Source organism: Streptomyces sp. NBC_00154 (assembly GCF_026342835.1).
In the GTDB taxonomy this organism is placed as follows: domain Bacteria; phylum Actinomycetota; class Actinomycetes; order Streptomycetales; family Streptomycetaceae; genus Streptomyces.
Genome location: NZ_JAPEMI010000001.1, coordinates 1,638,420 through 1,867,377 on the forward strand (window position 1 = coordinate 1,638,420; position 228,958 = coordinate 1,867,377).

The 228,958-nt window shown below is 70.4% G+C and carries 196 protein-coding genes, 2 tRNA genes, 2 pseudogenes and 2 riboswitches; of the genes and pseudogenes, 87 read left to right on the forward strand and 113 right to left on the reverse strand.

All coding sequences use genetic code 11. The features are described 5' to 3' along the window. The first annotated feature begins 410 nt into the window (after nt 1-410). Both OHA03_RS07155 and OHA03_RS07160 read left to right on the forward strand, forming a co-directional pair. Nucleotides 411-1,841 carry a hypothetical protein gene (locus OHA03_RS07155; protein WP_323181165.1) on the forward strand — a complete coding sequence of 477 codons (1,431 nt, stop codon included), beginning with the start codon at nt 411-413 and terminating at the stop codon, nt 1,839-1,841. 208 nt (nt 1,842-2,049) lie between these two features. Further along, nucleotides 2,050-3,993, forward strand: a complete 1,944-nt coding sequence (locus OHA03_RS07160; protein ID WP_267001859.1) for a protease pro-enzyme activation domain-containing protein — start codon at nt 2,050-2,052, stop codon at nt 3,991-3,993. A 204-nt stretch (nt 3,994-4,197) separates the two neighbouring features. On the opposite strand, the gene OHA03_RS07165 is transcribed toward OHA03_RS07160, so the two are convergent. Then, nucleotides 4,198-6,885 carry a SpoIIE family protein phosphatase/ATP-binding protein gene (locus OHA03_RS07165; protein WP_267001861.1) on the reverse strand — a complete coding sequence of 896 codons (2,688 nt, stop codon included), beginning with the start codon at nt 6,883-6,885 and terminating at the stop codon, nt 4,198-4,200. Between the two features lie 73 nt (nt 6,886-6,958). Next, nucleotides 6,959-8,044: a Ku protein gene (locus OHA03_RS07170; RefSeq protein WP_267001863.1), complete on the reverse strand. Its 1,086-nt coding sequence runs from the start codon at nt 8,042-8,044 to the stop codon at nt 6,959-6,961. A gap of 90 nt (nt 8,045-8,134) precedes the next feature. Between OHA03_RS07170 and ligD the strand changes: the two genes are divergently transcribed. The 8 genes from ligD (at nt 8,135) to OHA03_RS07210 (ending at nt 17,355) form a co-directional block, all read left to right on the forward strand. Continuing rightward, the gene (gene ligD, locus OHA03_RS07175; protein ID WP_267001865.1) at nt 8,135-9,031 is read left to right on the forward strand and encodes a non-homologous end-joining DNA ligase; all 897 of its coding nucleotides are present in this window, start codon (nt 8,135-8,137) and stop codon (nt 9,029-9,031) included. A gap of 150 nt (nt 9,032-9,181) precedes the next feature. Further along, nucleotides 9,182-11,356: a HEAT repeat domain-containing protein gene (locus OHA03_RS07180; RefSeq protein WP_267001867.1), complete on the forward strand. Its 2,175-nt coding sequence runs from the start codon at nt 9,182-9,184 to the stop codon at nt 11,354-11,356. Further along, on the forward strand, nt 11,353-11,670 hold the full coding sequence (locus OHA03_RS07185) for a zinc-ribbon domain-containing protein (RefSeq protein WP_267001869.1): 318 nt from the start codon (nt 11,353-11,355) through the stop codon (nt 11,668-11,670). The genes OHA03_RS07180 and OHA03_RS07185 overlap by 4 nt, the downstream gene beginning before the upstream one ends. Before the next feature lie 113 nt (nt 11,671-11,783). Further along, a complete protein-coding gene (locus OHA03_RS07190; protein ID WP_267001871.1) occupies nt 11,784-12,548 on the forward strand; it encodes a hypothetical protein in 765 nt (254 codons plus the stop codon). Further along, entirely contained in the window at nt 12,545-13,918 is a 1,374-nt protein-coding gene (locus OHA03_RS07195) for a HAMP domain-containing sensor histidine kinase (RefSeq protein ID WP_267001873.1), read from the forward strand. Before OHA03_RS07190 ends, OHA03_RS07195 begins: the two co-directional genes overlap by 4 nt. 36 nt (nt 13,919-13,954) lie before the next feature. After that, nucleotides 13,955-15,334 (forward strand): FtsW/RodA/SpoVE family cell cycle protein, encoded by a 1,380-nt coding sequence (locus OHA03_RS07200; RefSeq protein ID WP_267001875.1) that lies wholly within the window; start codon nt 13,955-13,957, stop codon nt 15,332-15,334. Beyond that, nucleotides 15,331-16,788 (forward strand): penicillin-binding transpeptidase domain-containing protein, encoded by a 1,458-nt coding sequence (locus tag OHA03_RS07205; RefSeq protein ID WP_267001877.1) that lies wholly within the window; start codon nt 15,331-15,333, stop codon nt 16,786-16,788. Before OHA03_RS07200 ends, OHA03_RS07205 begins: the two co-directional genes overlap by 4 nt. An 87-nt stretch (nt 16,789-16,875) precedes the next feature. After that, nucleotides 16,876-17,355, forward strand: a complete 480-nt coding sequence (locus OHA03_RS07210) for a DUF3291 domain-containing protein (RefSeq protein WP_267001879.1) — start codon at nt 16,876-16,878, stop codon at nt 17,353-17,355. Here OHA03_RS07210 and OHA03_RS07215 read toward each other — a convergent pair whose 3' ends face one another. The 3 genes from OHA03_RS07215 to OHA03_RS07225 all read right to left on the reverse strand — a co-directional run bounded on the left by OHA03_RS07215 (nt 17,356) and on the right by OHA03_RS07225 (nt 20,448). Continuing rightward, entirely contained in the window at nt 17,356-18,171 is an 816-nt protein-coding gene (locus OHA03_RS07215) for a hypothetical protein (protein ID WP_267001881.1), read from the reverse strand. Nucleotides 18,172-18,225: 54 nt separating this feature from the next. Then, entirely contained in the window at nt 18,226-19,110 is an 885-nt protein-coding gene (locus OHA03_RS07220; protein WP_267001883.1) for an ADP-ribosylglycohydrolase family protein, read from the reverse strand. A 234-nt stretch (nt 19,111-19,344) separates the two neighbouring features. Then, on the reverse strand, nt 19,345-20,448 hold the full coding sequence (locus OHA03_RS07225; RefSeq protein WP_267001885.1) for a ferritin-like domain-containing protein: 1,104 nt from the start codon (nt 20,446-20,448) through the stop codon (nt 19,345-19,347). 178 nt (nt 20,449-20,626) lie between these two features. Here OHA03_RS07225 and OHA03_RS07230 point away from each other — a divergent pair, with 178 nt between their 5' ends. The 5 genes from OHA03_RS07230 (at nt 20,627) to OHA03_RS07250 (ending at nt 26,715) form a co-directional block, all read left to right on the forward strand. Next, nucleotides 20,627-21,562, forward strand: coding sequence for a diiron oxygenase (locus OHA03_RS07230; protein WP_267001887.1), 936 nt, complete (start codon nt 20,627-20,629; stop codon nt 21,560-21,562). Between the two features lie 40 nt (nt 21,563-21,602). Next, entirely contained in the window at nt 21,603-22,355 is a 753-nt protein-coding gene (locus tag OHA03_RS07235) for a TetR/AcrR family transcriptional regulator (RefSeq protein ID WP_267001889.1), read from the forward strand. A gap of 35 nt (nt 22,356-22,390) precedes the next feature. Next, nucleotides 22,391-22,657, forward strand: a complete 267-nt coding sequence (locus OHA03_RS07240) for a hypothetical protein (RefSeq protein WP_030915852.1) — start codon at nt 22,391-22,393, stop codon at nt 22,655-22,657. A gap of 84 nt (nt 22,658-22,741) precedes the next feature. Beyond that, complete coding sequence (locus OHA03_RS07245; protein WP_267001892.1) at nt 22,742-25,396, forward strand: PQQ-binding-like beta-propeller repeat protein; 2,655 nt, start codon at nt 22,742-22,744, stop codon at nt 25,394-25,396. A 146-nt stretch (nt 25,397-25,542) separates the two neighbouring features. Then, nucleotides 25,543-26,715, forward strand: a complete 1,173-nt coding sequence (locus OHA03_RS07250; RefSeq protein WP_267001894.1) for a C40 family peptidase — start codon at nt 25,543-25,545, stop codon at nt 26,713-26,715. 100 nt (nt 26,716-26,815) lie between these two features. Here the strand turns inward: OHA03_RS07250 and OHA03_RS07255 are convergent, their stop codons facing one another. The 5 genes from OHA03_RS07255 to OHA03_RS07275 are packed head-to-tail and all read right to left on the reverse strand — an operon-like array spanning nt 26,816 to nt 32,557. Then, nucleotides 26,816-28,063 carry a styrene monooxygenase/indole monooxygenase family protein gene (locus OHA03_RS07255; RefSeq protein ID WP_030969918.1) on the reverse strand — a complete coding sequence of 416 codons (1,248 nt, stop codon included), beginning with the start codon at nt 28,061-28,063 and terminating at the stop codon, nt 26,816-26,818. A gap of 43 nt (nt 28,064-28,106) precedes the next feature. Next, complete coding sequence (locus OHA03_RS07260) at nt 28,107-28,757, reverse strand: ATP/GTP-binding protein (protein WP_267001900.1); 651 nt, start codon at nt 28,755-28,757, stop codon at nt 28,107-28,109. After that, complete coding sequence (locus OHA03_RS07265) at nt 28,738-29,148, reverse strand: DUF742 domain-containing protein (RefSeq protein ID WP_267001902.1); 411 nt, start codon at nt 29,146-29,148, stop codon at nt 28,738-28,740. The genes OHA03_RS07260 and OHA03_RS07265 overlap by 20 nt, the downstream gene beginning before the upstream one ends. Further along, on the reverse strand, nt 29,148-29,627 hold the full coding sequence (locus OHA03_RS07270) for a roadblock/LC7 domain-containing protein (RefSeq protein WP_267001904.1): 480 nt from the start codon (nt 29,625-29,627) through the stop codon (nt 29,148-29,150). Before OHA03_RS07270 ends, OHA03_RS07265 begins: the two co-directional genes overlap by 1 nt. Beyond that, nucleotides 29,624-32,557, reverse strand: coding sequence for a nitrate- and nitrite sensing domain-containing protein (locus OHA03_RS07275; protein ID WP_267007959.1), 2,934 nt, complete (start codon nt 32,555-32,557; stop codon nt 29,624-29,626). The genes OHA03_RS07270 and OHA03_RS07275 overlap by 4 nt, the downstream gene beginning before the upstream one ends. 364 nt (nt 32,558-32,921) lie before the next feature. Between OHA03_RS07275 and OHA03_RS07280 the strand changes: the two genes are divergently transcribed. After that, entirely contained in the window at nt 32,922-33,707 is a 786-nt protein-coding gene (locus OHA03_RS07280) for a protein phosphatase 2C domain-containing protein (protein ID WP_267001906.1), read from the forward strand. Nucleotides 33,708-33,840: 133 nt separating this feature from the next. On the opposite strand, the gene OHA03_RS07285 is transcribed toward OHA03_RS07280, so the two are convergent. Then, nucleotides 33,841-34,323, reverse strand: coding sequence for a MarR family winged helix-turn-helix transcriptional regulator (locus OHA03_RS07285; protein WP_267007960.1), 483 nt, complete (start codon nt 34,321-34,323; stop codon nt 33,841-33,843). 240 nt (nt 34,324-34,563) lie between these two features. On the opposite strand from OHA03_RS07285, the gene OHA03_RS07290 reads away from it, so the two are divergent. After that, nucleotides 34,564-35,412, forward strand: a complete 849-nt coding sequence (locus OHA03_RS07290; protein ID WP_267001908.1) for a lysozyme — start codon at nt 34,564-34,566, stop codon at nt 35,410-35,412. 191 nt (nt 35,413-35,603) lie between these two features. Here OHA03_RS07290 and lon read toward each other — a convergent pair whose 3' ends face one another. Continuing rightward, nucleotides 35,604-38,024, reverse strand: a complete 2,421-nt coding sequence (gene lon, locus OHA03_RS07295) for an endopeptidase La (protein ID WP_267001910.1) — start codon at nt 38,022-38,024, stop codon at nt 35,604-35,606. 162 nt (nt 38,025-38,186) lie between these two features. Between lon and OHA03_RS07300 the strand changes: the two genes are divergently transcribed. From OHA03_RS07300 to OHA03_RS07325, 6 genes are all read left to right on the forward strand, one after another. Further along, on the forward strand, nt 38,187-38,510 hold the full coding sequence (locus OHA03_RS07300) for a hypothetical protein (RefSeq protein ID WP_323181167.1): 324 nt from the start codon (nt 38,187-38,189) through the stop codon (nt 38,508-38,510). 151 nt (nt 38,511-38,661) lie between these two features. Continuing rightward, complete coding sequence (locus OHA03_RS07305) at nt 38,662-38,880, forward strand: hypothetical protein (RefSeq protein ID WP_267001912.1); 219 nt, start codon at nt 38,662-38,664, stop codon at nt 38,878-38,880. A 110-nt stretch (nt 38,881-38,990) separates the two neighbouring features. Next, nucleotides 38,991-39,683, forward strand: a complete 693-nt coding sequence (locus OHA03_RS07310) for a spermidine synthase (protein ID WP_267007961.1) — start codon at nt 38,991-38,993, stop codon at nt 39,681-39,683. 235 nt (nt 39,684-39,918) lie between these two features. Then, nucleotides 39,919-40,656, forward strand: coding sequence for a response regulator transcription factor (locus OHA03_RS07315; RefSeq protein WP_267001914.1), 738 nt, complete (start codon nt 39,919-39,921; stop codon nt 40,654-40,656). Then, on the forward strand, nt 40,653-41,729 hold the full coding sequence (locus OHA03_RS07320; protein ID WP_267001916.1) for a HAMP domain-containing sensor histidine kinase: 1,077 nt from the start codon (nt 40,653-40,655) through the stop codon (nt 41,727-41,729). The genes OHA03_RS07315 and OHA03_RS07320 overlap by 4 nt, the downstream gene beginning before the upstream one ends. Nucleotides 41,730-41,988: 259 nt before the next feature. Continuing rightward, on the forward strand, nt 41,989-45,840 hold the full coding sequence (locus OHA03_RS07325; RefSeq protein WP_267001918.1) for a multifunctional oxoglutarate decarboxylase/oxoglutarate dehydrogenase thiamine pyrophosphate-binding subunit/dihydrolipoyllysine-residue succinyltransferase subunit: 3,852 nt from the start codon (nt 41,989-41,991) through the stop codon (nt 45,838-45,840). A gap of 83 nt (nt 45,841-45,923) precedes the next feature. Here the strand turns inward: OHA03_RS07325 and fxsT (OHA03_RS07330) are convergent, their stop codons facing one another. From fxsT (OHA03_RS07330) to OHA03_RS07390, 13 genes are all read right to left on the reverse strand, one after another. Beyond that, nucleotides 45,924-49,430 carry an FxSxx-COOH system tetratricopeptide repeat protein gene (gene fxsT / locus OHA03_RS07330; RefSeq protein WP_267001920.1) on the reverse strand — a complete coding sequence of 1,169 codons (3,507 nt, stop codon included), beginning with the start codon at nt 49,428-49,430 and terminating at the stop codon, nt 45,924-45,926. Further along, on the reverse strand, nt 49,420-50,721 hold the full coding sequence (locus tag OHA03_RS07335) for a CHAT domain-containing protein (protein WP_267001922.1): 1,302 nt from the start codon (nt 50,719-50,721) through the stop codon (nt 49,420-49,422). Before OHA03_RS07335 ends, fxsT (OHA03_RS07330) begins: the two co-directional genes overlap by 11 nt. Next, nucleotides 50,711-52,615, reverse strand: coding sequence for a hypothetical protein (locus OHA03_RS07340; RefSeq protein WP_267001924.1), 1,905 nt, complete (start codon nt 52,613-52,615; stop codon nt 50,711-50,713). Before OHA03_RS07340 ends, OHA03_RS07335 begins: the two co-directional genes overlap by 11 nt. A gap of 7 nt (nt 52,616-52,622) precedes the next feature. Further along, the gene (locus OHA03_RS07345) at nt 52,623-53,588 is read right to left on the reverse strand and encodes an AAA family ATPase (protein ID WP_267001926.1); all 966 of its coding nucleotides are present in this window, start codon (nt 53,586-53,588) and stop codon (nt 52,623-52,625) included. Beyond that, entirely contained in the window at nt 53,585-53,986 is a 402-nt protein-coding gene (locus OHA03_RS07350) for a CU044_2847 family protein (protein WP_267001928.1), read from the reverse strand. Before OHA03_RS07350 ends, OHA03_RS07345 begins: the two co-directional genes overlap by 4 nt. Before the next feature lie 97 nt (nt 53,987-54,083). After that, on the reverse strand, nt 54,084-57,077 hold the full coding sequence (gene fxsT, locus OHA03_RS07355) for an FxSxx-COOH system tetratricopeptide repeat protein (RefSeq protein WP_267001930.1): 2,994 nt from the start codon (nt 57,075-57,077) through the stop codon (nt 54,084-54,086). Nucleotides 57,078-57,170: 93 nt separating this feature from the next. After that, the gene (locus tag OHA03_RS07360; RefSeq protein WP_267001932.1) at nt 57,171-58,559 is read right to left on the reverse strand and encodes an HEXXH motif-containing putative peptide modification protein; all 1,389 of its coding nucleotides are present in this window, start codon (nt 58,557-58,559) and stop codon (nt 57,171-57,173) included. Next, entirely contained in the window at nt 58,556-59,773 is a 1,218-nt protein-coding gene (locus OHA03_RS07365) for an FxsB family cyclophane-forming radical SAM/SPASM peptide maturase (RefSeq protein WP_267001934.1), read from the reverse strand. The genes OHA03_RS07360 and OHA03_RS07365 overlap by 4 nt, the downstream gene beginning before the upstream one ends. Nucleotides 59,774-59,942: 169 nt before the next feature. Next, the gene (gene fxsA, locus OHA03_RS07370; RefSeq protein WP_267001936.1) at nt 59,943-60,164 is read right to left on the reverse strand and encodes an FxSxx-COOH cyclophane-containing RiPP peptide; all 222 of its coding nucleotides are present in this window, start codon (nt 60,162-60,164) and stop codon (nt 59,943-59,945) included. Nucleotides 60,165-60,301: 137 nt separating this feature from the next. After that, nucleotides 60,302-63,736, reverse strand: coding sequence for an SAV_2336 N-terminal domain-related protein (locus OHA03_RS07375; protein WP_267001938.1), 3,435 nt, complete (start codon nt 63,734-63,736; stop codon nt 60,302-60,304). Between the two features lie 7 nt (nt 63,737-63,743). Continuing rightward, nucleotides 63,744-64,790: a MoxR family ATPase gene (locus OHA03_RS07380; RefSeq protein WP_267001940.1), complete on the reverse strand. Its 1,047-nt coding sequence runs from the start codon at nt 64,788-64,790 to the stop codon at nt 63,744-63,746. A 115-nt stretch (nt 64,791-64,905) separates the two neighbouring features. Further along, on the reverse strand, nt 64,906-66,990 hold the full coding sequence (locus OHA03_RS07385; protein ID WP_267001942.1) for a trypsin-like peptidase domain-containing protein: 2,085 nt from the start codon (nt 66,988-66,990) through the stop codon (nt 64,906-64,908). After that, nucleotides 66,987-67,547 (reverse strand): CU044_2847 family protein, encoded by a 561-nt coding sequence (locus tag OHA03_RS07390; protein WP_267001944.1) that lies wholly within the window; start codon nt 67,545-67,547, stop codon nt 66,987-66,989. Before OHA03_RS07390 ends, OHA03_RS07385 begins: the two co-directional genes overlap by 4 nt. A gap of 164 nt (nt 67,548-67,711) precedes the next feature. Between OHA03_RS07390 and OHA03_RS07395 the strand changes: the two genes are divergently transcribed. Further along, the gene (locus tag OHA03_RS07395; protein ID WP_007266501.1) at nt 67,712-67,897 is read left to right on the forward strand and encodes a DUF6104 family protein; all 186 of its coding nucleotides are present in this window, start codon (nt 67,712-67,714) and stop codon (nt 67,895-67,897) included. 31 nt (nt 67,898-67,928) lie between these two features. Here the strand turns inward: OHA03_RS07395 and OHA03_RS07400 are convergent, their stop codons facing one another. Next, entirely contained in the window at nt 67,929-68,774 is an 846-nt protein-coding gene (locus tag OHA03_RS07400) for a hypothetical protein (protein WP_267001946.1), read from the reverse strand. Nucleotides 68,775-68,928: 154 nt separating this feature from the next. Here OHA03_RS07400 and OHA03_RS07405 point away from each other — a divergent pair, with 154 nt between their 5' ends. Together OHA03_RS07405 and OHA03_RS07410 are read left to right on the forward strand one after the other, a co-directional pair. Beyond that, the gene (locus OHA03_RS07405; protein ID WP_267001948.1) at nt 68,929-69,786 is read left to right on the forward strand and encodes a DUF4097 family beta strand repeat-containing protein; all 858 of its coding nucleotides are present in this window, start codon (nt 68,929-68,931) and stop codon (nt 69,784-69,786) included. A gap of 1 nt (nt 69,787) precedes the next feature. Next, nucleotides 69,788-70,804, forward strand: coding sequence for a PadR family transcriptional regulator (locus OHA03_RS07410; protein ID WP_267001950.1), 1,017 nt, complete (start codon nt 69,788-69,790; stop codon nt 70,802-70,804). Nucleotides 70,805-70,890: 86 nt separating this feature from the next. On the opposite strand, the gene OHA03_RS07415 is transcribed toward OHA03_RS07410, so the two are convergent. The 4 genes from OHA03_RS07415 to OHA03_RS07430 form a co-directional block, all read right to left on the reverse strand. Then, a complete protein-coding gene (locus OHA03_RS07415) occupies nt 70,891-71,469 on the reverse strand; it encodes a Clp protease N-terminal domain-containing protein (protein WP_267001952.1) in 579 nt (192 codons plus the stop codon). After that, the gene (locus OHA03_RS07420; protein ID WP_030915748.1) at nt 71,469-71,678 is read right to left on the reverse strand and encodes a sigma factor-like helix-turn-helix DNA-binding protein; all 210 of its coding nucleotides are present in this window, start codon (nt 71,676-71,678) and stop codon (nt 71,469-71,471) included. The genes OHA03_RS07415 and OHA03_RS07420 overlap by 1 nt, the downstream gene beginning before the upstream one ends. 411 nt (nt 71,679-72,089) lie before the next feature. Next, complete coding sequence (locus OHA03_RS07425) at nt 72,090-73,055, reverse strand: zinc-binding dehydrogenase (protein WP_267001955.1); 966 nt, start codon at nt 73,053-73,055, stop codon at nt 72,090-72,092. 198 nt (nt 73,056-73,253) lie between these two features. Further along, a complete protein-coding gene (locus OHA03_RS07430) occupies nt 73,254-74,477 on the reverse strand; it encodes an NADP-dependent malic enzyme (protein ID WP_267001957.1) in 1,224 nt (407 codons plus the stop codon). A 523-nt stretch (nt 74,478-75,000) separates the two neighbouring features. Between OHA03_RS07430 and OHA03_RS07435 the strand changes: the two genes are divergently transcribed. Genes OHA03_RS07435 through OHA03_RS07445 form a run of 3 tightly spaced genes read left to right on the forward strand, consistent with a single transcriptional unit; the run spans nt 75,001 to nt 77,726 of the window. After that, nucleotides 75,001-75,966, forward strand: coding sequence for an ABC transporter substrate-binding protein (locus OHA03_RS07435; RefSeq protein ID WP_267001959.1), 966 nt, complete (start codon nt 75,001-75,003; stop codon nt 75,964-75,966). 48 nt (nt 75,967-76,014) lie between these two features. After that, a complete protein-coding gene (locus OHA03_RS07440; RefSeq protein ID WP_267001961.1) occupies nt 76,015-76,962 on the forward strand; it encodes an amino acid ABC transporter permease in 948 nt (315 codons plus the stop codon). Further along, entirely contained in the window at nt 76,959-77,726 is a 768-nt protein-coding gene (locus OHA03_RS07445) for an amino acid ABC transporter ATP-binding protein (protein WP_323181168.1), read from the forward strand. The genes OHA03_RS07440 and OHA03_RS07445 overlap by 4 nt, the downstream gene beginning before the upstream one ends. Before the next feature lie 65 nt (nt 77,727-77,791). Here the strand turns inward: OHA03_RS07445 and OHA03_RS07450 are convergent, their stop codons facing one another. The 3 genes from OHA03_RS07450 to OHA03_RS07460 all read right to left on the reverse strand — a co-directional run bounded on the left by OHA03_RS07450 (nt 77,792) and on the right by OHA03_RS07460 (nt 79,960). Continuing rightward, complete coding sequence (locus OHA03_RS07450; protein WP_267001963.1) at nt 77,792-78,568, reverse strand: hypothetical protein; 777 nt, start codon at nt 78,566-78,568, stop codon at nt 77,792-77,794. Then, a complete protein-coding gene (locus OHA03_RS07455; protein ID WP_267001965.1) occupies nt 78,565-79,053 on the reverse strand; it encodes a SigE family RNA polymerase sigma factor in 489 nt (162 codons plus the stop codon). Before OHA03_RS07455 ends, OHA03_RS07450 begins: the two co-directional genes overlap by 4 nt. 145 nt (nt 79,054-79,198) lie before the next feature. Beyond that, nucleotides 79,199-79,960, reverse strand: a complete 762-nt coding sequence (locus OHA03_RS07460; RefSeq protein ID WP_267001967.1) for a trans-aconitate 2-methyltransferase — start codon at nt 79,958-79,960, stop codon at nt 79,199-79,201. Nucleotides 79,961-80,053: 93 nt separating this feature from the next. On the opposite strand from OHA03_RS07460, the gene OHA03_RS07465 reads away from it, so the two are divergent. Further along, nucleotides 80,054-80,683, forward strand: a complete 630-nt coding sequence (locus tag OHA03_RS07465) for a CGNR zinc finger domain-containing protein (protein ID WP_267001969.1) — start codon at nt 80,054-80,056, stop codon at nt 80,681-80,683. On the opposite strand, the gene sodX is transcribed toward OHA03_RS07465, so the two are convergent. Further along, the gene (gene sodX, locus OHA03_RS07470; protein ID WP_267001971.1) at nt 80,587-81,033 is read right to left on the reverse strand and encodes a nickel-type superoxide dismutase maturation protease; all 447 of its coding nucleotides are present in this window, start codon (nt 81,031-81,033) and stop codon (nt 80,587-80,589) included. The genes OHA03_RS07465 and sodX overlap by 97 nt on opposite strands. Nucleotides 81,034-81,211: 178 nt before the next feature. Here sodX and sodN point away from each other — a divergent pair, with 178 nt between their 5' ends. Further along, nucleotides 81,212-81,607, forward strand: a complete 396-nt coding sequence (gene sodN / locus OHA03_RS07475; protein WP_267001973.1) for a superoxide dismutase, Ni — start codon at nt 81,212-81,214, stop codon at nt 81,605-81,607. 115 nt (nt 81,608-81,722) lie between these two features. Here the strand turns inward: sodN and OHA03_RS07480 are convergent, their stop codons facing one another. Further along, nucleotides 81,723-83,108 (reverse strand): MFS transporter, encoded by a 1,386-nt coding sequence (locus tag OHA03_RS07480; protein WP_267007963.1) that lies wholly within the window; start codon nt 83,106-83,108, stop codon nt 81,723-81,725. A gap of 197 nt (nt 83,109-83,305) precedes the next feature. Between OHA03_RS07480 and OHA03_RS07485 the strand changes: the two genes are divergently transcribed. Beyond that, nucleotides 83,306-83,917 carry a TetR/AcrR family transcriptional regulator gene (locus tag OHA03_RS07485; protein ID WP_267001975.1) on the forward strand — a complete coding sequence of 204 codons (612 nt, stop codon included), beginning with the start codon at nt 83,306-83,308 and terminating at the stop codon, nt 83,915-83,917. A gap of 55 nt (nt 83,918-83,972) precedes the next feature. Here OHA03_RS07485 and OHA03_RS07490 read toward each other — a convergent pair whose 3' ends face one another. The 4 genes from OHA03_RS07490 to OHA03_RS07505 all read right to left on the reverse strand — a co-directional run bounded on the left by OHA03_RS07490 (nt 83,973) and on the right by OHA03_RS07505 (nt 87,146). Beyond that, nucleotides 83,973-84,590 carry an amino acid transporter gene (locus OHA03_RS07490; protein ID WP_267001977.1) on the reverse strand — a complete coding sequence of 206 codons (618 nt, stop codon included), beginning with the start codon at nt 84,588-84,590 and terminating at the stop codon, nt 83,973-83,975. A gap of 108 nt (nt 84,591-84,698) precedes the next feature. After that, the gene (locus OHA03_RS07495) at nt 84,699-85,637 is read right to left on the reverse strand and encodes an SDR family oxidoreductase (RefSeq protein ID WP_267001979.1); all 939 of its coding nucleotides are present in this window, start codon (nt 85,635-85,637) and stop codon (nt 84,699-84,701) included. Beyond that, nucleotides 85,634-85,999: a DUF952 domain-containing protein gene (locus OHA03_RS07500; protein ID WP_267001981.1), complete on the reverse strand. Its 366-nt coding sequence runs from the start codon at nt 85,997-85,999 to the stop codon at nt 85,634-85,636. Before OHA03_RS07500 ends, OHA03_RS07495 begins: the two co-directional genes overlap by 4 nt. 160 nt (nt 86,000-86,159) lie before the next feature. Then, nucleotides 86,160-87,146, reverse strand: a complete 987-nt coding sequence (locus tag OHA03_RS07505; protein WP_267007964.1) for an NAD-dependent epimerase/dehydratase family protein — start codon at nt 87,144-87,146, stop codon at nt 86,160-86,162. A gap of 238 nt (nt 87,147-87,384) precedes the next feature. On the opposite strand from OHA03_RS07505, the gene OHA03_RS07510 reads away from it, so the two are divergent. Further along, entirely contained in the window at nt 87,385-87,840 is a 456-nt protein-coding gene (locus OHA03_RS07510) for a group II truncated hemoglobin (protein ID WP_267001983.1), read from the forward strand. Between the two features lie 85 nt (nt 87,841-87,925). On the opposite strand, the gene OHA03_RS07515 is transcribed toward OHA03_RS07510, so the two are convergent. The 4 genes from OHA03_RS07515 to OHA03_RS07530 all read right to left on the reverse strand — a co-directional run bounded on the left by OHA03_RS07515 (nt 87,926) and on the right by OHA03_RS07530 (nt 92,163). After that, a complete protein-coding gene (locus OHA03_RS07515) occupies nt 87,926-88,597 on the reverse strand; it encodes a DUF6304 family protein (RefSeq protein ID WP_267001986.1) in 672 nt (223 codons plus the stop codon). A gap of 83 nt (nt 88,598-88,680) precedes the next feature. After that, a complete protein-coding gene (locus OHA03_RS07520; protein ID WP_267001988.1) occupies nt 88,681-89,277 on the reverse strand; it encodes a GNAT family N-acetyltransferase in 597 nt (198 codons plus the stop codon). Between the two features lie 158 nt (nt 89,278-89,435). Beyond that, complete coding sequence (locus OHA03_RS07525) at nt 89,436-90,482, reverse strand: family 2 encapsulin nanocompartment cargo protein polyprenyl transferase (protein ID WP_267001990.1); 1,047 nt, start codon at nt 90,480-90,482, stop codon at nt 89,436-89,438. 274 nt (nt 90,483-90,756) lie between these two features. Further along, nucleotides 90,757-92,163, reverse strand: coding sequence for a family 2B encapsulin nanocompartment shell protein (locus OHA03_RS07530; RefSeq protein ID WP_267001993.1), 1,407 nt, complete (start codon nt 92,161-92,163; stop codon nt 90,757-90,759). Nucleotides 92,164-92,341: 178 nt separating this feature from the next. Between OHA03_RS07530 and OHA03_RS07535 the strand changes: the two genes are divergently transcribed. The 4 genes from OHA03_RS07535 (at nt 92,342) to OHA03_RS07550 (ending at nt 95,786) form a co-directional block, all read left to right on the forward strand. Then, nucleotides 92,342-92,791, forward strand: coding sequence for an Rrf2 family transcriptional regulator (locus OHA03_RS07535; RefSeq protein WP_267001995.1), 450 nt, complete (start codon nt 92,342-92,344; stop codon nt 92,789-92,791). Nucleotides 92,792-92,873: 82 nt separating this feature from the next. After that, a complete protein-coding gene (locus OHA03_RS07540; RefSeq protein WP_267001997.1) occupies nt 92,874-94,070 on the forward strand; it encodes a globin domain-containing protein in 1,197 nt (398 codons plus the stop codon). Between the two features lie 139 nt (nt 94,071-94,209). Then, nucleotides 94,210-94,800: an N-acetylmuramoyl-L-alanine amidase gene (locus OHA03_RS07545; protein WP_267001999.1), complete on the forward strand. Its 591-nt coding sequence runs from the start codon at nt 94,210-94,212 to the stop codon at nt 94,798-94,800. A 68-nt stretch (nt 94,801-94,868) separates the two neighbouring features. Continuing rightward, nucleotides 94,869-95,786, forward strand: a complete 918-nt coding sequence (locus tag OHA03_RS07550; RefSeq protein WP_267002001.1) for a 1-aminocyclopropane-1-carboxylate deaminase/D-cysteine desulfhydrase — start codon at nt 94,869-94,871, stop codon at nt 95,784-95,786. On the opposite strand, the gene OHA03_RS07555 is transcribed toward OHA03_RS07550, so the two are convergent. After that, nucleotides 95,753-97,363 (reverse strand): Na+/H+ antiporter, encoded by a 1,611-nt coding sequence (locus tag OHA03_RS07555; protein ID WP_267002003.1) that lies wholly within the window; start codon nt 97,361-97,363, stop codon nt 95,753-95,755. The genes OHA03_RS07550 and OHA03_RS07555 overlap by 34 nt on opposite strands. Before the next feature lie 35 nt (nt 97,364-97,398). Between OHA03_RS07555 and OHA03_RS07560 the strand changes: the two genes are divergently transcribed. The 3 genes from OHA03_RS07560 to OHA03_RS07570 all read left to right on the forward strand — a co-directional run bounded on the left by OHA03_RS07560 (nt 97,399) and on the right by OHA03_RS07570 (nt 99,249). Beyond that, entirely contained in the window at nt 97,399-97,659 is a 261-nt protein-coding gene (locus tag OHA03_RS07560; protein WP_267002005.1) for a UBP-type zinc finger domain-containing protein, read from the forward strand. Nucleotides 97,660-97,891: 232 nt separating this feature from the next. Further along, complete coding sequence (locus tag OHA03_RS07565; RefSeq protein WP_030915678.1) at nt 97,892-98,305, forward strand: anti-sigma regulatory factor; 414 nt, start codon at nt 97,892-97,894, stop codon at nt 98,303-98,305. 23 nt (nt 98,306-98,328) lie between these two features. Continuing rightward, nucleotides 98,329-99,249 (forward strand): RNA polymerase sigma factor SigF, encoded by a 921-nt coding sequence (locus OHA03_RS07570; protein ID WP_267007965.1) that lies wholly within the window; start codon nt 98,329-98,331, stop codon nt 99,247-99,249. Between the two features lie 13 nt (nt 99,250-99,262). On the opposite strand, the gene OHA03_RS07575 is transcribed toward OHA03_RS07570, so the two are convergent. Further along, the gene (locus OHA03_RS07575; RefSeq protein ID WP_037851742.1) at nt 99,263-99,640 is read right to left on the reverse strand and encodes a hypothetical protein; all 378 of its coding nucleotides are present in this window, start codon (nt 99,638-99,640) and stop codon (nt 99,263-99,265) included. A 225-nt stretch (nt 99,641-99,865) separates the two neighbouring features. Between OHA03_RS07575 and OHA03_RS07580 the strand changes: the two genes are divergently transcribed. Further along, nucleotides 99,866-100,834: a diacylglycerol kinase family protein gene (locus tag OHA03_RS07580; RefSeq protein WP_267002007.1), complete on the forward strand. Its 969-nt coding sequence runs from the start codon at nt 99,866-99,868 to the stop codon at nt 100,832-100,834. A gap of 319 nt (nt 100,835-101,153) precedes the next feature. After that, complete coding sequence (locus tag OHA03_RS07585) at nt 101,154-101,411, forward strand: WhiB family transcriptional regulator (protein ID WP_003953983.1); 258 nt, start codon at nt 101,154-101,156, stop codon at nt 101,409-101,411. Between the two features lie 171 nt (nt 101,412-101,582). Here OHA03_RS07585 and OHA03_RS07590 read toward each other — a convergent pair whose 3' ends face one another. Beyond that, nucleotides 101,583-103,049 carry a sensor histidine kinase gene (locus OHA03_RS07590; protein ID WP_267007966.1) on the reverse strand — a complete coding sequence of 489 codons (1,467 nt, stop codon included), beginning with the start codon at nt 103,047-103,049 and terminating at the stop codon, nt 101,583-101,585. 773 nt (nt 103,050-103,822) lie between these two features. Next, a pseudogene (locus OHA03_RS07595) lies at nt 103,823-104,494 on the reverse strand (SIS domain-containing protein); the annotation flags it as partial. A gap of 208 nt (nt 104,495-104,702) precedes the next feature. Here OHA03_RS07595 and nagB point away from each other — a divergent pair. Continuing rightward, nucleotides 104,703-105,488 (forward strand): glucosamine-6-phosphate deaminase, encoded by a 786-nt coding sequence (gene nagB / locus OHA03_RS07600; protein WP_267002009.1) that lies wholly within the window; start codon nt 104,703-104,705, stop codon nt 105,486-105,488. A gap of 79 nt (nt 105,489-105,567) precedes the next feature. Here nagB and OHA03_RS07605 read toward each other — a convergent pair whose 3' ends face one another. From OHA03_RS07605 to OHA03_RS07620, 4 genes are all read right to left on the reverse strand, one after another. Further along, entirely contained in the window at nt 105,568-107,115 is a 1,548-nt protein-coding gene (locus tag OHA03_RS07605) for a glycoside hydrolase family 3 protein (RefSeq protein ID WP_267002011.1), read from the reverse strand. 10 nt (nt 107,116-107,125) lie between these two features. Beyond that, complete coding sequence (locus OHA03_RS07610; RefSeq protein ID WP_267002013.1) at nt 107,126-107,956, reverse strand: carbohydrate ABC transporter permease; 831 nt, start codon at nt 107,954-107,956, stop codon at nt 107,126-107,128. Next, on the reverse strand, nt 107,953-108,939 hold the full coding sequence (locus OHA03_RS07615; RefSeq protein ID WP_267002015.1) for a carbohydrate ABC transporter permease: 987 nt from the start codon (nt 108,937-108,939) through the stop codon (nt 107,953-107,955). The genes OHA03_RS07610 and OHA03_RS07615 overlap by 4 nt, the downstream gene beginning before the upstream one ends. A gap of 84 nt (nt 108,940-109,023) precedes the next feature. Further along, the gene (locus OHA03_RS07620) at nt 109,024-110,307 is read right to left on the reverse strand and encodes an extracellular solute-binding protein (protein ID WP_267002017.1); all 1,284 of its coding nucleotides are present in this window, start codon (nt 110,305-110,307) and stop codon (nt 109,024-109,026) included. 305 nt (nt 110,308-110,612) lie between these two features. On the opposite strand from OHA03_RS07620, the gene OHA03_RS07625 reads away from it, so the two are divergent. The 6 genes from OHA03_RS07625 to OHA03_RS07650 all read left to right on the forward strand — a co-directional run bounded on the left by OHA03_RS07625 (nt 110,613) and on the right by OHA03_RS07650 (nt 117,881). Next, nucleotides 110,613-111,389, forward strand: a complete 777-nt coding sequence (locus tag OHA03_RS07625) for a GntR family transcriptional regulator (RefSeq protein WP_267007967.1) — start codon at nt 110,613-110,615, stop codon at nt 111,387-111,389. Nucleotides 111,390-111,635: 246 nt separating this feature from the next. Continuing rightward, the gene (locus OHA03_RS07630) at nt 111,636-111,848 is read left to right on the forward strand and encodes a DUF3311 domain-containing protein (RefSeq protein ID WP_267002019.1); all 213 of its coding nucleotides are present in this window, start codon (nt 111,636-111,638) and stop codon (nt 111,846-111,848) included. After that, complete coding sequence (mctP, locus tag OHA03_RS07635; RefSeq protein WP_267002021.1) at nt 111,845-113,500, forward strand: monocarboxylate uptake permease MctP; 1,656 nt, start codon at nt 111,845-111,847, stop codon at nt 113,498-113,500. The genes OHA03_RS07630 and mctP overlap by 4 nt, the downstream gene beginning before the upstream one ends. Before the next feature lie 149 nt (nt 113,501-113,649). After that, on the forward strand, nt 113,650-114,150 hold the full coding sequence (locus OHA03_RS07640) for a GNAT family N-acetyltransferase (protein WP_267002023.1): 501 nt from the start codon (nt 113,650-113,652) through the stop codon (nt 114,148-114,150). A 40-nt stretch (nt 114,151-114,190) separates the two neighbouring features. After that, nucleotides 114,191-114,329, forward strand: a riboswitch (cobalamin riboswitch). A 142-nt stretch (nt 114,330-114,471) separates the two neighbouring features. Continuing rightward, nucleotides 114,472-116,868, forward strand: a complete 2,397-nt coding sequence (locus OHA03_RS07645; RefSeq protein ID WP_267002025.1) for a ribonucleoside-diphosphate reductase subunit alpha — start codon at nt 114,472-114,474, stop codon at nt 116,866-116,868. Continuing rightward, nucleotides 116,868-117,881, forward strand: coding sequence for a ribonucleotide-diphosphate reductase subunit beta (locus OHA03_RS07650; protein ID WP_267002027.1), 1,014 nt, complete (start codon nt 116,868-116,870; stop codon nt 117,879-117,881). Before OHA03_RS07645 ends, OHA03_RS07650 begins: the two co-directional genes overlap by 1 nt. Here the strand turns inward: OHA03_RS07650 and OHA03_RS07655 are convergent. Next, nucleotides 117,878-118,102 carry a hypothetical protein gene (locus tag OHA03_RS07655; RefSeq protein WP_267007968.1) on the reverse strand — a complete coding sequence of 75 codons (225 nt, stop codon included), beginning with the start codon at nt 118,100-118,102 and terminating at the stop codon, nt 117,878-117,880. The genes OHA03_RS07650 and OHA03_RS07655 overlap by 4 nt on opposite strands. A 184-nt stretch (nt 118,103-118,286) precedes the next feature. On the opposite strand from OHA03_RS07655, the gene OHA03_RS07660 reads away from it, so the two are divergent. From OHA03_RS07660 to OHA03_RS07670, 3 genes are all read left to right on the forward strand, one after another. Continuing rightward, the gene (locus OHA03_RS07660) at nt 118,287-119,774 is read left to right on the forward strand and encodes an IS4 family transposase (protein ID WP_267002029.1); all 1,488 of its coding nucleotides are present in this window, start codon (nt 118,287-118,289) and stop codon (nt 119,772-119,774) included. A gap of 145 nt (nt 119,775-119,919) precedes the next feature. Beyond that, nucleotides 119,920-120,894 carry a GlxA family transcriptional regulator gene (locus OHA03_RS07665; protein WP_267002031.1) on the forward strand — a complete coding sequence of 325 codons (975 nt, stop codon included), beginning with the start codon at nt 119,920-119,922 and terminating at the stop codon, nt 120,892-120,894. A 104-nt stretch (nt 120,895-120,998) separates the two neighbouring features. After that, on the forward strand, nt 120,999-122,906 hold the full coding sequence (locus OHA03_RS07670; protein ID WP_267002033.1) for a family 20 glycosylhydrolase: 1,908 nt from the start codon (nt 120,999-121,001) through the stop codon (nt 122,904-122,906). Between the two features lie 191 nt (nt 122,907-123,097). Here OHA03_RS07670 and def read toward each other — a convergent pair whose 3' ends face one another. The 8 genes from def to OHA03_RS07710 all read right to left on the reverse strand — a co-directional run bounded on the left by def (nt 123,098) and on the right by OHA03_RS07710 (nt 130,732). Beyond that, nucleotides 123,098-123,736 (reverse strand): peptide deformylase, encoded by a 639-nt coding sequence (gene def, locus OHA03_RS07675; RefSeq protein WP_267002035.1) that lies wholly within the window; start codon nt 123,734-123,736, stop codon nt 123,098-123,100. A 73-nt stretch (nt 123,737-123,809) separates the two neighbouring features. Next, a complete protein-coding gene (locus OHA03_RS07680) occupies nt 123,810-124,802 on the reverse strand; it encodes a hypothetical protein (protein ID WP_030969778.1) in 993 nt (330 codons plus the stop codon). A gap of 92 nt (nt 124,803-124,894) precedes the next feature. After that, nucleotides 124,895-126,160 (reverse strand): HD-GYP domain-containing protein, encoded by a 1,266-nt coding sequence (locus tag OHA03_RS07685; protein ID WP_267002039.1) that lies wholly within the window; start codon nt 126,158-126,160, stop codon nt 124,895-124,897. Then, nucleotides 126,157-127,674 carry an HD-GYP domain-containing protein gene (locus OHA03_RS07690; protein WP_267002041.1) on the reverse strand — a complete coding sequence of 506 codons (1,518 nt, stop codon included), beginning with the start codon at nt 127,672-127,674 and terminating at the stop codon, nt 126,157-126,159. The genes OHA03_RS07685 and OHA03_RS07690 overlap by 4 nt, the downstream gene beginning before the upstream one ends. 253 nt (nt 127,675-127,927) lie before the next feature. Further along, complete coding sequence (gene rsrA, locus OHA03_RS07695) at nt 127,928-128,245, reverse strand: mycothiol system anti-sigma-R factor (RefSeq protein ID WP_267002043.1); 318 nt, start codon at nt 128,243-128,245, stop codon at nt 127,928-127,930. Then, nucleotides 128,242-128,898 carry a sigma-70 family RNA polymerase sigma factor gene (locus OHA03_RS07700; RefSeq protein ID WP_266990480.1) on the reverse strand — a complete coding sequence of 219 codons (657 nt, stop codon included), beginning with the start codon at nt 128,896-128,898 and terminating at the stop codon, nt 128,242-128,244. The genes rsrA and OHA03_RS07700 overlap by 4 nt, the downstream gene beginning before the upstream one ends. A gap of 346 nt (nt 128,899-129,244) precedes the next feature. After that, entirely contained in the window at nt 129,245-129,898 is a 654-nt protein-coding gene (locus OHA03_RS07705) for an alpha/beta family hydrolase (protein ID WP_267002045.1), read from the reverse strand. 18 nt (nt 129,899-129,916) lie between these two features. Next, the gene (locus OHA03_RS07710) at nt 129,917-130,732 is read right to left on the reverse strand and encodes an SOS response-associated peptidase (RefSeq protein WP_267002047.1); all 816 of its coding nucleotides are present in this window, start codon (nt 130,730-130,732) and stop codon (nt 129,917-129,919) included. A gap of 53 nt (nt 130,733-130,785) precedes the next feature. Between OHA03_RS07710 and OHA03_RS07715 the strand changes: the two genes are divergently transcribed. From OHA03_RS07715 to OHA03_RS07730, 4 genes are all read left to right on the forward strand, one after another. Next, nucleotides 130,786-131,499, forward strand: a complete 714-nt coding sequence (locus tag OHA03_RS07715) for a M50 family metallopeptidase (protein ID WP_267002049.1) — start codon at nt 130,786-130,788, stop codon at nt 131,497-131,499. A gap of 116 nt (nt 131,500-131,615) precedes the next feature. After that, nucleotides 131,616-132,932, forward strand: coding sequence for a 3-phosphoshikimate 1-carboxyvinyltransferase (aroA, locus tag OHA03_RS07720; RefSeq protein ID WP_267002051.1), 1,317 nt, complete (start codon nt 131,616-131,618; stop codon nt 132,930-132,932). 3 nt (nt 132,933-132,935) lie between these two features. Further along, on the forward strand, nt 132,936-133,952 hold the full coding sequence (rsgA, locus tag OHA03_RS07725; RefSeq protein WP_267002053.1) for a ribosome small subunit-dependent GTPase A: 1,017 nt from the start codon (nt 132,936-132,938) through the stop codon (nt 133,950-133,952). Nucleotides 133,953-134,042: 90 nt separating this feature from the next. Next, on the forward strand, nt 134,043-134,366 hold the full coding sequence (locus OHA03_RS07730) for a multidrug efflux SMR transporter (protein WP_030915586.1): 324 nt from the start codon (nt 134,043-134,045) through the stop codon (nt 134,364-134,366). Here the strand turns inward: OHA03_RS07730 and OHA03_RS07735 are convergent. The 3 genes from OHA03_RS07735 to OHA03_RS07745 are packed head-to-tail and all read right to left on the reverse strand — an operon-like array spanning nt 134,296 to nt 138,403. Further along, nucleotides 134,296-136,440, reverse strand: a complete 2,145-nt coding sequence (locus tag OHA03_RS07735; protein WP_267002056.1) for an ABC transporter ATP-binding protein — start codon at nt 136,438-136,440, stop codon at nt 134,296-134,298. The genes OHA03_RS07730 and OHA03_RS07735 overlap by 71 nt on opposite strands. After that, a complete protein-coding gene (locus OHA03_RS07740; protein ID WP_267002058.1) occupies nt 136,437-137,390 on the reverse strand; it encodes an ABC transporter permease in 954 nt (317 codons plus the stop codon). The genes OHA03_RS07735 and OHA03_RS07740 overlap by 4 nt, the downstream gene beginning before the upstream one ends. A 29-nt stretch (nt 137,391-137,419) precedes the next feature. Further along, entirely contained in the window at nt 137,420-138,403 is a 984-nt protein-coding gene (locus OHA03_RS07745; RefSeq protein WP_267002060.1) for an ABC transporter permease, read from the reverse strand. A 243-nt stretch (nt 138,404-138,646) separates the two neighbouring features. Here OHA03_RS07745 and OHA03_RS07750 point away from each other — a divergent pair, with 243 nt between their 5' ends. Further along, on the forward strand, nt 138,647-140,338 hold the full coding sequence (locus tag OHA03_RS07750) for an ABC transporter family substrate-binding protein (RefSeq protein WP_267002062.1): 1,692 nt from the start codon (nt 138,647-138,649) through the stop codon (nt 140,336-140,338). A gap of 22 nt (nt 140,339-140,360) precedes the next feature. Here the strand turns inward: OHA03_RS07750 and OHA03_RS07755 are convergent, their stop codons facing one another. After that, on the reverse strand, nt 140,361-140,966 hold the full coding sequence (locus OHA03_RS07755) for a TetR/AcrR family transcriptional regulator (protein ID WP_267002064.1): 606 nt from the start codon (nt 140,964-140,966) through the stop codon (nt 140,361-140,363). A gap of 120 nt (nt 140,967-141,086) precedes the next feature. On the opposite strand from OHA03_RS07755, the gene hisN reads away from it, so the two are divergent. After that, nucleotides 141,087-141,887, forward strand: a complete 801-nt coding sequence (gene hisN, locus OHA03_RS07760) for a histidinol-phosphatase (protein ID WP_267002066.1) — start codon at nt 141,087-141,089, stop codon at nt 141,885-141,887. Nucleotides 141,888-142,070: 183 nt separating this feature from the next. Then, entirely contained in the window at nt 142,071-142,472 is a 402-nt protein-coding gene (locus OHA03_RS07765; RefSeq protein WP_267002068.1) for a cyclic nucleotide-binding/CBS domain-containing protein, read from the forward strand. Between the two features lie 77 nt (nt 142,473-142,549). Here OHA03_RS07765 and OHA03_RS07770 read toward each other — a convergent pair whose 3' ends face one another. Continuing rightward, nucleotides 142,550-144,001, reverse strand: a complete 1,452-nt coding sequence (locus tag OHA03_RS07770) for a catalase (protein ID WP_267002070.1) — start codon at nt 143,999-144,001, stop codon at nt 142,550-142,552. Nucleotides 144,002-144,165: 164 nt separating this feature from the next. Between OHA03_RS07770 and OHA03_RS07775 the strand changes: the two genes are divergently transcribed. From OHA03_RS07775 to OHA03_RS07790, 4 genes are all read left to right on the forward strand, one after another. After that, nucleotides 144,166-144,585, forward strand: a complete 420-nt coding sequence (locus OHA03_RS07775) for a Fur family transcriptional regulator (RefSeq protein WP_267002072.1) — start codon at nt 144,166-144,168, stop codon at nt 144,583-144,585. Between the two features lie 336 nt (nt 144,586-144,921). Further along, nucleotides 144,922-145,743 (forward strand): ABC transporter ATP-binding protein, encoded by an 822-nt coding sequence (locus OHA03_RS07780; RefSeq protein WP_267002074.1) that lies wholly within the window; start codon nt 144,922-144,924, stop codon nt 145,741-145,743. Further along, nucleotides 145,740-146,612 (forward strand): ABC transporter permease, encoded by an 873-nt coding sequence (locus tag OHA03_RS07785; protein ID WP_267002076.1) that lies wholly within the window; start codon nt 145,740-145,742, stop codon nt 146,610-146,612. Before OHA03_RS07780 ends, OHA03_RS07785 begins: the two co-directional genes overlap by 4 nt. A gap of 44 nt (nt 146,613-146,656) precedes the next feature. Continuing rightward, complete coding sequence (locus tag OHA03_RS07790) at nt 146,657-147,802, forward strand: ABC transporter substrate-binding protein (protein ID WP_267002078.1); 1,146 nt, start codon at nt 146,657-146,659, stop codon at nt 147,800-147,802. Between the two features lie 81 nt (nt 147,803-147,883). Here OHA03_RS07790 and OHA03_RS07795 read toward each other — a convergent pair. The 4 genes from OHA03_RS07795 to OHA03_RS07810 form a co-directional block, all read right to left on the reverse strand. Next, nucleotides 147,884-147,957: transfer RNA gene (locus OHA03_RS07795), tRNA-Met, on the reverse strand. A 123-nt stretch (nt 147,958-148,080) separates the two neighbouring features. Further along, nucleotides 148,081-150,159 (reverse strand): sel1 repeat family protein, encoded by a 2,079-nt coding sequence (locus tag OHA03_RS07800; RefSeq protein WP_267002080.1) that lies wholly within the window; start codon nt 150,157-150,159, stop codon nt 148,081-148,083. 214 nt (nt 150,160-150,373) lie between these two features. Further along, a tRNA-Met gene (locus OHA03_RS07805) sits at nt 150,374-150,447 on the reverse strand. Nucleotides 150,448-150,511: 64 nt separating this feature from the next. Further along, nucleotides 150,512-153,385: a UPF0182 family protein gene (locus tag OHA03_RS07810; protein ID WP_267007969.1), complete on the reverse strand. Its 2,874-nt coding sequence runs from the start codon at nt 153,383-153,385 to the stop codon at nt 150,512-150,514. A gap of 127 nt (nt 153,386-153,512) precedes the next feature. On the opposite strand from OHA03_RS07810, the gene OHA03_RS07815 reads away from it, so the two are divergent. Next, nucleotides 153,513-154,082, forward strand: coding sequence for a PPA1309 family protein (locus OHA03_RS07815; RefSeq protein ID WP_267002082.1), 570 nt, complete (start codon nt 153,513-153,515; stop codon nt 154,080-154,082). A gap of 45 nt (nt 154,083-154,127) precedes the next feature. Here OHA03_RS07815 and OHA03_RS07820 read toward each other — a convergent pair whose 3' ends face one another. The 4 genes from OHA03_RS07820 to OHA03_RS07835 form a co-directional block, all read right to left on the reverse strand. Beyond that, a complete protein-coding gene (locus OHA03_RS07820) occupies nt 154,128-155,216 on the reverse strand; it encodes a PDZ domain-containing protein (protein WP_267002084.1) in 1,089 nt (362 codons plus the stop codon). A 143-nt stretch (nt 155,217-155,359) separates the two neighbouring features. After that, entirely contained in the window at nt 155,360-155,530 is a 171-nt protein-coding gene (locus OHA03_RS07825) for a hypothetical protein (RefSeq protein WP_267002086.1), read from the reverse strand. Nucleotides 155,531-155,657: 127 nt separating this feature from the next. Next, nucleotides 155,658-156,119, reverse strand: a complete 462-nt coding sequence (locus tag OHA03_RS07830; protein ID WP_267002088.1) for a molybdenum cofactor biosynthesis protein MoaE — start codon at nt 156,117-156,119, stop codon at nt 155,658-155,660. A 138-nt stretch (nt 156,120-156,257) separates the two neighbouring features. Continuing rightward, nucleotides 156,258-157,400, reverse strand: a complete 1,143-nt coding sequence (locus OHA03_RS07835; protein WP_030915547.1) for an SDR family oxidoreductase — start codon at nt 157,398-157,400, stop codon at nt 156,258-156,260. A gap of 190 nt (nt 157,401-157,590) precedes the next feature. Here OHA03_RS07835 and OHA03_RS07840 point away from each other — a divergent pair, with 190 nt between their 5' ends. Continuing rightward, a complete protein-coding gene (locus tag OHA03_RS07840) occupies nt 157,591-159,048 on the forward strand; it encodes a zinc-dependent metalloprotease (protein WP_267002091.1) in 1,458 nt (485 codons plus the stop codon). Then, nucleotides 159,045-159,599 carry an NUDIX hydrolase gene (locus tag OHA03_RS07845; RefSeq protein ID WP_267002093.1) on the forward strand — a complete coding sequence of 185 codons (555 nt, stop codon included), beginning with the start codon at nt 159,045-159,047 and terminating at the stop codon, nt 159,597-159,599. Before OHA03_RS07840 ends, OHA03_RS07845 begins: the two co-directional genes overlap by 4 nt. A 67-nt stretch (nt 159,600-159,666) precedes the next feature. Here the strand turns inward: OHA03_RS07845 and OHA03_RS07850 are convergent, their stop codons facing one another. The 4 genes from OHA03_RS07850 to OHA03_RS07865 all read right to left on the reverse strand — a co-directional run bounded on the left by OHA03_RS07850 (nt 159,667) and on the right by OHA03_RS07865 (nt 163,472). Further along, nucleotides 159,667-160,422, reverse strand: coding sequence for an AIM24 family protein (locus tag OHA03_RS07850; RefSeq protein WP_267002095.1), 756 nt, complete (start codon nt 160,420-160,422; stop codon nt 159,667-159,669). A gap of 19 nt (nt 160,423-160,441) precedes the next feature. Beyond that, nucleotides 160,442-161,122: an AIM24 family protein gene (locus OHA03_RS07855; protein WP_267002097.1), complete on the reverse strand. Its 681-nt coding sequence runs from the start codon at nt 161,120-161,122 to the stop codon at nt 160,442-160,444. Nucleotides 161,123-161,133: 11 nt separating this feature from the next. Further along, entirely contained in the window at nt 161,134-162,741 is a 1,608-nt protein-coding gene (locus OHA03_RS07860) for a TerD family protein (protein WP_267002099.1), read from the reverse strand. Between the two features lie 107 nt (nt 162,742-162,848). Continuing rightward, nucleotides 162,849-163,472, reverse strand: coding sequence for a M48 family metallopeptidase (locus tag OHA03_RS07865; protein ID WP_267002101.1), 624 nt, complete (start codon nt 163,470-163,472; stop codon nt 162,849-162,851). Between the two features lie 281 nt (nt 163,473-163,753). Between OHA03_RS07865 and OHA03_RS07870 the strand changes: the two genes are divergently transcribed. Continuing rightward, the gene (locus OHA03_RS07870; protein WP_267002103.1) at nt 163,754-164,929 is read left to right on the forward strand and encodes a ThiF family adenylyltransferase; all 1,176 of its coding nucleotides are present in this window, start codon (nt 163,754-163,756) and stop codon (nt 164,927-164,929) included. A 41-nt stretch (nt 164,930-164,970) separates the two neighbouring features. Beyond that, entirely contained in the window at nt 164,971-166,392 is a 1,422-nt protein-coding gene (locus OHA03_RS07875) for an AarF/ABC1/UbiB kinase family protein (RefSeq protein ID WP_267002105.1), read from the forward strand. A gap of 28 nt (nt 166,393-166,420) precedes the next feature. Here OHA03_RS07875 and OHA03_RS07880 read toward each other — a convergent pair whose 3' ends face one another. The 5 genes from OHA03_RS07880 to OHA03_RS07900 all read right to left on the reverse strand — a co-directional run bounded on the left by OHA03_RS07880 (nt 166,421) and on the right by OHA03_RS07900 (nt 170,385). Beyond that, nucleotides 166,421-166,624, reverse strand: coding sequence for a hypothetical protein (locus OHA03_RS07880; protein WP_267002107.1), 204 nt, complete (start codon nt 166,622-166,624; stop codon nt 166,421-166,423). A 166-nt stretch (nt 166,625-166,790) separates the two neighbouring features. Beyond that, the gene (locus OHA03_RS07885) at nt 166,791-167,114 is read right to left on the reverse strand and encodes a hypothetical protein (protein WP_030915517.1); all 324 of its coding nucleotides are present in this window, start codon (nt 167,112-167,114) and stop codon (nt 166,791-166,793) included. A gap of 32 nt (nt 167,115-167,146) precedes the next feature. Further along, entirely contained in the window at nt 167,147-167,515 is a 369-nt protein-coding gene (locus tag OHA03_RS07890; RefSeq protein ID WP_030915514.1) for a WhiB family transcriptional regulator, read from the reverse strand. 172 nt (nt 167,516-167,687) lie between these two features. Beyond that, nucleotides 167,688-168,014 carry a hypothetical protein gene (locus OHA03_RS07895; protein WP_267002109.1) on the reverse strand — a complete coding sequence of 109 codons (327 nt, stop codon included), beginning with the start codon at nt 168,012-168,014 and terminating at the stop codon, nt 167,688-167,690. Between the two features lie 166 nt (nt 168,015-168,180). Beyond that, on the reverse strand, nt 168,181-170,385 hold the full coding sequence (locus tag OHA03_RS07900) for an ATP-dependent DNA helicase UvrD2 (protein ID WP_267002111.1): 2,205 nt from the start codon (nt 170,383-170,385) through the stop codon (nt 168,181-168,183). Between the two features lie 204 nt (nt 170,386-170,589). Here OHA03_RS07900 and OHA03_RS07905 point away from each other — a divergent pair, with 204 nt between their 5' ends. Continuing rightward, nucleotides 170,590-170,832: a mycoredoxin gene (locus tag OHA03_RS07905; RefSeq protein WP_030915506.1), complete on the forward strand. Its 243-nt coding sequence runs from the start codon at nt 170,590-170,592 to the stop codon at nt 170,830-170,832. Nucleotides 170,833-170,984: 152 nt separating this feature from the next. Here the strand turns inward: OHA03_RS07905 and OHA03_RS07910 are convergent, their stop codons facing one another. The 4 genes from OHA03_RS07910 to OHA03_RS07925 form a co-directional block, all read right to left on the reverse strand. Continuing rightward, a complete protein-coding gene (locus tag OHA03_RS07910) occupies nt 170,985-171,851 on the reverse strand; it encodes a bifunctional 5,10-methylenetetrahydrofolate dehydrogenase/5,10-methenyltetrahydrofolate cyclohydrolase (RefSeq protein WP_323181170.1) in 867 nt (288 codons plus the stop codon). A 39-nt stretch (nt 171,852-171,890) separates the two neighbouring features. After that, nucleotides 171,891-171,987: riboswitch (ZMP/ZTP riboswitch) on the reverse strand. A 99-nt stretch (nt 171,988-172,086) separates the two neighbouring features. Next, entirely contained in the window at nt 172,087-173,031 is a 945-nt protein-coding gene (gene nudC / locus OHA03_RS07915) for an NAD(+) diphosphatase (protein WP_267002114.1), read from the reverse strand. 44 nt (nt 173,032-173,075) lie between these two features. Continuing rightward, nucleotides 173,076-174,470, reverse strand: coding sequence for a dipeptidase (locus tag OHA03_RS07920; protein ID WP_267002116.1), 1,395 nt, complete (start codon nt 174,468-174,470; stop codon nt 173,076-173,078). Between the two features lie 10 nt (nt 174,471-174,480). After that, nucleotides 174,481-177,969 (reverse strand): ATP-dependent DNA helicase, encoded by a 3,489-nt coding sequence (locus OHA03_RS07925; protein ID WP_267002118.1) that lies wholly within the window; start codon nt 177,967-177,969, stop codon nt 174,481-174,483. A 225-nt stretch (nt 177,970-178,194) separates the two neighbouring features. Between OHA03_RS07925 and OHA03_RS07930 the strand changes: the two are divergent. After that, nucleotides 178,195-178,434: pseudogene (locus OHA03_RS07930) on the forward strand (SAM-dependent methyltransferase); the annotation flags it as partial. 172 nt (nt 178,435-178,606) lie between these two features. Here the strand turns inward: OHA03_RS07930 and OHA03_RS07935 are convergent. Both OHA03_RS07935 and OHA03_RS07940 read right to left on the reverse strand, forming a co-directional pair. Then, nucleotides 178,607-182,035, reverse strand: a complete 3,429-nt coding sequence (locus tag OHA03_RS07935; RefSeq protein WP_267002120.1) for an ATP-dependent DNA helicase — start codon at nt 182,033-182,035, stop codon at nt 178,607-178,609. Between the two features lie 257 nt (nt 182,036-182,292). Next, nucleotides 182,293-182,715, reverse strand: coding sequence for an MGMT family protein (locus OHA03_RS07940; RefSeq protein ID WP_267007971.1), 423 nt, complete (start codon nt 182,713-182,715; stop codon nt 182,293-182,295). 236 nt (nt 182,716-182,951) lie between these two features. Here OHA03_RS07940 and OHA03_RS07945 point away from each other — a divergent pair, with 236 nt between their 5' ends. The 3 genes from OHA03_RS07945 (at nt 182,952) to OHA03_RS07955 (ending at nt 189,152) form a co-directional block, all read left to right on the forward strand. Then, nucleotides 182,952-185,786 carry a lysylphosphatidylglycerol synthase domain-containing protein gene (locus OHA03_RS07945; RefSeq protein ID WP_267002122.1) on the forward strand — a complete coding sequence of 945 codons (2,835 nt, stop codon included), beginning with the start codon at nt 182,952-182,954 and terminating at the stop codon, nt 185,784-185,786. Nucleotides 185,787-185,888: 102 nt separating this feature from the next. Next, nucleotides 185,889-187,520, forward strand: coding sequence for an alpha/beta hydrolase (locus OHA03_RS07950; protein WP_267002124.1), 1,632 nt, complete (start codon nt 185,889-185,891; stop codon nt 187,518-187,520). Between the two features lie 48 nt (nt 187,521-187,568). Beyond that, complete coding sequence (locus OHA03_RS07955; protein ID WP_267002126.1) at nt 187,569-189,152, forward strand: alpha/beta hydrolase; 1,584 nt, start codon at nt 187,569-187,571, stop codon at nt 189,150-189,152. A 96-nt stretch (nt 189,153-189,248) separates the two neighbouring features. Here OHA03_RS07955 and moeZ read toward each other — a convergent pair whose 3' ends face one another. The 12 genes from moeZ to OHA03_RS08015 form a co-directional block, all read right to left on the reverse strand. Further along, the gene (gene moeZ, locus OHA03_RS07960; RefSeq protein WP_093772733.1) at nt 189,249-190,427 is read right to left on the reverse strand and encodes an adenylyltransferase/sulfurtransferase MoeZ; all 1,179 of its coding nucleotides are present in this window, start codon (nt 190,425-190,427) and stop codon (nt 189,249-189,251) included. Nucleotides 190,428-190,511: 84 nt separating this feature from the next. After that, nucleotides 190,512-191,366, reverse strand: a complete 855-nt coding sequence (locus OHA03_RS07965) for a spherulation-specific family 4 protein (RefSeq protein ID WP_267002130.1) — start codon at nt 191,364-191,366, stop codon at nt 190,512-190,514. Continuing rightward, nucleotides 191,354-192,319, reverse strand: a complete 966-nt coding sequence (locus OHA03_RS07970; protein WP_267002132.1) for an NAD-dependent epimerase/dehydratase family protein — start codon at nt 192,317-192,319, stop codon at nt 191,354-191,356. Before OHA03_RS07970 ends, OHA03_RS07965 begins: the two co-directional genes overlap by 13 nt. 145 nt (nt 192,320-192,464) lie before the next feature. Then, on the reverse strand, nt 192,465-193,601 hold the full coding sequence (locus OHA03_RS07975) for a hypothetical protein (RefSeq protein WP_267007972.1): 1,137 nt from the start codon (nt 193,599-193,601) through the stop codon (nt 192,465-192,467). Between the two features lie 658 nt (nt 193,602-194,259). After that, on the reverse strand, nt 194,260-196,041 hold the full coding sequence (locus OHA03_RS07980; RefSeq protein ID WP_267007973.1) for a DUF3492 domain-containing protein: 1,782 nt from the start codon (nt 196,039-196,041) through the stop codon (nt 194,260-194,262). Nucleotides 196,042-196,231: 190 nt separating this feature from the next. Beyond that, the gene (locus OHA03_RS07990; RefSeq protein ID WP_323181173.1) at nt 196,232-197,926 is read right to left on the reverse strand and encodes an ABC transporter ATP-binding protein; all 1,695 of its coding nucleotides are present in this window, start codon (nt 197,924-197,926) and stop codon (nt 196,232-196,234) included. After that, complete coding sequence (locus tag OHA03_RS07995) at nt 197,923-198,912, reverse strand: ABC transporter permease (RefSeq protein WP_030969654.1); 990 nt, start codon at nt 198,910-198,912, stop codon at nt 197,923-197,925. Before OHA03_RS07995 ends, OHA03_RS07990 begins: the two co-directional genes overlap by 4 nt. Continuing rightward, the gene (locus OHA03_RS08000; RefSeq protein WP_267002135.1) at nt 198,909-199,892 is read right to left on the reverse strand and encodes an ABC transporter permease; all 984 of its coding nucleotides are present in this window, start codon (nt 199,890-199,892) and stop codon (nt 198,909-198,911) included. The genes OHA03_RS07995 and OHA03_RS08000 overlap by 4 nt, the downstream gene beginning before the upstream one ends. Before the next feature lie 2 nt (nt 199,893-199,894). After that, nucleotides 199,895-201,619 carry an ABC transporter substrate-binding protein gene (locus tag OHA03_RS08005; RefSeq protein ID WP_267002137.1) on the reverse strand — a complete coding sequence of 575 codons (1,725 nt, stop codon included), beginning with the start codon at nt 201,617-201,619 and terminating at the stop codon, nt 199,895-199,897. A gap of 226 nt (nt 201,620-201,845) precedes the next feature. Then, complete coding sequence (locus OHA03_RS47795; protein ID WP_323181174.1) at nt 201,846-201,941, reverse strand: Ms4533A family Cys-rich leader peptide; 96 nt, start codon at nt 201,939-201,941, stop codon at nt 201,846-201,848. 167 nt (nt 201,942-202,108) lie between these two features. After that, nucleotides 202,109-203,509 carry a DUF3152 domain-containing protein gene (locus OHA03_RS08010; RefSeq protein WP_267002139.1) on the reverse strand — a complete coding sequence of 467 codons (1,401 nt, stop codon included), beginning with the start codon at nt 203,507-203,509 and terminating at the stop codon, nt 202,109-202,111. An 8-nt stretch (nt 203,510-203,517) separates the two neighbouring features. Further along, nucleotides 203,518-204,483 carry an alpha/beta fold hydrolase gene (locus tag OHA03_RS08015; RefSeq protein ID WP_267002141.1) on the reverse strand — a complete coding sequence of 322 codons (966 nt, stop codon included), beginning with the start codon at nt 204,481-204,483 and terminating at the stop codon, nt 203,518-203,520. A gap of 110 nt (nt 204,484-204,593) precedes the next feature. Here OHA03_RS08015 and OHA03_RS08020 point away from each other — a divergent pair, with 110 nt between their 5' ends. The 4 genes from OHA03_RS08020 (at nt 204,594) to OHA03_RS08035 (ending at nt 206,471) form a co-directional block, all read left to right on the forward strand. Beyond that, nucleotides 204,594-204,809 (forward strand): hypothetical protein, encoded by a 216-nt coding sequence (locus OHA03_RS08020; protein ID WP_267002143.1) that lies wholly within the window; start codon nt 204,594-204,596, stop codon nt 204,807-204,809. A gap of 168 nt (nt 204,810-204,977) precedes the next feature. Next, entirely contained in the window at nt 204,978-205,619 is a 642-nt protein-coding gene (locus OHA03_RS08025; RefSeq protein WP_030915445.1) for a TetR/AcrR family transcriptional regulator, read from the forward strand. A 124-nt stretch (nt 205,620-205,743) separates the two neighbouring features. Continuing rightward, nucleotides 205,744-205,971 (forward strand): DUF3107 domain-containing protein, encoded by a 228-nt coding sequence (locus tag OHA03_RS08030; RefSeq protein ID WP_030915442.1) that lies wholly within the window; start codon nt 205,744-205,746, stop codon nt 205,969-205,971. Between the two features lie 230 nt (nt 205,972-206,201). Next, entirely contained in the window at nt 206,202-206,471 is a 270-nt protein-coding gene (locus tag OHA03_RS08035) for a hypothetical protein (RefSeq protein ID WP_267002147.1), read from the forward strand. Between the two features lie 58 nt (nt 206,472-206,529). On the opposite strand, the gene OHA03_RS08040 is transcribed toward OHA03_RS08035, so the two are convergent. Further along, entirely contained in the window at nt 206,530-207,264 is a 735-nt protein-coding gene (locus OHA03_RS08040; protein WP_030915437.1) for a ferritin-like fold-containing protein, read from the reverse strand. Between the two features lie 474 nt (nt 207,265-207,738). Between OHA03_RS08040 and OHA03_RS08045 the strand changes: the two genes are divergently transcribed. Beyond that, nucleotides 207,739-209,586 (forward strand): DEAD/DEAH box helicase, encoded by a 1,848-nt coding sequence (locus tag OHA03_RS08045; RefSeq protein WP_267002151.1) that lies wholly within the window; start codon nt 207,739-207,741, stop codon nt 209,584-209,586. A 140-nt stretch (nt 209,587-209,726) separates the two neighbouring features. Then, nucleotides 209,727-210,575 (forward strand): alpha/beta fold hydrolase, encoded by an 849-nt coding sequence (locus tag OHA03_RS08050; protein ID WP_267002153.1) that lies wholly within the window; start codon nt 209,727-209,729, stop codon nt 210,573-210,575. Between the two features lies 1 nt (nt 210,576). On the opposite strand, the gene OHA03_RS08055 is transcribed toward OHA03_RS08050, so the two are convergent. After that, on the reverse strand, nt 210,577-211,473 hold the full coding sequence (locus tag OHA03_RS08055) for an NYN domain-containing protein (RefSeq protein WP_267002155.1): 897 nt from the start codon (nt 211,471-211,473) through the stop codon (nt 210,577-210,579). Nucleotides 211,474-211,684: 211 nt separating this feature from the next. Here OHA03_RS08055 and OHA03_RS08060 point away from each other — a divergent pair, with 211 nt between their 5' ends. After that, nucleotides 211,685-211,837 carry a hypothetical protein gene (locus tag OHA03_RS08060; protein ID WP_177328023.1) on the forward strand — a complete coding sequence of 51 codons (153 nt, stop codon included), beginning with the start codon at nt 211,685-211,687 and terminating at the stop codon, nt 211,835-211,837. A 77-nt stretch (nt 211,838-211,914) separates the two neighbouring features. Here OHA03_RS08060 and OHA03_RS08065 read toward each other — a convergent pair whose 3' ends face one another. From OHA03_RS08065 to OHA03_RS08075, 3 genes are all read right to left on the reverse strand, one after another. Then, nucleotides 211,915-212,520 (reverse strand): MarC family protein, encoded by a 606-nt coding sequence (locus OHA03_RS08065; RefSeq protein WP_267002157.1) that lies wholly within the window; start codon nt 212,518-212,520, stop codon nt 211,915-211,917. Between the two features lie 137 nt (nt 212,521-212,657). Continuing rightward, nucleotides 212,658-213,524, reverse strand: coding sequence for a PHP domain-containing protein (locus OHA03_RS08070; protein WP_267002159.1), 867 nt, complete (start codon nt 213,522-213,524; stop codon nt 212,658-212,660). A gap of 128 nt (nt 213,525-213,652) precedes the next feature. Continuing rightward, a complete protein-coding gene (locus tag OHA03_RS08075; RefSeq protein ID WP_267002161.1) occupies nt 213,653-214,297 on the reverse strand; it encodes a DUF6758 family protein in 645 nt (214 codons plus the stop codon). A 157-nt stretch (nt 214,298-214,454) separates the two neighbouring features. Here OHA03_RS08075 and OHA03_RS08080 point away from each other — a divergent pair, with 157 nt between their 5' ends. Continuing rightward, nucleotides 214,455-215,687 carry an MFS transporter gene (locus OHA03_RS08080; protein WP_267002163.1) on the forward strand — a complete coding sequence of 411 codons (1,233 nt, stop codon included), beginning with the start codon at nt 214,455-214,457 and terminating at the stop codon, nt 215,685-215,687. A gap of 87 nt (nt 215,688-215,774) precedes the next feature. On the opposite strand, the gene OHA03_RS08085 is transcribed toward OHA03_RS08080, so the two are convergent. Then, entirely contained in the window at nt 215,775-216,359 is a 585-nt protein-coding gene (locus OHA03_RS08085) for a suppressor of fused domain protein (protein WP_267002166.1), read from the reverse strand. Nucleotides 216,360-216,767: 408 nt separating this feature from the next. Here OHA03_RS08085 and OHA03_RS08090 point away from each other — a divergent pair, with 408 nt between their 5' ends. Both OHA03_RS08090 and OHA03_RS08095 read left to right on the forward strand, forming a co-directional pair. Continuing rightward, nucleotides 216,768-217,883: a magnesium and cobalt transport protein CorA gene (locus OHA03_RS08090; RefSeq protein ID WP_267002168.1), complete on the forward strand. Its 1,116-nt coding sequence runs from the start codon at nt 216,768-216,770 to the stop codon at nt 217,881-217,883. 13 nt (nt 217,884-217,896) lie between these two features. Further along, nucleotides 217,897-218,421, forward strand: coding sequence for a hypothetical protein (locus tag OHA03_RS08095; RefSeq protein ID WP_267002170.1), 525 nt, complete (start codon nt 217,897-217,899; stop codon nt 218,419-218,421). Between the two features lie 16 nt (nt 218,422-218,437). Here OHA03_RS08095 and OHA03_RS08100 read toward each other — a convergent pair whose 3' ends face one another. Beyond that, on the reverse strand, nt 218,438-219,208 hold the full coding sequence (locus OHA03_RS08100) for a hypothetical protein (protein WP_267002172.1): 771 nt from the start codon (nt 219,206-219,208) through the stop codon (nt 218,438-218,440). A gap of 204 nt (nt 219,209-219,412) precedes the next feature. Here OHA03_RS08100 and OHA03_RS08105 point away from each other — a divergent pair, with 204 nt between their 5' ends. Genes OHA03_RS08105 through OHA03_RS08115 form a run of 3 tightly spaced genes read left to right on the forward strand, consistent with a single transcriptional unit; the run spans nt 219,413 to nt 222,426 of the window. Then, nucleotides 219,413-220,687 carry a CBS domain-containing protein gene (locus tag OHA03_RS08105; RefSeq protein ID WP_267002174.1) on the forward strand — a complete coding sequence of 425 codons (1,275 nt, stop codon included), beginning with the start codon at nt 219,413-219,415 and terminating at the stop codon, nt 220,685-220,687. Beyond that, a complete protein-coding gene (locus OHA03_RS08110; protein WP_267002176.1) occupies nt 220,677-221,249 on the forward strand; it encodes a DUF1003 domain-containing protein in 573 nt (190 codons plus the stop codon). Before OHA03_RS08105 ends, OHA03_RS08110 begins: the two co-directional genes overlap by 11 nt. A gap of 43 nt (nt 221,250-221,292) precedes the next feature. After that, nucleotides 221,293-222,426: an Mrp/NBP35 family ATP-binding protein gene (locus OHA03_RS08115; RefSeq protein WP_267002179.1), complete on the forward strand. Its 1,134-nt coding sequence runs from the start codon at nt 221,293-221,295 to the stop codon at nt 222,424-222,426. Between the two features lie 105 nt (nt 222,427-222,531). On the opposite strand, the gene OHA03_RS08120 is transcribed toward OHA03_RS08115, so the two are convergent. The 5 genes from OHA03_RS08120 to sigE all read right to left on the reverse strand — a co-directional run bounded on the left by OHA03_RS08120 (nt 222,532) and on the right by sigE (nt 227,520). Beyond that, the gene (locus OHA03_RS08120; protein WP_267002182.1) at nt 222,532-223,191 is read right to left on the reverse strand and encodes a hypothetical protein; all 660 of its coding nucleotides are present in this window, start codon (nt 223,189-223,191) and stop codon (nt 222,532-222,534) included. 118 nt (nt 223,192-223,309) lie between these two features. Next, on the reverse strand, nt 223,310-223,774 hold the full coding sequence (locus tag OHA03_RS08125) for a sec-independent translocase (RefSeq protein WP_267002184.1): 465 nt from the start codon (nt 223,772-223,774) through the stop codon (nt 223,310-223,312). Nucleotides 223,775-223,880: 106 nt separating this feature from the next. After that, nucleotides 223,881-225,659: a S1C family serine protease gene (locus tag OHA03_RS08130; protein WP_267002187.1), complete on the reverse strand. Its 1,779-nt coding sequence runs from the start codon at nt 225,657-225,659 to the stop codon at nt 223,881-223,883. Between the two features lie 110 nt (nt 225,660-225,769). Next, nucleotides 225,770-226,762: a zf-HC2 domain-containing protein gene (locus tag OHA03_RS08135; RefSeq protein WP_267002189.1), complete on the reverse strand. Its 993-nt coding sequence runs from the start codon at nt 226,760-226,762 to the stop codon at nt 225,770-225,772. Beyond that, the gene (sigE, locus tag OHA03_RS08140) at nt 226,759-227,520 is read right to left on the reverse strand and encodes an RNA polymerase sigma factor SigE (protein ID WP_199919160.1); all 762 of its coding nucleotides are present in this window, start codon (nt 227,518-227,520) and stop codon (nt 226,759-226,761) included. Before sigE ends, OHA03_RS08135 begins: the two co-directional genes overlap by 4 nt. Before the next feature lie 181 nt (nt 227,521-227,701). On the opposite strand from sigE, the gene OHA03_RS08145 reads away from it, so the two are divergent. Further along, nucleotides 227,702-228,367, forward strand: coding sequence for an O-methyltransferase (locus OHA03_RS08145; RefSeq protein WP_030915381.1), 666 nt, complete (start codon nt 227,702-227,704; stop codon nt 228,365-228,367). A 117-nt stretch (nt 228,368-228,484) separates the two neighbouring features. Here the strand turns inward: OHA03_RS08145 and OHA03_RS08150 are convergent, their stop codons facing one another. Further along, nucleotides 228,485-228,652, reverse strand: coding sequence for a DUF3117 domain-containing protein (locus tag OHA03_RS08150; protein ID WP_003966491.1), 168 nt, complete (start codon nt 228,650-228,652; stop codon nt 228,485-228,487). Nucleotides 228,653-228,958: the final 306 nt, after the last annotated feature.

Genomic DNA, 228,958 nt, shown 5'->3' on the forward strand with positions numbered 1-228,958 from the left:
GCAGGCCCGGAGTGTGCCGCTTCCTCGTGGTCGATTCCACGGAGCACCCCTGCCGGGGTGCGCGCCAGTCGCGGCGTCTCGAAGTTTACCGACGGATGACGGATCCGGGGCGGATTCGGGGCGAATACGCCCGATTGACATGGTTCGTGGCGGCGAGGATGGTGGTGAAGCCGGGCGCGGTCAGGGGTGTCGTGCCCAACGGTTGGGGGGCCGGGATGAGTTGGGACGATCAGGTTTTCCGACCGGGCTCGGTTCCTCCCGTACCGCCACCGCCTTCCCGGCCGCCCACCGTGGGGCCGCCGCCACCGGGCGCCGCGCTGCGTGCCGTGGCCGCCGGGTTGCTCAATCTCACCGGTCTCGGACTCGGCCATGTCCTGACGGGACGGTGGTTCAGAGCCGTTCTGTGCTGAGTGGCGACGGGTGTGCTGCTGCTCGTGGCGCTCCCCGCCGATCCCGGCGGCGTGGCCACGGGTCCGGTCGTCGGGTATGTGCTCGTGCTGGTGGCGGCCACCGTGGACGGGGCGCGGATCGCGCGGCGTACCGCTGTCGGCGGGTCGTGGCGGCCGGTGGCGGCGGCCGGGGTCGGACTGGTGCTGCTGGCGGCGCCGGCGGGCGGCATGGTGCTCTACGGCTCCGCGCAGGACGAGGCGGTCGAACAGATGCTGCTCGACCGGCTGGGCGAGAGCGACCGGACCGTGCGGGCCGCCTCGGGCCGGACCTTCGATGCCGCCCGGGCCGACTACCGTTCCGCCCTTGCCGTCTACCGCGATCTCGGTGAGGAGCATGCGGGGTCGAGGGCGGGGAAGCTCGTGCCGGGGCGGCTGAACGCGTACTACGAGGCGGTCGCCGCTCCGTACCGGCAGGGCAGGTACTGCGAGGCCGTGGCGCCGCTGACGTATCTGCGGACCGTGCCCGATTCGATCGACCCGAAGCTGCTGGGCGACCTCGCCGGCTGGCCCGACGGTCCGCTGGCCACCTCGCTGTACGCGTGCGGGGTGTCGAAGCTGGGTGGCTCGGCCGTGGGGTCGTCGGGTGGCGAGCTGGCCGAGCTGCTGCGTACGTTCCCCGGCTCGGCGCAGGCCGGGAAGGTGGGTCCGGCGGTCTCCGAGAAGATCGCAGAGCAGGCCCGGGCGGTGAGCGGGAGCAGGCCCTGCCCGGCCACCGAGACGCTGCGCGGGCTCCGGGCGAGCGTGGCGTCGATGCCGGAGGAGTCGGTCTCCGCCCGGGCCGGGGAGGCCGACCGGGGGATCCGGAACGGCATGTACGCCTGCGGGGTGGACCAGTTCCAGAACAAGCAGTTCACCGAGGCGCGGAAGACCCTGACGGAGTTCGCCACCACTTACGAGAAGGACAGGCGCAGGGCTCGGGCCCGGGACATCGCCATCGCCGCGGAGATCGCCGACGACCGGCCGGCGGCGGGCAAGCGGCTGCCGCCGGCCGGACGTCCGGGCGGGTCCCGGATGGAACTCGTCATCAGCAACGACGCCCCGAGCGGTGTCGAGATCCTCTACACCGGCCCGGTCACCGGCCGCGTCACGCTCAAGGCGTGCGGCAGTTGCAAGCGGTACGGGACGGAGGCGTCCGGGTCGGTGCTCGCCTGCAAGGCCGGCGGCAGGAGCTATCCGGAGGTGCGGTTGCGGCTTCCGGCGGGCGAGTACCACTTCCTGTACAAGCACGGCACGGGCGCGAGCGCGAACGTCGACAGCTACTCGTCCGGGTCGCGCATCAAGCCCGGCTACACATACACGAGTTGTACGTACGTCGTTGAGAGTGCGTACGGGCTCGGCCTGCCCTCACCGTCCGATCCGATCACCTTTTCTCCCGCGCCCTCTTCTCGGTGAACCGGTCGTCGATACCGGGACGGTCGGATCCGGACAGGCGCATTCCTTCCCTTATCGACCTGAACTGCCCGTTTCTCAGCGCCTCTTGACAGTTTCTTGGTGAATGCATGCCCCTTACGTAAAGGGTTCCTCGCCAGAGTGACGGATTACATGTGCGCATCATCCGGCACATGCTCCACACGCGAAGAACCACATCGCAGGGGGTTACATGAGAATCAGCCGCGCCAGACGTCGCGCCGGGCTGAGCATGGCAGCGACACTGCCGCTGCTCGCCGGTGCACTCGCCCTCGGCATACCGTCCGCCAGTGCGGACTCCGCGCCCGGCGGGCGCGACGCACTGCAGGGCACCAAGCCGGCCTGGGCGACCGCCCAGGCCGATCAGGGTGCCACGGCCGACAGCGGCAAGGTGAGTGTCCGGGTCCATCTGGCCGGGCGGGACGCGCAGGGTCTGGCCGCCTACGCCGCCGCCGTATCCGACCCGCACTCCTCCTCGTACGGGAAGTATCTGAGCGCCGAGGAGGCACAGGCCCGGTTCGGGGCGACCCAGCAGCAGATCGACCAGGTCAGCCAGTGGCTGAAGTCGAACGGTCTGACCGTCACCGGTGCCAACCAGCACTACGTCTCCGCCACCGGCGATGTCGCCGCGGCCGAGAAGGCGTTCAGCACCCAGCTGCGCAACTACCGCAAGGGCAGCCGGAGCTATCGCGCCCCGTCCTCGACGGCCTCCGTGCCGGCCGGGCTGAGCGACTCGGTCCTGGCGGTCTCCGGTCTGGACAACGCGCCGCACAAGTCGAGCCACGACGAGACGCTGCCGCCGCCGGACGCGGTGTTCCGCAACGCGGGCCCCTTCTCCTCGTACTTCGGCTCGAGGACCGCGGAGTCGCTGCCGAGCGCGTACGGGACCAAGGTGCCGTACGCGGTCAAGGGCTACACCGGCAAGCAGCTGCGTGCCGCGTACGGTGCGGGCAGCTGGACCGGCAAGGGCGTGACCGTCGCGATCACCGACGCGTACGCCTCGCCGACCATCGCCAAGGACGCCTCCGAATACGCCAGGCGCAACGGTGACGCCCCGTACCGCAGCGGGCAGCTCCGCCAGGTGCTGCCGGCCGACTACACGAAGACCGAGGAGTGCGGGGCGTCCGGCTGGTACGGCGAGGAGACCCTCGACGTCGAGGCCGTGCACGCCGTCGCGCCCGCCGCGGACATCGTGTACGTGGGCGGCGCCTCCTGCTACGACGCCGACCTGCTGGACTCGCTCAACAAGATCGTCGACCACCGGCTGGCCGACATCGTCTCCAACTCCTGGGGCGACATCGAGGCCAACGAGACCCCGGACGTCGCGGCCGCGTACGACCAGGTGTTCAAGATGGGCGCGGTCGAGGGCATCGGCTTCTACTTCTCCTCCGGTGACGCGGGCGACAACGTCGCGTCCACCGGCACGAAGCAGATCGACGTCCCGTCCAACTCCGCCTGGGTGACGTCGGTCGGCGGCACCTCGCTGGCCGTCGGCAAGCACGACGCGTACCAGTGGGAGACCGGCTGGGGCACGCTGAAGGCGTCCCTCGCGGCCGACGGCAAGAGCTGGACCGGCTTCCCCGGCGCCTACACCTCGGGTGCGGGCGGTGGCACCAGCTCGACCGTGAAGCAGCCGTCCTACCAGCGTGGGATCGTCCCGGACGCGCTCGCGCAGGCGAACGGCAAGCGCCGGATGCGTACCGCCCCGGACATCGCGGCGGTCGCCGACCCGAACACCGGCTTCCTGGTCGGCCAGACCCAGACGCTGCCCGACGGCTCGCTCGGCTACGACGAGTACCGCATCGGCGGTACGTCACTGGCGGCCCCGGTCATCGCGGGCGTCCAGGCCCTCGCGCAGCAGGCCCAGCACGGCCGGCCGCTCGGCTTCGCCAACCCGGCGATCTATGCCCGGTACGGCTCGACGACGTACCACGACGTCACCGACCACCCGCTGGGCGCAGGCCGTGACCTCGCGGTGGCCCGGGTCGACTTCGCCAACGGCTTCGACGCGGCGGACGGTCTGCTGACGTCGGTGCGGAGCCTCGGCAAGGACGCCTCACTCAAGGCGGTCAAGGGATACGACGACGTGACGGGTGTCGGGACTCCGGCGGCCGGCTACATCAACTCGTACCGCTGACACCGACGCACAGGATCGACGTGTAGCTGCCCCGGGGCTTCGGCCCCGGGGCAGCAGTGTGTGCGGGCCGACCTCAACTGATGCACTCCGGCGCAGAGGTCGTGATCACGCCGCTGACACCCTTCTGCCCCGCCTGTCGGCGCCCAGCGCCCGGAGGCGGGGTGCGGTATCCGTTCCCAGTGACCAGCCGCTGCGGGACAGCCCTCAGAGGCTGTCCGTGGCCCCGGGCAGCGGCTGCTGCGCCCAGATGACCTTGCCTTCAGGGGTGTACCGCGTGCCCCAGTGCTCGGCGATCTGCGAGACGAGAAACAGCCCGCGGCCTCCCTCGTCCATCGTCGCCGCGTACCTCAGATGGGGTGAGGTGCTGCTGCCGTCGGACACCTCGCAGATCAGGCTGCGGTCGCGCAGGAGCCGCACCCGGATCGGTGCGGAGGCGTGGCGGATGGCGTTGGTGATCAGCTCGCTGAGTACCAGCTCCGTGGTGAACGCCAGCTCCGACAGGTCCCAGTCGTCGAGCTTCTCGGCGACGGCGGCGCGTATCCCGGCCACGGCGGCCGGCTCGAGCGGAACGTCCCATTCGGCGATCTGGTCGGCGGAGAGCGCGCAGGTGCGGGCGATGAGCAGTGCCACGTCGTCCTTGGCCTGGGTGGGAAGGAGCGCGTCGAGCACCGCCCGGCAGTGTTCTTCCGGCGATCGGCCGGCATGGGCCAGGGCCTGGCGGAGCAGCTCCATCCCCACATCGATGTCCCGGGTGCGGTCCTCGATCAGCCCGTCGGTGTAGAGGACCAGCTGAGCACCCACGGCCAGATCCAGCTCGGCCGTCTTGAACGGCATGCCGCCGAGCCCCAACGGTGGCCCGGCAGGAAGGTCGGGGAACTCCACTCTGCCGTCGGGGTGGACCAGCGCGGGGAGGTGATGACCGGCGCGGGCCATGGTGCAGTGCCGGGAGACTGGATCGTAGATCGCATACAGGCAGGTCGCTCCCACGACCCCGGCGCCGACGTCCGTGCTCCCCTCTTCCCTGTCGATGCGGTCGACGAGGTCGTCGAGGTGGCCGAGGAGCTCATCGGGCGGCAGGTCGAGCGTGGAGAAGTTGTGCACCGCGGTGCGGAGCCGCCCCATGGTTGCGGCGGCATGCAGTCCATGGCCGACGACATCCCCGACGACCAGGGCGACGCGGTTGCCCGACAGCGGGATCACATCGAACCAGTCACCGCTGACTCCCGACTGTGCGGGCAGATAGCGGTGGGCGACATCCAGGGCGTTCTGTTCGGGCAGGGCGCGCGGCAGCAGGCTGCGCTGCAACATCGCCGCCAGGGCGTGTTCGCGGGCGTACCGGCGGGCATTGTCGATGCTGACCGCGGCGCGGGCGACCAGTTCCTCGGCGAGTGACCGGTCCTCCTCGTCGAACGTCCCGGCCTCCCGCGAGCGCCAGAAGTTGGCCATGCCGAGAACCACGCCCCGTGCCTGCAGCGGTGTCGTGAGGAGTGAGTGGATTCCGTACGCGATGACGTCGTCCGTGCGTTCCGGGTCCTGAGCACGCCAGCCGGGTGCGGAGGACAGGTCGGGCACCACCACCGACCGGCCGGTGGCGAATCCGCGCGCCTGGGGCGTGGAGGGAAGGAAGGTGATGAGCTCGCCGCGCGGGTAGAGGGGGTGGTCGTTCCGGATACCGCTGACAGCGACGCGGCACATGTCGGCGGCCGCGCCGGTCGGCTCCTCCCCGAGCAGGACGGCGTTGGCGAGGTCGACGGTGACGAAGTCCGCGAAACGGGGAACGGCCATCTCGGCCAGTTCCTCGGCCGTGCGCGCCACGTCCAGGGTGGTGCCGATGCCCAGCCCGGCGTCGTACAGCAGCCTGAGGCGTTCGTTCGCCGCGTCCACCTTGCCCGACAGCGCCAGGAGCTGGGTGGAGTCGCGCAGGGTCGCCACCGTTCCCAGAGAGCCTCCGTTGTGGTCCGTGCGCCGCTGGTTCACCACCAGCATTCGGTCCCCGGCCAAGTACACCTCGTCCGTGGCCACGCGGCCGGAGACAAGCAGCTCCGCCGTGGCCGGGTCGAGGCTCTCCAGTTCATCGACCCGGCGTCCCTGGGCATCCGGCGGCAGATCAAGCAGCCGTTCGGCCTCGTCGTTCGCCAGCAGCAGCCGACCGTCGCGTCCGACGATGAGCACCCCTTCGCGGACGGAGTGCAGCACCGCGTCATGGTGCTCGTACATGCGTGTCATCTGGGCGGGATCGAGCCCGTGGGTCTGCCTGCGCAGCCGTTTGGCCACCAGTGCGGCCCCGCCCGTGGCCAGGGCGAGCGCGGCGGCACCGCTGGCAAAGATGACCACCAGCTGCCTGCTGACCGTGTTGGCGACGTTCTTGACCCTGAGACCTGCGGACACCAGGCCCACGACCGAGTGGTCGGGAGCCTTGACGGGGACAATCGCCTGGACCTCATGGCCGAGGGGTCCTTGGACGTCTTCCACGTGGACCTGACCCGCCAGCGAGGGTTCGATGTTGCCGACGAACTTCTTCCCGATGAGCTCCGGGCGGGGGTGTGTGTAGCGAATCCCGTGGGTGTCCGTCACCACGATGAAGTCGACCCCGGCCAGTTTCCGCGCCTCCTCGGTGAGCGGCTGCAGCACCTTCGAGGGATCGGGGGATCTCAGCGCATCCACCATCCCCGGAGCGTGTGCGAACGACTCCGCTGCCGCCACCGAACGGCGCTCCGCCTCGATCTCGGCGTCGTGAAACGATTGGAGGACCAGCGCAAGGACCGCGCCCGCCACGAGCAGGACAATGACCACCGCCTGCAGGACGAACACCTGCCGGGCTACGCTTCGCGGACGCCTGCCGCTCAGTGACCGAACCGATCTGCTCCGGGATCGGTCGGAATGGTCGACCATGGCGCCATTTCTAACACTTTCCAGCAATGCATGCCCATTGGGTCACTCTCGTCCGATTTTCATCGACCAACCGTCAGGCCGAGGCGCGCTTCTTGGAGGATGCCTTCCTGGCCACCGGCTTCGTGCCCGTTGCCGACTTCGCTGTCTTTGCCGCCGTGTTCGCCGTCGTCTTCTTCGTGGCCGACTTCGTAGCCGACCGTGCGGTGGTCTTCTTGGCGGGGGTTCTGCCCGGCGTCGTCTTCTTCGCGGCGGCCTTCCGGCCGGTGCTCGCTGCCGTGGAGGCAGCTTTCTTCTTTGCCCCCGTTCCCCCGCTCTTCTTGCGTCCGGCGAGCGAGGTGACCTTCGCGACCGGGGCGCCCTCTCCCTCTTCCGGCTCCTCACCGCGGGCTTCCTTCGCCGCCCGGACGCTGTTTTCCAGCGCCGCGATCAGGTCGATCACCTTGCCGCCGCCGTGCTCGTCGGAGGCGGCGGGCTGCAACGCCTCGCCGGAGGCCTTCGAGGCGATGAGGGTCTCCACCGCCTCGCGGTAGTCGTCGTGGAGCGTGTCCATGTCGACCTCGCCGAGGGTGGCCATCAGCGCGTCGGCCAGATCGAGTTCGGCGTCACGGACCGTGACGTCGGCCTCCGGGGCCACTCCGTCGGTGGCCCGGATCTCATCGGGCCAGAGCAGGCCGTGCATGGCGATCACGTCGTCGACCACGCGCAGCATGCCGAGCCGTTCACGGCCGCGCAGTGCGTACTTGGCGACCGCGACCTTCTGGCTCCGCTTCAGGGCCTCGCGCAGCAGTGTGTACGGCTTGGCCGCCGGCACTCCGTTGGCGGAGAGGTAGTACGCCGCGTCCATCTGGAGCGGGTCGATCTCGGTGGCGGGCACGAATGCGACGATCTCGATCGTCTTGGCGGTGGGAAGCGGGAGCGAGGCCAGGTCCTCGTCGGTGATCGGGATCATCGTGCCGTCGGCATCCTCGTACGCCTTGCCGATCTCGGCGGTCGTCACCTCCTGCTCGTCGAGTTCGCAGACCTTCCGGTAGCGGATCCGGCCGCCGTCGGCGAGGTGGATCTGACGGAAGGAGATCGAGTGGCTCTCAGTGGCATTGACCAGCTTGATCGGGATGCTGACCAGCCCGAAGGAGATCGCGCCGTTCCAAATGGACCTCACCGTTCACCCCTGTGTCCCTGGAGATTTCGACAGGTATCGATAGATGGCGATTGATTCCTTAAGATCCCGGAATCATGTGATTCTTATCGTATGACGCCGATCACGAAGGTGGAGGGGCGGCGCCTGGCGCTCAGCAACCTCGACAAGGTGCTGTATCCGGCCACCGGGACCACCAAGGGCGAGGTGCTCCACTACTACGCGGTCACGGCGGCCGACGCCCTGCTCACGCATCTGCACAACCGGCCGGTCTCCTTCCTGCGCTATCCGGACGGGCCGGACGGGCAACGCTTCTTCACCAAGAACCCGCCGCCCGGTACCCCGTCCTGGGTACGGATCGCCGAGGTGCCGCGGCATGCGGCACAGCAGAACCGGCAGGTGGTCGTACAGGACTTGGCGTCGCTGATGTGGGCCGCAAACCTGGTGGTGGAGTTCCATACGCCGCAGTGGCAGGCCGATGCTCCGGGGATCGCCGACCGGATGGTGTTCGACCTCGATCCCGGAGCTCCGGCGACCGTCGTGGAGTGCTGCCGGGTGGCGCTGTGGCTGCGTGAGCGGCTGGCGGCGGACGGGTTGCCCGCGTACGGGAAGACCTCGGGGTCGAAGGGGCTGCATCTCCTCGTACCGCTGGAGCCGGCTCCCGCCGATCGGGTGTCGGCGTACGCGAAACGGCTGGCGGTGGAGGCGGAGCGGGATCTTCCGGACCTGGTGGTGCACCGGATGACGCGGGCGCTGCGGCCGGGGAAGGTGTTCGTCGACTTCAGTCAGAACGCGGCGGCGAAAACCACCGCCACCCCGTACACCCTGCGCGCCGGGGCCGAGCCGACCGCCTCCGCGCCCGTCACCTGGGCGGAGATCGAGGACTGTCGGACCCCCGCCGAGCTGGTATTTCTGGCCGCCGACATGGCCGGGCGGCTGGAGCGGTACGGGGATCTGCTCGGCCCGCTGCTCGATCCGGACCGGGCCCGGCCGCTGCCTGCCGCTCCCTGAGCCGAGTCCGTCGGGGCCCGTTCAGGGCCATGCTGCCTGCCCTTGGCGGCCGTGCGGGCAAAAGGCTGCATGTGGCGGGTGGATTGTCCGGGCCGTGGTGCACACTCTGCGCAGACACTGCTTCGTGAGGTCGCGTGGGGAGGCGATGGCGTGTTCGCAGGGATCGACGAGGTCGACTGGGCCTCGATGGAGCATGCGTACGGGCCTGCCGATGATGTGCCCGGGCTGCTGCGGGGGCTGGCGTCCGCCGATGCGGCGGAGCGCGAGGGAGCGCTGGACGGCATGTACGGGGCCGTGCACCACCAGGGCGATGTGTACGCCTGTACGCTTGCCTGCATTCCGTTTCTCTTCGAGCTGGTCGCGGATCCGGGGATCCAGGACCGGGGCAGCATCGTCGAGCTGCTCACCAGCATCGGTGGCATCGATCTGGACGAGGACGACGAGGAAGAGCTCGACGAGGAGGAGATCGAGGGCGCGGCGAACTACGCGATGGCGGCCACCGCCGTCACCGCGGGCGCCGGGGTGTTCTTCGAGCTGATCTCCGACGAGGACCCGGGGGTGCGGCTCGCCGCACCGCTGGCGCTCGCCACACTGCACGGCCACCCGGTGCGGGTCCTCGCCCTGCTGCGGGAGCGGCTGCCGGTGGAGCCGGACGAGGAGGTGCGGCTCGCGCTCGTGGAGGCCGCCGGGCGCGTCGCGCTGCGGCACCGCCCGCTGGCCGGGCAGGCGGCTGACTGGCTGAGCCGGCTCGCCGCGGAGTCGTACGCCCCGGGACTTCGGCTGGCCGCCCTCGCCCAGCTGGCCCGGTGTGCGCCGGAAGCACTGCCGGGTGATGTCGTACGGGTGGTGGCGGGACTGCTGCGCCGACTGCGCGCGGCACCGGCGGGCGCAGCCGACGGGGAGGACGGGACCAACGGGGCGGACGAGGCGGATCCGGTGGTCATCGCCGGGCCGGGCGACGATCCGGGTCCGGCCGCCGATGCCGCCGAGGAGCGAGGCGCGCCGGTGACCCTGGTGGGGCAGTTGCGGGCGCTGTCCGCCGCCGAGTCCGCAGGGCGTACCGCCCCCTGGACGGCGGATCTGCTGCGGACACTGCACGTCGGGCTCGACGACCGGGTCGCGGACCGGACGGCGCTGCTGACCGATCAGCTGCGCAGCCCCGACCTCCGGCAGCGGATCGACGCCGTGCGGATGAGCTCCGGGCTGATACGGGCCTGGCGGGGCTCGTACGAGGAGCTGGTCCGGCTCGTGGGCGAACAGCTCGCCTCCCCGGAGCCGAAACTGGCCGAGGCCGCCTCGCATGTGCTGGAAGAGCTCTTCGGGCTCGCCGCACCGGCCGCGGACGCGCTGGCGGCGCGGGTGGCGGCGGACCCCGGGGCCTGGGTGAAGGAGTGGGCGAGCGGACCGCCGGGGCTCGGCAGCGCGGTGAAGGCACTGGCCCGGCTGGGTGACGCCCGGGCCCTGCCCGCGCTGGCCGCCGCCCTGGAGCGTCCCGAGGTGCCGCACGACGTGGGTTTCGCCATCGGGTATCTAGGGCCGGCTGCGGCACCGCTGGCCGGGGTGCTGCGCCGCAGGCTCGGCGAGGTCGCTCTCGACGAGGGGGCGTACGACCGGGCGAATCCGCTGCTCTGCGGGCTGACCGCGCTGCGGGCGGGCGAGGCTGCGCCGGAGGTGCTGCGAGTGCTGCGCGGTGCGCCGGAGTATCGCGGGGAGTGGTTGCGGACGTCGGCGCTGCGGGCGCTCGGCTCGTTCGGTCCCGCAGCGCACTGCGCCGTACCGGAGTTGCGGGCGCTGATTCGCCGCCCCGGGACCGCGGCGGCGACGGAGGCGGCGCAGGCGCTGTGGGCGGTCGACGGGGACGCGGAGGCCGTGCTGCCGGTGCTGATCGAGGGGCTTCGGGCCGAGCATGCGCACGAGCGGAGGTCGGCGGTGACCGCGCTGGGCGGGCTGGGGGCCCGGGCGGAAGCGGCAGCGCCACGGCTGCGGGCACTGCTGTCGCACGACGAGCTGTGGCTGCGGGTGGACGCGGCGATCGCGTTGTGGGAGGTGTCCGGCCGGGCCGAGGAGTCCGTGCCGGTCATGCTGGCTGCCTGGGAGAAGAATCGTCATGTCAGGGTCCGGGTGACCGAATGCCTGGCGCGGATGGGTGCTGCTGGTGCAGGGTCGGATGCGGCACACGTTCTGCGTGCCGAACTCGCCTCCGTGCGCCGTCACAACGCGATGGACGGCGGGTACGGCAGCCACGACACATACGAGGACGAAAAGCTGCTGGCGCTCTGCCGGCAAGCGCTTCCGGGGAACACGGGGAAAGGGCCCACAACGTGATCATCTTTGGTACGCGAGGCTATCTCTATCAACTGGCCGTTCTGACGCTGGTCTGCGGCTGGTGCGGCAACCCGGCCGCGCACACGCTGCGCAAGCGGGTCACGAAGTTCACGCTGTTCTTCGTGCCGCTGTTCCCGTTCTCGACCAAGTACGCGACGCAGTGCACGTTCTGCGGCGGGGAGCAGAAGATCCCGAAGGAGCAGGCCGAGCAGCTGCTGGCGCAGCACGTGGCGGCGCAGGACGGCAACCCCTTCGGGCAGGCACAGCAGCAGCCGGGGTACGCGCAGGACGGGCAGAACCCCTACCAGCACTGAACAACTGCCTCTTCACCGGCAGCAAGAAGACATAAGGGACTTCCTTCCGAATAAGGTCGACGGATCACGGGTTTGCGGACTCATGGACCGGACGACCGGGAAGGGAGCGAGCGATGTGCCCGCCCCGCCGGGTGACGCGCCGCGCGACGGCGGCCCTCGTGGCCGCCGTCGGCGCCGCGCTGCTGGCCGGCTGCGGCACCGACGGCGGCCGGCTGCAGAGCGCCGGACCGGCCCCGACCGCCATCGGGCCCGCCCGGCTCTGGCCCCAGCTGCCGCCCGCCTCCGCCGCCCCGTACGACTACGGCGAGGGCGCGACGGCGCGCATCCCCGGAATCACGGTCCCGCACGACGATGTGCGCGCGCTGGACCCGATCGCCGTGGTGCAGGCCGACCTGAAGGCCACCACCAGCCGGTCCAGCGGTTCGGACGAACTCCCCGCCGACACGGTCCGGAGGATCACCGCGTGCGGCACCGCACCCGCCGCCTGCCCGGTCCTGCAGCCGTACTACCGCGATCTGACGGGCGCGGGCAGGGACGACATGGTGCTCGGCGTGCGGCGCAGCGACGGGCAGCTCTCCGTCCGGGTCTACATGGCGCACGCGGGCGCGCTGACCCGGATCATGGCCGTCTCGGACGCCGTGATCAGCGTGGAGCTGGCCGGCCGGGATGTGATCATGCGGGTGCCGTCGGCGATCACCGGCTACGAGTACCGGACGGTCTGGTCCTGGGACGACCAGCAGCACGCGATGCTGCCGACGCAGGACGAGATCCTGCGGAAGCCCCCGGAGGCGGAATCCAGCGGCCGGCCGAGCGCGGAGCCCAGTCCTGCGCCGACCGTGACGTCGCCGTCGCCCGCCGTCTCCGAGGGGCGACGATGAGGCGACGGAGACTGCGTACGCCCGCCTGGACCGCGACGCTCACCTGGAAGGCCGCGGTGTTCATCACCGTGATGTGCTGCGCCCTCGCCGCACTGCTCGGCGTACTGGTGCACACCGCGGTGACCCGGGAGACCGTCAGCGAGGCCCGCGACAAGGCGCTCGCCCGGCTGGGGGACGCGACCAGGGCGTACGAGGCGGGCGAGGCGCTCCCGCCGGATTCCGGTATCGACCCGGCCGGACTGCCCGCCCCCCTGCGCGACCTGGCCGTGAGTGGGCGTCGGGGCACCGTCGTCGCCGACGCCCACGGCCGGGCGGCCATGTGGGCCGCCGGCCCGGCCGACGGCCGGGCGCTCGCCACCGAGATCGACTACAGCATGAGCGCCCACACCATCGACCGCCTCGACCGGGCGATCGTCGGCTCCTCGCTGCTGGCGATCGCCGTGACGCTGCTGGTCGGCGCCTTCGCCGTCACCAGGGTCACCCGGCGGCTGCACCAGACCGCCCGGGTGGCCCGCCGGATCAGTGCGGGCGATCTCGACGCCCGCGTCGACGACCCCTGTACGGCGGACCCTGCGCGCCCGCAGGACGAGGTGGCGATCGTCGCCGGTGCACTGGACACGATGGCGTCCACGCTCCAGCGCAAACTGCTGGCCGAACAGCGTTTCACCGCCGATGTGGCGCACGAGCTGCGCACCCCGCTGACCGGTCTCTCGGCCGCCGCCGAGCTGCTGCCGGCCGGCCGGCCGGCCGAGCTGGTGCAGGACCGGGTCCGCACCATGCGGGCGCTGACGGAGGATCTGCTGGAGATCTCCCGGCTGGACGCCCGTACCGAGGAGGTCGATCTCGCCGTGCACGAACTGGCGCCGCTGGCAGAACGGGTCGTGCGCGCGTCGGGGACGGAGACCGAGATCCGCGTCATAGGAGCGGAAGCCGCCAGCGGGGTGCGGAACGTGCAGGTCGAGACGGACAAGCGGCGGCTCGAACGGGTCCTCGGCAATCTGATCTCCAACGCGCACAAGCACGGCCGCCCGCCGGTGGTCCTGACGGTCGACGGGCCGGTGGTGACCGTACGCGATCACGGCCCGGGCTTCCCGGACTATCTGCTGACCGGCGGTCCGCAGCGGTTCCGGACCGAGGGCGGCGGCAAGGGCCACGGGCTCGGACTGACCATCGCCGCCGGTCAGTCGGCCGCCATCGGCGCCGAACTCGTCCTCGGCAATGCGGAGGACGGCGGGGCGGAGGCGCGGCTGACGCTCCCGGAGTACGTGCAGTTCGACGAAGACGAACCGGCCGGCCAGGACGGCGACGACGACGGCAGCCGGTCCGGCGGCGACAGGCCGACCGGCGACGGCCAGGCCGAAGCGACATAAGGGAAATAAGGTCCACCTCTTGCTACGTTGCGGGGCATGACCGCAACGAGGCCGGACGCACCCCCGCCCGAGCTACGCCTGCCCAAGCGGCGCGGAGTGGAACTCTCGCTCCTCATCGGGGCCGTCCTCATCTCCGTCTACGGCTACGCGGCCGTCGGTCTCGCGCGCAACGACGCGGTCCCGCCCGATGTCGCCGGTTACGGCGCCGGCCTGGGACTGCTCGCCCTCCTCGCCCATCTCGCCGTCCGCTTCCGGGCCCCGTTCGCCGATCCGCTGCTGCTCCCCATCGCTGTCCTGCTCAACGGTCTCGGCCTGGTGCTGATCTACCGGCTCGATCTGGAGACGCCCAAGGACCAGGCCGCACCCACCCAGCTGATCTGGTCGACGCTCGGTGTCGCGCTCTTCACCGTGGTCGTCGTCTTCCTCCGCGACTACCGGGTGCTGCAGCGGTACGCGTACCTCTCCGTCGCCACCGCCCTCGTCCTGATGATCGTGCCGATCTTCTTCCCCGCCGTGAACGGCGCCAAGATCTGGATCCGGGTCGGCGGATTCTCCTTCCAGCCCGGCGAGTTCGCCAAGATTCTGCTCGCCGTCTTCTTCGCTGCGTATCTCGCCGCGAACCGCAATGCCCTCGCCTACACCGGCCGCAAGATCTGGCGGCTCCAGCTCCCCACCGGCCGCGTGCTCGGCCCGATCGTGGCGATCTGGCTGCTCAGCGTCTGCGTGCTGGTCCTCGAACGCGATCTGGGCACCTCGCTCCTCTTCTTCGGCCTCTTCGTGATCATGCTGTACGTGGCGACCGGCCGGACCGGCTGGATCGCGGTGGGACTGCTGCTCGCCGCCGTCGGCGCCTTCGTCGTCGGCTCCTTCGAACCGCATGTGCACAGCCGGGTGGAGGACTGGCTCGATCCGTTCGCCACCATCGCCGCGGGCCGCGGGCCCAGCCAGCTCGCCCAGTCGCTGTTCGCGTTCGCCGCGGGCGGGATGCTCGGCGCCGGGCTCGGTCTGGGCCACTCCATCCTCATCGGCTTCGCCGCCAAGTCCGACTTCATCCTGGCCACAGCGGGCGAGGAGCTCGGACTGTCCGGGCTGACCGCGGTCTTCCTGCTGTACGCGCTGCTGGTAGCCCGCGGCTACCGGGCCGGCCTCGCCCTGCGCGACCCCTTCGGACGGCTGCTGTCGATCGGGCTCGCCTCGATCCTGGCCCTCCAGGTGTTCGTGATCGCGGGGGGCGTGATGGGGCTGATCCCGCTGACGGGCATGGCGATGCCGTTCCTCGCCCAGGGCGGTTCGTCCGTCGTCACCAACTGGATCATCGTGGCGCTGCTCATCCGCGTCAGCGACGTCGCCCGCAGACCCCACCCCGACCAGGTGGAGACCGGGGTCATCGCACCGATCGCGGAGGACCGGTCGTGATCCGCTACATCCGGCGGGCCGCCGCGTTCTGTCTGCTGCTGCTCATGGCGCTCCTGCTGAACGCCGCCCGCATCCAGGTCTTCCAGGCCGACGAACTGAACGACAACCCCGCCAACCGCCGCCGGACGATCGTCCGTTACGACCAGCCGCGCGGCGACATCATGGTCGGCAAGAGGTCCGTCACCGGTTCCCGGAACACCGGCGAGCAGCTCAGCTACGAGCGTACGTACACCAACGGCCCCTTGTACGCGCCGGTGACCGGCTACGCATCGCAGACGTACGGCACGACGCTGATCGAGAACGCCGAGGACGGCATCCTCTCCGGCACCGACCCGATGCTCGCCCCGGTCCCCCTGTGGAACGAGATCACTCGCAGCCAGCAGCCCGCCGGCAACGTCGTCACCACCATCAAGGACTCGATGCAGCGCGCCGCGTACGACGGGCTGGGCAGCCGGCGGGGCGCGGTCGCCGCCCTCGAGCCGTCGACCGGCAAGATCCTGGCGCTGGTCTCGACCCCCTCGTACGATCCGGGACGGCTCTCCGGCACGGGTTCGTCGGTCACCGACGCCTGGCGGCAGCTCAACGCGGCGAAGAGCCAGCCGATGCTGAACCGGGCGATCCGGCAGACCTATCCACCGGGTTCCACTTTCAAGATCGTGACGGCGGCGGCCGCGCTCGACGCGGACGTGGTCACGGACCCGAACGCCTACACCGACACCCCGTCCCCCTATGTGCTGCCCGGGACCAGCACCACGCTCCCCAACGAGGCGAGCGGCTGTGAGGAGGCGTCGCTCGCCGAGGCGATCCGGGTGTCGTGCAACACCGTGATGGCCCATCTTGGGGTGCAGGTGGGGCTGGACGGGATGGTGGAAGCGGTACGGAAGTTCGGCTTCAACGACACCGGGCTGAAGATCCCGTCCGGGGTGGCGAAGAGCAACTTCGACACCGATATGAGCGACGACCAGCTGGCCCTGTCGTCGATCGGACAGTACGACACGACGGCGACTCCCCTGCAGATGGCGATGGTGGCGTCGGCCGTGGCGAACGGCGGCGAGCTCAAGTACCCGTATCTGGTGGACCGTACGACCACCAAGAGCGGCACCACCGTCCGTCAGAACAACACGCGCTCGTACCACCGGGCGATGAGTCCGCGTACGGCGACGCAGCTGCAGCGGATGATGGTCGACGTCGTGGAGCAGGGCACCGGGTCCAACGGTGCGATCTACGGGGTGACGGTGGGCGGCAAGACCGGCACGGCGCAGCACGGCATCGACAACACGGGCATGCCGTACGCCTGGTTCATCTCCTGGGCCGAGTCCCCGGACTCGGGGCAGCCGACGGTCGCGGTCGCGGTCGTCGTCGAGGACGCCGCCGCGAAGCGGGCGGACATCAGCGGGGGCGGCAGCGCGGCGCCGATCGCCAGGTCCGTCATGGAGGCGGCACTGCGGGGCTGACGGCACGGGTCGCACGGTTCGGATCCGGGTCGTCCCGCGGCGCGGAACGATCCGTGCGACGCGGAGCACCCTGATTACTGTGCGGTCATGACATCCCTCGCGCCGCAGCCCGGCCACGAACTCGCCCAGGTGAACGTCGCCCGGCTCAGATTCCCATTGGACTCCCCCGAGTTGAAGGACTTCGTCGATGCTCTCGATCCGGTCAACGCGGTCGCCGACCGAGCCGCCGGCTTCATCTGGCGGCTCCGGAGCGAGACCGGGAACGCCACCGACGTACCGGTCTTCGGCGACTCCTGGCTGATCGTGAACATGTCGGTGTGGCGGGACACGGACGCACTGACGGCCTTCATGTACCAGGGGCAGCACCGCGATCTCCTTGCCCGGCGCCGTGTGTGGTTCGAACGGGTGGCGGAGGCGATGACCGCGCTCTGGTGGGTGCCGGCGGGTGAGCGCCCGACGGTGCAGGACGCCGAGGAGCGTCTGCGCCATCTGCGTGAGCACGGTCCGACGGAGCGGGCGTTCACCCTGCGGACCGGCTTCCCGGCCCCGCCCGCCGCCGCGGGCTGATCAGCCGATCGGCCTGCGCGACTCGGCCCTGACCTCGGCCGTGTCCGCCGCCGCCTGCTCCAGGTCCACGCTCTTCGGGTCCTGGACCGCGGTCTTGGGAGTGACCAGGCCGACGAAGGCCGCCGTGTTGTCGTCGCCCCAGGCGCACATGGGGATGGTGCTGGTCACTCCGGCGTCCTTCGACGTCACGACCTGACAGGCCACCGTGATGTCGTATCCGTCGGGCGTGAACTCCCTGGCGGGTACGACGACGGTCATGCCCTTCTCTCCCGCGGCCCCCTCCAGGATCTTGTCCCGGGTGAACTCGGGCATCCTGATCCGGCCCCACATACCGGAGATGACCAGAACGCCGCCCTCGGCGGAGGTGTACTGGGTGACGACGGCCTTCACATCACGGACGCTGGGGTCAGGGACCTCCTCGACCTCCTTGCCGTCGGTCGACGACGTGTCCTCGGCTAGCGTGTACTCCTCGTCCAGCAACTTCTTCGGCACGGTGAGCCGGTACTCGGCCTCGGGGAAGCCACCCACGACCGACTTGCCGGCTCCGACCAGCTGGAAGGCGGTGTAGCCGAGGGCGCCGACCGCCACCAGTGCGGCGGCCGCGATCCCGATGACCATGCCGGTCCGCTTCTTCTTCGGCGGCTGAGCACCGGGCGGGCCGGACATCCCCGGCTGCCCCCACGGCCCCTGCGGCGGCCCCTGCGGCGGCAGTTGCTGCTGCGGATAGCCGTACGGGGGCTGCTGGGCATACGGGTTGTGCTGCGGGGGCCGGGGCGGCCCGTACGGGCCCTGCGGCGGCTGCGGCGGCATGGTCATGGCACCCAAGTTACGTCACGCGTGCGAACGCCGATTCGACACAGGGTGGCCGTCTCAACTCAACGGCTCACGACTGCGCAGCCACTGGGCCGGCACGCCGTCGACCCCGGTGGCCGCGGCGACGACCCCGCCGGTGATGGCGCAGGTCGTGTCGACGTCGCCGAAGCCCTCGGCGGTGGCCCAGAGGGCCGCTTCCAGATCGCCCGGATGCCGGGCCGCGGTCCACAGGGCGAACGGGACCGTGTCGTCGGCCCGGATGCGCTGCCCGTTGCCGAGCAGATCGGCCGCCTTCCACGGCTCGGTGGTGAACGGCACGGCTGCGGCGCGCCGGATCCCGTCCCGTACCGATCCTTCGGGTGTCCGGTCCCCGACCGCCGTCAACGTGAACCCACCCCGCACCTGCAGTGCCGCGGCGACGGCCACGGCCACCGCGCCCGCGATGCCCTGCGGGTGGGCGTGGGTGACCTCGGCCGACAACTGCGCCTGCCGGGCGGCATGGTCGAGGTCCGCGTGGAACCGGGCGCCGAGCGGTGCGACCCGCATGGCGGCGCCGTTGCCGAGGCTGCCGCCCTCGAACAGGTCGGGCGCGAGGCTGCGCCAGTCGGCCGGTGCCGTGAGCAGCTCGGGCAGCAGGATGTGCATGCCGTGGCCGTAACCGCGTGCCGGATCGATGTCGTACGTGAGGGCGAAGCAGGCGGCGAGCCGGTCCTGGTCCACCTCGCCGTGCTCGTCGAGGACACGCTGCAGGGCGCGGGCCATGGCCGTGTCGTCGGTCCAGTGCCAGACCGGTTCAGCGGGTGTGCGACGGGCGCGGATCTCGTTGCGGGCCTGCCGGGGCGGGCGGAAGAGCGGGAACCATCGCTCCCCGAACGCATCACCGAGTGACAGTCCTTCAAGGCTTCGGCGGGCGGCCGCCAGGTCTGCGCGCGGGGGCGTCATGAGGGTCATCCTGGCGCCCGGGGCAGCGGGTGTACATCCCTTATTGACGCGTACGGGCAGCGCCCGGCCCGGGATCTCGCGGAACTGTGCCACGGCTCCCGTGCGTCACCGCCGAGGGCGTCGCGGCGACGCACGCCGCACTGCCGGAGGAGCCGGTACGGGTGGCGGAGCCGGTGGGCGGTTCCGCGGCCGGTCTCCGGGCGCCGGCCGCTGAAGAACCTCGTGGCGGACCGCCTACGCCGCACCGTCCGCCATCGCGTCCTCGACCTCCGCCACCCGGGCCTGTTCCTCCGCCGCGAACCGGTCGCGGTCCAACTGCTCGGCGATCTCCTCGTCCTGGGCCATCAGCAGGTCCAGGTTGGAGTCGCCGAGCTCGAAGACGCCCATGTCGACGTAGGCCTTCTGGAGCCGTTCGCCCCACAGTCCTATGTCCTTGACGCACGGCACTATCCGGCTGAACAGCAGCTTGCGGAAGAGCTGCAGATACTCCGAGTGCTCGGAGAGCTCCTTGGCCTCCTGCTTGCCCACGCCGAAGTTCTGCAGCACCTCGACGCCGCTGAGCCGGTCCCGCATCAGGTAGCAGCCCTCGATGACGAACTCCTCGCGTTCGCGCAGTTCGGCGTCGCTCAGCTGCTTGTAGTAGTCGCGCAGCGCCATCCGCCCGAAGGCGACATGGCGGGCCTCGTCCTGCATGACGTACGCGAGGATCTGCTTGGGCAAGGGCTTGGTCGTGGTGTCGCGGATCATGCCGAAGGCGGCAAGGGCGAGCCCCTCGATGAGGACCTGCATGCCGAGGTACGGCATGTCCCAGCGCGAGTCGCGCAGGGTGTCGCCCAGCAGGCCCTGCAGGTTGTCGTTGACCGGGTAGAGCATCCCGACCTTCTCGTGCAGGAACCGTCCGTATATCTCCGCGTGCCGGGCCTCGTCCATGGTCTGGGTCGCGGAGTAGAACTTCGCGTCCAGATCGGGGACCGACTCCACGATCCTGGCCGCACAGATCATGGCGCCCTGCTCACCATGGAGGAACTGGCTGAACTGCCAGGAGGTGTAGTGCTTGCGCAGCTCGCCCCGGTCCTTCTCGGTCATCTTCGCCCAGTGCGGCGTGCCGTACAGCGTGAGCGCCTCGTCCGGGGTGCCGAGCGGGTCGGTGGGGTCGACCTCCAGGCTCCAGTCGATGCGCTTGTTGCCGTCCCACTGCTTGTCCTTGCCCTTTTGGTAAAGGGCGAGAAGGCGCTCGCGGCCGTCGTCGTACTCCCAGCTGAAGCGGGCGGCGCCGGAGGCGGGCACCTGCCACAGCGGTTCCTCGGGGGCGGTGGTGTAGAGGTCGTGTGTCGACACGGACGGCTCCTTCGCCTCGCATGGTTCGATAAGTTCCGTGGCGGTTACGTCAGTTGGCAGGTTCACACGTTGGTAGACGCCGGGTCAACAAGTCGTGCGCAAGGGATTGACGGCCTTGCTGACAAGCAGTCTCATAAGAAGTGACCGCCGGTAACCCATGTGTGAGGTGCCCTCAGCCATGACGACAGTGACCGAACGCGACGTGCAGACGCTTCGCGACGCACTCGGCCCGCTCCGGGACCGTGAGCAGATTGCCGAACGCCTCCTGGAGTCCTCGGCCAAGCACTCCTTCGACCCGGACACCGAGCTCGACTGGGATGCGGCCGTCGAGGACGGCAAGTGGTTCTGGCCGCCCGAGCTCGTCTCGCTCTACGACACCCCGCTGTGGCGGAAGATGTCCGAGGAGCAGCGGATGGACCTGGCCCGGCACGAGGCGGCGTCGCTGGCCTCGCTCGGCATCTGGTTCGAGATCATCCTGATGCAGCTGCTGGTCCGGCACATCTACGACAAGCCCGTGACCAGCAACCATGTCCGCTACGCGCTCACCGAGATAGCCGACGAGTGCCGGCACTCGATGATGTTCGGCCGCATGATCCAGTGGGGCCGGGCGCCCAACTACCCCGTACCCCGCGTCTATCACAACCTCGCGCGGGTGCTGAAGACCGTGTCCACCACGCCGGGATCGTTCGCCGCGACCCTGCTCGGTGAGGAGATCCTCGACTGGATGCAGCGGCTGACATTCCCGGACGAGCGCGTCCAGACGCTGGTGCGCGGCGTGACCCGGATCCATGTGGTCGAGGAGGCACGGCATGTCCGGTACGCCCGCGAGGAGCTGCGCCGGCAGATGGTCACCGCACCGCGCTGGGAGCGCGAGTTCACCCGGCTGAGCTGCGGAGAGGCGGCGCGCGTCTTCTCCGTCTGCTTCGTCAACCCGCAGGTGTACGAGAACGTCGGCCTGGACCGCCGCGAGGCCGTCGCCCAGGTGAGGGCGAGCGGCCACCGGACGGAGGTCATGCAGACGGGCGCGAAGCGGCTGACGGACTTCCTCGACGACATCGGTGTGCTGAACGGGGTCGGGCGCCGGCTGTGGAAGAGCTCGGGCCTGCTGGCCTGACCCGGCTCCTCCACCGAGGGAACGGCTTACGCTTCGAGGTATGACCTCCGCTGCCGCAGCCCCGCCGAACCGCGCGTACCAAAGGCTCAGCGTCGAGGAGCGCCGCACGCAGCTCCTCGGTGCGGCCCTCACCCTCTTCGCGCACCGGGCCCCCGACGAGGTCTCGCTCGACGAGGTCGCGGCGGTCGCCGGAGTCTCCCGTCCTCTCGTCTACCGCTACTTCCCCGGCGGACGGCAGCAGTTGTACGAGGCTGCGCTCCGGTCCGCCGCCGACGAACTGGAGCTGTGCTTCACCGAACCGCCCGTGGGCCCGCCCACCGAACGGGTGGCGCGGGTGCTCGACCGCTATCTCGCGTTCGTCGACGAGCACGACGCCGGGTTCAGTGCGCTGCTGCGCGGTGGCAGCGTCGCGGAGACGTCCCGGACGACAGCGATCGTCGACGAGGTGCGACGGGCGGCGGCCGAACAGATCCTTCTCCACCTCGGCCGCGGAGACACGCGGGCACCGGGCCCCCGGCTGCGGATGATGGTGCGGACCTGGATCGCAGCCGTCGAGGCGGCCTCCCTGATCTGGCTGGACGAGGAGAAGCAGCCCCCGGCGGACGATCTGCGCGCCTGGCTGGTCGACCAGTTGATCACCCTGCTCGCAGCCACCGCGGCCACGGACCGGGAGACGGCGGCCGTGGTGGCGGAGCTGCTGCCGCTGGAGACCGCCGACGGCCCGGCCGGGCGGCTGGCCGCCCGACTCGTCCCGGTGGTCGCCGAAGCGGCGCACCTGCTGCCACCGGACTGAGTGCCGGAACACGCCCCTGGGTCAGACTGGGGGGCGTGAGAAGCGAGAACACCACCTTCAGAGGCGGCCCGCTGGACGGGCGGGTCCTGCCCGTCCTCGTCGGCGCGACCGGCCATCCGCCCAAGTGGTACGAGGTCCCGGTGCCGGATGCCGACGGCGGACCGGCCACCGTGTACACATACCGGCGGGTCCCGGCCGGATACTCCAAGCGGCTGGGTGTGCAGCGCGGCTGGGTGTACGAGTACGCCCCGGAGGGCCGCGAACGCCACACTCCCAAGTGGCCCTGGTCGAAACCGAACTGACCCGCGCGCATCCCGGCTGCGCGCACCGGAACCTCTAAGATCGACGGATCCATGGTCACGAGAACGGTCACAAGGGGGTGCGCCATGGAGGCGCTGCGTCAGGACGATCCACGCCGCTTCGGTCCGTACACCGTGGTGGCGCGGTTCCGCGAGACCGCGAGCGCCGTGCAGTACCTCGCGCATGACGCGGCCCTCGACGACACCGTCGTGATCACCGCGGCCCGCCCCGAACTCGCCGCGCTCCCTGCCTTCCGCCGCCGCTTCGAGGCGGAGACACGCACGGCGGACCGGCTGGCGGGTGGCTGGGTCCAGCCAAAGATCGTCACCCGTGCGGCAGAACACGCGGACGAGGACGCAGACGGACCCGCGGACGGGCAGCTGTGGACGGCCGTGGCGTACGTACCGGCGCTGACGCTCGCCGAGGCGATCGACTTCGCGGGCCCGCTCCCCGAGCGTGCCGTGCGGATACTGGGCGCGGGCATCGCCGAAACCCTCTCCCGGGTGCATGCCACCGGGGCCGTACTGGAAGGGCTCGCCCCCAGGACGGTGCTGCTGGCCGAGGACGGGCCCCGGCTCACCGCCTTCGGCCCCCTGAGCGCGGCGGCCGACGCGGAGGCCCGGTCGGGCGGGCAGCTGTCCGTACGGCTCGGCTATCTCACCCCGGAACAGATCGAGGGCAAGGAGGCCGGACCTGCCTCCGACCTCTTCGTGCTGGGGCTGCTGCTGGCGTACGCGGCGACCGGGACGACCCCGCTCGCCGACGGACCGGCGGCGGAGGCCGCCGAACGGATCGCCCGTACCGAACCGGAACTGGACGCGGTTCCGGAAGAATTGCGCGGCCTGATCGCGCGCTGCCTTGCCAAGGACCCGGCCGACCGGCCGACCGCGGGCACGGTGGCGGCGGAACTGGCACTGGAGGGTGCGGCGGGCCTGGCCAAGGGCGGCTGGCTGCCGGATCCGCTGACACGGGCGATCATGGAACAGGCCGGACAGGTACGAAAGTTGGCGACGGATCCGGATGACGGTCCGGCCGACGCCGCCACCGGCACCCCCGTCGACTCGCCGACCCACGGTCTGCTCGGCCACGACTCTGCCGACGCGGCCCCCGAGGCCCTGCCCGACACCCCCGCGACCAGGGACGACGACGTCCGGACCACCCGCATCGGCAGCGTCGGCAGCCCCCGTGCGCCGGAGCCCGACCGGCCGACCACCCAGCTGTCCATCCCGCGTGAGCGCAGCGGGCCTCCGGCCGAGCTGCCCACCGGCCTGCCGCCCGTCGCACCGCTCGTGCCGCGGCCTCTTCCCGCTCCCACGACGCCGGCCGCCCCCGCATCGACCACCCCGACAACAACCCCCACCGCTCCCCTTCCCTCTCCTCCCCCTGCCGGTCCGGTCAGCGCTCCCGCTCCCGCAGTCCCCTCCCTCGACCGTCGCACGCTGCTCGTCGGTGGCGTTGCCGGTGCCGCCGGACTCGTCGTCGGGGGCGGAGCGGTGCTCGCCTTCGGCTCCGGCAGTCCCGAGGACCAGGACGACGCCAAACCCGCCCCCGCCCCCACGCGCCTCACCGTGGCCGGGCTGCCGCCGCAGCCGCGTTGGGTGTACACGCATCCCGACGCCGAGCCCGCGCCGCTCACCGCCGCACTCTGGCTCGACCGGCTGCTCGTCCTGACCGGCGACACGCAGGCCGTCGGGATCGATCTGCGCTCCGGCCGCCGCGTCTGGGAGTGTGCGGACGGAGCCAAGGGGCAGGCGGCCCTGCCCGCCGGCGAGGATCTCTGCTTCATCGCCGGGCCGTCCGAGTTCCTCTGGCTGTCAGCCAAGAACGGACAGGTCACGCACCGGGTGGCGTACGAGGACGGGTTCAAGGACGCGCCGCATCTGACGGTGTCGGACATCGTCGGCCAGTCCGGGCCGGTCATCTGGTTCACCGGCTCCCACAAGGTCACCGTGAAGGCCAAGAAGCCGAAGAAGGGCAAGAAGCCCGGTAAGGACACCCAGGCCGTCGTGTCGTTCCTCTTCGCGTACGACGTCGTGCAGCGCAAGGAGGTGTGGCGGACCTCCGTACCCACCGGACGTGAATCGGCCGCCCCCGCCTACCGGTTGATCACCGTCCGGCCGGACGACGTCGTCGTACGTCAGAAGAGTGCGACGCTCACTCCGGGAGACGTCAAGGCCGCCAAGGGCAAGGCGGTCTTCCGCGGCTTCGACCGCGAGAGCGGGAAGCTGCTGTGGACCAGGTCGTTCGGCAGGGTCGGGCCGGACGGGGCGGCCGTCGGCGACGACAAGGGGCTGCTCTACGCGGCGGTGGGCGACGATCTCCAGACGTTCGAGATGCCCGGGGGCAAGCCTGAGTGGACCCTGAACGGCAGCGCGGGCTCCGTGTTCGGGACCCCGGTGCCGGCCGGAACGCTCCTGCACACCACCAACGGCAACCAGGAAGTCGGCGCGGTCGACCGGGCCACCGGAAAGCTGCACTGGCGACGGTCCACTGAGGCGACGCCCGGCGGCGCCGCGCCCGCCGTCACCGTCAGCCTCTCCGGCAAGACCCTGCTGGCGGCCGGAGGGGCGCAGGTCACCGCGTTCGCGGCGGCGGACGGGCGGCGGCTGTGGAAGTTCCAGGACATCGGGGTGCAGGATCCGAAGGGGGCCACGGTCACCGCTCCGTACCGGGTGCTGGCGTTCGGGAAGACCGCCGTGGTCCAACGCGAGCGGATCTTCTACGCGTTCCCGGTGGCGTGAACCCGCAGGACACCCGCCTTCCGGGGGAACCCCGCGGCCGCCACGGCACGGGGTTCTTGCATCGCCCGGCACCCGGTGACCGTATGGATGTGTTGCGCTCACTCATGGGGTAGTCCCAGGATCGCCCCGTCATCGGAGGTGATCCCGTGTCAGGCACGGTCCTGCGCACCGTCTGCTCTGCGGCGCTCGCCGCCCTCGTCCTGGCCTCCCCCGCCGTTGCCGCCCCCGTGGAACCGGACCCCGGGCCCTCGGGCGTGGCCACCGGCAAGGGCCCCGACTCCACCAAGAGCATCGCCGAGCTGCTGACCGAGCTGCGCACGCTGTACCGGCAGGCGGAGGAGGCCACGGAGACGTACAACGGGACCGTGGCCGAGCTGAAGAAACGGACCACCGAGGCGAAACGGCTCGATTCCGCCCTCTCCGCGGCCAGGCTCGCACTGGCCAGCAGCCACGACGAAGCGGGGCGGCTGGCCCGCGAGCAGTACCAGGGGCGGTCCGACTTCTCCTCGTACGCACAGCTGCTGCTGGCCCGCGATCCCGAGCACGCCCTGGACCAGGGGCATGTGATCCAACGGGTGTCCGCCGACCGGGCCGCGACCGTGAAGCGGCTCACCGGCGCCGCGAAACACGCCGACGGCCTGGCCACCGAATCCCGCAAGGTACGGGACAGACAGCGGGTGCTGGCGGCGCGGCAGAAGAAGCAGCGGGACACGGTGCGGGCGCGACTGCGAAACGTCGAGAAGCTGCTGGCCACCCTCTCCGCCGAAAGGATCGCCCAGATGTCCCGGCTGGAGCAGCAGGCCACGGAAAAAGCCCAGGGCGCGCTGGTCGCCTCGGGAGCCCTGTCCTCGTCCCGGCAGCCGTCCGAGGAGGGCGGCGAGGCGGTGAAGTACGCGATCGGGCAGGTCGGCAAGCCGTATGTGTGGGGTGCGGAAGGACCGGGCTCGTTCGACTGTTCCGGGCTCACCTCACGGGCCTGGGCCACCGCGGGCCGGCCCATCCCGCGAACCTCGCAGGAACAGTGGCAGCGGCTGCGGAAGGTGCCGCTGAAAGCGCTGCGCCCGGGTGATCTGGTGATCTACTTCCCGAAGGCCACGCACGTGGCGCTGTACATCGGCAGCGGTCTGGTGGTGCAGGCGCCCCGTCCGGGGACCCGGGTGAAGGTCTCACCGGTGGCGTCGAACCCGCTGCTCGGCGCCGTGCGGCCGGACCCGGAGAACGCATCGCTGCGCACGTACGAGCGGCCGGAGCTGCCCCGGGATGCGTCGGACGGCCCGGACACGGGGTACAGCTCGTCGTCCGTCCCCACCGACGCGTAGCGCAAGCTCCCGCGAGCCACCCTGGCCGGGCCGCCCGTGGGCCGTCCGAAGGCGGCCCACAGGCACCGATGTTCACCAACGCTGACCAGTACTTTGCAGGTCAGGCGGCGGATGCGGCCCCGGAGACCTGGGCCAGGTACGCGTTCGTCTTCTCCGGGTCGAAGAAGAAGTTGTCGAAGTCCGCCGGGTTGTCGAACCCGTTGGCGAAGCGGTCGGCGACCGGCTGGAGCTGGCCGGCGGCGCCGATCAGGTTCAGCACGTGCTCCGGCGGTACGCCGAGCATGGCGTTCGTCCACTTCACGACGTGCTGCGCGGTGTCCCAGTAGCGGTCGAAGGTGGACTGCATCCAGTCCGCGTCGAACGGACGGTCGCCGTGCTCGATGATCGACCGGAGGTACGCGTCGGCGCACTTGGAGGCCGAGTTGGAGCCCTGGCCGGTGATCGGGTCGTTGGCGACGACCACGTCCGCCACGCCGAGCACCAGACCGCCGCCGGGCAGCCGGCCGATCGGCTTGCGGACGGTCGGGGCGTAACGGCCCGCCAGGGTGCCGTTGGCGTCCGTCAGTTCGACCTTGGTGGCACGGGCGTACTCCCACGGCGTGAACTGCTCCATGAGTTCCAGCGTCTTCGCGAGGTGCTCGGAGGGGTCCTTGATGCCCTGGAACACGTCCAGCGGGCCGCCCGGGATGCCTTCCCAGAACAGGATGTCGGCGCGGCCGGACGTGGTCAGGGTCGGCATCACGAAGAGCTCGCCGACGCCCGGGACCAGGTTGCAGCGGACCGCGTCGAACTCGGGGTGCTCGGGGCGCGGGCCCATGCCGTGGACGTACGCGACGGCCAGTGCGCGCTGCGGGGCGTCGAACGGCGAACGGGACGCGTCCCGGCCGAACATGGAGACCAGCTCGCCCTTGCCCGCGGAGACCATCACCAGGTCGTAGGTGCGGGAGAAGTAGTCGAGGTCGGAGACGGCCGCACCGTGGATGACGAGCTGTCCGCCGCGTTGGGCGAACGTCTCCATCCAGCCGGCCATCTTCACGCGCTGGTCGACGGACTGGGCGAAGCCGTCCAGCTTGCCGACCCAGTCGATGGCGCGCGAGGAGTCGGGGGCGGCGACCGAGACACCGAGGCCCTCGATGCGCGGGGCCTGGGACTCCCAGAAGTTGAGCTGGAGGTCGCGCTCGTGCTGCAGCGCCGTGTCGAACATGCACTGCGTCGACATGACCCGGCCGGACCGGATCTCGTCGGCCGTGCGGTTGGACATCAGGGTGACTTCGTACCCACTGGACTGCAGTCCGAGGGCGAGCTGGAGACCGGACTGGCCGGCTCCGACTATGAGTATCTTCCGCATCGCGGTTCTCCGTTACTTCTACGTGTACGTGCGCGTGTTGTGTCTAAGCGGGTGTGGCGTCAAGAGCGTGGCCCACAAGGGCCAGCAGCGACTCGACGACCGTGATCCTGTTACGCGCATCCATGATCACAACGGGTACGTGCAGGGGTATGGTCAGGGCCTCCCTGACGTCCTCCGGCTCGAATCCGGGTGTTCCCTCGAAGTGGTTGACGGCCACGATGTACGGCAGTCCGCAGCTCTCGAAGTAGTCGAGCGCGGGAAAGCAGTCGGAGAGCCGCCGGGTGTCGGCGAGCACGACCGCCCCGATCGCGCCGCGCACCAGGTCGTCCCACATGAACCAGAAGCGCTGCTGTCCGGGCGTGCCGAACACGTACAGCACGAGGTCGTCGTCGAGGGTGAGACGGCCGAAGTCCATCGCGACGGTCGTGGTGACCTTGTCGGGCGTCGCGGTGAGGTCGTCGGTCTCCTCGCTGGCCTGGGTCATCAACGCTTCGGTCTGCAGGGGGGTGATCTCGGAGACCGATCCCACGAAGGTCGTCTTGCCGACGCCGAACCCGCCCGCGACCACTATCTTCGTGGCTATGGGGGCCCTGGTGTGGTCCAGCTGCCATGCCTGCAGTGACTCTTCGGTCTGGCTCTCCGGTCCCGGCTGACGCGGGGCGGAGAGCAGCGAGTCAGAGACGGCGGAGTCCATTCAGCACCCTTTCGAGCAGTGCGCGGTCGGGCTGGCCGGTGCCGTGACCGGTCCCGTACACACGGATCTTTCCCTGGTCGGCCAAGTCGCTGAGCAGCACTCGGACCACGCCGAGCGGCATCTTCAACAGGGCCGAGATCTCCGCGACCGTACGCATGCGGCGGCAGATTTCGACAATGGCCTGGAGCTCCGGCATCACACGCGTGGTGAGGCTGCCGTTGGTGAGCTCGCGGCGCTCCTCGGGCGCTTCCAGCGCGGCCACGAATGTCTCGACGAGGAGGACGTGACCGAAGCGGGTGCGGCCGCCGGTGAGCGAGTACGGGCGGACCCGGGCAGGCCGGCGGTCGGAACCGCGGACGGGGAGCCTGCGGGCGGGTTCAGCAGCGGGCATCACTGGGCGCTCTCCATCGATTTGCGCAGTTCACTGCGGAGTTCGGGGGTGAGTACATGTCCGGCACGGCCGACGAAAAGCGCCATGTGGTACGCGATGACGCTCATGTCGCAGTCGGGTGTGGCGTGCACGCCGAGCAGGGATCCGTCGCTGATCGACATGATGAAGACGCTGCCCTCGTCCATGGCGACCATGGTCTGCTTGACGCCACCGCCGTCCATCAGCTTCGCGGCGCCGATGGTGAGGGAGCCGATGCCGGAGACGATGGTCGCGAGGTCGGCGCTGGAGCCCCTGGGGCCGTCCTGCCGGCCCGTCGCTCTGGCTGCGTGGTGGCCGGGGTCGGAGGAGAGCAGCATCAGTCCGTCGGACGAGACGACCGTGACCGAGTGGACCCCTGGCACCTCCTCGACGAGATTGCTCAGCAACCAGTGAAGGTTCCGGGCCTCGGTACTCAGCCCGAATGTGCTGGGCGCAGTCAACTGCGTGCCTCCTCGACTGTGTCCCCCGTGTCATCGATTCGACCGCCGGAACGGTCTGCCAGCTCGGTGTGGTCGGTCTGTGCGGTGCGTTCGCTCCGGTCGACGTCGAGGGCAGGGCCGGCGCCGGCGGCACTGCCGACGCCTTCGGCGATCTCCGCCTCGACATCGCGGCGGCCGTCCTTCGCGCCCTGATGGAAGCCGCCGAGGCGACGGCGCAGCGCTTCCTTGTCCAGGCTGCCCTTGCGCTCGGTGGCAGGGGCGGCGGCGGGCTTCACGACCTTGGGGGTGCGCTTGGGCAGCCCCTTGTCGGTGATGCGTTCGCCCTGCGGCTGCGGCTGTGGTTCCGGCTGCCGGGGGCCGGGAAAGGCCTCCGCGACGGTGGTGACGGCCGGGACGGGAGCGGTGAAGGGCTCCTGGTTCTCGTCCGCGGTGCGCTCGTGCCGGTCGGGGCCGATGGCGTACGGGTCGGACGCCATCGGGGCCGCGGGGGCCGGCGGGGCCGCCCGGAACTCCGGGACCTCGGGGAGCCGGACCTGCATCGTGGTCTCGGCCTCTGTCTCGGCGGCGAGCGGCTCAGGTGCGGGCGACTCGGCTGCGACCGGCTCGGTTGCGACCGGAGCCGGCGCGGGCACCGGTTCTGTGCCGGGCTCCGCTCCCGCGTCGCGGATCGACTGCTCGGCCGCGGCGATCAGCGGGTCACCGGGCAGTGCGAGCGTCCGGCCCGGCAGGGAGTTGGAGTTGGCCTCGGCGACCGATCCCGGCAGGTTCAGCGCGGGCGCGTCCCCCGGCACCCGCACCGGCGGCGGGGTGGCGGTCGGCGGCGCCTTCGGCAGCAGCGCCTGCGGCAGCACGACGACCGCCGTCACGCCGCTGCCCTTCTGCTCGCGCAGCTGGACCCGCACTCCGTGGCGCGCCGCCAGCAGCGACGTCACCTGGAGTCCGAGCCCCGCTCCGTCCGCGCCCTGCCGGCCCGCCTCGAACGAGGACGCGTCGGCCAGCCGGGCGTTGAGCTCGCCCATGCGTACGGACGACATCCCGATGCCCTCGTCCTGAACCGAGAGCATCACCTCGCCGGACTCCAGCAGCCAGCCGGACAGCTGGACATGGGAGTCGGGCGGCGAGAAGGAGGTCGCGTTCTCCAGGATCTCGGCGACCAGGTGGCTGAGGTCGTCGGCTGCGAAGCCGGCGATCTGGGCGTGCGGTGGCAGCGACTGGATGGTGACCCGCTCGTACCGCTCGATCTCACTGACGGCCGCCCGCAGGACGTCGACCAGCGGGATCGGGCCGGCGTGACCGTGGCCGTGCTCGGCGCCCGCGAGGACCAGCATGTTCTCGCTGTGGCGGCGCATGACCGTGGCCATGTGGTCGAGCTTGAAGAGGGTGGCGAGCCGCTCCGGGTCCTGCTCGCGCTCCTCCAGGCTCTCGATGACGCCGAGCTGGCGCTCGACGAGGCCGAGGGTGCGCAGCGACAGGTTGACGAAGGTGTGGTGGACCGTGTTCTTCAGCTGCTCCAGCTGGGCGGCCAGGTCGGCCGTGCGGACCTGGAGTTCGGCGCGCTGGAGGGACAGGGCCTCGTGTCCGGCGACGAGCTCGCCGCGCTCCTTCTCCAGGTTCGCGAACCGGCCGTTGAACTCGTGGAGCAGCCCCTGCAGCTTGCCGTGCAGCGTGTTGAGGTTCCGTACGACCTGGGCGAACTCGTCGTTGCGGCCGGTGTAGCGGACCGGCTCGGCGGTGCCCGGCTCCGCGGCGAGGCGGGCGGCTCCGATCCGCAGAACGGCGAGCGGCTGGGTGAGCGTGCGGGCCACGGCGGTGGAGACGCCGACAGCGATCAGCAGACAGCCGCCGAGCAGCGCGATGTGCAGTTCGAGCGCGGTGACGTCGTCGTCGCGCAGCTGCTCCAGTCGCTGGATCCGGGCGGTGCCGAGTGCGGACTCGACGCTGCGCATCCGGTCGATGCGGGCGGAGAGTGACGCCTCGACCTTCTTCCGGTTGGCCTGCTGGTCGGAGTCCGACAGCTCGGGGCGGTCGGTGAGCGCGGCGAGGTACTTCTCCGCGCTGTTGACCTCGGGCCCGGTGACGGTGGAGGAGAGCTTCTCGCGGGCGGTGGAGCCCGCCGCCTGGTCGAAGTCTGCGAGCGCGGCGAGCTCGCGGACCCTGGCCTGCTGGGCGGCTGCGCTCAGCTCGTCACGGTTACGGTCGTCCTCGCTCGGGCCCTCGTCCTGGGGCTGCACGGGCAGCCCGGTGAACGGGTCGATCTGCGGGGTGGTGGCCACTTCGCGGGGCACCGACAGCGCGGCGATCAGCAGCCCACGGGTGGCGGAGGCCTGCTCTGCCGCCTGGCCCAGGGCAAGGGGCGCACGGGTGGCCTCGGCGGCGCGCGGCGGCGTCTTCTCGGCCAGTTCGTCGGCGAGGTCCTGCAGCTTGGCGATGACCTCGGAGTACGCCTGGTGGGCCGCGAGCGCCGAGCCCTTGCCGGTGAGCGCGGTGCGGCGCAGCGAGGGGATCGTGGAGAGGTCGCGGCGCAGCGCGGCCGGGGCCGTGTCGCGGATCTCGTCGATCTGCTGGTCGACGCGGGCGCTGCGGCTGCTGGGTCCGTCGCTCTTCGGGCCGGACTTCTCGGCCCGGCCGCTCGCGATGTAGGCGGTGACCTCGTCGCGCTCGTCCGCGAGGGCGTGCGCGAGCGCCACCGCCTGCTGATTCAGCTCGGCGAGCGTGACCAACCGCTGGGACTCGGTCAGTTCGGAGGAGGCGCCGAGCGCTGCGGGCGCACCCGCGGCGATGACGGTGATACCGACGACCGCGACGCCGGCGACCAGCCGGCTGCGTACGCGTACGGTGCGCCGGGTGGGCTCACCTTCGGCCGGCGGCAGAGGTGTCGCCCCGGAACCGCTTCGCTTGCTGCCCTTGCTCCGAGGCCGCTTCTTCTGCACCGGTGCTCGCAATCTTGACTCGTCCACCCTTGAAGCAGAGGTGACGTTCGGTCACATGGAACGGCGCCCCGACCCCTGGTACGGCTTCTGACCATTCCAGTGCTTTTGAGAGGGGGGCGCGCATCAACCGCTCCGCCACCTGAACGAGTGAACATCACTCCAGAGTTGACGAACAAGTCTCCCCACACGCGTCGTCGCGCACACCCGCGCCCCGGGCTGGAACTTCCGCGCAGGCTTTGGCAGGATGCCCGCCCGCACGCCGCTCGGAGCCGTTCCTTCCGCTCAAGAGGCAGGGCTGACCTGCTCGTACGGTCCAACGACGCACTCGTGCAGGGTCGGTGAAGGCGTCGTGCAGACTTGCCGTATGCGTATCGAACTCGCCACCGTCCCCGGTAGTCCCGGGCGCCCCAACGAGGACTGGGCAGCCACCGCGCTTCCCGCCTCCGGCCAGGGCGGGACGCTGGTCCTGCTCGACGGCGTCACTCCGCCGCAGGGGAACGACGGTTGTGTGCACTCCGTCCCGTGGTTCACCGCTCGACTGGGCGCCTCCCTGGTCGAACTGTCGGGTTCGCGGCGGGATCTGCCCCTCATGGAGGTCCTCGCCGAGTCCATCCGGCGCACCGCCGACACGCATCGTTCCTCCTGTGACCTTTCTCACGTACGTACGCCGCAGGCGACCGTCGTGATGGTGCGCTGGGACGAACACGAGATCGAACACCTGGTGCTCTCCGACTCGGTGCTGCTGTTCGAGTCGACGGACGGCTCGGTACGCGCACTGCTCGACGACCGGCTCGACCGGCTGCCACCGGGATCCCTGGCCACCGAGGCGATCGCCGACGCACAGGTACGCAACAAGGAGGGCGGATTCTTCACCGCTGCCGCCGACCCCTCGGTGGCGGCCCGCGCGGTGACCGGGCGGACGCCGCGCGCCGAGGTGCGGGCGCTGGCCGCACTGACGGACGGGGCGAGCCGCTGGACCGACATGTTCCGCGAAGGGGACTGGGCAGCCTGCCTCGGGGTGCTCCACAAGGAGGGCACACAGGGGCTGATCGACCGGGTCAGGGCGCTGGAGGACGCGGACACGGAGCGCACGTATCTGCGGCGCAGCAAGACGCACGACGACGCCACGGCGGTCTACGCAGTGCTGTAGGTCACCCGGGTACGGGGTCGGCCGGGAGCGCGGAGGGTGCTCCCGTGTGGACGGTTTCCACAGGGCAGAGGTCCGGGAGCGCCCGGGAATGCCGGGCCGGTCCAGGCACCGGCCGGGTCGGGCCCGGCTCGTGTCATTCCTCGGCGCGGGTGTTCAAGTGGTGCAGCAGCCGGGCCAGTTCCGCCACCTCGGCCCGGTCCCAGTCGGCGAGCTTGCGTACGTACCGCTCGCGGCGGGCGTCGCGGACGCTGCGGTAACGCGCGAGTCCCTCGTCGGTGAGATGGACGAGGAAGGCCCGCCCGTCGGCCGGATCGGGCTCGCGCGCCACCAGTCCGAGGTTCTCCAGGGCGCGCAGTTGACGGCTCATGGTCGCCTTGCCGACCCCGAAGTACGCTGCGAGATCGGTGGCCCGCTGCTGCCCCGCCGACTCCAGCTGCACGAGGAGTCCGTACGCCGCGGACTCCAGTTCGGGGTGGACCTCGCGCGCCATTTCGCCGGAGCTCGACCGCGCCCGACGCAGGAACACGGCCAACTCCCGCTCCAGCGCCAGGAATACGTGGTCCACACCAGTCGCCCCGGTCGCGCCGGGTTCACTGCCGCTTTCGCTCCCGTGCACGTCAACACCCCTCATGAGCTTTCCTGCCGCTGAAAGTTTCTTTCACTGCTGGTCATCGCCGCAGCTCCGCCAGTATTTCGCAGGCGTAGACCAACGGCACCGCCCAGGCCCCCTTCCGCCGCGCGGGTCTACGTGCGTAGCGTCATTCCTGGCATGTTCACACCATTACATGTCACAGGGGTGCGCCGAGCCGCTCCCCTGGGTCGGCAGATCCCCCCACCGAGACCTCGGAGGCACGCAATGCCCGTGCACAGATCCGGATCCGGAACGACCCGCCGCTCGCGCTTCGCGGCGATGGGAACTCTTCTCGCAGCACTCTCGCTTCTGCTCACCCTGCCCGGCGCGGCCACCGCGGCCGACTCCCCCACCGCCACCACCACGCCCGCCCGCGGGTCGGCCACGATGGGCATGGGCGTCGTCGCCCATGACGGCCAGGGCGGCCTGCCGCGTGACACGCGCGCCGTGCAGACCGAAGGCGTGGACGTCAGCAGCCACCAGGGCAACGTCGACTGGGCGACCCTCTGGAACAGCGGTGTCCGGTGGGCCTACACCAAGGCCACCGAAGGCACGTACTACACGAACCCCTACTTCGCCCAGCAGTACAACGGCTCGTACAACGTCGGCATGATCCGGGGCGCGTACCACTTCGCCACCCCGGACACCACGAGCGGCGCGACCCAGGCCAACTACTTCGTGGACCACGGGGGCGGCTGGTCGCCGGACGGCAAGACCTTGCCCGGCGTCCTCGACATCGAGTGGAACCCGTACGGCGACCAGTGCTACGGCAAGACCGCGGCCGCCATGGTCTCCTGGATCCGCGACTTCGTGAACACGTACAAGTCACGCACCGGCCGCGACGCGGTCATCTACACCGCGACCAGCTGGTGGCAGGCCTGCACCGGCAACAACGCGGGCTTCGCCACCACCAACCCGCTCTGGGTGGCCCGCTACAACACCACCGTCGGTGAACTCCCGGCCGGCTGGAGCTACTACACCATCTGGCAGTACACGTCGTCCGGCCCGTACGTCGGCGACCACAACCACTTCAACGGCGCCCTCGACCGCGTACAGGCACTCGCCAACGGCTGAGTCCCGCCCCGCCGGGCCCCGGTGACGCACCCCGTCACCGGGGTCCGGACCGCCCCTGAGCACGGCCCGCGACCGGCTGCCCGGAAATCGCGGATACCAGGGATACGCGGAACGGCCCGCACCGCCCTCTCGGGGGTGCGGGCCGTCCGACCGGCCGCGCACGTCATGCCACGCCCGTCACGCCATGGCGCTCACGCCGCGGCCGGGATCCTCTCCTCCGCCCTGGCCGAAGCCGGGGCGAGAGCGATCTCCAGCACCTGACGTACATCCGTCACCGGGTAGACCTCCAACTTGTCGAGGACCTCGGCCGGGACGTCGTCCAGATCGGCCTCGTTCCGCTTCGGGATCACCACGGTGGTGATTCCGGCGCGGTGAGCGGCCAGCAGCTTCTGCTTCAGGCCGCCGATCGGCAGCACCCGTCCGGTCAGCGACACCTCGCCGGTCATCGCCACATCCGTACGGACCAGCCGCCCGGAGAGCAGCGAGGCCAGTGCCGTCGTCATCGTGATACCGGCGCTGGGGCCGTCCTTGGGGACCGCGCCCGCCGGGAAGTGGATGTGCGCTCCCCGGTCCTTGAGATCGGCGACCGGCAGTTCCAGTTCGGCGCCGTGCGACCGCAGGAAGCTGAGCGCGATCTGCGCGGACTCCTTCATGACGTCGCCGAGCTGGCCGGTCAGGGTCAGTCCCGCAGCACCCGTCTCCGGATCTGCCAGCGACGCCTCGACGAACAGCACGTCTCCGCCGGCGCCGGTCACCGCGAGTCCGGTCGCCACGCCCGGCACCGCGGTGCGGCGCTCGGCCGGGTCCTGGGCGGACTCGGGAACATGGTGCGGCCGTCCGACGAGACCCCGCAGGTCCTCGTCGGTGACGGTGAACGGGAGCTCCCGGTCGCCCAGCTCGTGCTGGGCCGCGACCTTGCGGAGCAGCCGGGCGACGGCCCGTTCGAGGTTGCGTACGCCCGCCTCGCGGGTGTACTCGCCGGCCAGCTTGCGCAGCGCCGACTCGTCGAGGGTCACCTCGTCCTTCTCCAGACCGGCCCGCTCCAGCTGGCGCGGCAGCAGGTGGTCCCGGGCGATGACGACCTTCTCGTCCTCGGTGTAGCCGTCGAGCCTGACCAGCTCCATGCGGTCGAGCAGCGCCTCCGGAATGGCTTCCAGGACATTGGCGGTGGCCAGGAAGACCACGTCGCTGAGGTCGAGCTCGACCTCCAGGTAGTGGTCACGGAAGGTGTGGTTCTGCGCCGGGTCGAGCACTTCGAGGAGCGCCGCGGCCGGGTCGCCGCGGAAGTCGGAGCCGACCTTGTCGATCTCGTCGAGCAGGACGACCGGGTTCATGGAACCGGCCTCCTTGACGGCGCGGACGATGCGTCCGGGAAGCGCACCGACATACGTACGCCGATGGCCGCGGATCTCCGCCTCGTCCCGCACACCGCCGAGCGCGACACGGACGAACTTGCGCCCCATGGCGTGCGCGACGCTCTCGCCGAGGGACGTCTTGCCGACGCCGGGAGGCCCGACGAGGGCCAGCACCGCACCACCGCGGCGCCCGCCGACGACCCCGAGACCGCGGTCGGCGCGGCGCTTGCGCACGGCGAGGTACTCGGTGATCCGCTCCTTCACGTCCTCCAGGCCCGCGTGCTCGGCGTCGAGGATCTCCTTGGCGGCGCGGATGTCGTACGCGTCCTCGGTGCGCTCGTTCCACGGCAGTTCGAGGACGGTGTCCAGCCAGGTGCGGATCCAGGAACCCTCGGGGCTCTGGTCGGAGGAGCGCTCCAGCTTGTCGACCTCCTTGAGCGCGGCCTCACGGACGTGCTCGGGAAGATCGGCGGCTTCGACGCGTGCCCGGTAGTCGTCGGACTCGCCCTCCGGGTCACCGTTGAGCTCGGACAGCTCCTTGCGTACGGCTTCGAGCTGGCGCCGCAGCAGGAACTCGCGCTGCTGCTTGTCGACACCCTCCTGGACATCCTTCGCGATGGACTCGGCGACGTCCTGTTCGGCGAGGTGCTCGCCGAGCCACTGGATGGCGAGCTTCAGCCGGGCAACCGCGTCGGCGGTCTCCAGGAGCTGCACCTTCTGGGTGGTCGTGAGGAAGGGTGAGTAACCGGAATTGTCGGCGAGGGCCGAGATGTCGTCGATCTGCTGGACCCGGTCCACTACCTGCCAGGCGCCGCGCTTCTTCAGCCAGCTGGTGGCCAGGGCCTTGTACTCCTTGACCAGCTCGGCGGCGACACCGGGAAGCGGCTCGGGGACGGACACGTCCACGCGTGTCCCCTCCACCCAGAGCGCGGCCCCGGGTCCGGTGGTCCCGGCGCCGATCCTCACCCGGTCACGGCCGCGGATGAGCGCACCGGGGTCGCCGTCGGAGAGCCGGCCGACCTGCTCGACGGTACCGAGCACACCCGTTCCGGTGTACGTCCCGTCGATCCGCGGCACGAGCAGCACCTCGGGCTTGCCGCCACCCGGCCGGACGGCTGCCTGCGCGGCCTCCACGGCGGCCCGCACATCGGTGTCGGACAGGTCGAGAGGAACCACCATTCCGGGCAGCACGACCTCGTCGTCGAGCGGCAGCACAGGCAGGGTCAGCGGAGTGACCGCGTTGGGCTCATTAGCCATGATCTCCCCTTCGGCATTCAAGTTGAGCTATGCAGGCTCAATGCTCCTGAGCGACGTTATGTTCCCGGGGCTGTGTTCGCTCTCAGCGATCTTCCTGATGCTTCCCCCGCCACCTGCGAAATCCGTTCGCGACTGCCTTGCGCACGGCGGGAGAGTGCCCGCATGGGTGACACACGCGTGGGCGACAGGGGCCTGGCCGAGGACGGGACGATCAGACGTGAAGGCTCGCAGAGCCGCGTACCGGCAACGTTCGCCCCCATGGTCGAGGCGGCCCGCTCCCGGATCACCGATGCGTTCGACGCCGCGCAGTTGCACAGCGCCTACCTCTACCGCAGCATCCCGCGGGGCACGGCCATTCCCGGCGTCTCCGACCTGGACCTGCTGGTCGCTCTGCACGCCGAACCGACCGAGTCCGACCGGGCCGCCGCCCGGGCAGGGCACCTGCCGCAGATCAACCGGCGAGGCATCGCCGTCCGATACCGATAGAGGGGACTGAGGCTGATGCGCCCCTCGGGGGAGAACGGGACCGGCGATGACGACGCGCTGTTGCGCGCCGTCGCACATGGGGATGCGGCAGCTCTCGCCACGCTCTACGGCCGACTTGCCGACCGACGCTTCGCCCGGCTGAGCCGCCGGTGTGCGCACGTACGCGGCCGACCGCGGTCCGCCCCTCCCGCGGGCCGTCTCGGACGGCTGCTTCCTGATCTCGATCGCCCTGGTCGGTTTCGTCGTCGGCCGGCTGTCCCCGTGGCGGCTGACCGCACCGGTTCCGGCGTTCTGCACGTACGTCGGGGCGGCGCACCTGGCCGGGGCGGCGCTCCTGGTGGTGCGCGGCGCACGGCCGGAGCCCCGGTGACCACACCTTTCGACTCCTCGCGCCCCACCCGGATCCACCGATTTTGGCCCCGCCCGCGCCGTCCGACGAGGATGGTGGAATCCATCCGCCGCCTACCGGAGACCGAGGACATGCCGACCGCCGACCGCCGCACCGCTCACAGCTCCGTCACACTCGACCGCCGCGAGGGACCGTACGGGGAGGTCGTCCTGCGGGAGCGGGGGGACGACTTCGAGATCATCGCCAACGGGTGCTTTCTGATGGACACCGCGGACGGGCGCTCCGAACGGCTGTTGATCGATGCCGCACTCGCCGCACTGCCCGCCGGGCGGACGGATCCGGCAGTGCTCGTCGGAGGGCTCGGGGTCGGCTTCTCGCTGGCGCACGCCGCCGCCGAGCCGCGCTGGGGGCGAATCGCGGTGGTCGAGCGGGAACAGGCGATCATCGATTGGCACCTGGACGGGCCGCTGGATCGGATCTCCGCTGCGGCGCTCGCCGATCCGCGGACGGCGATCCTGGCGACGGATCTCGTCACATATCTGCATACGACTACGGACCGTTACGACGCGTTGTGTCTGGACATCGACAACGGACCGGACTGGACCGTCACCGAGGACAACGGAAGTCTCTACTCCGCTTCCGGCCTGGCGGACTGCTGGGAACGGCTCAATCCGGGTGGGGTGCTGGCGGTGTGGTCCGCGCAGCCGTCCGCCGCCTTCGAACAGGCCCTGCAGAATGCCGGATTCAGTGGGGTAAGGACGGAAGAGGTGCATGTTGCCCGTGGTGTGCCCGACGTGGTTCATCTCGCACTTCGGGACGGCTGAGGTTCCCCCGCCGGGTATCCGGGCCCCTGGACGCCCGGGGGCCAAGCGTCACAAGACAGACACTCCGCCGCCTGCTTGCGTCCAACCCGTTCCCGTGCCGTTACACCCTGCGTAGCCGGGAACAGTCTGCTGGCTTTACGCTGCTGAGCGGCAAACGGGATCACCCACGAAATTCACAAGCGAAGACCGTGCGTCCGGGGGAATGACCCCCGCGAGAACGGGCAGGGGCGGGGCGATGGAACAGACACACACCACCCACAACGGTGTCGCGGCCACCCCGGGCGCGCAGCGCCGGGTGCTGGTGGTCGAGGACGACGCGACGATCGTCGACGCCATTTCCGCACGCCTGCGGGCCGAGGGCTTTCTGGTGCAGACCGCGCTCGACGGCCCCGCGGCCGTCGACGCGGCCGAGGCCTGGCAGCCCGACCTGATGGTGCTCGACATCATGCTTCCGGGCTTCGACGGCCTGGAAGTCTGCCGCCGGGTTCAGGCCACACGGCCGGTGCCGGTGCTGATGCTGACCGCCCGGGACGACGAGACCGACATGCTCGTCGGCCTCGGCGTCGGCGCCGACGACTACATGACCAAGCCGTTCTCCATGCGTGAACTGGCGGCCCGGGTACATGTCCTGCTGCGCCGGGTCGAGCGCGCGGCGCTGGCCGCGGTGACGCCGCGCAGCGGCATCCTGCGCCTCGGCGAGCTGGAGATCGATCACGCCCAGCGCCGGGTCCGGGTGCGCGCGGAGGACGTCCACCTGACGCCGACCGAGTTCGACCTGCTGGTCTGCCTGGCGAACACGCCGCGCGCGGTGCTCTCCCGGGAGCAGCTGCTCGCGGAGGTCTGGGACTGGGCGGACGCTTCCGGTACCCGCACCGTCGACAGCCACATCAAGGCACTGCGCCGGAAGATCGGCGCGGAGCGGATCCGAACCGTGCACGGTGTCGGTTACGCCCTGGAGACCCCGGCGCCATGACCCGGCCCGGCTCCGGACTGCGCCCTTTCTCGATCAAGGCCAAGCTGGGCACGCTGGTCGTGGTCTCGGTGTTCATCACGACCGGGCTGCTGATGGTGGCGGTGCGCACCAGGACCGAGCTGCGGTTCATCACAGTGTTCTCGGTGATCGCGACGCTGCTGATCACCCAGTTCGTGGCGCACGGGCTGACGGCGCCGCTGGACGAGATGACGAGGGTGGCCCGGTCGATCTCGCACGGCGACTACACCCGACGGGTGCGGGGCGCGGACCGGCGGGACGAGCTCGGTGATCTGGCCCAGACGATCAACCTCATGGCGGACGATCTGGAGGCCGTGGACCTGCACCGCAAGGAGCTGGTGGCCAATGTCTCGCATGAGCTGCGCACTCCCATCGCGGCGCTGAGAGCCGTCCTGGAGAACGTCGTGGACGGGGTCTCCGCCGCTGATCCGGAAACCATGCGCACGGCGCTGAAACAGACGGAGCGGCTCGGCAGGCTGGTGGAGACGCTGCTGGACCTGTCCCGGCTGGACAACGGGGTGGTCACCCTCAAGGCCCGCCGTTTCGAGGTGTGGCCGTATCTCTCGGGCGTACTGAAGGAAGCGAACCTCGCCGCCTCGCACCGCAGGCTGTCCTCCGGCTCCGGGAACCACACCCGCACGGACGTACATCTGCATCTGGACGTGTCGCCGCCCGAGCTGACCGCGCACGCGGACGCGGAGCGGCTCCACCAGGTGGTGGCCAATCTGATCGACAACGCGGTCAAGCACAGCCCACCGCACGGCCGGGTCACGGTGCGGGCACGGCGCGGCGCGCTGCCGGAGTCGCTGGATCTCGAGGTCGTGGACGAGGGTCCGGGCATTCCGGAGTCCGAGCGGCACCGGGTCTTCGAGCGTTTCAACCGTGGCAAGGTGGCGTCCCCGCACGGTCCGGGCAGTGACGGCGGTACGGGCCTGGGCCTGGCGATCGCCCGTTGGGCCGTGGATCTGCACGGCGGTCGCATCGGAGTGGCCGAATCGGCTCGCGGCTGCCGGATCCAGGTCACCCTTCCGGGGATCTCTCAACCACGCAATTGACGTGGGCCCCGAACCGGAAGGGCACGTTCTACGCGTCGTCCCACGAGGGGATATGGTCCACGTGGCCGTAGCCACGGCCACGCGTACCCGGAGTGAAGCGGAACCACGCTTGTTTCCCGCCATTTCCAGCGCCGAAACCCGCTCTTTGATGTGACTTGCACGACGAAGACCGGCCCGGTCTGCATGGAACGGTCAAGGAGGCGTAGCCTTGATTTCCGCTGTCCATCACCTTGTGAAGCGGAAGAGGGCGGTTGCCGCCGTGTCGTCTCAGTCCCCCAGTAACTCGAGCATCTCGACCGACCAAGCCAGCCCGGGTGCAAACCCGGCTGCCGCTTTCGGCCCCAATGAGTGGCTCGTCGACGAGATCTACCAGCAGTACCTCCAGGATCCCAATTCGGTCGATCGCGCCTGGTGGGACTTCTTCGCCGACTACAAGCCGGGTACGTCCGGCACGGCGGACAAGCCCGTTCCCGGCGCCGCAGCCGCGGGGGCTGCGGTAACTCCGGCCCCGGCTGCCACCGCACCGGCGCAGACCGACCACGCCGCACCGGCCGCTCCGGCGCAGCCCGTGGCCCAGGCTCCGGCTCCGGCCGCCGCACCCGCCGCTCCGGCGGCGCCCGCGGTTGCCGCACCCGCTGCCCCGGCCGCTCCGGCCGCTCCGGCGAAGGCCGCGCCCGCGGCACCCGCCGCACCGGCAGCCGCGAAGGCCCCCGCCAAGGCGGCCCCGGCCACCGCGGCGGCCGAGGGCCCCGAGTACGTGACGCTGCGCGGTCCGTCCGCCGCCGTTGCGAAGAACATGAACGCCTCGCTGGAGCTGCCGACGGCCACGTCCGTCCGCGCCGTCCCGGTGAAGCTGCTCTTCGACAACCGCATCGTCATCAACAACCACCTCAAGCGCGCCCGCGGCGGGAAGATCTCCTTCACGCACCTCATCGGGTACGCGATGGTGCAGGCCCTCAAGGCCATGCCGTCGATGAACTACTCCTTCGCGGAGAAGGACGGCAAGCCGACCCTGGTCAAGCCGGAGCACGTCAACCTCGGTCTGGCCATCGACCTGGTGAAGCCGAACGGCGACCGCCAGCTGGTCGTCGCGGCCATCAAGAAGGCCGAGACGCTCAACTTCTTCGAGTTCTGGCAGGCGTACGAGGACATCGTCCGCCGCGCCCGCATCGGCAAGCTCGGCATGGACGACTTCACCGGAGTCACCGCCTCGCTGACCAACCCCGGCGGCATCGGCACCGTCCACTCGGTGCCCCGCCTGATGCCCGGCCAGGGCCTCATCATGGGTGTCGGCGCGATGGACTACCCGGCGGAGTTCCAGGGCACCTCCCAGGACACCCTGAACAAGCTGGGCATCTCGAAGGTCATGACGCTGACCTCGACGTACGACCACCGGGTCATCCAGGGCGCCGCCTCCGGCGAGTTCCTGCGGATCCTGGCCCAGCTGCTGCTCGGCGAGAACGAGTTCTACGACGAGATCTTCAAGGCGCTGCGCATCCCCTACGAGCCGGTCCGCTGGCTCAAGGACATCGACGCCTCGCACGACGACGACGTCACCAAGGCCGCGCGGGTCTTCGAGCTGATCCACTCCTACCGGGTCCGCGGTCACGTCATGGCCGACACCGACCCGCTGGAGTACCGCCAGCGCAAGCACCCCGACCTGGACATCACCGAGCACGGCCTCACCCTGTGGGACCTGGAGCGGGACTTCGCGGTCGGCGGTTTCGCCGGCAAGACGATGATGAAGCTCCGCGACATCCTCGGTGTGCTGCGTGAGTCGTACTGCCGCACCACCGGCATCGAGTTCATGCACATCCAGGACCCGAAGCAGCGCAAGTGGCTCCAGGACCGGGTGGAGCGTCCGCGCCCGAAGCCGGAGCGCGAGGAGCAGCTGCGGATCCTGCGCCGCCTCAACGCCGCCGAGGCGTTCGAGACGTTCCTGCAGACCAAGTACGTCGGCCAGAAGCGGTTCTCGCTGGAGGGCGGCGAGTCCGTCATCCCGCTGCTCGACGCCGTCATCGACTCCGCAGCCGAGGCCCGCCTCGACGAGGTCGTCATCGGCATGGCCCACCGCGGCCGGCTGAACGTCCTGGCGAACATCGTCGGCAAGTCGTACGCGCAGATCTTCCGGGAGTTCGAGGGCAACCTCGACCCGCGGTCGATGCACGGCTCCGGCGACGTGAAGTACCACCTGGGCGCCGAGGGCACCTTCACCGGCCTGGACGGCGAGCAGATCAAGGTCTCGCTGGCCGCCAACCCCTCGCACCTGGAGGCGGTCGACCCGGTCCTGGAAGGCATCGCCCGCGCCAAGCAGGACATCATCAACAAGGGCGGCACGGACTTCACGGTCCTGCCTGTCGCGCTCCACGGCGACGCGGCCTTCGCGGGCCAGGGCGTCGTCGCCGAGACGCTCAACATGTCGCAGCTGCGCGGCTACCGCACCGGTGGCACCGTGCACGTGGTGATCAACAACCAGGTCGGCTTCACCGCCGCCCCTGAGTCGTCGCGTTCCTCGATGTACGCCACCGACGTGGCGCGCATGATCGAGGCGCCGATCATCCACGTCAACGGCGACGACCCCGAGGCCGTCGTCCGGGTGGCCCGTCTCGCCTTCGAGTTCCGCCAGGCGTTCAACAAGGACGTCGTGATCGACCTCATCTGCTACCGCCGCCGCGGTCACAACGAGGGCGACAACCCGGAGTTCACCAACCCGCAGATGTACACCCTGATCGACAAGAAGCGCTCGGTGCGCAAGCTGTACACCGAGTCGCTCATCGGTCGCGGCGACATCACGCTGGAAGAGGCCGAGCAGGCGCTCCAGGACTTCCAGGGCCAGCTGGAGAAGGTCTTCGCGGAGGTCCGCGAAGCCACCTCGGCTCCGGCTCAGACCCATGTCCCGGACGTGCAGCCCGAGTTCCCGGTCGCCGTCACCACCGCGGTCTCCCAGGAGGTCGTGAAGCGGATCGCCGAGTCCCAGGTCAACATCCCGGAGCGGATCACGGTCCACCCGCGCCTGATGCCGCAGATGCAGCGCCGTGCCGCCTCGGTGGAGAACGGCACGATCGACTGGGGCATGGGCGAGACCCTGGCCATCGGTTCGCTGCTGATGGAGGGCACTCCGGTCCGGCTCGCCGGCCAGGACACCCGCCGCGGCACCTTCGGTCAGCGTCACGCGGTCCTCGTCGACCAGGTGACCGGCGAGGACTACACCCCGCTGCTCTACCTCGCCGACGACCAGGCCCGTTACAACGTCTACGACTCGCTGCTCTCCGAGTACGCGGCGATGGGCTTCGAGTACGGCTACTCGCTGGCCCGCCCGGAGTCGCTGGTCATCTGGGAGGCCCAGTTCGGTGACTTCGTCAACGGCGCGCAGACCGTCGTCGACGAGTTCATCTCCTCGGCCGAGCAGAAGTGGGGCCAGACCTCCGGCGTCACGCTGCTCCTGCCGCACGGCCACGAGGGCCAGGGCCCGGACCACTCGTCCGCCCGCCCGGAGCGCTTCCTCCAGATGTGCGCGCAGGACAACATGACGGTCGCCATGCCGACGCTGCCGTCGAACTACTTCCACCTCCTGCGGTGGCAGGTGCACAACCCGCACCACAAGCCGCTGATCGTCTTCACCCCGAAGTCGATGCTCCGTCTCAAGGCGGCGGCGTCGAAGGTGGAGGAGTTCACCACCGGCGGCTTCCGCCCGGTGATCGGCGACGACTCGGTCGACCCGAACGCGGTCCGCAAGGTCGTCTTCTGCGCCGGCAAGGTCTACTACGACCTGGAGGCCGAGCGCGAGAAGCGCGGTGTCACGGACACGGCGATCATCCGTCTGGAGCGCCTGTACCCGCTGCCGGGTGCCGAGCTCCAGGCCGAGATCGCCAAGTACCCGAACGCCGAGAAGTACCTGTGGGCCCAGGAGGAGCCGGCCAACCAGGGCGCCTGGCCGTTCATCGCCCTGAACCTGATCGACCACCTGGACCTGGCCGTCGGCGCCGACGTCCCGCACGGTGAGCGCCTGCGCCGCATCTCGCGGCCGCACGGCTCGTCCCCGGCGGTCGGCTCGGCCAAGCGGCACCAGGCGGAGCAGGCTCAGCTGGTCGCCGAGGTCTTCGAGGCCTGATCAGCGGCTGTACGAACCGGAGGGCCCGGCCCCGCGAGTGATCGCGGGACCGGGCCCTCCGGCGTGTGCGGGGTGAGCGGGTCTCAGATGATCATCGGCTCGAAGTCCCAGAACGGGCGGTTCCCGGCACCTGCCGCCGAGTCGGCCGACCGGCAGGCCACGGTCAGCGGGTGGTCCGGGCCAAGGACGGCGGTGGCTCTCGGACCGGTCTCCCAGGCCAGTTCTCGCGCGGCTGTCGCCCGACCGCTCCGCATCCGTACGAGCCGCGCGTTCAGCGAGCACCCGATCGTCCACGGATGGTTCGCCCCGACCGCTTCGGCCATCAGGGTGCGGGCCCGCTCGATCTCGTAGCTCGCGGCCTGCCGGTCGCCGAGGTCCCACCGCATCAGGGCCAGATTGCCCTCCACACCGATGGTGTAGGGATGGCTCTCGCCGAGCATCCGCCGGTAGCCCGCCACCACCAGCTCGTGCAGCAGCAGCGCCTGCCGGGGTTCGCCCGCCTGCCGTTCCGCGCAGGCGACGCTCGCGGTGATCAGGAGGGTGAGCGGGTCGTGCTCCCCGAGCAGGCGCAGACAGCGTTCCCTGGTCCCGGTCAGCGACGGCAGAGCCGCCGTGGGTCCCTGCTGGGCGTGCTGACAGAGCGCCAGGTTGAACTGGGCACGCAGCGTCTGCGGGTTGTTGTCGCCCATCCACCGCAGATGGCGCCGGACCGTGGCGTCCAGTGCGGCCCCCGCCTCCCGGTAGCGGCCCAGCAGGCGCAGGTCGATGGCGAGGTTGATCTCCGAGTACATCGTGGCGGACGCGTTCGCCGGCAGTACGGACCGGCGCAGTTCCAGGGTGCGCATGTCCTGCTCCAGGGCCTCCGCGTACCGCCCGAGGAGCCTCAGCGAGACGGCGAGGTTGTTCTCCGCGTTGAGCGTTCGGGGGTCCTCCTGGCCCAGAACCTGACGATCGCGGTCCCGGATGGAGACGGAGAGATCCAGCGCCTCCTGGTAACGGCCGAGCGCCCGCAGGTCGGCGGCGAGTCCGCCCGCCGCGCGCAGATGCTCCAGGTCCAGTTCGCCGCGCTCGGCCCCCAGGGAGTCGGCGGTCGCGCGCTCCACCTGTTCGCTGGCGCGGTAGTCGCCGGTGGCACGCAGCAGATTGGCGTAGTGATGGCGGAGGTCCCAGATACGCGGGTGAGCGGGGCCGAGCAGGGCCTGCCAGGAGGCCATGGCCGGTGCGGCGAACCTGACTCCACTGCCGTACTCTCCCGAAAGGTACATGTAGCGAAGGCAGTTGAGGACCAGCTGCTGCACCAGCGGATCGGTGCTCTCCAGGACCCCCGCCCACTTCAGATGGGGCGTGAGTGCCGCATAGGCGGGCCACAGGCGGGTGTCGGCGGGGAGCCCGGGATCAGCGGTGGCCAGGGCGTGCCGGGCGGCGTCGCGGTAGACCGCCCATGCGTCGTCGGGTATGCCTCCGCGTACCAACTGGTGAACCATGCGGTGGATCTGGAGGGCTTCGCCGTTCCCCGCCCCCTCCGCGGACGGCGACGGGTCGGTGTCCAGACGGACGGCCGAGTGACGCAGCAGACGACGCAGCGCACGGTCGCGGCGGTCTTCGTCCGCGAGCGGGCCGGGCATGCTGATGCCGTTCAGCAGGCGTACAGGCAGGGAGCCGGGCGCGAAGAAGGTGCAGAGCCGGAGCAGGTCGATGGCTTCCGGGTCCGTCTCGTCGAGCCTGTTCAGCTGGATCGACCAGCCGGTCCAGAAGGCGAGCGGGTAGTCGGCGGAGATCTTGATCGCGTCCTGGTCGGTGCCGCGTTCCAGGAGTTCGATGTACTGGTCGACGGACATGTCGGAGTCGTTGAGCCAGCCCGCCGTCTGGTCGAGCAGCAGCGGAAGGTCCTCCAGCGCGTCGGCCAGCCGGTCGGCCCCGTCGAAGGTCAGCCGGGGTGCCCGGTTCCGTACGAAGGCGAGCGACTCCGCCCGGGTGTAGACCGGGACCTCGACGAGGGCGCTGCCCTGGTCGCGCCACTCCGGGTTGCGCGATGTGATCAGCACATGTCCCGGGCCGGTGGGCACCAGGTCCTGCACCTGGTCGGGTTCGTCGGCACCGTCCAGGACCAGCAGCCAGCGGCTGTACGGGTCGCCGTGCCGCAGCGCGTGCTGCACCGCCCGCAGCCGTTCGCCGTACTCCGGTCCCGTCGAGAGACGCAGTTCCGGCGCGAGCTGTCCGAGCTGTCTCCGGAGCACAGCGCGGTGGTCGGCGGGGACCCACCACACGACGTCGTACTCGGAGCCGAACCGGTAGACGTACTCCACGGCCAGCTGCGTCTTGCCGACGCCGGACATGCCGTGCAGAGTCACGACGCCCGCACCGGGGCCGGTACCCCGAAGGGCGCGGTGGGCGCTACCGAGCAGCTCCTCGCGGCCGGTGAACCGGGTGTTGCGGCGCGGTACGCCGCCCCACACCTCAGGGGTGTCGAGCGGGAACCGCGGACCCGCAGCCGTCGCATCGACCTCGGGCAGCGGGTCGGCGGGGAGACCGAGACGGGCGAGCAGCCGCCGCTCGGCCTCGTCGGCACCGACGTCGGTCAGGTCGGCCGCCTCGAAGACCGACGTGGCACCGGGCAGTGCGGAGGTGGTGACGGTGACAGCGGCGAAGCGGTCCGGATCGGGGACGACGACCTCGCGCAGCGCCCGGTTCCACTCGTCGTGGCTGCGCGTACCGAGCTGGAAGTACCAGTCGCTGAGGATGACGAGCACCCGGCCACGGGCCGGGGTCAGGTCCCGCAGGGTCTCCTCCAGCGGCACCTCGACCGGCGGGTCCCACCGCTGCTGGACGACCGTCACCCCGCGCCGCTCCAGACGGTCCCCGATCCAGGCTGCCCAGGCCTGGTTGAAACCGGCGAAGCTGATGGTGACGGCCTCTGCCTCGGGTGGGAGCGCCTTCTCCGAAGCGTCCGCGGCCAGAGCGGGGTTCTCCGGTTCCGAGGGCTGCGTACGAGCACCGCGCTCTTCCGTGCGGCGGCCCAGGCCGGTGTACCTCTCCAGGAACGCGCGCAGCAGTCCCGTCCTGCGGTGCGGCGCGCCCGCCGTGGTGTCGGGCTCGGTCCAGTCCCCCACCGGGAGCTCCCCGGCCCGCCGGGCGGCGGGGGCGGGTCCTCCGGGTGCCACCGGTACGTGTCCGCGGGCCGGCCTGGGCGACGCCCCGCCCGGCCCGGCCGATTCCCTGATGCGGCAGGGGAGTTCGGCCTTGCGGACCGACGTCCCCCATTGGTTGGAAATGGTCAGCCGCAGCATCGCGGGACCGGTGGCCGCGCCCGTCGTCACGATGAACCGCGCCGGGCCGTACGTACCACCGAATCGGTGCAGTACGACGCCGGGGTCGTCGAGCACCTCACAGACGAAGTACGGGGCACCGTCGAGCGAGACGCTGAAGGCCAGTTCCTCCTCCTCGTACGGCCAGGCCTCGCTGTCCTCCTCGTTCCGGGCGTTGAGCGGGCCACGTAGATCGACGCTGACGTAATGGACCAGTCCGGCCTCCACCTCACGCAGCCAGCCGACGACCGGCTCGATCAACAGGGGTCGCTCGTCATTGCTCATAATGCGCCCCCTCCCACGCGTTCGGGCCGTGCTCGTACCGGCCGGTGAGACGCAGTGTGCTGAGCGGATGCCCGTAGTACTGGAACATCAGGCTGTAGAGCAGGCGCAGGACACTTTCCTGTCCGCTCCTGTCGAGCCGGCCGTCGTCCCGGACCAGGAGCGGGACCCCACCGGCGGCGTGGAATTCTTCGAGCGCCCCGGCGCGGAAGGCGCGCAGCGCGCGGGCCACCGGGCGGGTGGGGTCCTCGGTCACCGTCTCGACGAGTTGCCGGATCAGTTCGCGTGCCTCGCTGTCGCCGACCTTTCCCGCGGTGACGATGCAGCCGCCCGCCCCCTTGCCGAGGAAGATCTCGGTGAAGCCCCGCAGGTACTGTCTGCCGTCGCCGTCGTAGTCGAGGAAGCGCCCGGAGTGGCAGGCGTTGAGACAGACCAGCGAGCCGTCCCTGCGCAGCAGGGTCATCTCGTGGTCGCTGTACTCGGCCCAGGTCACATCGGCGAGGGTGAGTTTGCTGAGCTGTTCGGCGAAAGTGCCGTGGCAGCCCATGTAGACCAGGCCGGTCGGCTCGGCGGTGTGTTCGTTCAGGCTGCGCAGAAAGCCGACGATGCCGGAGTGCGGCCTGTGGTCGTACCCGTGGAAGACCTTCATGTCGGAGCGCATGTCCCGGTGGAAGTAGCCGAGCACACCACCGGTCGGGGCGGCCACCTCCGTCGGAAAGTCGTCCCGGCCCTCGACCACGTCGAGCCAGCGTGTCATGTCGACGAGCGCCCCCAGCAGCCCGCCGGGAAGCCCGGTCTGCGGGGTGGTGGGCAGGGTCAGTGCCTCCCAGGGCAGGTCGAAGCCGGTCTGGTCGAGGATCACCACCTGGAGTTCTTCACCGTGGACTTCCCGGCATCGGTTTATCCAGGTGGTCAGCGGGCTCTGGTTCCGGGACCAGCGGCGGATGGACCGGAGCAGCTCGGACGGCGGTTCCCCGCCCTGGCGGGCGTTGCTGAGGCTGATCGCCTGTGGCCGCCGCTGGCTCTCGCCCGATGTGTACGGGAGCTTCGGAACGCCGGGGCACCATGCTTCGAAGCCGAAGGCCTCCGGCCCGCCGGGCGGCGCGTGGTGACGCCTCACCCTGATGCGTGCGTACGTCGTGGCCGGGGACTGCTTGGCGTGCGCCAGCATTGCGCCGAGCCCCAGCGGGTGCCCCGTCCGCGCCCCGTCAGGTACCGGCGTCCGCGACGCAGGCAGCACCTGCCCCGCCAGTCGGCTGAGGCGCCGGATCGCGCCTGACGGCTCATCGAGCACGGATCACCGCCTCGTCCTCGGGCCGCCCCGCGACGACGCTTCCGTGGAGGGCGTCGGCGAGGTCCGCAGGCAGTCCGGTGTACGGCTGACGGCCCGGGTCGACGACCACGCAGTGCAACTGGGTCCGGCCCATGGAGCCGATCCGGCCGGCGGCGGCCAGCGCGTCCTCGATCCCGGCGCGCCCCACGGCGTCTGCGTCCTGCCGGCCGCGGTGGGAGGCGGCCAGCGGCACATTGCCCCGACCGTCGGTGACCACCACCAGCAGCGCTTCGACGAGTCCGGCACGGTGGTGCTGGAATGCGCGGCGCAGGGCGTGTCCGGCCTGGTCGAGGCCGTGGGCGAGAGGGGTTGCGCGGCCGGACCGGCGGGCCAGTGCGAGGGCGATGCGCGGGTCGCGGGTGGAGCGGGCGGCGAAGGAGTCGGCCCGCAGTTCGTGCGCTGCGCCCAGGCCGCCGACTTCGACGATGTGGACGGACGCCCGGGTGACGTAAGCCCACTGCAGGAAGGGGTCGAACACTTCGTGCCAGTCCCAGTCCTCGTGACAGGTGTGGTCGACCACGAGGGTGAGCATCCGTACGGGTTCGGGCGCCCTGACATAGCCCCGCAGATCCTGGGGGGCTATCACCAACCGGTCCTGTTCGCCGCGTACCGCCCGGTACTTGGTCGCTTCCATCGCCGTACGGACCGGGGCGAGGTCCCACAGGTCGCGGGCGCGCCGCACCCCGACGACGGCGCCGCGGGCGACCCGGGTCCCGGCGGTGCGCCGGGTGGGGGTGTGCAGAGCGGTTCCTTCAGGCCGCGGGCCGACGGTGTCCTCCGGGTAGGGAAGAGAGCCGGGCGTCCGGTCACCCGGGACCGGGACCGGTCCGATGGGTACGGCGGGGCCCGAATCGTGGACCGGCACGGCCTGCGGACTGTGCCCGCCCTGGGCCGGGTGGTGCCCGGGTGACGGATGGTCGCGGCGAGGCTGCGGAACATCGGGAACGGCCGGGCCGGGCGCCACCTCGGGCGCGGCAGCCGGGCGATGAACGGTGATGAGGCGGATCAGGCGGGCCGCCCGCTCCACATGGTTGGCCGTGACCTGGACGCCGGAGGCGGTCCCGCGGCCGGCGGTGCCCTCTTCGGCATCGTCCAGCCGGGCAAGGGCGCGGGCGATACGGGCCAGGGCGAGCGGTCTGCGGAGCCCGGTGTCATCCCGGTCGTCCAGGAGTTCCAGCACCCGTGGGGCGACCTCGGCGCCGAGTCGGGCGGGCGGTCCGGGGGCGGCCCGCCCGAGTACTGCGGCCCAGGAGGCGGGGAGCTGGCCGAGAGGGTCGGCTCCCGGGCGCAGCTGCATATCCGGGACGGCGAGGCGTACCGGGAAACGGTCCAGGAGATGCGGCGAGATCAGCTCGACGTCCTCGGTGCGGCAGACGGCCAGCCAGCGGGCGCGGGGCCGCCATCGGCACCGCAGCCCGGAGTGCTCGACCGTGGCCGTGTCGGCTCCGAGGAGCTGGACGGCGGCGCGCATCCCGGGCACGCTGAGCCGGGCCAGATCGGGCACGACGACGAGCGAGGGGCCGGTTCGGGCGTCGACGAGCGGCCCGGGTTCAACGGTGAATTCGATGCCGTGGGCGCCCCGGCGGACTCGGGGCCGTAACCACAGGTCCTCGTCGACGGTGGCCGCATTGAGCGTCGTACGGTCCACGTCGGCGCCCGGCGGCTGTCCAGCGGCCCGACCGAGCAGCCCCGAGAACACCGCGGTGACGGCGGTGAGGTGTTCCGGTCGCAGGTCGAAGAGCAGCACACCGGACAATCCCGGTTCGAGCACGGCACAGACGAGTGCGGTGAGCAGCCTCGCGCTCGGATCGTCGTGGTCCGCGAAGTCCGTGTTCTGCGTCGGCCGGGTGGGCATCGACGCCTCAGGAGAACAGGTCGGTCATGGCGGCGTTCTCGTCCGGCCCCCAGTCGAACGCCGAACCGTGGGCGGATTCGGGTCTGCGGTGGCGCAGGGCGAGCGGGAGCACCTGGCGCACGTGTTCCGGCGTCACCCGGTCCGCCCCTTCCCTGGCCGCCAGCGCCCGGGCAGCTTTGGCCACGAGGAGGTCGCCGCGCTGTCCTACGGCGCCCGTCCGGGTGGCCGCCTCGGCGCAGAGTCTGCTCACGCTCTCGTTCAAGCGGACGCGAGGCAGCCGTTCACGCGCGGCGAGCAGGTGGTCGCGCAGCCGGTCGTTCTCCTCCTCGGCTGCCCGGATCCACGCGGAGTTCTCGGTTTCGAGTTCCTCCTCGAAGGTGAGCACGGCGGTGATCACTCTGTGGCGGTCCTCGATGTCCAGCTCGGCCGCCGTCACCATCAGGCCGAAACGGTCCAGCAGCTGGGCGCGCAGGCTGCCCTCCTCCGGATTCATGGTGCCGACGAGCCCGAAAGAGACATGGGTGGCGGTGTCGATGCCCTCCCGTTGGACGGACAGGACGCCCGTGGAGACCACATCCAGGATGATGTTGACGATGTGGTCGTCGAGAAGATTGACCTCGTCGACGTACAGCAGCCCTTTCTCATGGGCCTCTTCGAGCAGCCCTGCCTGCTTCTTCGCCTCACCGTGCATCAGGGCGTCCAGCTCCCAGCCGCCCAGCACCCGGTCGTCGGTCGCGTTGATCGGCAGGGTGACGGGAAGTTGGCCGCCGGACATCAGCGCGAAGGCCCGTACAACAGTGGACTTGGCCGTGCCGCGCTGCCCGGCGATGAGGACGCCGCCGATTCCCGGGGCGATGAAATTGAGCTCCAGGGCGAGCTTCAGCTCGTCCTGCCCGACGATGCGGCTGTACGGGAGGATGGGAACCGGTGGCGCCGACGGGGGTGGGGCGGCGGGTGAGGACGCCCCGCTCATGACGGGCTCACGACCGTGGTGGCTTGCTCCTCGCGGCCCGGCTGCCAGCGGAAGGTGACCTGGATCTGAGCCTCCGCCCCCGCCTTCACCACAGCCGCCATGCCGGCCTCGAAGGTGATGCCGACCTGGAGTTCTACTTCGTCGGGACGCAGCCCGTGCCCCAGGTCCCCTAAGCGACGCATGGCCTGGGAGGCGCAACGGCGCGCGAGGTCGAGGCCCTCCCCGTACAGATCACCGGCCGTGCCGAGAGCGCGCCGGGCCGCACCGGCGCCGTCGCGGGTCTCCCGGTCGTCGTACAGCGAGTCGACATCGTCGGCCGGGGTCCCGGGCCGGGTGTACGCCTCGGCGTCGACGACGACCGGTATCGGACCGTCCTCCCCGGACGCCACAGAACCCACGATGACCACCATTCGCTCCCCCTCCGCGCGGCAATCGGCCTTTTCCACAAGGCTACTGACGGCATCTCAGCTTCTATGGAACTTTCCGGGAAGCAGATCAAATCATCTGTGGCTCGAAGTCCCAGTAAGGGCGGTTGCGGGAACGGGCCGAGACCGTGTGGACGTGTTGTGCCCCCAAGGTCGTCGCGAGGTCGCCCAACGCCTCGGCCTCGACCTTCTCGGCCCGCTGCCGGTCCCGGACCCCGCGCAGGTCCGCCGCGTGGGCGATCCGGGCCGAGAGTGTCAGCGGGTGGGTGCGGCCGAGGACCTCGGTGGCGCGGGTGACGGTGGCCTCCATGAGGGAGGCGGCGGATTCGGGGTCCCCGATCAGATTGCGCAGCGCCGACGCGTTGATCGCACAGCCCAGGGTCCAGGGGTGGTTCTCGCCCACGGCCTGGCTCATGTCGGCGAGCGCGCCCTCGATGAGGACGTGGGCGTGTTCCCGCTCGCCCACGTTGCGCAGAATGAGCGCGTGGTTGGCGCGGGTGCCCGCCACGTAGGGGTGGGTCTCGCCGAGCATGTCGGTGTAGCCGCTCATGACCTTCTCGCTTATGTCCCTGGCCTGGTCGATGTCCGCGTGCTCGCGGGCGAAGCAGCTCTGGCTGGCCGCAAACATCATCGTCAGGGGATCTCCCTCGCCGAGCACGCGTTCGCAGCGCTCCAGCACGCGGGTGAACAGTTCACGGGCCTTGCTGCGGTCGCCCGACCGGTAGTGGCACAGCGCGAGGTTGTGCTCGGCGCGCAGTGTCTGCGGGTTGTCGGCGCCCAGCACGATCCGGTGCACCCGGGCGCTCTGGGCCTGGAGCGATTCGGCCTCGGCGTAGCGGCCGAGCAGCCGCAGGTCGGTGGCGTAGTTGATCTCGGAGTAGAGAGTCCAGCTGTGGCGCGGGCGCAGCAGCTGCCTTCGGGCTTCCAGGGTGCGCCGGTTCAGTTCGAGGGACTCTTCGTAGCGGCCGAGCAGCCGCATGGAAGTGCCCAGATTGTTCTGCGCGCTGAGCGTCCGCGAGTCCTGTTCGCCGAGGAGCTCCCGGTAGCTGGCCAGGATCCAGTCGGAGATCTCCAGCGCCTCGTCGTACCGGCCGAGCCCCCGCAGGTCGGCGGCGAGACCGCCGGCCGCGCGCAGGTGTTCCAGGTCGCGTTCGCCGCGTTCGGCCCGCAGGTGGTTGACCGCGGCCCGTTCGATGGCCTCCGTGCCCGCGTAGTCGCCGACCGCCCGCAGCAGGTTGGCGTAGTTGTAGCTGAGGTCCCAGACCCTGGGGTGGTTCTCGCCGAGGAGTTCGCGCCAGGCCTTCATGGCGCGGGCGCCGAGCTTGATGCCGGCCCGGTACTCGCCCGAGAGGTACATGTAACGCAGGCAGTTGAGCACCAGGGTGTGGACCGCCGGATCGGTGCTCAGAAGGACGTCGGCCCATTTCAGGTGAGGCGTGATCTCGGCGTAGGCAGGCCACAGGCGGGTGTCGCTGGGGCGGCCGGGGTCCGCGGCGGCAAGGGCTCGGCGGACCACGTCGATGAATTCCTGGCGGTCCCGGTCCGGCATGTCCTTGCTGACGATCTGGTGGACCATGCGGTGCAGGTAGAGCGATTCGCCGGAGGACGGTTCGTCGATGATCGACTCGTGGGACTCCAGGCGGACGACCGAGTACTGCCGGAGCTGGCCGATTGCCTTGTTCCACAGCAGCGGGTCGTTCATCAGACCGGACAGCTGCTCGGGAAGCTCTCCGGCCGGCATCTCCTTCAGAAGCCGTACGGGGATGGAGCCGGGGGCGAAGAAGGTGCACAGGCGCAGCAGGTCGACGGACTCGGGGACGGTGTCCTTGAGCTTGTTCAGCAGTATCGACCAGGCGGTCTGGAAGGCCAGCGGGAAGTCCGCGGAGATCTTGACGACGTCCTGGTCGATGCCGCCCTCGAGGAGCTCGATGTACTCGTCGACGGACATGTCGGAGTCGTTGAGCCAGCCCGCCGTCTGGTCGAGCAGCAGCGGGAGGTCCTCCAGTGCGTCGGCGAGCAGGTCGGCCTCGGTCTGGGTCAGCCGGGGGGCGCGGCGGCGGATGAAGGCGACCGATTCGTCCCGGCTGTAGACCGGCACCTCGACGAGGTTGCTGTTGTGCTCGCTCCACTCCGGGTTGCGTGAGGTGATCAGGACGTGTCCGGGGCCCGTGGGCACCAGGTCCCAGATCTGTTCGGGTTCGTCGGCGCCGTCGAGGACGAGCAGCCAGTGGGAGTGGGGGTCGCCGCGGCGCAGCGAGTCGCGGACCGCGCGCAGCCGTTCACCGTACTCGGCGCCGGTGGACAGGCCCAGTTCCGGGGCGAGTTCGGCGAGTTTCTGACGGTAGAGTGCGCGGCGATCGGCGGGGACCCACCACACGACGTCGTACTCGGAGCCGAACCGGTAGACATACTCCGCGGCCAGCTGCGTCTTGCCGACGCCGGACATGCCGTGCAGAGTCACGACGCCCGCGCCGGAGCCGGCGTCCTGGAGGGCTCGATAGGCCCTGCTGAGCAGTTCCTCCCGGCCGGTGAACCGGGTGTTGCGGCGCGGTACGCCGCCCCACACCTCGGGGGTGTCGGACGGGAACCGCGGTCCCGGCCTGACCGCCGCGGTCTCGGGCGGCGGATCGGCGGGGAGACCGAGGCGGGTCAGCAGCCGCCGTTCGGCCTCGTCGGCGCCGACGTTGGTCAGGTCGGCCGCCCCGAAGACGGACGTGGCGCCGGGCAGCGCCGACGTGGTGACGGAGACGGCGACGAAGCGGTCCGGGTCGGGGGCGACGACCTCGCGCAGCGCTCTGTTCCACTCGTCGTGGCTGCGCGGGCCGAGTTGGAAGTACCAGTCGCTCAGGATCACCAGGACAAGGCCGCGGGCCAGAGTCAGATCCCGCAGGCTCTCCTCCAGCGGCACGTCCACCGGTGGGTCCCAGCGCTGCTGGACGACCGTCACTCCGCGCCGCTCCAGACGGTCCCCGATCCACGCCGCCCACGCCCGGTTGAATCCGGCGAAACTGATGGTGACGGTCTGCACCCCGGTTGCTCCAACTTGCTTACGCGTTCCGGGCATTCAACCGTCTCCCTGCCTCGATTCGAGCCTTCTCAACATACACCGGGGACCCTTTGACGATCAGATGGCCGACGGCGTCGATCATGTGCGCGCTCACGCCCGACGTGAGCCGTTCCTCTGCTGCCATATCACGCGCGCAGTGCTCACATACGCCTGCGCACGGGCCAGATGACCCGTGGGAGGCGGACAATCGGCCAGACGGCCGTAGAGGGTGATCATCTCGTTGACCAGCACCCTTCCCTCAGTGGTCAGCGCCCCCGAACCAGCCAGTACGGGCAGTACGGCTCCTACTTGTTCCCGGCAGCGGGCGTGTTCGGCCCAGGCGAGATCACGGTGGGTGACGCGCTCCGCGCCGCGTGCGAAGCGCTGCCAGTAGTCGGCGAGCGCCATGTGCGAGTAGGCGCCCTGGAGCAGCCCGTCGAACGGCCGGGGGTCGGAGCGCCAGGGTGCGAAGTGCCGGGGGGTGGCGTCCTCGTGGTGCAGCCGTACGAGGGCGCCGATCGCGGCCAGCTTGGTGTGCTGCAGTTCGTGCACGAGGGTCGAGGCGAAGTACGCGGGGGTGGCCGGCTTGCTGCTGAGGACCGCCCCGAAGGCCTCGCGCCTGGTGCCGCTGCAGTGCGCCGCGCCCTGGCCGGTGGGGCCCGATCCGGGCGGCGGGCCGAGTGGCACCAGGCAGCGCAGCAGCACGGCCGCCTCGGTCACTCGGTGTGCGCCGCCGATGCGGAGCAACGGTTCGACGCCGGACCAGGACTCCGTCCACGCCTTGCGTTCGCTGTCGTCGATGTGGACGGCGCCGCTCAGTCCGTGGCGTTCCAGACCGCTGCCGGCAGTGCGGTACGGGTCGAGATCGTCCAGCGGGACGGGGCCGGCGCCGGGCAGTACGGCGGGCAGGGACAGCGCGGGCAGCCATCGCGGGTCGGGGGAGCTCGTGGTGCCGTCGGCGTGTGCGTGCACGACGAGCGGCTTCTCCCGGCGGTGGCGAAACGTCAACTCGCTGCCGGTGGACGTGATGTCGATCCGGCCGTCGGGCATCCGCACGGCCCCCAGGGCCGGCAGCGACAGCAGTCCGCCGCGCGCGGTGAGCCGGGCCGTGAAAGCCAGCCGTGCGCGGATCGCCGCCGCTGCGGCGAGCGCACCCAGGTGGTCGAGGTCCGCGTGAAGTTGGGGGGTGGGGGCGGTGGCGGTCAGGCCCCGCAGACAGCTCTGCGCCCACGGGCCCACCAGAGGGTGCAGCAGCACCGCGCGGACGGCGGTCCGGTCCGCGCGTTCGGCGGCTTCGAGCAGCGCCCAGTCCTGGCGCAGCCGGTCGAGCCGGTCCGGTGGGCAGACGGTCGCGGGGGCTGCCCCGCCGGCGTCGAGGAGGGCTCGCAGCAGGAGGAGGCGGCGAGTGTCCTGATCGCGTACGAGCAGTCCGAGGTCGTCGGCATCGCCTTCGGTACGGCCGAAGGCGCGGAGTGCGCGGTCCGGGAGTGGGGGGCTCATCGGTGGTCTCCTGCGGTTGCGGCGGCCAGCCGGTCCGCCACATGGCGGACGAGCCGGTCGAGGTCGGCGCAGTAGACGGAGGGGTTGGTGAAGCCGTTCTCTGCGCGGTAGCGGTGGGCGTAGTGGCCGCCGCCGCAGACGGTCAGCAGCGGGCAGGCCCGGCAGGCGGCGGCGAGCGCGTCGGCGCCTGCCTGACGGGCGGCGACGCCGGGGTGGCGCAGGGCGTCGTCGAAGCTGTGGCGGATGATGTCGAGTCCGGTGGCGGCAGCCGTGTCGTAGGCGGACTTCAGGGAGTCGACCTGTTCGATCGCGCCGTCGGTCTCGACGACGACGGCGTTGACCGGGTCGAGGCCGAGCGATTCGGTGGCGGCGGGCAGGCCGAGCAGCAGGGCGAGGCACTCCTCGAAGAGCCGGACCCGGGTCTCCCGCCGGCCGGCCGGCCACCAGCGGTCGAAGACGGTGCACAGCCAGTCGCCGTACGGGGTCGGGCGCGCCGGTCCCGGTCCGGCGCCCGGTGTCCCGGGGTCGGGTATGCCGGGCGGCGGGGCGGTCCAGTTGCCGTGCGGCAGCAGGAGGTCCAGGGCCGGTGGGCGAAGAGCGAGCAGCGACTCGTACATCTCGACGGGGTCGGTCCGCGGGTCGACGACGGTGAGGATGCCCGCGTACGCGTCGGGGTGCCGGTCGGCGAGGAGCCGGGCACCGCGGGAGGCGGCGGGCCAGGAGGGACGTCCCGCGTGGTCGGTGCGGAGGGTGTTGTGCCGGGCCAGACCGCCGTCGAGGCTGATCCCGATGCGGATGCCGTGCCTGGCGAGTGTGGCGACGCGGGCGTCGGTGAGCAGGGTGGCGTTGGTCTGCACGGTGGCGTGGAGGGTGCAGCCGCGGGGTATCCGCTCGCGCACCCGGTCGGCGAAGGCGCCCAGCCTCCCTGCGCCCGCGAGTAGGGGTTCGCCCCCGTGGAGGACCAGGGCCACGCTGCGCAGCGCATGCGTCGCCGCGTGTTCGGCGATCCGGTCCGCGGTACGGTCCAGGACGGCCGGTGCGGCGGCGGCCGGACGGCCGCGCCACGTCCGGTCGGGGCCCTCGTACAGGTAGCAGTAGCGGCAGGCGAGATTGCAGCGGCCATGGACCTTGACGATGAACTGGCCGAAGGGGACGGGCGGCCGGGCGACGGCGCCCGGGCGCGCGGGCGCGCCCGGCGTCGTCCGTCGGAACACTCCGGCACCCCCGTGCTGTCCGTCTGCCGGGGCGTCCCCCGCTGTCGGGAACGCCCCTGTCACCGGTCCGGGACGCGTCTGCGCGGCCTGCCGCCCGGACAGACCCGTCCCGGACCGTGCTGCCCTGTTCACCCGGACCACGGACCGCGTCCGTGCGGTCCACCGCGCCTCAGAAGGCGTTGGTGAAACCCCACAGCATCTCCCGCGGCTGCTCGGCCCTCTCCCGGAGATCCGCGACCACCGCGGAGAGGACCGGGTGGTCCAGCGTCCGCAGCGCCTCCAGATCGAGCCCGAGCAGGTCCGGCAGCGCGCCGGCCCCGGCACCGGGTACCTCCGGCGCGCGTGCCCCGGCCCGGCGCGCCGATTCACCCGGCTCGCTCAACTCGCCCATCGTGCCTCCCCGTTGACTGTTCGGCGGGCCTGCGGTCGCGCGCTCGCCGTCGAGCGCGCCGTCGAGCCCGTGTCCCTGACCCTCGTACCACTCCCCGGCGCACGCCATGCACCCGCTGAGCGCACGCCATCGTGTGCTCAGCGCTCCAGCTCGGCCAGTCGCTCGGCGGTCGACTCGCCCGCCGCGCCGCCGCCGTTCGGCAGTTTGCGCCATTCGAGGCCGGCCGCCCGGTACGCCTCGCGCGCAGCCCGGGGACGCCCCGCCTTCTCATACGTCATACCCCGCCAGTGGTTGGCCGTAGCACTCAACTCCACAGCCTCTTGGAGTTGTTGTGGACTCTCCAGCTCCGCTTCGGTCCTCCGGGCCGACTCCGCCGCGTCCCGGAACGCCTCGGCCGCTTCGTCGAGCCTGGCCGGCCGCTGCAGTGCGCGCGCGGCGTCGAGATGGGACCGGCCGAGCGCCAGCCAGCAGCGCGCCGCGATCAGCGGGTCACGGGCCTCCTGCGCGGCGAGCCCGAAGAGATGCTCGGCCTCTCGCAGATCGACCCGGTCCTCGGTGGCCCGGTGCCGCAGCATCAGGGCCCGGCCGAGCATCAGCAGCCGCTCGGCCTGGCGCGCGCTGCCGGACGGCGTCTCCGTGCGGCAGTCGCGCAGCACCCGCACCGCAGCGCCGATGTACTCGCGCCCGTCCGGCAGTTCAGCACGTCGCAACAGGGTCCCGCCCCATTCCGCGAGCAGATCCGCATGGGCCTGGGAGTCGCGCGGGACGCCGCGGGAGGCGCGGGCGAACCATTCGGCGGCCGCGACGAGTTCGTCCGGTGCGTCCAGCTGTTCGTAGCGGGCGACCCGGACCCGGCCCGCCCTGGTCTGCAGCGCGGCGCGCTGACGCTGTTCCCGTACGGTCTCCAGCGCCTGGTCGATCAGGGTCGCCGCCTCGTCCGGTTCGCCGCCGGCGGCCAGCAGGGCGTCCACCAGGTCCAGCAGGATCCGCACCTCGGTGCCCAGGGTGTGCCGGCCGCCGCCCGCCCCGAACGCGGTGCGCAGCGAGCGGGCCGCCTGCTCCGCGTACACCCGCGCCTGTTCGGTGTCGACGGTCGCCCCGGCCAGTTTGAGCAGAGTCCGGCCGTGCGCCAGCGGCAGCGTGGCCGGACGGTTCTCCTGGTCGGGCCAGACGTCGGCGAACGCCTCCAGCATTCCTGCCGCGGCCTGCAGCAGTGCACTGTCGCCGCCGAGGCGCCACTGCGCCTCCAGGGCCCGCACCCGCTCCAAGGTGAGCCGCAGCGCCTCGCCCGGGTCGAGGCCTGGGGCCGCGCAGGCGACCGTGTACTCGCGGTCGGCGCGTCGGAGCAGGGCCAGTGCGCCGCGCCGGTCGCCACGCCGCCGCCGGTCGTCGGCCGCGGCGTGCAGCACCTTGGCCAGCACCGCCCGTTCGCGTACCGCTCCGGGATGCGCGGCGGCCCGTTCCGCGGCGCTCTGAGCCTCGCGCAGGAGGTCGTCGCCGCCCTGGACCTCCCACAGGCGCAGCACGCACCGGGCGTACTCGGCCCACAGTTCGGGGTCGGCACCCGGGTACCGCTCGCGCTCGGTTGCGCCCCGGAGCAACTGCACGGCGTCGATCAGGTACTGCACCATGCTGTCCGAGTCGAACTGTCGCAGGAGTGCGCGAGCGCTCTCCACCGCCGTGTGTGTCGTCCGGCCGGGGGCGTCGCGCCCGCCCCGGTCGCTGTAGAGCGCGAACTGCTCGGGCAGGGGCATGAAGCGCTCCAGTACACGGGCCGCGACCTCGGCGAAGGGATGGGGAACGCGCGACCCGCCGCTTCCGTCGCTCCCCCCGTTCTCGTCACTCTCGACGCTCTCGCCGCTCTGCGTGCGGCGGCCGAGGTCGGTGGCGTACGAGGAGACGCGTGGCCCGTCTCCGAGCTGGGCGAACGCCAGCGCGGGAAAGTTCGGGCCGCCCTTGCCGAACCGCTGCTCTATGTACTCCGAGCAGTGCTTGAGCACGAGCAGCGCCTCGTCCCGTCCCAGTGGTCCGAGCAGCGCCTCCTGGACGCCGGGCGCGAACTCGTACCACTGCCCGTCGCCCGCGCCGTCGCCCTTGCTCCGCGAGATCAGTCCGCTGAGCAGCACCTCGGCGAGTTCGGAGGGGCCCGAGTCGGGCAGCATCGTCCGCTGCACCAGCTGCATCACCGGCAGATAGAGCGGGGCCGCGGCGAGATAGACCGCCAGCTGTCCGGCGACCGGGGAGGCCGCCGAGCGGAAGCGGCTGACCAGCTGGAGCGACGACATCCGGTCGCCGGGACGCGGCGCGGGGGCCGCGGGCTGGTCGGCCCTGACCCAGCCGACCGCTCCGGAGATCCGGCCGGCGCCGGTGCCGGAGAGCAGCCTGGCCCAGGCGGCGAGCGCGCCCGCCACCGGCGGCAGTACGGGGACGGCGAGAGCGCCGGGACGGACGGTGGGCGCACCGCCGGCCTCCTCGGTGACTTTCAGCACGGTGGCGCCGGAGAGCCCTTCGCCGCGGGAGAGCGCGCCGTAGGTGACCGGCAGTCGGGTGCGGTTCCACATGCGCTGCGGCAGCGGCTGCAGTACGGCGGTCGGGGCCTGCCGGGCCAGCTGGTGGAGCAGCCGGTGGGCGCGACCGCTGTGCCAGAGCGGTCCGGCGCAGTCGCTGACCAGGACGGTGACTCGGCGGCCGGTCGGATCACTGAGCCGGTCCGCCGAGTTCAGCGGTGCGGCGGCCGGGTCGGGGCTGCGGCTGACCGCGCAGGAACCGTCCGGGCCACGGTGCAGATAGCGCACCTGGACATCCCGAAAGGCGCCCAACTGACCGAAGATCTGCTGGAGTTCACCGAACATCAGGTCCCAGACGCGCATCGACGAGGAGGCGTCCATGACGAACTGCAGCAGCGCGTCCGCGCGGGACACCCCGCGGAACACCGGGATGATCAACCCACCCGCACGGGCGCTCAGTTCTGCGGTGCCCGTCTCGTCCAGGACGCGGCGCAGGGGTGGTACGGCGGGGCGATAGCGCTGCAAGGGACGTAAGGCTCGCTGGATTTCAAGAGGTGCTGGCAGGGCGGGGGCGGCGGGCACACCGAGAGTGAGGGTGGCGGGGCCGCGGCGCCCATGGCCGTGCGGTCCGCCGCCCTCGCCTCGCCCGTCGCGGAGCGGGGCGGGGTCCGCGGGCGGTACGGGATACAGAGCTATGCGGCGGTCGGTGGCCGCGGGATCCCCCTGCTCCGCCGGCTCGTCGTCGTCCGGTGCGGCGCCCGTACCGCGGGCACGCCCGGTCGTGGTGCGGGCGGACGGCGTGGCCGGTCCGGCGTCGGGCAGCTCGGCGCGTGAGGGCGGTACTGCGCGGCCGCCCCGCTCCTCCGCCGCTTCCGGTGTCTCGGCGCGGCGGGTCCATCGGGCGAGCCAGAGTGCGTCGCAGAGCTGTTCGGCGTCGGGGTCGAGCCCGGCCTCGCGCAACCGGGCGACGAGCGCGGGCAGCAGACCTCCGTCGTACGGCTCCGGCTCCGCTGGGTGCCCGCCCCCTGCACCGTCCGGACCATGCCGTGCCGTGGCGTCGGGCATCAGCGCATCACCTCGGCCGGTCGAGTCGCTGGATGAGCAGGTCGGCGAGCCGGTCCCGGCCGGCCGGGGCGGCGGCGTCGGTGAGGTAGATCGCATTCAACAACTGGTCGGTGGCGAGGAGTTCGCTGCGCGACCGCTCCAGGAAGTGGGCGATGAGATCGTCTCCGGAGCGCGCCGCCTCGTCGCCGAGATGGGCTCGCACGAAGGTGGCGAGCCGCTGGTGGTCGGGGCGGCCCAGCTCCAGGTGGATGCAGCGGCGCATCAGCGGGGCCGGGAAGTCGCGTTCGCCGTTGCTGGTGAGCACGACGAACGGGAAGGCTGCGCACTGTACCCGGCCACCCTTGACCGTCACTTTGGTGCCGTCGTCGGTCAGCACCTCGGCCTCCCCGTTCGGCAGCCGGTCGGCGATCCGTTCCAGCTCGGGGATGCCGAACTCGCCCTCCTCCAGCACATTGAGGAGATCGTTCGGCAGGTCGATGTCGCTCTTGTCGAGTTCGTCGATGAGCAGCACACGGGGCCGGTCGGAGGGCAGCAGTGCGGTGCCGAGCGGGCCGAGCCGGATGTAGCTGCCGACGTTCTCCGACGTGTCGGGGCCGACCGCCCCTGCCGCTGCGCCGTGCGCGGCGATCTGGACGTCCTGCAGCCTGGCGATCGCGTCGTAGTGGTAGAGGCCGTCGAGGAGCGTGGACCGGCTGACGATGGGCCAGCGCAGGACCCGGCCGAGCCTGAGTTCATGGGCGACGGAGTGGGCCAGGGTGCTCTTTCCGGCTCCGGGGCTTCCGGTGACCAGCAGCGGGCGGCGCAGATAGAGCGCAGCGTTGATCATTTCGAGCTCTTCGGCGCCAGGCCGATGCAGTTCGGCGAGGTGTCGGTGGCCGCCGAGGCGTCGGGTGGCGGACCCGTCCGTCCGGTCGCTCCCGGTCCCGTCGTCGCCGGGGTCCGGGGCCTCGCGGGCCGCGAAGTCCCGCCAGGGCGGCGGGGACGGCAGCTGTTCGATGCCGTCGTGCGGTTCACCGGCCCCTCGGTAGATGAGCCACTCGCTGGGTTCGCTCATAGCGTGTTCCTCGTCGTCACTCGTCCGCCTGGTCCGGTGTGAGGGGCAGCAGCCGTCGAACGTGCTTCACGGTATCGATCCGTGAACTCCCCCGTAAGAGGCCGGCCTTCGCTGTTCACGGTGCCTCCAGGAGCTGCCCGGAACCGGGCAGCACATGGTGCGGATCGTCATAGAACAGGACAATGCCGTAGGACCAGAACGCATCGGCCCGTTCCGCCTTCACGTCCCTTCTCAGTTTGTGGATCCTCTGCGGCAGCCGGTCGGCGGTGTGGGCCTCCGCCACGGTGTTGAGGGCGCGCCGATGGAATTCGGAGCAGACCCCGTCGGGTTCCCCGGTCCGCCGCCACAGGGCCACCCCGAAACCACCGTCGAGGATCCGCACCAGTCCGACCGTGGTCTCGGGATCCGGCCGGCCGCCGTACCGGCAGAGGACCGGCACGGTCTCGTGCGCCAGGGTGTGCAGGCTCGCCACCTCCGGTACGCGTACCCCCATTCCGTCCTCGCAGTCGACGACTTCGGCTCGCATCGAGGAGTTCCGGGTGCTGTTCCAGCGGGCCCTGCGCCGTCTTTCCACTTCGTCGTCCGGCGGCTGCCCTCGCTCCGAGCGGCGCACGACCACCGGACGCACGGCGCCGAGCGGCAGCCCGTCGGGGGTCACCTGCCAGTTGTCGACGTCCAGGCCGAGCAGCGCCGGTACGACCGCGACCTGGAGCACGGCGGGGCTGTCCGGTTCGTCGCACCGCCGGAACGCCTCGGCGAGCGGGGCGGCGAGTCGCTCCGGCAGGGCGCCGAGCCCCGTGCCCTGGCTGTCCTCGGCGACGGGCAGGACCTCCCCGGCGGGGCGGGCGACGCCGATCCGCCAGTCGTACAGGTCCCGTTCCCAGCCGCGCGGCTCCAGCTCCAGCAGGACGAAGGCGCGTTCGCCGTACCGGGCCGGCTCGCCCATCGGGGCGGGGGCCCGCTGGTGCTCCTGGTCCCGGTGCTGCCGGACGGCGCGCCAGTGCAGCACGAGTTCCTGCCGGAAGTCGCGGGAGAGGTCCTCGTCGGCTATCCGTTTGACCCATTCCCAGAGGGACTTCGTGGCGGTCCGGGTGGAGGGCACGTCGAACGGGCGGTCGGCGGCGAGAACGCCCATGCAGTAGCGCAGGATGAGTTCGACCGCGGCGTCGCGGTCACGGACGCGGGCGTCGTACAGCGAGCCGAGGCCGTCGCGCCAGCCGCGCGGCGCCGGGCGGAGGTCGCGCGCGTGGACGTTGGGCAGGCTGTCGAGGAGACTCAGCAGATTGCGGGTGCTGACCGGCGGCGGGAACTCGGCGAGCCTGCCCAGCAGGTCGATCCGCCGCTTGGGGCTGAGCACCCGGCCGGGCGGCCCGGGCAGGTCGCTCTGCACATCGGCCCAGGTCCGCTCGGTGGAGGCGGGGCTGTTGTGCCGGTCGGCGTGGTAGCGGTCGTGGGCGTGGAAGACGGCCTGGTAGGTGTCCTCCGACTCGGTCTCCACGGGTCCGGCGGGCACCGTCAGGGAGCGCAGCCGCTCGATGCCGACGGCGGTGCCGCCCTGATGGTCGTCGAGCCGCGACTTGATCACGCCGACGACCTCGCCCCGGGCCACGTCCACCACGGGACCTCCGGACATCCCGAGCTCCAGCCAGTCCCCGTCGAGCCGGATCTGCTGGTCGGCGTCGGCCCAGCCGCCGTACGTGCCCTTCACCTCGCAGTCCCCGCTGAGCGTCGTCAGCCCGCCGCCCGGCGAGGGCGCCCAGCCCACGCAGCGGACCTTGCGGCCGCGGAGCATGGCCTCCGAGCGCTCGGTGACGTAGACACAGGTGTGTTCGACGGGCCGCCGGAGCTGGATGAGCGCAAGGTCGGGAGCGGGCCAGCCGGTGACCCCGGCCGGCCGGGTCTCGGGCAGCGCGGCGAGCACCACACCGGGGACCTCGGTCAGCTCGGCGCTGTACGGATCGGCCCTGAACAACACGTTCACCTCGCGCCCCTCCCCCCGCATGGCCACATGCGCGCACGTGAGGACCCAGCTCGGGGCGATGAAGAAGCCGCTTCCCAGGAAGCCCTGGCCGGGTCCGTCAGTGGCATACCCGGCACCCGGGCGATGGATGCGTACGGTGGCGTCCCGCACGAGGTCCATGAGCGCAGCCTCCGCCTGGCCCGGACCCCCCTCCGCGCCCCCGCCGGCCTCCTGCGTCATGACCCACCGCCGTCAGCGGCCGCGGCCGCAGGGGGATGCGCCGGTGCGCCGGTGGGTGCCCCGGCGGACGGCGACGGGGGCGCGGGCTCCGGTTGTCCGGGGTGAGCCGGGGGCGCCTGGGCTGCAGGTGGCGCGGACGGGATCGGGGGCACGGCCTGCGTGGGCACCTGGGGCGTGACCGGCGGATCGACGGGCGGTCCGCCGCCGTTCCAGGTGAGCGTGACCTTGATGGCACCTTTGGCCTCCCCGTCCGCGAGGAGCCCGACGACCTTGCCCGCCTTGGCGGTGAGCTCGATGCCGAATTCGACGCTGACCTCGTCCGGCCGCACGGCCCGCAGCGGCTCGGCGAGCGACCGCGCGACGCCGGTCACCACCCCCTGCAGGCTCTCCACCCGGGCCTGCACCTGGTCGGCGAAGTCCGAGAAGCCGGTGTCCGTGTAGGACAGACCGCTCCCGGCCGGCGTTCGCCGGAGTTCCTCGGCCCCGGAGATGCGCGCCCAGACCGGCGTACCGTCCGGCAGCTCAATGCGCGTAATACGGGCCTCGCTGTCGCTCATGACACCCCCCGTTCCCCCAACTCCCCGCAGGTTAACGGCAGTACGTGACCGATGCGAGGTACATCGGCCATGACACCGGGGCGGGACGTGTCGGTTCCCGAGGGCGTCCGCACCGTCCCGTGCGGCCCGGTCGGAGGCGCTCACCAGGCATTAAACTTGCCGCCATGTACTTCACCGACCGTGGCATCGAGGAGCTGGAGAAGCGGCGCGGCGAGGAGGAGGTCACCTTCGAGTGGCTCGCCGAGCAGCTGCGCACCTTCGTCGATCTCAACCCCGACTTCGAGGTGCCCGTCGAGCGCCTCGCCACCTGGCTGGCCCGGCTCGACGACGAGGACGAGGACGACGAGTGACGAGGACGACGAGTAGGGCGACGCCCGGGATCTAGGACCTGTCGCCCCTGATCCGGTCGTACGCGAGACCGGCCGCCCCGTGCGCGAGCAGCATCACCCCCGCGAAGGCCCACCCTCCGCTGCGGCGCCCGACCCCCCAGGCAACGAGCGGGAGACCCGCGGCGAGCTGGGCCACGGCGAGCGCACGGGCCCTGGGGCCGCGCAGCCACGGACCGAGGCCGCTGCTCTCGACCGCGTCGAGTTCCAGCTTCACCGCATCACGCCAGCCCGCCCACGCGATCCGTTGCGCTTCGGGCCGGCCGCCGGCCGCGGTGCGCAGCCGGTCGGCGGGTTCGCCGGGTTCGAGGCCCGGCGGGAGCATCACTCCGATGCGGGCGAGGACGGCGAGCAGCCCGCGCATCCGGGTACGGCCGTCCGCTTCGGGGTCGGGGCGGGTCAGCGCTTCTAGCTGCTGGATGTCCAGCACGGGATCGAGGCCGAGCCGCGCGGCGAACGTACGCATCGCCTCGTCCTCCCCGGCCGGGGTGCCGTCCGTCAGCCAGACGTAGCCGACGGGCCGCCGGAAGCCGGACGCGAGTGTGTAGCCCGCCCGGTCCCCGTCCCACCACAGCGCGAGGACCGGCCAGGTGGAACCGACCGCGAGTGCGGTGGCCCAGCCGCCCAGCACACTGTCGACCGGCTGTTCCCCCTCCGTCTCCGCCTCGCTCCGACTTTCCTGTCTGTCCTGCCAGGGCGTGCCCTCCGGGACGAGGACGCTCCACTCGTCCCCGGCGGGTGCGAGCAGCATCCGCTCGCGCAGCAGATGGGCCACGGGCCGCACGGATCCGGGCTCGGCCCGGCACAGCAGCAGCGCGCCCACGGATGATGTCGCGTTCATGCCCCACACCGTAGGGCAATTTGCCCATATTTGGAGCTATTTGATCGACCCACGACATCTCACCTCCTCTTGACTTCCCCGATCCGCGATATATCGTGTTCTGCAAGAGACGCGATATGTTGCGTCGCGCTGCGTTCCCCGGGAGGTCAGATCCATGCCTGTGTCGACGTGGGCCATCACCGAGCCTCAGAAGCTGACCTTCGACGAGCCGGTGACGTCGCTCAATGTGCGCATCGTCAACGGCACGGTCAATGTCGTGGGCACCGAGGAGCCGACCGCCCGGCTGGAGGTCTCCGGGATCGAGGGCCCGCCGCTGATCGTGACGCAACAGGGCGGCACCCTCTCCGTCGCCTACGAGGACCTGCCCTGGCACAACTTCCTGAAGTGGTTCGACCGCAAGGAATGGCACCGCAGCGCGGTCGTCTCGCTCGCCGTGCCGGCCGGGTCGACGGTGGAGGTCGGCGTGGTCGGCGCCGGAGCGTTCGTCTCCGGCATCCGGGGGCGTACGGACGTGCGCGGCGTCAGCGGCGACACCACGCTCGTCGGCCTCGCCGGCGCGGTCCGGGCGGACACGGTCTCCGGCAATGTGGAGGCCCAGGCCGTCACCGGCAACCTCCGCTTCAAGTCGGTCTCGGGCGATCTGACGGTCGTCGAGGGCGCCGGGGCCTCCGTACGGGCCGATTCGGTCAGCGGCGACATGGTGCTGGACCTGGACCCGACCGGGAAGCCCACGGACATCCGGCTGACCACGGTCTCCGGAGAGGTGGCGATCCGGCTGCCGCACCCGGCGGACGCAAGGGTCGAGGCGAGCACGGCCAGCGGCGCCGTCTCCAACGGCTTCGAGGATCTGCTGGTCAGCGGCCAGTGGGGAGCGAAGAAGATCACCGGCACACTCGGCGCCGGGACGGGAACGCTGAAGGCCACGACCGTCTCGGGATCGATCGCCGTGCTCCGCCGCCCAGCTGCCGAGGAAGATCCGTACGACGCCGAGCCGACCGGAAAGGTGCTCTGACATGCCCCCCGTATTCGCCCATGGGCGCCTGCGCCTCTATCTGCTGAAGCTCCTGGACGAGGCCCCCCGCCACGGCTACGAGGTGATCCGGCTCCTGGAGGAACGCTTCCAGGGTCTGTACGCACCATCGGCCGGCACGGTCTATCCGCGGCTGGCCAAGCTGGAGGCCGAGGGCCTGGTCACGCATGCCACCGAGGGCGGTCGCAAGGTCTACTCGATCACCGACGCGGGCCGCACCGAACTGGCGGGCCGCACCGGCGAACTGGCCGATCTGGAGCTGGAGATCCGCGAATCGGTCTCCGAACTGGCCGCCGAGATGCGGGACGACGTGCGCGGCGCGGCGGGCAAACTGCGCAGCGAGATGCGGGCCGCGGCCGGCGAGACCCGGCACACGTCCGCCGCCGGGGCCGGTGCGAAGGGCGACCGGGGATCCCCGTTCGGCGACTTCGGCGACTTCGGCGACAACGAGGCGTGGCGCACCGCCAAGGAGGAGCTGCGCAAGGCCAAGCAGGAGTGGAAGGAGCAGGCCCGCCGGGCGAAGGACGAGTCCCGCCGCGCCCGCGAGGAGGCCCAGCAGGCCCGCCGCCAGGCCAAGGAGGCCCAGGACAAGGCGCGCGAGCAGATGCAGAACGCGGCCCGGCAGGTCCAGGAGCACTTCGCCCGGGGCGACTGGCCCACCGGCGTACGGGAAGGCCTGGCGGAGATCACCGGCCGACTCGGCGGCTTCGCCCCGACAGGCAGCTGGCCCCCGTACATCAAGCCGGAACCGGCCGACGTGGACCCCGAATGGGGAAAGGACACGGCCGGCACGGGCGACCCGGCCCGCGATCTGGACCGTCTGCTGGACCGCTTCCGCGACGACATCCGCGACGCAGCCCGGGACCGGGGCGTGACGGAGGCCCAGCTGACGGAGGCCCGCCGCCATCTGTCGACGGCAGCGGCCCACATCGGCGCACTGCTGCGGAAGGACACCGGCACCAAGGGCACCGACGCCGAGGGCCCGGACGCCTCCGGGTGAGCGGGACGAGATGGCATGCCGCACGGGTCATGCCACCTCGTGATCACCCGCACCGGACGGAGGAGGCCACGGCCCCCGCCCGCCCCTCAGCTCGCCTCGGCCCGCCCCTCGGCTCCCCCGTCCCCGTAGAGCGCACGCGTCACCGTCTCGTGCGTCGCCCCGTGCTCCGCCAGCACATCGGCGACCACACCGGGGATGACGGTGAACGCCAGCAGGATGTGTTCCTCGCCGATGAACCGGTCGCCGCGCCCGAGCGCGATCCGCAGGGATTTCTCCAGGACGGTCTTCGCGCCACGGTTGAAGGGCGGTCGCCCTGACCGCCCCCGGCGGTCCTTCCGGTCGCCCGCCAGCGCACCCTCGCCATGGGTGCCCTCGATCCGGGCGACGATCTCCGTCACGTCGATGCCGATACCGGCGAGTGCGTCCGTATCGGCCTTGGTCAGACCGCCACGGCGGGCCGCGTCGGCGAGCGCCGCCTCCACCGATGCGCGACGGTCGGTGAGGCCGAGCGACGTGGCGGCGAAGGAGGCCCGGCTGCCGCCCGGCCGATCCAGCAGGGCGAGCAGCATGTGCTCCTCGGTGACGGAGCGGGAGCCCGTCCTTCGGGCCTGATCCACGGCCCCGGTCACAACCGCGCGGGCATCGGCAGTGAATCGTTCGAACATCAATTCCTCCCGTACTTCTTGTGCACGGCCTGTCGGCTGACGCCCAGCTCGGCGGCGATCTCCTGCCACGACCAGCCCTGGACGCGGGCACTTCTGACTTGGACGGCTTCGAGCTGCTCCAGCAGCCGCCGCAGCGCGACGACGGCCCGCAGCCCGACGCGCGGGTCGCGATCGCCCGCACGTGCGGCGAGATCCGTTGCTTCGGTCATGATGTCAACTTACGTTGACATGGCCACCCTTGTCAACCACGGTTGACAAGGGTGGCGTCGAGTCGTCCCGGAAGACCGGCGGTCGGGCGAAGCCGGACCCCTTGGCGTGCAGATGGCGGAGGTGCTTCTCGGTGAGGGCTGACTGTCGGCGCCGGGGCGCCGCGGTTCGCCTCGCCCCTCGACGCTCCGGCCGCGACAGGGCGAGGGTCCGGGCGCGGGCGTCGTTCAGCCGCGGAATGCCGGGCGGCCGGGGATCACCGACGGAGACGCGCGTGGGCGGCGGGGGCGAGGGCCCCCGCCGCCGGCACGGTCGAAGTGACAACTGTCATGGGTGCGCCGCCCATACGCGCGACGCAGATCCCACAGCGGAACTGACGCACCATCAAGGGCGCGTCGGAAGAGCGGACGGACTCAGGAGGCGGTGAGCACGATCTTCCCGAACTGGTCGCCCGCGGCAAGTCGTTCGAACCCGTCACGGGCCCGATCCAACGGCAGCACCTCGTCGATGACGGGGCGCACACCGGTCGTCGCACAGAACGCCAGCAGGTCCTCCAGCTCGTCCTTGGACCCCATCGTCGAACCGACGATCTTCAGCTCCAGGAAGAAGATCCGGGTCAGCTCCGCGTGCGAGGGACGGTCGCCGCTGGTCGCACCGGAGATGACCAGGGTGCCGCCGGGGCGCAACGACTTCACCGAGTGCGACCAGGTTGCGGCGCCGACGGTCTCGATGACGGCGTCGACACGCTGCGGCAGCCGCGCGCCCGGCTCGTACGCCTCGATCGCACCGAGCTCGACGGCCCGCTTGCGCTTGGCTTCATCGCGACTGGTTGCGTAGACCCGAAGGCCTGCGGCGCGACCGAGGACGATCGCGGCGGTCGCGACACCGCCGCCCGCGCCCTGCACGAGCACCGAGTCCCCGGGCCGCACCCCGGCGTTGGTGAACAGCATCCGGTACGCGGTGAGCCAGGCGGTCGGCAGACAGGCGGCCTGCTCGAACGTGAGCTCCTTCGGCTTGGGCAGCACGTTCCAGCTGGGGACGGTGACCTGCTCGGCGAAGGTGCCCTGGTAGCGCTCGGTGAGGATGGAGCGGGGCTCCTTCGGGCCGACGCCGTGCCCGGTCTGGCCGATGACGGAGTGCAGGACGACCTCGTTGCCGTCCTCGTCGATGCCGGCGGCGTCACAGCCGAGGATCATCGGCAGCTTGTCCTCGGCGAGGCCGACACCACGGAGCGACCAGAGATCGTGATGGTTGAGGGAGGCGGCGCGGACGTTGACGGTGGTCCAACCGGGACGCGCCTCGGGGGCGGGGCGCTCGCCCAGCTCAAGGCCGTTGAGGGGCTGGTCGCGGTCGATGCGGGATGCGTAGGCGGCGAACATGGCCTTGACGATAGGCCGGGGGGCGCGCCGACGTAACCGATCACGAGTGTGACGCGTACCGCGCGTACGGGTCGCCCGCGGCGGACCTTCGGAGCCGGAGATCCGGCCTCGCCGGCGTCCGGGGCGACGCCGCCCCGGTCGCGGAAAGGGGCGAGGCCGGGGAACGGGCCCCACAAGCACCCCGCCCCGCCCCGAACCTCAGCGTCGCGCCACGCCCTCCGCGCGCGCCGCCGCGGCAACCGCCGCGGTCACGGCCGGAGCGACCCGCTCGTCGAACGGTGACGGAATCACGTAGTCCGCGGCCAGCTCGTCACCCACGACATCCGCCAGCGCGTTCGCGGCGGCAATCTTCATGCCCTCCGTGATCCGGGACGCCCGCACCTGCAGCGCCCCCGCGAAGATGCCCGGGAACGCCAGCACGTTGTTGATCTGGTTCGGGTAGTCGGAGCGCCCCGTCGCCACCACGGCCGCGTACTTGTGCGCGATGTCGGGGTGGACCTCCGGGTCCGGATTGGCCATGGCGAAGACGAACGCACCGGGCGCCATCGACGCGACCGCCGACTCCGGCACCGTACCGCCGGACACACCGATGAAGACGTCCGCACCGACCAGCGCGGTCTCCAGCGGTCCGGAGATGCCGGCCCTGTTGGTGAGCTCCGCGAGCTCGCGCTTGACGTCCGTCAGGTCCTCACGGTCCCGGCTGACGACGCCCTTGCGGTCGGCCACGGCGACGTCCCCGAGTCCCGCCTCCAGCAGAAACTTCGCAATGGCAACTCCGGCCGCACCGGCGCCGGAGATGACACCGCGCAGGTCGCCGAGGGTCCGCCCGGACAGCTTCGCGGCGTTCCGCAGGGCCGCCAGCGTCACGACGGCGGTGCCGTGCTGGTCGTCGTGGAAGACCGGGATGTCGAGCCGCTCCTTGAGCTTGCGCTCGATCTCGAAGCAGCGCGGCGCCGAGATGTCCTCCAGGTTCACCCCTCCGAAGGACGGCGCGAGGCGGACGACCGTCTCGACGATCTCGTCCGCGTCGGTGGTCGCGAGCGCGATCGGCACGGCGTCGACGCCACCGAACTGCTTGAAGAGGATCGCCTTGCCCTCCATCACCGGGAGGGATGCCTCGGGGCCGATGTCGCCCAGTCCGAGCACCGCGGTGCCGTCCGTCACGACGGCGACGACCTGCGACTTCCAGGTGTAGTCGTGGACCAGCTCGGGGTTCGCGGCGATGGCGCTGCACACCTTGGCGACGCCGGGCGTGTACGCGAGGGACAGGTCGTCCTTGTCCCGGATGGGGACGGTGGACTGCACGGCCATCTTCCCGCCGCGGTGAAGTGCGAAGGCCGGATCGAACGGCTCATCGGTGGCGCTGTCGGTGCTGTTGTCGGTGTTGCTGTCGCTGCGAGGATTGACGATCTCCGCTGCCATGGTGTTGACCCCTTAAGTCTTCAAGGTTTGAGGGTGGCCACTCCTGATTGAGGAGGGGTGGGCGGGCACCGCGTACGTTCCCTGCGCCGGGCGGTTGGCCCGCCCTGGCAGGGGGAGGTACGTACGCGCGGGCGCGCCGCACACGCGCCCTGGGCCCCGGATGAGGGGTGTAAACGTCTTTCTTACCGGACGGACCGCTTCACGGACGAGTCCGTAACGACTCGGTGACGTGCCTCATAGTCGAATATCTGGACAAGCCCGCCAACATGCGAAATATAGGCCGACATGTGAGACGCGCCGAAGATTCTCCGGCCGAAAGAAGGAAAACCCACAGAAGGTCCAGCCTTGATGTACCGGCCTGTTGGGGTTCGGGGATCGCCCGTTATCCGATTTTGACATGGCTGACGCCCCGAATGGGCTAGTCCGAATGGCAAGATGCCGTAATCAGACGAGGCGGCGACATCCGACGATGTGTGCCATACCGCCTGGCAACTCCACCCTCACCTGCCGGAGGAACCCGATCATGACCGCACGCACCACTCGTCGTACGACCGCAAAGTCCCGGATTGCTGCGGTCGGCGCCATCGCGGTCGCCGGCACCATGCTGCTGACCGCCTGCGGCGACCAGACGAAGAGCGACGGCACGAAGAAGAGCACGGACTCCTCCAAGTCCGCCGCACCGCTCGCCAACCTGCTGCCGGCCGACATCAAGGCCAAGGGCAAGATCATGGTCGGCTCCGACATCGCGTACGCGCCGGTCGAGTCCACGGACGCCTCGGGCAAGACGGTGGGCATCGACCCGGACATCGCCGAGGCCCTCGGCAAGCAGCTCGGGGTGACGTTCGAGTTCCAGAACGGCAAGTTCGCCGACCTCATCGCCGGTCTCGCGGCAAAGCGGTACGACATCGCCATGTCGGCCATGACGGACACCAAGGACCGTCAGAACGGCATCGACGGCGACACCAAGAAGAAGGTCGGCGCGGGCGTCGACTTCGTCGACTACTTCACCGCCGGTGTCTCGATCTACACCAACAAGGGCGCCGACAACGGCATCAAGACGTGGGACGACCTCTGCGGCAAGTCGATCGGCGTGCAGACCGCCACCTTCTCGCAGGACCTCGCCAAGGCCCAGGCCAAGAAGTGCACCGCGGCCGGCAAGAAGACCGTGAAGATCGAGGACTTCCCGACCAACCCCGAGGCCGAGACGCGGATGCGCTCCAAGGGCGTCGACGCGGTGTCCGCGGACTTCCCGATCGCCGCGTACTCGGTGAAGCACTCCGGCGACGGCAAGTACTTCGAGATCGTGGGCGACCAGGTCGAGGCGGGCCCGTACGGGATCGCACTCGCCAAGGGCAACGACAAGCTGCGGGACGCCATCCAGGCCGCTCTGCAGGCGATCATCAAGAACGGTGAGTACGACAAGATCATCGCCAAGTGGGGCGTCGAGGCCGGCGCCAACCACGACGCGAAGATCAACGGTGGCTCCTGACCCGCGTTCCATACCGCTCCTCAACGGGGGAACTGAAAGGCACCATCGGTGACTGTTGACGTCAGCAAGACGGACGGCCCCGCCGACACTCCGCCGCACGCTGCCGGACCGGAGGCCATCAAGGCCGTCCCGGTCCGGCACCCGGGGCGCTATGTGTCCGCAGCCGTCGCGATCGCCCTCCTCGTGGGGATCGTGTACGCCTTCTCGCAGGGCAAGATCAACTGGGGCACCATCCCCGACTACTTCTTCAACGACCGGATCGTCACCGGCGTGTGGAAGACCCTCGAGCTGACCCTGCTCTCCATGGCCATCGGTATCGCGGGCGGTCTGCTGCTCGCCGTGATGCGGATGTCCAAGAACCCGGTGACCAGCTCCATCGCCTGGTTCTACATCTGGTTCTTCCGCGGCACGCCGGTCCTGGTCCAGCTCTTCGTCTGGTTCAACCTGGGCCTGGTCTTCGAGTACATCAACCTCGGACCGCTCTACAAGGACTACTGGGCCAGCTTCATGACGCCGCTGCTGACGGCGCTGCTGGGGCTCGGGCTCAACGAGGCCGCGTACATGGCCGAGATCTGCCGCGCCGGTCTGCTTGCGGTCGACGACGGCCAGACCGAGGCCGCCCACGCGCTCGGCATGAGCCACTCCAAGACCCTACGCCGGATTGTGGTCCCGCAGGCGATGCGGGTGATCGTGCCGCCCACGGGCAACGAGGTCATCAACATGCTGAAGACGACCTCGCTCGTCTCGGCGGTGCAATTCCTCGATCTGTTCAAGGTGGCGCAGGACATCGGGCAGACATCGGGGTCCCCGGTGGAGATGTACTTCCTCGCCGCCGCCTGGTACTTGGTGCTGACCTCGATCTTCAGCATCGGCCAGTACTACCTGGAGCGGTACTACGCACGCGGCTCGACCCGCGCCCTGCCGCCCACCCCGCTCCAGCGACTGCGCGCCACGCTCGGCCGCCGCTCCGCCCGCTCCGAGGGAGGCATCGCATGAGCACCCACGCGATGGTGAAGGCCGAGGGCGTCCACAAGTCCTACGGCAGCGTCGAGGTCCTCAAGGGCATCGACCTGGAGGTCGCCCCCCAGGAAGTCTTCTGCCTGGTCGGCCCGTCCGGCTCCGGCAAGTCGACGTTCCTCCGGTGCATCAACCACCTGGAGCAGATCAACGCCGGGCGGCTCTACGTCGACGGGCAGCTGGTGGGCTACCGCCAGAAGGGCGACAAGCTCTACGAGCTCAAGGACAGCGAGGTCGCCCTGAAGCGCCGGGACATCGGCATGGTCTTCCAGCGCTTCAACCTCTTCCCGCACATGACGGCCATCGAGAACGTCATGGAAGCGCCGATTCAGGTCAAGGGCGAGACGAAGGCCGTCGCCCGGGCCCGCGCTGAGCGGCTCCTGGACCGGGTCGGCCTGGGCGACAAGGCGAAGAACTACCCGTCGCAGCTCTCCGGCGGCCAGCAGCAGCGGGTGGCCATCGCCCGCGCCCTGGCCATGGAGCCGAAGCTGATGCTCTTCGACGAGCCGACGTCGGCGCTCGACCCGGAGCTGGTCGGCGACGTCCTGGACGTCATGCGCGGTCTCGCGGAGGACGGTATGACGATGATCGTCGTGACCCACGAGATGGGCTTCGCCCGTGAGGTCGGCGACGCGCTGGTCTTCATGGACGACGGTGTGGTGGTCGAGTCGGGCCACCCGCGCGACGTACTGACCAACCCGCAGCACGACCGGACGAAGTCGTTCCTGTCGAAGGTGCTGTAGCGGCACGGGCATGACACGAGGGCGGTACGGACTCCGGTCCGTACCGCCCTCCGCCGTTCCGGCGGCTACTTCTTCGGCAGCAGCTCCGGGCTCAGCATCAGCGTGCGCAGCTGGGCGCGGGTGAGCGGTGTGGTCTTCAGCGGCGGGCCCTGCCTCCGGGCGCTGACCAGACCGGCGCTGTCCCGGACGGCCATCATTGCGCCGTCCCCCAGGGTGAGCCGGGCCGTGAGCTCGGGTGCCCACATGGGCGTGCGCCGTCGGGTCGAGTCGCTCCAGATGGTCAGGATCCGGCCGTCCGGCAGCACCTCGCGCACACAGTTGGCCGGCGCCTTCTCGCCGTTGGTCGGGTGGCAGAGGTCGGCCTTGAGGTCCGTGCCGCCCATCTTCGCGGCGATGTACTTGCGGTCCATGGTGTTGAGGGTCAGATAGCCGACTCTCCCGTCCCTGCGGACGGAGTACTCCCCGTCCAGCGGCCCGATGGGCTTCTCCCCCTTGGCCTGCTGCGGGGTCGCGTGCTTGATGACGACGGCCAGCGAGACCTGCGCGACCGAGCCCACCCCCTCGGGCAGCAGCTTGACGAGCTTCTTGACCCGACCGCTGTCGCCGCTGTCGCCGGCCAGCCCGGGCGCGGCCGCGACCGAGGCCTGTTCCGGCTTCTCCTGCGAGGCCAGGCCCGGGACCGCGACCGCTCCGGCCGCGACGACGGCGAATGCGGCCGCGACAACCGTGGCCCGGCGCCGCCATCGCACCCTGGCGGCTCTGGCGTACACCACCTCGGTGCTGATGACCGGCTGCCCCGCGTGCTCGGCGGCCCGCCCCAGCAGCTCCCTGACGTCGTTCATACGAGTTCCTCCGCCATCTCGGCGCGCAGCGCCGCCAACCCCCGAGCCGTATGGCTCTTGACCGTGTTCTCCCGCATCCCGAGCAGCTCGGCCGTGGCCTCGACGCTCAGGTCCTCCCAGTAGCGCAGCACCAGCACGGCACGCTGTTTGGCCGTGAGCCGGGCGAGGGCCGCCCGCACCGCGAGGCCGGTGTCCGTGTCGGGCGAGTCGCCCGCGCGGTCGGGCAGTTCGCCGTACGCCTGCTCGCGCCGCCAGAAGCGGCGGCGGGCGGCGATGAAGGTGTTGACCAGGGTCTTGCGCGCGTACGCCTCGATGTTGTCGAGCCGTCCGTACCGCCGTCCGCCGAGGACGACCTTCACGAGTGTCGACTGGACCAGGTCCTCGGCCTCGTGCCGGTCGCCGCAGAGCAGATAGGCGCTGCGGAACAGTGCCGTACGCCTGCCTTCGACGAAGGCGTGCAGCGCGGCATCGTCATCGATCCGCATCGTCGACGCCCCTTCCCGGGTCCGCGGGTGCGGACCGTCTCACCCTTCCAGTGCGCCGGGGTGCGCGGCGGGTTGCAGAGGTCGGACAGAAAGTCGGGGCGGTACGGACCGGAGTCCGTACCGCCCCGACGAGGGCATGCTGCCGCTACTTCAGGGCGAGTACCAGGGCGTCCGAGGGCGAGGCCCAGACGGTCCGCGCCTCGCCGAAACCCGCGGCCCGCAGCGTCTCCGCGTGCCACTGGGCGGACGGCATGTCGCCGTCCGCATGCTCGCCGTAGATCTTGTACCGTTCGGCGGTCGGTGCGGCGAGGACCGGGTCCTCGGCGGCGAGAGCCCACCAGTCCGCCCAGTCGAGGGTGCCCGCGGCCTTGGCGCGGTCCATGGCGGCGTGCCGGTGGGCGCGTTCGGCCGCGTTGATCCGGGGGGTCGCGGTGTCGATCATGCGGTCGGCATTCATGAACACCCCGCCGTCCCGGACGAGCCCGGCGAGCTGCCCGTAGAGCGTGGTGAGCGGTTCGCTGTGCAACCAGTGCAGGGCGGTGGCGGTGAGGACGGCGTCGTACGTGTCGTGCGGGAGCCGCTCCACCCACTCAGGGTCCTTGAGATCGGCGGTGACGAAGGTGGCGCGCTCGTCGCCGGCGAAGGAACCGCGGGCGATGGCCAGCAGCGCGGGGTCAAGGTCGACGCCGGTACTGGTGGCCTCGGGGAACCGCTTGAGCAGCCGGTCCGTAATACTTCCCGTACCGCACGCGAGGTCGAGCACCCGTGGTTCGGGCCCCACCACGGCCTCGACCATGTCCAGCATCACCCGGAACCGCTCCTCACGGTCGGGCATGTACCACTCCTGCTGCCGGTCCCAGCTCTGCTGCCAGGCCTGCCAGTCGGTGCCCGCTGCTGTCTCCGTCACAAGAATTCCTCCAATGTAATACCCTGAAACTGCAATCGCCTATTACTTCGATCGCCGCACGACGACCCTAGACCGACCCGGTAAGGACTACAAGTGGAACTGGCCTATTACTCGGACTATGCGGTGCGCCTGGTCAACACCGAGGAGCCGGCCCGCAACAAGGACGTCCTCACCTCCGTCGAGGCGGTCCGCGAGCTGTTCGGCGCCAACGCGCAGGCCGCGAGGCGCGCCACCGACGCGGACGTGACCCGCTTCCGGTCGGTACGGGCACGGCTACGCGCCGTTTTCGAAGCGGCCGACAGCGGCGACGAGACGCTCGCCGTCGACCTGCTGAACTCGCTGCTGCTGGAGTTCCCGGTCAGCCCGCAGATCTCCGGCCACGACACCCGTGACGAGGACGGCAAACCGGACTGGCACATGCACCTGGCCGACCACCCGTCGAACGCGACGGCCGGGTACACCGCCATCGCGGCGATGGGGCTCGCCTTCCACCTCACGTCCTACGGCGTGGACCGGCTCGGCCTTTGCGAGGCGGCACCGTGCCGCAACGCGTATCTCGACACCTCGACCAACCGGTCCCGCCGCTACTGCTCGGACCGCTGCGCGACCCGCGCCAATGTGGCCGCCTATCGGGCCCGCAAGCGTCTGGAGGCGGAGCGCACGGCCGACACCGGCCGCAGCGTGGTCACTGCCCAGCCCAGCACCCCGAGCACCGACTTCTGATCCTTCCTCAGCGGCCGGTAGCGGACCCGGACCCTGGCCAGCACCAGCTCCTCGGGCACCGTCCCGTAATCCGTGCTGTCCCCGCCCGCGAACGTGTTGTCGCCCAGCACCCACCAGCCGCCCGCACGGCGCTCGACGGCCCGTTTGACGACCAACAGGTCCTGCTGGAACGGATGGCGCAGAATCACCACATCACCCGGGCGCACCGGCGCCCCGTACTGCACGAGCAGCCAGTCCCCGTGGTGCAGCGTGGGCACCATCGAAGGCCCCGTCACCTCCACCACCTGGAACGGCACTCGCGCCGCCAGCCCGCGCGTCGGCTCCTGTGTCAGCTCCGGCCCCTCCGGCATTTCCGGCACCTCCCCGGTCCGTTCAGTACACCGTCCCGCATACCGTTCCGTACATTCGGCCACTGGTCCCATCCTCACCCTGGACTTTTGGCCTAAGCCCATGGGGGCACCCACAAAAACGCGTCCCTCACGGAGTAATGTCCCACCTGAGAAGACGATCACGAGGAAGGACAGCTCAATGCTTTCCCGCCTGTTTGCCCCCAAGGTGAAGGTCAGCGCCCACTGCGACCTGCCCTGCGGCGTGTACGACCCGGCCCAGGCCCGCATCGAGGCGGAGTCCGTCAAGGCCGTCCAGGAGAAGTTCCAGGCCAACGAGGACCCGCACTTCCGGGCCCGCGCGGTGGTCATCAAGGAGCAGCGCGCCGAGCTCGCGAAGCACCACATCTCGGTGCTGTGGAGCGACTACTTCAAGCCCCCGCACTTCGAGAAGTACCCGGAGCTGCACCAGCTGGTCAACGACGCCCTGAAGGCGCTGTCGGCCGCGAAGGCCTCCACCGACCCGGCGACGGGCCAGAAGGCGCTGGACTACATCGCCGAGATCGACAAGATCTTCTGGGAGACCAAGAAGGCTTGATCGCCGCTTCCGAGCGGTTCGACCTGCCACGCAGGCCGAGGCAGCAAACAGAAGGGCCCAACCGGTCTTGCCGGTCGGGCCCTTCTGCAGTGCGGAGGCCGCTCGGGAGACAGGATCAGGGGGTGCGCCCCGATCTCCCGAGGAATGCTCCCGCGAGCAGCGAACCGGCCAGCACGAGCGCCGAGTTGACCAGGATCGCGACGGTGACCCCGGACAGGACGCCATGGGGGCCGGTGTCGCCGAGTGCGGTCATCCGGGCGGCCGCGATCGCGCTCATGACCGGGATGCCCATGGTGATACCGACCTGCTGGGTCATCGTGGCGAGCCCGGTGGCCAGGCCCTGTTCGGCGTCAGGGAGGCCGGAGGTGGCGGTGACCATGAACCCGACGATCATCAGCATGTTGCCGATGCCGCCGACGAACGTGGCCGCGAGCAGCAGCCAGATCCAGGCCCCCGACGTGCCGAGCGCGGCCAGGGCGAGGGTGGCGGCGGCCTGGACGGCACCGCCGGTGACGATGGTCGTCCGGTTGCCGTAGCGGCCGACCGCTCGCCCGCCGAGCGTGCCGCCGATCACGGTGCCGATGCCCAGGACACCGAAGGCGAGACCCGTGGTGAGGGGCGTGTAGCCGAGCACTTCCTGCAGGTAGAGGGTGAGCAGGAAGACGAGTGAGGTCTCGGTGACGAAGGCGATCAGTCCGGCGGTGTTGCCCCAGATGACGCTGCGCCGCTTCAGGATCCGTACGGGCACGAGCGGGGTGGCGGCCCGCTTCTCGACCGACCAGAAGGCGACGAGGAGGGCGACGCCGGCCAGAAGTGCGCCCAGGGTGGTGGGTGTGGTCCAGCCGGTCTGGCCCGCCTGGGTGAGTCCGAAGACCAGTGCGAGGAGTCCGCCGGTGACGGTCACGGCGCCGGGAATGTCCAGCTTCGGCCGCCCGGTGGGGCGTGAGTCGGTGATGACGGACGGGGCGAGGACGAGGACCAGGAGAGCGACGGGGGCGTTGATGAAGAAGGCCCAGCGCCAGGAGAGCAGGTCGGTGAGCAGCCCGCCGAGGATGGCCCCGGCGGTGAACCCGGCGGACATCAGGGCGCCGTTGAGGCCGAGGGCGCGTTCGCGCAGCGGGCCTTCCTTGAAGGCGGTCGTCAGCAGGGCGAGCCCGGCCGGGGTGACGGCCGCGGTGGCAAGTCCCTGCAAGACCCGTGCCACAAGGAGGACTTCGGGCGAGGTGGCGAGTCCGCCGAGGAGGGAGGCGGCGCCGAGCACGGCCATACCGCCCAGGAACAGCCGCTTGCGGCCGACGATGTCGGCCACGCGCCCGAAGAGGAGCGTGAAGCCTGCGGCGGCGAGCGCGAAGGCGGTGGCGATCCACTGGAGGTTCGTGAGGGCGAAGCCGAGCCCCTCACCGACGGCCGGCAGCGCGACATTCAGGATCGAGAAGTCCACCGCGATCATGAACTGGGCGCCGAGCAGCAGGGCGAGGACGAGCTTCTGCCGCCCGGTCATGCGGACCTCGGACTGCGGGAAGGCGGTACCGGCGGCCGGGGTGGCGGCGGCACCCTCGGCGACAGCCGGTGAGGGGGTCGTGCTGGGTACGGACATGGGTGCCCTTCCTCGGGCCGACGTTTTAACGGTCCTGTAGTTCCGTTAAGATGGCGTCACCGTAACAGAGGAACTCCCTCTAATGAAACTGGAGACCCGTTATGACTTCCGAGGGTGTGGAACCGGGCACCGTCCGGCCCGGTGGACGTACCGCCCGGGTACGGGAGTCCGTCCTGCGGGCGGCGGGGGACGCCCTGGCCGAACACGGCTTCGACGGCCTCGACCTCGCCGATGTCGCCCGTCGCGCAGAGGTCGGCAAGACGACCGTCTACCGGCGCTGGTCCACCACCACCGGCCTGATCGCCGATCTGCTCGACGACATGGCCGAGCAGTCCACCCCGCGTACGGACACGGGTTCGCTCATCGAGGACCTCAAGGCCAATGCGCGGCTCGTCGTGAAGACCCTGTCCGATCCGCGCCAGGGCGCCCTGTTCAAGTCGGTGATCGCCGCGGCGACATGCGACGCACGCACGGCCGAGTCACTGCACCGCTTCTACGCGATCCGCGTCGAGGAATGGGCGGCCTGCGTCACCCAGGCCCTGGAACGCGGGGAGCTGCCCGCAGGCACGGACCCCGGCGAGGTGATCCGCGCCGTCTCGGCGCCGCTCTACTACCGCCTGCTGGCCGCCGGCGGCCCGCTCGACACGGCGGCGGCCGACCGCGCGGCCGAGGCGGCGGCCGCGGCGGCACGGGCAGGGGTGTACGTGAGGTGAGGTGAGGCATGACGCGGTGCGCGGGTGCACGGTGCGCGTCGGTCAGGGGCCGGCGTCACCGGTACCTGCGCAGACCTGCCGCCCAGGGGTGGTCGGCGCCGTGCGCCAGGGTGATGGTCTCGGTCAGCCAGGCACGTTGGTCGGCGGTCAGGACCCGCAGCGCCGTTGTGAAATCCTCCTCGTCCTTGGGACGCCGGGACTTCGCCTTGTACAGGAGCTGCACATGCAGGGCCAGGTACGGGATGCCGTCCTCCGAGACCCGGCTCAGCCGGTCGAGCGGGAGGCGGATCCGGGTGTCGCGGCGGAACGCCCAGTCGGTGCCGTCCGCCTCGTCGAGCATGAGCTGGATGCGCCAGGGCTCGTCGGGGCCCGGCCGGCACCAGATGTCGTGGACCCCGTGCGGGAGGATCTCGCCCGGGAGCCAGGGGCGCAGGGTGCCGGGCGGGTCGGCGGCCCACCACTCCCAGCCGGCGAGCACCTGCTGGGCGGTGAGCTGGTCGCGGCGGAGCAGCGTGACGTCGATGTCGGCGTGGTCGCGGAAGGCGTGGCCGACCGCCAGCTCGACCGCGTAGCCGCCCGCGATCCACCATGGGGTGCGCAGCGGGGCGAAGCGGCGGGCGACCTCGGCGAGCGGGGCCGGGTCCCAGGGTCCCCAGGTGGTTTCTGTGCGCATGGCTGCCGTTCCGTCCCTTCGGTCCGGTCGGTCCGGTCGGACCGCCGGCCCGTTCGCCGTCGGCTCCCCGGTCGTCGGCACTGGGTCGTCGGTCGTGCCGTCCGACGGTCAGTCGGCCTTCAGCAAGTGCCGGTAGCTGTCCGGATTCTCGCTCAGGTAGGTGGCAAGGCTCTTCGCCGGGCGGCCGGTGAGGCGCGTCACCGCGTCCGAGACCGTGGACATCTCGCCGGCGGCGATGGCCTCGTACGACGTCACCCAGCCGGCGACCTCCCACTCCTCGACACCGTACTGCGCCCGTGAGGCGTAGGCCTCCTCCCGGGTCTCCGGGTGATAGGTGACGGTGCGTCCGGTGGCCCGGCTCAGCTCCTCGGCCGCTTCGGCGAGTGTGAAGGCCTCGGGTCCGGTGAGGTCGTACGTCACCCCGTCGTGGCGGGTGTCCTCGCTCTCGGTGTCGGCAAGCAGGACGGCGGTCGCCGCGTCCGCGATGTCCTCGTGCGCGACCGCCGCGACGCTGCCGTCACCGGCCGGGCCGCGCAGCACCCCGTCGGCCCCGGTCATCGCCGGGATACCCGCGAGGTACCAGCTGTCTCGCAGGAAGGTGTGGCGCACACCGGAGACGCGGATGTGCGCCTCGGTGTGCCAGTGGTCGCGGGCGAAGGTGAACGTGGCGTCCGGCGCGGCGCCGAGGAAGGACACGTACACGATGCGTTCGACATGGGCGGCGACCGCGGCGTCCACGGCGGTGGTGTGCTCGAGTACCCGGTTCGGGCTCTCGTGCGCCGAGACGAGGAACAGGGTGTGCGCGCCGGCAAGGGCCTGGCGCATCGCCTCCCCGTCACCGTAGGCGGCGGGCGGTGCGGCGACCGTGCCGGGCAGGTCCGGCAGCCGGGACGGGTCGCGGCCGAGGAGCCGTACGGGGACACCGGCGCGTGCGAGCCGCTGTGCGACACGGCCGCCGACCGCGCCGCTCGCACCGGTCACCGCGATGATCGGGGCATCCCTGACAGCGGTGCTGCCGCCGGGGTCCGTGGGGGGTGTGGTGTTCATGCGGCGCTGCCTTCCTTGCGCAGCCAGGGACGCACTTCCACGACCGCGTCCACCGGGACGGGACCGTAGATGTGCGGGAACTCCTCGCCGCCGGGCGAGAGTGCCTCGTACCGCACGGGTACCGAGAGCCGCGCGGGATCGATGACGAGTACCACCAGGTCCACCGGGCCATCGGCACCGGCCGGGTCCTCGGAGCCGTACAGCATCTCGGCCACGCCCGGGAGCTGATGGGGCGACGAGCAGTGGATGAAGCCCTCTTCGTGCAGAGTGCGGCCGCGGGTGGACATCTCGTACGTCCCGGTCCCGCGGGCCGCCTCCCACAGGGGGCGTTCGGTGAGGTGCAGCAGCAGTTCTTCGGCCATGGGGCCCAAACTAGCTGCGCGGACCGCTCCTTCGGGCGATCGGCGTGGCCGTCGATCCGCCCGTCGGCAGCGCCGCGATCCCGTCGGCGATGTGCCCCGGATGGGCCGCACGGGCCCCGGCCCGTGCGCGGTCCGCCCGACAGCCGGCGTCTCTCCGCCCCTATTCCGTCAGCAGTTTCGCCTCGGTCCCGGGGTCCAGCCCCACCACCGGGCGGTCCGGCCGCTGCGGTGCCTCGCCGCCCAGCTCGCACAGCCAGTCCCAGGTGTCGGTGACCGTCTCCCCCACCGGCCGGCAGTGCAGTCCGGCCGCGTATGCCTTGCTGACGTCACCGCGGTGCATGGTGTCGTGCAGCTCGCCCGGCGGCAGCCAGACCGGCAGGTCGGTCCACGGCTCCACGCCCGCCGCGAGGATCTTCTCGGTGGCCGTCCAGCGCAGCACGGCGTCGGAGCCGGTGGCGCGTACACAGGCGTCCAGCAGCTCGCCCATGGTGGCGTGCCCCGGCCGGCTGACCAGGTTGTACGGTCCGTGCAGGCCGCGATCCGCCGCGTCCAGCAGCCAGTTCGCGAGGTCGCGGGCGTCGATGTACTGCAGTGGGGTGTCCGGGGTGCCCGGGGCCATCACGGGTCCACCGCGGGCGATCCGTCGCAGCCACCACGGCAGCCTGCCGATGTTCTCCCACGGGCCGAGGATCAGTCCGGCGCGGGCCAGCAGGGCGCGGTCGCCGAAGGCATCGAGCGCGGCCAGTTCGCCACCGCGTTTGGCCAACGGGTACGAGACCTCCGCCCCGGCGTCCAGCGAGGCGCCGGTCACCAGCGGTCCGTCCTCGGGCAGTCCGGCCGGGGCCGGGTACGCGTACACCGAACGGCTGGAGACGTACACGTACCGCCCGGCCCGGTCCGCGAGCAGCCGGGCCGCGTCCCGCACCGCCGAGGGCGCGCCGCTCCAGGTGTCGACGACCAGGTCCCAGCCGCCCTGCCCCGCGGCGGCGAGCGCTGCGAGGCCGTCGGCGGTGGTGCGGTCGCCGAACAGCTCGGTGGTGCCCGGCGGGGGTGAGTGGTGGCCGCGGTGGAACACCGTGACGTGCCGGTCCCGCGCGAGCGCCGCCTCGGTGACGGCGCGTCCGACGAATTCCGTACCGCCCAGGATCAGAAGCCTCATGGGCCGACTCTGCCCGCGGGCAGGGCGGTTGGGAACAGTTCCTCGCTCTGGGCGGAATCGGACACGCCGGTGGTCGCGGTACGCCGCAGGGAACCATGGCGGGAGGGCTGAAGCTGTGCCCCCGCTTGATCCGCCGGCAGCGAACTGTCCCGGCGGGCCGCTCCCCCGGGTGGATGCTGGGCCCAGCGGCCCGGGGCGGACCGGGTCCAGCCATGGAGGTAGCCGCGTGAGCGAGCGTCCGGAAACGCTGTACAAGGCCATCGGCGGTATCGACGTACTGCGCCGGCTGAGCAGCACCTTCTACGACAGGACGCTGGCGGATCCGCTGCTCGCCCCTGTTTTCGCGGACTTCACTCCGACCCATATCGAACATGTCACCGTGTGGCTGGCCGAGATCTTCGACGGGCCCGCCGACTACACCGGGAAGCTCGGGGGCCATCAGTCCCTGTTGCGTTCCCATCTCGGGCTGTCGATCACCGAGCCGCAGCGGCTGCGCTGGATGGAGCTGATGGCAGCCGCCGTCGACGAGGAGCTGCCGGACGACGAGCTGCTGCGCCGCCGAGTGCTGGAGTACTTCGACTGGGGCACCAGGATCGCGCGCGATGTCTCGGCGTCCCCGGCCGGCGCGGACCTCGGTGATCCGGGGCCGACGCCACGCTGGGGCTGGGAGGGCCTGCGCTGACGGCCGGCGCGCGCATGACCGCTACGCGCTGCCGAGTTCGGTACGGACCCGGTCCAGCAGCTCGTCCTGTGTGTCTTCGGGGACCTCAGGCGAGTTCGAGCGGGAACGCGCCCCGGTGACCGGTGCCCGCACCCTCCGCCGGACGGGCCTCGAACTCGCGGCAGCTCCAGATCTCCTGGACGAACCCGGTCCGCCGGTCCCACAGATCGAGCACATCGTCCTCGCCCGCCGCCCCGCGGTACGCGTCCTTCGCTCCCCGGAAACAGGCAAGGCCGCCGGAGAGTCCACGGTCGGTCGTCGCCGGGAAGTAGTCCGAGAACGCGCAGGCGATGCACGACTGCAGACGGACTCCGGGCGGGAGGGAGCGCTGGATCATGGCGAGCGCGGTGGCGAAGTCGCACTCGGCCCGGCGCGACCCGTAGACCGCGCCGCCGAAGTGCAGTTCCAGATGGAGATCGGCGTCCGGGCGGCGCAGCGACAACAGGCAGCCGAGCGTGGCCTGGTGAACCGTGCCGTCCGCGACGACCGGAAGCGGCAGGTCCCACTCCAGCACGCAATCGGTGAGCGCGCCGTCCGCCAGGGCGAACATTCCGCTCTCCGGCGGCATGCCGGCCACCGGAGCGAGGTCGTCGAAGCTTTCGCCCTCGAAGTCGACGCCCCTGATCCGGATCCGGAGTAGCTGTCCATCGGTGGTGAGGATGACAGCCTCGGAACCTTGCCGGTCCCGGTACCACCCTGCCCATGACTCGTCTGTCATGGGCACGGACTGTAGCCCGTGCCCATCGCCGTCCCCCGGGCGCCCTCCACTTCACCGTTGCGGGCGTCGCGGGCGCCGTGCCCTCAGCCGACCTGCGGCTCCCGCCACATGGGCCACATCGAGGGACCCTCCGGGAGTTCGACGGTCGTGCCCATGAAGGTGAAGCCCAGCCGTTCGTAGAGCCGGCGGCTGCGCGCGCTGCTCGCCTCCAGGTAGGCGGGGACGCCCTCGCGGTCGCAGCGCTCCAGCACATCGGCGATCAGGGCCGCACCGATCCCCTCCCCCTGACGGTCCGGGGACACCCCGATCATGAGCAGATACTCATGGGCCCTGTCGTGCGGGTGGATCGCGCCCGTGAGCCTCCCCACCAGCTCGGCCCGCTCGTTGTCGGGGTCCGCGGTCGCCCGCATCAGGGCAGGGGTGGTGTCCTCCTCCGTGGGTGCGCCCGCGGGCACGGGCAGCCACAGGGCCACGGCCGTGCCGTCCTCCAGCAGGTCGATACGGCCTTCGGCGAGCGTGACGTCGACGAAGACGCCGAGGAACTTTCCGTGCACGGCCCGGCGGTGCGCCTCCTCCGGGAAGACCCAGCTGCTGACCGGGTCGTGGTGGAACGCCTCGTCCAGGAGCCGCACCACCTGTTCCCGGTCTTCCGCTTCCGCCTGCCGTATCCGTACGCCCATGTCCGGCTCCCGCTCTCGCTCGTACCACCTCAACCGACGTACAGGATCTTAGAGTTGATGCCGTACGGGTCCGGCGGGAGCCGGTCGCTCCCCTGCCCTCCTCTCTGTCCCGGCGCGTCCGGCGGGTGACGGCCACTTCCTCTTCCTCCTCTCCTCCTTCAGTGGGTCCGGCGGGTGACGAACTCCGCCAGGGCGAGCAGATCGCCCGCCGCCGCCAGGTCTGGCACCGCCCGGGAGAGATGGTGGACCGCGCGGGCCATCCGGTCCGCCGCGCCGGCCTGCGCCCAGTCCCGGCCGCCGGCCCGGTCGACCGCGTCGGCGGCTCGGCTCACCTCGCCGGGTGTGCGCATGGAACCCCGGTAGAGCGCGGCGAGTTCGGCCGCTGCCGGGGTGTGGGAGGTCAGCGCGGCGACCACCGGCAGGGACTTCTTGTGGGCGGTCAGATCCGCCCCGACCGGCTTCCCGGTCTGCACCGGGTCCCCCCAGATGCCGATCAGATCGTCGATGAGCTGGAAGGCGAGGCCCGCCTCCCGGCCGAATCCGTCCATCGCGCCGACCGCCCGCTCCTCCACGCCGGCGTACAGCGCACCGAGCGCACAGGCGCAGCCGAGGAGGGCGCCGGTCTTGGCGGTGGCCATGGCGAGACACTCGTCGAGCGAGACCTCGTCGGGGCCGCGTTCCTCGAAGGAGCAGTCGGCCTGCTGTCCCGCGCACAGCTCGATGACGCAGTTCGCGAGCCGGGTCGAGGCGCGCGCCGACGCAGGGCGGGTGTCCTCGGCGAGCAGCCGGTGAGCCAGGGCGAGCATGGCGTCGCCCGCGATGACGGCGGCCGGGACGCCGAACACCGTCCAGGCCGTGGGCCGGTGTCTGCGGGTCCGGTCCTCGTCGATGACGTCGTCGTGCAGGAGGCTGAAGTTGTGGACCAGCTCCACGGCCACGGCTGCCCGCACCGCCTGCTCCGCGTCGCCGCCCACCGCCCGGGTCGCGGCAAGGACGAGTGCGGGCCTGATCGCCTTGCCGGCCTGCCCCGCGGTCGGAGTGCCGTCGGCGTGCTCCCAGCCGAAGTGATACATCGCGACACGCCGGATGGATCCGGGCAGCGACTCGACCGCGGCTCGAAGCTGCGGATCGACGAGACTCCGGGTGCGCTCCAGGAGCGCCAGGGCCTCATGGCCCTCGGCGGTGGCGGTGTCCGTACTGATCATGGTCACAGTGGCTCCCTCAGGTCACCCGGGTCCGGAGCAACCCGGCCGGGGCGTCGGTGGTGCGGTGAGCGTTTTCCACGAGGCAGCGCCACAGGTCACTCGGCCCATGGGCCACCCCCGCGGGGGTGGCCCAGGCCCGTCCGAGCGAACAAGGCCGGGCCGCCGGTCGCGGGCCGGGCCGGAGACAGCCGGCCCGGGGCGCCCCGGATCGGCGGCCTGCGGGCCGGGGGTGGCGGGTGGGACCCGGACGGGGCAGGTCCGGGTCCCACGGACCTCAGCGCCAGCGGCTGACCTCGACGTTCTCCAGGACCCCGAGGGCGTCCGGCACCAGCACGGCCGCCGAGTAGTAGGCCGTCACCAGGTAGGAGATGATCGCCTGCTCGTCGATACCCATGAAGCGGACCGAGAGGCTCGGCTCGATCTCGTCGGGGATGCCGGTCTGCTGGAGCCCGATGACCCCCTGCTCGGCCTCGCCGGTTCGCATGCAGATGATCGACGTGGTGCGGGCGTCGGTGACCGGGATCTTGTTGGACGGGAAGATCGGTACACCGCGCCAGGCGGGCACATGGTGGCCGCCGATCTCCACGCTCTCCGGCACCAGCCCGCGCCTGCTGCACTCGCGGCCGAACGCGGCGATGGCCCGCGGGTGGGCGAGGAACAGCTTCGATCCGCGGCGGCGCGACAGCAGTTCGTCCATGTCGTCGGGGCTGGGCACGCCGTCGTGCGGCTGGAGGCGCTGGTCGTAGTCGCAGTTGTTGAGGAGACCGAACTCCCGGTTGTTGATGAGCTCGTGCTCCTGGCGCTCGCGGAGCGCCTCGACCGTGAGCCGCAACTGCTGCTCGGTCTGGTTCATCGGTTGGTTGTAGAGGTCGGCGACCCTGCTGTGGACCTTCAGCACGGTCTGCGCGACGCTCAACTCGTACTCGCGCGGCGCCGATTCGTAGTCGACGAACGTGTGCGGGACGACGGCCTCGCCGACATGGCCGGCGGAGAGGTCGATCTCCGCCTCGCCGTACTTGTTGGTGCGCTGGTGCGGGATGTTGAGCAGCCCGGCGAGATGCGCACGGAGCGAGTCCGCCCGCTCGGCGAGGTTGAGCACATCCGCCCGCCTCAGCGTGAGCACCGTGCACGCGGTGACGGCGCGGGCCGTGTACTCCCAGACTGCGTCGCCCTCGATCAAGGAGTGGTCGCCGAAGTACGCCCCGTCGGCGTGCACCCCGAGCACCGCCTCGTCGCCGTAGGGGCCGGTGCCGACCTTCTCGACCTTGCCGTGCGCCAGCAGGAAGACCCGGTCCGCGGACTCCCCGGAGGCGGCGATCACCTGCCCCGCGGCGATCTCGCGCTGCTCGCACCGCCGGGCCAGCTCGGCGAGCACCTCCTCGTCGCCGAAGTCCCGCAGGGCGGGCAGTTCACCGAGCTCCGCGGGGATCACCGTGACCCGGTCACCGGTCTGCACGAACGTCACCCGGCCGTCTCCGACCGAGTAGCTCAGCCGGCGGTTCACCCGGTATGTGCCGCCCTGCACCTGCACCCATGGAAGCATGCGCAGCAGCCACCGCGAGGTGATCTCCTGCATCTGCGGAGCGGACTTGGTGGTCGTCGCGAGGTTCCGCGCAGCCGCCGTGCCCAGACTCTGCTGCGGCGGTGTCTGCGTGTTCTGAACCTCTTCACCAACGGACATCTGACGTCCTCTCGATCATCGGCTGACCTGCGAGAAGAAGCCTTTCAGCGTGGGGACGCAGCACGCTATTACACAAAAGAGTGTGACTAATCGGTCTTTGGGCTGGGCACGACGCCGAGCGATGTCCACACCGATTCTTAATTTGCATCCTTAATGCAAGTTATCTACGCTGACCACCATGCGGCTGACGAGATTCACCGACGTGGCGCTGCGCGTACTGATGCGCCTCGCCGTCGTGGAGAACGAGGACCCGCCGACCACCCGGGAGGTGGCGGCGACCATGCAGGTGCCTTACACCCACACCGCCAAGGTGGTCGCCCGGCTGCAGCACCTCGGCCTGATCGAGGCGCGGCGGGGCCGCGGCGGCGGACTCACCCTCACCGCAGCCGGCCGGTCCGCCTCGATCGGCGGACTCGTCCGCGAGCTCGAAGGGCCCGGCGATGTCGTCGAGTGCGAGGGCAGCACCCCCTGCCCGCTGCGCTCGGCCTGTCGGCTGCGCGGCGCCCTGCGCCGGGCGGAGGAGGCCTTCTACGCCTCGCTCGATCCGATCACCGTCGCCGAACTCGTCACTTCCCCCACCGGTCCCCTGCTGATCGGCATCAGCAGTGGCCGCCCTGCCGCCGACTGAACCACCACATCCCCACCGGGCGGTTTCCGCTGCCCAAAAATACGAATCTCAGATACCAATTCAACCCCGAGGAGTCAGCCCGATGCTCTCCGAGCCGTCGACCGCCACCGTCCGTGCCACCCTCCCCGCCGTCGGCGCGGCCATCGGCGACATCGCCGATCTCTTCTACCGGAAGCTGTTCGACGCCCACCCCGAGCTGCTGCGCGACCTCTTCAACCGCGGCAACCAGTCGTCCGGCGCCCAGCGCCAGGCCCTCGCGGGGTCCATCGCCGCCTTCGCGACCCAGCTGGTCGAGCACCCGGACACCCGCCCCGACGTGATGCTCGGCCGGATCGCCCACAAGCACGCCTCGCTCGGCGTGACCGCCGCGCAGTACGACGTCGTGCACACCCATCTCTTCGCCGCCATCGCCGAAGTGCTCGGCGATGCGGTCACTCCGGAGGTCGCGGCCGCCTGGGACGAGGTGTACTGGCTGATGGCCAACGCCCTGATCGCCATCGAGGACCGGCTGTACGCGCAGCAGGGGGTGGCCGCCGGTGACGTCTGGCGCGCGTGGGAGGTGACCGCCCGGACCGAGGAGACCGCGGATGTGGCCACCTTCCAGCTCCGCCCGGCCGACGGCGCCCCTGCCCCCGCCTTCCGCCCCGGCCAGTACGTCTCCGTTCAGGTGGAACTCCCCGACGGGGCACGCCAGATACGCCAGTACAGCCTTTCCTCGGCCCCGGACTCGCCGGTCCGTTCCATCACCGTCAAGCGGGTGCACGGCGGCGGCTCGCCCGACGGCGAGGTCTCGGCGCACCTGCACGCCCGCACCCGGGCGGGCGACCGGCTGCGTGTCTCCGCCCCCTACGGCGACCTCGTCCTCGACGCCGTCGACGCCCCCCTGCTGCTGGCCTCCGCGGGTATCGGCTGCACCCCGATGCTGTCGATGCTGGACCATCTCGCGGCCACCGGCCACCGTGCGCCGGTCACCGTCGTGCACGGCGACCGCTCCCCCGCCGACCACGCCCTGCGCATCGACCACGAGCGGCTCACCGACAAACTCCCGGACGCCGCGGCGCACTTCTGGTACGAGAACCCGGAGCCCGGCCACCCGGCCGACCGCACCGGTCTGGTCGATCTGAGCGGCCTCACGGTCCCGTCGGGCACGCACGCGTACCTCTGCGGTCCGCTGCCCTTCATGCGGGCCGTCCGCACCCAGTTGCTGGCCAAGGGCGTCCCGGCGGCCGACATCCACTACGAGGTGTTCGGCCCCGATCTGTGGCTCGCCCAGGACTGAACCTCACCGGATGCTCGCGGGATTGACCGGATCTGCTCGCACACCGCCCGAACAACGCACCGGGGGATGGCCCGGAACACAGCGCTCCGATACAAGCGGTGTACGGACTCACTCCCCCCACGTCCCGAAGGAGTCGGCCATGTCCACCCCCATGTCCGCGAGCGCCTTCCTCGAAGCCCTCAGGAACGAAGGACTCACCGTCGTCCAGGTAGGCGACTGGCGTACGCACAACCGCAATCACAAGGGCCCCTGGGGCCCCGTGAACGGCGTGATGATCCACCACACGGTCACCAGCGGTACTGCGGCCACCGTCCGGATCTGCCGCGACGGCTACCCGGAGCTGCCCGGCCCGCTGTGTCACGGCGTGATCGCCAAGGACGGCCGGATCCACCTCGTCGGTTACGGCCGCACCAACCACGCCGGCCTCGGCGACGACGACGTCCTGCGCGCCGTCGTCGCCGAGAAGCGCCTCCCGCCGGACAACGAGGCCAACACCGACGGCAACAAGCACTTCTACGGTTTCGAGTGCGAGAACCTCGGCGACGGCAAGGACCCCTGGCCCGACGCCCAGCTCGAAGCCGTCGAGAAGGCCGCCGCCGCAGTCTGCCGCCATCACGGCTGGACGTCCCGCTCGGTCATCGGCCACAAGGAGTGGCAGCCCGGGAAGGTCGACCCGCGCGGCTTCACGATGGAGTCCATGCGCACCCGGATACACGACCGGCTGAAGTAGCCGCACGCCCGCACCCACGCCACCAGGGCGACGGGGGGCCGACCGGCAGACCGGGCGACAATGGGCGCATGCCCCGCGACCCACTCGACCTCTCCCGGCTGCAGCCGGTGCTCCCGTCACCCCTGCAACCGGTCGAGGACGAGCGCTTCGACCGGCACGGCATACGGCTGCTGCTCAAACGCGACGACCTGATCCACCCGGATCTGCCGGGCAACAAATGGCGCAAACTCGCCCCCAATCTGACGGCCGCCGCCGGGCGCACCGTGCTGACCTTCGGCGGCGCCTACTCCAATCATCTGCGCGCCACCGCCGCCGCCGGCCGGCTGCTCGGATTCCCCACCGTCGGCGTCGTACGCGGCGACGAACTGGCCGGCCGGCCGCTCAATCCATCGCTGGCGCGGTGCGCGAAGGACGGCATGCGTCTGCACTTCGTGGACCGTGCGACGTACCGCGCTAAGACCGATGCGGCGGTCCTGGAGGGGCTGCTGAGTGCCTACGGGGCGTGCAGCGTCGTCCCGGAGGGCGGCAGCAACGCCCTGGCCGCACAGGGCTGCACAGCGCTCGGGCGGGAGCTGCACGGCCTGGTCGATGTGGTCGCGGTGGCCTGCGGCACGGGCGGCACCCTCGCCGGTCTCGCCGCCGGCCTCGCACCGGGGCAGCGGGCACTCGGCGTCCCGGTGCTGCGCGGCGGCTTCCTGGGGGACGCGGTACGGGAGCTGCAGCGGGAGGCGTTCGGCGGGCCCGCCGGGTCGTGGTCCCTGGACGAACGTTTCGCCTTCGGCGGCTACGCCCGTACGACTCCGGAGCTGCACGCCTTCGCCGACGACTTCGAGGACCGGCACGGGCTGCCCGTCGAGCGGGTCTATGTCGCCAAACTGCTGTACGGGCTGACCGTGCTGGCCCAGGAGGGCGCGTTCGCCCCGGGGACGAGGCTCGTGGCGGTCGTCACCGGTCAGCCCTGGGGCGCGTCGGACTCCTCGCGGTAGGCCGCCGCCTCCTCCAGGTCCAGCCGTCGCAGCAGGTTCCGCATCATCTCGTCGTCGATCCGCCGCTCGTCCCGCAGCCGTACGAAGACCGTGCGCTCGGCGTCGATCATTTCCCTGGCCAGCCGCCGGTAGGTGTCGTCGGCCGACTCCCCGGTCACCGGGTTGGCCGCGCCGAGTCGCTCCCACACGGCGTTGCGACGGCGCTCCAGGACCGTACGCAGCCGGTCGGTGAGCGGTCCGGGCAGACAGTTGCGCGGATCGGTCAGCAACTCCTCCAGGCGCGCATCGGCAGCCGCGGACGCCTCGCTCTGGGCCTGCGCCTCGGCGAGGGTCTCCGCCTGCGCGTCGCGCCCCGGGAGCTTCAGGACCCGCACCAGGAGCGGCAGGGTGAGCCCTTGGACGACCAGAGTGCCGATGACGGTCGTGAAGGTCAGGAAGAGCACCAGGTTGCGGGCCGGGAAGTCCTCGCCGTTGGTCATCGCCACCGGGATGGAGAAAGCGATGGCGAGCGAGACGACGCCGCGCATGCCGGCCCAACCGACGATCAGGGGCGAGGTCCAGTTGGTCTCGGTCTCGCGCTCCCTGATCCGCTTCGACAGCCACCGCGGCAGATAGGTGGCCGGGTAGACCCAGATGAAGCGGACCACGACGACGGCGAGGAACACGGCCACCGCGTACCGGAGGGCCTCCGCGACGGCATAGGTACCGAGCCCTTTCAGCACGAAGGGCAGCTGCAGTCCGATCAGCGCGAAGACCGCCGACTCCAGGATGAACGCGACCATCTTCCACACGGCCGCTTCCTGGAGCCGGGTCGCGAAGTCGACCTGCCAGGAGCGGTGCCCCAGATACAGCGCCACGACGACCACGGCGAGCACTCCGGAGGCATGCACGCGTTCCGCCGCCGCGTACGCCACGAAGGGGATGAGCAGCGACAGGGTGTTCTGCAGCAGGGCTTCCTTGAGGTGCGTACGGAGCCAGTGCAGCGGCACCATCAGCAGCAGACCGACCCCGACACCGCCGCCCGCAGCGAGGAAGAACTCGCCGATCCCGGCGCCCCAGCTGACGCCCTCGCCGACGGCGGCGGCCAGCACCACCTTGTAGGCGGTGATCGCCGTCGCGTCGTTCACCAGGGACTCGCCCTGCAGGATCGTCGTGACCCGGCTCGGCAGCCCGACCCGGCGGGCGATGGCGGCCGCCGTGACGGCGTCCGGCGGCGCGACGACGGCGCCCAGCACCAGTGCGGCCGTCAGCGGCAGGTCGGGTACCAGCCAGTAGGCCAGCCAGCCGACGGCGAAGGTGGCGAAGAGGACGTAGCCGACGGAGAGCAGGGCGATCGGCCGGGCATTGGCGCGCAGATCGAGGTACGAGCTGTCGACCGCGGCCGTGTAGAGCAACGGCGGCAGCAGCAGCGGCAGCACGATGTGGGCGTCCAGGGTGTACGACGGCACGCCCGGCAGATAGGAGGCGAGCAGCCCCCCGGCGACCAGCAGCAGCGGGGCCGGCACCGGGGTGCGGCGGGCGGCCCCCGCGATGGCCGCACTGGCCGCGACAAGTGCCACCAGCGGCAATGCGTCCATCTCACCGTCCTCACATCCGTCGTAACCTGACAATCATGAGTGAGTGCCTGCACGTTCTCGAACTGCCGCGCCCCGAGCCCGCCCCGCTCAGCGCCACATGTCCCGAATGTCTTGCCGCGGGCACCCACCCCGTGCAACTGCGGCTCTGCCTGGTCTGCGGCCATGTCGGTTGCTGTGATTCGTCGCCTCTGCAGCACGCCACGGATCACTTCAAGACAACGGGCCATCCGGTCATGCGGAGCTACGAGGCGGGCGAGAGCTGGCGTTGGTGCTTCGAGGACGGTTCGATCGTCTGACGTCTGGGTACGTCAAACCGGCGCCTGTTGTTCGTAATTGACCGCCGCAGACCTCTAGCCACTGTGTGTACCCATGGGCTTACCATGAGTGACAGTCATGGGATGGGGTCCCGGCGACACGGCATCATGGATCGCGATAGCGTCGCCGGACCAAGAACCGAAGACGTACCGCATGGCTCCGGGGCACCCTTCCCGGAACCTCGAAAGAGTTTGTGCCACCTTGGAGGTGAGGGTGTCCCAGATCGCAGGCGAGCCCGGGAATCAGGACTTCGTGGAAGTCCGGCTGCCCGCTGCGGGTGCCTACCTGTCGGTGCTGCGTACGGCCACGGCAGGTCTCGCAGCGCGCTTGGACTTCACGCTCGACGAGATCGAGGATCTTCGCATCGCGGTCGACGAGGCCTGCGCGATTCTGCTCCAGCAGGCCGTGCCCGGCTCCGTCCTCAGCTGCGTGTTCCGACTCGTCGACGATTCTCTCGAGGTGACGGTCGCGGCCCCGACGACGGACGGCCGGGCCCCCGAGCGCGACACCTTCGCCTGGACGGTGCTCTCTGCACTGGCCGGCAAGGTCGACTCCACGGTCGCCGACGACCGTACGGTCAGTATCAGCCTGTACAAACAGCGCGGCGCGGGACCCGGGCCGGCGTGAGCAACGGGAACGGGGACGGTCCTGTGCGGGACGAGACGATCCGACCAGGGGTGGTGCGACCAGCAGGCATCCCGGAGCAGCAGGCCCTGCCCCATCCGGAGGACGGGGCGGACGGGCCGGTGGTCCGTACGGTCGCGGTGGAGCAGGCGGAGCGGGCAGGCCAGATGAGCGAGCACGGACACCACGATCCACGTGACCGCAGTGGAGCGCGGGCACTCTTCATCGAGCTTCGGGAACTCCCCGACGGCTCGCCGGAGAAGGCCGAACTGCGCAACCGGCTGGTGCGGATGCATCTGCCGCTCGTGGAGCACCTGGCCCGCCGGTTCCGTAACCGCGGCGAGCCGCTGGACGATCTGACGCAGGTCGCCACGATCGGCCTGATCAAGTCGGTGGACCGGTTCGACCCGGACCGCGGCGTCGAGTTCTCCACGTACGCGACACCGACCGTCGTGGGCGAGATCAAGCGGCACTTCCGCGACAAGGGCTGGGCGGTCCGGGTGCCGCGCCGGCTGCAGGAGCTGCGGCTCTCGCTCACCACGGCCACCGCGGAGCTCTCCCAGCAGCACGGCCGGTCGCCCACGGTCCATGAGCTGGCGGAGCGGCTGGGCATCTCCGAGGAAGAGGTGCTGGAGGGCCTGGAGTCGGCCAACGCCTACAGCACGCTCTCACTGGACGTCCCGGACACGGACGACGAGTCCCCGGCGGTCGCGGACACGCTGGGCTCCGAGGACGAGGCGCTGGAGGGCGTCGAGTACCGGGAGTCGCTGAAGCCTCTGCTGGAGGACCTGCCGCCGCGGGAGAAGCGCATCCTGCTGCTCCGGTTCTTCGGCAACATGACGCAGTCGCAGATCGCGCAGGAGGTCGGCATCTCCCAGATGCATGTCTCGCGCCTGCTGGCCCGCACGCTGGCACAGCTGCGCGAACGACTGCTCGTCGAGGAGTAGCGGGCGTCGCGCGTCACGCCTCCGGCGTCGCGCGCGGACCCCGGATACCCAGCGCCTCCCTCGTCACCGGCCTGAACAACTGCACCAGCGCGGTCAGCGCCACCGCGGCGAGGACGATCCCCGCCGGGATCAGCGCACCGTGGGAGCGCAGCAGCGTCCAGGCCACCGGCAGCGCCATGAGCTGCGTGATCAGCGCCGGGCCCCGGCTCCAGCTGCGCCGCAGCAGCAGTCCTCGCGCGGCGAGGAGCGGGATCAGGCCGAGCACGATCAGTGTGAGACCGCCCATCTCCGCCTGCTCCGGACTGTCCGGCCGACCGAGCAGGCCCATGACCAGCATGTAGACCCCGCCGAGTGCGAGCGCCGCCCCTTCGAGGGCGTTGAGTCCGGCCACGAGGGCGATCCTGGCCGGCTTCGTCGGCTCGGCCATGGGCGACGAGTGCGGCGTGTTCTGCTGAGTACTCACCCTTGCAGATTGGCATCCCGGCGCCGCCAAAGCGAAGCCGGGGTCCGGATCGGAGCGCCGCGGTCCAGCCCACCGCACCCGGTTCGTCACTGAGCGTGAAGGCAATGGGTAAGGACTTCAGGCCGATACCACGCGGTAGGTAGGCTGGCCGTCATGCGCGCACTCCTTGTGGTCAATCCAGCTGCTACCACCACCAGTGCGCGGACCCGTGACGTGCTCATCCATGCGCTGGCCAGCGAGATGAAGCTGGAGGCGGTGACCACGGAGTACCGCGGGCACGCCCGGGACCTGGGGCGGCGGGCCGCCGACTCCGACGACATCGATCTCGTCGTGGCCCTCGGCGGCGACGGCACGGTCAACGAAGTCGTGAACGGTCTGCTCCACAACGGTCCCGACATAGACAACCTGCCGAGCCTCGCCGTGGTGCCCGGCGGCTCCACCAATGTCTTCGCGCGCGCTCTGGGCCTGCCCAACGACGCGGTGGAGGCGACCGGCGCGATCCTGGATGCGCTGGCGAACCGGACCGAACGCACGGTCGGCCTGGGGCTGGCGGCCGGCACGCCCGGCACCGAGGACGAGTCGGTCCCCAAGCGCTGGTTCACATTCTGTGCCGGTCTCGGTTTCGACGCGGGCGTGGTCGGCCGGGTCGAACAGAAGCGCGAGCGCGGCAAACGGTCGACGCATGCGCTGTACGTACGTCAGGTGGTCCGGCAGTTCCTGGACGAACCGCACCGGCGGCACGGAACGATCACACTGGAAGCCCCTGGCTCGGACCCGGTCACCGATCTCGCGCTGTCCATAATCTCCAACACGGCTCCCTGGACCTACCTGGGGAATCGTCCGATGTACGCATCCCCGAAGGCTTCGTTCGACACCGCCCTGGATGTCCTCGGACTGAAGCGCCTCTCCACCCCCGCGGTCGCCCGGTACGGCACCCAGCTGCTCACTTCGAGCCCCGAGAAGGGTCCTCACGGTAAGCACGCTGTTTCACTTCACGACCTCACGGACTTCACCTTGCATTCAAAGGTTCCGCTGCCGTTCCAGATGGATGGTGACCACCTGGGCCTGCGTACCAGTGTGGCGTTCACAGGCGTACGCCGTGCACTGCGTGTGATTGTGTGAGCGGAAGGACCCAAAGTCCTTTAACTCGAACGTTTGGACTGGCCTCCACCCCATAGAAGTACGGCTGTGACCTAGCCGACACCGAGGAATCAAAAAAAAGTTTCCGGAAGGGGTTGTATCCGCCGCCGAGGTTTGCGAATCTCTACATGGCGATCGGGACGGCCCGCAACAACGGCCTCCACTGAGAGCCAGAACCCCTCCTCACTTCACAGGACCACAACCAGTTCATCTGGGCGTCGGCCCGTCACCTGTGGGGGGATTCGTGAAAGCGTTCACATTCACAAGCAACAGTATGCAATACCAAGGAGAGGTAGCAGCCATGGACTGGCGTCACAACGCCGTTTGTCGTGAGGAAGACCCCGAGCTGTTCTTCCCCATCGGCAACACCGGTCCTGCGCTGCTGCAGATCGAGGAAGCCAAGGCCGTCTGCCGTCGCTGCCCCGTCATGGAGCAGTGCCTGCAGTGGGCGCTCGAGTCCGGCCAGGACTCCGGCGTCTGGGGTGGCCTCAGCGAGGACGAGCGCCGCGCGATGAAGCGCCGCGCCGCTCGCAACCGGGCGCGTAACGCCAGCGCCTGATCCGACGCCACCGCTACGAGCCTCAGTCAGGCGGCGCGTACAGAGCGTACGCACCACCCCGCCCCCCGAGTCGCAGCGCGCAGTACCCCCGAAGCGCACGCATGACCAGTGAGCCCGGACCGTCAACAACGGTCCGGGCTCACTGCTGTTCCCCCCGGGGAACAGCGCCGGCTACTTCTCCGCGCTGACCGGGATGTCGAGAACCACCTGGGTGCCGCGCCCAGGAGCCGGGACCATGCCGAACGAACCGCTCAACTCGCCCTCCACCAGTGTCCTTACGATCTGCAACCCCAGGTTGCCGGCGCGCTGCGGGTCGAACCCCTCGGGCAGTCCGCACCCGTCGTCCTGGACGGTGATCAGCAACCGGCCCTCGGCCGGGGAACCGCCGCGCACCGCGGAGACCTCCACCGTGCCGGTCTGGGCGACGGTGAACGCGTGCTCCAGCGCGTTCTGCAGCACCTCGGTGAGCACCATGGCCAGCGGAGTGGCCACTTCCGCATCGAGGATGCCGAACCGGCCCGTGCGACGGCAGGTGACCTTGCCCGGCGAGATCTCGGCCACCATCGCGATGACCCGGTCGGCGATCTCGTCGAACTCGACCCGCTCGTCCAGATTCTGGGACAGCGTCTCATGGACGATGGCGATCGAACCGACGCGCCGTACCGCCTCGTTGAGGGCCTCGCGGCCCTGCTCTGAATCCATCCGGCGGGCCTGCAGACGCAACAGGGCGGCCACGGTCTGGAGGTTGTTCTTCACTCGGTGGTGGATCTCCCGGATGGTGGCGTCCTTCGTGATCAACTCACGCTCGCGGCGGCGCAGTTCGGTCACGTCGCGGAGCAGGACCAGGGAGCCGATACGGACGCCCTTGGGCTTGAGCGGGATCGCCCGGAGCTGGATCACCCCGCCCGCGCACTCGACCTCGAACTCGCGGGGCGCGTAACCGCTGGCCACCTTGACCAGGGCCTCGTCCACCGGGCCGCGGGACGGGGCAAGTTCGGCGGTGGTCTCGCCGAGGTGGTGTCCGACCAGGTCGGAGGCGAGACCGAGGCGGTGGTAGGCGGAGAGACCGTTGGGGCTGGCGTACTGGACGACGCCGTCGGCGTCGAGCCTGATCAGCCCGTCACCGACACGCGGCGACGCATCCATGTCGACCTGCTGGCCGGGGAACGGGAAGGATCCGGCAGCGATCATCTGGGCCAGGTCCGAGGCCGACTGGAGGTAGGTGAGCTCCAGCCGCGACGGGGTGCGGACGGTCAGGAGGTTGGTGTTCCGGGCGATGACCCCGAGGACCCTGCCCTCACGGCGTACGGGGATGGACTCGACCCGTACCGGCACCTCCTCGCGCCACTCCGGGTCACCCTCGCGCACGATCCGGCCCTCGTCCAGCGCCGCGTCCAGCAGCGGACGGCGGCCGCGCGGCACCAGGTGGCCGACCATGTCGTCCTGGTAGGAGGTGGGGCCGGTGTTGGGCCGCATCTGGGCGACCGACACATAACGGGTCCCGTCGCGGGTGGGGACCCAGAGGACCAGGTCGGCGAAGGACAGGTCGGAGAGCAGCTGCCACTCCGAGACCAGCAGATGCAGCCACTCGAGGTCGGTGTCACTCAGGGCTGTGTGCTGGCGGACGAGGTCGTTCATGGAGGGCACGTGTGCGAGCGTACCTGTGGATACGCACTGGTTCCGAACCGAACGTCCAGCCCGTACGTGCAAGGGGGGAAGGGGCCGGAAATTGCCGCGCTCCGATGGATGGACACAGGTGAATGGTCTAGTCCACAATGCTCAAGACAGAGCTTCCACTCTCCCCGCACAGGAGAGTGGATCGAGGTGGCCGCGCTCTCTGCCCTGACTGCGACGGCACCTCTCCCCGGCCGGGGGCACCGCACACCGCCGGCCGAGCAACTCCGGGCTGCGGTGCCGGACGGGCTGAGGGTCCCGTCCTGGCGCCGCGGCCCGCGGGTGTTTCCGGGGATCATTCCTGCCCGCGGGCCTAGAGCCGGGATGTAGCTCGTCTCCATCAGCTTCAGCGCGGCCTCCTTCGCCGTGGGGTTCACAACTGCTGGGCAAGCGGCAAGCAAGCTGCTTTGGCGAAGATTGGCACGATTGAGTGAACGGTATGACGGTCTGTGGGTATGCCTGGCGGGGTGTGCGTAACGTATTAGGTGCGATCTGGGACGCCGGGTGTGGCGTCAGCAGTCGGGGCCCCCGTGTCACCAGCGAGATGGTTCGGAGCCTCCCCGTCGCCTCTGGCCACACCCATTTGGTCAGGTCGCAGGGATTCCGCTCGCCCGGGACGGACCGCATACGGGATATGCGTCGCCGACCGGGACGCGAAAGCGGAGGACCAGTGCGCCCAAGACCGTTCGGGGCGTGCCGGTGAGCCAGGACTCACTCCTGCTCACTGCCCAGGAACGGTAGCCGTAGCCGCGCGAGGTGACCATGTGCTCGGCGAAGCGGAAGCGCGACGCCAGGGCCTTGATCTCGTCCTTGCGGGCCAGGATCGCCTCGGCCAGTTCTGGCAGGATCTGCGCGGCGGTGTCGTCCCCGCCGCGCAGGCCCTCGACGAAGAGGTAGAGGCAGAGCAGAGAGGCGGTGTGCGTCTTGGTGGCCGGAAGGGCCTTCTCCGGGCCCGCCAGGATGTCGATGTGGTGCTCGGAGACGGCCGCGAGCGGCGAGTCCGGGTTGTTGGTGACGGCCAGGGTGATCGCGCCGGCCTCACGGGCCGCCCGGGTGGAGGCCACCAGGTCGGGCGAGCCGCCGGACTGGCTGACGGTGATCACCAGGACGTCCCGCAGGTCCGGCTCGGCGCCGTACGCCGTGGTGGTCGACATCGACGCCAGACCGCAGGGCAGGCCGAGCCGGATCTCCAGCAGGTACTTGGCGTAGAGCGCCGCGCTGTCCGACGTACCGCGGGCGGTGAGCAGGACGAAGCGCGGGTTCTTCGCCGCGATCTCGGCGGCCACCGCCCGGATCTCCGGGGCGCCCCGGTCGAGGATGCGGCGCAGCACTTCGGGCTGCTCGGCCATCTCACCGGACATGATGCGGCCCGGCCGCTCGCCCCCTGCGGCCGGAAACGTGGCGGACATGTCGGGTGCCTCCAGAGGTGTCTCGGTGCGTCCGGAGCGGCGGTCCGACCAAGTCGACCACGGGGAGGCCGGGGGCCGCCAGCGGGCCGCGGCCGGACAGCGCACGAACGCCATCCGGACGTCACCGCAGGATGGCCCGGCTCTGCTAGATTAGGTCTTGATTGGTCTATACCACATGTCATCATCTCCTCAGATCGGCAGGCCCCGCGTGGAAGTTGTCATCGTCCCGGACGCCAAGGCAGGCGGCGAACTCATCGCGGGAGCCATCGGCGCCCTGCTCAGCCGCAAGCCCGACGCACTTCTCGGCGTTGCCACCGGTTCGACCCCGCTGCCCATCTACCAGGCACTGACCGCCAAGGTCCGCTCCGGCGAGGTGGATGCCTCGCGCGCCCGCATCTGCCAGCTCGACGAGTACGTCGGACTGCCAGCCGGCCACCCCGAGTCGTACCGCTCGGTGGTGCTGCGCGAGGTCGTCGAACCGCTCGGCCTGTCCGAGGCGTCCTTCATGGGCCCCGACGGCTCCGCCGAGGACGTGCAGGCCGCATGCGAGGCGTACGACAAGGCGCTCGCCGCAGCCGGCGGGGTGGACCTGCAGCTGCTCGGTATCGGCACCGACGGTCACATCGGCTTCAACGAGCCGTGCTCCTCGCTCGCGTCCCGCACCCGGATCAAGACGCTGACCGAGCAGACCCGGATCGACAACGCGCGCTTCTTCGACAACGACATCAGCCAGGTGCCGCACCACGTCATCACCCAGGGCATAGGCACCATTCTGGAATCCCGCCACCCGATCCTGCTGGCCACGGGCGAGGGCAAGGCTGAGGCGGTGGCGCTGACGGTCGAGGGGCCGGTGGCGTCGTTCGTCCCGGCGTCGGCGCTGCAGCTGCATCCGCATGCGACGGTGGTGGTGGACGAGGCGGCGGCGTCGAAGCTGAAGCTGGCGGACTACTTCCGCGCCACGTATGCGGCGAAGCCGCGGTGGCAGGGGATCTAGGTTTCCGAACGCGGAAGGGCCGGGGCACCGTGGCGGTGTCCCGGCCCTTCTTTGTTGCTCGAACGCCGGACGGTTCGGCTCAGTCGCCGGACGCGGTCGGGTGGGGTGCTCCCGTGATGGCTTCCGCTGCTGCGACTCCGCAGACTCGTGCCGCTCCGTGGGTAGCTATGTACAGCGCTCCCCTCGGCTCCGCCTGCGGCACGCCCATCTCGACCACCACCGTGTCGGGACGCTCCGCCAGCAGCGTGGTGAGTGCCTGGCTCATCCACGCGTGCCGGTGGGCGTCACGGACGACCGCGACGATGCGCCGCTCCCCCGCGGCCCGCATCACCGAGGCCGCCGGCTCCTCGGTCTCGCCGCTGTACGTGTCGGTCGCGGTGCCGGGCAGGACCCGGGCCAGTTCGGCCGCGACGCCCCACGGGGTCTCGTCACCGACCGCTATGTTCGCGACGGGGGTGAACGCGGCCACGTAGGCCGGCTCGGTGAGCGGTTCGGCGGCGCCGGTCACCTGCAGCGCGCGACGGGCGGCGACCAGGCCGATGTCGGACGCGATACCGGTGCCGGGCGCGGTCCCCTCCTGCGTCGCCGCGCCCGGCTCCGGGACAGCCCCCCGGGCCCGCTGCGTCCAGGACGCGAGGGCACGTACCCGTGCCGCCGCGTCGGCCAGCCGCTCCTCGGGCAGTTCGCCGGTCCGTACCGCCGCGACCAGCGCGTCGCGCAGCCGCAGCACGGTGGCCTCGTCCTCCAGCCCGCCGCCGACGCAGATCGCGTCGGCGCCCGCGGCGATCGCGAGGACGGAGCCGCGCTCGATTCCGTACGTCGCGGAGATGGCCTGCATCTCCATGCCGTCGGTGACGATCAGGCCGTCGTAGCCCAGCTCGTTGCGCAGCAGACCCGTGAGGATCTGCGGGCTCAGCGTCGCCGGGCGGTCCGGGTCGAGCGCGGGCAGCAGGATATGCGCGCTCATCACCGATCTGGAACCCGCTGCGATCGCCGCCCGGAAAGGCACCAGCTCACGGGCGTGCAGGGTGTCGAGGTCCACATCGATGCGGGGCAGCGCGTGGTGCGAGTCGACGGCGGTGTCGCCGTGTCCCGGGAAGTGCTTGGTACAGGCGGCGACCCCGGCGGCCTGAAGTCCCTCGATGTACGCGGCGGTGTGCCGGGCGACGAGGTGCGGGTCGGCTCCGAACGACCGTACGCCGATGACCGGGTTGCCCGGATTCGAGTTGACGTCGGCGGACGGCGCCCAGTTGAGGTTGACGCCGCACTCGGCGAGCCGGCGGCCGAGCTCCTGCGCGACCGCACGGGTCAGCTCCAGGTCGTCGACGGCCCCGAGGGCGAGGTTGCCCGGGAAGGACGAGCCATGACGCACCTCCAGTCGGGTGACGTCACCGCCCTCCTCGTCGATCGCGACGAGCACGTCGTCCCGCTCGGCCCTGAGCTGGGCGGTGAGCGCGGCGAGCTGTTCCGGCGTCTCGATGTTGCGGCCGAACAGGCCGACGGATGAGAGGCCTTCACCGACGCGGCGCAGCAGCCAGTCGGGGGCGGTCGTACCACTGAACCCTGGCTGCAGGACGGCCAGGGCGTCGCGCGTGACGGTGTCCGTGGTGGAGGTGAAGGTGGTCATGGGAGCGGCGTTATCCCTTCACTGCGCCGTCGGTAAGACCGCTGACGGCCTTGCGCTGCAAGTAGATGAAGAGGATCAGGATCGGTACGGCGAAGAGCGAGGAGGCGGCCATGGTCGCCCCCCAGTCGTCACCGAACGCGGTCTGGAACTGGGAGAGCCAGAGCGGCAGGGTCTGTGACTCGATGTCCTTGTTGAGGATGAGGACGAGCGGGAATTCGTTCCACGCGGTGATGAAGCCGAAGAGCGAGGTCGCCATCAGACCGGGGCCGAGCAACGGCAGGATCACCTTCATGAAGGCCTGCGGGCGGGTGCATCCGTCGACCATCGCGGACTCCTCCAGCTCCCTCGGCACCGAGGCGACATAGCCGCGCAGCGTCAAGATGGTGAAGGGCAGGACCATCATCATGTAGAAGACCGTCAGCGGGACCAGGCTGTTGAGCATGTCCGCGTCGCGGACCAGCATGTAGATCGCGATGACCATGACTTCCCACGGCGCCATCTGCGCGATCATGAAGGTCAGCAGGATGCCGCGCCGGCCCTTGAAGCGCATGCGCGCCATCGCGAAGGACGCCAGCAGCGCGATCAGCAGCGAGGCAGCCACGGAGAGCACGGTGACGGTGAACGAGTTGCGGACCAGGGTCCAGAAGTGGTCCGCCGCGACGGCCTTCTCGAAGTGGTCGAAGGTGACGTCGGTGGGGAACCACACCGGGGTGTCGGTGATGATGTCGCCGGTCGGCTTGAAGGCCGTGCTGAACATCCAGTAGACGGGAAAGGCGAAGCCTATGAAGAGGACGACTGCCGTCGCGTTGGGCCAGATCCGGCCGATCAGTGAGCGCCTCACAGCTCGTCCTCCTCTTGCTTGAGTACGGTGCGCAGGTAGTAGCCGGTCATCGCCAGCAGGACGATGATCGTCAGGAACGAGATGGCCGAACCCATGCCGAAGTGCTGGTTGCCGACACCTTCGACGAAGGCGTAGACGGGCAGGGTCTCGGTGAGCCGGTCCGGGCCGCCGCCGTTGATCGCGAAGAGCTGGGCGAAGGACTTGAAGACCCAGATGACTTCGAGGAACGTGGTGGCCAGCAGGAACGGCTTGAGGAACGGGAACGTCACCGAGGTGAAGCTCTTCCAGGTTCCGGCGCCGTCGAGCGACGCGGCCTCGTACAGTTCCTTGGGGATCGTCGTCGACGCGGCGTACAGGTTGATCGCCACGAACGGGATGGACATCCAGACGATCACCAGGGTGACCAGCGAGAAGGTGGAGAACTGGGTGCTCGTCCAGTTGTAGTCGGCCATCGAGTGCCAGCCGAGGCTGTCGAGCACGTAGTTGACGACGCCGAAGCGCTGGGCGAACAGCCACTGGTAGACCGTGGTCGCGGCGATGATCGGCATGGCCCAGGCGAGCACGAGACCCAGCATGAGCAGCAGCCGCATCTTCTTGCCGAGGCGCGCGAGCAGCAGGCCGATCAGGGTCCCGAACACCATGATCAGGACAACGTTGGCCGCGGTGAAGAAGATCGAACGCTCGACGACCTTCCAGAAGTCCGAACTGCCGAGGACTTCGGAGTAGTTGTCGAAGCCGTTCCACTCGGTCAGGTGGAGGATCAGCTGGCGCGGGTTGAGGTTCTGGAACGACAGCATGCCGTTCTTGACCAGCGGATAGCCCAGGAGCACCGCCGTGACGAGCAGTGCGGGCAGGAGGAGCAGGTACGGGGCCGAGCCACCGACCCGCTTCTTGCTCGATGCGGCAGGGCCGCCGGGAGGCGCGTCATCCTTGCGGACACCGGCTGCCGGGACCGAGTCCACTTGTTCGGTCTGCACTGACATGCTCGCCATCTCTTCTTGGGCCGTACGGTCGAGTCACGCGGGAGCGCCGGGGGGCGGTCGTTGCCCGCCCCCCGGCGCGTGCGGTCAGCTCGTCTGCGAGAGACGCTTGTTGATCTCCGCCTCGACGGCCTTGGCGGCGTCGGCCGGGGACTTGCCGTTCAGAACCGCGGTCATGTAGCTCTTGATCGGGTTCGGCGCGTTCTCGACAGCGGCCCACTCGGGGATGAGCGGGGTGGTGCCACCACCGGCGGCGGCCGGGGCCGCGGCCTCGGCTGCGCCGTTGCCGGTCAGGTTGGAGTTGAGCGACTCCTTGTTCGGGATGACGCCGTTCTCCTTGGCCAGCTGGCCCTCGAACTGGTCGGACAGGGCGAGCTTCAGGAACTCCTTGGCGAGGTCCTGCTTCTTGCTGCCCGCGGCGACCGCGAAGTTGGAGCCACCGAGGAAGACGCCCTCGGGCTTGTCGGCGGTCTCACCCGGGATGGTGAAGTAGCCGATGTCGCCCTCGATCTTCTTGTTGGCCGCGATGGCCGTGCCGGCCTCCCAGCCCATGCCGACGAAGGCACCGACGTTGCCCTTGGCGAAGACCTCGGCCTGCTGCGGGGTCGCCTCGTCCTTGTCCTTGGGAGCCTTGGAGTAGGACTGGTACTTCTTGTAGAGCTCCATGGCCGCGGCGACCTTGGGGTCGGAGAGGTTGGAGACGTACTTGTCGCCTTCCTTCTTCACCAGGTCCGCGCCCTGACCGATGGTCAGACCGTCGAAGAAGTACCAGTTCTGGCCGGGCAGGTAGATCGGCTCGGCCTTGCCCTTCTTCTTGATGGCGTCGAGGTCCTTGAAGAACTCGTCGCGCGTCTTCGGGGTGTCCTTGATGCCGGCGTCGGCCCAGACCTTCTTGTTGTAGATGACGACGCGGTTGGCGAAGTACCACGGGGCGGCGTACTGCTTGCCGTCGAAGACCGAGGACTTGTTGAGCGCGTCGACCCAGTCGCCGCCGATCTCCTGCTTGAGGTCGCTCAGGTCGGCGAGGCCACCGGTGGCCGCGTACGCCGGGGTCTGGGTGTTGCCGACCTCGATGACGTCCGGCGGGGTCGACTCGGAGAGGGCCGTCGTGATCTTCTGCTGGATACCGTCCCACTTCTGGGTCTGGAACTTCAGCGTGGCGCCGGTCTTCTTCTTGAAGGCCGCGGTCAGGTCCTTGGTCCAGCCGGGAGGCGTGGAGCCGTCCATGGCCCAGACGGTCAGCGTCTGGCCCTTGTAGCTGTCGGGGCCGGTCTTCTTGCCGCTGTCGCCCTTGCTGTCGTCCGAGCCACAGGCAGTGGCACCGGCCATGAGAGCTACGACACCAATGGCCGCGATGAGTCCGCGCTTCACGACACCCTCCTCAGGGATGCAAGAGAATTCCCCCCACCACCCGAGATCGCCGTCCGTCGCACAACCTCATACGACGGGTACTGCCCGTGGGGCTGGGACCTGGTCTTTAATGGTTTAGACCAGTACCGGGAGCTTGGCCTAGACCTTTAGGGGTGTCAAGGGTGTATAAGAAGTGCACTCGCGTCCGTTATAGGACCGACACCTGAGGGAGGGCGACGAGCCGTGACCGGACCGTGCCACCATGTGAGCCGCGACAGATGGAGGAGCCGGTGACGGCAGCAGCGCAGCAGTCGGGAAGGCGGGCGATGGGTGCCGGCGGGGGCAGTTCGGAGAACAAGACGGGCGCGGGCACCGGTGCGGCCACGCGTACCGCCCGCGTGCCGAAGTACTACCGCCTCAAGCGCCATCTCCTCGACATGACGGACACCATGCCGCCCGGCACCCCCGTGCCGCCGGAGCGGACCCTGGCCGCCGAGTTCGACACCTCGCGCACGACCGTGCGCCAGGCGCTCCAGGAGCTGGTCGTCGAGGGCCGGCTGGAACGTATCCAGGGCAAGGGCACGTTCGTGGCCAAGCCGAAGGTCTCGCAGGCCCTGCAACTGACCTCGTACACGGAGGACATGCGCGCCCAGGGCCTGGAACCGACCTCGCAGCTGCTGGACATCGGCTACGTAACGGCCGACGACACCCTCGCCGGACTGCTCGACATCACCACCGGCGGCCGGGTGCTGCGGATCGAGCGGCTGCGCCTGGCCAGCGGCGAACCGATGGCGATCGAGACCACCCATCTGTCGGCCAAACGCTTCCCCGCACTGCGCCGTTCACTTGTGAAGTACACCTCGCTCTACACAGCGCTGGCCGAGGTGTACGACGTGCGGCTGGCCGAGGCCGAGGAGACCATCGAGACCTCACTCGCGACCCCCCGCGAGGCCGGCCTGCTCGGTACGGACGTGGGCCTGCCGATGCTGATGCTGTCCCGTCACTCCCTGGACGGACAGGGCGAACCGGTGGAGTGGGTGCGGTCGGTGTATCGCGGCGACCGTTACAAGTTCGTGGCGCGTCTGAAGCGGCCGACCGACTGAGACGGTGGACCCCGGCTCCTGACCGGCCAACTGCCCGAATTGGGACGGAGCATCAGGAGTCGGACCCCCGGGCAGCATCCTCTCCCCGGTCCCGGCATACCGTTGCCGGACCGAAATGCGGACAGGGGGTGACGCTGGCCGGAACTCTCCCCTAGATTTCCTGCGCATTACAACAGGTGGTCAGCGAGGGGACGGAGTCGCCATATGCCAGAAGAAACAGACACGAAACCACCAACGGTCACACCTATGAGGGTGGTCATCGCCCTCTGCCTCATCGCGCCGTTCGTGGCGATGCTCTGGGTGGGTTCGTACGCGAAGGTGGACCCGACCTTCATCGGCATTCCGTTCTTCTACTGGTACCAGATGCTCTGGGTGCTGATCTCCACCGCGCTCACGATGATCGCGTACAAGCTGTGGCAGCGTGACCAGCGCTCCCGCAAGGGGGGTGTTTCCGCATGAAGGACGGCGTGAACGGCGTCGCGCTCGGCGTCTTCATCTTCTTCTTCCTGGCCGTCACGGTCATCGGCTTCATGGCCGCGCGCTGGCGCAAGGCCGAGAACGAGGCCAGCCTCGACGAATGGGGGCTGGGCGGACGGTCGTTCGGCACCTGGGTCACCTGGTTCCTGCTCGGCGGCGACCTGTACACCGCGTACACCTTCGTCGCTGTCCCTGCCGCGATCTACGCGGCGGGCGCGGCCGGCTTCTTCGCGGTCCCGTACACCATCCTCGTGTACCCGCTGATCTTCACCTTCCTGCCGCGGCTGTGGTCGGTGTCGCACAAGCACGGGTACGTCACCACCTCGGACTTCGTCCGCGGCCGCTTCGGATCGAAGGGGCTCTCGCTGGCGGTCGCCGTCACCGGCATCCTCGCCACGATGCCGTACATCGCGCTCCAGCTCGTCGGTATCCAGGCGGTACTGGACGTGATGGGCGTCGGCGGCGGCGAGACCACGCACTGGTTCGTCAAGGACCTGCCGCTGCTGATCGCGTTCGCGGTGCTCGCCGCGTACACGTACTCCTCCGGGCTGCGGGCCCCCGCACTGATCGCGTTCGTCAAGGACGGCCTGATCTACCTGGTCATCGCGGTGGCGATCATCTACATCCCGATCAAGCTGGGCGGCTTCGACGACATCTTCGCCAAGGCCGGCGAGGCGTTCTCGCAGACCAACCCCGCAACCGGCAAGCCGCGCGGCGCGCTCGCGCCGGCCGACCCGGGCCAATGGGGCTACGCCACCCTGGCCCTGGGTTCGGCGCTCGCGCTCTTCATGTATCCGCACTCGATCACGGCAACGCTCTCCAGCCGCAGCCGTGACGTGATCCGGCGCAACACCACCATCCTGCCGCTGTACTCGCTGATGCTGGGCCTGCTGGCACTGCTCGGCTTCATGGCGATCGCCGCCGGGGTCAAGGTGCAGAACGGGCAGCTGGCGATCCCGCAGCTGTTCGAGAACATGTTCCCCGACTGGTTCGCCGGGGTGGCGTTCGCCGCGATCGGAATCGGCGCGCTGGTACCCGCCGCGATCATGTCAATCGCCGCTGCCAACCTCTTCACCCGGAACATCTACAAGGACTTCCTGAAGCCCGACGCGACCCCGGCCCAGGAGACGAAGGTCTCCAAGCTGGTGTCGCTGCTGGTGAAGGTCGGTGCGCTCGCCTTCGTCCTCACGATGGACAAGACGGTCGCGATCAACTTCCAGCTGCTGGGCGGGATCTGGATCCTGCAGACGTTCCCGGCGCTGGTCGGCGGCCTGTTCACCCGGTGGTTCCACCGCTGGGCGCTGCTCGCCGGCTGGGCGGTCGGCATGGTCTACGGCACGCTCGCCGCGTACGGGGTGGCGAGCCCGACCCAGGCACACTTCGGCGGCTCCTCGAAGGAGATCCCGGGGATCGGCGAGATCGGCTACATCGGCCTGACCGCGTTCGTACTGAACGTGGTGGTGACGGTGGTGCTGACGTTCGTCCTGAACGCGGTGAAGGCCCCGGCCGGAATCGACGAGACGTCACCGTCCGACTACACGGCGGACGCAGGCGACCCGGGCGTGAAGGTCGAACTCCCGTTGGCCAGGCCTGAGCCGGCCGGCTCCCCCGACACGAGCCCGTCGACCAAGTAGGCCTGCACGCCAGTCATACATGTGGCCCGCCCGACGACGGAGGACAAATCCGTGGCCGGGCGGGCCACACCGGTTTCGGTCAGGAGCGGCCCTCCTGGTGCCCTGGGCGCGCACCCCGCGCCGCGCGCCGCGTACGGCAGACTTCCGCCATGGACATATCGATCAGGGCCGTCGACCCCAGCGAACACCACCTTCTCGGCGAGATCACCGCATTCGCGTACCTCGACGACGGCCTGCTCGACCTCGGTGCCGACGACCCGTATCTCGAACGACTCCGCGACGTGCCGCGCCGCGCCGCCGAGGCCGACGTGCTCGTCGCGGTCGGTGCCGACGGCCGGGTACTGGGCGGCGTGACATACGCACCGCCCGGCAACCCGTGGGCCGACATCGCCGGCCCCGACGAGGCCGAATTCCGGATGCTCGCCGTCGCGCCGGAGGCGCGTGGCCTCGGGGCGGGTGAGGCGCTCGTACGGGCCTGTATCGACCGCGCACGGGGTACGGACGGCGTCGCGCGGCTCGCCCTGTCGACGCAGCCGGCCATGCTCGGGGCCCACCGCATCTACCGTCGACTGGGCTTCGTACGGACTCCGGAGCGCGACTGGTATCCCATTCCAGGCCTCCAGCTGCTCACCTACAGCCTCACCCTGTGAACCGCGTACGACACAACATGTGGGGGCCGTCTCATCGGGCGGCCCCCACATGTATGCTCGTGCTCGCTGTCGCCGCAGGGAAATCCGGTGTGAATCCGGAACTGTCCCGCAACGGTGTGATCGGTGTACTTTTGCGCACCCTGTAAGTCCGAGGACCTGCCGACAGCGCGTCCGGCTCGACCGATCCGGACGCCCAGACGTCCGGGCCTCGCGGATGGGCCGGTGGACGCCGCACGGAGTGCTGCCCTCTTTTCCGGGCCTGCCTCTGCCCGGCTGCCCCGCTCCCCGCCCGGCCCCGAGCCGAGCGAGGGAGAGCACCACATGACCATCGCGCCAGCCGATCCGGCTTCAGTCGCCGAGTCCACGGGAACCGCGAACGACGGACCCGGGACCGCACTGCTGCGGACCCTGACCGACCTCACCGTCGATCTGCCCGACACCGACCCCGGTCGCGTCGCCGCCGCCGCGCTGCGCGGCCGCAACGCCCGGTCGGACGAAGCAGAGTTGCGTTCGCTGGCCACCGAGGCCGCCGCGGGTCTGATCTCCGAGGACCCCGCCTACTCCCGGCTCGCCGCCCGCCTCCTCACCAGCACCATCGCGGACGAGGCGGCCGGTCAGGGCGCGGCGTCCTTCTCCGCCTCGGTCTCCGTCGGCCACCGCGAAGGTCTGATCGCGGACCGCACGGCCGCGTTCGTGGCGCTCCACGCGGCCCGGCTCGACGCGCTGGTCGAACAGTCGCTCGCCGACGGCGCCGACGACCGGTTCGGCTACTTCGGGCTGCGGACGCTGCACAGCCGCTATCTGCTGCGCCACCCGCACACCCGTCAGGTCATCGAGACGCCCCAGCACTTCATGCTGCGGGTCGCGGCCGGTCTCGCCGAGGACGACTCGGTGCGCGCAGTGGACGAGGTCGCCTCGCTGTACGGCCTGATGAGCCGCCTCGACTACCTCCCGTCCTCCCCCACACTCTTCAACTCCGGCACCCGGCACCCGCAGATGTCCTCCTGCTATCTGCTGGACTCGCCGCTGGACGAGCTCGACTCGATCTACGACCGCTACCACCAGGTGGCACGGCTCTCCAAGCACGCGGGCGGCATCGGTCTCTCGTACTCCCGGATCCGCGCCCGCGGTTCGCTGATCCGCGGCACCAACGGGCACTCCAACGGCATCGTGCCGTTCCTGAAGACACTCGACGCCTCGGTCGCCGCGGTGAACCAGGGCGGCCGCCGCAAGGGCGCCGCCGCCGTCTACCTGGAGACGTGGCACGCGGACATCGAGGAGTTCCTGGAGCTGCGCGACAACACCGGTGAGGACCAGCGGCGTACGCACAACCTCAACCTGGCGCACTGGATCCCGGACGAGTTCATGCGCCGGGTCGACACGGACGGCGACTGGTCGCTGTTCTCGCCCGCCGACGTGCCCGAGCTGGTCGACCTGTGGGGCGACGAGTTCGACGCCGCGTACCGGGCCGCCGAGGCCAAGGGCCTGGCCCGCAAGTCGATGCCGGCGCGTGAGCTGTACGGCCGGATGATGCGGACCCTCGCGCAGACCGGCCAGGGCTGGATGACCTTCAAGGACGCCTCCAACCGGACCGCGAACCAGACCGCCGAGCCGGGCCGCGTCGTCCACTCGTCGAACCTGTGCACCGAGATCCTCGAAGTCACCGACGACGGCGAGACGGCCGTCTGCAACCTCGGTTCGGTCAATCTCGGGGCGTTCGTGGCCGACGGTGGGATCGACTGGGAGCGGCTGGACTCCACCGTCCGTACCGCCGTGACGTTCCTCGACCGGGTCGTCGACATCAACTTCTACCCGACCGAGCAGGCCGGCCGGTCCAACGCCCGCTGGCGCCCGGTGGGTCTGGGCGCGATGGGACTCCAGGACGTCTTCTTCCAGCTGCGGCTGCCGTTCGACTCCCCCGAGGCCCGCGCGCTCTCCACGAAGATCTCCGAGCGGATCATGCTCGCCGCGTACGAGGCGTCCTGCGACCTCGCCGAGCGGTCCGGTCCGCTGCCCGCCTGGTCCGAAACGCGCGCCGCCCGCGGTGTGCTGCACCCCGACCACTACGCCACCGAGCTGACCTGGCCGGAGCGCTGGGAGGCGCTGCGCGCCCGGATCGCGAAGACCGGCATGCGTAACTCGCTGCTGCTGGCGATCGCGCCGACCGCCACGATCGCCTCGATCGCCGGGGTGTACGAGTGCATCGAGCCGCAGGTCTCCAACCTCTTCAAGCGCGAGACGCTCAGCGGTGAGTTCCTCCAGGTCAACGCGTATCTGGTGGATGAGCTGAAGAAGCTCGGCGTGTGGGACGCGCGGACCCGTGAGGCGCTGCGCGAGGCGAGCGGCTCGGTGCAGGGGTTCGCCTGGATCCCGGAGGACGTACGGGCGTTGTACCGCACGGCGTGGGAGATCCCGCAGCGCGGACTGATCGACATGGCGGCGGCGCGTACGCCGTTCCTCGACCAGAGCCAGTCACTGAACCTGTTCCTGGAGACGCCGACGATCGGCAAGCTCTCCTCGATGTACGCATACGCCTGGAAGCAGGGGCTGAAGACGACGTACTACCTGCGCTCACGCCCGGCGACCCGGATCGCCCGCGCGGCATCCGGCCGGGCCACGGCCGCCGTCCCCATTCCCGTACAGCAGGCAGCGGCTCCCGACGCGGACGCGATCGCCTGCTCCCTCGAAAACCCCGAGTCCTGCGAGGCCTGCCAGTAATGAGCAACACCGAGAAGAACCTGCTCGACCCGGGCTTCGAACTGACCCTGCGGCCCATGCGCTACCCGGACTTCTACGAGCGCTACCGCGATGCGATCAAGAACACCTGGACGGTCGAGGAGGTCGACCTCCACTCCGACGTGGCCGACCTCGCCAAGCTGTCCCCCGGCGAACAGCACATGATCGGCCGGCTCGTCGCATTCTTCGCGACCGGCGACTCGATCGTGTCGAACAACCTCGTGCTGACGCTGTACAAGCACATCAACTCCCCCGAGGCGCGCCTGTATCTGTCGCGGCAGCTCTTCGAGGAGGCCGTGCACGTCCAGTTCTATCTGACGCTGCTCGACACGTATCTGCCCGACCCGGATGACCGCTCGGCAGCGTTCGACGCGGTCGAGGAGATCCCGTCCATCCGCGAGAAGGCGCAGTTCTGCTTCAAGTGGATGGACTCGGTGGAGAAGATCGAGCGGCTGGAGACGAAGGCCGACCGCCGTCGCTTCCTGCTGAACCTGATCTGCTTCGCGGCGTGCATCGAGGGCCTGTTCTTCTACGGCGCGTTCGCGTACGTCTACTGGTTCCGCTCGCGCGGCCTGCTGCACGGTCTCGCCACAGGGACCAACTGGGTCTTCCGGGACGAGACGATGCATATGAACTTCGCGTTCGAGGTCGTGGACACCGTCCGCAAGGAGGAGCCCGACCTCTTCGACGACGAACTCCAGCAGCAGGTCACCGACATGCTGAAGGAGGCCGTCGACGCGGAGCTGCAGTTCGGCCGTGACCTGTGCGGCGACGGCCTGCCGGGCATGAACACCGAGTCGATGCGCGAGTACCTGCAGTGCGTGGCCGACCAGCGGCTCGCCCGGCTCGGCTTCCCGACGGTCTACGGCTCCGAGAACCCGTTCTCGTTCATGGAGTTGCAGGGTGTTCAGGAGCTGACGAACTTCTTCGAGCGCCGCCCGTCGGCGTACCAGGTGGCGGTGGAGGGCTCGGTCGCCTTCGACGACGACTTCTAGACCCTGGCACCGACCCTGGGATACGGGCGCCGCGTGGCCGTGACCGGCTGCGCGGCGCCTGCCGTTTCCGGGGGCTCCGCCCGCCGTTCACGCTCCGCGGCGCGCAGCTCACGGTCGATCCGGCGCTCCCGTGCGAGCCCGAAGAGTGCGGGCAGCAGGACGAGGGCGAAAAGTGCGGCTATGGCCCAATGCCGGTGAGTTAGCGCGTCGGTGCAGGTCAGGCACTTGATGGTGCGGGGTTTGGTTGGAAATATCCCCTGGTGACGTTGCGTGATCCGTCACTTCTGGTGACGTGTCGGCGGAGGCCGGGACACGGCAACGGAGTTCCCGGTAGGACAGAAGATCGACCAAGATCCGACTGTCCGCGAGGGAACTCCGTTGGGTACTCAGTGTGCCATCGTCCGCATGCCGTCTGCCATCACCGAGGGCAGCCAGGCCCCGTTGAACAGGCTGGTGGCCCCCACGGACCGGCGCTTTGGCGAGCACGTCCGTCTCGGCGTGTTGACCGAGGAGATCAGCCCTGAACTGGTTGACGAGGTCGTGGAGTTGACCGGCTGCGGCGAGCGTCGCCGCCGGTTGTTGCCCGCCCGGGCGGTGGTCTACTTCGTCCTGGCGTTGTGCCTGTTCAGCAGCTCCGACAGTGCCGGGCCGCCGGGATACCGGTCGGTCCTGCGCACGTTGACGGAGAAGCTGCGGCATCTGCCAGGCCTGTGTGTGCAGCGCTTGCCCACCAGTTCGGCCCTGACACGGGCCCGGCAGCGGCTGGGCGACAAGCCGCTGCAGGCGCTGTTCGAGCGGCGGTGCGGCACGCTGGCCACGACCGTCACTCCGGGCGCGTTCGCCTTCGGGCTGCGGCTGGTCGCCTGGGACGGCACCGCGCTGGATGTCCCCGACACCCCGGCAAACGCTGCTGAGTTCGGTTTCACCGGCAAGGGTGGTGTCAACCAGAGCGGACACCCGCAGGTCCGCCTGATGGCCCTGACCGAATGCGGCACCCACGCCCTGGTCGACGCGGCCTGCGACGCCGTGGCCAGGTTCAGCGAGCACAAGCTCGCCCGCCGGCTGCTGGCCTCCCTGCGAGGGGACATGCTGCTGCTGGCCGACCGCAACTTCGCCGGATACCAGCTGTGGGGCCTGGCCCGCGCCACCGGCGCCCACTTGGCCTGGCGGATCAAGAAGAACCTGGTCTTCGTGCCGCTGCGGGTGCTGTCCGACGGGTCCTACCTGTCCATCATGCGCACGCCCGCGGAGAACATCCGCCACGGTCAGGCCCGCGCGGCCGGACGCACCCTGACCGAGCCGCCCCGGGGACACCTGGTACGGATCATCGAGTACACCGTGACCATCCACCCACAGGCCGGCCCACCCCGCACCGAGACGTTCCGGCTGGTCACCAGCCTGCTGGACCACCGCCTCGCCCCGGCCCACCAGCTGGCGAGGGCATATCACCAGCGGTGGGAGATCGAAAACGGATTCGCGGAACTGAAGAACCGCCTGCGCGGCGCCGGATTCATCCTGCGCTCCAAGGCGCCCGAGCTGATCTACCAGGAGATCTACGCCCTTCTCACCGTCTACCAGGCACTATGCGCACTGCAGACGCGCGCGGCAGAACACGGCGGGACCGATCCTGACCGGATCTCCTTCACCGTCACGGTGCAGCTCGCCCGGCTGACCGTCGCCGCCCAGGCCGCAGCCGACGTCACCACACTGGCCGCCGCCCGCCGCGAAGCCACCACAGAGCTCTTGGCCGCCCTCCTCCCGCCCCGGCGCAACCGGCAGTGCCAGCGCATCAAGAAGCCGTCCAAGAACACCTTCGAGGTCAGAAAACGGGACCAGACCCGCACTCCCAGTAACGTCCGCTACACACTCAAAGTCACCAACCACCCCACCTGACCTGCACCGACGCGCTAACTCACCGGCATTGGGCTATGGCCAGGAAGTTCATGAATGTGTTCATGCCTCTACTGTCGTCCGCGCAGCCGCATTCCGGCAGTGGCAGGACTGCCACACAGCATCGAATTGCTGCCACACTGACGTCATGCTGAAGAATGTCGCCGCTCTCCTGCTGGACGAGGTCCACCCCTTCGAACTCGGCGTGCTGTGCGAGGTGTTCGGCCTCGACCGCAGCGACGAGGGTCTGCCGGTCCACGATTTCGCGGTGGTCTCCGCGGAAGGCCCGGTGCTGCAGACCCATGCCGGATTCACCATCAGCACACCGCACGGACTCGACCGGCTGGAGGAGGCCGACCTGGTCGCCGTACCGGCCGGCAGCCACTTCATGGACCGGGAGTACCCCGAGGAGGTCCTGGACGCCCTGCGCCGCGCGGTGGACCGCGGGGCGCGCGTGCTGAGCGTCTGCTCCGGTGCGTACGTCCTCGGCGCGGCCGGGCTGCTGGACGGCCGCCGCTGCACCACCCACTGGCGCCACAGCACCGAGCTGGCCCGCCGCTTCCCGCGGGCCGTGGTCGAGCCCGATGTCCTGTACGTGGACGAGGGGCCGGTCATCACCTCGGCGGGCACCGCCGCCGGGATCGACGCCTGCCTGCATCTGGTCCGTCAGGCGCACGGCCCCGATGTCGCCAACGCCATCGCCCGCCGTATGGTGGTGCCGCCGCACCGGGACGGCGGCCAGGCGCAGTACATCAAGCGCCCGCTGCCGCGCACCGCGTGCGACACGGTCGGCGGGACGCTCGCCTGGATGGAGCGCCATCTCGACCAGGAGATGACCGTCGAGCAGCTCGCCGCCCAGGCGCACATGTCACCGCGCACGTTCGCGCGTCGCTTCCAGCAGGAGACCGGCACCACCCCGTACCGCTGGCTGCTACGACAACGAGTCCTGCTGGCACAGCATTTGTTGGAGACCTCCGATGAAACGATGGACGTGATCGCCGGCCGGACCGGTTTCGGGAACGCCGCCGCGTTGCGTCATCAGTTCGTCAAGTCCCTCGGGACCACTCCGAATTCCTACCGCCGCACGTTTCGTGGCCCGATGTCCGTCTCCGAAGCCGCCTGATCCACATCAGGCCTGACCTCCGATCATTCGTCCAACCATTTTCCACATCAGTCCATGGACCACGGGCCCCGCCGCCCGCAAGGGTCGGGCGCATGGACATGCGGATGGCAAGACGAAGGACCATCGGAGCCGTGGTGACGGCGCTCGCCGCCGCGCTGCTGCCCTGGCAGAGTGCGGCGGCCGAAGGCGGCTCGGCCACCGTGGCCCCTCCCGAGGTGCTGCCCACGCTCCGCGAATGGCAGGGCGACCAGGGCGAGTTCACGCTCACCGATCGGGCCAGAATCGTGCTGGACGGGGTGCGGGACCGTCGTACGGCCACCGACGCGGGCCGATTCGCCGGCGAACTGAACGGCAAGGCGTCGGTGTCACAGGGCCGCGCGGCCCGTTCCGGGGACATCGTGCTGCGCCAGGACCCGTCCCAGAAGGGCGTGTTGGGCACGGAAGGCTACCGGCTCACGGTCGGCGCCCGCATCACTGTCACCGCCGCCACCTCCACCGGCGTGTTCTACGGCACCCGGACCGTCCTCCAGCTGCTGAACGACGACGGCCGCGCCGCTCGGGGTTCGGCGACCGATGTACCCGCGTACCGCGAGCGCGGGGTCGGGGTCTGCGCCTGCTACATCAACATATCGACACAGTGGTTCGAGCGGCTGATGAAGGACATGGCGTCGCAGAAGCTCAACCAGCTGTGGATCGAGGCCAAGGTCAAAAGCGACACCGACCCGGCGTCGGCGTTCTGGGGCTACTACACCAAGTCGCAGGTCCGCACGCTGGTCGCGATGGCCAGGAAGTACCACATCGAGCTCGTGCCGGAGATCAACTCCCCCGGCCACATGGACACCTACCTGGAGAACCACCCGGAGCTCCAGCTCAAGGACCAGAACGGCGTCGCCTCCCCGCCCCGGCTCGACATCTCCCGGCCCGAGGCACTGGCGTACTACACCTCGATGGTCGACGAGGCGCTGAAGGTCTGGGACAGCCGCTACTGGCACATGGGTGCCGACGAGTACATGATCGGCTCCTCCTACCCGGCCTACCCCCAACTGCAGGCCGCGGCACACGCGAAGTTCGGTGCGTCGGCCACGCCCGACGATCTCTTCACCGACTTCATCAACCAGGTCAACGCGCATGTGAAGGCGGACGGCAGGTCGCTGCGGATCTGGAACGACGGGCTCGTCGGCAAGAACGCCGTCGTCCCGCTGGACCGTGACATCACCGTCGAGCACTGGCTGAGCGGCGGCTCCATCCAGCAGCCGTCCTCGCTGCTCGCCGAGGGCCGGCCGGTCATGAACTCCGCCTACTCCCTCTACCTGGTGCGCGGCGGATTCACGATGCAGACCCAGAAGCTGTACGAGAGCGACTGGACGCCGTTGCGCTTCGAGGGTCAGACGCTCACCCAGGGGGCGGCGAACCTCACCGGCGCGAAGATCAGCCTGTGGCCGGACAGTGCGGCGGCCGAGACGGAGAACGAGGTGGAGACGAAGGTCTTCATGCCGCTGCGCTTCGTGGCGCAGGCGACCTGGGGCGGCCCGAAGCCGAGCCCGACGTACGCCGGTTTCGAGGCGCTCGCCCGGAAGATCGGTCACGCGCCGGGCTGGGAGAACACCGACCGCACGCCGCTCACCGACGGTACGTACCGGCTGACCACGGGCGCGAAGGCGCTGGCCCCCACGGCGGACGCGGGCGTGTCCCTGGTCAAGAACAGCGCGGCCTCCTGGGCGCTGACGGCGACCGCCGACGGGTACTACACGGTGCGGTCCACGGAGAACGGTCAGTGCCTGGACGCGGTGCGCGGCAAGAAGTATCTGGGCGCGCCGCTGGAGGTGGGGGCGGAGCTGTCGCTCGGGAACTGCTCGGCGACGGCGCGTACGCAGCGCTGGCAGCTGGACACCGGAGCGGGTGCGCTGACGCTGCGCAACGCGATCTCGCAGCTGCATCTGACGGAGCGGGCGTCGGACGGCGCCGCGGTGCAGACGACCGGCGAGACCCGGCTGACGGCGGGCGCCGCCTGACGAGCTCCGGCTGAGGGCGCCACCCGCCCGATGCCACCCGGCTGACGGCGCAGACCGCCCGACGCCGCACCGAACGGGGCCCCGCCCGCCGGATCACCTGACCGCCGGCGCGCGGGGTCCTTCCATGTCCGGGGCCGGATACCGCAGTTGGGCGCCGACCGGACGGCGCCTGCGCGGTGGAATCCGGAACGTCAGTCGTTCGGCACGATCTCGTAGCGCGGCGTGTTCTCCGCCATCTGCCTCAGCGCGTCCTTGCGGTCGCGCTTCGAGAGCCGGTCGATGTACAGGTAGCCGTACAGGTGGTCCGTCTCGTGCTGAAGGCAGCGCGCGAAGTAACCGTCGCCGCGGACCTTGATCGGGTTGCCCTTGGCGTCCTGTCCGCGCACCACCGCGTAGTCCGGGCGGGCCAGCGAGGCGTATGCCGTCGGGACGGAGAGGCAGCCCTCGTTGGAGTCGTCGAGGATGCGCTCCTCGGGCGGCAGCTCGTCCAGCACCGGGTTGCAGACGACGCCCACGTGCCGCACACCGTCGTCGTCCGGGCAGTCGTAGACGAAGACCTTGAGGTCCACGCCGATCTGGTTGGCGGCCAGGCCCACGCCCTCAGCCGTCTTCTGGCTGGCGAACATGTCGTCGATCAGCTGGGCCAGCTCGTCGCCGAACTCGGTGACGTCCTTGCACTCCTTGTGGAGCACCGGGTTACCCACGACCGTGATCGGCCGGGAGGTGCCACGCTCGCGGTACGCCGCCTCACGCGCCTCACAGTCCTCGGTGTCCACGACGAATCCTTCGTCGTCGACGCTGATCTGCTCGTCCGTCTCCTGCTGCGCCATGTCCGCCGTACGCCTTCCTCAAAACCCGAATCGATGCCCGTACAGCGTAACGGCCGGGCCGCGGACGCACGGCTCAGCAGACTTCTTCGAGATCCCGCCACTCACGGCTGTCCGGGCTGTCCGCCACCCAGCCGTCCAGCAGTCCGCGGACCAGCCCCGCCGGCGCCGCTATCCCGCACTCGCGCTCGGGCACCCACAGCTCACCGGCGGTCCGGTGGCCCAGCGGGCCCGGATGGCCGGGCTCGCTGTGGTCGTGCGGGTCGAGGTGCTCACCGTCGCCCTCGTCGCTCTCCATCCGGCTCTCCGAGCAGGCCCGGCAGAGCAGCCGTACGGACGACGACCAGTCCTCGGCGGCGAACCCGGCATCGGACGCCAGCTGCTCCAGGGCATCCCGGTCGTCCTCCGTGGCGGCTTCGAGAAGCACCACCCAGGTGGGTACGGGGGAGGGTGCCCACAGCTCGATCTCGTCGAACACGGGATACGAGGGGCCGGCCGCGGTCACGCGCTCGCCGTGCGGCACCCCGTCGTGCAGGACGACCTCGCCCCAGCGCCGCCCGGAGGACGGCAGCGGGATCGACAGCACTTCCATCCGCGCCGGGTCCAGTCTGCGGCCCCAGACGACCTCGGCCTCGCCCTCGGGCGACAGCCGTACGGCCGCGCTGCCGAGCTCCATACCCGCCGGCTCGCTGTTGGCCGCCGCGGTGTGCTGGCCGCTGCCGGGTACCTTCAGGCCGTAGGCCTGCCAGGCGCGACGGGCCAGTGGCCAGTCCTGCAGAGCGGTGGCGGCGATCCCGACGTTCCACCAGTCCGGGGCGCCGGACTCCTTGTCGAGCAGCGCCACGGCCCGTAGGCCGGCCGCTCTCGCCTGTTCCCAGTCGTGCCGGAACTTGTGCAGCAGCGCCAGGTTGAACCACGACTCGGAGAGCCAGGGCTCCAGGTCCGCCGCCCGTGTCAGCAGTGCGCCCGCGTCCTCGTACCGGCCGTCGCCGATCAGCGTGAACGCGCGGTCCGTGGCCTGCCGCCAAGAGGCGGAGGGCCGATGCCGTACCTTCCCGAAGATCTTCACGATTCCCGCCTGTCCCGACTCGGACACCCTCGTTTTCCGGTCTTCTTCGCATCCAACCATGCCCAGCCGGACGCCCGCTCATTACCCATGGGTTACCCAGGCAGGACGGGGGTCAGACCGCCCCGGGCCAGCACGCGCGCGAGCGATTCCACGACCTCCGGCTGATAGTCGTGGCCGGTCCCGAGCCTGAGCTGTTCCAGTGCGTCGAGCGGCCCGCTGAGACCTTCCCCGCAGAGGTCGTCGTATGCGTTGACGGCCCGGACGATCCGGGCGGGCAGCGGCTGCTCACGATACGGGTCGGCCTGCCGCTCCACCACGACGGCGATCTCGGTGTCCACCCCGGTCTGCCGGACGACGGCCCCGCCCAGCAGCGCGATCCGGCGCTGCTCGGCGGCGGGCAGCGGGGCGGTCGCCCCGTCGGGCACCGGATCGACGAGGGAGAGCTGCCCGATGTCGTGCATCAGGGCCGCGTACTCCAGCACGGTCAGCTCGGCCCCGGAGAGCCCCAGCTCGCGGCCGACGGCCGTGCAGAGCATCGCCACCCTGCGCGCATGCCCGTGCGGGGTGTAGCCGGCGATCTCGGTGGACCGGGCGAGCGAGGTGATGGTCTGCCGGTAGGTGGTGCGCACCGCGACGAACCGGCGGAACGACACCTGGGTCAGCAGCAGCGGTACGCAGAGCACGGGCAGCGCCCACAGGCCGGCGACGGAGACCCCCAGGGCCATCACCGCCCCGGTCGCGCAGACCGCCGAACCGATGCCCAGCAGAGCGCGCAGCTCGTCACGGAGCAGCGGTCCGTACGGGAAGGGGGTACCGGACCGCAGCAGCAGGGCACCGAGCACGGCGTCGCACAGGGCGGTGAGCACGAGCAGTACGAGCAGGAAGAGCGCGAAGTACGGGCCGTCGCCGAACCAGACGGCGGACCGGCCGGAATTGTGGAGCGGCTGGAAGCACACAGCGGCGAACGAGACGATGATGATCCGCCGGGCCACCTGATCGGCGGTGGGCCCGCTGCCACGTGCCACATGGGGCACGGCGGCGACGAGCTGCGCCGCGACGAGAACAGCGATGACCTGCAGGGCTCCGTGACTGGTGGGCTCCCCGCCGCTGCGGCCGAGAAGCGCATACGCGAGCGCTCCGGCGGCGCCGAGCGGCGCGGGCTCCCGCTCACCGGGCAGCGCACCCCAGCGGGCCAGCTCACCGACGGTGATGAGCACGCCGAAGGCGAGGGCAAGCCCGGGTTCATGGAGACCGTGCCAGAGGGTGTGGGCGAGCCCGGCGACGGCGAGCGCACCGGCGGCGCCGCGGAGGGCCAGGACAGCGGGGGGCAGCCTCGTCCGGCTCCGACCGCGACTCACCGGGTCCGGTCCACGGACGACTGCGCCCCAGGAGCGAGCCCGTACCCGTCCGCAGCCACCGCACGACCGGCCGCCACATCAAGCCCGTCCCCGGACACCGCACGACCGGCCGCCGGCTCGAGCCCGTCGGGCGATTGCGGGCGAACCGGCCTCCGGACGTCCCGGGCCCCCAAGTCCGCGCCCCCGCCCGCCCTTGGCACCGGCACCGTCTCGTCGGCCGTCACCACCGTCGACGCCGTCGACCACCCGTGCCGGTCCAGGCCTCGCGCCAGCGCCCGCACCATCTGCGGATCGAACTGCGTGCCCGCACACCTCTTCAGCTCCTCCACCGCTGCAGGCACCGGCCTCCCTCTCCGGTACGACCGCGTCGACGTCATCGCGTCGAACGCGTCGGCCACCGCGACGACCCTCGCGAACTCGGGGATCTCCCGCCCGCTGAGCCCGTACGGATAGCCGCTGCCGTCGAGCCGCTCGTGGTGGTGCAGGATCGCCGCTCGCGCCTCGCCCAGGAAGCCGATGCCCCGGACGATCTCATGCCCGTACTCCGGATGCAGTTCGATCACGCGCCGTTCCTCCAGGGTGAGCGGCCCGTCCTTGCGCAGCACCCGGGTCGGGACGCAGAGCTTGCCGACGTCGTGCAGGATCCCGGCGAAGCGGAGCACTTCGAGGCGGTCCTCCGCCATGCCGAGTTCCCTGGCGATCAGCACGGAGGCCCGCCCCACGCGCTCGCTGTGCCCGCGGGTGTACGTGTCCTTGATGTCGACGGCCTGGACCAGCGCCCTGATGGTGGCGCGGTGCGCGGCGTGCTCACGGTGGTACTGGGAGAAGATCCAGCAGGAGATGTACATCGGCAGCAGGACGAAGAGCGCGGACACCGGTCCGTACGAGCTGCGCCACAGCACGGCCATCATCAGCCCGGCGAGACCGTGTACCAGGTGCGGTCCGAGCGAGCGCGGCAGAAGGCCGCTCCAGGCGTGTCGCAGCGGCAGCCGTTCGGCGGTGGCCAGGATCGAGCCGTCCAGGGCGGTCAGGACGAGGCTGAAGGCCAGCGCGGCGGCGCAGGCGGGCAGCAGGGCGTACGGGAAGTCGGGCAGCCGTTCGGGAACCGGTCCGCCGAGCGTGGCGCCACCGCCGAGCAGACCGTGGACGTACGACGCCGCCCAGACGGTGAGGGCGAGCTGTGCCGCCCGCCAGATGCGGCGGGCCGTGGCGGGCGCGTGCTCGACCCGGCCGACGAGCGAGCCGGGGATCGCGACCAGCGCGGCGGCTGCGGGCGGCAGCAGGAACGCGGCGGCGAGCAGCAGCGGGAAGAACGATCCGGCACTGATCGGCACGGAGCTGCCGAGGAGGCGGCAGCGGCCCGGAAGCTCGCAGGCCAGATAGAGCGCCGTGAGCAGTCCCACGGTGGTCCACGCAATCCCCGCACCGGGACGCAACGCGGGCAGCGCACAGAGCGTCGCGCAGACCGCTGCGGCCAGAATGTGCGCGCGCGCCGCTGACGGTGTGGCTCTCACCCGCCCCACCCGCCCCCCAACGATGGTCAATGGAGGCGCCAGGCTAGCGAGTTGGACGCGCGATCGAGTGCCGATGAGCTCGATTCGCACGTTCGGGTGAGTTCGGGTGATGTGTACGCCGTAGCGGTGGTACGCGTGAGGGCGCGCCGCGAAAGTCGCGGCGCGCCCTCACGCGTACGGAGGAAGGTGGGAGGGGACGTACCGCCGCTCAGCGGCTGCCGCCCGTCACTCTCCGGCCCTCACCTGCCGGCCGTCACTCGCTGGCGGCGGTCGGCAGCTGCGACTCGGCCACCACGTCCTGATCCGGCACGGCCTGCCCCGAGCGGATCAGGTCGATCCGGCCCATCACCTTGGAGCGCAGATCGCTCGGCACGTCGTCGTGGCCGCAGCAGCGCTTCACCAGCTTCTTCACAGCCTGCTCCAGGCCGTACTTCTCCAGGCACGGGGAGCACTCCTCGAAGTGCACCTCGAACTTGGTGCAGTCGCTGTCGGGCATCTCATGATCGAGAAACTCGTAGAGATGATCGAGGACCTCTGAGCAGTCTGTCTCGTGCGGCTCTCCGCAGCTCATGAGCCCGAGCCTTTCCGATCGTCCGACTCTCCGGCACCGGCCGGGACGAGCCCGCGCTCACGGGCGTAGTCCTCCAGCATGCCGCGCAGTTGGCGGCGGCCCCGGTGCAGTCGGGACATCACCGTACCGATGGGAGTCCCCATGATGTCCGCGATCTCCTTGTAGGCAAAGCCCTCTACATCCGCAAGATAAACCGCGATGCGGAACTCTTCGGGGATCGCCTGCAGTGCGGACTTCACATCCGAGTCCGGAAGGTGGTCGAGAGCCTGCGACTCGGCGGACCGCAGACCGGTCGACATGTGCGACTCGGCGCGCGCCAGCTGCCAGTCCTCGATCTCCTCGGCAGCACTGCGCTGAGGTTCGCGCTGCTTCTTGCGGTACGAATTGATGAAGGTGTTCGTCAGGATGCGGTACATCCATGCCTTGAGGTTCGTACCCTCGCGGAACTGGTGGAAGGAGCCGTACGCCTTCGCATACGTCTCCTGGACCAGGTCCTCGGCGTCTGCGGGGTTGCGCGTCATGCGCAGCGCGGCCGAGTACATCTGGTCGAGGAAACCAAGGGCGTCCCGCTCGAAGCGCGCGTTGCGCTCGGCGGTCGTCTCCTCCGCGCGGCCGTCGTCGGTCCCTGTGTCGGTACCGGTGACCGGACCCACCTCCTCCAACGCTGTGACGGATCCGAAACCGGACCCGCTCGAATCGGAGAATAGTCGACCTTGCTTCGAAGCGGGCTGTCGATCCGATCCGCTCAGTGCCCGCTCGGGAGTGGTCTTCGCCGCGTGCAACACCGTCCACTCCAGGTCAGCGGCGTTCGAGCGGCGCGGGCAGATGGTCGAACCCATGCGACGGACTCCCTCTCCACATACGACGTTGATGTACCGATGTCACCGACAACAGTGGCCCCCCACTCAACATTCCCGGGGCTGTGACCGGTCTCCGCGAGGGTGATCCGATCCACCCGGAAGGAGGCATGCCCGGCGTGCGAGGGAGACGCGTCGGGCGTTACGGGAGTCGGTCCAGCCATGCGGTGACGGCAGCGGTGAGGATCGCCATCGCCTGATCCTGGGTCAGGTCGGCCTTCTTCGGTACGGCGAAGCCGTGGTCCCCGTACGGCACCTCGGTGATCTCGAACTCCCCCGGCGGGAATTCGGCGGGCCGTCCGAACGGGTCGTGGCCGCCCTGCACGACGAGCGTGGGCACACCCGAGCCGAGCAGCTCGTCCTTGCGTGACTTCTCCGGCTTGCCCGGCGGGTGCAGCGGAAAACTGAGCGCGAGGACCGCGTGGGCGCCGAGCTCGGTCGCCGTCCGGCAGGCCACTCGGGCGCCGGCGCTGCGTCCCGCGGCGACGACCGGGAGCCCTGGGGCGGCGAGCGCGGGCCACAGGCCGCGCCACCCGGTGTCCAGGGTCTTCGGGGCGGGTGCGAGCTTCTTCCCGGCGACCCGCCACGGCTGCTCCACCAGGGCGACGCTCACTCCGTGGGCGGGCAGCGCGGTGGCCAGGGCCTGGAGGTCGCGGGCCTCGATGCCGCCGCCGGCGCCGTGACCGGCGGCGAGCACCAGGCGCGGCTTCTTCGCGGGCAGCCAGGTGATCCGGGCCGTCCCGGCGTCGGTGTCGACCGTCTCGGTCGTCGTACGAGCTGTCTCTGTGGGGCTCACGTGTCTCATCCTGCCCGGTCAGAAGAGCGTGCCGACCTCCGGCGCGGCCAGCTCCTCCAGCAGTTCGGGTCCGTTGTTGCGGACATTGCTGACGGCGGTGGGCACCGGGTAGGCGCGCATCAGTCCGCCGGGCGGTGGTGCGAGCAGCGCCCGCAGTCCCTCGATGTCCGTGTGCGAGGGGTCCAGCCAGGCGTCCCAGCGGTCCGGGGTGAGCATCAGCGGCATCCGGGGGTGGATGTCGGCGAGCGCCGCCGGGCCCTCGGCGGGGGCGACGGCGAGCGGGGTGGTCTCCGCCTCGGTGGTGATCACGGAGCAGGTCACCCACCAGGCCTGCGGGTGATCGTCGGGCAGGGTGCGGTCGCGCCAGAACTCGTACAGTCCGGCCATCGCGAAGACCGATCCGTCCGCGGGTGTCACGAAGTAAGGCTGCTTGCGGGGGCGCTTCTTCCTCCCCTGCTCCTCCAGCTGCCGCTCGTCGGAACCGGTGACCCACTCGTAGTAGCCGTCGGCGGGCAGGATGCAGCGCCGTGAGACGAAGGGGCGGCGGAACGAGGGCTTCTCGTGGACCGTCTCCGCCCGGGCATTGATCATCCGGGCGCCACCCTCCGGCGACTTGGCCCAGGAGGGCACGAGTCCCCATTTCAGTGCGCGCAACTGCCGAACCGGACGTTGATCATCCGCGTCTTTCACCGGGCGTTCCAGTACGGCGTAGACCTCCTTGGTCGGCGCCACGTTGTAGTCGGGCTCCAGCGCCTCCGCCGGTTCCCACTTCTCGACGCCGAAGAGTCCGGTCAGATCCTCGGGCCGCCGACTCGCTGCATACCGTCCGCACATAAGTGCCAGACTGCCACGACCCACCGGCACGACCGCAAGGAGCCGCCCGCGCCATGGACAGCACCGATCTGGGCGATCTGTGGGATCGCATATTCGGCACCCAGCCCGCACCCGAGCAGTGGCTGGTGGTCGTGACGGCCACGGTCGCACTCATCGCCGTCGTGCCGAACGTCCTGTGGCGGGTCTCCCGCAACACGATCACCATCGCGCACGAGGGTGGCCACGGGCTGATCGCTCTGGTCACCGGGCGCAGGCTGCAGGGCATCCGGCTGCACTCGGACACCAGCGGGCTGACCGTCAGCCGTGGCAGGCCCACCGGCATCGGCATGATCCTCACCGCGGCGGCGGGCTACACCGCGCCGCCGCTGCTGGGACTGGGCGGCGCCTGGCTGCTCAGCAGCGGCAGGATCACGCTGTTGCTGTGGGTGGCAACCGCGCTGCTCGCCGTGATGCTGGTGATGATCCGCAATGTGTACGGGGCGCTCACGGTGATCTTCACCGGCTCGGCCTTCCTGCTGGTGTCCTGGCTCGCCTCGCCCGACGTGCAGTCGCTCTTCGCATACACCGCGGTGTGGTTCCTGCTGCTCGGCGGTGTGCGTCCGGCATTCGAGCTCCAGTCGAAGCGGCGCCACGGCGGCGCACCGGACTCGGACGCGGACCAGCTGTCCCGGCTCACCGATGTCCCGGCCGCACTGTGGCTCTTCCTCTTCCATGCGGTGTCGCTCTGCTCACTGATCGGCGGAGGCCGCTGGCTCCTCGGCCTGTGAGGAACGGCGGCACCGGCCCCGGGCTCGTTGCGGCCGGTACCACGGTTGTATTACGTCCCGGTTTCCGCCTGTTTGATCAAGATCTGGGTTTGCGGTGAGCCACTAAAGTGAGGGCCATGACCGAAAGTTCCGTGCACCCCGCCCTCTGGCCCGCCCCCCATGCGAGCGGAGCCGTCGACGCCACCGTCACCGTGCCCGGATCGAAATCGGTCACCAACCGGGCACTGGTCCTTGCCGCCCTCGCCGCCGAGCCGGGCTGGCTGCGCCGCCCGCTGCGCTCCCGCGACACCCTGCTGATGGCGCAGGCGCTGCGCGCGATGGGCGTCGGTATCGAGGAGGGTGTCGGCCCGGACGGCTCCGGGGAGGCGTGGCGGGTCATTCCGGCCGGGCTGCACGGCCCCACCACGATCGACGTCGGCAATGCCGGAACGGTCATGCGCTTCCTGCCGCCGGTCGCCACCCTCGCCGACGGGCCGATCCACTTCGACGGCGACGCGCGTTCGTACGAGCGGCCGCTGAACGGCGTGATCGACGCGCTGCGGGTGCTCGGCGCCAGGATCGACGACGACGGGCGCGGCTCGCTGCCGATGACCGTGCACGGCGGCGGTGCGCTGGACGGCGGCCCGGTGGCGATCGACGCGTCCTCGTCCTCCCAGTTCGTCTCGGCGCTGCTGCTGTCGGCGCCGCGTTTCAACCAGGGCGTGGAGGTGCGTCACACAGGCTCCCGGCTCCCGTCGATGCCGCACATCCGGATGACGGTCGACATGCTGCGGGTCGTCGGCGCCCAGGTCGACGAGCCGGAGACGGGCGGCGAGCCGAACGTCTGGCGGGTCTCCCCGTCGGCTCTGCTCGGCCGCGATCTGACGGTCGAGCCGGACCTCTCCAACGCGCAGCCGTTCCTGGCCGCGGCCCTGGTCACCGGTGGCCGGGTCACGATCCCCGACTGGCCGCTGCGCACCACCCAGCCCGGTGACGCGCTGCGCGAGATCTTCACCGCGATGGGCGGCAGTTGCGAGCTGACCGAACGCGGTCTGACGTTCACCGGTTCGGGCCGCATCCACGGCATCGACGTCGACCTCGGCGAGGTCGGCGAGCTCACCCCGGGCATCGCGGCGGTCGCGGCCCTCGCCGACTCCCCTTCCACGCTCAGCGGTGTCGCCCATCTGCGGCTGCACGAGACGGACCGGCTGGCCGCGCTCACCAAGGAGATCAACGAGCTCGGCGGCCGGGTGATCGAGACCGCCGACGGGCTGCACATCGAGCCGCGCCCGCTGCACGGCGGTACCTTCCATACGTATGACGACCACCGGATGGCCACCGCGGGGTCGATCATCGGCCTTGCAGTCCCCGGAGTGGAGATCGAGAACGTGGCGACAACCGCCAAGACCCTGCCGGACTTCCCGCTGATGTGGACCCGAATGCTCGGGGTCTGAGTCATGCGTCGCTACGGCAAGAACCCCGACGAGGACGACATCCGGTTCCGCCCCAACCCGAAGGGCAACCGGCCTCGTACGCATACCCGTCCGAAGCACGAGGACGCCGAGGACGGCATGGTCCTCACCGTCGACCGCGGCCGCCTCACCTGCCTCGTCGAAGGCCGTACGGTCATGGCGATGAAGGCGCGCGAGCTCGGCCGCAAGGCCGCGGTGGTGGGGGACACCGTCTCCATCGTCGGCGATCTGTCCGGGGACAAGGACACCCTGGCCCGCATCGTCCGCATCGGTGAGCGCCGCTCGGTGCTGCGGCGGACGGCGGACGACGACGATCCGTACGAGCGGGTGGTCGTCGCCAACGCCGATCAGCTGGCGATCGTCACCGCGCTGGCCGATCCGGAACCGCGTCCGCGGATGATCGACCGCTGTCTGGTGGCGGCGTACGACGGCGGGCTCACCCCGCTCCTGGTCCTCACCAAGTCCGACCTGGCGTCCCCGGACAAGCTCCTGGAGGCGTACACCCCGCTGGGTGTCCCCTACATCGTCACCAGCCGCCAGGAGCTGGAGAACGGCGACGCGGCGGACCGGGTGCGCGAGCAGCTGAACGACCGGGTCACCGCGTTCGTGGGGCACTCCGGCGTCGGAAAGACCACGCTGGTCAACGCCCTGGTGCCGAAGGACCGGCGGCGTACGACGGGTGTCGTCAACGCGGTCACCGGCCGCGGCCGGCACACCACCACATCAGCCCTGGCGCTGCCTCTGCCGGACGGGCGGGGCTGGGTGGTCGACACCCCCGGCGTGCGCTCCTTCGGGCTGCACCACATCGACCCTTCGCGGGTCATCCACGCGTTCCCCGACCTGGAGCCCGGCACCGAGGACTGCCCTCGCGGCTGCACCCACGACGCCGTCCAACCGGAATGCGCTCTGGGCGCCTGGGTGGTGGCCGGACATGCCGATCCGGCCCGGCTGGACTCGCTGCACCGGCTGCTGTCCACCCGGGAACGACGCGAAGGCGACTGACCCAGGCACGTTTGCGATCTGCTGCTACCGGTAAGTGCATAATCGCACGCAGCGGGACAGAGCAGTCACCGACGTGGGAGGGCACCGACGATGGCGTGGCTGCTGGTTGTGGTCGCAGGGCTTCTGGAGACCGGCTTCGCTGTCTGTCTGAAACTGTCGCACGGCTTCACCCGACTCTGGCCGACCATCGCCTTCTGCATCTTCGCGCTCGGCAGTTTCGGTCTGCTGACCCTGTCCCTGAAGAAGCTCGATGTGGGGCCCGCCTACGCCGTGTGGACGGGCATCGGCGCGGCGGGCACCGCGATCTACGGCATGGTCTTCCTCGACGATGTGGTCTCCACGCTCAAGCTGGTCTCGATCTCCCTGGTGATCCTGGGTGTGATCGGGCTCCAGCTGTCGGGCTCGTCGCACTGAGCGGCAGGGGGCGTCCGGGGAAGTGACAGGCGGCGCTGTGCCCGGCCGCCTCCCCGACCGGTACGTCGCGCTCGCAGCGCTCCCTGTCCTCCTCGCCCAGTTCCGCGTACACCGGGCAGCGTGACCGGAATCGGCAGCCCTCGTACCGCCGCGTCGGACTCGGCGGATCCCCGGCCAGCAGGATGCGGGTGCGGCGGCGCTCGCGCTCCGGGTCGGGCACCGGCACGGCCGACAGCAGCGCCCGGGTGTACGGATGGCGGGGCCGCTCGAAGACCTCCTCGGCGGTGCCGGTCTCGACCGTACGGCCGAGGTAGACGACGCTCACCCGGTCCGCGATGTGCCGCACCACCGACAGATCGTGCGAGACGAAGAGGTACGCGAGTCCCAGCTCGGCCTTGAGCCGCTGGAGCAGGTTGAGCACCCCGGCCTGCACGGACACGTCGAGCGCGGACACCGGTTCGTCCAGCACGAGCAGGTCCGGTTCGACGGAGAGCGCGCGGGCGATCCCGATGCGCTGCCGCTGCCCACCGGAGAACTCGTGCGGGAAGCGGGTGGCGTGCGCCGGTTCGAGTCCGACCTGGGTGAGCAGTTCGGGGATCCGCCGGGCCACGGTGGCACGGTCCGCGCCCTGGGTGCGCAGCGGCTCGGCGACGATGTCGCCGACCGGCATCCGCGGGTCGAGGCTGGCCATCGGGTCCTGGAAGACGATCTGGACGCGGCCGCGCAGCGCCTTGCGGTCGGCCTTGGACAGTCCGTCGAGGGACCGTCCGAAGAGCTCTATGTCCCCGCCTTCGGGGCGGACGAGGTTGAGCAGTTCGAAGAGGGTGGTGGACTTGCCGGATCCGGACTCCCCGACGAGCGCGAGTGTTTCACCGGCCCGGATGGAGAGGTCCACGCCGTCGACCGCGTGGATGGAGCCGACACGCCGTTTGAACGCGGTCCCCTTGAGGACGGGAAACGTCTTGGTGAGCCCGGTGACGCGCAGAACCTGGTCGCCGGGCGAGGCGGCGCGTTCGGGAATGGACGGGACGGGGAAGACCTCCGCCGGAGTGAGGCCCCGTTCGGCGATCTCGTCGGCCCGTACGCAGGCGGTGAGATGGCCCTCGTCGCTCGCGTCCGCGGCCGCGAGCGCGGGCTCCGCCGCCGTGCAGCGGTCCTCGGCCAGCGGGCAGCGTGGGACGAAGGGGCAGCCCTTCGGCAGCCGGCCCGCCGAGGGCGGTGCGCCCGGGATCGGGACGAGCACGTCCGACGGGCCGTCGATCCGCGGTACGGCACCGATCAGGCCGAGCGTGTACGGCATCCGGGGCCGCCGGAAGAGTTCGGTCGCCGCTGCGGTCTCGACGACCCGGCCCGCGTACATCACCGCGACCCGGTCCGCTGCTCCCGCGATCACCCCGAGGTCATGGCTGACCAGCAGCAGCGCGGCACCCGTCTCGCGCTGCGCGGTGCGCAGCACGTCCAGGACCTGGGCCTGGACGGTGACGTCGAGGGCCGTGGTCGGCTCATCGGCGATGATCACATCCGGGTCGTTGGCGACAGCCATCGCGATCATGGCGCGCTGCCGCATCCCGCCGGAGAACTCGTGCGGGAATCCCTGCGCCCTGGTGGCCGGTTCGGGAATGCCCACGAGGTCGAGCAGGTCGACGGCTTCCGTACGGGCGCGCTCGCGGGAGACGTCGCGGTGGGTACGGATGGCCTCGGCGATCTGGTCGCCGATCCGGTAGACCGGGGTGAAGGCGGAGAGCGGGTCCTGGAAGACCATGCCGATACGGCGGCCGCGTACGGAGGAGAGCACCCGGTCGGCGGCGCCGACGAGTTCGGTCCCGCCCTCGTCCGCGGCTCCGCCCCCGGCGAGCCGGACCGATCCCCGTACCCGCGCATTGGCCGGCAGCAGGCCGAGCACGGCCAGTGCGGTGGCGGACTTCCCCGACCCCGACTCCCCGACCAGGCCGAGCACTTCACCGCGGCGCAGCGTGAAGTCGACGCCCCGGACGGCGGGCGCCCCGTCGAAGTCGACGGCGAGACCGGAGACGTCCAGCACCACGGGTGCCTGTCCGTCGGTCGTCGTACTCATCGGTCGGTCTCCTCGGTCTGAACGGCTGTCCGAGCGGTTGAACGGCCGCGTCCGCTCGTCGGATCGAGCGCGTCGCGCAGACCGTCACCCACCAGGTTCACCGCGAGGACGAAGACGATGAGCAGCCCGGCGGGGAAGAAGAACATCCATGGGTACGTCACCGCGGCGCCGGTCGTCGAGGCGATGAGCGTGCCGAGCGAGACATCGGGCGCCTGCACGCCGAAGCCGAAGTACGACAGCGCGGTCTCGCTCATCACCGCGCCACCGACCGCGATGGTCGCGTCGATGATGAGGAAGGAGGCGACGTTGGGCAGGATGTGCCGCCAGATCACCCGGAACGGCCCGACACCCATGTACCGTGCGGCCCGCACGAATTCGCGCTCCTTCAGGGAGAGCGTCATGGACCGCACCACCCGCGCGGTGATCATCCAGCCGAAGACGGCGAGCAACCCGACGAAGGCGAACCAGCCGCCGCCGCGCAGCCGCGGCGAGATGATCGCGATGATCAGGAACGCCGGGAAGACCAGCAGCAGATCGACGCCGAACATCAGGATCCGGTCCGGCCAGCCCCCGAAGTACCCGGCGCAGGCGCCGACCAGCGAGGCGAGCACGGTCGAGAAGAACGCCACCAGCAGCCCGATCAGCAGCGACTTCTGGAGTCCGCGGACGGTCTGCGCGAAGACGTCCTGCCCGATGCGGTTGGTCCCCCACCAGTGCCGTCCGCCCGGGCCTTCGCGCAGCGAGGTGTAGTCGATGTGGCTGTAGTCCCAGTGGCTGATCAGCGGTCCGGCGAAGGCGAGCAGGAAGAGCAGCAGAAGGATCGTTCCTCCGGCGAGTGCACCGCGGTTGCTCACGAAGCGGCGCAGCACCACTGCGGCGCGGCCGACCGGCCGCAGCGGCTCGGCCCCTCCGGCCGCCGCGTCGGCGGCGGTCTCGATGACGGCGGTCATGACAGTCGTACTCCTCGGGCTGTTCAGGTTCAGGCGTTCCGGATGCGCGGGTCGAGCGCGGCGTGCAGGAGATCCGCGAGGAAGCCGGACAGGAGGACCATCACGGCGGCGAACACATTGACGGCGACCACCGAGTTGACGTCGTTCTTGCCGACGGAGGCGACGAACCATTCGCCCATGCCGTGCCAGCCGAAGATCGTCTCGGTGAAGGTGGCACCGGTGAACAGCGCCAGGAAGCCGTAACTGAAGTAGGTCGACATGGGAATGAGCGCCGTGCGCAGCCCGTGCTTGAGCAGCGCGGTGGACCGGGTGAGTCCCTTGGCCTGAGCGGTGCGCAGATAGTCGGAGCCGAGGACGTCGAGCATGGTGGAGCGCTGGTAGCGGCTGTAACTCGCAACGGTGCCGAGGGCGATGGAGACGGTCGGCAGCAGCAGATGCACCGCCCTGTCCTGCAGCACGGTCCAGAACCCGGAGTCCACGCCGGGGCTCTTCTCGCCGGTGAACTGGATGGCGTCGGTGCCGGTCTTCTGGTTGAACCAGATCGCGCCGATCTTCAGGAGCACCGCGAGCAGGAAGACGGGGGTGGAGAGCAGGACGAACGAGGCGAGGGTGACCAGTCGGTCGGAGAGCCGGTACTGGCGTACGGCGGTCCAGGCGCCGGCGAGCACGCCCACGACGGTCCCGAGGACGGTGCCGAGCAGAAGCAGCCGCAGGCTGACGCCGATCCGGCGCCCGAACTCTGCGCCCACCGAGGTCCCGTCGATGGTCTGCCCGAGATCACCGCGGACCGCGCGCCCGGCCCACTGCCCGAACCGGGTGAGCAGCGGCTCGTGGTCATTGACCCCGAGAGCGGTGAGGTGATGGTCGACGGACCTGGGCGAGAGGGGCGGCTGGCGCCCCTCGTAGTACGCGCGCGGGTCGAGCGTCAGGGACGCGAGGAGGTACGACAGGCAGACGGCGGCCAGCAACAGGACGGCGTAGTAGCCGAGTCGCTTGGCCAGAAAGGCGGCCACAGGTGTTGGTCCTCCACAAGGGCGTTCACAAGGGTCGTGCAGGAGCCGGCGGGCCGGATCGCGGCCACGGCAGGCTCCGTCGGCGCAGGTCCCACCGGCCCAGCTTGACTGGTTTTTGTTGCGGACATGCAAAGAAACCATGAAACCACCCAGGCTGCCCTCCCACCAGCCCGAAGATCGACTTACGGTCTCCGCAGCCGCGGCCTCGATCGGACCGCGCCCGAACCGGAGGAATGAATACCGATGCGCAGAACCACAGTGATCGCCATCGCCGCAGCCCTGTCGGCCGCCTTGGCGGTGACCGGCTGCGACTCCTCCGGCGCGGACGGCAAGGCGCCGAAGAAGCAGGCGGCGCCCAAGGCCGACGGCCAGGACATCAACGCGCACCCGCTCAGCGACCTCAGGCAGGGCGGATCGGTGAAGGTGCCGATCACTCAGTGGATCACCCAGTACAACTACAACACCGTGGACGGCTCGCAGGGCGATGCCATGGAGATCAGCGCACTCGTCCTGCCGGACCTCTTCGACTCGGACGCCAAGGGCGCCATCCACACCAACCCGAACTTCCTGGTCTCGGCGAAGGTCGTCTCCACCAGCCCGCAGGTGGTGGAGTACCAGCTGAACCCGAAGGCCAAGTGGTCCGACGGCAAGCCGTTGAGCTGGAAGGACTTCGAGGCCCAGTGGAAGGCCCTGAACGGCTCGGACGAGGCGTACGAGGCGGCCGACACCTCGGGCTACGAGCAGATATCCAAGGTCGAGCAGGGCAAGGACGCCCACGGCGTGAAGGTCACCTTCACCGAGCCGTACGCCGACTGGCAGCGGCTCTTCGACCCGCTCTACCCGGCCGACTACATCGACACCCCGGAGAAGTTCAACAAGGGCTGGTCGGAGAAGGTCCCGGTCTCGGGCAACGCCTTCAAGATCGGTGAGTACGACAAGACGGCGCAGACCATCACAGCCGTTCCGGACCCCAAGTGGTGGGGCGACAAGCCCAAGCTGGACTCGGTGATCTACCGGGTGCTGGACTTCTCCGCGATGACCGACGCCTACCTCAACAACGAGACGGACTCGGCCACCGCGCTCCTCCCGGAGGACTACAAGCGCCTGGTCGACGCGCCGGGCACGGAGATCCGGCGCGGCGCCCGCTGGGACGAGGTGCACATCACCCTGAACGGCGGCCGGGGGCCGCTGAAGGACGTGAAGGTACGCAACGCCCTGCAGGCGGCGATCGACCGCAAGGGCATCAACGCCAGCTTCAGCAAGGACCTCTCCTTCGAACTGAAGCCGCTGGACAACCACTTCTTCATGCCCAACCAGGCTGGCTACCAGGCCAACGCCGGGGCATACGGCGAGTACGACGTCGAGAAGGCGAAGAAGCTCCTCGACGAGGCGGGCTGGAAGGACGCCGGCGAGGGCAAGCCGCGCACCAAGGGCGGCAAACAGCTCACGCTCGACTACGCCCTGAGCGCGGGCGGCACCTCGGCCCAGACGGACCAGGCGGAGCTCGTACAGCAGCAGCTCGGTGTCATCGGCGTGAAGGTGAACATCAAGAAGGTCCCGGCGAACGACTTCTTCAACAAGTTCGTCAACACCGGCAACTTCGACCTGGTCAGCTTCCGCAACGTCGACCAGGTGTATCTGACCATGTCTAACCCGGTGTACCGGCAGCCGAAGGGCAAGAACCTCTTCCAGAACTTCGGCTCGGTCGGCTCCCCGAAGATCGACGAACTGCTGTCGAAGGCCGCACGGACCACCGACCGGGCCGCGGCGACCAAGCTCTACAACGAGGCGGACGTCGAGATCTGGAAGCTCGGTCACTCCATCGAGCTCTACCAGCGCCCGCAGATTGTCGCCGTCCGCAAGGACCTGGCGAACTACGGCGCCGAGGGCCTGGCCTCCATCGACTACACCAAGGTGGGCTGGCTGAAGAAGTAGCGCGCCGCCGGTGGCCCGCCCGTCACCCGGCGGGCCACCGCTCCACCACCTCGCGCACCAGCGGCGCGGCGTCCGTGGGGACGGAGGACGCGGCAACCGCGTACGACAGTGCGAGGCGCAACGCGATCTCGCAGGTCACGGCCAGCGCCGGGTCGTGCGGCGGACGCCCCCCGTCCAGGGCGGCCACCGCGCGGTCGCGCACCAGGCCGAGCAGCTCGGCCGGGGTCGGCGGCCCGGCATCGGCCCGCCGCTGCGCCGGTACGGGCGAGAAGGGCGGCCCCGAGAGGCGGGCGGGGCGGGGTAACCGCTCTCCCCAGCAACCGGTGAGCAACGCCCTGACCAGGGTGTTCGTACGAGCGGCCCGGACCGTCCAGGCGGCGGTGGCGGCCAGTCTGTCCCCCGTACCGCCGGGCGGTTCCAATGCCCGTTCGACACCGGCGAGGTAGCCATCGGCAGCGCGCCGGACGAGAGCCCGGGCCAGGCCGTCCTTGCTGCCGAACTCGTTGTAGAGGGTCTGCCGGGAGACTCCCGCGGCGGACGCAATGTCGACCATCCGCACCGTCGCCCAGGGCAGGGTGCTGAGCGCCGAGAGGGCGGCGTCCAGCAATGCTTCTCGCGCTGCAGGCATCGTCGCCTCCCACGCCAGGGGTCTGCGGTTCAGAGTTGACGCGCTCCCCCGCACTGTCAAGAGTTCATGCACCCCCAGGGTCCTGTGGCCCTGTTCACCTGCGGTCGATACTGTGACGACATGCCCGACTACCACGATGATCTGCGCCTCGCCCATGTGCTGGCGGACGCCGCCGACGCGACGACGATGGACCGGTTCAAGGCTCTCGACCTCAAGGTTGAGACCAAGCCGGACATGACGCCGGTGAGCGAGGCCGACAAGGCCGCCGAGGAGCTGATCCGCGGTCACCTCCATCGGGCGCGCCCGCGCGACGCGATCCTCGGCGAGGAGTACGGGATCGAGGGCACCGGCCCGCGCCGCTGGGTCGTCGACCCGATCGACGGCACCAAGAACTACGTGCGCGGTGTGCCGGTCTGGGCGACGCTGATCTCGCTGATGGAGGCGGGCGAGAACGGCTTCCAGCCGGTGGTGGGCGTGGTGTCGGCCCCCGCGCTGGGGCGCCGCTGGTGGGCGGCGAAGGGCGCGGGGGCGTTCTCCGGCCGCAGCCTCACCTCCGCGAGCCGGCTGCATGTCTCGAAGGTCGAGCGGATCTCGGACGCCTCGTTCGCGTACGCGTCGATGACCGGCTGGGAGGAGCAGGGCCGGCTCGACGGGTTCATGGATCTGACCCGGGCCTGCTGGCGTACGCGTGGGTACGGGGACTTCTGGCCGTACATGATGGTCGCCGAGGGTTCCGTGGACATCTGCGCGGAGCCGGAGCTGTCGCTCTGGGACATGGCGGCGAACGCGATCATCGTCCAGGAGGCGGGTGGCCGGTTCACCAGCCTGGACGGGGTGCCCGGTCCGGGCGGCGGGAACGCGGCTGCCTCGAACGGGCTGCTCCACCACGAGCTGCTGGGATATCTGAACCAGCGGTACTGATCCGGCGCCGCTACGAGGCGTACAGACTCCCGAGGGGCGTGCGGTCCGCTTCCGCGCGCCCCTCGAATGATCTCCACGTACCCCTTGTTGGACTCCCCCAAGGATGCAACGCTGAGAGTCCCCCCACTTGTGAACTTGTGAATCGGCTCACGTGGTCGCTTCACGAAGGAGGTGGCTCCCTTCATGCTCGTCCGTGACGCCATGAGCACGATGGTCCTCACCATCGGCCCCACGCACACGCTCCGCCAGGCGGCTCAGCTGATGTCGGCCCGCCGCATCGGCGCAGCCGTCGTCCTCGACCGGGACACCAGCGGACTCGGCATCATCACCGAGCGCGACATCCTCAATGCGGTCGGCGCCGGCCAGAACCCCGACACCGAGACCGCATCCACCCACACCACCACCGATGTGGTCTTCGCCGCGCCCAGCTGGACCCTGGAGGAGGCCGCAGAGGCCATGACACATGGCGGCTTCCGGCATCTGATCGTGTTGGACGACCACGGGCCCGTCGGTATCGTCTCGGTCCGCGACATCATCCGCTGCTGGGCGCCCACCAGGCGCCACCCGGTGGAACTGGTCGGCTGACCGCCCCTTACGCACGTACGGCAGGTGGACCGGCCCCCTCGATGCAGAGGGGACCAGCCCACCGGCAGCCGTCCGTACTAGCCGCGAAGGGCCTGGACCGCGACCTCCAGCCGCTTGCCGAAGTCGCCGTCCGCCTGGCGGAAGTTGTTGATCGCGCGCTCGGCGATGTCGTCGCGCGAGACCTTGGCGATGAACCCGGCGAGGTTGTCGATCAGCCGGACCTTCTCGTCCTCGGAGAAGAGCCGGTAGAGGTTCCCGGCCTGCACGAAGTCGTTGTCCTCGGCGTGGCGCGGGGCCTCGTGGGTACCGGTCCCACCGGTGACGGTGGTGGGCTCCCACAGCGGACGGTCGGTCTGGACCGGACCGCCGAAGCTGTTGGGCTCGTAGTTCTTCGCACCCTTGTGGCGGCCGTCGTACAGGTAGCCGTCCCGGCTGTTCGTCCGCGCCTCGGTGGCGTGCGGACGGTTCACGGGCAGGTGGTCGGCGTTGATCCCGACGCGGTAGCGGTGGGCGTCGCCGTAGGCGAAGAGGCGGCCCTGGAGCATCTTGTCCGGGGACGGGCCGATGCCCGGCACGAAGTGCGCGGGGCTGAAGATCGACTGCTCGGTCTCCGCGAAGATGTTCTCGGGGTTGCGGTTGAGCTCCAGCTTCCCGATCTCGATCGGCGGGTAGTCCGCGTGCGGCCACACCTTGGTGAGGTCGAACGGGTTGAAGCGGTAGGTGGCCGCCTCGGACGCGGGCATGATCTGGACCTGCACCGTCCAGGACGGGAAGTCGCCGCGCTCGATCGCCTCGCGCAGATCGCGCTGGTGGCTGTCCGGGTCCTCGCCGGCGAGCTTGTTGGCCTCGGCCTGCGTGAGGTTCTTGATGCCCTGGTCGGTCTTGAAGTGGTACTTGACCCAGAAGACCTCGCCGGCCTCGTTGTTCCACTGGTACGTGTGCGAGCCGTACCCGTTCATGTGGCGCAGCGTGGCCGGGATACCGCGGTCACCGAAGAGCCAGGTCACCTGGTGGGTGGACTCGGGCGACAGACCCCAGAAGTCCCAGACGTTGTCCGCCTCCTGCGAGCCGGTGTACGGATCGCGCTTCTGGGTGTGGATGAAGTCCGGGAACTTGATGGCGTCCTTGATGAAGAACACCGGGGTGTTGTTGCCGACGAGGTCGTAGTTGCCCTCTTCGGTGTAGAACTTCAGCGCGAAACCGCGGGGGTCGCGTACCGCGTCGGCGGAGCCGAGGTTGCCCGCGACGGTGGAGAAGCGCAGGAACGTCTCGGTCTGCTTGCCGACCTCGGAGAGGAACTTCGCACGCGTCCACTGCGAGACGTCGCGGGTCAGCGTGAAGGTGCCGTACGCACCGGCGCCGCGAGCGTGCACGATGCGCTCCGGAATGCGCTCACGGTTGAAGTGCGCGAGCTTCTCCAGCAGCAACTGGTCCTGCACCAGGACCGGACCACCGACGCCTGCGGTCTGACTGTTCTGGTTGTCGGCGACCGGCGCGCCGGCCTCCGTGGTGAGCGGTCCCTGCGTCACGTGCGCCTCCTGCGTCGTTCCTGCACATCCGTCATGTCCTGATGTCCGCACAGCCTGTCCCTTGCTTATGGCACGATCCTACAATGGACTATGTCCAAGTCAAGCTAGGGTCCAAAGTCACACCCGTTCGGAACCAGGGCTCCCTCACTGTTAGGCTTGCTCTTATGAGTGACCTGTTGGAACGACTCCGCGGACGCGGCTGGCGCATGACCGCGCAGCGGCGCGTCGTGGCCGAGGTCCTCGACGGGGACCATGTGCACCTGACGGCCGACGAGGTGCACGCCCGGGCCGTCGCCAAGCTCCCGGAGATCTCCCGCGCCACCGTCTACAACACGCTCGGTGAGATGGTGACGCTCGGCGAGGTCATCGAGGTCTCCACCGATCACCGCGCGAAGCGGTACGACCCGAACGCACACCGCCCCCACCAGCACCTGGTCTGCGCCCGGTGCGGCGCCATCCGTGACGTGCACCCGGCGGGCGACCCACTGGCGGACCTGCCGACGGACGAGCGGTTCGGCTTCACGGTCTCCGATGTCGAGGTGACGTACCGCGGCATCTGCCCGAACTGCGCCGCGACTGCCTGAGACGGGACGAAGGGCCCGGTGCGAGTGACACTCGCACCGGGCCCTTTCGCATTCCACCCGACCGGAACCGAGCCTGCGCGCCACACCGGCCGCTCCGGTGCGGAACCACTTCGACGGGCACCCGCAGGGCCTGCCGGAGGTGCGCGCCGACCGCGCGTTCAGCGAGGGCGGAGCGCCGACAGCCGGGCAAGCCGCTGCAGCCGCAGCCCCGGCGACGTCCGCACCCATCCACCCCGCGCACACCCCCTTCCCGAATCTGACGGGTCGTCATATCGTCGGCGGCGATCGCGTCCGCCCAGCGGCGGATCCACACCTCGACTGCGCGAGGAGAGACCCGTGGGAGATCCGCACCCGACCCCACCGTCACCGACCCCAACGCCCACGCCCACCGCCCCCACGCTCCGGGCCCACGCGCTCACCCGCACGTTCGGGCGCGGCGCCAAGGCCCTCACCGCCCTCGGCCCGGTCGATCTCGACATCGCACCCGGCGAGTTCACCTGCATCGTCGGCCCCTCCGGTTGCGGGAAGTCCACCCTGCTGCGGATCGCCGCCGGGCTGCTCCGCCCCAGCGCGGGTGAGCTGTCCATCCGTACGGCATCGCCCCGCCCGGCCGCGATGATCTTCCAGGACTACGGCATCTACGACTGGAAGACCGTTCTCGCCAATGTCCGGTTCGGCCTCGACATCCAGCGCGTACCGCGCAAGGAGGCCGACGCCAGGGCGCGTGACTGGCTCGCCCGGATGGGGCTCTCCGAGTTCGCCGGCGCCTATCCCGCCGCTCTCTCCGGCGGGATGCGGCAGCGCGTCGCGATCGCCCGCGCCCTCGCCGTCGAGCCCGAAATCCTGCTGATGGACGAGCCGTTCGCGGCGCTCGACGCCCAGCTGCGGACGATCCTCCAGGACGAGCTGCTCGACCTCACCCAGACCACCCGTACCACCACGCTCTTCATCACCCACAGCCTGGAAGAGGCGATCGTGCTCGGCGACCGGGTACTGGTGATGTCCGCCAGGCCGGGCCGGATCATTGCCGAACACCGGCCGCCGTTCGCCCGGCCGCGAACCGGCCACGTCCGTTCGACACCCGAATTCACCGCACTGAAGAGCGAGTTGTGGGAGCTGCTGCGCGGCGAGGTCCGTCGAGAGGTGATCCCGGCATGAGCACCGCCGTGAAAGACGCGCCTCGGGAGGGTGGAACCGTCCTGGTCCGCAGGCCGGGCCCGCAGGAGCTGTATCCCGTACGCACCCATCGCAGGCGCCGCACCCTGGAGCTGGCGCTCGCCGTCGCCGTGCCGCTGGTCCTCGTCCTGCTCTGGCAGCTGGCCGCCGCCCGGTCCTGGATCGACGACCGCGTCTACCCTGCCCCGTCCACCATCCTTGCCGACGGCTGGGACCGGGCGGCCGACGGCGATCTGTGGCCGGATGTGTGGGCCACGCTCAAGCGCGTTCTCGGCGGCTATGCGATCGGTACCGCCGCCGGATACGCGCTCGGCCTGCTGATGGGCTCGCTCTCGCTCGTACGCGCGGCGCTGGAGCCGTTGCTCGACGCCCTGTACGTCGTACCGAAGCTGGCCCTGCTGCCGGTGTTCCTCAATATGTTCGGCCTCGGCGAAGGGCCGCAGATCGCTCTGGTCGCCGCCACGGTCTTCTTCTTCGTCTGGATCTCCACCATGGCGGCAGTCCTCGCCGTCCCGATCGGTCACCGCGACGCCGGCCAGGTCTTCGGAGCCTCGCCCTGGCAGATGTTCCGGCATGTACTGCTGCCCGCCTCACTGCCCGCGGTGCTGGTCGGCGCACGGATCGCGGCGGGGGTGGCCGTCCTGGTCATCGTGGCGTCCGAGCAGATCGCCGCGGCCGACGGGCTCGGCCATCTGATCTTCGACTCCCGGGCGCTGTTCCAGAACGACGTGATGTTCGTCGGCATCGTCTGCGTGGCGGTGCTCGGCGTCGCCTTCTCCGAAATGGTGCGGATCGCCGGACGGCTGCTCACCCCGTGGGCCCCGCGCGACCGCGGCCGCAGCCAGTCGTGAACGGCACCCCACCTGCTCCACCGAGTTCTTCGTACGGAGGCACTGTGCGCACACGTACCCCTCTCACCTGCACCGTCGCGCTCGTCGCGGCATCGCTGCTCGCCGCGGCGGGCTGCGCCAAGAACGATTCCGGCAGCGGCGGCGCCGACGCCGCGCCGCGCACCGTCAAGCCCGTCGCCGGCTGCGGCGCGGGCAGCTGGACCGACCCGGCCGATCTGGCGGCCGATCGCAAGCCGGCCCGATGCGACAAGGGCGCGCCCGCCCCTCAGCCGCTGGCGAAGAAGCGGAAGGTCACCGTCGCCACCGGCACACTCAGTGCGGAGTACGTCGCTCCGCTCCAGGTCGCCGTGGCGAAGGGCGAGTTCGCCAAGGAGGGCCTGGACGTCGAACTGAAGGTGCTTCCCACCCCGGACGCCCTGCCTCTGCTCGCCAAGGGCGATGTCGACGCTCAGTGGGCAGCCCCCGAGGCAGCCGTGATGAACGGCATCAACGGCGGCTTCGACATCAAGTGGGTGGCAGGGAACTTCTCCCCCGATCCCACCTCCAAGAGCGGCCTCTGGGTGCGCCTCAAGAAGGGCGAGAGCGCCGGACACGTCGACATGGCGGGGCGGAGGATGGGGACGATGATCGGCAAGGGCTCGGTCATCGCGTACCCGATGGACACCTCGCTGAAGAAGCACGGCGGCGGCCTCGACAAGATCAGTTTCCAGCAGCTCGGCTCCGCGGACGTACTGACCGCCCTGCAGAACGGCGGCGTGGACTCCGCCTGGCTGCTCGACCCGGTCTGGCGCAAGGTGGACGGCGACAAGCGGTACGCGTTCATGGGCGGCCAGCCGGTCGGCGAGCCGCTCGGCGGCCTGCTCTTCGGCCCGACGCTGCTGACCGAGGACCCGGACGCGGGTGTCGCCTTTCTCCGCGCCTACATCCGGACGGTGAACACCTACTTCGCCGGGGACTACAAGTCCGATCCCGCGTTCGTGACGGAGCTGGCGAAGCTGATGAAGATCGACGAGGCGACGCTGCGGTCGACGCCGTCCATGCGGATGGACTGGGAGATCCGGAAGGGCACGACGGACCGGCTGCAGCAGGCGTACAGCGACGCGGGCGTCTCGGAGGGCAAGCCGCCGGTACCGGAGGAGAAGGCCGTCGACCGGGCGACGTACGGGGAGGCGGTGGGCCACAGACTCTGATGCGGCGCCCGTACGGCATGCAGAGAAGGCGGCATGCACAGAAGGCCGGATCCTCGAAAGGATCCGGCCTTCTGTCTTCAGTAGCGGGGACAGGATTTGAACCTGCGACCTCTGGGTTATGAGCCCAGCGAGCTACCGAGCTGCTCCACCCCGCGTCGTGAACACAACATTACGTGACGCCCTGGACCAGCGCAAATCCGTTTCTGCCGACTGTGAGAAGCGCGGTGTCGCGGGGCACCGCCACCCCTGTGACGCCCGTGTCGCACCCCCGCACACCGCTACGCGGTCAGCTCCTGGTGCAGGGCCTCACGGAGCCTGGCGGCCCGCTCCGCGACCTCCGCCGGGCCCAGCTCGACCGCACGCGCGCACCAGCGCTGCCCCTCGGTGAGCTCGCCGCGGCGGGCAGCGAGCAGGGCCAGCCGCAGCGCGGCCCGGCCGTGGCCGTCGTTGGCGGCGCGGCTCCACCACAGGGCGGCCTCGCGCTCGCTGCCCTCACGGGCGAGGAGCAGCCCCAGATTGAAGGCACCGTTGCGGCTGCCCGACTCGGCGGCCTCGCGGTACCAGCGCGCGGCGCTCTCCAGATCACCGCGGGCGGCGGCGAGCATGCCGACGCGCACCTGGGCGCGGCGGTGCCCCTGCTCGGCGGCCCGCTCGTACCAGGCCTCGCACTCGGTCTTCTCCGGCATCGGCTCACCGAGCCCGGGCGGTCCCGGCGGCGGCTGCCGCGAGTCCAGCACCCCGGCCAGCCGGAAGGCCGCCTCGGCACTGCCGCCACCCGCGGCGCAGCGCAGATGGCGTTCGGCCTCCTGCTCCTCGCCGTGGTGCAGCAGGGCCATGCCGACCTGCAGCGCGGCCTCGGTGTGCCCGGCGGCCGCGGCCCTCTCGTACCAGCTCAGAGCTGCCCGGTCCTCGTCGCGCCCGGCGTGCAGAATACCGAGGTTGAAGGCGGCGTCGACGCTGCCCGCCTCGGCGGCCTTGGAGAACCAGGGCTGCGCGCCGGTCGCGTCGCCCGCCTGGAGCAGCAGCACGGCCAGGGCGTTGGCGGCCTCGCGGTGACCGGCGTAGGCGGCACGGCGGTACCACTGCTCGGCCTGCGGTGTACGGTCCTGGGCGGCACAGAGCAGCCCCAGGTTGTACGCGCCGTTGACGTCGCCCGCGTCCATGGCGGCGCGGTACCAGCGCTCGGCGGTCTGCTGCTCGCCGCGGGCGGCGTGCAGGGCGCCCAGAGCGTTGGCCGCGTTGCCGTCGCCCTCCTGGGCGGCGCGCAGCCACCACACGGCCGCGCTCTCCTCGTCGCCTGCGTCGCGCAGCAGGAAGCCGAGCGCGCAGGCCGCCCGGGCCTCGCCGCCCTTGGCGGAGGTGAGGTACCAGCGGCCGGCCTCCTTGAGCTCGCCGCGCTGTTCCAAAATGGCGCCGAGATGCAGGGCGGCGCGGCGGTGACCGCGCGCGGCGGCCTGCCGGTACCACTGCTCGGCCTCATCGATGCGCCCGGCGGCGGGACCCGCCACGGGTCCGTCGTCCTTGCGCCCGCCCGCACGGCCCTCCTTGCGCGCACCGGTTCCGGTTCCGGTGCCGTCGGCGGCGCCACTGCGCGCAGGCAGGCCCGCCCCCAGCCCGGCGTCCGCCCCCGGGCGGCCGAACGCGTCGTGCGGGTCGTCGGCAGCCTTGCTCTCCAGGGTGCGTGCCAGGCGGTACGCGGCCTCTCGGTGCCCCTGCTCGGCGGCGGCGCGCAGCCAGCGCTCGGCGCCGACGTCGCTGCGGTGTTCCAGCAGGTCGGCGAGCGCGTACGCGCCCAGCGCATGGCCCTGCTCGGCGGACTGGCGCAGCCAGTACTCGGCGCCCGGCTCGTCGCCACGCTCGCGGTAGTGGCGGCCCAGCGCGTGGGCCGCGGCGGCGGAACCGGCGACGGCGGCGATACGCCACCAGCCGGCCGCCTCGTCGGCGTAGCCGCGCTGGTGCAGGAGGACGCCCAGATTGTTGGCGGCAGCCCGGTCGCCGTCGGCGGTGGCCGCACGCAGATAGGGCTCGGCGCCGTTCAGATCGCCTCGGCGCAGCAGCAGCGCACCGAGGACGCTCATCGATGCGGTGTCTCCGGCGTCGGCGGCACGACGGTGCCGCGCCTCGCTCTCGGCGGTCTCCGTGCTCTCGGTGTTCTCGATGCCCTGAGTGCTCTCGGCGCTGCAGGACGGCTCCGCGCCCCCGGCGGTCCCACCGTCCTCGAAGGCCTGGACGGCCTCGGCGTCATCCGTGACATGGGCGGCAAAAGCCGCATCTGCCGTGTTTCCCATCCCATGGACGCGCCGCTGCACAAACCGCCCTGTCTCCAACAGAGTTGCCCTGTCCCCCATAAATACCATCGTCCCACCACCTGCAACCCGCGTACACCTGGTATCTCGCGGCCAGTGAGGTCACTTCAGCGTTTTGTCGACATGCCCACAGAGAGATAAGTCAAACACGTTCGGAGCCAACTCATGCCCCGCAAACCGCACTTCAGGCCCTTTGTGCGAGAAAGTCTCCGCAACACGACGAAGACCCGGATCCTCGAAAGGATCCGGGTCTTCATCTTTTCAGTAGCGGGGACAGGATTTGAACCTGCGACCTCTGGGTTATGAGCCCAGCGAGCTACCGAGCTGCTCCACCCCGCGTCGTTGTGTTCAAACCGTACCACGATGCGAGGGTGGTGCTTTACCCGTTGCTACCGGCCGCCGCTCAGCTGCGCTTCTCCGTCTTGGGCTGGGCCGCAGCCGCACGCCGCAGCGCGTCCTCCAGATCCGCCTGGGCCTTGCCGTAGGCGGTCCAGTCCTGCTTCTTCAGGGCTGCCTCGCCTTCGGTGTAGGCCTTCTGCGCATCCGCGATCGCCCGCTTCAGTGCGGCGTCACCGGTGGCCGGTGGCTTCGTGCCCGGTGGCCGGGTGGTCTCCGCCGGCGGCTGGCTGGTGCCGGTGTCCTCCACTCCGAAGACCGCGTTGAGTGCCTCCCCGAGGCTGTTCTCGAAGACGGTCTTCGAACCGTACGAGGCGGCGACCTTGCGCAGCAGCGGATAGTTCTGCGTGCCACCGCGCGTGTACACCGGCTCGACGTACAGGAAGCCGCCGTCGAGCGGCACGGTCAGCAGGTTGCCGTACTCGATGTCGGAGTCGGTGCCCTTGAGATTCCTCACGAACTCGGCGACATCGTCGTTGCCGTTGAGCTCGCTCTGTACCTGGCCGGGTCCCTTCACCGTCGTGGTGACTCTCAACAGCCTTATCGTGCCGTAGTCCTTGCTGGCCGCATCCGCGTCCACTGCCATGAACGCCCCGAGGTCGGGCCGCCCCTTCGGAGTGAAGGTGGTGGTCAGCGAGAACTTCTGAGCCGTCTGGTCCGGCATCTTTATGCTCAGGTAGTACGGCGGGACGGCGCCGGACTCCTTGTTGGTCGGGTCGTCCGGGACCTGCCACGCGTCACTGCCGCTGTAGAACTGTGCGGGGTTGGTGACGTGGTAGCGGGTGAGCAGCTCGCGCTGCACCTTGAACAGGTCCTGCGGGTACCGCAGGTGGTCCATCAGGTCCTTGGGGATGTCGGCCCGCGGCTCCACCGTCCCCGGGAACGCCTTGCGCCAGGTCTTGAGGACCGGGTCCTTGGTGTCCCACTCGTACAGCTTGACCTTGCCGTCGTACGCGTCGACGGTGGCCTTCACCGAGTTGCGGATGTAGTTGACCTGGTTCTGCTGGGCGACGACCGCACGCTGGTTGGTGGTGAGCGAGTCGGCCGTGGTGTCACCGAGCGTCGTACGCGAGGCGTACGGGTACCCGTTGGTGGTGGTGTACGCGTCGACGACCCACTGGATGCGGTGGTTCACCACGGCCGGATAGGCGTCGCCGTCGATGGTCAGCCACGGGGCGACCGCCTCGACGCGCTCCTTGGGCGTGCGGTTGTAGAGAATCCGCGAACCGTTGCCGATGGCCCCCGAGTAGAGGATCTGCGGCTCGCTGAACGACACCGCGTACGCGGCGCGGTTGAAGGCGCTGCCGAGACTGACCCCGCTGTTGCCCTCGTAGCTGGTGGTCTTCTCGCCGTCCTCCTCGTAGTCGAGCTCCTTCTGGGGCCCGCCGACGATGGAGTACTGCTCGGTCTTCTCGCCGTAGTAGATCTGCTGCTCGTACGAGCCGAGCTGGCCGGTGGTCGGCAGACCGGACTCGGTGAAGTCCGGGGAGCCCTTCGGGTTCGTGCCCGTCGTGGTGCCCCGGGCGGCAATGGCACCGTAGCCGTGGGTGTACGTGAAGTGGTCGTTGATCCAGTTGCGCTTGGGGATGCCCTCCAGATTGAGCTCGCGCAGACCGATGACCGTGTCCTGGTCCTTGCCGGCGGCGTCCTTGTAGCGGTCGACGTCCAGCGTCTTGGGGAACTGGTAGTAGTTCCTCTTCTGCTGGAGCTGCTGGAAGGCCGGGGAGACGACGTTGGGGTCCATCACCCGGTAGCTCGCCGCTTCGTCCGCGCTGGCACGGAGCTTCGCGTCGTCGGTCGTGGTGCTCTTGCCCGTGTAGTCGTTCACCTGGGCGTCATCGATGTCGTACGCGTCACGCGTCGCCTCGATGTTCTTCCGGATGAACGGGGCTTCCTTGGCCTGCTCGTTCGGCTGGACCTGGAACTTCTGCACGATCGCCGGGTACAGCCCGCCGATCAGGATCGCGGAGAGCACCATCAGGCCGAAACCGATCACCGGGAGCTGCCAGGTGCGGCGCCACAGCGTCGCGAAGAACAGCACGGCGCAGATCGCGGCGATGCAGAACAGGATCGTCTTCGCCGGCAGGTAGGCGTTGGCATCGACGTAGCGCAGGCCCGTCCAGTTGTCCGTCGCCTTGAAGTCACTGGACTTCACGGCGAGGCCGTACCGGTCGAGCCAGTACGCCACGGCCTTCAGCGAGACGAAGACGCCGAGCAGCACCGACAGGTGGCCGGTGGCCGCGCCGGTCGCCCGCGCGCCGGGGCTGGTGATGCGGAGCCCGCCGTACAGGTAGTGGGTCAGGGCGGCGGCGATCAGCGAGAGCACCGTGGCCGCGAAGCCGAAGCCCAGCAGGAAGCGGTACCACGGCAGGTCGAAGGCGTAGAAGGACACGTCCAGGTGGAACTGGGGGTCCTTCTGCCCGAACGACACGCCGTTCACGTACATCAGCCACGTACGCCACTGGCCCGAGGCGGACGCTCCGGCGATCAGCCCGACGAGCGCGGTGATCGCGAGCAGCACCCACCTCTTGTACGGGGCCACACTCATCCGGTAGCGGTCCAGGCTCTGCTGCTCCATCGACATCGCGCTCAGCGGCGGCCGGAGCCGGTGCGCGAGCCAGATGTTCACGCCGACGGCGATCGCCATCAGCAGTCCGAAGACGAGGAACAGCCCGATCTTGGTCCACAGGGTGGTGGTGAAGACGGACGAATACGCGACCGACCGGTACCAGAGCCAGTCCGTCCAGAACCCGGCGAACATGACGAACACCATGGCGAGAATCGCCAGGACGCCCAGTGTCATGAGCAGGGTACGGGCGCGCCGGGACGGGCGGCCGACTCTGATCCGTGGCCCGGTCGGGCTCCCGCCGCGGTCCGGCATCTGGAAAGCCAACGTGCGCCCCTCGAAGTTCGCGGTCGTGTGAAGCAGGCCCAGCGATCGTAGAGCCCACCTATGCAACTTACTGAGGCTTTACCTAGTTCCCGTTCCCGGGGCGGAAGGAGGGAGGATGTTGAGCATGTCCAACGTTTCCCCCTCAGGCCCCCCGATGGCCGCGAGCCCCCTCACTGTCGCCGTGCTCGAGATCGACGAGTACGCCTCCGGCCTCGGCTGGGACCAGCCGGCCCGGCTCTTCGCGCTCGTCGATACCGCCAAGCTGCGGGTCCAGGAGCCCGGTCTCGCCGCCCAGCTCGGTCTCGACAGCTCCGATTCGACCACCGCCGCACTCACCCCCATCGAGCAGGAGGAGCTTCCCCCCGGAAAGGCGCTGGACGAGTTCCTCGCCACGATCGCCTGGCCCGACGCGGTCGCCGGCTGCGCCATGACGGTGGAGCGCCTGATGCTGCCGCCGTCCGCCGAGTCCTCCGTACCGGAGGGGCTCAGTGACGCCCAGCTGACCAAGTGGGTCGCCAAGCACCCCGACCGGCAGGAGGTGCGGATGACCGTGGCCGTCCTGCGCAACGGTGCGCGGGAGTCGGCCGTACGGCTCCGGGAGAAGGACTCCCCGACCGAGGTGCTGACCGGCGCCGGCCTGGTGCCGGGGCTGGCCGAGGCGCTGGCCGCCACGTTCGAGTCCTGACCGCAGCGGGCGGTACCGCCCGCTCCCCCGCCAAGGGCGGCGCGGTCAGCCTGCCGAGCAGCTCGGCAGGCCGGCCGTGTCGCCCGCGCGGATCTTCTCCAGCGACTTCTTCGCGTCGTCGATCGTCTTCACCTTGACCAGGGTGAGCCCGCTGGGGGTGTCGGAGGCGGCGGCCTTGCAGTTGTCGCCCGGCGTCAGGAAGTACCTGGCGCCCGCGTCGCGCGCGCCGACCAGCTTCATGTTGATGCCGCCGATCGGGCCGACCTTGCCCTGGTCGTCGATGGTGCCGGTGCCCGCGATGAACTTGCCGCCGGTCAGCTGACCGGGCGTGAGCTTGTCGACGATGCCCAGGGAGAACATCAGGCCCGCGCTCGGGCCGCCGACATCGGCGAGCTTGATGTCGATCTCGAACGGGAACGTGTGGTCCGTCCCGGCCTGGATTCCGACGATCGCCCGGTTCTCCTTGGGTGCCTTCTTCGTCTTGATGGTGATCTTCTCGGTGCCCTCGGGCTGCTTGCCGGCCTTCTCGGCCGCTGCCGCCGTCTTGGCCGGGATCACCGTGAAGGTGACGTTCTCCCCCGGCTTGTGCTTGGTGACGAGCTTCGCGACGTCCTCGGGCTGCTTGACCGCCGTACCGTCGACCGCCTTGATCACATCACCGGCGTGCAGCTTGCCCTGCGCGGGGCTGTCCTTGATCACCGTGGAGACCACGACGCGCGACGTCACCGGGATGCCCAGTTCGGTCAGGGCGGCGACCTTGGCGCTCTCCTGGGACTGGCTGAACTCCTCGGCGTTCTCCTGCGTCGACTGCTCCTCGGTCTGGCCACCCGGGTACAGCGTGTCGTGCGGAACGACCACGCCGTCGTGGGCCAGCCAGCCGTAGACGGCCTCTACGAGGTTCATGTTGTAGTCGGCGCCGGTGACCCTGACCGTCGTCATGTTGAGATTGCCGGACGTCTTGTACGTCGGATGCCCGGAGATCTGCAGGACCGGCTCGCCGTCGACCTTGCCGAGCGTGTTCACGGTCGGCCCGGGAGACATCTCCGAATACGGCACTGGGATCAGCACGCCTGCGCAGAGCAGCGCGATGAGGATCAGCGTGGAGGCGAGCATCGTCGCGGTGCGGCGTGGCATGGAACGACAGTACGGGAAGGGTCTCTCAGTGCACCGCCGGGGCCGGTCCGTACGGGGCGGAGGGCCGGGCGTCGTGCTGTGCCGAGTGGCGGGGGTGTCGGCGCCGGGATGAGGATTGGCGACTGCGTACGTTCGGTGGTGCGTCAGGCAGCGTCGGAACCGGAGTCGGTTCTCTCCATCGCTTCACGGAACCGGGCATATCCGGCGAGTTCGGTGACATCACCGGTCGTGCGATTACGGGCGGCCCAGCTTCCCCATATCGCAGCACCGAGAGCAGCGAAAAGCGGAATCAGCAACCAGGCGAGTGCTGCCATCACTACCTCCCCACGCCATGAGCGACCGCAACGAACCGATCAGCAGATTAGTCTTCTGCAGATCCAACGCTCACGGCAGGGGTGCGGTTACGCAAATCGGGGCGGATGTCGCCGGTCCGGTTTGCGCTCAGCAGGCGCCCACCCACTCCTCCGTACCGTCGGAGAACCGCTGGTGCTTCCAGATCGGAACCTCGTGCTTGAGGTCGTCGATGAGCTTGCGACACGCCGCGAATGCCTCCGCACGGTGCGGGCAGGAGACGGCGACGACCACGGCCAGGTCCCCGACCTCCAGTTCACCCACACGATGGACGGCGGCCAGTGCCCGGACCGGGAACTCGGCGACGACCTTCTCGGCCACCCGGCGCATCTCGTCCTGCGCCGACGGATGGCAGGAGTAGCCGAGCCCGCCGACGTCCTGGCCGCCGTCGTGATTGCGCACCGTGCCGACGAAGAGCGCCGTGCCTCCCGCTGCGTCGTCCCCGGCGGCGCGGAAGATCTCGTCGACGGACAGCGGGGTGTCCCGGATCTCCAGCAGCCGGATCGGGTCCTGCGCCGCCTGCTCACCGGGGTGGTCATGGATGGGTGCCATGGCGCCCATGGTGCCGCACGGCACCGACATCGCGGAATAGCGCTTTCCACCGGCGGGCCGCCGGCCACCTTGGAGCCTCCTACAGCCACCGCGGCGCCCGGCCCGGACCTGCCCGGACACACCGCGTCCGGACACGTCTCAGATGCGGCGGCGGGCCTTGCGGGCACGGCGGACCAGGGCGGCGGTGCCGAGCAGCGCCACGGTCGCACCGGCGGCGCCGGCCGCGGTGGCGTCCTTGCGGCCGAGCCTGCGCCCCGCGACGGTGTGGCGGCCCTCGACCTCTTCGAGGAGGGCGGCGAGCACTTCCTCGTTGGTCCACCCGGGACGCCAGCCGGCGTCGTGCAGACGGCTCACGCTGACCACCCAGGGGTGCATCGTGTACGCGAGATCTCCCGCCGGAGACGGGGTGAGGCCGATCCGGTGCAGCCGGGCGGCGGCGCCGAGGGCGACCGCGGAGGGCAGTTCCATCCGGCGGACGCCACTGAGCTCCTCGACCTCCTGCTGTTCCAGCCAGCCGTCGCAGCCGACCGCGAACTCTCCGTCGATCTTCTCCAGCGCGGCGTACTCCAGGGCCGTGACCAGGTCGTCGACATGGCAGAACTGCCATGTGGGGCGCGATCCGGCGACGACCAGGAGGCGCGGCGACTCGAAGTAGCGGGTCAGCGCCGTGTCCGTACCGCCGACCAGGACAGTGGGGCGGACCACGGTCACATTGAGGCCGGGATGGGCGCGGGGTGCGCGACGCCCGAGCCGTTCGATCTCCAGGAGGTCGCCGACGCCGGTGGCCTCCGCCGTGGCACGCAGTTCGGCGTCCTCGGCGAGCGGGATGTCGTTGTCGGGAAGCGCCCCGTAGACCATCGCCGAGGTGCAGAGCACGACCCGGTGGACCCCGACGGCCGCGGCGGCCGTCAGCACGGTCTGGGTGCCGCGGACGTTGTACGCGGTACGGGCGGCGGGGTCGGTCTCCAGGTCGAGATCGAGTGCCAGATGGACGACGACGTCCGCGCCGCGCAGCTTCTCGGCAATGGCGGGATCCCGTACGTCGAGGATGTGCCAGATCGCCTCGGAGACCTCGCCGCGGCGCTCGTCGATGGCGATGACCTGCTTGATCTCCTCGGAAGCCGCGAGGCGCGCGGTGAGCAGCTCACCGACGCCGGTCGCGGCACCGGTGACCGCGACGACGGGGCCGCGGCTCTTGGAGCGGCTCTTCGAGGGTTTGCTCTCGGGCGAAAGGTCGGCCAGGTTTCGCGCTGCGCGAACCTGAGGATCTGGGGAACTCACCGGGCGTCTCCAGCGGTTGTCTTCAGTACGTACCCGAATGACGCGTACGTACCAGGTGGCGTCCATCCTGCCGCAGGCCGGGAGTCGGCGGAGCACTGAGGCCCCGAGCGGGCTTGGTGTCTACGCTGGATGGTGATGTCGGGCAGTCGCCGTCGGTTCGAGCCGGCGGCCCTACGAGCCGAGGAAACCCGTGAGTGACACCCCATTCGGATTCGGCCTTCCGCCGGAGGAGCCGGAAGACGGCGACGAGGGCAAGAAGAAGGACCCCGCCGGAGGTGGGCAGGGTTCGGGCGGGCCTGCGAACCCGTTCGGCTTCGGGCCGGGCGCGGGCGGAGACAACCCGTTCGCGGCGATGTTCGGCACGATGAACCCGAACGACCTGGGAGCCGCCTTCCAGCAGCTCGGCCAGATGCTGAGCTACGAGGGCGGTCCCGTGAACTGGGACATGGCCAAGCAGGTCGCCCGCCAGACGGTCGCCCAGGGCACCCCGGACGGCACGAAGGACGCGAGCGTCGGTCCTTCGGAGCGGGCCGCGGTCGACGAGGCGCTGCGGCTGGCCGACCTCTGGCTGGACGGCGTGACGTCGCTGCCGTCCGGTTCCGTCTCGACCGTGGCGTGGAGCCGTGCGGAGTGGGTCGAGGCGTCCCTCCCCGCCTGGCAGAAGCTGGTCGACCCGGTGGCTGAGCGCGTCGGCCTCGCCATGGGCGATGTGCTGCCCGAGGAGATGCAGGCGATGGCGGGCCCGCTGATCGGCATGATGCGGTCGATGGGCGGCGCGATGTTCGGCCAGCAGATCGGGCAGGCCGTGGGCGTGCTGGCGGGCGAGGTCGTCGGCTCGACCGATATCGGGCTGCCGCTGGGCCCGGCCGGAAAGGCCGCGCTGCTCCCGCTGAACGTCGAGAGATTCGGCAAGGACCTGAGCGTGCCGCAGGACGAGGTGCGGCTGTATCTCGCCCTGCGTGAGGCCGCCCACCAGCGGCTCTTCGCCCATGTGCCGTGGCTGCGCTCGCACCTGTTCGGCGCGGTCGAGGGGTACGCGCGCGGCATCAAGGTCGACACCAGCAAGCTGGAGGACGTGGTCGGCCAGTTCGACCCGTCGCAGCCCGAGCAGCTGCAGGACGCCCTTCAGCAGGGCATGTTCCAGCCGGAGGACACGCCGGAGCAGAAGGCCGCGCTGGCCCGGCTGGAGACGGCGCTCGCGCTGGTCGAGGGCTGGGTCGACGCGGTGGTGCACGAGGCCGCGAAGGCCCGGCTGACGTCGGCCGACGCACTGCGCGAGACGATGCGCAGGCGGCGCGCCTCCGGTGGTCCGGCCGAGCAGACCTTCGCCACCCTGATCGGCCTCCAGCTGCGGCCTCGGCGGCTGCGGGACGCCTCGCGGCTGTGGGCGTCGCTCACGGACGCACGCGGTCTCGACGGTCGTGACGCGCTCTGGGCGCACCCGGACATGCTGCCGACCGCCGGTGACCTGGACGACCCGGACGGGTTCGTGCACCACGAGCAGCTGGACTTCTCCGAGCTGGACAAGATGCTCGGCGAGGCCGCGAAGGGTACCCAGACGCCCGCGGACGACCAGCGCGACACCGGTGACCGGGGCGACGCGGACGGCAAGGGCGGCAGCGACAGCAAGGACGACACCGACCAGTGAGCCTGTACGACGACGCAGTCCTCGTACTGAAGAAGTACGAGTCATCGGCCGACCCCGACCAGGAGCAGCTGCGCCAGGTCTATCTGGACCATCTGTCGCGGCACCCGGACGGCATGTGGAAGGCCTGCGGGGCCGGGCATCTGACGGCCAGCGCGCTGGTCGTCGATCCGGAGCGCGGCCGGGTTCTGCTGACGCTGCACCGGAAGCTGCAGATGTGGCTGCAGATGGGCGGGCACTGCGAGCCCGAGGACGAGACGCTGGCTGCCGCGGCGCTGCGTGAAGCCACCGAGGAGTCCGGCATCAGCGGTCTGACCCTGCTGTCGGGCGGCCCGGTGGTGCTGGACCGGCATGCGATCCCGGCACCCTGTCACTGGCATCTCGATGTGCAGTACGCGGCACTGGCTCCGTCGGGCGCCACGGCGCAGATCAGCGACGAGTCGCTGGATCTGCACTGGTTCCCGTACGACGAGGTGGCCGAGGTGGCCGACGCCTCGGTCGTACGCCTGGTCGCGCGCACACGTGCGGCCCTGGAGAACGGCCGGCAGCCGTAACGGACCGAAACGGGTAAGGGGCGGCCTCCCAGGAGGCCGCCCCTTACCCGTGTCCATGCGGTGCGGCTCAGTTCCAGGCGTTGTTCTGGTTCTGGCCGTGCGCTCCCTGCTGGCCCATGCCGTACTGGGCGCGCAGGCCCTGTCCGATCTGGGCGCTCTGCGGGGGCAGCACCTCGCTGGGCTGGACCAGGGCGAAGCCCTGTCCGAGGAAGCTCAGCTCCCAGCCCTCGCCGGTGTTGCCGCGCCGCCGCCAGACCCCGGAGGAGTGCGTCTGGGCCTGCATCTGCACCCGCAGCGAGCTGGACCAGGCGACGATCGCATCGGCGTCGACGTTGACGTACTTGTCGGGTGTGACCTGCATCATCAGCGGCTGGCCCGAGGTCATCAGGGCGACCTTGCCGGTGCCGGAGATGTTGAGCTGGTACTTGCCGGTGCCCGAGATGCCGTACTGGCTGTCCACGGCGATGACCTCGGTGTGCAGCGACGAGTCGAGCGCCAGGACGTAGGCGCTGTCCACCGTCATGCCGTCGTGGTCGACGTCCACGACGTGGACGTACTGCGCCAGGTTGGCGAGGTAGACGGTGCCCTGCCCGGAGCAGCGCATCAGGTCGAGGCCCTCACCGGTGGTCGCGCGGGCGCGGCGCTGCCCGTGCGACTGGTACTCGCCGTCGAACTCCATCAGTCCCTGGTAGGCGACCATGGCGCCCTTGCGGGCGAGGACGTCGTCGCGACCGGTCAGCGAGACCCGCAGGAGCTGCGGGTTCTGCACGGTGTACCGCTCCTGGGACTGCTGTTCCGTGTAGCTGAAAAGCGGACTCTGCATGGTGTGTTCTCCCTCCCCCTCAGTTCCGGATCCGCAGGCGGTCCGTACTGTCCTCGCTCGGCTGGACGACGACGATGCCCTGGCCGGAGAACGCCATCTGGTACGCCTCGCCGCTCCCGCGCCCGATGAGCGACGAGGCCTTGAAGCTGCGCTTGCCCTTCACCTTGAGGTTCGGGGACCACGCCACGAGGGCGTCCGGGTCGACGTAGGTCTCGTCGTCGCCGCGTCCGCAGTCCACGACGATCGGCGTGCCGCGCGAGGTGATGGCGACCCAGCCGGTGCCGGCGATGCAGACGTTCCACAGGCCCTGGCCGGCGAACTTGGCCAGCCCCTTGACCCGTTCGACGCCCCAGGTGAGGTGGCCGTCGAAGGCCAGGACGTTGGTGCCGTTGACCGAGAGCGAGTCGTTGTTGAGATTGATGACGACCACATCGGCGCCGTAGTCGGCGAGGTAGAGCAGCCCGTCACCGGCGCACTTCATCAGGGGCGCGCCCTCGCCGGTGATCCACTGGGAGGCGATCTGACGGACGGCGGGCGGATTCGGTTCGTACTGGATGAAGCCCTCGTACGACACCATCGAGCCGGTACGCGCATAGAGGTCCTGGCCGGTGGCCATGGCGACCTTGAGCATCGTGCGGCCGTGGTTCTCCATCCGGGCCGTGACGGGGGTCGGGGCGAAGCCCGCGAGTTGCTGGTTCATGACGGGCTCCCTCAGACCTCGTAGGGCTGGACGACGATGAAGTTGCCGGGCGCTCCCCGGAACTGGAGGTTCACGGTCTCTCCGCTGTGCCCGGGGTACGCGTTGCGGCGCAGTCGGACCTGGCTGGAGATGATCACCTGGGACGCCGACGACCAGGCCACGATGGCGTTGCAGTCGGCGAACGTGGTCGGCGTGACCGGCAGGACGACGGGAACCCCGTGGGTCTTGACGATGACCGTCCCGGTGCCCTGGAACTGCATGGTGAACAGGGCGCCACCGGGGATGCCGTGGCCCTCGATCCTGCGGACCTCGTGCTGCAGCGACTCGTCGAAGGCGAGAACGCTCTCCGCCGAGACGCAGATACCGTCGCCCTGGAGCTCGATGGCGTGCAGATGGGAGCCGTCCTCGGCGAGGAAGACCTGCCCGCGGCCGGTACAGCGCATCAGCTGCATCTCCTGGCCGGTAGCGTTGCCGACGATGCGGCCGGCGAAACCGGCGCCCTTGTAGCTGAAGTCGACCTTGCCCTGGTACATCACCATGGAGCCCTGGCGGGCGAGTACCGGCGTACCGCCCATGGTGAGGTCGACCCGCATGAGCTGCTGGTTCTGCGGGGTCCAACGCTGGCCGGTGGCCGTCTCCTTGTACGGCTGGAGCGCGGCCTGCAGGCCGGCGCCGGCCGCCTGCGGCACCCCTTGCGGTACGCCCTGGGGCATGCCGGGGGGCTGCTGCCCGTACGGAGCCGGAGCCTGCTGCCCGTAGGGGGCGGCGGGCACGGGCTGGCCCGGGACCTGTCCGAACTGCGGCTGCTGGGGCGGCTGGCCCGGCTGTCCGTACGGAGCCGGGGCGGGCGCGGGCGGTGGCACGGTGCCACCCATCGGCGCCATCGGCGCCGCGATCGTCGGCGCGGCATGCATCTGCTGCTGCGGGGTGGGGGCCTGCGCGGCCGGGGCCCCGAAGGACGGGGCGGGTTGCGGAACTTGGGAGGCCTGCGGGGTGGCCGGAGCACCGAAGGACGGGGCCGGGCCGGTCGCCTGCGGCGGCGGGGCGAACGACGGGGCGGCTGCCTGCTGCTGCGGCGCGGCGGGCGCCTCCTCGGCGACCTCACCGCCGAAGTTCTTCAGCAGCGCGTCGAGGCCACCGTCGAAGCCCTGGCCGACGGCCGCGAACCGCCAGACGTCCTTCAGATAGAAGTCGCCCAGCATCACCGCACGCTCGGTGGTGAACTCGGAGCCGGTGAAGGCGTACCTGACGACTTCCTCGCCACCCGCGACGATCCGGATGTACCCAGGACCGACCTGCGACATCTGCCCCGCACCGTCGATGGTCGCGGTGAACGACAGCTTGTGGATGTTCGCCGGAATGCGGTCCAGAGTGACGCGGAACGACTCGGTGTCACCGGCCTGGGCGCCAAGGAGCTGAATGGACTCCTCGGGTGACTTCGGCTGATTGAAGAAGATGAAATACCGGTCGTCGGAGAGCTGCTCATTGACATCGAGGCCGAAGCAGCTGATGTCAAAGGTCAGTCCCGGGCCGGAGATCTGCATACCTACGTACAGGTCCGTCCCCGGCGTGAGATCGCTGATCTTGGCCTTGTGGCCGCGTTGGAATTCCCTTGCCATGCGTAACGACCGTCCCCCATCCCGAATGTGAATGCGTCGCGCCAGGCTAGCCGCAAACTCCGACATTGAGCTGAGTCGGTACACACCCGGTACAGAATCACCGAACGTCACTCGCTTCGGGCAGCCGGCAGATGCGGCAGCCGGTCGGCCGCCACCACTCCTTCGAGGTAGCCGCGAGCCCGCTCGGTCCGCGGGTACGCCTCCAGCAGCCGCCAGAACCGCGGACCATGACCGGGGACCAGGAGATGCGCGAGTTCATGGACGAGCACGTAGTCGACGACGTACTCCGGCATGCCCTGCAATCGGTGCGACAGACGGATGCTGCCCTCCGCCGGTGTACAGGACCCCCATCGGGTGTTCTGATTGGTCACCCACCGCACCGACACGGGTCTGGCCCGGCCGTCGAAATACAGGTCGGACAACCGCTCGGCACGCTCGGCGAGTTCGCTGTCACCGAGGATGCGCTTGCTCTCCTGGGCGGCGAGTTTGTCGAGCATCACGCTCACCCAGCGCTGCTCCTCCGCCTCCGACATCCGGGCGGGGATCAGCACGATGGTGCGGTCGCCATCCCGGTACGCGGAGACCGTTCTGCTGCGGCGGCTGCTCCTGCGGACCTCGACCGCGCTCGTCGCCGAGACGCGGGGCGGATGGCTGGCCGCGCTGCGCTGATCATGTCCGGCGCTGCGCGCGGGGGTCTCGCCGGCGAAGCCGGGTGACGGGTCGGCGGGCACGCCACGACGTTACCCGCTGTCAGTGGGGGAAGTCCCGCCCCCAGGGCGGTTGACGCTTGATCCACTCCATGGCATGCACCATTTGAACGACTAATGCCCCTGCCTGTGGATAACTTTCTGCACGTTTCGACGCGTGCCTGCATTCTGGCAACGGATCTCACGAAGCTCCGGCCACGCCCCGCACACAGAGACCGCAGAGCGACCGCAGAGAGATCACACAGAGATCGCACACAGACCGCACCGACGCTGGACAGCACGACGGACAGAGACCGGGGGAGACCATGCATCCGATGTTGAAACCCGCACTGCGCCGCGCCTGGCGCGGCAGGGACACCGTGCAATTCGGAGTGACACCCGCTCACGCGGTGAAGCTCGGCCCGGTGGATATCGCCACCGGAAGTTTCCTGGAACTGCTCGACGGAACGCGCGGCCTGCCGCTGCTGCGCGAAGAGGCACGGGCCCTGGATCTCTCGGATCATCAAGTGGACACACTGGTGGGGCGCTTGGCGAACGCGGGTCTGATCGACGACGTACGGGCCGGCGGCCCGGAAGCCGCAGCGTTACGGAACCGGGCCGACGTCCTGGAGCGGCAGCGCCCCGACCTCGCGTCGCTCTCGGTCATCCACCCCGAACCGGGCGGCGGGATGCGCAGGCTGGCGGCCCGCCGTGCGATGCGGGTCCAGGTGAGAGGCGCCGGCCGGGTCGGTGCGGCGATCGCCGCGGTTCTGTCCGGGTCCGGAGTGGGCCGGGTCGAGGTCCTGGACGGCGGAGTCACCGAGCCCTCCGACATCGCGCCGGGCGGCCTTCCGGCAGCGGCGGTCGGAGAGCGCAGGGACACCGCAGCCCGGCAGTTGGTCCGCCGCTCGGCCGTCGGCTCCACTTCGCGGGCGACGGGGACGGCGGACGCCGCGGCGGGTGGCATGTCAGCGGGTGGCCCAGCTGCGAGTGGTGGGCCCGCGCTGTCGTTGGTCGTGGTCGCCCCTCGGGACGGTCTCGCGGTGTACGCCCCCGACCCCCGCGCCGCCGAACCGTGGATCGCGTCGGGCATTCCCCATCTCTATGCCGGGGTGATCGAGGCCACCGGTGTGGTCGGCCCCCTGGTTTTGCCCGGGGGTACGGGCTGCGCGGGATGCCTGGCGCTGACCCGCACGGACCGGGATCCGCAGTGGCCAAGGATGCTGACGCAGTGGCGGTCCGGGCGACGCAATGCCGTGCAGGCGTGCGACCTGGGGCTCGCGACAGCGGTGGCCGGTCTCGCCGCAGCCCATGCGCTGACTTTTCTGGACGGCGAACTGCCCGCGAGCACGGGGGTCAGGTGGGAGGCTGCTCTGCCGCTGTTGGACTGGAGGTCGGAGCAGGTCGGGGCGCACCTCGACTGTTCCTGCGGGGCGGGTGGGCACACTGAGGGGGAGCGCCCCTCTGGGCTCGGCACGACGCAGGACACAATGGCCGGGTAACCGCCGCACGCGGCAAGGCAGTCTGGGATTTGGAGGGGCGTATGTCTGATCTACCCCGGAAAGCGGTCACCCGTACCGCCAAGTTGGCCGCACTGCCCCTCGGCTTCGCCGGCCGGGCCACGTGGGGTCTGGGCAAGCGGATCGGCGGCAGGTCTGCGGAGATAGTGGCCCGCGAGCTCCAGCAGCGCACGGCGGACCAGCTGTTCAAGACACTGGGGGAGCTGAAGGGGGGTGCCATGAAACTCGGTCAGGCCCTGTCCGTCTTCGAGTCGGCGCTGCCCGAGGAGGTTGCCGGGCCGTACCGGGCGGCGCTCACCAAACTGCAGGAAGCGGCGCCCCCCATGCCGACCCGCACCGTCCACGGGGTGCTGGCGGAGCGGCTCGGTGAGGACTGGCGGGAGCTGTTCCTCGAATTCGAGGACAAGCCGTCGGCCGCCGCCTCGATCGGGCAGGTGCACCGGGCGGTCTGGCACGACGGGCGCGAGGTCGCGGTGAAGGTGCAGTATCCGGGCGCCGGGGAGGCCCTGCTCTCGGATCTCACCCAACTCAGTCGTTTCGCCCGGATGCTCGGCCCGCTGATCCCCGGGATGGACATCAAACCGCTCATCGCGGAGCTGCGCGACCGCGTGTCGGAGGAGCTGGACTACGAACTGGAGGCGCGGTCCCAGCAGGAGCACGCCGAGGAGTTCGCGGACGATCCCGATGTGGTGATCCCGGGTGTGGTGCACCAGTCGGACCAGGTGCTGGTGACGGAGTGGATCGACGGTGTGCCGCTCTCCGAGGTGATCACTGACGGCACGCAGGAGCAGCGGGACCGTGCGGGCCAGCTGCTGGCCCGATTCCTGTTCTCGGGTCCGGCGCGCACGGGCCTGCTCCACGCGGACCCGCATCCGGGCAACTTCCGGCTGCTGCCTGCGGGAACCGAGGACGGCGAGGCCGGGCAGTGGCGGCTCGGGGTGCTGGACTTCGGCACGGTGGACCGGCTGCCGGGCGGTCTGCCGCAGCCCATCGGGGACTCGTTGCGGCTCACGCTGGCGGGTGACGCCGAAGCGGTGTACGAACTGCTGCGCGAGGAAGGCTTCGTCAAGGAGTCGATCGACCTGGACCCGAATGCGGTACTCGACTATCTGCTGCCGATCATCGAGCCGGCGCAGGTGGAGGAGTTCACCTTCACCCGGAGCTGGATGCGCAATCAAGCGGCTCGGATAGCGGATCTCCGCTCCCCCGCCCATCAGCTGGGCAAGCAGCTGAACCTGCCGCCCGCCTATCTGCTCATACACCGGGTGACGCTGAGCACGATCGGAGTGCTGTGTCAGCTGGGTGCGACGGTGCGGCTGCGGGACGAACTGGAGTCCTGGGTCCCTGGGTTCCTGCCGATCGAGGATCTGTCCGTCGAGGACCTGCCGATCGCGGACCTGCCTGAGCAGGAGCAACGGGTGGGCGACGCGGCAGCCGAGGCATAGGTCCCGGGACCGGGCCGGGGCGGGCCTGTCACCACCAGGGCGAGTCGAGGCGGCCTTCGATCGCCCTGATATGGCTGCGGGCGCAGTTGTCACAGAAGTACTGGCGTCTGCCGTTCTCCACGGAGCAGACCCAGGTCGGCGGCGCGTACTCGCTGTCGGCGGCGGTGCCGCACCGGGCGCACACCACGACATGCGCGCCCGGTTGTGCGGGGTGATGAGTCTCCTCGTTCACCTCGTGACGATAACTCCGTCCCCGCCGCGCGGCACGTCACCACACAGCACGACCGCGGGGCCGGTCCGTTCGGACCGGCCCCGCGGAAGGGGTACTGACACGAGGTACTGATCGCTGCCGGGCAGAGCGGCTGTCCGGCAGCGGGTGGAGCGGTTCTTCGGCCTGACTAGTGCATGACCGCCATGGCCAGCGCGCGGCGGGCGCGCATCGAAGCGCGCTCCGCCCGGCGCTGCATCCGCCGGGCGGAGACCAGGCGCACGGCCTGGCGCTCCGCGTCGGCTTCCCTCAGGCGGTCGTGCATATGCGCACGAGCCAGAGCTTCTGGGATGAGTTGCATTTCACGGGTCCTGTTCTGACGCGAGTCGTTCGCGCCGATGCTTGTGACGTTCGGTGTTGCGGAGCCGACGGGCTCATTCGTGGGGACGGACATTGGTGCCTGATTTCGGGGATCGTGGGTTCGGGGACGGTCGATGGTTCCGATGCGCTTCATGGGTTTGGGGGCCGTGACCTCCAGGCCGGCGATCACGCCGCGACCGGGTTCTTGCGCGGACGGCCACGCGGCCGCTTGCGAGCGACGACGACGCCCTGGATGAAGAGCTCGCCACCCCAGACACCCCACGGCTCGCGGCGCTCCTTGGCGCCGGCGAGGCAGGCCTCGACGAGCGGGCAGGTGCGGCAGAGGGACTTGGCGTACTCGACATCGGCCGGCGACTCGGCGAAGAAGACCTCCGGGTCGTAGGAGCGGCAGGGGACGGGCACGCCGAGGTTCTCGATGGCGTCGTCGAGCGCGGTGAGCGCAGTGAGGGGGATCAAGGTGGAGTCCTCCGTGAGGCCGGGCGGGGGGATCGTTTCGGAAGGCGGTACGGACGGGGCGTGCGCTTCGAGTTGCACGGTGGTGGTGTCCTCGTCTGGTCGTTCCGGCCGGTCGGCCGGGTGGCTGCTGGTACCGGGTGCTGCTTGTCCCGAGGCGCCTTTTCGCTGTGTCGTCCGTTTGGACAAAACAAAAGGGCCGCGGATCCCGAGTGGGGTTCCGCGGCCCTGAAGGCGCCGGCCTGATGGTCCATCAGGCTGGATCGCTCCAGGGTTCAGGCCCACGGAAGGCCCACATCTTGTGGTGGTGCGTCGTCTGCTGCTCGGCTCCGGCACCGACTGCCGCAAAGGCATAGGCCGCCTTGGCCTGTCCCTTCGCTACTGCTGCCGTCGGTGCCTGGGTCGGTCGCTCATTGCGCTCCCGCACGGGGAGGCTCGCCAGGGACAGCGGGCTGACGGCGGAAATGCCGGACAGACCGGTGCCACGCAGCGAAGATTCCGAAGAGCAGGCGAGGCCGAGCGAGCAGGCGGAGACGACCGACAGATCGGTCATTTTGTTGGTCTCGATGATGCTGATCACGACAATCGCCTCCTCTCGGCGTCTCGGGGGGACCGGGCCTGCCGGTCCTGCGTATTCGGATAAGTACAGCACGGGGTGAGGGCTTCAGAGAAGTCGCTGTTCCCGTGGTTAAGAACCTATGGTGATGACTGGGGCGGGCGCAAACTATTTTTTCGACGAGTTTTTCTCACACCTCGTCGTCGTCTCCTCCGAGCCCCTCGTCTGGATCCTGGCCTGCGCATATGGCCAGCACGGCGGCGCCGAACCGGTCCAACTTCCGGACACCGACCCCGGAGATTCCCGCCAGTTCACCGTCGCTGCCCGGGACCGCCTCCGCGATCGCGATCAGCGTCTTGTCGGTGAACACGCAGTAGGCCGGCTGGCCGATCTCCTTGGCCTGTTCCGCGCGCCAGTCGCGCAGCCGTTCGTAGAGCGCCTCGTCCATGTCGGAGGGGCAGTCCTCACAGCGCATCAGCTTCATCTCGCCCGCGTCGGTGAGAGTCTTGCCGCAGACCCGACACAGGGCGGGGCCACGGCGCCTGCGCTTGGCCACCGCCGGCCGCTCGATGCCTCCCCCGGCGCTTCCCACGGTGCCGGCCGCGCCGCGGCCGCCGCCGAGCGCCGCCGAGCCGGGGCGCAGCCCGTTCAGGAAGCGGCTCGGGCGCCGTCCGCCGCGGCTGCCGGGCGACCGGGACAGCGACCAGGACAACGAGAGATGGAAGCGTGCTCGGGTGACGCCGACGTACAGCAGCCGGCGCTCCTCCTCGATCTGCTCGTCGGTCTTGGCGTACGTGATCGGCATCATGCCCTCGGTCAGCCCGACCAGGAACACGGCGTCCCACTCCAGGCCCTTCGCCGAGTGCAGTGACGCCAGCGTGACTCCCTGGACCGTGGGGGCGTGCTGGGCTGCCGCCCGCTCGTCCAGCTCCGCCACCAGGTCGGAGAGCGTCGCCCCCGGCTTGGCCTGTTCGAAGTCCTCGGCCAGCCGGACCAGGGCGGCCAGGGACTCCCATCGGTCGCGCACCGCCCCGGAGCCGGCGGGCGGCTCCGTGGTCCATCCCTTGGTGGAGAGCACCGCCCGCACCTGCGAGGGCAGCCCCTCCGCGTCGTCGAGCAACGAGTCGTTGCCCCCGGCACGGGCGGCGCCGCGCAGGGCGACGCCCGCCTCCCGTACCTCCGCGCGCTCGAAGAAGCGCTCCGCTCCCCTCAGCTGGTACGGCACGCCCGCGTCGGACAGGGCCTGCTCATACACCTCGGACTGGGAGTTGACCCGGTAGAGCACGGCGATCTCGCCGGCCGGGACGCCCGCAGCGATCAGATCGCGGATCCGGCGGGCGGTGCCCTCGGCCTCGGCGGGCTCGTCCGCGTACTCCGTATAGGCCGGCTCCGGCCCCTGCTCCCGCTGCGAGACCAGTTCGAGCCGGTGCTCGGCGGCGCGGCCGCGGGCCTGGCCGAGCACGCCGTTGGCGAGATGGACGACCTGGGGCGTGGAGCGGTAGTCCCGAACCAGCTTGACCACGGTCGCGTTCGGGTGGCGGGTGCGGAAATTCAGCAGGTGGTCGGGGGTGGCCCCGGTGAACGAGTAGATCGTCTGACCGGCGTCCCCGACGACGCACAGGTTGTCCCGGTCGCCGAGCCATAGGTCGAGGAGTCGCTGCTGGAGCGGGCTGACGTCCTGGTACTCGTCGACCACGAAGTGCTGGTACTGGCGGCGGACATGGTCGGCGATGTCATGGCGGTCCTGGAGGATCGCGACGGTGAGCAGCAGCACATCCTCGAAGTCGATCACCGAGCGGTCGCGCTTCAGCTGCTCGTACATCGCGTAGATCTGGGAGATCTCGGCCGGATCGCGCGGGGCGTCCCGCTGGGTCTTGGCGACCACGGCCGGGTAGTCGGCGGGCACGGTCTGGGTGACCTTCGCCCACTCGATCTCGCTGGTGACGTCCCGCAGCTCGTTGCGGTCGAGCCGGATGCGGCAACGGGCGGCTGCTTCGGCGACCAGCTGGACCTTGCGCTCCACCAGCCGCGGCAGATCACCACCGACTGCTTTCGGCCAGAAGTACTGGAGCTGTCGCAGGGCGGCGGAGTGGAACGTCCGCGCCTGCACCCCTGCCGCGCCGAGCTGGCGCAGCCTGCCCCGCATCTCGCCCGCGGCCCGGTTGGTGAACGTGACAGCCAGCACACTCGTCGGCTGAAGTATCCCGGCACGCACCCCGTACGCGATGCGGTGCGTGATCGCTCGCGTCTTGCCCGTACCGGCTCCGGCCAGCACACACACCGGACCGTGCAGGGCCAGGGCGACCTCGCGCTGCTCGGGGTCCAGCCCGTCGAGCACGGCGTCCGCCGACTCGGGGACCCGGGGGAAGAGAGAGGAATGCGTTGCTGATGTCACCCCGCCATGCTGCCAGGTCGGGAGAGGCGGACGCGGAAGTTGTCCACAGGGGGGCGGTATCCGTCGTATTAATGCAGGGGCGGCTGCGGGAATGGCGGCCAGGTCACGTACGTTCCACTCCCTGCGGGGGGCACCTTTCCAGCTTTTCCGCCAGACGCGGCAACGCAACGTGACGAGACGAACGAGACAGAGGAGCGGGAAAACATGCCGGGCACTGTGACGATGTACAGCACCACGTGGTGCGGTTACTGCCGTCGGCTCAAGGGCCAGATGGACCGCGAGGGCATCACGTACAACGAGATCAACATCGAGCAGGACCCGGAGTCCGCGGCCTTCGTCGAGAAGGCCAACGGGGGCAACCAGACCGTTCCGACCGTGCTCTTCTCGGACGGTTCGACGCTGACGAACCCCTCGCTGGCCCAGGTGAAGCAGAAGATCGGCGTCTGATCGCGCGCGCTTGCGCTCTTCGCGCCGGCGCGAAGTGCCAGGGCTAAGAGCCCGCACGAAGAGCCGGCACCAAGAGCCCGCGTGAACGCCCGCTGCCTTCCGGTCGCCCCGGAGGACGGCGGGCGTTCGCGTACCCGGAAGCCGGGCTCGGGTCACGCCGCCGCGACGCCGAGCTGCCGGGCCGCCGCCGCGACTGTCTGCTCGAGAAGCATCGCGATGGTCATCGGTCCGACACCGCCCGGCACCGGGGTGATCAGCCGTGCCCGCTCGGCAGCTGTCTCGAAGTCGACGTCGCCGACGTTGCCCTCGTTGTAGCCGGCGTCGATCACCACGGCGCCCGGCTTGATGTCCGCACCGGCGATGAAACGCGGCTTGCCGACCGCGGCGAGGAGGACATCCGCCTCCCGCACGATCGACGAGAGGTCGGCCGTCCGTGAGTGGCAGTACGTCACGGTGGCGTCCCGGCCGAGCAGAAGCATCCCGGCGGGCTTGCCGAGGATGGCGCTGCGCCCCACGACGACCGCCTGCTTTCCCACGAGGTCGACGTCGTACTCGTCCAGCAGGCGGATGATTCCGCCGGGCGTGCAGGAGACGAAGCCGGGCAGGCCGAAACTCATCGTCGCGAACGAGTGCATGGTGACCCCGTCGACGTCCTTGGCCGGATCGATCGCTTCGAAGGCGGCGCGTTCGTCGATGTGCGGTCCCACAGGGTGCTGGAGCAGGATGCCGTGGACACCGGGGTCGGCCGACAGTGCGGTGACCGCGTCGACCACATCCTGTGTGGTGGAGGTGGCAGGAAGGGCCACGTGCCGCGACTCGATGCCTGCGCTCTCGCACCGGCGACGCTTCATCCGGACGTAGGTCACCGAGGCCGGGTCTTCCCCGACCAGCACCGTCGCCAGGCAGGGTGCCTTCCCGGTGCGCAGCCGGAGTTCGGCTGCCGTCGCCGCGCTGGTTTCGATGATCCTGCGGGCGAGGGCGGTGCCGTCCATCGGACGGGCTGTCTGGATCTGGGCCACGTTTCGCTCCTGGGTGTCACGAGGATCGCGAGGATCACGGTGTGTCGCCCAGGCGCACGGCATCGACGGTTGTCGAGAGTCTCGTCGGACCGCTCCCCGGTGGTGCTCCACCTCAGCGCCAGTCACGGCCCGGGGCCAGATTAGTGCGCCGTCGTCTCTTCGGGGGAGAAACCGGCGCGGTCCTGAAGGCGCGACCGGGCCACGCACGCCCCGGTCGCGCGCCGAGCAGCGCGCGTCAGCCGACGCTGCCCGGCCTCGGGAGCGGCTTGCCGTACCAGAGTTCGATCAGACGTGCCGCGATCGAGATGCCGAACGGCGGCAGGACCTCGCCCGACTCGAAGGCCGCCGTCAGGTCCTCGCGGGAGAACCAGCGGGCCTCCTCGATCTCCTCGCCGTCCACATTGATCTCCGACGAGGTGGCCCGGGCCATGAAACCGAGCATCAGGCTCGACGGGAACGGCCAGGGCTGGCTGGCGATGTACTCGACCTCGCCGACCGTGACGCCCGCCTCCTCGAACACCTCGCGGGCCACGGACTGCTCGATCGACTCCCCCGGCTCGACGAAGCCCGCGAGCGTCGAGAAGCGGCCTTCCGGCCAGTGCACCTGACGGCCCAGCAGAGCACGGTCCTGGTCGTCCGTGACCAGCATGATCACCGCGGGGTCGGTGCGCGGGTAGTGCTCGGCGCCGCAGGCCTGGCAGCGACGGATGTGGCCGGCCGCCGCGATGACCGTGCGTTCGCCGCAGCGGGAGCAGAAGCGGTGCAGCCGCTGCCAGTTCTCCAGCGCCACCGCGTGCACCATCAGCCCCGCGTCGCGAGGGCCGAGCAGCAGTCCGGCCTCGCGCAGGCCGGCCGGGCGGGCCGGCTGGTCCATGCGGCCGGGCAGGGAGTCCTTCTGGAGCGCGAAGTAGCTGACGCCGTCCTCGTCGGTGCCGAGGAAGTAGCGGTGGGTCTCGGTGACCGGGGCCTCGAAGGCCGGGGTCATGACGATCTCCGTACCGCCGTCGGCCGTGTCGTCGATCAGCACCTGCCCGCCCGAGACCACGAAGACGCGGGTGGTCGGGTGGCTCCAGGCGGCGGAGAGCCAGGCCTCGTCGAGGCGGTGGTGCGCGGCGCGGTCGATGCCGCTGGGCGCGGTGAGACCGATGGGCCGGTCTGTCGCGTTGTCGAAGGTGCTCACAGGTGCTTCCTACTCCCCCGGGACGGTTCGGGTGTTCAGAGGATTCAGCGGAGTGCGGCCGACAGCTCGCCCCACAGGTGGGCGGTGGTCTCCACGCCCTTGAGCAGGAGATCGAGTTCGACCTTCTCGTTGGGGGCGTGCCAGCCGTCGGACGGTACGGAGATGCCCAGGAAGAGGACGGGTGCGCCGAGCACGTCCTGCAGGTCGGCGGCGGGTCCCGAGCCTCCTTCGCGGGTGAAGAGGATCTTCTGGCCGAAGGCCCGTCCCATGGCTCGGGCCACGGCCTGCAGGGCGGGGTGGTCCAGCGGGGTCAGGCAGGGACGGGTGGCGGGGGCGAAGGTGATCCGGTGGCGGATGCCGGCCGGGAACTGCGCCTCGGCCCAGACGCGGACGGCCTGCTGGACGTGGTCGGGGTCCTGGCCGGCGACCAGCCGGAAGCTGATCTTCACCAGGGCGGAGGACGGAATGATGGTCTTGCTTCCGGCGCCCTGGTAGCCGCCGCCGATGCCATTGACCTCGGCGGTGGGGCGGGCCCAGATGCGTTCCAGCGTGGAGTAGCCGGCCTCGCCCGTCGTGGCCTGCGACTTGGCGGTGCGCAGCCAGGTGTCCTCGTCGAAGGGGAGCTCGGCGAAGAGGGCGCGCTCGGTGTCGGTGAGTTCCCTCACGCCGTCGTAGAAGCCGGGGATCGCGACCCGTCCGTCCGCGTCGTGCAGCGCGGCGACGAGGCGGGCCACGGCGGTCGCCGGATTGGGGACGGCGCCGCCGAACGATCCGGAGTGGATGTCCTGCTCGGGGCCGTACAGCTCGATCTCGCACTCGGCGAGGCCGCGCATGCCCGTGCAGACCGTCGGGGTCGTCTCGTCCCACATGCCGGTGTCGGAGACGATCACGGCGTCCGCCGCCAGACGCGCCGCCTGCTGCTCGACCAGGTTGCGGAAGTGCGGGGAGCCGGACTCCTCCTCGCCCTCGACGAGGAGCTTGAGGTGTACGGCGGGGGTGGTGCGGCCGGTGGTGACGAGGTGGGCCCGGACGCCGAGGGTGTGGAAGAACACCTGGCCCTTGTCGTCGGCCGCGCCGCGCCCGTACATCCGGCCGTCCCGGATCACCGGTTCGAACGGATCGGTGTCCCAGCCGTCCTCCCGGGCTGCGGGCTGCACGTCGTGGTGCCCGTAGACGAGGACGGTCGGAGCGTCCGGGTCGTCGGACGGCCACTCGGCGAAGACCGCGGGCGCGCCTGCGGTCTCCCAGATCTCCGTGACCGGGAAGCCGGTCTCCTTGAGCTTGGCGGACAGCCACTCGGCGCTGCGTCGTACGTCTCCGTCGTGCTCCGGCTGGGCGGAGACGGAGGGGATCCGCAGCCACTCGGCGAGGTCGTCGAGGAAGGCTGTGCGGTGCTGCTCGGTGTACGTACGGACGGCGCTGTCCGGGGTGTCGCTCATGGTCTTGAGCCTATCGGCCCATCGGAGGTGGCTCGTCCAGGAGGAGCTGCTCCAGCTCGGCACGGCCCGGCAGGTGGTCGGGACGGACGGCTTCCCCGCTGCGGACGAACAGGAAGGTGGTGGTGACGGAGTCGAGTGGTATGTCGTGCAGTTCGGCCCAGGCGAGGCGGTAGACGGCGAGCTGGAGCGGGTCCGCGGCAGGGGTGCCCGAGGTGCCTTCGCGGCTGCTGGGCACATTGCGGGTCGTCTTCCAGTCGACGATCTCGTACGTGTAACCGTCGGGGCCCTCGTTGCGGTACACGGCGTCGATCCGGCCGCGGATCACCCGGCCCGCGAGGGTGATCCGGAACGGTGTCTCGACGCGGTACGGGGTGCGTTGGGCGTAGGGGGTGCGCTCGAAGGCCTCCTTGAGCGCAGCGAGGTCGCGCTCGTCCGCGATGTCGGCGTCGCTCTCGTCGCCGCCGGGCAGCTCGTCGGGGCCGAGCATGGGCAGCGGCAGCTCCTCGAAGCGGGCCTCCACCCAGGCGTGGAACCGGGTGCCGCGGCGGGCTGCCGGAGCGGGCGGGCGGGGCATGGGGCGGGCCAGTTCCTGGGCGAAGCCGTCGGGGTCGTCGGCGAGACGCAGCAGCTGCGTGGCGGAGAGCGAGGCGGGCACGAGGACCTCGCGCACAGTGGCGCGGGCGCGGCGCAGCTCACCGGCGAGCGCGTCGAGGTCCCGGTCCCAGGAGGCGAGGGTGCGGGACTCCTCCGGGGTGAGCCGTGAGGGGGTGCGGGCCGCGGGGACGTACGGGTTGGGGGCATGTGGTGCAGGCCCCGGGGCCGCGGGGGGTTCGGTCGACCAGGCGTCCCAGTCCGCGGCCTCGTCGTCCGGGTACGGGCCCTCGTCGGCGTACGGGTCCTCGTCCGGGAAGGGGAACGGGAACGCGTCGTCGTCCAGTGCGGCGGGATACGCCCCCGGCACCAAGTCGCTCCCCGCCGTCGCCGACTTCTCCAGATGAGCCAGCACCGTGTCCGCGGCCGCCCGGCGGCGGGCGAGTGCCGTGTCGTCCAGGGGCAGCGGCCAGGCGTGGTCGGCGGCCGCAGTGGCCGCCAGTGCCGGGTTCTCCTCGTCCTCGGCCGGCTCGTCCTCCCAGGCCTCGATCTCGCCGTGTCCGGCCGCACAGTGCTCGTACAGCGCCTGCAGAAAGTCGGACGGTCCGCGCGGCTTCTTCTGGGACGGGCCCCACCAGTGGCCGGAGCCGAGCAGCAGGGTGCGGGGCCGGGTGAAGGTGACGTATCCGAGGCGCAGCTCCTCGGTGTGCTGATGCTCCTTCATCTCCGCTTTGAAGCCCTTGAGCCCCTGGGCGTCCCAGGTGTGGACGACGGGGAGCGTGGCCGCGTCGCCGCGCAGGGCGTGCGGGAGGACCTTGGACTGGGAGGTCCAGGCGTCGCGGGACTGGCCGCTGGGGAACTGGCCGGCGACCAGGCCGGGCACGGCGACGACGTCCCACTCCAGACCCTTGGACTTGTGGGCGGTCAGGACCTTGACGGTGTTCTCACCGCCGGGCAGCGCGTTGTCCAGGCCCTTCTCGTACTGGACGGCGGTGCGCAGGAAGCCGAGGAACGCCAGGAGCGTGGCCTCGCTGTCGACGGAGGCGAAGCGGGCCGCCACGTCCAGGAAGTTGGCGAGGGTCTCCCGGCGGCGGGCGGCCAGGGCCTGCGGCGACGCGGAGAGTTCGACTTCGAGGCCGGTGGTGGCGAGGACGCGGTGCAGGACGTCCATGAGGGGGTCGGCCAGCGAGCGGCGCAGGTCGCGCAGTTCGGTGGCGAGGCGGGCGAAGCGGATGCGGGCATCGGTGGAGAACGGCAGCCCGTCGTCCTCCGTACCGCTCGATTCGAGGAACGTGTCGAGGGCGTCGGCGAGCGAGATGACCTCGGCCGGGTCGATGCCTTCGACGGCTTCGGCGAGCCGGCGGTCCGGGTCGAAGTCCTCGTCGTCGGCGTGGACGGCGTGGTGGACGAGGAGGCGGGCGCGGCGGCCGAGGAGCGCCAGGTCGCGCGGGCCGATCCGCCAGCGGGGGCCGGTGAGCAGCCGGACCAGGGAGGCGTTCGCACCGGGGTCCTGGAGGACTTCACACACCGCGACGAGGTCGGCGACCTCGGGCAGGTGCAGCAGCCCGGAGAGGCCGACGACCTCGACCGGGATGTCACGGGCGACGAGCGCGGCCTGGATCTCCGGGAAGTCCCCGGCGGTGCGGCACAGGACGGCGATCTCACCGGGTGCCTTCCCGGTCCGGACGAGATGGGCGATCGAGTCGGCGAGCCAGTCGATCTCTTCGGTGTGGGTACGCAGGAGGACGCAGCGGACGATGCCGTCGCGCTCGGCGCCAGGGGCAGGGCGCAGTGCCTCGACGCCCTCGTGCATGGCGCGCAGCGGCTCGGCGAGCCCGTTGGCCAGGTGCAGCAGGCGACCGCCGCTGCGGCGGTTCTCGCTGAGGGAGTACCGGGTGGCGGGGGTGCCGTCGGCGTGCGGGAAGTGGCGCGGGAAGTCGTCGAGATTGGCGACGGAGGCGCCGCGCCAGCCGTAGATCGCCTGGCAGGGGTCGCCGACGGCGGTGACGGCGTGCCCGGACGCGGTGCCGTCGGGGCCGCTGCCGAAGAGGGCGGAGAGCAGCAGCCGCTGGGCGACCGAGGTGTCCTGGTACTCGTCGAGCAGGACGACCCGGTACTCGTCGCGCAGGATCGCGCCGACCTCGGGGCGGGTGAGGGCGAGCTCGGCGGAGAGCGCGATCTGGTCGCCGAAGTCGAGGAGGTCGCGGCTGCGCTTGGCGTCCCGGTAGCGCCGGGTCAGCGAGAGGAGCTCGCGGCGGGCTTCGGCGGTCTCTGGGATCTTGCGCAGCTCGGCGTTGGTGAGCCGGGCCGATGCGAGCGTACGGAGGAGCTCGGTGTCGTACTCCGCGAGCTGTTCGGGGCGGACGAGATGCTCGGCGAGTTCGGCGTCGAGTGCCAGCAGATCGCTGACCAGGGTGGGGAACGACCTGGTCAGGGCCGGGTAGGGGCCGGGGGCCTCGCGCAGCACGCGGGCGGCCAGCTGGTAGCGGGTGGCGTCGGCGAGGAGGCGGGTGGTGGGTTCGAGTCCTATCCGCAGTCCGTGCTCGGTGAGGAGCCGTCCGGCGAAGGCGTGGTACGTGGAGATGCTGGGCTCGCCCGGGGGGTTGTCCGGGTCGATGACGTCCGGATCGGTGACCCCGGCGGCGACGAGGGCCTTGCGGACGCGCTCGGAGAGCTCGCCCGCCGCCTTGTTCGTGAACGTGAGCCCGAGGACCTGCTCGGGGGCGACCTCTCCGGTCCCGACCAGCCACACCACGCGCGCCGCCATCACCGTGGTCTTCCCGGACCCGGCTCCGGCCACGATCACCTGCGGGGCGGGCGGCGCGGTGATGCAGGCCGTCTGCTCCGGGGTGAAGGGGATCCCGAGGAGCTCCTTGAGCTGCTCGGGATCGGTGATACGTGAGGACACTCCACAGAGGCTAACCGGGCGGACCGACAGTGTGCGGGGCGATGAGCCGGACCGGGCGGTGGCCGGGAAGTGCCTCGTCCGGGATTGCTGACCGGTCCAGGTTGAAGGCCGACCGGTCCCGATCGCATGTGATCGCATCAACGACCTTACGAGGAGGGTCATATGGGCCCCGACGCACCTGCCCCCGGCTTCGGGCCGAACGCCGGAACGGACTCCGCCGGGCTCATGAGGCGCATCGATACGACGAAGGCGCATCCGGCCCGGGTGTACGACGTGTTCCTCGGTGGCACGGACAACTTTCCCGCCGACCGGGAGGCCGCGGCCATGGCGCTGGCGGCCAATCCACGGGGGCACCTCGACGTCCGGCACAACAGGGACTTCGTACGGCGGGCCGTGACCGAGCTCACCACGGGCGCGGGTATCCGGCAGTTCCTGGACGTGGGGGCGGGGCTGCCGACCCGGCAATGCGGCCGACGCGGCCGAGGCGCCGGAACCGGCGCCTTCCGCGGAGCACCTGGCGGGTCTCGACGCCATCGAACGGACCCGGTACGTGAACATCGGCGAGGCGACCGATGACGACATCAATGTCTACGTGACCGTAGCCCGCAAGGGCTGACCGTCCACAGCCGATACCCCGTCACTCCAGGATGTGGCGGCCCTCCGGCTGCGCGCTGCAGGACCCCCGGAACGTGCAGTGGGTGCAGTGCTGGCCGGTCGTGGGGGTGAAGCGTTCGTCCAGGACACGGCCCGCGGCCGTGGCCAGCAGGTCGGAGACCCACTCGGTGGTGGGCGGCTCCTGGGCCTGCACCTTGGGCAGGGCGTCGCCGCCCTCCTTCTTGGGGGCGGGCTGCCTCAGCTGGACGAGTTCGGCGCCGCCGGGGGCAGGACGGTGGCCGTCGAAGATCTCGTCGACCGCTCCTTCCCGGACGGCCAGCTGATACACGGCGAGCTGGGGGTGACGGGCGACCTCGTCCTTCGTCGGAGCCTGCTTTCCGGTCTTGAAGTCGACGACGTACGCCCGGCCGTCGGCGTCCCGTTCGACGCGGTCCATGGAGCCGCGGATCCGTACCTCGTACTCCCCCGCTTCGAGCGTCACGTCGAAGTCGTGCTCGCTCGCGGCGGGGGTGCGGCCGGTGCGGTCCATGACATGCCAGCGCAGGAAGCGCTCGAGGGCGACCCGTGCCTGCTCCTTCTCCTGTTGCGACTTCCAGGGGGCGTCGAAGACCAGCCCGTCCCAGACCGAGTCGAGGCGTTCCATCAGGACCGCCAGATCGGCGGGGGTGCGGCCGGAGGCGACCTCGTCGGCGAGTACGTGCACGACGTTGCCGAAGCCCTGCGCGGCCGTCGCCGGGGCGTCCGCCTTCACCTCGCGGCCGAGGAACCACTGCAGTGCGCAGGTGTTGGCGAGCTGGTCGAGTGCGCTGCCGGAGAGCGCCACGGGGTGGTCCCGGTCGCGGAGCGGGACGGCCGAGCGGGTCGGCTCGTACAGGCCCCACCAGCGGTACGGATGGGCCGACGGTACGAGCGGCTGGCCCTCGTCGTCCGTGAGTGCGGCCAGCCGGGCCAGCCGGTGGGCCGCCTCGTCGCGCAGGGCGTCGGAGGCATCCGGGTCGACGGTGGTGGCGCGCAGCTCGGCGACGAGCGCGGCGACGGCGAGGGGCCGGCGGGGGCGGCCCGTGACTTCGCGCGGTTCGACGCCGAGCTCGGTGAGGAAGCGGGACGGCTGGTCGCCGTCGTCGGCGGGGGCCTTCACCGCGGTGACGATCAGGCGTTCACGGGCGCGGGTCGCTGCGACGTAGAAGAGGCGGCGTTCCTCGGCGAGCAGGGCGCCCGGGGTGAGCGGTTCGGCGAGTCCGTCGCGGCCGATCCGGTCCGCTTCGAGGAGTGAACCGCGGCGGCGCAGGTCAGGCCAGAGGCCCTCCTGCACCCCTGCGACGACCACCAGCCGCCACTCCAGCCCCTTCGACCGGTGCGCGGTCATCAGGCGTACGGCGTCGGGGCGTACGACGCGCTTGGAGAGGGTGTCGGCGGCGATGTCCTGGGCGTCGACCTCTTCGAGGAAGTTGAGCGCGCCGCGGCCGCCGGTGCGTTCCTCGGCACGGGCCGCGGTGTCGAAGAGCGCGCAGACGGCGTCGAGGTCGCGGTCGGCGTTGCGGCCGCCGGCGCCGCCGCGCAGCGCGGCCCTCTCGAGCCGTCCCGGCCAAGGGGTTCCGGCCCACAGCTCCCACAGGGCCTCTTCGGCTGTACCGCCGCCTTCGAGGAGCTCACGGGCCTTGCGCAGGAGCGCGCCGAGACGCTGGGCACCGCGGGCGTACGCGGGGTCGTGCGCGACGAGACGCTCGGGCTCGGCGAGTGCGCGGGCCAGCAGTTCCCCAGAGGGCGCCGGTACGCGATTCCCGGCGGCCCGCTCCTCGTCGCGCAGCGCCCGCCCGAGCCGGCGCAGATCGGCGGCGTCCATCGAGCCGAGAGGGGAGGCGAGGAGGGTGAGAGCGGTCTCGGTGTCGAGCCAGGGAGCAGGAGACTCGTCGGAGGAGGGAACCGGGGCGGGGTCCGGGGCCGGATCCTCGGCGGCGTCCGCTCCCGGTGTCCTCTTCGTGGTCGTCGTGCGGTGCAGCGCCGCCGTGGCGACCGTGCGCAGTGCCATGAGGAGCGGGGCCACCGCCGGTTCGTGGCGCAGCGGGAGGTCGTCGCCGTCGACCTCCAGAGGCACGCCCGCCGAGGTGAGCGCGCGGCGCACCACGGGGATCGTGCGGCCGCCGGCGCGTACCAGCACCGCCATCTCGTTCCACGGCACGCCGTCCTCCAGATGGGCGCGGCGCAGCAGGTCGGCGATGTTGTCGAGCTCGGTGGACGCGGTCGGGTACGTGTACGTCTCCGCCCGGCCGCCCTCGCGGACCGCCGCGAGCTCGCGGTGGGCGCGCACCTTCGCCGACGGCAGGCGGGTCAGCGGCATCCGGCGGGTGAGCAGCCGGGTGGCGGCCAGCAGCTGTTCGCCCGAGCGGCGCGAGGTGGTGAGGACGCCGACCGGGGCCGGGTCGCCGTCCGCTCGCCGGAACGTCTCCGGGAAGTCGAGGATGCCGTTCACATCGGCGCCCCGGAAGGCGTAGATCGACTGGTCCGGGTCGCCGAACGCGATCAGGTCCCGGCCGCCGCCGGCTCCCGGCGCACTCCCCCGGTTGCCGGCCAGCGCGTGGAGCAGCCGCACCTGCGCCGGGTCGGTGTCCTGGTACTCGTCGACGAAGACCGCGTCGTACTCGCCGGCCAGCAGCGCCGACACCTCGGGGCGCTCGGCGAGGAGCACCGCCCGGTGGACCAGCTCCGCGTAGTCCAGTACCCCCTGCGCGTCCAGCACGTCCAGGTACTCGGCGAGGAATTCGGCGGCCGCACCCCAGTCCGGGCGGCCGGTGCGGCGCGCGAAGTCGGCGAGGGCGTTCGGGCCGAGGCCCAGCTCGCGGCTCCGGGCCAGCACCGCGCGTACCTCGTCGGCGAAGCCTCGCGTGGTCAGGCAGGCCCGCAGTTCGTCGGGCCAGCGGATGTGCGCGAGGCCCTCCTGCTCCAGTTCGAGCTGGCCGGCCAGCAGATCGCGGACGGTTACGTCCTGCTCCGGTCCGGAGAGCAGCCGCAGCGGTTCGGCGAAGAGGTCGGCGTCCTGGTGGGCGCGGACCAGTGCGTAGCAGAAGGAGTGGAACGTGGTGGCCTGCGGGCCGCGAGCTGCACCGAGCCGGGCGGCCATCCGGTCGCGCAGCTCCACCGCGGCCTTGCGGCTGAAGGTGAGCACGAGGATGCGGGCCGGGTCGCCGCCCCGGGCGACGCGGGCGGCGACCGCCTCGACGAGCGTCGTGGTCTTGCCGGTGCCCGGCCCGGCGAGGACCAGCAACGGACCGCCGGGGTGATCAACCACCGCCTGCTGCGCCGCGTCCAGGAGAGGGGGGTCCACGGAACCCGGCCGGGTACGCACCAGTCGGTACGCGCCCGTGGTCCTCCCCCTACGCCCCTGCGGGCGTGGAGGGACCCCCTGCCGTGCCTGACGGTGCGGACTGTTCCGGGTGAAGGGGGAGGAGCTCACGTGGATCGCCGGTCCTGGTGGGTGTGCTGGTGGTGAGGGGGCGGGGGTGCGCGCCGCGAACTGTCGACGCTACGCCAGCGAAGGGGTCGGATGCGGCGAGTCCGCTGCGGCGATCGTCACGTTCCATGTCGCACCGCAGGTCGCCCGGAAAGGTGCGCGGAGAGTCCCGGAGCAGGTCGGGCAGCAGGTCGCGCTGCACTTCTCGCATGTCCTGCGGTCCCGGCTGCTCCCGTCGTGGGACCGAATGGCGGAAGCTGTCAGGTGTGAGCAGCTCCGTCCTCGCCCTCGGCCCCGCCGTGACCGCCGCCGGTCACGCCGTCCCACCGTGCACGCTTCATGTCGAGGCGCGGTATGTGGCCCTCCGCGCTGCGCGACGCCTCGCGCAGCGGGGTGCTCTCCTCGCGGTAGTGGTCCAGCGCCTGCAGTTCGTGGCCGGGCAGCAGCGCCCCGTCGGAGCGCACCACACGCCACCACGGCGCCGCACCGCCGTACAGCGCCATGACCCGGCCGACCTGGCGCGGCCCGCCCTCGCCCAGCCACTCCGCGATATCGCCGTACGTCATGACACGGCCGGGTGGGATCAGGTCGGCGACATCGAGCACGCGTTCCGCGTACTCGGGCAGCTCGTCGGGCACCCGTTCGTCCCTCACGCCGTCGTCGCTCGTCCGGTGTTCGCTCATCCGACCCATGGTGCCGTACGCCACCGACAGCCCGGCCCTGATCGCGAGCGACCGCTGCGTATCCATCCGGTCACCGAGTGTGCACACAGGAGCAAAGGAGCGTATGTTGCCCCTCGCGCGACCGTGCAATGCACCCTGATGCCCCCCTCTGTCTCCAGGCCGTGCCACCATCATGCGGGCGGTGACCGGTGATACGAGAACACGAAGACCAATCAGAGGCGACGAAGGAGCAGGGCGTGCAGCCACCGAAGGCGGCGGACGCCTCTGATGCCGAGCCGCGCCCGGAAGAAGGCCAGGACCAGGCTCAGGCACCGGAGCGGAAGCCGGCACCGGAGCAGAGGCCGTCATCCGAGACGGAGCGCGAGCTGAAGCAGGGGCACGGCCAGGAGCCTGCGCAGCAGGCCCGCCCGCACCATCTGGTCGGCTCCACCCTCTCCACCGTCCGCGCGGCCGAAGAAGCCGACCGTGTCTCCGGGGACGAACCGCTGCTCCCGGCGCGCGTGCACCGCCCCTCCGACCTCATGCGGCTCCTCGTCGGCGTGCTGGCGATCGCCGTCCTGTTCTCCATCGCCGCGTTCGCCCACGGCACCACGACCGGTCTCGAGAACGACATCAACAAGGGCACCGACCAGGCGCCCGACGTCCTCATCAAGATCGCCGGTCTGGTCTCCAGCATCGCCGTGCTGCTCGTGCCCGTCGCCTTCGCCATCGAGCGGCTGATCAAACGCGACGGGCTGCGGATCGCCGACGGGGTTCTTGCCGCCGTGCTCGCGCACGGGGTGACGCTCGCCACCGACCTGTGGGTGGCCAAGGCCGCCTCCGGCACCATTCAGGACGCCCTCACCCAGCCGCAGCCCGGTGCTGCGCTCACCGATCCCGTCCACGGCTATCTCGCGCCCGTCATCGCCTATATGACGGCGGTCGGCATGGCGAGACGGCCGCGCTGGCGGGTCGTGCTGTGGGTGGTGCTGCTACTCGACGCCTTCGCCATGCTGGTCGGCGGCTATACGACACCGTTCTCGATCATCCTGACCGTGCTGATCGGCTGGACCGTGGCCTACGGCACGCTGTACGCGGTCGGCTCGCCGAACGTCCGGCCGACCGGTCAGCACCTGATGGCCGGTCTGCGCCACGTCGGCTTCCGCCCGGTCACCGCGATGCGCGCCGACGACGCGCCCGACTCCGGCGACCAGAGCGACCGGGGCCGCCGCTATCTGGTCTCCCTCGAGGACGGTCCACCGCTGGATGTGACGGTCGTCGACCGGGAACAGCAGGCGCAGGGCTTCTTCTACCGGGTATGGCGCAGGCTCACCCTGCGGGCCTTCACCCAGCGCCGCTCCATCCAGTCGCTGCGCCAGGCCCTGGAGCAGGAGGCGCTTCTCGCGTACGCGGCGATCGCCGCCGGGGCCAACGCCCCCAAACTGATCGCCACCTCGGAGCTCGGTCCCGACGCCGTGATGCTGGTGTACGAGCACATCGGCGGACGTTCGCTCGACGCGCTCGAGGACGTGGAGATCACCGACGATCTGGTGCGCGGTGCCTGGCGGCAGGTGAAGGCGCTCCAGTCGCGGCGGATCGCGCACCGCAGACTGACCGGCGACGCGATCCTGGTGGAGCCTTCCGGCACGGTGTTCGTCACCGATCTGCGCGGCGGGGAGATCGCGGCCGGTGATCTGGTGCTGCGGATGGACATCGCCCAGCTGCTCACCACCACCGGTCTGCGGGTGGGCGCCGAGCGGGCCGTCGCGGCCGCGCTCGAAGTACTCGGTCCCGACGCCGTCGCCAACTGTCTGCCGCTGCTCCAGCCGATCGCGCTCAGCCGCTCCACCCGGGCGGCGCTGCGCAGGCTCGCCCGGGAGCGGTCGCAGCGGGAGCGGGAGGCGGTACTCGAAGCGTCGGACGCCGCCAAGCGTGCCAAGGCCCAGGAGTCCGAGGTGTCGGAGGCGGAAGGGGTCCCCTCGGTCCCCGCCGACCGCAAGGCGCTCCGTAATGAGAAGCAGGCGGAGAAGCGCGCCGAGAAGCGGGCGATAGACGATGCGCTGGACGAGGCCCGCGAGGAGGATCTGCTGACTCAGATCCGCCGCCAGGTGCTGCTGATCCGGCCGCAGGCGCCCGTCGAACCGGTTCGGCTGGAGCGGATCAAGCCGCGCACCCTCCTCAGCTTCATCGCCGGTGCCATCGCCGCGTACTTCCTGATCTCCCAGGTCACGGAGGCCGACTTCGGTGCGGTCGTCGAGCAGGCGGAGTGGGGCTGGGTGGCGGCGGCGCTCGGGTTCTCGGCGCTGAGTTACATCGCGGCCGCTATGAGCCTGCTGGGGTTCGTGCCGGAGCGGGTGCCGTTCGGCAAGACGGTGCTGGCGCAGGTGGCCGGCTCGTTCGTGAAGATCGTCGCGCCGCCCGCGGTCGGTGGAGTGGCGCTGAACACCCGGTTCCTGCAGCGTTCCGGGGTGCGCCCGGGGCTGGCCGTCGCGAGTGTCGGCGCCTCGCAGCTGTTCGGGCTCGGCTGCCATGTGCTGCTGCTGGGCGCGTTCGGCTATCTGACCGGTACCGAGAAGACCCCGTCGTCGCTCACCCCGTCCAGGACGGTGATCGCCGGGCTGCTGACCGTCGCGGTGCTGGTGCTGGTGGTGACCGCGATCCCGTTCCTGCGGAAGTTCGTGGTGACGCGGGTACGGTCGCTGTTCGCCGGAGTCGTACCGCGCATGCTCGACGTCGTGCAGCGGCCGCAGAAGCTGCTCACCGGCATCGGCGGCATGCTGCTGCTGACCGGCCTGTTCGTGATGTGTCTGGATGCGTCGATCCGGGCGTTCAGCGGTCCCGACGTACCGCAGCTCAGCTACGCGAGCATCGCGGTGGTCTTCCTCGCCGGCAACGCGCTGGGTTCGGCGGCGCCGACCCCGGGCGGTATGGGCGCGGTCGAGGGTGCGCTGACGCTGGGGCTGATCGCGGTCGGTCTGCCGAAGGAGGTCGCGGCGCCTGCCGTGCTGCTGTTCCGGCTGATGACGCTGTGGCTGCCGGTCCTTCCCGGCTGGCTCTGCTTCAACCATCTCACCCGCAAGGGCGCTCTCTAGAAGGGGCTGTCCCGGCTCACGGATCCGGTCTCCGGGCACCGCCGCCACCCGCTTGGACCGGCGTCCCGCGCGCGGTCCGGCACCCCATCGCACGATGGAGCAATGAGGACCCCCCCTGCCCTGCGCTCCGCGGCCCTCGCCGCAACCGTGACCGTTCTGCTGCCCCTCACCGCCTGTTCGGACAGCGGCGACGGTGCGGCCGACGCGGACCGCACCCAGAACTCTCCGCACCCGGCGAACGCCGCCGACACGTCGGTGCCGGCCGACCTGGCTTCCCAGAAGCTGGAGTGGAAGCCCTGTCCCGCCCCTTCCGCGGCGCAGGGCGGCGGCACCGCCCCCACCCCGCTCCCCGGCGGCACCGCCTGGGAGTGCTCCTTCATGAAGGTCCCGCTCGACTACGCGAAGCCGGACGGCGACACGATCAAACTGGCGCTCATCCGCGCCAAGGCCAGCAACCCGAGCAAACGGATCGGCTCACTCATCATGAACTTCGGCGGCCCCGGCGCCTCCGGCGTCGCCACACTGCCTGAATTCGGCACCACGTACGACAAGCTCCGAACCCGCTACGACCTGGTGAGCTTCGATCCACGCGGGGTCGGCCGCAGCGAGGGCGTGAAATGCGAGAACGACAAGCAGCTCGACGCGCGCTTCGAGAGCGACCTCACCCCTGACGACGCCGCCGAGGTGCAGGCCTACGTCAACCAGCAGAAGGAGTATGTGGCGGCCTGCAAGAAGAACTCCGGCTCCGAACTCCCCTACGTCGGCACTGTCAACGCCGCCCGCGACATGAATCTGATGCACCGGGTGCTCGGCGACGAGAAGCTGCACTACCTCGGTTTCTCCTACGGCACCGAACTGGGCGGCGTCTACGCCCACTTGTTCCCGAAGAGCGTCGGCAGGGCGGTGCTCGACGCGGTCGTCGACCCGACCGAGGACTCCGAACAGTCCTCCCTCGGCCAGGCGCAGGGCTTCCAGCTGGCCCTGGAGAACTTCACCCAGGACTGCGTGAACCGCGGCGCCGCCTGCAAGCTCCCCGGTTCCACCGGAAAGGAGGTCGAGCTGTGGATCGCCGACCTTCTCCAGCGGTTGGAGAAGAAGCCGATCACGGGGCTCGGCACCCGGAAGCTGACGCAGTCCCAGGCAATCACCGGGATCGCGGCCGCCCTCTACTCCCGGGAGACCTGGCCGCTGCTGGAAGAAGGGCTCGACGAGGCGGACGGCGGGAACGGCGCGCTGCTCCTGGCCCTTGCCGACTCGCTGAACGGCCGCTCCGACGACGGCCGTTACGACAACTCGACGGCCGCCAACACGGCCATCAACTGCGTCGACACCAAGCAGCGGTTCAGCGTCGACGAGACGGAGGCGAGGCTCCCGGAGTTCCAGAAGGCGTCGCCGATCTTCGGCGACTATCTGGGCTGGGGTCTGATGGCGTGCACCGGCTGGCCGGTGAAGGGCGTCTGGGACACCCCGGACGTCAGCGCCCCCGGCGCGCCCCCCATCCTGGTCGTCGGCAACACAGGAGACCCGGCGACCCCGTACAAGGGTGCGAAGGCGATGGCTGACGCACTGGGCAAGGGCGTCGGGGTCGAGATGACGTACAAGGGTCAGGGGCACGGCGCGTACAACACCGGCGACGCCTGTGTGCAGAAGACGGTGGGTGACTATCTGCTGGACGGCAAAGTCCCGGCGGCCGGTACTGTCTGTGGCTCAGGGGCTGGCGGCAGCGACAAATAGCACGCGTCGCACGCCGTACGTACAGGCACAACGGGGAGGGACGTACAGGTGGTTCACCATGCTCGCGCCGGGGCTCTGGCCGCTGCCGCGCTGCTGCTGACGGGGGTGCTCGCGGGCTGTGACGGGGGCTCGGACGCGAAGGCGGACGGCAAGGCGGGCCGCAGCGCGACGCCCTCGTCCACCGGGGCGTCCGGCGGATCGGACGGGAAGCCGGGCGCGCTGCCCGCCCTGCCGGCGGCCCTCACCTCCCAACGGCCGGTCTGGAACCGCTGCAAGGCAGTCGGAGGCGAGAGCGCACCGGCGTCCGGCTGGAGATGCGCGACGGTCAAGGTGCCGTTGGACTACGCCGAGCCGACCGGCGACACGATCGCGATCGCGCTGATCCGCAAGGAGGCCCGCGACAAGGGCCGTCGGCTGGGCTCGATGCTGTTCAACTTCGGTGGCCCCGGCGGCTCGGGCGTCTCGATACTGCCGCGCGCCGCCGGATCGTACGGGAAGCTCAACACCCGCTACGACCTGGTGAGTTTCGACCCGCGCGGGGTCGCGGGCAGCTCCGGGGTCAAGTGCCGCAGCGACCAGGAGCAGGAGGTCGCCAACCGGAAGATCGACCTGACTCCGGACACGGCTGCGGAGGAGGCGGCGTTCATGAAGGACGGCGCCGACTTCGGCGCCGGCTGCGAGCGCAGCTCGGGCAAGGTCCTCCCGTACGTCGGTACGACGAACGCCGCGCGGGACATGGATCTGATCCGCGAAGTGCTCGGCGACAAGAAGCTCACGTACTTCGGCATCTCGTACGGTACGGAGCTCGGCGGTACGTACGCGCATCTCTACCCGAAGAATGTGGGACGCACGGTCCTCGACGCGGTCGTCGATCCGACCGCCGACACGATCGGGCACGCCCGCAATCAGGCGACCGGCTTCCAGCGCGCGCTGGAGAACTACCTCAAGGACCGTGGCCAGGACCCGAAGGCGGGCACCCGGCGCATCGCCCGGCTGCTGGAGCGGATCGACGGGAAGCCGCTGCCGACCGGCTCGGGCCGCAAGCTCAACGAGACGCTGGCGATCACCGGCATCGTGACGCCGCTCTACTCCAAGAGCAATTGGCCCGTTCTGACGCAGGCGCTGCACGAGGCCGAGAACCAGGGCACCGGCAATCTCCTCCTCCAGCTCGCCGACTCCTACAACGGCCGTGACAAGAACGGGCACTACGACACCCAGAGCCACTCGCAGCGCGCCATCTCCTGCGCGGACAGCAGGCTCCGGCCGACGGCGGGCGACGCGAAGGCGCTGCTGCCCGAGTTCCGGAAGCTGTCCCCGGTCTTCGGCCCGTTCCTGGCGTGGGACACGGCCGGCTGGTGTGCCGACTGGCCGGTGAAGGGTGAGCACGACACCCCGGAGGCAAGTGCTCCGGGCGCCGGTCCGATCCTGGTCGTCGGGACGACCGGTGACCCGGCGACGCCCTACGAGGGTGCCCAGAAGATGGCGGACGAGCTGGGCAAGGGCGTCGGCGTCATGCTCACCAACAAGGGCGAGGGTCACGGCGCATACGGCGAGAGCCCGTGTGTGACGTCGGCCGTGGACGCGTACTTCCTCGACGGGAAGGTTCCGGCGAACGGCAGGACCTGCTCGTAGAACAGGTCGACGGATACGGCGAAGGGGCAGGCCCGCGCAGTGCGGACCGGCCCCTTCGAAGCGTTCAGCCCCCGTACGGAGGCTCGGTACAGCGGCTCAGTACACCGGCTTCTCGGGCTCGATCTGGTTGACCCAGCCGATCACGCCGCCGCCGACATGCACCGCGTCGGCGAAGCCCGCCGACTTGAGGACCGCGAGGACCTCGGCGCTGCGGACACCGGTCTTGCAGTGCAGGACGATGCGCTTGTCCTGCGGGAGGTCCTGAAGGGCGTTGCCCATCAGGAACTCGTTCTTCGGGATCAGCTTCGCGCCGGGGATCGAGACGATCTCGTACTCGTTCGGCTCGCGTACGTCGATGATCTCGATCTTCTCGTCGGCGTCGATCCACTCCTTGAGCTGCTTCGGAGTGATCGTGGAGCCGAGCGCCGCCTCCTGGGCCTCCTCGGACACGACGCCGCAGAAGGCCTCGTAGTCGATGAGCTCGGTGACGGTCGGGTTCTCGCCGCAGACCGCGCAGTCGGGGTCCTTGCGGACCTTGACCTGGCGGTACTGCATCTCCAGGGCGTCGTAGATCATCAGCCGGCCGACCAGCGGGTCACCGATGCCGGCGAGCAGCTTGATGGCCTCGTTGACCTGGATGGAGCCGATGGATGCGCAGAGCACACCCAGCACGCCACCCTCGGCGCAGGACGGGACCATGCCGGGGGGCGGCGGCTCCGGGTAGAGGCAGCGGTAGCAGGGACCGTGCTCCGACCAGAAGACGGACGCCTGGCCGTCGAAGCGGTAGATCGAACCCCACACGTACGGCTTGTTCAGCAGCACCGCGGCGTCGTTGACGAGATAGCGGGTGGCGAAGTTGTCCGTGCCGTCCACGATCAGGTCGTACTGGGCGAAGATCTCCATCACGTTCTCGGCTTCGAGCCGCTCTTCGTGAAGGACAACATTCACATACGGGTTGATGCCCAGGACCGAGTCCTTGGCGGACTGGGCCTTGGAGCGGCCGATGTCGGCCTGGCTGTGGATGATCTGGCGCTGCAGGTTCGACTCGTCGACCTCGTCGAACTCCACGATGCCGAGCGTGCCGACACCGGCCGCAGCCAGGTACATCAGGGCCGGCGAGCCGAGACCGCCGGCGCCGACACAGAGCACCTTCGCGTTCTTCAGCCGCTTCTGTCCGTCCATCCCGACATCCGGGATGATCAGGTGGCGGGAGTACCTGCGGACCTCGTCGACGGTGAGCTCAGCAGCTGGCTCGACCAGGGGTGGCAGCGACACAGGAACCTCAACAATGCAGGTGGTCGGTTTCTACGTACTTCATCTACGTACGGTTGTTCACCCGCAACACTGCCACGCCCCTCCTCATTCCGAGATACCAGGTCCGATCCGCGAGACGATTTCGTCCCAGTACCCGGGCAGCGCCGCGAATGGGTCGGTTTGTCCACCATGGTCGGTGCGGATCGTGCGGTCGGTGAAGAAGATCGTCCCGGCCCCCTGCCAGCGGGCGATCCGCATGGCTTCGTCGAGGTGGGTACGCGGGACGCCGTGCACGAAGTGCGCAAAGCGTTCCGGTGGGTAGTCCGCGGTCCACTCCGCCACCTGTGACCAGCGGTAGTCGGTCCACGCCCCGGAGAAGGTGACCAGCTGGTCGGCCGTCTCGGCATAGCCGGGATACGGGTGGGTCCCGTGCCCCAGCACCAGCAGACCGCTCCCGGCCGCTTCGTCCCCTCCGTCCTTGCTGTCCCCGCTCTCCTCCAGGAGCGCGGCGAGTGTGCTGGTGATCCGGCGGACCGCCGGAAGGTCGGCGCGCTCGGCCGGACACCGGTCGAGGTAGAAGCCGTCGACGCGGTACCAGTCGAGAAAGGACTGCGCGTCGGCGATCAGCTCGCCGAACGGCCGGTTGCCGAAGGTCAGGTCGAGATGGCCCAGCAGCAGGCCGCCGCCCGCCCGGACGGCGTCCTGCGCAGCCCCGTCGTGCACGGCCCGTTCGCGGGCGTTGCGGAGCCGGCCCGCGGCCTCCAGACAGTGCGGGTCGGGCCGGGCGCCGGGGCCGCTGTCGATGTTGAGGACCGCCCAGTGCAGCGGAGTGCCGGAGCGGGTCAGCTCGGCCCATTCGGTGGGCGCGAGCAGCGGGTGCGCGTACCCCGGGACGCCGAAGCCGAGTTGCTCGGTGCCACTGGTCCGGCGGGCGGTACCGGCGCTGGTCAGATGCGGCATGCCGCCTCCATCCAGATGTCGGCGAGGGACTCCTCCAGATTGATCCGGGGGCGCCAGCCGAGCCGGTCGCGGGCGGTGCGGACGTCCGCCTGCTGCCAGGCCCCGCATCCGTCCGGGTACGGGGACGGGGTCGCCGAGAGGTGTTCGATGACGGACTCGGCGGAGGTGCGGGGGGCGCCGATGGGGAGCCGGGCGGGGGGTGTGTCGAGCTCGTGCAGGGCACCCGGGTATCCCGCGACCTTGGCGAGCACGGCGGCCGCGTCGCGCAGCCGCACGGCCCGGCCGGTACCGATGTTGACGACGCCCTGCGCGGCGGAGAGCGAGGCGGCGTGCACGGCGCGGGCGACATCCCGTACGTCGACGAAGTCGCGCTGCACTCCGAGGCCGCTGAGTTTCAGCTCGCCGTCGCCCGACTGCATGGCACGGCGCATCGCCTCGGCGAGCCGGCCCAGCGGTGAGCCGGCCGGGGTGCCGGGGCCGACCGGCGAGAAGACCCGCAGCACGACCGCGTCGAGGCCGGAGCCCAGGACGAGTTCGGTGGCGGCGAGCTTGGAGACGCCGTACGGGCCGCCGGGGCGCGGCACGGCGTCCTCCGCGGTCGACGATCCGGGCTGCGAGGGCCCGTACTCCGAGGAGCAGCCCACTTGGACGAGACGGGCGCTGCAGCCGCTGCGGCGCATCGCCTCGCAGACGGTGGCGACGGCGACGGTGTTGTGTCGGATCAGATCGCGGGCGCCGCCGCGGGTGGCGCCGGCGCAGTTGACGACGACCCCGGGGTGGACGGCGTCCAGGAAGCGGGTGAGTGCTCCTGGACTGCCACCGGCCAGGTCGAACCGTACGTCGGCGTCGTCGCCGCGGCCGAGCGCGGTCAGGTGCACGGCGGGGTCGGCGAGCAGCCGGTCGGCCACGAACCGGCCGAGGAATCCATTGGCTCCGAGCAGCAGAACCCTCATCGTGTGCCCCCTTCGCGCCGACGGCGGGCTGCCGGTGCGGGGGATTGGGGGGTCATGTCCGGTGTCTCCTTGGGGAGGTTGCGAGCGTTACGGAACAGGCACCCGCGGCGTCGGCTCCGCGGGGTTCGTGCGGGGTCGTGCGGGGTTATGCGCGGGTGTGGGCGGAGGCCCTGGAGAGAGCGACGGCGGCGTGGATCAGCAGCCCGAGCGCGGCTGCGCCGCAGGCGATGGCGGGTACGGCTCCGGTGCCGGCCGCCACGACGACGGTGTCGACGGGCCGGGCGACGAAGTGCAGGCCGGGCAGCCGCCCGGCCAGGACCAGTGCGGGCGCGACCGCTTCGACGGCGCAGGCTGCGGCGAGTCCGGTGGTGGCGGGCTCGGGGAAGCCATGGACGGTCAGCAGCCGGGCCAGCAGGAGCAGGACGCCGAGGGCGGCGGCCCCGACCGGGACGCCGCGACCTCCGTATCCGAGGTCGGCGAGGTAGAGCAGCCCGGTGAGGACGCACAGGAAGAACGCGACGGTCCCGAAGAGCAGGGGCCGCACACCTGCTGCGAACTCCTCCAGTGCGCGGCTGCCGGCGAGTTTGCGCTGTGCGTGTACGGAGAAGAGGTGCGCGCACCAGGCGGCCGGGGCGACGGCGAGCGCGAGCCCCAGGAGGGGTGCGGGGGTGATCGCCCAGGGTCCTTCGGGGCCGCCGCTGAGAACCTGGTCGAGCAGGGCGTCGCCGTACAGGACATACCCGAGAAGCCAGTACCCGTAGACCGGGGCGGCAGCCGAGGAGCGTCCTTCGGCGGCGTGCAGGGGACCGCTCCGCAGGCACAGACCGAGGCCGAGGAGCGCGACCAGCGCCCCGACAAGGGCCACGGTGAGCCGCGCCCCGCCGCCGAGCACCCCGTCGGTGAGTTTCAGGACGACGGCGGTCGCGGTGCAGGCGGCGCCGGGCAGCAGCGCGCGGAGCGACCAGGCGGCGCGCGTCTCGATGTCACGCATCGGCGCGGGCGCCGTCGCGCGACCGGACTCGCCCGCGACGGTGGGAACCCTCGCGTAGAGCTCCTCGGCGAGCGAGAAGACGTCGCGGTGCCGGTAGCGGGCGGCGGTGCGGTCGGTGACCCCGTGGGCTTCGAGTCCGGCGGCGATCTCCAGGGGATCGACGGCGCGTTCGCAGAGATCGCGGTGCCGGTGCATGAGCGTCTTCACGGGGTCGATGGGCCCACGCCGGGCGGCGGTGGGCTTGCGCGCGGAGACGGCGGGGGTGTGTGCGATCTCGGGGGCGCGGGCGATGGGGGCGGCGTCGGCCGTGGCCTTGACTTCGGCCTCGGCCGCTTCCGGCCCGGACTCCGGCTCTTCGGTGGGGAGGCGGTCCGGGGCGACGGTCGCCTTCCGCGGGCGGGCGGGGTCGGTGGGCGGGGGTGGGTGGGGGGCCGGGGTCCGATCCAGGTCCGGGGCCGCATGCGGGTCTGCGGCCGGAGCCGGCTCCACGGTCTCCGCGGTCGGAGGGCGGTCCGCTTCCGGACCGCCGACCGCGTCCGGCGCCTCGGACGTGGCCGGGTCCACCTCCGGGGCGTGCGGCCCTTCGCCCCGGTCGGGACTCCCGTCCCGACCCATGAAGTGTCCCATGAACGACGCCGGCCGCCCCTTCCCGAAAAGGCCTGGCACCACCGGCGTGCGCCCCTTCCCGGTGAGGCCCGGCACCGCCGGTGCCCATCCCGGCCCGGATGCGGGCAGGCCCCAAGCCGGTGCGGAGATCTCCGCAACCCGCGTCTCGGAGACCAGGGCCTCCGAGCGGGAGTCCCAGCTCGCGTCGGGCATCGGTGTGCCCGAGGCATCAGGTGCCTCGGTCGGGCGGCCGCCCATGGGGGTTCCTCCGTGTTCTTCGCCATGTCCGTGGGACCGGCCGACGGGTGCACCCGGCCGGCCCGCCCTCGTGTCCGTCTCCTGCTCACACATGGCCGTCCCCCGTTCTCCGCGCGCCCGCGCACACGCCCTCGGCGGCCCAGCTCGGGGTGTGCCCGGCCGTGGGCGGGACGGGGGCCGTCCAGCTGCCCAGCACATGGGCCTCCGGCGGGGTCGCGAACGGGCGAGGAGCGCCGTCCGTGTTCAGCGCACGCGCGTCCCTGCGCACCGGGGAGTGCGAGATCAGCTCCAGGTAAATGCCGCGAAATGCCGCGAGGTTCTGTTCGACGGTGAAGAGTTCGAGCGCGCGGGCGCGGGCGGCCGCGCCGAGGCGTGCGCGGCGCTCGGGGTCACGCAGCAGCGCGATGCATGCGTCGGCGAGCGCCCGGGGGTTGCGCGGCGGCACCACCAGTCCCGTACCGCCGATGACTTCGACGACGGCGCCGACGTCCGTCGACACCGTGGCACGTCCGCAGAACATCGCCTCGACCAGGCTGATCGGGAAGCCTTCGACGACGCTGGAGAGGACCACGATCCCGCCCGCCGCATACGCCTCCGCCAGGTCGGGCAGTTCGGCGTCGCCGATGTCCTCGAAGGAGACCGGGTTGTCACCGATGGCGTGCGCGTCGGCGGCCTCATCGGGGAAGAGCTGGGCGGCGAGCGCCCGGCACTGGGCGAGGTACGTGGTGCCTTCCGCGCACGGCGCCGGTGCGCCGATGATGCGCAGCCGCGCGTCGGGTTCGGCCCTACGCACCTCGACGAACGCGTGCAGCAGCGCGATCAGGTCCTTGGAGGGTTCGATCCTGCCGACCCAGACCAGCGTGTCGGGTCCGCCGTCGTCGCCGCTCTCCCCGAGCGCGGCGAAGCGGGCCGCCTCCATGCCGGGGTAGACGGTGCGCAGCTTGGCCCGGTCGGCGCCGCACCGCTCCTGCCAGCGGCGGGCGTGCGTATTGCCCGGGGTGATGAGCGCGGCCTGCCGGTACACCTCGGTGGCGAGCCGTCCGAGGAAGTTGGCGAGCAGGGCGCGTACCGGCGCACTCAGCGGCGTGCCGGTCGCGGCGAGGTAGTGCGCCCGCAGCTGCACACCGTGCTCGGTGACCAGCAGCGGCACCCCGAAGAAGCGTTTGGCCAACAGCCCCGGCAGAGCTGCGGCTCCGCCGGACGTGGCGTGGCAGAGGTCGACCGCGCCGAGGCTCTCCTCGTCGTACCAGTCGAGGGAGAGCGGACGCAGGACGCGGTCCAGCTCCGCGGCGAAGGCGAGGAGGTCAGGGACGGTCGCGGTCTGGACGGTGCGGCCGGTGCCGGGGGCGCGGCAGGCGGCTTCGAGTACGCGGACAGCGGTTTCGGAGCGGAGCGCCGCGGGAAGTCCGCCGTGTTCGCGGGCCAGTTCGGCGAGTCCGTACAGCCCGTCCGTGAACTGCGCGTCGGCGGTGTCGGAGCCACCCGTCCGACGTACGCCGTCCTCTTCGTCGCGTGTCACGTCCGCCGTACAGATGGATGTCGCGAGCGCCGTGAAGTGCGCCGTGAAGCGGCGCCGTTCGCGGCGTCCGTACGACCGCCCGCCCCCGCCGGTCACCAGCCGGGCGATCAGCCCCTTGGGGACATGGCTGCCCAGGATGTCCTCGTCGGCCATCCACAGCGGCGCCGTCCGCACCCGGCTGACCTGGGGCGGGAGCTGTACCCAGCCCTGCGCCTCCTGCTCGGCGGAGCGGCTGAGCGCATAGAGATCGAACTCGTGCGTCAGTCCGCGCACCAGACGGTCGCACCAGAGTCTGGACTCACCGGTCGCATACGGATAACCACCGTCGGTGAGGAGTCCGATCCGCACGAGCACACCCCCGATCTCCCTTGTGGACGGCCGCCGCTTGATTGGCGACTCGCAGCGGGACGACCGTAAGCGGATACGCCGGTGGCGCGACGGACGGTTGTCCATCGCGCCACCGAAAGGGGTGAACCGTCGTAACTTTCCTGCCCCGGTAGCGTTCCGTCGCGCTATGAGGGTGATCGGTTACGCAGGGTCAGGCTGCGGCCAGCTCCTTGCGGGCTGCGCGACGCACTGCCGCGAGCGCCGGATCGAGGGCGGGCACGGCGGCCAGCAGCTGCTTGGTGTACGGATCCTGGGGCGCCCCGTACACCTCGTCGACACTCCCCTGCTCGACGATCCGGCCCTGCCGCATCACCGCGACCCGGTCGCTGACCTGCCGCACGACCGCGAGGTCATGGGCGATGAAGACCAGTCCGAGGCCGAGTTCGCGCTGGAGCTCGGCCAGGAGTGCGGTGACCTGTGCCTGGGTGGTGACGTCGAGCGCGGAGACCGGTTCGTCGCAGACGATCAGCTTGGGGTCGGCGGCTAGCGCGCGGGCGATGCCGACGCGCTGGCGCTGGCCGCCGCTGAACTCGTGCGGGTAGCGGTCGTACCGGTCGGGGTCGAGGCCGACGCGTTCCAGCAGTTCCTGGACGCGCGCCCGGACACGGGCGTCGTCGAGTGCGCCCGCCGCGCGCAGCGGATCGGCGACGGATTCACCGATCGAGCGGCGCGGGTTGAGCGAGGCGACGGGGTCCTGGAAGACCATCTGGAGCTCGCGCCGGTGCGGGCGCAGCGCCTTGTCCGACAGCGATCCGATCTCCGTACCCCGGTAGTGGAGCCGGCCCGCGGTCGGGTCGAGGAGGCGTACGAGCATCCGGCCGAGCGTCGTCTTGCCGCTGCCGCTCTCGCCGACGATGCCGAGTGTCTCGCCGGGGTGGACGGTGAGCGATACACCGTCCACGGCGGTCACCCGGCTGCGGCCCCGTCCGAATTCGCGTCGCAGATCGATGGCTTCGAGCAGCGGCTCGCCCACCTGCGCAGCGCGGGACACGGCGGCGTCGAGCCTCGGCTCGCCCGCGCCCGCGACACGACCGGCCGGAACGAGCTCCGGCTCCGGGCGCTTCGCGTCCACCCGCGGTACGGCGGCCAGCAGCTCGCGCGTGTACGGCTGCCGGGGCGCGCCGAGCACCTCGGCGACCGGCCCGCGCTCCACCTCGCGGCCCGACTGCATGACCAGCACCTCGTCGACGCTCTCCGCCGCGACGCCCACATCGTGGGTGACCAGCAGGAGCCCCATGCCGGTCTCCCGGCGCAGGGTGTGCAGCAGGTCCAGGATCTGGGCCTGGACGGTGACGTCCAGCGCGGTCGTCGGCTCGTCGGCGATCAGCAGCTGCGGCTCGCAGGCCAGCGCCATCGCGATCAGCGCACGCTGCCGCATCCCGCCGGAGAACTCGTGCGGCCGGGACCGTGACCGCCGCGCCGCGTCGGGGATCCCGACCCGGTCGAGCACGTCGACGGCCCGCGCCCGCGCCGCCCGCCCGGAGGCGCGCGTGTGGACCCGGTACACCTCGGCGATCTGGTCACCGACCGCGTAGTACGGGTCCAGCGAGGACAGCGGGTCCTGGAAGACCATCGCGGCCTTCGCCCCGCGCAGCGCCCGCAGCTCCGCGTCGTCCGCCGCCTGTACGTCCACGCCGGCAACCCGGATCGAGCCGCCGACCGTGGCGCCTGTCCCCCGGTGGAGCCCGAGCAGGGCGTACGCCGACGCGCTCTTGCCGGAGCCGGACTCGCCGACGACGCCGAGCGCCGCGCCCTCCTCCAGCGTGAAGGAAAGGCCGTCCACGGCCCGTACACCATCCGCGCCGTCGAAGGAGATGGTCAGATCGGAGACCTCGACCAGACTCATGCCAGCACCACCCGACGGTCGGCCATCGCCTGCAGGATGTCCGCGACGGCATTGGCAAGGACGACGAAGAAGCCGGTGACGAGCACCAGGCCGACGACGACCGGCAGGTCGACGTTCTTCACGGCGTCGACGAGTTCGCGTCCGACGCCGGGGATGTTGAAGAGCGACTCGGTGAGGACGGCGCCGCCGAACATCGAGCCGATGTCGAGTGCGCCGAGCGCGATCACGGGGCCGAGCGCGCCGCGCAGGGCGTGCCGCCCGACGAGCTTCCGCTCGCTCACCCCGTACGCCCGGAAGGTGCGCACATGGTCCTCGGCGAGGGTCTCCAGCATCGACGCCCGGGTCATCCGGGCGTACGGAGCGGCGGAGACCAGGGCCAGTGAGACCCAGGGCAGCAGCAGGTTCCAGGCCCACTGTTCCGGGTTCTCGGTGAGCGGTACGTAGTCGGGGAACGGCAGCAGCTGCAGCGCCGAGCAGAAGACGATGATCAGCAGCAGACCGACGACGAAGACGGGCGTGGCCATGCCGGCCAGGGTCAGTCCGGTGAGGAGCCGCTCGGTCGCGCGGCCGCGCCGCCACACCGAGAGCAGCCCGGTGCCGACGCCGAGCACGATCCACAGCACGAAGGCGCCGATGGCGAGCGAGGCGGTGGCCGGGAGCTTGGTCAGGATCATCTGGGTGACCTGCTCGTCGTTCTGGTAGGAGCGTCCGAGGCAGGGTGCCTGGCAGTGCAGGATTCCGGTGCCGGTCGAGTAGTCGCGGCCGGCGAAGATCCCCTGGAGGAAGTGCGCGTACTGCAGGTACAGCGGGTCGCCGAGCCGCAGTTGGTCGCTGACCTGTGCCACCTGGGCGGGCGAGCAGCGCGGACCGCAGGCGATCTGCGCGACGTTGCCCGGGGCGACGTAGAAGGCGGCGTAGACGACGACGCTGAGGGCGAGGAGCACGAAGAGCGCCCCGCCGATGCGCCGCAGCAGGAACCGGCTCATGCTCCGGCCTCCTTCTTGCGTCCGGTGCCGATCCGCAGCCGGGAGGCGATGCGCGGGTCCAGTGCGTTGCGTACGCCCTCACCGAGGACGGTCAGCGCCAGCACGGTGATGAAGATCAGCAGGGCGGGGATCAGCAGATAGGTGGGCGCCGCCTGGTACCAGGTGTCGGCGTCGCTGAGCATCTGTCCCCAGGACGGCGTGGGCGGTTTGATGCCGACGCCGAGGAAGGACAGCGCCGCTTCGACGACGATGTTGCCGGGGAAGAGCAGCACGGCGTAGGTGATGACGGGTGCGCCGAGCGCGGGCAGCAGTTCGCGCCGGGCGATCCGCCAGCCGCCCCAGCCGCTGAGCCGGGCGGCCGCCACATGGTCGAGCGACTTCAGCGCGAGGGTCTGGGCGCGCACGATCTTGGAGATACCGGACCAGCCGACCAGTCCGACGATCGCGGCGATCAGCACCGGACGCGGGAAGTCGGCGGGGACGACGGCGAGCGCGCCGAGCGCGATCACCATCACGGGCAGGGCGACGACGATGTCGGTGACGCGGCTGAGCGCCTGGTCGACGAAGCGGTTGCCGAGTCCGGCGGCGAGCCCGACGACCACGCCGATGATCACTTGGAGCAGGGTCGCGGCCAGCGCCACGCCGAGCGAGACCCGGGCCCCGTACACGACACGGGCGAAGAGATCGCGGCCGGTGAGCGGTTCGACGCCGAGCCAGTGGTCGGCACTGATCCCGCCGAACGAGCCCAGCGGTACACCGCCGGTCGCGGAGTCGACGAGGTTCGCGTGGTAGGTGGTGGGGTCCTGGCCCTCGATCCCCGCCAGCAGCGGGGCGGCGAGCGCGACCAGGACCAGGAGGGCGACGATCACGGCCGCCACGGCGGCGGAGCGCCGTGCGCGCAGCCGCCGCCAGAACGAGGAGGCCCCGGAGGCGGGGGCCGACACGGCACCCGCCTCCTTGACCAGTAGAGCTTCGGCCATGGTTACTTGACCGCGACCTGCGAGATGTCGAGTACACCGGTCCAGTCGCTGATGACGACGTTCTTGACGGACTCGCCGTACAGGCGCTTGTAGACGGGGTGGAACAGCGGCACGGTCACCGCCTGCTCACCGATCTTCTTGTCGAGTGCGCCCCAGCGCTTCGCGGCCGCGCTCAGGTCGGTCAGCTTGTTGATCTCGTCGATCTCCTTGTTGACGGAGGAGTCGTCGAGCTGGGAGGCGTTGAAGTTGTAGCCGTTCTTGACGATCTGGCGTCCGTCGAAGATCGGTGCGAGGAACGGACCGCCGGACGGCCAGTCGGCGCCCCAGCCGGTGAGGAAGAAGCCGGGCTCGCTCTTCACGTTGTAGATCTTGTCCGAGTACGCGTTGGACTCCAGGCCCTGGAGCTTGACCGTGATCCCGGCCTTCTTCAGCGCCTCCTGGATCGCGGTGGCGATCTCCGGGCTGGTCGCGAAGTTCTTCTCGTTGGAGTGCGTGAGGGTGATGGTCAGGCCCTTGGCGTAACCGGCCTCCTTCAGCAGCTCCTTGGCCTTGGCCGCGTTGCCCGTCTTGCCGGCCGGGAAGGCGTCGTACGCGTTGTAGCCGAAGGACGCCTGCTCCGGCAGGAAGGTGGTGGCGGGCTCGGCGAGCGAGGAGCCACCGGCCGCGTTGACGACCGAGGTGCGGTCGACGGCGTACGAGATCGCCTGGCGCACCTTCGGGTTGTCGAACGGCTTCACCTTCGGGTTGAAGGCGATGTAGTTCGTGTAGCCGAAGTGGCCGGTGCCGACACGGGCGGCGAGCTTCTTGTCGCCGGTGACCTTGGCGAGCTCGGCCGGGCCGAGGTTGGTGTCGGTGGTGACTGCGGCAGCGTCGGCGCCGCGGGAGGCGGAGAGCCGCTGGTTGATGACGGCCGAGTCGAGCCCCGAGCGCACGTCGATCCGGTCCGGGTACGCCTTGCGCTCCTCGTCGGTCGCGGCCGACCAGAACTTGTTGCGCTCCAGGACGAGGCGCTCGCCGTCGCCCTCGTTCTTGACGACCTTGTACGGACCCGAGGAGATGGGGTGGTTCTCGTACTTCGTGCCGGTGTCCTTGGCCTTCGGTACGGGGGTCGTCTGGGTCTGCGTCGCCAGGTAGGGGAACTCGCCCTCCGGCTTGTTGAGGTGGAAGACGATCGTCTTCGCGTCGGGGGTCTCGATCGAGGCGAGGCCCTTCTTGTCCTTGTACGGACCCTGGTAGTCGGCGCCGCCGATCAGCCAGTCGCGCAGGTAGGGCGCACCGCCGGAGAGTTCGGCAGCGAAGGAGCGCTCGATGCCGTACTTGATGTCCGCGCTCGTGATCGCGGTGCCGTCCTCGTACTTCAGGCCGTCCTTGAGCGTGTACGTCCAGACGGTGGCGTTCTTGCTGGGCGTGCCCAGGTCGGTCGCCAGGTCGGGGACCACCTTCGCGCCGGCCGCGCCGGCCTCCCGGTTGCGGGTGGTCAGCGTACGGAAGACCAGGGACGGGACGTTGCCGCCGCCGGAGGTGTAGAGCCGCGCGGGGTCGAAGTCCTCCTGCGCGGCTCTGTTGAGGACGGTGAGGGTACCGCCCTTGGCGGGCTTGCCCGCTGCGCCGGAGCTGCTGTCGCTGCCCTTGCTGTCCTGGGGCCCGCACGCGGCGGCGCCCGAACCCACGACGAGAACCACGACGGCCGCTGCCACGCGGCGCGATATGACGGACGGTTGACGCATCGGAAGATGACCTCTCGGAGTGCTGCTTGCGGTGAAGAGCGGATGGTGGGTCCGGGCAGGCGGCAGCGAGGGTGGGGGACAACCGGTCGGAAGGTGAAAAGGGGACCGGGGTACCGAAACTGCCGCGCCTGCGGACGTGAGAACGCCGGGGCGCGGCAGTCGGGAAGGGCCGTTCGGACCGAGACCAGGGCTCGGAGAAAGGGGCCGACGCGCGCTCAGGCAGGCGTCAGCAACAGTGAATGTCGGCGACGCTGTGCCCGGTCACGCCGATGAGCGCCAGCACAATGGCGGCGCATTCGGAGGTGACAGGGCTGCGTGACATGCCGAGAAATATGCGGGACCACATCGGCGATGTCAACGCGGAACGAGACACCGGTCTCAGATACTGGACAGCATTTCGGACGGTCGCCCTCCCGGCCCGGGCGCGGGCCCCACCAGGGGGCGATCAAGGGGCCGCCGGGCAAAACCGGACCGACGCCCCGCTCCGGCTCAACCAGCCGGGTATACCCAGGGGTTGGGGCGGCACTTGATCCCATCGATGTCCAGGGATTTGGTCTGCTGCTGCATCACCGGGGCCGGTGCACCCGGCGTGCGGCACGTCACATGGTCGTGCCCCAGCCGGTGGCCGACTTCATGGTTGATCAGCATCTGGCGGTAGGCGAAGAGCTTCCCGGGCCCGAACGTCGACGACCCCTGCGCCCAGCGATAGGCGTTGATCATCACGCGCTCGGTCGCCGCGGAATCGCACGAGACATTGTCCTCGGTCGTATCGAGACCTGACTTCTTGCACCAGTCGCCGGTGGTCCCCGGGCTGGCGAGAGTGATCACGAAGTCGGGGTCGCCCGAGGAGATCCGCTCAAAAGTCATGGCGCCGTCGTGCGCCCAACTCCGGTCGTCATTAAGGGTTTTCTGGACGGCCTCGGCAAAAAGTCCGGCATCGAGACCGAGACCTTTCTCGACATCGATCCGATAGCGGTACTTATGTCCCCGGCCCGGAGCTTTCGCCCCGCCCGGGACCACCTCGAAATGCCCGGAGCCCTGGAGGTCCGGGGCGAGCGGATAGCCCTTGGCCATCTTCTGCTCGTACGAAAGGGCCTTGACCGCGGCCGGTGCGGGCGTCGGCCGGTCTTCCGAGCGGGAGGAGATGTCGCGGCCACCGTCCCGGTCCACGCCCGTAGGCGCGGAGGCACCGGCCCGCGCACTGCCGTCATGGGCGACCTGCCCCGCGACGACGACCGCGAGCACGGTGGTCACCGCGGCGGCCGCAATGCCGGTGAAGGCACGGCCCTTGGTGCCCTTGCCGTCCTTGGTGTCCGGAGCGGTGCCCGGCGCCACATCCCTGCCCCCGCCGGGGGACCGCTCGTCCCACTCGACGACCGAGCCGAACGGATCGGCCGGCGGGGTCGGTGGGGCGGACGGGGAACGCGGTGCGGGCGGCGTGAGCGATGCGGGTGGCACGTCGAACGCGTCGACGAACTCCCGTCGCGGCCCCGGTATCAGCGGCTGCTTGCCGACCGCCTGCTGCTGGGACACCGGCTGACGGCGCTGCGGCACCGGCGTCCGCTGAACCATCGGCTGCTGCTGGGAGACCGGCCGAGATGCCCCCGGCCGTGGCCCCTGGCCACCGGCATCGGTCCGAGCCGGGACTTGCCAGTCGCCGTACCGCTGCCGCGTTCCGGCTCCCCAGCCACCACCCGGTTCACGCAGTTCGGGATGACCGCCGCGCACCTGCGGGACTCCCTGGAACGGGGTGTGCCCGTCGTCGGCCGCCCTCCTGCGCCGTCCGTTGCCGGGCTCCGGCCGCGGCCCCTCACGACCGCCGCCCGTCTTCGCGGCGGCATCACTCTCGGGTCCCTTGGGTGGAGGGCCCTTTCGGCTATGTCGTCCCACGCCCCGGATCAGCTCCCGCCGCGTTCGTCGAGCAATTCCCGGAACGCCTGGGCGACCGCCTCCGGGTACTCCATCATCGCCACATGCCCGGCATCGGGCAGTGTCAGCAGCCGCGAATCGCGGAAGGCCGCGGACGCCCTGCGTGCCATCCGGTACGAGACGAGCTGGTCCCGTCCGCCGTACACGAGCTGAGTCGGGGCGAGCACACGCTCGGCCTGGCGCCACAGCCCGTGCTGCCCGCCCAGCGTGTAGGCATCGACAATGCCACGTGCCGAGCGCGTCATCGCGTCCCAGAAGTACGGCAGCTCCAGCCGTCGCTCCATTTCGGCCACCGCATCGCGGAAGCCCTCCTCGGAGACACGTGCCGGATCGCCGTAACAGAGTGCCATGACTCCGCGGGTGCGTTCTTCCGCGGTCCAGTCCCTGCTGAGCCGGGAGAACAGGGATGCGATACCCGGAACGGCGAGCAGTGCGGTCGGGACGGCGGGCCACTGCACCCGGATCTCGGGCAGTGCGGGCGAGACCAGGGTGAGCGTGCGCACCAGGTCCGGACGGACGGCCGCGACCCGGGTGGCCACTGCACCACCGAGTGAATTGCCGAAGAGATGAACGGGCCCGCGCTCCTCCGCGTCGAGGAGCCGGATCACCGCGCGGGCGTGCCCGGTGACCGAGTAGTTGCCGTCGTCCGGCGGCGGGGAGTCCCCGAAGCCGGGCAGGTCGACCGCCTCGCCGTCCACCACGTCCTGGAGCAACGGCATCAGCGCCGACCAGTTCTGCGAGGAGCCGCCGAGTCCGTGCACATAGAGCGCGGGCGGCAGTCCGGACCGCTCCGGCGGGCGGGTGCGGACGTTCAGCATCAGCCCCGGCAGCGCAACGGAGCGCAGCTTCTCCCCCTCGGCGACCTGGACGGGGCTCACCGTGGGGGCCACCGCGGCAGCAGCGGCGCGGGCTCCCGGCAGCTCGGTCGAAGACATGCGGCAATGTTACGAGACGATCACACCGTGGTTCGTGTGTTCGCCGTCACAGATCGCATAGCGCCGCGAAGAGGGAACTCCTACGCTCGAAGCTAAGGAAGGGAGTCACCATGACGGTCGACCCCAGTGACCCGGAGACCTTCGAGGACATTCAGCCGGACGAACCGGACCAGGAGACGCCCGAGGCAGATGCCGTCGAGCAGCACGCCGACCTCCAGCAGAAGAGCGACGATCCGCTGACGGACATCGACCGGGCCACCGCAAATGAGGCAGATGCGGCCGACCAGCACCGCGTCGTAGCACAGGACGAGGACGACTACCGCTGATACGTCCCGTTTTGCCGTGTGGTTCGAAGAATCTGTGGCTACCGCAGCGGTCCGGTCCGTGAAATTCTGCGTCCGCGCCGCGCGCACCCGGGTTACTCAAAAGTACGATGGCCGAACGGCGCAGCGCGTACGCAACGGCTGCGTTCGATCACAATTTTGGGAGGCGGCGTGACAGCCATCGAGCAGACAGAGGCGGCGCGCCCGCGGGGCACTCGCCTGCCTCGCCGCGCCCGACGCAACCAGCTGCTGGGCGCCGCGCAGGAGGTCTTCGTCGCGCAGGGCTACCACTCCGCCGCGATGGACGACATCGCGGAGCGGGCCGGTGTCAGCAAGCCGGTGCTCTACCAGCACTTCCCGGGCAAGCTGGAGCTCTATCTGGCACTGCTCGACCAGCACTGCGAGTCGCTGCTGCAGGCGGTCCGCACGGCACTGGCGTCGACGACGGACAACAAGCTGCGCGTCGCCGCGACGATGGACGCCTACTTCGCGTACGTCGAGGACGAGGGTGGCGCCTTCCGACTGGTCTTCGAGTCGGACCTGACGAACGAGCCGGCGGTACGCGAGCGGGTCGACCGGGTCTCACTGCAGTGCGCCGAGGCGATCTCCGACGTCATCGCGGGTGACACGGGGCTGTCCAAGGACGAGTCGATGCTGCTCGCGGTGGGTCTGGGCGGTGTCTCCCAGGTGGTCGCCCGGTACTGGCTGTCCAGCCAGTCGGCGATCCCGCGCGACACGGCGGTGCAGCTTCTTACCTCGCTGGCCTGGCGCGGCATCGCCGGGTTCCCGCTGCACGGCATCGATCAGCACTGACCGTCCAACCTTGTTCGCTGCGGGCGTGGCCCGCCGACCCCTGACAGCTCCCCTCACCGGGCTAATGTGTGGTTGGTACGGCGCGGCTCACGCGCAGAGGACTGACCGTCGGAGGGACATAGCCGTGGAGGTCAAGATCGGCGTGCAGCACGCACCCCGGGAGATCGTTCTGGAGAGCGGGCTTTCCGCCGAGGAGGTCGAGAGCGCGGTCGCCGAGGCTCTCACCGGCAAGGCGCAGCTGCTCAGCCTCACGGACGACAAGGGCCGCAAGGTCCTGGTGCCGGCCGACCGGGTCGCCTACGTGGAGATCGGCGAGCCGAGCACGCGGCGGGTCGGGTTCGGCGCACTGTAGGAGCACGCTCGACGCAAGGCAGTGAGAAGCGGCCCGGCGGGGATCCCCGCCGGGCCGCTTCGTCGTTTCCCGCTGCTCACGGCCACTGGCGCCTGTGCGACACCTGTGCGAAAAATGTCGCAGGAGGGTTGCGTTCCAAGGCCCACGGGTAGGACCGCCTACGACCGATTTGCCCCCACAGCTCCACGAGCAGGGGATATCCCCCTCCGCAACCCGCGAGGTGAACGTCTGTGATCTGGGAATCCCTCGGTTCCGTCGTGCTCGGACTCGCCCTCTCCTGGGCGGCGCTCCGTTCGCTGTCGGGTCGGCTCCCGTCCCGCCGCACCGTCTTTGCCACCGGCGCCCTGGGGGCCCTGTTCGGCGCGTATCTGACGCACTCGGCGCTCGGGCCGGGCCATGTCCTGGCCACCCTGATCGGCGCGGTGCTGATCGGGGCGGTGACGCTCTCCCTGCTGCTCCGTCCGGGCAGCCGCCGCCTGAGCCGATCAGCCGCGGCCTGACCTCGTACGAGGCCGGCCCCGGATCGGCGGGCCGGTCCGGGGCCGGCAGCGGCCGGGGTCAGGCCGCCAGTCCGAGCGCGGCCATCCGCTTGGTGTGCGCCTCGGTGATCCGCGAGAACATCCGGCCGACCTCGGCCAGGTCGAATCCGTCGGCCACCCCGCCGACCAGCATCGTCGACAGCGCGTCGCGGTCGGCGACCACCCGCTGGGCCTGTGAGAGCGCCTCGCCCATCAGCCGGCGGGCCCACAGGGCGAGCCGGCCACCGACGCGCGGGTCGGCCTCGATCGCGGCGCGCACCTTCTCGACGGCGAAGTTGCCGTGGCCCGTGTCGTCGAGCACAGCGAGGACGAGCGAGCGGGTGTCCGAGTCGAGGCGGGCGGCGACCTCGCGGTAGAAGTCACTGGCGATCGAGTCGCCGACATACGCCTTGACCAGGCCCTCGAGCCAGTCCGACGGGGCGGTCTGACGGTGGAAGTCGTCGAGCGCCTTCGCGAAAGGCTCCATCGCGGCGGTCGGCTCCGTGTCGATCGCCGTCAGCCGGTCCGTCAACCGCTCGAAGTGATGGAATTCGGCGGACGCCATCTTTGCCAGCTCCGCCTTGTCGGCCAGCGTCGGCGCGAGTTTGGCATCCTCGGCGAGCCGCTCGAAGGCCGCCAGCTCTCCGTATGCGAGCGCCCCCAGCAGATCCACGACCGCGGCGCGGTACTGCGGCTCCGCCGATGCGGTGGCCCAGTCCTGGGCGGCGATTCCGGTGGGTGCGGGGGCTTCAGTGGCGTTGTCAGGCGTCTCCATGAACCGCAGAATAGCCCGCCCGACACGGGGTGGAAGGGCCTGGTCAGCCACCGACATCACACCGTTCCGATGAATTCGCCCAACACACATGCGCGAATCCGGGGTACAGTGATATTGCGCCGAGAGAGCATTTTGTATGTGCCGGTGGCGCGAAATGAATGAGGATGCCCGGTCGGTGGCCCGATCGGCTCCGACCCGACAGCCCTCCACGCGGGGCGTACGACACGTACGACCGCAGATGAGGGGCCCCCTCAGCGGCACGAGCGCTCGAGCGACGGCAGTGGTCCCGCGCCACCCGGCCCATCCACGGCCGGATGACCAACCCCGGCACGGTACGACCCCCAGCGTTCGCCTCGGACCGCGTCTCACAGAAGAGGCAGCACCCTGACTACGTTCCGAGACCTCGGGATTCTTCCCGAGACGGCCGAGGCCCTTGAGGCCGTCGGCATTGTGTCCCCGTTCCCCATCCAGGAGATGACGCTCCCCGTCGCACTCTCCGGCTCCGACGTGATCGGACAGGCCAAGACCGGTACCGGCAAGACGCTCGGTTTCGGTCTTCCGCTGCTGGAGCGCGTCACCGTCCCCGCGGACGTCGAGGCCGGCCGGGCACAGCCCGAGCAGCTGACCGAGGCGCCGCAGGCGCTGGTCGTCGTCCCCACCCGTGAGCTCTGCCAGCAGGTCACCAACGACCTGCTGACGGCCGGCAAGGTGCGTAACGTCCGCGTTCTCGCCATCTACGGCGGCCGTGCGTACGAACCCCAGGTCGAAGCCCTGAAGAAGGGCGTCGATGTGATTGTCGGCACCCCGGGGCGACTGCTCGACCTCGCGGGACAGCGCAAGCTCGACCTGTCGCACGTGCGCTCGCTCGTTCTCGACGAGGCCGACGAGATGCTCGACCTGGGCTTCCTGCCCGACGTCGAGAAGATCATCACGATGCTTCCGCCCAAGCGCCAGACCATGCTGTTCTCGGCGACCATGCCGGGTGCGGTCATCGGCCTCGCGCGGCGTTACATGTCGCAGCCGACGCACATCCGTGCCACCTCGCCCGACGATGAGGGCGCGACCGTCGCGAACACCTCGCAGCACGTCTTCCGGGCCCACTCGATGGACAAGCCCGAAATGGTCTCGCGCATCCTGCAGGCCAACGGCCGCGGACTCGCGATGATCTTCTGCCGTACGAAGCGGACGGCCGCCGACATCGCCGAGCAGCTGGAGAAGCGCGGTTTCGCGTCCGGCGCGGTCCATGGCGACCTCGGCCAGGGCGCCCGTGAGCAGGCGCTGCGCGCGTTCCGCAACGGCAAGGTGGACGTACTCGTCTGCACCGACGTCGCGGCCCGCGGTATCGACGTCGAAGGCGTCACGCACGTCATCAACTACCAGTCGCCGGAGGACGAGAAGACGTACCTCCACCGCATCGGCCGGACCGGCCGTGCCGGTGCCAAGGGCATCGCCGTCACGCTGGTCGACTGGGACGACATCCCGCGCTGGCAGCTGATCAACAAGGCGCTGGACCTGAAGTTCCCCGACCCGGTCGAGACGTACTCCACGTCGCCGCACCTCTTCGAGGAGCTCGACATCCCGGCCGGCACCAAGGGTGTGCTGCCGCGCACCGAGCGGACCCGTGCGGGTCTTCGGGCCGAGGAGATCGAGGACCTGGGTGAGACGGGCGGCCGTGGCCGCAAGTCGTCCGTCGCGTCCTCGGCGCCTGCCGCATCCGAGGAGCGGGCACCGCGTACGCCGCGTCAGCGTCGTCGCACCCGGGGCGGGTCCACGCTCGCGGACGGCGCCGCCGCCGTGGTGCCGGCGCCGGCCTCCGAGGCCTCGGAGGCCGTGTCGGTTGCTGACGCGCCGGCCGAGCCGCGTACGCCGCGTCGCCGTCGTCGTACCCGTGTCGGGGCTCCGGATGTCGCAGCCGAGGCCGCGGTGGCCGTGGCGCAGGCTCCGGCCGCCGTCGTCGAGGCACCCGTGACGGTCGAGGCGGAGCCGGTGGCCGAGGCCAAGCCGCGTCGTCGCCGGGCCCGCGTCGTCGCCAAGCCGGTGGACGAGGTCGACTTCCAGACCGCGCCGATCGCCGAACCGGTGCCGGAGAGCAAGGCGGTGACCAAGCCGCGTCGTCGCGCCCGGGTCGTCGCCAAGCCGGTGGACGAGGTCGACTTCCAGATCGCGCCGATCGCCGAACCGGTGCCGGAGAGCAAGCCGCGCCGACGGACGCGGGCTGCGGCCAAGCCGAAGGCGGAGACCGCGGTGGAGGCTCCGGTCGCCGAGGGCGAGGCGAAGCCGCGTCGTCGCCGGGCGCGGACGGCTGCTGCCACCGAGAGCTGATCGCACCAGGTCGGTTGATCCGGGGCTCCGCCCCGGACGCTTGAACTGCCGGACGGGCTTGAGGGCAACCTCAAGCCCGTCCGGCGTTTGAGGACACCCGATTCAGCCCGTCCGGCGTTCGAGGACTTAGCCTCTTTCCCATGAGTCGGCCGCACACCTTCACCCCGCCCCCCTGCGCCCGCGTCCACCCGCTGCGCACCGCGCGCGGGGACTTTGCCGTGCTGGAAGCCCTGCCGCCCGCCGAACCGCGCGGCACCGCCCTTCTGTTGCCCGGTTACATGGGCAGCAAGGAGGACTTCATCGCGCTCCTCGAACCGCTCTCCGCCGCCGGGTACCGCATCGTCGCCGTCGATGGGCGCGGACAGTACGAGACCGAGGGGACGGACCGTCAGGAGGATTACGCCCAGGGCGAATTGGCTCGTGACGTACTCGCTCAGACCGCCGCGCTCGACGCCGGCGGTGACGGTGCCGTACACCTGCTCGGGCATTCGCTCGGCGGCCAGATCGCCCGCGCGGCCGTGCTGCTCGACGCCTCGCTGTTCCGTTCGCTGACGCTGATGTCCTCCGGCCCCGCCCAGGTCACCGAGGCCCAGCAGCTCAAGGTGAAGATGCTCGGCGACGCGCTCGCGACGCTGAGCATGGCCGAGGTGTGGGAAGCGATGCAGGCCCTCGACCCGCCGGAGGACGCGGCCACGGACGGCGAGGGCCTGCGCCGGCGCTGGCTGCGGCACCAAACCGCCCAGCTGATCGCCACCGGCCGGCAGCTGGTGGCCGAGCCGGACCGGGTGGCCGAACTCGCCGCCGTGCCGCTGCCCGTCCATGTGCTGTCCGGCGAGCGCGACGACACCTGGCCGGTCCCCCTGCTCGACACGATGGCGCAGCGTCTCAGCGCACACCGCACCCGGATCGCGGGCGCCGAACACTCCCCCAACACGGACCGCCCGGAGCAGACCGCCGCCGCGCTCGTCTCCTTCTGGGACCGCGTGTAGCTCAGTACTGCGCCTGCAGGTGCTGCCAGAAGCCGTCGCGCAGCGCCCGCCGCAGGTGGGCGTGGCCGCGCAGCGAGTGCTGGAGAAGTCGTTCGGCCTCGACCAGCAGATCCTGATCGACGGAGCCCGGCAGGTAGGGGTGTCCGGGCAGCAGATCGGCGAGGGACTCGCGACCGCGGGCGGCGAGCCAGGCCGCGGCGATCTGCGCACCGACGAAGCGGACATCGTCACGCGAGGGGGCCGGGGTGTCGTCCTCGTATGTGGTGACGGGGCGTCTGGTGACGTACGGGCGGCAGAAGTCGAGGTCGAAGGTGCGCTGACTGTCCACCTCCCAGAGCAGCGGTTCGGCCTGGTTGCGGCCTTCTCCGGCCTCGATGCCCCACAGGTGGACCCGGGCCCCGTAACCCTGCGCCGCCTCGACCGCCGACACCAGGTCCTCGTCGCCGCCGACGAGCGCCGCGTCGCTGATGGCGCGGTGCCGGGCGAGCGATTCGAGGTCGGTGCGGATGAGTGAGTCGACCCCCTTCTGCTGGTTGTTGGCGTTGAGGTTGCCGAGTCTGACCTTGACGTCGGGGAGTTCGGCGATGGACTGCTGCTCGACGGTGTGGATCCGGCGCCTGGCCCCGTCGTACCAGTACACGCGCAGGAGTCTGCTGTCCGCGAAGATCGTGCGGGCCTTGTCGATGAACGCCTCGATCAGCCCTTCCGCATCGAGGTCGAAGGAGCGCCGGTCCTCGGTGCCGGTGACGAGCAGCCCGGCCGCCGCGTACACATAGCCCGCGTCCACGAAGATCGCGTGGGTCGAAGGGGTCTTCGACACCTCGGCGAGCATGCGTTTGAGCAGCTCGTTGGTGCGGTCCAGGCGCTCGCCGATCTCTACGATCTCTGCCTCGCTCATACGGACCTCATTGTCTGCGCACGACCCATTACCCACTGGTACTTAGACATCCAAAAAATTTCCTTAGCGTAGGGAATGTTTGCAGAGAGCATGCCGTTGTACACCCTGTGGAGCGCGAGACATCGATGCCTGGTGCTCCACATCCTTGCGGACGGACCATCCGTCCTCCCCAGTAGTTCTCCAGCAGGAGGATCAGACGAAGGGAAGCCATATGCGCTTCGAGATCATGCGACTCGACGATGTCGACGGTACCGCCGTGGACAGCACCGTCGTGGACGCCGCCTCCGTCAACCGGATCGTGCAGCAGGCCGCCGCGATAGGCCAGCGCATCTATATCCGCCCGGCCGAGACCTCGGCTTCGTAACACCTGACGACGCACAAAGACGAAGCGCCCTCGTACGGAGTGTCCGTACGGGGGCGCTGTGGCATGTGCGGGCGCCGTCAGGAGCCCTGGATGACCTGGGTGATCCCGTTGATGATCTGCTGTACGGCGATGGCGGAGAGCATCATGCCGGCAAGCCGCGTCACCAGCACGACACCGCCGTCCTTGATCACACGGATGATCAGCAGCGAGTAGCGCATGGCCAGCCAGAGCACGACATGCATGGCGATGATCGCCGTCCAGACGGAGATCTGGGTGGCGAAGCTGTCGGCGTGCTGCACCGCCAGGATCACCGACACGATCGCCCCGGGTCCGGCGAGCAGCGGCATGCCGAGCGGTACGAGCGCCACGTTGACGTCCTTCGTCTGCGTCGGCTCGTCGGTCTTGCCGGTCAGCAGATCGAGCGCGATCAGCAGCAGAAGGAGTCCGCCCGCGATCATCAGGGCGGGGACGGAGACATGCAGATAGTCGAGGATCTGCTGGCCGAGCACGCCGAAGACGGCGATCACACCGAAGGCGACCGCAACCGCCTGGAACGCCATCCGGCGCTGGATCTTGGCGGGCCGTCCGGCAGTCAGGGCGAGGAAGATCGGGGTGATCCCGGGCGGATCCATAATCACAAAAAGCGTGAGAAAAAGGGATCCGAAGACAGCAACGTCGAACACAGTGAGGCCTTGCGAGAAGAGAGCGAGTCGAGACAGGACACACGCAGCCCACAGCCAGGTCCGGCCGGGCACGCGAAGAGAGAAGGGGGTGACGTACGCGAGAAGCGATGAAGTGCGCGAGGCGCGCAGGCGGGGAGCTACACGGGGCGGGGTCCGCCGGCACCCGGCACCGGGAAGGCTCCCGTGGCGCGCCGGGTGATCTCGCCGTAGATCTCCGGGTCGGTGGTGTATTCGCCGAGCCGTACGGTCTTCCGGCTGCCGTGGTAGTCGCTGGAACCGGTGGCCAGCAGCCCCAGTTCCTTGGCGAGGCCGCGCAGCCGGGCCCTGGTCGGCTCGTCATGGTCCATGTGGTCGACCTCGATGCCGTCGAGGCCTGCCGCGGCGAACCGGGCTATCGACGCCTCGGGCACCACCTCACCGCGCTTGACGGCGAGCGGGTGGGCGAAGACGGTGACGCCACCGGCAGCCTTGACCAGCCGGATCGCTTCGAAGGGGTCGAGTTCGTGCTTCTCGGCGTACGCGCGTCCGCCGTTGGCGAGCCACTCGGCGGTGAAGGCGTCGGAGACGGTCTCGACGACACCGAGCTCGACGAGCGCGGTGGCGATGTGCGGCCTGCCGACCGATCCGTCGCCGGCGATCCGGGCGACCTGCTCCCACTCGACGGGAACGCCGAGCGCTTGGAGCTTGCGCACCATCGTCTGCGCGCGCGGCACCCGGTCGTCGCGGACCAGCTCGCGTTCGCGCGCCAACTCGGGCTCGTCGGGGTCGAAGAGGTACGCGAGCATGTGCAGGCCCACGCCGTCCATCCGGCAGGAGAGCTCGGCACCGGTGACGAGAGTGAGGCCCTCGGGGAGCGCGGCGATCGCCTCGGCATGGCCGCGGACGCTGTCGTGGTCGGTGAGAGCGACGACATCGAGCCCTGCCGCGGCGGCGTTCCGCATCAGCTCGGCAGGGGTGTCCGTGCCGTCCGACGCGGTGGAGTGGGTGTGCAGGTCGATGTGCACGACGCGTACTCCAGTGCTCTCAGCCGGACAGGGGGGACGCCCAAGGATAACCGGCATTCGAACACCGCCCGGTCAGGACGGCAGGACAGCGGGCAGGACAGCAACACGGCCGGGACCGTGTGCCGCACCTAGGGCTGGCTGAGCAGTCGTGGGCTGAGCGCCCCGCAGGGCACGAGGTCGACCTCTGCCCCTGCGTCGCGCAGATCGGTCAGTATCAGCTCGTCGTACATCAGCAGCGCGGACTGCTCGGGCCAGACGACCGCCCACAGCCAGAGCCCGCGCGCCTCGCCCGCGAAGACCGCCCGGTCCTCGGGGGCGCTCTTGACCTGCCAGAGCGGGGTGGGCCGTCCGGCGGCCAGCACCTTGGCGTTGGGCGGGCCGTCGACGTGGAGGTACGGGCCCGGATCGGGGCCGTCGATCCCGGCGTAGCGCGCGCCGAGGCCGACCCCGAGCTCCTCGGCGACGAGCAGCATCTCGCCCACCCCGCCGAGCGGACCGGGTCCCGAGCAGGCGACGACGGTGGCGCGGCCGCCGCTGCGGTCGTCCCCCGCGTACGCCACGCCGGTGAACAGCCAGCCGACCGGCAGCGGCCAGGGCATCCACACCGGTACCCGGGCCCGGTGCACCACCACGCCGAGCGCCTCGACGCTGGGTGGGATCACCGGCTGCAACGGATACACGGCGCCGTGCACGGCGCACTGCCAGGTGTCGGCGAAAAGACCGGGCGCCCTGACCCGGCCACCGCACTTCGGGCAACTGGGTTCGCCCCTCATAGCGCCCAACGGTCCTCCCCGGCTGTCGCCGCGTCAAGGACGATCACCCGTCCGCAGCGTGGCTCTCACCAGGATAAATAGATGTAGCTTGCATTCATTAGGTTCTCTAACTTATTCTGTGTACAACGCATCGACCTACTGGAGAGCGAGAACCCCCATGCCGGCAGAGGATCCATTCGATCAGGGAACGGGCAGCATCCTGCGCCAGCCCAAGGCCGTCTGGGCCACCGCCGGCGCCTCGGTTGTCGCGTTCATGGGAATCGGGCTGGTCGACCCGATCCTGCCGTCCATCGCCAAGGGACTCGAGGCCACGCCCAGCCAGGTGTCCCTGCTCTTCACCTCGTACTTCCTGATCACCGCGGTCGCGATGCTGGTCACCGGTTTCGTCTCCAGCCGGATCGGCGGCCGTAAGACACTCCTGACCGGCCTCGCGCTCGTCGTCGTCTTCGCCGGGCTCTCCGGTACGTCGTCGTCCGTCGCGGAACTCGTCGGCTTCCGGGCCGGCTGGGGACTCGGCAACGCGCTCTTCGTCTCGACGGCGCTCGCCGTGATCGTCGGCGCGGCGGCGGGCGGCAGCTCCGCGGCGATCCTGCTGTACGAGTCGGCGCTCGGCCTCGGCATGGCCTGCGGTCCGCTGCTCGGCGCGCTGCTCGGTGACGCCAGTTGGCGCTATCCGTTCTTCGGCACCGCGGCGCTGATGGCGATCGGCTTCATCTGCATCACGGCGTTCCTGAAGGAACAGCCGAAGCCGGCCCGCAAGACCTCACTGCTCGATCCGGTCAGGGCGCTCGGTCACGGCGGCCTCGCCTCGGTCGCCACCTCGGCGTTCTTCTACAACTACGCGTTCTTCACGATCCTGGCGTTCACCCCGTTCGTGCTGAACATGACGCCGTACAAGTCGGGCGCGGTCTTCTTCGCCTGGGGTCTGCTGCTCGCCGTCTTCTCGGTGCTCGTCGCACCCCGGCTGCAGAAGCGCTTCGGCTCGCTCAAGGTGCTCGGCGCCTCGCTGGTCCTGCTCGCCGTCGACCTGCTGATCCTCGGCTACGGCAATCACACCGCGGCGGTCGTCTGCACGATCGTCTCCGGCGCCTTCATCGGCATGAACAACACCGTCTACACGGAGCTGGCGCTCGGCGTCTCCGACGCGCCGCGCCCGGTGGCGAGCGCGGGCTACAACTTCGTCCGCTGGTTCGCCGCGGCTGCCGCCCCGTATCTCGCCCCGAAGATCGAGGAGTGGAGCAACATCCACGTCCCGTTCGTGGTCGCCGCGCTCGCGGCCGTGGCCGGCGCGCTCGTCGTCCGGATCCGGCGTACGTCCCTGCCCCATGAGGCGGAGGAGCTGGAGCCGAAGCACGCCACCGAGGACGGCGTCACGGTCTTCGCCAACTGACCTCCGGGTCAACCCTGTTCCGCCCCGCCCGCGGCTCTCCCTCCTGGCCGCGCGGCGGGGCTTCCCGCACCCCGTATGACGTAGGTCTCAGTCCAGGGCCACGGAGGCACGCAGCGGATCACGCAGATCCGTCCCGTGCGACAGCCACCGCTCATGCAGCTCCTGCGCCCCGCGGACCCGCTTCCACGCCGCCTCGTTGTGCGTCATCGGCAGCAGCGGCAGGAACCGCACCGGCTCCATCGGCTCGTCCAGCTCGAGGTCCTCGACCAGACCACCCGACTCGGCGACCAGCACCGAGCTGAACGGCGCCCCGGGCCAGAGCGGTTCACCGAGGTCCAGCGAGGCGCCGGGCGCCACGATCAACCCCTCGACCTGCGGCGAGGCCGCCAGCACCGCCAGCCCGCGGAGAACCTTGTCGGTGTCGGCAAGACCGGCCCGCACGGAGAGGACCAGCTCGGCGCGCGGCCCCTTCACCGGGTCCGCGAGGGCTGCGGTCGGGTCGGCCATCGGCTGGGCGGACATGCCGAGCGTCGCGTAGCGCACCACATCGCCGTCGACGAAACGGAGCACCTCGATCCGGTCCGTACCGAGGAACGTCACCGCGGCGCGTGCGTCCGGTTCACCGAGAGCCGTCCGCAGACGGGCCTCGACCAGAGCAAGAATTTCTCCCATGTGGCGAGCATAGAACGCGTATCGAACGGGCAAAGTAAGGGATTGGCCCTGTGTCGGCTGATAGTCTTGGCCGCTGGTCGGACAGCACGCAGAAGCGTCGCTCTCAGTTCCGACGACACGTCATCCCCCACGGGGGACCGGCTGGAGGAGGTGGGGCTGCAATGGATCGAAGTCGATCGTGCAGTACCGATCGCTCTTCCGCCCGACACCTTTCTTCGGTGATCTGAAGCCTTCTCGGTCAAGGCCCGGGGCATTGCGCACGACGGAAGAGCACTCCTTTTTTGCCTGTCTGTAGCGAACGCCGTCATCGCGCCGCCGCGGTGCCGCCCGCTTTGCGGATGTGAGCACACGTCCCCATTCCGGGCTGTTCCACGCGCCCGACGACGGCCCTCCGTGAAGGAGCCAGCCATGTCGATGATCCGTGACCTGCGCGCCGCCGTGCGCCCGTCCCTGCGCAAGACCAACGTCCTGCACAGCAATTACGACACCACCCGTGACCCGTCCGCCTCCAGCGCGGTCGTCGACTGCGCGGTCTACCGCAACGGGCGGCGCCAGGAGAGCGGAAGCTGCCTCACACCGCACGAGGCGATGCTCCGGGTACGGGAGGAGGGCGGCTTCGCCTGGATCGGCCTCCATGAGCCGACCGAGGCCGAATTCGCCGGTATCGCCCGGGAGTTCGGTCTCCACCCGCTCGCCGTCGAGGACGCCGTCCACGCCCACCAGCGGCCGAAGCTGGAGCGGTACGACGACACGCTGTTCACCGTCTTCAAGACCATCCACTACGTCGAGCACGCCGAGCTCACCGCGTCCAGCGAGGTCGTCGAGACCGGTGAGGTGATGTGCTTCACCGGCCGGGACTTCGTCATCACCGTCCGGCACGGCGGGCACGGTTCGCTGCGTGCGCTGCGGCACCGGCTGCAGGACGACCCCGAGCTGCTCGCCAAGGGACCGTCGGCCGTTCTGCACTCCATCGCCGACCATGTCGTCGACGGCTACATCGCGGTTGCGGGCGCCGTCCAGGACGACATCGACGAGGTGGAGATCGAGGTCTTCTCCACCCCCGCGAAGGGTAGCCCGCGCGGTTCGGACGCCGGCCGGATCTACCAGCTGAAGCGTGAGGTGCTGGAGTTCAAGCGCGCCGTCTCGCCGCTGCTGCGGCCCATGCAGCTGCTCAGCGAGCGGCCGATGCGGCTGGTCGACCCGGACATCCAGAAGTACTTCCGGGACGTCGCCGACCACCTGGCGCGGGTGCACGAAGAGGTCATCGGCTTCGACGAACTGCTGAACTCCATCCTGCAGGCCAACCTGGCGCAGGCGACCGTCGCCCAGAACGAGGACATGCGCAAGATCACGTCCTGGGCGGCCATCATCGCCGTGCCGACCATGATCTGCGGCGTCTACGGCATGAACTTCGACCACATGCCGGAACTACGGTGGACGTACGGCTACCCGATGGTGATGGGCGTCATCGGGGTCGTCTGCTTCTCCATCCACCGCTCGCTCAAGCGCAACGGTTGGCTCTAATAGAGTTCGGCCCATGACTGCTGCTGCCGCTGACTCGCTGCTCGGACCGGCCCTCGTCGAGGAGGCCACCAAGAAGTCCGGCCTCATCTGGGTGCGCGGCACCGGGCCCGCGCGGGCGCTGTGGCACGCATGGCACGAGGGGGCGGCCCATCTCGTCGGGGACGGCCCGGGCGAACAGCCTCTGCCGGCCGGTCTCACCGACGGGTCCGCCGCCGAGGTGACCGTACGCAGCAAGGACAAGGGCGGCCGGCTGGTCGCCTGGACAGCCGCCGTGACGGAGCTCGCGCCGCACTCCGAGGAGTGGGAGGCGGCGGTCGCCGAGCTCAAGGGCAAGCGGCTGAACGCGCCGGACGCCGAGCAGATGACGGAGCGGTGGGCGCGCGAGTGCCGGGTACTGCGGCTGACGCCCGGCGACTCCCGCACGGACCTGCCGGACGTCTCGCACGCGGCGCCGCCGCTGCCGACCCCGGCGACCACCCGCCGCCCCGTGCCCGACGCGCTCCCGCGCCTGCTGCTGAAGCGCCGCCGCAAGAGCTGACAGCGGCCGGGCGGCGCTACGAGTTCGACTTGGGGAGCTGCTGCCCGTAGTCCACGGTGTCGCCCTTGGCCGGGGCCTTCAGCTCGAAGTCCAGGCCCCAGTCGGCGAGCGTGAGAATGCCTCCGCCACCGCCGCGGGCGAACCGCAGCGGATACGGCGTGCCCTTCAGTGAGACGTCGAGCGCACCGCCCTCGCCCTTGCCGCCGAGGATCTGGACGGTACGGACGGAACCCACCTTGCCGTGGTCCCCCTTGTTGACCTTGCCGTGCAGCGTGAGCATCCCGTCGAGCAGCGTCTTCATGTCCGTGAAGCCGCGCAGCTGCTTGTACGTGGGGTCGCCCTGGGGGACCTTCACGTACTTGTTCTGGAGCTTGTCCCCGGCCGCGGCACCTGCGTCACCCTTGCTGTCCGTGCTGCCCTTCTCGTCGTGGCTCCAGAAGCCGGAGTCGGCCTTCAGGTAGACCTCGTCACCGATCCGCAGCAGCTCGAACGTGCTGTTCTTCGAGGTGAGCGAGCCCGTGCCGCCGTCCTCCTTGAGCCGCATGTCGATCTTGTACGTACCGCCCTTGCTGACCAGCGTGCCGGCCAGCCGCACCGCGTCCGCGGAGTCCGCCGCCTTCTGGGCCCGCTTCTCGATCTCCGCCGCCGAGAGTCTGCCGACGCCGTTGGTCCCCTTGTCCGGATCCTCGCTGCCGCACGCCGTCAGGGCCGCGGTCAGGCCCGCACAGAGCAGGACGGCAACAGCGGTCCGGCGGCGGGGAGCGACGGGCGGGACAAAAGAGGTCACGGGCGCACTGCCTCTCATCTGCGTGTCGGGGGTGGCTGACGGCAGCGTACCGGTGCCGGGTGGGCCGTCCGGCGCAGAGCCGTACGGACGGCTCCACCGGGCCGACCCGGAGCGGTACGGGCTAGCCTGATCCCGTCATAACAGCGAATAACCGGCTGAACAGACCTACTCCATCTCGACGGGACGGAAGGAGGCACACCCAGCATGGCCGCAGGCGCCTCCCGGGTCTTCGTCTCGCACCTCTCCGGTGTGCCTGTCTTCGACCCCAATGGCGACCAGGTGGGCCGCGTCCGCGATCTCGTCGCGATGCTGCGGGTCGGCGGCCGTCCGCCACGGCTGCTCGGCTTCGTCGTCGAGGTGGTCAGCCGGCGCCGGATCTTCCTCCCGATGACCCGGGTGACGGGCATCGACTCGGGCCAGGTCATCACCACCGGCGTGGTGAACATGCGGCGCTTCGAGCAGCGCCCCACCGAACGCCTGATCCTCGGCGAGTTCCTGGACCGCCGGGTCCGACTGGTGGAGACCGACGAGGAGGTCACCATCCTCGATGTCGCGATCCAGCAGCTCCCGGCCCGCCGCGACTGGGAGATCGTCAAGTACTTCGTGCGCAAGGGCAGGGGCGGGGCGCTGCGACGCAAGGGCGAGACCCTGACGGTGGACTGGTCCGCGGTGAGCGGCTTCTCGCTGGAGGAGCACGGACAGGGCGCCGAGTCGCTCGTCGCCACGTTCGAGCGGCTGCGTCCGACCGATGTGGCCAACGCACTGCACCATCTGTCGCCGAAGCGGCGCGCCGAGGTGGCCGCCGCGCTCGACGACGACCGGCTCGCCGACGTCCTGGAGGAGCTGCCCGAGGACGACCAGGTGGAGATCATCGGCAAGCTCAAGGAGGAGCGCGCCGCCGACGTCCTGGAGGCGATGGACCCGGACGACGCGGCCGACCTGCTCTCCGAACTGCCGGAGGAGGACAAGGAGCGGCTGCTGATGCTGATGCGGCCGGACGACGCGGCGGACGTGCGGCGGCTGCTGTCGTACGCGGAGCGGACCGCGGGCGGCCTGATGACCACCGAACCGATCGTGCTGCGGCCGGACGCCACGGTCGCCGACGCGCTCGCGCGGGTCCGCCGCTCCGACCTGTCCCCTGCGCTCGCCGCGCAGGTGTACGTGTGCCGGCCGCCGGACGAGACGCCGACCGGCAAGTACCTGGGCACGGTGCACTTCCAGCGGCTGCTGCGCGACCCGCCGTTCACACTGGTCAGCTCGATCGTCGACAGCGACCTCGTACCGCTGACCCCGGACACCCCGCTGTCGGTGGTGACCAGTTATCTGGCGGCGTACAACCTGGTCTCGGTGCCCGTCGTGGACGAGAGCGGGTCGCTGCTCGGTGCGGTGACCGTCGACGACGTGCTCGACCATCTGCTGCCCGAGGACTGGCGCGAGACCGACTTCCACGGCGAGGAGTGGGTGGCCCATGGCGGGTGAGGACCGCTCCCGGGCGTCGGGGCCCGGGCCGTCGTCGACGGGGTCGTCGGCGATGACGCGCACCTCCAGGGGCCGACTGGATCAGCCGAAGGACCTGCGGCCCCGGCTGCTGCCGGAGTACGACCCCGAGGCGTTCGGCCGGTTCTCCGAGCGGATCGCCCGCTTCCTGGGCACCGGGCGGTTCATCGTCTGGATGACGCTGATCATCATCGTCTGGGTGCTGTGGAACATCTTCGCCCCGGTGAGCCTGCGCTTCGACGAGTACCCGTTCATCTTCCTGACGCTGATGCTGTCGCTCCAGGCCTCGTACGCGGCCCCGCTGATCCTGCTCGCGCAGAACCGGCAGGACGACCGCGACCGGGTCACCCACGAGCAGGACCGCAAGCAGAACGAGCGCTCCATCGCGGACACCGAGTACCTCACCCGGGAGATCGCGTCCCTGCGGATGGGGCTCGGCGAGGTCGCCACCCGCGACTGGATCCGCTCGGAACTCCAGGACATGGTGAAGGACATGGACCACCGGCGCGCACTATTTCCTGCCGAGAGTGACGAAGACCGCTGACGGCCCATCCCGGAGGCGGGTGCGGGCGCCGTAACATCGTCGTATGGCTACCGAAGACGCGGTGCGCGAAGCACTGGCGACAGTGAACGACCCGGAGATCCACCGACCGATCACCGAACTCGGCATGGTCAAGTCGGTCGAGATCGCCGCTGACGGTGCGGTCGCTGTCACGGTGTATCTCACGGTGTCCGGCTGCCCGATGCGCGAGACCATCACCAAGAACGTGACCGAAGCGGTGGCGAAGGTCGAAGGCGTCACGCGCGTCGACGTGACGCTCGACGTGATGAGCGACGAACAGCGCAAGGAACTCACCTCGTCGCTGCGCGGCGGCACGGCGGAGCGCGAGGTGCCGTTCGCCAAGCCCGGCTCGCTGACCCGGGTGTACGCGGTGGCGTCCGGCAAGGGCGGCGTCGGCAAATCGTCCGTGACGGTGAACCTGGCGGCGGCGATGGCCGCCGACGGCCTCAAGGTCGGCGTCGTGGACGCGGACATCTACGGGCACAGCGTGCCGCGGATGCTCGGCGTGGACGGCAAGCCGACCCAGGTCGAGAACATGATCATGCCGCCGTCGGCGTACGGCGTGAAGGTCATCTCCATCGGCATGTTCACCCCGGGCAACGCCCCGGTGGTGTGGCGTGGCCCGATGCTGCACCGAGCGCTGCAGCAGTTCCTCGCCGATGTGTACTGGGGCGACCTCGACGTCCTGCTGCTCGACCTGCCGCCGGGCACCGGTGACATCGCGATCTCCGTGGCCCAGCTCGTGCCGAACGCGGAAATCCTGGTCGTCACGACCCCGCAGCAGGCCGCGGCCGAGGTGGCCGAGCGGGCCGGCTCGATCGCGGTGCAGACCCATCAGAAGATCGTCGGCGTCGTCGAGAACATGTCGGGCATGCCGTGCCCGCACTGCGACGAAATGGTCGACGTGTTCGGCACGGGCGGCGGCCGGAAGGTGGCCGAGGGCCTGACGAAGACGGTCGGCGCGGAGGTGCCGGTGCTCGGCTCCATCCCGATCGACGTACGTCTGCGCGAGGGCGGCGACGAGGGCAAGCCCGTGGTCCTGTCGGACCCGGACTCCCCGGCCGGCAAGGCGCTGCGCACGATCGCGGAGCGGCTGGGCGGCCGCCAGCGGGGCCTGTCAGGCATGTCTCTGGGAATCACCCCGCGCAACAAGTTCTGACCGACAGCCCGAGTCCTCGATCGCCGCGGCGGACGAAGCCCGTCCGGCGATCGAGGAAAGCGCGGCGAACCGGACGCGTCCGGCCACGGCTCACCGATCGAGCCGCTACGCGTACGTGGCGATGTCCGCGATCACTGAGAACCCGAGTCCGTACGCGCTCATCCCGCGCCCGTACGCCCCGATGTGCACCCCGCCGCGCGCCGACCCCGCCAGCACCCACCCGTACTCGGACTCGCGGTAGTGGAACGGCACCGGAACCCCGTCCACCGGCAGGGACAGCACCGACCATGCGGGACCGTCCAGATCGTCGGCGAGTTCGAACGCCGTCTCCGTCTGCTGGTCCAGCCAGTCGTCGCGCAGTGTGTGGTCCAGCTGCGGGGGCCAGGTGAACGACAGCAGGCCCGAGCCCGCCAGCCAGGCGGCCGACGACACCGTGGTCGCGTCCAGGACTCCCGTACCGTCGCCGCTGCGCCGCACGGGACTGCTGGCCACGGTCACCACGACCGCGAACCGCTGCTTGTCACCGCCCGAGTCGCCCCGGATCAGCGGCTCGTCACCATGCCCGGTCGATCCGTGCTGCACCGTGCCGTCCGCCGCCGTGCCGACCGGCATCAGCCAGCGCGGACCGGTGAAGGCCTCGTCCAGTCCGTACCAGGGGAACGACGCCTGCAGATAGCCGTCGACCGTACGCCGGGCCGCCGGCACCTCCTCCTCGGTGACTGCGTTGGACGCACCTTCCGCGCCTGCCCGACTTGTCGTCTCCATCTGCCCGGCCGCCTCCTCGATCCCTAGGGTCCGGAGTGGCCCGCCCCCCTCGGGCAGCCTCGCAACCGGACAGATGGAGAATAGCCATACCGTCCGGACGAGTCGGGATTGACCGGTGTCAGGTGGCGTCTGCGTCGAACGGCGGACGGTCGTCCTTCGCGGGCTGTTCACGCTTCTTGAGCAGGTCGGGAGCGCCCGGGGAGCCGTTCGCCGCGGTGATCGCCGCGCTGCCCGCGGACTCCACGGACGTGGTCTCGCGCCCGTGCACCGCGTCCGTGACCTCCGCCATCTCCTTGCGGAGGTCGAAGCTCTCGCGGATCTCCTTCAGCCCGAGATCGTCGTTGCCGTCCATGAGCTGCTTGCGGACGAACGTCTTCGGGTTGAGGTCCTCGAACTCGAAGTCCTTGAACTCCGGGCCGAGCTCCGTACGGATGTCTTCCTTGGCGCTCTCGGAGAACTCACGGATCTTCCGGATGAAACGCGAGGCGTCCTGGATGACCTTGGGCAGCTTGTCCGGGCCGAACACGAGCACGCCGAGGATCACGAGCGTCACCACCTCGAGTGCGCCTATGTCATTGAACACCTGGTTGCTCCTCGTGTTCTCCGAGACCATGGACCAGGCCGGATGAGATCCGGCCCCGGCCCACGGTACCCGGCGGACCTGTCCGGGCGGTAGCGTCCCGGTGCCGTCACGTGCCCGTTGCGGACCCGAGAGTCAAAGTCATGGACAGGTCTTTACCACTGCGGGTCAGACCGAGGTCCAAACGGTCGCCCGGGCGGTGTGCGCGGATCTTCACGATCAACTCCTCGCCGCTGTGCACCCGCTGGCCGTCCACCTCGGTGATGATGTCGCCCGGCTTGATGCCGGCCTTCGCACCGGGACCGCCCGGCGTCACCGCGGGCTTGCCCCCGGCGCCCTTCGCCCCGACCTTGGCACCGTCACCGGTGTACTTCATGTCCAATGTGACACCGATCACCGGATGGGTGGCCTTCCCGGTGTTGATCAGCTCCTCGGCGACCCGCTTGCCCTGGTTGATCGGGATGGCGAAGCCGAGGCCGATCGAGCCCGCCTGGCCGCCCTCGGTCGTCGAACCGCTGTCGGCGGCGCGGATGGCGCTGTTGATGCCTATGACATGGGCGTCGGTGTCGACCAGCGGGCCGCCGGAGTTGCCCGGGTTGATGGGGGCGTCGGTCTGCAGCGCGTCCACGTAGCTGATGTCGCTGCCGTCGCCCTTCTCGCCACCCGCGGTGATCGGCCGGTCCTTGGCGCTGATGATGCCGGACGTGACGGTGTTGGACAGGTCGAAGGGGGCGCCGATGGCCACGACCGGGTCGCCGACCTGCACGTTGTCGGAGTTGCCCAGCGGCAGCGGCTTGAGCCCGGAGACGCCCTTGACCTTGACCACGGCGAGGTCGTAGCCACTGTCCTTGCCGACGATCTCGGCGCTCGCGGTCTCACCGCCGCTGAACGTCACGGTGATGTCGCCGGAGGAGCCGGCCGGGGCGACCACATGGTTGTTGGTGAGGATGTGGCCCTCGTTGTCGAGGACGAAGCCGGTGCCGGTGCCCGATTCGGTGGTGCCGCTGACGTGGAGGGTGACGACGCTGGGCAGGGCGCTGGCGGCGATGCCCGCGACGCTGTCGGGGGCGCGGCCGCCGCTGTTCTTCGCGGCCTGCGGGAGCTCGACCGTGGTCAGGCCGCCGTTGCGCTCGATGTAGGCCCCGATGCCACCGCCGATGCCGCCCGCCACCAGGGCGAGCAGGAGCGCGCCGACGAGCAGCGAGCCGCGCCGGTCCTTCCCCCGTCCGCCGTCGGAGCCGAGCGGCCGGCCTGGCTGGGACAGCGGCTGCCGGTACCCGCCCCAGGGGTCGTACTGCAGCCAGTGCGTGGACTGGGGCGGCTGGGGCGGGGGCGTGAAGGCCGGTGCGGGGACAGGGCCCGGGGTGGGGACGGGCGCGGGCCCGGCGGGCATGTCCGCGCCGTTCGTGCCCGCGTACGGCGCGGGTACCGGGGTGCCGTGGGCCGGCGTCGGGACCGGGCGCTGTACGGGCGGTGCGGGCGCCCAGGGCCCGGGGCCGCCGTACGGCGGGGTGCTGTACTCATCGGGCTCGTGCAGTGGCTTCACCGCCGGGGCCGGGGCGGCAGGGGATGCCTGGGCCGCCGGTGCGGGGGCCGGGGCTGCGGGCGCCTGCGCCACGGGCTCGGGTGTTACGGACTGCGCGGGCGTCACGGGCTCGGGTGCCACGGACTCAGGTGTTATGAACTCCGCGGGAGCCACCGGCTCGGGAGCCACGGGCTGCCCGGGCGCCACCGGCTCGGGCCGTGCGGCTGTGTCCGCGGGCCGCGCGTCCTCGACCGGTGCATCCACCGCGGCGGCTGCACTCTCCGGCGCTGAGGTGGTGGTGTGCCCCGGCGTGGGACGGCTCCACCACTTCGCCTTCGGCCCGGTGGGCTTTCCGTCGTCCATGTTCTCCCCGCAACTGCCGCAACTGGCCCTCTGCACGCCCGCGAGGGACATCCCTCCCGGCATTCCTCCCGGGATTCAACCAGGTTTGCGAATGGCTGCGCAGACCCCGGTCAGCGCCGGGGAGAAAGCGGCAGAGCGTGATCGGCGGAGCTCGGCAGGGCCGAGGCCGATGTGGGCGTCCAGGACGAGGTCGGCGCGGGCGCGGAGGAGGTGGGGGTCAGTCCGCTGCCGAGCGCCCGGGCGAACAGGGGGCTGGTAGCAGTCGGGCGTATCAGCGGCGGCGCGGACACATTGGTCAGCACCGGGACCATGAAGGGGTTGGGCGTGACGAGGCCCGTGCCCAACATTGCGGGTACACGGCCGCTCGGCTGATGGAACGGCGTGGCGGCGGTGACGGTGGGGCTGCTGTGGGGCGCTGCCGACGTGCCGATGCCGCCACCACGGCGGCTGGTCACGCTGCCGCTCTCGGCGCGTGCGTCGGCGTCGAGGGGCGTCACATTGTTTCCGGCGCCCTCGGCGCGAACCGGGGCGTCGGGACCGGCGTCCGTCGGCAGGGCACCGCCGAGTGCGATGGCCGCCAGCGAGACGGCGCTGGCCGCCGCGAAGGCGAACCTGCGACCGCGCCACGGCGAACGGTCCGCGTCCCGGCCCACCTCATGGATGGGGAACGCGGAGCGCGACGCGGCACCCGGAAGCACCGAGGCCGAGGCGTGCGGTGTCGGGAGATAGCCGAAGCGGTCGAGCGGCGAGCTCCCCGAAGCTGAATCGGTGCGGCTGCCGGGAGGCTGGATCGCGGGGAAGAGTCCGTCGGCGAAGCGCCCGGAGCCGCCGAATGGTCTTCCTTGGCTGTCGTCGTCACCACCAGGTCCCCCGGGAAGGCCTTGAAGCCGGGCGAGGAACCCCTCGGACGGCGAAGGCGGGGCGGACTGCGCGAAGACGCTCTTCAGCCGCCGCTGGGCAGCAGCCTCGGCCTTGCACTTGGCGCAGGTCGCGAGATGGGCGAGCACCCGGTCGCGGACGTCATGTTTGAGCTCACCGTCGACAAGCGCGGCAAGCCGGTCCCCCAGATGCTGTTCCGCAGGGGTCGGACCCGTGCCACTCACGCCGATCCGCCCTCCCCCGCCACCATCGCGCCCGCCAGCGAGCGCTGCTCGGCGCGGGCCTCTGGGGAGCGGTGCTGCAGCGCCTTGCGCAGATGCGAGCGTCCGCGGTGGATGCGGCTGCGCACGGTGCCGAGCTTCACGCCGAGTGTCGCGGCGATCTCCTCGTACGAAAGTCCCTCGATGTCACAGAGCACGACCGCGGCGCGGAACTCGGGCGCAAGGGTGTCCAGCGCCTGCTGCACGTCCGCGTCGAAGTGGGTGTCGTTGAAAACCTGCTGCGGGGACGGCTCACGGCTCGGCAGCCGCTCGGCGGCGTCGTCGCCGAGGGAGTCGAAACGGATCCGCTGCTTACGACGGACCATGTCCAGGAACAGGTTGGTCGTGATGCGGTGCAGCCAGCCCTCGAAGGTGCCGGGCGTATAGGTCGACAGCGAACGGAACACCCGGACGAAGACCTCCTGGGTGAGGTCCTCGGCATCGTGCTGGTTGCCCGTCAGTCGGTAGGCAAGGCGGTAGACACGACCGCTGTGCGTGCTGACGATCTCTTCCCATGAGGGCGGCATCCAAGCCTGGGAGTCCGCATCTGAGGCGAAGGTCGCGGTCGGTGCGGAGTCGCTGGAAGAACGGTCAGCAATGTTGGTCACGGATTTCGGCTCACCCGCCGACCTGAGGAAGCGCCGTAGCACTCCTCCCCGATCCACAGGCGCAGCCGCACCTCCCCTGTCGGCTCTGGTGGTGTCCAGTGGAGCCCCTACCATAGCCACCTCGCCCGTTAGCTCCGGATAAGCCTTTTTCCTGCTGGGGCCGGGGGCCACCCCGGAACCGCCGGCCGCGGATTCCCGGGCCCGATCTGCGGGCCCCGTCCACGCGCTTTCCCCTGCCCCTTGATAACGCCCGGTCCCATCTGCGGGTTCCCGGGTACAGCGGATACAGTCACCGTTGCGCCAACTACGGGGACAGGAGAGGGTCATTACCGCCAACCGGCAGACGAGCTGGGCGTTCGCCGACGCCTTTGTCGCCGAGGACGAAGCACTGCGCTGGGCCCGGGACCGGGCCCGGGACGCAGGTCTCCGCTCGGTGTCGCCAGGCACCGGCGCCGCGCTGCGCCTGCTCGCTGCCACGACGGACGCCAAAGCGGTGGCCGAGATCGGCACCGGAACCGGCGTCTCCGGCATCTATCTGCTGCATGGGATGCGACCCGACGGCGTACTGACCACGGTCGATCCGGAGCCGGAGCGTCAGCAGTTCGCCCGCGAGGCGTTCCGGGCCGCGGGGTTCGCCGCCAATCGGGCCCGGTTCATCCCGGGACGCGCCCTCGACGTACTTCCGCGACTCGCGGACGGCGGATACGACCTGGTGTTCTGCGACGGCGACCGGCTGGAGAGCCTGGACTGCCTCGCTGAATCGTTGCGCCTGCTGCGACCTGGTGGTCTGGTCTGCTTCGAGGGTGTCTTCGCGGACGGCCGCACGGTCGACTCGGCGGCGCAGCCCGCGGAGGTGCTGAGGCTGCGGGAGCTGTTGCGGGCGGTGCGGGAGAGCCAGGAGCTGATGGCCACCCTGTTGCCGGTGGGCGACGGGTTGCTGTGCGCGGTCCGGCGCGGCTGACCGTCCGCCGGTCCTCGCTCCTCGCCCCGTACCCGGGGCTGCGAAGTGTCCCGGACGCACCACTGCCCCGGCACGGACTCCGTGGCGGGGCAGTGGTGAAGTGTGGGCGCCTCTGCGTCAGCCGACGACCTTCTTGAGGGCGTCGCCGAGCGCATCGGCCTCGTCCGGCGTCAGCTCCACGACAAGCCGACCGCCGCCTTCGAGCGGAACGCGCATGACGATGCCCCGCCCCTCCTTTGTCACCTCGAGCGGGCCGTCGCCCGTCCGCGGCTTCATGGCCGCCATGCTCGTTCCCCTTCCTGAAACCAGCTCATATCAACCGGCGGCCCCATGACAGGCGCTGTGTCACCGGCATCGAACACATTGCTTCCTGGCCATTATCCCGCATCACAGACCCCGATGACCAACATCGGTCTGCATCGCTTGCGCAACGCGCTCTCTCAAAACCACTCAATTCGGCGATCCGACTGCGATACTCCGTCGCCTTCACCCCTGCATCGGGGTGCAATTGTTAGACGCAGGTCACATGTTCGCCCTCCGTGATGTCGGCCATGCTTGCCTCGACAGGCATTGCCCGAGGCGCAAAGGGGA

What these genes read in the sequence shown, in the direction of transcription:
- OHA03_RS07160 (WP_267001859.1), top strand. Translation starts at nt 2,050, where the DNA reads ATGAGAATCAGCCGCGCCAGACGTCGCGCCGGGCTGAGCATGGCAGCG.
- OHA03_RS07165 (WP_267001861.1), bottom strand. Translation starts at nt 6,885, where the DNA reads ATGGTCGACCATTCCGACCGATCCCGGAGCAGATCGGTTCGGTCACTG.
- ligD (WP_267001865.1), top strand. Translation starts at nt 8,135, where the DNA reads ATGACGCCGATCACGAAGGTGGAGGGGCGGCGCCTGGCGCTCAGCAAC.
- OHA03_RS07190 (WP_267001871.1), top strand. Translation starts at nt 11,784, where the DNA reads ATGTGCCCGCCCCGCCGGGTGACGCGCCGCGCGACGGCGGCCCTCGTG.
- OHA03_RS07195 (WP_267001873.1), top strand. Translation starts at nt 12,545, where the DNA reads ATGAGGCGACGGAGACTGCGTACGCCCGCCTGGACCGCGACGCTCACC.
- OHA03_RS07200 (WP_267001875.1), top strand. Translation starts at nt 13,955, where the DNA reads ATGACCGCAACGAGGCCGGACGCACCCCCGCCCGAGCTACGCCTGCCC.
- OHA03_RS07210 (WP_267001879.1), top strand. Translation starts at nt 16,876, where the DNA reads ATGACATCCCTCGCGCCGCAGCCCGGCCACGAACTCGCCCAGGTGAAC.
- OHA03_RS07215 (WP_267001881.1), bottom strand. Translation starts at nt 18,171, where the DNA reads ATGACCATGCCGCCGCAGCCGCCGCAGGGCCCGTACGGGCCGCCCCGG.
- OHA03_RS07220 (WP_267001883.1), bottom strand. Translation starts at nt 19,110, where the DNA reads ATGACGCCCCCGCGCGCAGACCTGGCGGCCGCCCGCCGAAGCCTTGAA.
- OHA03_RS07230 (WP_267001887.1), top strand. Translation starts at nt 20,627, where the DNA reads ATGACGACAGTGACCGAACGCGACGTGCAGACGCTTCGCGACGCACTC.
- OHA03_RS07235 (WP_267001889.1), top strand. Translation starts at nt 21,603, where the DNA reads ATGACCTCCGCTGCCGCAGCCCCGCCGAACCGCGCGTACCAAAGGCTC.
- OHA03_RS07245 (WP_267001892.1), top strand. Translation starts at nt 22,742, where the DNA reads ATGGAGGCGCTGCGTCAGGACGATCCACGCCGCTTCGGTCCGTACACC.
- OHA03_RS07255 (WP_030969918.1), bottom strand. Translation starts at nt 28,063, where the DNA reads ATGCGGAAGATACTCATAGTCGGAGCCGGCCAGTCCGGTCTCCAGCTC.
- OHA03_RS07260 (WP_267001900.1), bottom strand. Translation starts at nt 28,757, where the DNA reads ATGGACTCCGCCGTCTCTGACTCGCTGCTCTCCGCCCCGCGTCAGCCG.
- OHA03_RS07265 (WP_267001902.1), bottom strand. Translation starts at nt 29,148, where the DNA reads ATGCCCGCTGCTGAACCCGCCCGCAGGCTCCCCGTCCGCGGTTCCGAC.
- OHA03_RS07280 (WP_267001906.1), top strand. Translation starts at nt 32,922, where the DNA reads ATGCGTATCGAACTCGCCACCGTCCCCGGTAGTCCCGGGCGCCCCAAC.
- OHA03_RS07290 (WP_267001908.1), top strand. Translation starts at nt 34,564, where the DNA reads ATGCCCGTGCACAGATCCGGATCCGGAACGACCCGCCGCTCGCGCTTC.
- lon (WP_267001910.1), bottom strand. Translation starts at nt 38,024, where the DNA reads ATGGCTAATGAGCCCAACGCGGTCACTCCGCTGACCCTGCCTGTGCTG.
- OHA03_RS07300 (WP_323181167.1), top strand. Translation starts at nt 38,187, where the DNA reads ATGGGTGACACACGCGTGGGCGACAGGGGCCTGGCCGAGGACGGGACG.
- OHA03_RS07310 (WP_267007961.1), top strand. Translation starts at nt 38,991, where the DNA reads ATGCCGACCGCCGACCGCCGCACCGCTCACAGCTCCGTCACACTCGAC.
- OHA03_RS07315 (WP_267001914.1), top strand. Translation starts at nt 39,919, where the DNA reads ATGGAACAGACACACACCACCCACAACGGTGTCGCGGCCACCCCGGGC.
- OHA03_RS07320 (WP_267001916.1), top strand. Translation starts at nt 40,653, where the DNA reads ATGACCCGGCCCGGCTCCGGACTGCGCCCTTTCTCGATCAAGGCCAAG.
- fxsT (WP_267001920.1), bottom strand. Translation starts at nt 49,430, where the DNA reads ATGAGCAATGACGAGCGACCCCTGTTGATCGAGCCGGTCGTCGGCTGG.
- OHA03_RS07340 (WP_267001924.1), bottom strand. Translation starts at nt 52,615, where the DNA reads ATGCCCACCCGGCCGACGCAGAACACGGACTTCGCGGACCACGACGAT.
- OHA03_RS07345 (WP_267001926.1), bottom strand. Translation starts at nt 53,588, where the DNA reads ATGAGCGGGGCGTCCTCACCCGCCGCCCCACCCCCGTCGGCGCCACCG.
- fxsT (WP_267001930.1), bottom strand. Translation starts at nt 57,077, where the DNA reads ATGCCCGGAACGCGTAAGCAAGTTGGAGCAACCGGGGTGCAGACCGTC.
- OHA03_RS07360 (WP_267001932.1), bottom strand. Translation starts at nt 58,559, where the DNA reads ATGAGCCCCCCACTCCCGGACCGCGCACTCCGCGCCTTCGGCCGTACC.
- fxsA (WP_267001936.1), bottom strand. Translation starts at nt 60,164, where the DNA reads ATGGGCGAGTTGAGCGAGCCGGGTGAATCGGCGCGCCGGGCCGGGGCA.
- OHA03_RS07375 (WP_267001938.1), bottom strand. Translation starts at nt 63,736, where the DNA reads ATGCCCGACGCCACGGCACGGCATGGTCCGGACGGTGCAGGGGGCGGG.
- OHA03_RS07380 (WP_267001940.1), bottom strand. Translation starts at nt 64,790, where the DNA reads ATGAGCGAACCCAGCGAGTGGCTCATCTACCGAGGGGCCGGTGAACCG.
- OHA03_RS07385 (WP_267001942.1), bottom strand. Translation starts at nt 66,990, where the DNA reads ATGACGCAGGAGGCCGGCGGGGGCGCGGAGGGGGGTCCGGGCCAGGCG.
- OHA03_RS07390 (WP_267001944.1), bottom strand. Translation starts at nt 67,547, where the DNA reads ATGAGCGACAGCGAGGCCCGTATTACGCGCATTGAGCTGCCGGACGGT.
- OHA03_RS07395 (WP_007266501.1), top strand. Translation starts at nt 67,712, where the DNA reads ATGTACTTCACCGACCGTGGCATCGAGGAGCTGGAGAAGCGGCGCGGC.
- OHA03_RS07400 (WP_267001946.1), bottom strand. Translation starts at nt 68,774, where the DNA reads ATGAACGCGACATCATCCGTGGGCGCGCTGCTGCTGTGCCGGGCCGAG.
- OHA03_RS07405 (WP_267001948.1), top strand. Translation starts at nt 68,929, where the DNA reads ATGCCTGTGTCGACGTGGGCCATCACCGAGCCTCAGAAGCTGACCTTC.
- OHA03_RS07410 (WP_267001950.1), top strand. Translation starts at nt 69,788, where the DNA reads ATGCCCCCCGTATTCGCCCATGGGCGCCTGCGCCTCTATCTGCTGAAG.
- OHA03_RS07415 (WP_267001952.1), bottom strand. Translation starts at nt 71,469, where the DNA reads ATGTTCGAACGATTCACTGCCGATGCCCGCGCGGTTGTGACCGGGGCC.
- OHA03_RS07420 (WP_030915748.1), bottom strand. Translation starts at nt 71,678, where the DNA reads ATGACCGAAGCAACGGATCTCGCCGCACGTGCGGGCGATCGCGACCCG.
- OHA03_RS07425 (WP_267001955.1), bottom strand. Translation starts at nt 73,055, where the DNA reads ATGTTCGCCGCCTACGCATCCCGCATCGACCGCGACCAGCCCCTCAAC.
- OHA03_RS07430 (WP_267001957.1), bottom strand. Translation starts at nt 74,477, where the DNA reads ATGGCAGCGGAGATCGTCAATCCTCGCAGCGACAGCAACACCGACAAC.
- OHA03_RS07435 (WP_267001959.1), top strand. Translation starts at nt 75,001, where the DNA reads ATGACCGCACGCACCACTCGTCGTACGACCGCAAAGTCCCGGATTGCT.
- OHA03_RS07445 (WP_323181168.1), top strand. Translation starts at nt 76,959, where the DNA reads ATGAGCACCCACGCGATGGTGAAGGCCGAGGGCGTCCACAAGTCCTAC.
- OHA03_RS07450 (WP_267001963.1), bottom strand. Translation starts at nt 78,568, where the DNA reads ATGAACGACGTCAGGGAGCTGCTGGGGCGGGCCGCCGAGCACGCGGGG.
- OHA03_RS07455 (WP_267001965.1), bottom strand. Translation starts at nt 79,053, where the DNA reads ATGCGGATCGATGACGATGCCGCGCTGCACGCCTTCGTCGAAGGCAGG.
- sodX (WP_267001971.1), bottom strand. Translation starts at nt 81,033, where the DNA reads ATGCCGGAGGGGCCGGAGCTGACACAGGAGCCGACGCGCGGGCTGGCG.
- sodN (WP_267001973.1), top strand. Translation starts at nt 81,212, where the DNA reads ATGCTTTCCCGCCTGTTTGCCCCCAAGGTGAAGGTCAGCGCCCACTGC.
- OHA03_RS07480 (WP_267007963.1), bottom strand. Translation starts at nt 83,108, where the DNA reads ATGACCGGGCGGCAGAAGCTCGTCCTCGCCCTGCTGCTCGGCGCCCAG.
- OHA03_RS07485 (WP_267001975.1), top strand. Translation starts at nt 83,306, where the DNA reads ATGACTTCCGAGGGTGTGGAACCGGGCACCGTCCGGCCCGGTGGACGT.
- OHA03_RS07490 (WP_267001977.1), bottom strand. Translation starts at nt 84,590, where the DNA reads ATGCGCACAGAAACCACCTGGGGACCCTGGGACCCGGCCCCGCTCGCC.
- OHA03_RS07495 (WP_267001979.1), bottom strand. Translation starts at nt 85,637, where the DNA reads ATGAACACCACACCCCCCACGGACCCCGGCGGCAGCACCGCTGTCAGG.
- OHA03_RS07500 (WP_267001981.1), bottom strand. Translation starts at nt 85,999, where the DNA reads ATGGCCGAAGAACTGCTGCTGCACCTCACCGAACGCCCCCTGTGGGAG.
- OHA03_RS07515 (WP_267001986.1), bottom strand. Translation starts at nt 88,597, where the DNA reads ATGACAGACGAGTCATGGGCAGGGTGGTACCGGGACCGGCAAGGTTCC.
- OHA03_RS07520 (WP_267001988.1), bottom strand. Translation starts at nt 89,277, where the DNA reads ATGGGCGTACGGATACGGCAGGCGGAAGCGGAAGACCGGGAACAGGTG.
- OHA03_RS07525 (WP_267001990.1), bottom strand. Translation starts at nt 90,482, where the DNA reads ATGATCAGTACGGACACCGCCACCGCCGAGGGCCATGAGGCCCTGGCG.
- OHA03_RS07530 (WP_267001993.1), bottom strand. Translation starts at nt 92,163, where the DNA reads ATGTCCGTTGGTGAAGAGGTTCAGAACACGCAGACACCGCCGCAGCAG.
- OHA03_RS07535 (WP_267001995.1), top strand. Translation starts at nt 92,342, where the DNA reads ATGCGGCTGACGAGATTCACCGACGTGGCGCTGCGCGTACTGATGCGC.
- OHA03_RS07540 (WP_267001997.1), top strand. Translation starts at nt 92,874, where the DNA reads ATGCTCTCCGAGCCGTCGACCGCCACCGTCCGTGCCACCCTCCCCGCC.
- OHA03_RS07545 (WP_267001999.1), top strand. Translation starts at nt 94,210, where the DNA reads ATGTCCACCCCCATGTCCGCGAGCGCCTTCCTCGAAGCCCTCAGGAAC.
- OHA03_RS07550 (WP_267002001.1), top strand. Translation starts at nt 94,869, where the DNA reads ATGCCCCGCGACCCACTCGACCTCTCCCGGCTGCAGCCGGTGCTCCCG.
- OHA03_RS07555 (WP_267002003.1), bottom strand. Translation starts at nt 97,363, where the DNA reads ATGGACGCATTGCCGCTGGTGGCACTTGTCGCGGCCAGTGCGGCCATC.
- OHA03_RS07560 (WP_267002005.1), top strand. Translation starts at nt 97,399, where the DNA reads ATGAGTGAGTGCCTGCACGTTCTCGAACTGCCGCGCCCCGAGCCCGCC.
- OHA03_RS07580 (WP_267002007.1), top strand. Translation starts at nt 99,866, where the DNA reads ATGCGCGCACTCCTTGTGGTCAATCCAGCTGCTACCACCACCAGTGCG.
- OHA03_RS07585 (WP_003953983.1), top strand. Translation starts at nt 101,154, where the DNA reads ATGGACTGGCGTCACAACGCCGTTTGTCGTGAGGAAGACCCCGAGCTG.
- OHA03_RS07590 (WP_267007966.1), bottom strand. Translation starts at nt 103,049, where the DNA reads ATGAACGACCTCGTCCGCCAGCACACAGCCCTGAGTGACACCGACCTC.
- OHA03_RS07605 (WP_267002011.1), bottom strand. Translation starts at nt 107,115, where the DNA reads ATGACCACCTTCACCTCCACCACGGACACCGTCACGCGCGACGCCCTG.
- OHA03_RS07615 (WP_267002015.1), bottom strand. Translation starts at nt 108,939, where the DNA reads ATGTCAGTGCAGACCGAACAAGTGGACTCGGTCCCGGCAGCCGGTGTC.
- OHA03_RS07625 (WP_267007967.1), top strand. Translation starts at nt 110,613, where the DNA reads ATGGGTGCCGGCGGGGGCAGTTCGGAGAACAAGACGGGCGCGGGCACC.
- OHA03_RS07630 (WP_267002019.1), top strand. Translation starts at nt 111,636, where the DNA reads ATGAGGGTGGTCATCGCCCTCTGCCTCATCGCGCCGTTCGTGGCGATG.
- mctP (WP_267002021.1), top strand. Translation starts at nt 111,845, where the DNA reads ATGAAGGACGGCGTGAACGGCGTCGCGCTCGGCGTCTTCATCTTCTTC.
- OHA03_RS07640 (WP_267002023.1), top strand. Translation starts at nt 113,650, where the DNA reads ATGGACATATCGATCAGGGCCGTCGACCCCAGCGAACACCACCTTCTC.
- OHA03_RS07645 (WP_267002025.1), top strand. Translation starts at nt 114,472, where the DNA reads ATGACCATCGCGCCAGCCGATCCGGCTTCAGTCGCCGAGTCCACGGGA.
- OHA03_RS07650 (WP_267002027.1), top strand. Translation starts at nt 116,868, where the DNA reads ATGAGCAACACCGAGAAGAACCTGCTCGACCCGGGCTTCGAACTGACC.
- OHA03_RS07660 (WP_267002029.1), top strand. Translation starts at nt 118,287, where the DNA reads ATGCCGTCTGCCATCACCGAGGGCAGCCAGGCCCCGTTGAACAGGCTG.
- OHA03_RS07665 (WP_267002031.1), top strand. Translation starts at nt 119,920, where the DNA reads ATGCTGAAGAATGTCGCCGCTCTCCTGCTGGACGAGGTCCACCCCTTC.
- OHA03_RS07670 (WP_267002033.1), top strand. Translation starts at nt 120,999, where the DNA reads ATGGCAAGACGAAGGACCATCGGAGCCGTGGTGACGGCGCTCGCCGCC.
- def (WP_267002035.1), bottom strand. Translation starts at nt 123,736, where the DNA reads ATGGCGCAGCAGGAGACGGACGAGCAGATCAGCGTCGACGACGAAGGA.
- rsrA (WP_267002043.1), bottom strand. Translation starts at nt 128,245, where the DNA reads ATGAGCTGCGGAGAGCCGCACGAGACAGACTGCTCAGAGGTCCTCGAT.
- OHA03_RS07710 (WP_267002047.1), bottom strand. Translation starts at nt 130,732, where the DNA reads ATGTGCGGACGGTATGCAGCGAGTCGGCGGCCCGAGGATCTGACCGGA.
- OHA03_RS07715 (WP_267002049.1), top strand. Translation starts at nt 130,786, where the DNA reads ATGGACAGCACCGATCTGGGCGATCTGTGGGATCGCATATTCGGCACC.
- aroA (WP_267002051.1), top strand. Translation starts at nt 131,616, where the DNA reads ATGACCGAAAGTTCCGTGCACCCCGCCCTCTGGCCCGCCCCCCATGCG.
- rsgA (WP_267002053.1), top strand. Translation starts at nt 132,936, where the DNA reads ATGCGTCGCTACGGCAAGAACCCCGACGAGGACGACATCCGGTTCCGC.
- OHA03_RS07730 (WP_030915586.1), top strand. Translation starts at nt 134,043, where the DNA reads ATGGCGTGGCTGCTGGTTGTGGTCGCAGGGCTTCTGGAGACCGGCTTC.
- OHA03_RS07735 (WP_267002056.1), bottom strand. Translation starts at nt 136,440, where the DNA reads ATGAGTACGACGACCGACGGACAGGCACCCGTGGTGCTGGACGTCTCC.
- OHA03_RS07740 (WP_267002058.1), bottom strand. Translation starts at nt 137,390, where the DNA reads ATGACCGCCGTCATCGAGACCGCCGCCGACGCGGCGGCCGGAGGGGCC.
- OHA03_RS07750 (WP_267002062.1), top strand. Translation starts at nt 138,647, where the DNA reads ATGCGCAGAACCACAGTGATCGCCATCGCCGCAGCCCTGTCGGCCGCC.
- OHA03_RS07755 (WP_267002064.1), bottom strand. Translation starts at nt 140,966, where the DNA reads ATGCCTGCAGCGCGAGAAGCATTGCTGGACGCCGCCCTCTCGGCGCTC.
- hisN (WP_267002066.1), top strand. Translation starts at nt 141,087, where the DNA reads ATGCCCGACTACCACGATGATCTGCGCCTCGCCCATGTGCTGGCGGAC.
- OHA03_RS07765 (WP_267002068.1), top strand. Translation starts at nt 142,071, where the DNA reads ATGCTCGTCCGTGACGCCATGAGCACGATGGTCCTCACCATCGGCCCC.
- OHA03_RS07775 (WP_267002072.1), top strand. Translation starts at nt 144,166, where the DNA reads ATGAGTGACCTGTTGGAACGACTCCGCGGACGCGGCTGGCGCATGACC.
- OHA03_RS07785 (WP_267002076.1), top strand. Translation starts at nt 145,740, where the DNA reads ATGAGCACCGCCGTGAAAGACGCGCCTCGGGAGGGTGGAACCGTCCTG.
- OHA03_RS07800 (WP_267002080.1), bottom strand. Translation starts at nt 150,159, where the DNA reads ATGGTATTTATGGGGGACAGGGCAACTCTGTTGGAGACAGGGCGGTTT.
- OHA03_RS07810 (WP_267007969.1), bottom strand. Translation starts at nt 153,385, where the DNA reads ATGCCGGACCGCGGCGGGAGCCCGACCGGGCCACGGATCAGAGTCGGC.
- OHA03_RS07815 (WP_267002082.1), top strand. Translation starts at nt 153,513, where the DNA reads ATGTTGAGCATGTCCAACGTTTCCCCCTCAGGCCCCCCGATGGCCGCG.
- OHA03_RS07820 (WP_267002084.1), bottom strand. Translation starts at nt 155,216, where the DNA reads ATGCCACGCCGCACCGCGACGATGCTCGCCTCCACGCTGATCCTCATC.
- OHA03_RS07825 (WP_267002086.1), bottom strand. Translation starts at nt 155,530, where the DNA reads ATGGCAGCACTCGCCTGGTTGCTGATTCCGCTTTTCGCTGCTCTCGGT.
- OHA03_RS07830 (WP_267002088.1), bottom strand. Translation starts at nt 156,119, where the DNA reads ATGGCACCCATCCATGACCACCCCGGTGAGCAGGCGGCGCAGGACCCG.
- OHA03_RS07850 (WP_267002095.1), bottom strand. Translation starts at nt 160,422, where the DNA reads ATGCAGAGTCCGCTTTTCAGCTACACGGAACAGCAGTCCCAGGAGCGG.
- OHA03_RS07855 (WP_267002097.1), bottom strand. Translation starts at nt 161,122, where the DNA reads ATGAACCAGCAACTCGCGGGCTTCGCCCCGACCCCCGTCACGGCCCGG.
- OHA03_RS07860 (WP_267002099.1), bottom strand. Translation starts at nt 162,741, where the DNA reads ATGGCAAGGGAATTCCAACGCGGCCACAAGGCCAAGATCAGCGATCTC.
- OHA03_RS07870 (WP_267002103.1), top strand. Translation starts at nt 163,754, where the DNA reads ATGCATCCGATGTTGAAACCCGCACTGCGCCGCGCCTGGCGCGGCAGG.
- OHA03_RS07875 (WP_267002105.1), top strand. Translation starts at nt 164,971, where the DNA reads ATGTCTGATCTACCCCGGAAAGCGGTCACCCGTACCGCCAAGTTGGCC.
- OHA03_RS07885 (WP_030915517.1), bottom strand. Translation starts at nt 167,114, where the DNA reads ATGAAGCGCATCGGAACCATCGACCGTCCCCGAACCCACGATCCCCGA.
- OHA03_RS07905 (WP_030915506.1), top strand. Translation starts at nt 170,590, where the DNA reads ATGCCGGGCACTGTGACGATGTACAGCACCACGTGGTGCGGTTACTGC.
- OHA03_RS07920 (WP_267002116.1), bottom strand. Translation starts at nt 174,470, where the DNA reads ATGAGCGACACCCCGGACAGCGCCGTCCGTACGTACACCGAGCAGCAC.
- OHA03_RS07940 (WP_267007971.1), bottom strand. Translation starts at nt 182,715, where the DNA reads ATGAGCGAACACCGGACGAGCGACGACGGCGTGAGGGACGAACGGGTG.
- OHA03_RS07950 (WP_267002124.1), top strand. Translation starts at nt 185,889, where the DNA reads ATGAGGACCCCCCCTGCCCTGCGCTCCGCGGCCCTCGCCGCAACCGTG.
- OHA03_RS07965 (WP_267002130.1), bottom strand. Translation starts at nt 191,366, where the DNA reads ATGCCGCATCTGACCAGCGCCGGTACCGCCCGCCGGACCAGTGGCACC.
- OHA03_RS07970 (WP_267002132.1), bottom strand. Translation starts at nt 192,319, where the DNA reads ATGAGGGTTCTGCTGCTCGGAGCCAATGGATTCCTCGGCCGGTTCGTG.
- OHA03_RS07990 (WP_323181173.1), bottom strand. Translation starts at nt 197,926, where the DNA reads ATGAGTCTGGTCGAGGTCTCCGATCTGACCATCTCCTTCGACGGCGCG.
- OHA03_RS07995 (WP_030969654.1), bottom strand. Translation starts at nt 198,912, where the DNA reads ATGAGCCGGTTCCTGCTGCGGCGCATCGGCGGGGCGCTCTTCGTGCTC.
- OHA03_RS08000 (WP_267002135.1), bottom strand. Translation starts at nt 199,892, where the DNA reads ATGGCCGAAGCTCTACTGGTCAAGGAGGCGGGTGCCGTGTCGGCCCCC.
- OHA03_RS08005 (WP_267002137.1), bottom strand. Translation starts at nt 201,619, where the DNA reads ATGCGTCAACCGTCCGTCATATCGCGCCGCGTGGCAGCGGCCGTCGTG.
- OHA03_RS47795 (WP_323181174.1), bottom strand. Translation starts at nt 201,941, where the DNA reads ATGTCACGCAGCCCTGTCACCTCCGAATGCGCCGCCATTGTGCTGGCG.
- OHA03_RS08015 (WP_267002141.1), bottom strand. Translation starts at nt 204,483, where the DNA reads ATGTCTTCGACCGAGCTGCCGGGAGCCCGCGCCGCTGCTGCCGCGGTG.
- OHA03_RS08020 (WP_267002143.1), top strand. Translation starts at nt 204,594, where the DNA reads ATGACGGTCGACCCCAGTGACCCGGAGACCTTCGAGGACATTCAGCCG.
- OHA03_RS08040 (WP_030915437.1), bottom strand. Translation starts at nt 207,264, where the DNA reads ATGGAGACGCCTGACAACGCCACTGAAGCCCCCGCACCCACCGGAATC.
- OHA03_RS08045 (WP_267002151.1), top strand. Translation starts at nt 207,739, where the DNA reads ATGACGCTCCCCGTCGCACTCTCCGGCTCCGACGTGATCGGACAGGCC.
- OHA03_RS08050 (WP_267002153.1), top strand. Translation starts at nt 209,727, where the DNA reads ATGAGTCGGCCGCACACCTTCACCCCGCCCCCCTGCGCCCGCGTCCAC.
- OHA03_RS08055 (WP_267002155.1), bottom strand. Translation starts at nt 211,473, where the DNA reads ATGAGCGAGGCAGAGATCGTAGAGATCGGCGAGCGCCTGGACCGCACC.
- OHA03_RS08060 (WP_177328023.1), top strand. Translation starts at nt 211,685, where the DNA reads ATGCGCTTCGAGATCATGCGACTCGACGATGTCGACGGTACCGCCGTG.
- OHA03_RS08075 (WP_267002161.1), bottom strand. Translation starts at nt 214,297, where the DNA reads ATGAGGGGCGAACCCAGTTGCCCGAAGTGCGGTGGCCGGGTCAGGGCG.
- OHA03_RS08080 (WP_267002163.1), top strand. Translation starts at nt 214,455, where the DNA reads ATGCCGGCAGAGGATCCATTCGATCAGGGAACGGGCAGCATCCTGCGC.
- OHA03_RS08085 (WP_267002166.1), bottom strand. Translation starts at nt 216,359, where the DNA reads ATGGGAGAAATTCTTGCTCTGGTCGAGGCCCGTCTGCGGACGGCTCTC.
- OHA03_RS08090 (WP_267002168.1), top strand. Translation starts at nt 216,768, where the DNA reads ATGTCGATGATCCGTGACCTGCGCGCCGCCGTGCGCCCGTCCCTGCGC.
- OHA03_RS08095 (WP_267002170.1), top strand. Translation starts at nt 217,897, where the DNA reads ATGACTGCTGCTGCCGCTGACTCGCTGCTCGGACCGGCCCTCGTCGAG.
- OHA03_RS08105 (WP_267002174.1), top strand. Translation starts at nt 219,413, where the DNA reads ATGGCCGCAGGCGCCTCCCGGGTCTTCGTCTCGCACCTCTCCGGTGTG.
- OHA03_RS08110 (WP_267002176.1), top strand. Translation starts at nt 220,677, where the DNA reads ATGGCGGGTGAGGACCGCTCCCGGGCGTCGGGGCCCGGGCCGTCGTCG.
- OHA03_RS08115 (WP_267002179.1), top strand. Translation starts at nt 221,293, where the DNA reads ATGGCTACCGAAGACGCGGTGCGCGAAGCACTGGCGACAGTGAACGAC.
- OHA03_RS08120 (WP_267002182.1), bottom strand. Translation starts at nt 223,191, where the DNA reads ATGGAGACGACAAGTCGGGCAGGCGCGGAAGGTGCGTCCAACGCAGTC.
- OHA03_RS08130 (WP_267002187.1), bottom strand. Translation starts at nt 225,659, where the DNA reads ATGGACGACGGAAAGCCCACCGGGCCGAAGGCGAAGTGGTGGAGCCGT.
- sigE (WP_199919160.1), bottom strand. Translation starts at nt 227,520, where the DNA reads ATGGTAGGGGCTCCACTGGACACCACCAGAGCCGACAGGGGAGGTGCG.
- OHA03_RS08150 (WP_003966491.1), bottom strand. Translation starts at nt 228,652, where the DNA reads ATGGCGGCCATGAAGCCGCGGACGGGCGACGGCCCGCTCGAGGTGACA.